Consider the following 223,608-nt stretch of genomic DNA (forward strand, 5'->3'; position numbering starts at 1 on the left):
GGTTACATTCCGAACCCGGAAGCTAAGCCTTACAGCGCCGATGGTACTGCAGGGGGGACCCTGTGGGAGAGTAGGACGCCGCCGAACAATTCTTATAGGAAGCCCCCGTGCCATTCGGCACGGGGGCTTTCTGCGTTTCAGGCCGGCTCCACCAGCTTGGCGTCGTACGCCAGAATCACCGCCTGAATTCTGTCGCGGGATCCCGTCTTGGCGAGGATGCGGCCGACGTGCGTCTTCACCGTCGATTCGGCGAGGTGGAAGCGGGTCGCGATCTCGGTGTTCGTCCATCCTTTGCCGATGACCGTGAGGATCTCCCGCTCCCGCTCGGTCAGCGAGGACAGCCGAGGGTCGTCGGGTGGCGGCTCTTGCTCGGTGTCGCCGGCCGGGAGGTGCTGGGCGTAGGCGTCCAGGAGGCGTCGGGTCAGGCTGGGGGCGACGACCGCGTCCCCGGTGGCCACGGCGCGGATGCCGGACAGCAGTTCCTCGGGCTGGGCGTCCTTGACGAGGAAACCGGAGGCACCCGCGCGAAGACCGGCGTGGGCGTACTCGTCCAGGTCGAAGGTCGTGAGGATGAGGACGCGGGTGCGGTCGCCCGCGGCGACGATGCGGCGGGTGGCCTCGATGCCGTCCATGCCCGGCATGCGGATGTCCATCAGGACCACGTCGGGGTGCAGTCGCGCCGTCATACGGACCGCTTCGGTGCCGTTCGTGGCTTCGCCCAGGACGGTCAAGTCGTCCTGGCTCTCCAGCAGCATGCGGAAACCGAGACGCTGGAGGGACTGGTCGTCGGCGATGAGGACGGTGGTCACTGCGGGGTTTCCTCCGGAAGGTGCAGACGGACGCGCCAGCCCCGCTCGGGGTGCGGGCGTGGGCCGGCCTCAAGTGTGCCGCCGTACAGGGCTGTTCGTTCGCGCATTCCGGGGATGCCGGAGCCGTCGGACGGGGTGCGGGGCGGTGAGCCCGTCCCGGTGTCGGTGATGGTCACGGTGACGGCACCCCTGTCCCCGTGGGCGATGGAGATCTCGGAGGTCGTGTCGGGGCCGGCGTGCTTGAGGGTGTTGGTGAGGGCCTCCTGGACGACCCGGAACACAGTGAGCTGGCGGCCGGGGGGAAGGGTCGCCCGGCCCTCCACGCGCGTGTGGACGGGGAGGCCCGCGCCGCGGACGCCGTCGATGAGCTGGTCCAGGTCGGTCAGGCCGGGCTGGGGGGTCCGTTCGGCGGGGCGCCCGGTGTCCTCGTCGCGGAGGACGTCCAGGAGACGGCGGAGCTCGCCGAGGGCCTGGCGGCTGGTGGTGCCGATGGCGTCGAGCGCCTGCGCCGCCCGCTCCGGGGACTTGCCGGCCGCGTACTTGCCGCCGTCGGCGAGGCCGGTGATCACGGACAGGTTGTGGCCGATGATGTCGTGCATCTCGCGGGCGATGCGGGTCCGCTCCGCGGCGGCGGCGATGCGGGCCTGCTGGTCCCGTTCGATCTCGAGACGGCGGGCGCGGTCCTCCAGGGCCTCGGTGTAGTGGTGGCGGGTCCGTACGGTGATGCCGACCAGGATCGCCACACCGATCGAGGTCAGGTGCGAGCCGATCTGCTGGCTCCACCCGCCCTCGCCGAAACGCGCCGTGGTGATGGCCACCGGCACGAGCGTCAGAGCCGACGCCCACCACAGAGCGCGCAAGGGCCGACGCAGGGCGATGTGGTAGACGACGACCAACTGGAGCAGGGCCGCCTGGAGCGACGCCCCGGACCAGCCGTTGACAACGGCGAACGGCGCCATGGCGAGCAGCACCGCCACCGGGTGCGTACGGCGCCACAGCAACGGCACCGACAGGCCGAGGCTCAGGACGAGCAGGAGGGCGCCGGGGGCGTCCGGGTTGTGCGTGACGCTGCGCCAGCCGTCACCGGCGAAGTCGATGAGGGCGGCTGTCACCCAGAAGCCGGTGAAGGTCAGATCCCACAGGAGCGGGCGGCGCCGGTCCCATGCGAGTACGGCGTCCCGGACGCGTTGAACATGGGCGGTGAGGGGCTCCGGCGTGGTCGGCGCCTCAGCCGTCGCCGCCTCTTGCTCGCGCGTCGCGAGGTCGGTGGCGGCGGATCGGTCCGCCGCGGGGGGCCGGGTCATGCCTTCGATGATCCCCGGTCAGGGAGGCCGAGGCGTCCGTCCTGCGGTATTAAATCGGATGAGGCCGTGGTACCCCGGTACTACGGTGACGGCATGAGCTACCAGGTCCGTTCCCTGCACGCCGACGAGTGGTTCCGGGCCAAGACCCTGCGGCTTGCCGCCCTCCAGGACCCGGTGGCGCCCATCGCCTTCATGGACACCTACGAGTCCGCCGTGGCGCAGCCCGACTCCTTCTGGCGGGAGCGGGCAGAGCGGAGCGCGGAAGGGGCGACCGGGGCGCAGCAGATCATCGCCGAGGGGCCCGACGGCGAGTGGGTCGGGACGGTGACCGTGCTGATCGAGAAGCCGGGGACCACGGACTGGGCCGGTGCGCCCGTCGAGCGGCTCCAGGGGCATCTGATCGGCGTGTTCGTGCGGCCCGGGCACCGGGGCATCGGGCTCACCGAGGTGCTCTTCGACGCCGGTCTCGAGTGGGCGTGGGCGCAGGGCGCCGAGCGGGTGCGGCTCCTCGTGCACGCGGACAACGCGCGGGCGCTGCGGGCCTACCGCAAGGCGGGTTTCGTCGAGACCGGGGTGACCATGACGCTGGGGGGTGCCCCGGACGGCCCGGAACTGGAGCTGGCGGTGGAACGGCCGGAGTCAGACGGGTAGTTCGGCGTGCGGCCAGCGGGCGCGGACCTGCTCGGGGGAGCGGACCAGGGCCAGGGTGGGCATGCCCCGGTCGGCGCCGGTGGCGAGCAGGTCGGGCAGCTGGGGAAGCGGGGCCACGGCCGCCACGTCGTCGAGGACGAGGGTGAGTGGTGGGTCGAGCCGACCGGAGGATGACCGTTCGGCCATGCGCCGGCCGTGCTCGACCACGTGCGAGGCGAGCGCCGTGAGCAGAGGCATGGCGCCCGGTCCGGTGCGCGGATCCTCGATGGATTCGCCCACGACGTAGAGCGTTCCCCCTTCGTGGATGAAGGAATCCAAGGAGAGGGCATCACTTCGGTGGGGCGTGCAGGCCTCGCGGACGTTGACCGTGGAGAGGGCGGCCAGCACACGGGCGGTCAGTTGCTGGGCCATGTCGCGGCGTTCGGGGTGGGCGGTGAGCGCCGCCTCGAGTTCGCCCGCGGAGCCGGAGGCCGCCTTGGGGCTGGTGCGCAGCACCCGTACGGCGTCCTGCACCTGGAGGCCCTGCGCCCAGCGGTGGACGTGGCGGACGGTGCGGCCGTCGACGGCGGCGGCGTGCAGGTAGCTGCGGAGCAGGAGCTCCGCGGTGTCGCTGACGGCCTGGTCGAGCCGTGAGGTGGGGCGGACGGGTGTGAGGAGCGCGGCGGCGCGGGCGGTCGCGGTGTCCTTGTCCTCGCAGCCGGCGACGGGGGACCAGTGCAGGCGGGCCGGGGTGTCGCACAGGTGCGTCGGGTCGTAGAGGTGGGCGGGGCCGAGCTTCGCCCGGGCGTCCTTGGTGTCGTACCAGAGTGTGGGGTTGGACGTGACGACGAGGACGGGCCCTTCGGCGTCGCGTACGGCCTGGGCGGCTGTGGCGTGGCGGGTGGCCGGTGGGCCGTGCCGCAGGCCGGGGCCGCCGCTCTCCGTAGGGGCGGACTCCCAGCCGGGACGGGGCTCCTCAGGCGCCGGTGCCGGTGCCGTGGGAGTGGGGTCTGCCGGTGCGGCGGCGGTGGGGTGCCGCGGTGCGGGCGGGGTGGTCCTGGGGGTCCTCGGGGCGGGGACCTCGTGCACCGGTTCCGGTTCCGGTGCGGGCGTCGGGGGCGGTGCCGCCGTGGCCGGTTCCGCGCGGCGTCGGGCGCGTACGGCGCGCCAGCGGGCCACGGTGCCGAGGACGAAGACGGTGAGGACCACCAGGATCATCAGCTGGCCGATGAGCAGGCCCCAGAACAGGCCGTAGCCGGAGAGGTCCCCGGGCGGGGCGTCCGGCCAGGCACCGGGGATGTCGTGCGGGTCGGCGATCAGGTGGCGCATGGCCAGGGGTGTGCGGGTGAAGGACAGGCCGGACGGCCAGCGGCCGTGGGCGAAGAGGCCGGAGAGGCCGGTGGCCGTCCACACCATCGCGGTCATGCCGAGGAGGAACGCGAGCACGCCGACCAGAAGCCCGTCGGGGATGCCGCCCTGGCCGCCGGTGCGCCCGCGGTGCTCGTCCGGTCTCACGCGTCCCCTCCTACGCCACCGTCGACTCGGAGTCCCCGACGTGCTGTTCCACGAAGGCCGCCGCCCGCTCCTCCGCCTCCAACTCGGCGGCGCGCAGGGCGTCGTCGGCGAGGTCGGCGGACGACTCGGTCATCGCGCGGTCGGTGAAGACCAGCGGGCGTTCGGTCTCCGTGACCAGGTGTTTGACCACCTGGACGTTGCCGTTGACGTCCCAGACCGCGATGCCGGGGGTGAGCGAGGGAATGATCTCCACGGCCCACCGGGGCAGGCCCAGCACCCGGCCCGTCGCCCGCGCCTCGTCCGCCTTCTGGGCGTAGACGGTCCGGGTCGAGGCCATCTTCAGGATCGCCGCGGCCTCCTTCGCCGCCGCTCCGTCCACCACGTCGGACAGGTGGTGGACGACCGCGACGAAGGACAGGCCGAGGCGCCGGCCGAACTTCAGCAGCCGCTGGAACAGCTGCGCCACGAAGGGGCTGTTGATGATGTGCCAGGCCTCCTCGACCAGGAAGATGCGCTTCTTCCGGTCGGGGCGGATCCAGGTGTGCTCCAGCCACACGCCGACGATCGCCATGAGGATCGGCATGGCGATGGAGTTGCGGTCGATGTGGGACAGGTCGAAGACGATGAGCGGGGCGTCCAGGTCGATGCCCACGGTCGTCGGGCCGTCGAACATGCCGCGCAGGTCACCGTCGACCAGGCGGTCCAGGACCAGGGCGACGTCCAGGCCCCACGCCCGGACGTCGTCTATGGCGACGTTCATCGCCTCCGCCGACTCCGGTTCGGGGTGGCGGAGCTGGTCGACGATGTCGGACAGGACGGGCTGGCGCTCCACGATGGTCTCGTTGACGTAGGCGTGCGCGACCTTCAGGGCGAAGCCGGAACGCTCGTCCAGGCCGTGCCCCATGGCGACCTCGATGATGGTGCGCAGCAGCGCCAGCTGGCCCGTGGTGGTGATCGCCGGGTCGAGCGGGTTGAGGCGGATGCCCTGGTCGAGCGCGGCCGTCGGGTCCAGGCGGATGGGGGTTATGCCCAGCTCCTGGGCGATGAGGTTCCACTCGCCGGCGCCGTCCTCGCCCTGCGCGTCCAGGACCACCACCTGGCGGTCGCGGAAGCGCAGCTGGCGCAGCACGTACGTCTTCTCCAGGGCCGACTTGCCGTTGCCGGACTCGCCGAGGACCAGCCAGTGCGGCGCCGGGAGCTGCTGGCCGTAGAGCTGGAAGGGGTCGTAGATGTAGCCCTTCCCGGAGTAGACCTCGCGGCCGATGATGACGCCGGAGTCGCCGAGGCCGGGCGCGGCGGTCGGCAGGTACACCGCCTGCGCCTGGCCCGTGGACGTACGCACCGGCAGCCGTGTGGTCTCGACCTTCCCGAACAGGAAGGACGTGAAGGCGTCGGTGACGACGGACAGCGGATCCCGCATCTTCAGCTCAGCCCCTACCTACGAATGCCGGTGGCGAACGGGAGAGTGTTCACGAACGCGCGGTGGTGCTCGCGGTCGCACCACTCCAGCTTCAGGTACGACTTTCCGGCCGACGCCCGTATCGTCCGCTTGTCGCGGGCCAGGGCCTCGGGTGAGCGGGAGGAGACGGTGATGTAGCCGACCAGGTTGACGCCCGCGGCGCCGCTGGCGAGGTCCTCGCCGCGCTGGTCGAGACGGCTGTGCGCGGCGACGTCGCGCGGGTCGACGGTGCGGTTCATCTTGGCGGCGCGGGACGCCTCCGCCTCGTCGTTGGTCTTCTCGGTCAGCATGCGCTCGATGGCGATCTCGGTGGGTTCGAGGTCCATCGTGACGGCGACCGTGCGGATCACGTCGGGGGTGTGGACGAGCAGCGGCGCGAGGAAGTTCACGCCGACCGGGGTCATCGGCCACTCCTTCACCCAGGCCGTGGCGTGGCACCAGGGGGCGCGGGTGACGGACTCGCGGGTCTTGGCCTGGAGGTAGGTCGGCTCGGTGGCGTCGAGCTCGGCCGGCCAGGCGTTGCGCTGCGACATCGCCTGGATGTGGTCGATCGGGTGGTCCGGGTCGTACATGGAGTGGATCAGCGAGGACAGCCTGCTCTGGCCGAGCGGCTGGCGTACGCGGATGTCGGCCTCCTGGAGCCGGGAGCAGATGTCGGTCAGCTCACGGGCCATGACGACGGCGAGCCCGGCGTCCCGGTCCACCCGGCCGCCGCCCTGGCTGCGCATGGCGCGGGCCATGGTGTTGGCCTCGGCGGCCAGGTCGCGGGTGTAGTGCATGCAGGCCACGAGGTACGCGCGGTGCTGCTCGCTGCTGGTCGACACCATCGACTGCAGCTGGTCGTACGACTGCTGCAGCCACGCCGGGGCCTTCTCGTCGCCGCGGACGGAGACGTCCTTGGCGTGCGCGTCGGGGTCGGCGGGCAGGGTGCGGGCGAGCATCTGGATGCGGGTGACGAAGCCGTCGCCGTTCGCCACGTGCTTGAGCAGCGTGCCGAAGCGGTCGACGAGGGCCTCCTGGTCCTCGGAGTCGCGCAGGCCGACGCCGGGGCCCTCGATCTCGATGGCGGCGGTGACGGTCTTGCGGTCCGCGTGCAGCAGCACGGCGATCTCGTCGGGGCCGAACGGCGCGGCGAGCCACGTGATCCGGCCGATGCCCGGCGGCGCGCCGACCTCCACCTCGCGTCCGTCGAGCCGGGTGCCGGCCTCGACGACACCGGAGCGGTAGGTGGCGCCCCGGCGCAGGGTGCGCTTGTAACTGCGGTTGATCTCGAACCACTTGTAGAACGTGCGGTGCTTGTACGGCACGTACACGGCTGCCAGGGCGAGCATGGGCAGCCCGGCGAGCAGCACGATCCTGACGGACAGGACGGGGACGAGGAGCCCGCACATCATGCCGAGGAACGCGCCGACGACGATGAGCGCGATCTCACCTGTCTCGCGATTGCGGCCGACGATCGCGTTCGGCCGGGCGCGGCCGATCAGATACGTACGGCGGGGCGCGATCGCGGGGGACACATGGGAATCGGTCGTCAACGCCCTTCACCTCCCGTGCGGTTGGAACTGTTGTTGCGTGTGCCGGCGTGGGGGGTGTTCACCGGGTTGCCCGAGCGGGGCGGGGGAGCGGCGGAGGAACCCGATCCGCCGCCGCCGGACGGGCGGGAGCTGTGCGCGGCGACTCCCCCGGACGCGGGGTTGGACGGGCGGGGCGTGGCGGACTGGCCGCCCCCGCCCTGGTGGTCGGCGCGGGTGCTGTGGGTCTTGATGCCCTGCGCGACCAGGGTGGCCGGGGAGCTGATCACGGCGGCTGCCTTGCCCTCGGCGCCCTGCATGATGCGGTTGCTGCGGGAGCCGGCGATCTCGTCGCCGAAGCCGGGGACGAAGCGGTAGATCATCGCCGAGGCGAAGATCGCGAGCAGGATGATCGCGAGGCCGGAGACCACGGCGGAGAAGGCGTCGGGGCCGTCGTCGGCGGAGAGCGCGCCGGCCAGGCCGAGCACGATGACGATGACCGGCTTCACCATGATCACGGCGATCATGATGCCCGCCCAGCGGCGGACGTGGCCCCACAGGTTCTTGTCGACCAGGCCCGCGTAGACGACGGTGCCGAGGAGTGCGCCGACGTAGAGCAGGGCGGCGCGGATGACCAGCTCCAGCCAGAGGATGCCGGCGGCGAGGATGGAGACGAGGGAGACGACGATCAGCATGATCGGGCCGCCGCCGATGTCGTTGCCCTTCTCCAGGGCGGCGGAGAACGTCCCGAAGAACGTGTCCGTCTGGTCGCCGGTCGCCTTCGCGAGTACGTCGGTGACGCCGTCGGTCGCGGAGACGACGGTGTAGAGGATCAGTGGGGTGAAGGCGGAGGCGAGGACGGTCAGCCAGAGGAAGCCGATCGCCTCGGAGAGGGCGGTGGCGAGCGGCACGCCGCGGACTGCCCGCTTGGCCACCGCCAGCAGCCAGAGGAGGAGCGTGAGGATCGTCGACGCGGCGAAGACGACGGCGTACTGCTGGAGGAAGGTGTCGTTGGTGAAGTCCACCTTCGCGGTGTCCTCCACGGCGGCGCTGAGCTGTTTGACCGTCCAGGACGCGGCGTCGGCGCAGCCATGGGCGAGGGAGGCGAGGGGGTCCAGGGCGGAGGTGGGGTCACTGAGCGTCCCGGAGGTTCCGCTCCTCCGCCCACTCTCGCCGCGCTCGCAGTAGTCCTTGGCGGGGCCGACGATCAGGTCGCAGTTGTCGTCCGACGGTGTGGGCGAGGGCGTGGGTGCCGCCGTGGCACGGGCGGCCAGCATGAGGACTGCGGCCTGCGCGGTCGCGACGACCGTGGCCAGCCTGAGTACGCGGCGCGGGCTACCGGGCATAGGTGAAGCCTCCGTACTCCTGGACGGCCGTGGCCATCTCCTCGGCGGTGGACGCCTTGTCGTCCCCGGGGACGGGCGCGGGACCGTCCTTCTGCGCGAAACTGTCGACCTTCCAGTCGCCGTCGGCCCAGCGCAGCTGCAGCGTGATGGTGAACCAGTCGCTGGTCACGGGGTTGGTCGTCTTCTCCCCTGCCGTGCCGAACACGCCAGAGCACCACACGTCGACGGCGGCGGCCGTGTCCGCGTAGCTCGTCACCTTGGTGCCGATCGGCATGGTGCGGGACACGTACGTTTCGCCCGGCGCCGCGTTGCCGTTCTCGTCCAGACCGATGCTGCTGAGGAACTCCTTGGTGTACGCCTTGTCGAACCGGTTCTGCAGGGAGGCCTGCTTGTCGGTCACGAAGACCTGCCGGACGATCTCGGCGCGCCGGTCCGGCTTGAGAATGTCGGCGGAGACGAGAGTCACCGCATAGTTCGCCGCCGCGCTTTCCGCGCCCTGGCGGGTGTGGGGAAAGCCGGCCGGGACACCGGCCTCCGCCGCCGAGACGGGCTTCTCGCCCGACGGTGCCGTCGCCGCCGCCTTGGGAGAGTCGCCGCCCCCGCCCTCCTCCGCGTCGGAATCGCCGCCTCCGCGGTTCGCGAAGGCGATGGCGGCGATGAGGAGGACCACCACGCCGACGACCGTCACCAGGCTGCGCGACGACGAACGGCCGCTTCTGCGCGCGCCACCGTACGGGTCGCCGCTCCCCTCCGGCAGGCGGGTGCGGGTCCGGCCCGTGTCGTCTCCGAGACTCATACCGCGTACGCCCCCTCAGCGTCGTGCGGAAACACCTCGTACTCCGTGTACTCCACGTACGACGGTAGCCGTACCGGCTGCCGCTCGGGCGTGGTGTGGTGACTGGACATCAGGGAAACGCAACCTCAGCCGGTGGGCACGACGGGCGGGTGGGGTGGAGGGGAGCCGGGCGTGCCCGGTCGGGACCGATGGTGCGGGGTTAGACGGCCATGCCGTACACGATGGTGAACAGGGTGCCGAGCGATCCAATGATGAAGACGCCCGTGAGGCCCGCGATGATCAGGCCCTTGCCCTGTTCGGCGGAGAACGTGTCCCTCAACGCGGTGGCGCCGATGCGCTGTTTGGCCGCCCCCCAGATGGCGATGCCCAGGCAGAGGAGGATGGCGACCGCCATGACCACCTCGATCATGATCTTGGCCTCGTTGCCCAGGCTGCCGAAGGGGCCCCAATCCGGAGCGATCCCGCCGATAATGGTGTTGATGTCTCCCTCGTCGGCCGCAAAGAGCATGTAAGTCACCGCCCCTGTATGGGTAGTTCCGCATCCTCTGCGGGGGTGCAGAGGTCAGGCCTCATTGTCGCCGACGATGCCGCTGTCGTATGTCGACTTGACGTCATCTGTTGGCGGGTTTCGTAGGAATAGCTTGCCACCGGCGCGCGCCGGACTCCGGGAGGGGCGCGCTCCGACGGGTGAAGAGTCGTATCGTCACTCTGTGTATCACGCTGCGTAACGCCGGGCAATGAAGCGCGGCTCGTCCCCGGTGGCGCGGACCGAGCATGTCGTCGTATCTGATCACCCCGCAGCGGGCTTCCCGCCTCTACACTGTCGGCGGCGGTGGACTGCCGGACGGTGAGGGGTGGTTGACGGTGCGTAAGGTGTGGGTCGGTGCGACTCTTGCCGTCGGCTCCGCGCTCGCCTTCGTGATGCTGCTCGTCGTCGGGGTGTACGTCGTCGCCGGGAACCTGGTGAACGGGGTGGGCGGCGGTGCGGCCAAGGCGCTCGCCAAGGGCAGTGTGCCGGCCGCCTACCAGCAGCTCGTCTCCACCTGGGGCAACCTCTGCCCGGCCATCAACCCGGCGCTGCTCGCCGCCCAGCTGTACCAGGAGAGCGGGTTCAACCCCAGGGCGCAGAGCCACGCGGCGGCGCAGGGCATCGCTCAGTTCATCCCCGGCACCTGGGCCGTCCACGGCATCGACGGCGACGGGGACGGGGACCGAGACGTGTGGGACCCGGCGGACGCGATCCCGTCCGCGGCGACCTACGACTGCACGCTGGCGTCGTACGTGGAGGACGTCGGCGGGGATCTGACCGAAAACATGCTCGCCTCGTACAACGCGGGGGCGTACGCGGTCATCAAGTACGGGGGCGTGCCGCCGTACAAGGAGACGCAGAACTACGTCCAGCGCATCCAGGAGTTGGAGAAGAGCTTCGCCGCGCCGGTGGGGCGGGTGGATCCGTCGCGGCAGGCGGCAGGGGCCATCGCGTTCGCGCAGAAGAAGCTCGGCACCCCTTATCTCTGGGGCGGCAACGGCACCCCTGACCAGGGCGGACGCTTCGACTGCTCGGGTCTGACCAAGGCCGCGTACGAGAGTGTGGGCATCACGCTGCCGCGCGTGGCGAACGACCAGTACAACGCGGGACCGCACCCGGCCCGGGACGAACTGCTGCCGGGTGATCTGGTGTTCTTCTCGGACGACCTCACCAATTCCCGGGCGATCCGGCATGTGGGCATCTATGTCGGCGGCGGGTACATGATCGACGCGCCACGGTCCGGAGCCGTGATCCGATTCGACCCGATCGACACTCCTGACTACTTTGGTGCCACCCGGGTCACCGAAGATGGCGCGAAAGCGCTCCCCACGACCGTGTGAGCGGAGCGACAAACTCCCCCCTGAGCTGCAAAGACGCATCTCTCTTCGATAACGTCTGCGTGATCTTTCGGTGGAGTGTGGAACGTATCAGCGGGGACCGTGCGTTCCTGTTCTCGTAGCCGAGCGGACGAGCGGATCTACAGACCACGGGGGTGGCAGCACGGCGCGCGTCCGGCGTGCCGGACGACATGACGAAGGGGCCGCAGCACCATGGCTGGACTCGCCGATTCCGGGTCGAACCCCGACGTCGACCTGCTCTACGACATCAATGGCCTGGCGAAGGCCGCCCCGCCGTGGCTCGACCACGTCATGGAGTTCATCGGGGAGTACGGGGTGCTGTTCGGCCTCGTCGCGATGGTGCTCTGGTGCTGGTGGGGTGTGCGCAAGCAGGGTGGACCTGACGCGGCGTCGTCCGTGGCCGCCCTGGTGTGGGCTCCGCTCGCGGCGGGCGTCGCGGTCCTGGTGAACGTGCCGATCCGGGGGTTCGTGGAGCGGCCGAGACCGTTCAACGACCACGAGGGTCTCGAGGTGCTGGTCGACGGCAAGGACGACTACTCCTTCGTCAGCGACCACGCGACGCTCTGCATGGCGCTGGCGGTGGCGCTGTTCCTGGCCAACCGGAAGTTCGGACTGGTCGCCCTGGTGCTGGGCCTGATCGGCGGCTTCATCCGTGTCTACATGGGCGTGCACTACCCGACGGACGTGGTCGGCGGACTCGCGCTCGGTACGGCGGTCGCGCTGCTGCTCTCCCCGCTCGCCATGGCGCTGCTGACGCCGCTGATGCGGGCCGTCGAGCAGTCGCCGAAGGCCGGGTGGCTGGTCTCGGCCCGGCCGCAGGGCCAGCGCCGGCGGGTGGCCGAGCGCAGCAGGGGCAGGGCGTCGGGCGCCGGTCCCGAGGAGCGGGACCTGGCCGCCTGACGAGGGTGCGGGAAAGGGCCCGCGACCGCCGCTCCTCCCGGGGTGGCTGTCGCGGCCCTTTCGTCGGTCCGGAGGCCGGCTTCAGAAGGCCTGCGGGAAGGTGAAGACGCGGTCCGGGTCGAGGCGCCGCTTCAGCCGGGTCAGGCGCGGGGCGGCGTCGCCGTAGTAGGCGCGGCGCCAGTCGGTGAGGTCCGGGTCGGCGTAGTTCTGGTAGGCGGCGCCGGACGCGTGGGGGCGCATGGCCCGGTGAGTGTCCGTCAGCCAGGAGCGGATCGCGGTGCCGGGGGCGCCGGGTCCCCACGAGGCGAGGTACTGGGCGAGCACCCGGGAGCCGCGGTGCACGAACGCCGTCGCGGTGGGCGCGACCCGGTCGACCGCCCCGCCGAGGGCCGTGAGCGCGATGCTCGCCGAGCCGCCGCGGGCCTCCCGGATCCGGGTCAGCAGGGTGTCGACGCCCGCCGCGTCGAGCGGGCGGTCGAAGAAGTCGGAGCGGGCCGCGTAGGTCTCGCGTCCCAGGGCGCCCTCGGGGCTGCGGCCGGGTGTCGCGCCCGGCAGCCGGCACCGGTCGTCGTCGGCGAAGGAGGAGCACCCGGCGTACAGCTCCATGGACTCCTGGTACGAGCGCCGGCGCAGCGAGACGCCGCTCGCGGAGGCGCCGACGTGGTCGGCGAGCCGGTCGACGGCGTTCTGCAGCTCGCCGTAGGTGCCGAGGGAGAAGACGGTGACGGAGACGCCGGGTCCGCCGCCGGTGTTGTCCAGGTGGAGCGCGGACCAGATCTCGTCGGGCTGGCCGGGGCCCCACTCCTGCCAGGCGGCGACCACGGCGGCCGCCCGATCCCACGGCCAGGTGAGGTGTCCGGTGACGCTCCGCGGGGCGGGGTGGGTGCGGAAGCGGAACTCGGTGACGACGCCGAACTGGGCGTTGCCCGCGCCGCGCAGCGCCCAGAAGAGGTCCTGGTTCTCGGAGTCGGAGGCGGTGAGCCGGCTGCCGTCGGCGGTGACCAGGGTGACCTCGGTGAGGCTGTCGCAGGTCAGGCCGTAGGCGCGGGAGGTCACGCCGTGGCCGCCGCCGAGGGTGAGGCCGGAGATGCCGACGGTGGGGCACGAGCCGCCGGGGACGGTGAGGCCCCGGGCGGCGAGCGTGCGGTAGACGTCGATGAGCTTGGCGCCGGCGCCGACGACGGCCGTGTCGCCGTCGACACGGACGGCGTCGAGGCCGGACACGTCGACGATCAGGCGTCCGTCGCCGGAGGACCAGCCCGCGTAGGAGTGGCCGCCGCTTCGCACCGCGAGCGGGACGGCGTGCTCGCGGGCGTGGGTGAGGGCGGTGCGGATGTCGTCGGCGTGCCGCACGTAGGCGACGGCGGTGGGCCTGAGCGAGTCGAAGCGCGTGTTGTAGAGGCGGCGGGCCGTCTCCCAGTCGGCGTCGCCGGGGCGCACCAGCCGGCCGTCGAGGTGCCCGGCCAGGGCGGTCCAGTCGGCGGGCGTCGCGGGGCGTGGGGTCCTGGAGGGGGCGGGAGAGGGCGGCGGGGCGTGCGTGGGGGTGGCCGGGGCGGGTCCGGGCTTCGAGGAGGTGCACGCGGAGGAGGCGGCCGCGGTGGTGAGCGCTGCGGCGGTGCCCGCGAAGAAGGTGCGGCGGTTCACGGTCGGCCTTCCGGACGTCGGGTGGGGGGCGGCCTGTCCGGGTCCGGGCGGCCCGGCTGCCGCCGCGGTGCGCGTCCGCCGCCGTCCCGTCCGTCTCCCGTGGTCGTGCGGGGGCCATTGTCGGCACCCGGCCGGGGGCGCGTCACTCCCCCGTGTGGTTTTCGGCGTCCTTGCGGGCCTGGCTCCTGGCTCTTCTGGCCGGGCCGCGCCAGCCGCAGGTGCAGCGGGCCGTGCAGAAGGGCCCCTGCTCGGTGGTGGTCGTGGTGTGCGGCCGGGGAGCCGGCGCGTCGTCCTGGTGCGGCACGCGGCCCACCGTAGCGCCCGGGCGGGGCCGCGTGACGGGGGCCACCGACCCGTCGTTAACGGGAACGACAGGCGGCCCGTGTCGGACGGAGCGGGGGTAGGCAGGGATGGCTCGACGACGACAGGACCGGCGGACGCACGGCATGACGGCCGTGGTCGGGGTCGTCTGCTGTGTCGGGCTCGGGTCGGCCGGGTGTGCGCGCAGCGACGCCGTGACGCAGGGGCCTCCGGCCGGCGACCCGGTCCGGGTGCTGCGCTCGGCCGCCGACGCGCTGGTGGACGCCGGCAGCTCGCAGACCCGCACCTCGCTGGAGATGGCCACCGGCGGCACCCGGGTGACCATCCGGGGCGAGGGGGTCTACGACTACCGCAGGCGGCTGGGGCGGCTGAAGGTGCTGCTCCCCCAGGACCCCGCGGGCGCCGCCGACCGCCGACCCATCACCGAGCTGCTCGCGCCCGGGGCGCTGTACATGAAGAACCGGGGGGCCGGGGTGCCCGCCGACAAGTGGGTGCGGGTGGACACCGCGACGCTGTCCGACGGCAATCTCGTCACCGGCGGGGCTACCGATCCGTTCGCCGCCGCCGAGGTGCTGCGCGGAACGCGGTCGGCGACGTTCGTCGGCCGGACCGAGGTCGCGGGGGCGCGGGTGCGGCACTACCGGGGCACCGCCGATCTGGAGGCCGCCTCGCGGGGGGCGTCGGAGGTCAACCGGGGGCCGCTGGGCGCGGCGGCGAAAGGGTTCGCCACGGCGCGGGTGCCGTTCGACGTGTACCTCGACGACGAGGGGCGGATCCGCAAGATCCGGCACCGGTTCAGCTTTGTGAACGGGGAGCGGCAGGAGCCCGTCGCGGTCGCCTCCACCACGCTGCTCTACGACTTCGGCGCCCCCGCCGACGTGCGGCTTCCCGAGGACGAGGACATCTACGCCGGGCGGATCGCGGAGGAGTGACGGCGCGCGGGCCGGGGGGCCGGGGTCCTGAGTGGCCGGGCCGAACTAGCCCTTCCGTGCCATGCGCGGTCCGTAGGGCGCTCCCTACTCTAGGAAGTCGGTGACGACAGAGTGAGGTGAGGCGCGTGGCTCCGCTCGGGAGTGGGACGGTTCCGGTTCAGGATCACGTGGCGCTCGCCGAGATCGAGCTCTGCGGGGAGCTGATCATCGCCGCTTCCAACGCCGAGGACCGGCTCAGTCCGGAGAGCATCGACGAGGTGCTGCGGGTGGCCGAGGCCCGGGCGGAGTCCGCCGGGCACTGAGGCCGCGGCCACCGGGGCCGGCGGTCAGGTCCGCAGCATGCGGGCGATGGCCTGCGTCGCTTCCTTGACCTTCGCGTCGATCTCGTCGCCGCCCTTGACGGCCGCGTCCGCGACACAGTGGCGCAGGTGCTCCTCCAGCAGTTGCAGCGCGAACGACTGCAGCGCCTTCGTGGAGGCGGACACCTGGGTGAGTATGTCGATGCAGTAGACGTCCTCGTCGACCATCCGCTGCAGTCCGCGGATCTGGCCCTCGATCCGGCGCAGCCGCTTGAGGTGCTCCTGCTTCTGGTGGTGGTAGCCGTGGATCCCGCGGTCGTGATCGGTCACGATGTCCGTTACGTCCGTCACACCCGTCGCGTCCCCGGTGCCCGTCTCCACGGTGTCCGGCGTGTCCGGCGAGGAGGGCGCGGGGGCGCCGGTCCCGGTGGTGGTCATCGCGTCCTCCTGGCGTCCTGATGGGCGTTATATACCCCTGGTGGGTATATGGTACCGAACTTCGCCGGTCCGGGGCCCGCAGGTCCGGACCGCGGGCACCGGCGGGGACAGCGCACGGGCCGCCCCCGTACTCATCACTCTGCACGATGGGCGACACTGGGGGGCGGCCGTTACAGGTGGCCGGATGATGCGCCTAGCATCAGCCTGACCGAAACCGACGCATACCGAGGACCCCACGTGCGCTTTCGTCTGACCCCCAGGGAGACGAGCTTCTACGACATGTTCGCCGCGTCCGCGGACAACATCGTCACGGGCTCCAAGCTCCTGATGGAACTCCTCGGGGCGGACACCTCCGCCCGAGCAGAGATCGCAGAGCGTATGCGGGCCGCCGAACACGCCGGTGACGACGCCACGCACGCGATCTTCCACCAGCTGAACTCCTCGTTCATCACGCCGTTCGACCGCGAGGACATCTACAACCTGGCGTCCTCCCTCGACGACATCATGGACTTCATGGAGGAGGCCGTCGACCTGGTCGTCCTCTACAACGTCGAGGAACTGCCCAAAGGCGTCGAGCAGCAGATCGAGGTGCTGGCGCGGGCCGCGGAGCTCACCGCCGAGGCCATGCCGCACCTGCGGACCATGGACAACCTCACCGAGTACTGGATCGAGGTCAACCGCCTGGAGAACCAGGCCGACCAGATCCACCGCAAGCTGCTGGCGCACCTGTTCAACGGCAAGTACGACGCGATCGAGGTGCTGAAGCTCAAGCAGATCGTGGACGTACTGGAGGAGGCGGCCGACGCCTTCGAGCACGTGGCGAACACGGTGGAGACCATCGCCGTCAAGGAGTCCTGAGCTCTTCATGGACACCTTCGCTCTGGTCGTGACCATCGGGGTCGCGCTCTTCTTCACGTACACCAACGGTTTCCACGACTCCGCGAACGCGATCGCCACGTCCGTCTCCACCCGCGCGCTGACGCCCCGCGCGGCGCTCGCGATGGCGGCCGTGATGAACCTGGCCGGCGCCTTCCTGGGCTCCGGGGTCGCCAAGACCGTCAGTGAGGGGCTGATCGAGACGCCCGAGGGGTCGAAGGGGATGGGGATCCTCTTCGCCGCGCTGGTGGGCGCCATCACCTGGAACCTGATCACCTGGTACTTCGGTCTGCCGTCCTCGTCGTCCCACGCCCTGTTCGGCGGGATGGTGGGCGCCGCGCTGGCCGGCGGGACGACGGTCTACTGGCACGGGGTGGTCGACAAGATCGTCATCCCGATGTTCGTGTCCCCGGTGATCGGCCTCGTCGTCGGTTACCTGGTGATGACCGCGATCATGTGGATGTTCCGGCGGGCCAACCCGCACAAGGCCAAGCGGGGCTTCCGCATCGCCCAGACGGTGTCCGCGGCGGGCATGGCCCTCGGCCACGGCCTGCAGGACGCGCAGAAGACGATGGGCATCGTGGTGATGGCGCTGGTCATCGCCGACGTCGAGGAGTACGGCGACGCGATCCCGGTGTGGGTGAAGATCGCCTGTGCGCTCATGCTCTCCCTCGGCACCTACGCGGGCGGCTGGCGCATCATGCGCACCCTGGGCCGGAAGATCATCGAGCTGGACCCGCCGCAGGGCTTCGCCGCCGAGACCACCGGCGCCTCGATCATGTTCGGCTCCGCGTTCATCTTCCACGCGCCGATCTCCACCACCCACGTGATCACCTCCGCGATCATGGGTGTGGGGGCGACGAAGCGGGTCAACGCCGTGCGCTGGGGCGTCGCCAAGAACATCGTCCTCGGCTGGTTCATCACCATGCCGGCCGCCGCGCTGGTGGCCGCGGCCTGCTACGGACTGGTGTATCTGATCGCGCTGTAGCCGCCGTCCCCGTGTGACAGCGACCGCACATGGAAGGGCCCGCCCCCCGTTGAGTCGGGGGCGGGCCCTTCCTGCCTCGCGGCGGCACCGCCATGCAGCGCCGCGAGGGGCATCGGGTCAGCCGAAGCGGCCGGAGATGTAGTCCTCGGTGGCCTGGACCGACGGGTTGGAGAAGATCCGGTCGGTGTCGTCGATCTCTATGAGCTTGCCGGGCTTGCCGACCGCCGCCAGGTTGAAGAACGCCGTGCGGTCCGAGACGCGCGCCGCCTGCTGCATGTTGTGCGTCACGATGACGATCGTGAAGCGCTCCTTCAGCTCGCCGATCAGGTCCTCGATGGCGAGGGTGGAGATCGGGTCCAGGGCGGAGCAGGGCTCGTCCATCAGCAGCACGTTCGGCTCGACCGCGATGGCCCGCGCGATGCACAGGCGCTGCTGCTGGCCGCCGGAGAGGCCCGAACCGGGCTTGTTCAGCCGGTCCTTGACCTCGTTCCACAGGTTGGCGCCCCTGAGCGACCGCTCGACGATGTCGTCCAGCTGGGACTTCTTGTACGTGCCGTTGAGGCGCAGGCCCGCCGCCACGTTGTCGTAGACCGACATGGTGGGGAAGGGGTTCGGGCGCTGGAAGACCATGCCGACCTCGCGCCGCACCGCGACCGGGTCGATGCCCGGGCCGTAGAGGTTCTCGTCGTCGAGCATGACCTTGCCGTCGACCCGGCCGCCGGGGGTCACCTCGTGCATGCGGTTGAGGGTGCGCAGGAAGGTCGACTTGCCGCAGCCGGAGGGGCCGATGAAGGCGGTCACGGAGCGGGGCTCGACGGTCATCGAGATGTCCTCGATGGCCAGGAAGGATCCGTAGTAGGCGTTGAGGCCGCTGACGTCGATGCGCTTGGCCATGGGTATCACTGCTTCTTTCGGGTCGCCGACGACTGTGTGTGGGGGCCGGTCAGCGACCGGTCTGCGGGGCCTTCCAGCGGGCGATGCCGCGGGCCACCAAATTGAGGATCATGATGAACGCGATGAGCGTCAGGGCCGCCGCCCAGGCACGGTCGTACGCCGCCTCGGAGCCGTTGGTGTACTGCAGGTAGATGTACATCGGCAGCGAGGCCTGGGGGTCCTGGAACGGGTTGGCGTTGATGAAGTTCGTGCCCCAGACCAGCAGCAGCACGGGTGCGGTCTCACCGGTGATGCGGGCGATCGCGAGCATCACGCCGGTGGTGATGCCGCCGACGGACGTCGGCAGGACGACCTTGAGGATGGTGCGCCACTTCGGGACGCCGAGGGCGAGGGACGCCTCGCGCAGCTCGTTCGGGACGAGCTTGAGCATCTCCTCCGTGGACCGCACGACCACCGGGATCATCAGGATGGCCAGCGCCATCGAGCCGGCGAAGCCCGAGTAGCCCATGTCGAGGATGAGGATCCACAGGCTGAGGACGAACAGGCCCGCGACGATGGACGGGATGCCCGTCATGACGTCGACGAAGAAGGTCACGGCCTGGGCGAGCCGGCCGCGGCCGTACTCGACGAGGTAGATCGCGGTGAGCACGCCGACCGGCACCGAGATCAGGGTGGCGAGCCCGACCTGCTCCAGCGTGCCCAGCAGGGCGTGGTAGATGCCGCCGCCGGGCTCGGTGTCGGCGACCACGCCCATGGAGTGGGTGAGGAAGTAGCCGTCGAAGACCTTGACGCCCCGCTTGACGGTCTCCCAGGTCAGCGACGCGAGCGGGATGACGGCGAGCAGGAAGGCGACCCAGACCAGGCTGGTCGCGGTGCGGTCCCGGGCCTGCCGGCGCCCCTCGACCTTGGCGGAGACGGCGTACGAGCCGGCGACGAACAGCAGCGCCGCGATCAGCGCCCACTGGATGTCGCTGTGCAGCCCGGCCGCGGTGCTGACGCCGAGCCCGAGGGCGGTGGAGGCGGCGGCGACCGCCCAGGGGAACCACTTCGGCAGGGTGGCCCCGCGCAGCGAACCGGACGGGCGGGTGTCGTGGAGAGCGTGGCTCATGCGTTGGCCCCCGAGTACTCCTTGCGGCGGGCGATGATCAGCCGGGCCGCGCCGTTGACCAGCAGGGTGATGACGAACAGCACCAGACCGGAGGCGATCAGCGCGTCCCGGCCCGTCTCGGTGGCCTCGTTGAACTTGCTGGCGATGTTCTGTGCGAAGGTGCCGCCGCCCGGGTCGAGCAGGCTGGCGTCGATGGTGAAGCTCGGGGAGAGCACCATGGCGACGGCCATCGTCTCGCCGAGCGCGCGGCCGAGGCCCAGCATCGAGGCGGAGATGACGCCGGAGCGGCCGAACGGCAGCACCGACATGCGGACGACCTCCCAGCGCGTGGCGCCGAGGGCCAGGGCGGCCTCCTCGTGCGTCCGCGGGACCTGGCGGAAGACCTCACGGCTGACGTTGGTGATGATCGGCAGGATCATCACCGCCAGCAGGATGCCGACCGTGAACAGCGAGCGCGGGGCGCCGTCGTTCCAGTCGAGGATCCCGGTCCAGCCCAGGTGGTCGTCGAGCCAGCCGTAGAGGCCGTCCAGGTGCGGCACGAGGACGAGGGCGCCCCACAGGCCGTAGACGATGGACGGGACGGCGGCGAGCAGGTCGATCACGTACGCGACGGGGCCGGCGAGGCGGCGCGGGGCGTAGTGGGTGATGAAGAGGGCGATGGCGACGGCGATCGGCACCGCGACGACCATGGCGATCACCGACGACACGACCGTGCCGAAGGCCAGGACCGCGATGCCGAACTCCGGCGGGGAGCCGCTGGGGTTCCACTCGAAGGTGGTGAAGAAGTTGGCCTCGTCCGCGGCGATCGCGAGCGAGGCGCGGTAGGTCAGGAAGGCCGCGATGGCGGCCATCAGGACCAGGACGAGGATGCCGGACCCCCGGGACAGCCCGAGGAAGATCCGGTCGCCGGGGCGTGTGACGCCGCGCGCGGCTCGGGTGTCGGGGGGCGCGGCCGGTCCGGGTGCCGGCGGCGCGGCGGGTTTCTGCGTGGTGGTGTCCATCGGGTTCTCCGGTCTGCGGAGCCACCGGGTCGGGCGGCTCGGTCGGAGCCGCCCGGGGGCCGGGGGCTCCTGTTGGCGGTGCACCGGACGGTGCGGCCCGGCCCGGTGGGGCGCGGGCCGCACACTCGGGTCAGCTGAGGCCGGCGACGGTCTCGCGGACCTTGGTGATGATCTCCGTCGGCATCGGGGCGTAGCCGGCGTCGGCGAGCTGGCCCTGACCCTGCTCGGAGGCCATGTAGCCCAGGAAGGACTTGGTGGCGGGCAGCGTCTCGGCCTTGTTGCCGGTGTCGCAGACGATCTCGTACGTCACCAGGACGATCGGGTAGGCGTTCTCGGCGGTCGGGGTGTAGTCGAGCTTCAGGGCGAGGTCCTTGCCGGTGCCGACCACCTTGGCGGCGCCGATGGCGGCGGTGGCGTTCTCGATGGTCGCCTTGACCGGCTCGGCGGCCTCCGTCTTGATGTCGACGGTCTTGATGCCGTCGGCGGCGTAGGACAGCTCGAAGTACGAGATCGCACCCGAGGTCTGCTTCACCTGCTGGGCCACGCCGGAGGAGCCCTGCGCGGACTGGCCGCCCTCGGCCGCCCAGGACTTGGCCGGCTCGTACTTCCAGTCCTTGGGCGCGGCGGCCTTCAGGTACTTGGTGAAGTTGTCCGTGGTGCCGGACTCGTCGGAGCGGTGGAAGGCCTGGATCTTCAGGTCGGGAAGGTCGGCGTCCGCGTTGAGCTTGGCGATCGCCGGGTCGTCCCACTTGGTGATCTTGTTGTCGAAGATCTTCGCGAGGGTGGGGGCGTCCAGGGCGAGGGTGTCGACGCCGGGGACGTTGAAGCCGACTGCGATCGGGCCGCCGACCATCGGCAGGTCGATGCCCTGGCCGTCGGCGCAGATCTTCTTCGACGCCTCGACCTCTTCGGGCTTCAGCGCGGAGTCCGAGCCGGCGAACGCGGTCTGGCCCTGCGTGAACGCGGTGATGCCGGCGCCCGAACCGGTCGGGTTGTAGTTGATCTGCACGTCCTTGCAGGCGGCGGTGTACTGCCGCACCCAGGCGTCGATCGCGTTCTTCTGGGCGGAGGAGCCGGAGGCCTGGAGCTGGCCCTTGGCGTCACCGCAGTCGACGGTGCCGGCCTGCGCGGTCGCCGAGGCGTCGGTGCCGCCGCCGTTGGTGCCGGTGTCGTCGGAGCCGCACGCCGTGAGCGCCAGGGCGCCGGAGACGGCGAGAGCACCGAGAGCGAGGGCCCGCCGGTTCATGCGCTGAAGCTTCACTTGTGTTCCTTCCAGTGGCCGCCGTCCTGAATGCGGCGGCGTGCGAAGTGTGGGGAGGCGGTCGCCTCTTCTGTCAAAGCGTTCGTGTACGGGCGAACCGCACCGCGTAAGGCCGAAATTAGGCAGAAGAGGTGAAGCGGCCGATGGCCGTACATGAACGAGGGGTGAACCCCTGAGGACGGTGCGGTGAGGTCGCGGCGCGCGGGGCCGGACGGGTGTGCTTCGCGGTCAGCGGGCCGGGCGGAGGACGGCGAGCAGGGCGTCCACCAGGCCGGCGTCCATCGGTGAGGTGAGACGGCGGCGGGCGGCGTCCGGGGGGAGCCAGAGGATCCGGTCGACCTCGTCGCTCGGGACGAAGGTCCCGGACACGGCCTCGGCCGCCCAGTAGCGGACCCGCTTCGGGCGGCCCTGCGCGAGGTAGCGGGTGCCGGGCAGCTCGGCGGACGGCGCGGCGGTGTGGCCGGTCTCCTCGGCGACCTCGCGCAGCGCGCCGGCCAGCGGGTCCTCGCCGCGCTTCAGCTTGCCCTTGGGCCAGGACCAGTCGTCGTACTTGGGGCGGTGCACCAGGCACAGCTCCAGCTCGCCGGTGACGGGGGAGGGGCGCCACAGGACACAGCCGGCGGCCTGGACGACGAGGGTGCCGTTCCGGGCGGGGCGGGGTGTGCGCACGGGTGCCTCCTTCACGTCGTGACGGTGGCCTTACGGCGAGTCCGCGGCCGGCTTCTGCCAGGCCCGCTGGAACGCGTACCGCGCCGCCTCCACCTCGTGCCGCTGGTCGGCGTGGAGCACGCCCAGGGCGTACGCGGTGGCCGGCGCGATCCGCGGGGTACGGGCTGCCTGTGCGGCGGCCGCCGCGGCCTCGGCGGCGTCGCGGTGCCGGTCGAGCGCCTCGCTCGCCGCGAGCAGCCGGGGTCCGGCGCCGGGGCCGTCGCCGGACCCGTCGTGCAGGACCTCGCGGGCGTAGCGGTGCAGGCGCAGCAGCAGGCGGACCTGGTGCCAGGGGGCGTCCTGCGGATGCGGCGCGAGGTCCGGGGACAGGCCGTGGACCAGCGCCTCGGCGTTGTACGGGCTGCCCGCGGTGAGCAGGGGCAAGGCGGCGACGGCGTCGGCGAGCCGCTCGTGCGCGGCGTCCGCCAGCGGGCGCAGGTCGGCGCCGTCGGCCGCCGGGGCCAGCGGTACCTCGCTGGCGAGCACGGCCACCTGGTCGGCGAGGGCGTGGAACCGGGACGACCCGAGCGCCTGCAGCACGGTGGAGTGCGCCCGCGTCCGGGCCAGCGTGAGCTGCCGTTCCAGCAGCGCCCCGGCCTTGGCCGCCCCGACGGTGAGGTGACCCCGGCCGGGGGAGGGGCGGGGGGCGCGGAGGGCGCTCTCCTGTGCGCGCGGCTCGGCGGCGTGACGGTCGTCCGGGGCCGGGACGGTGCTGGTCACGGCGCGGGAGCGCCGGGCCGCGGCGGCCCGCGTCCCGGTCGCGCGGGGGGCGCCGGTCGCCGGTGCGGCGGGGCGGGGGATGTCGGGTGGGGTGTGCGGGGTGCCCGAGAGGCGGTGGAGGGCGAGGAGCAGCTGGTTCAGGCGGGACGCGCAGGCGTCCTCCAGGGACAGCGTGCCGGACACCCACGCCAGTTCGGGCCCCAGCGCCTGCGACCAGGCGGGGTCCAGCACCGGCTGGAAGGTGTACAGCCCGGCGCTGATGCGGCGGGCCGCCCGCCGCAGCGCGCGGGCCGCCTCGGCGGAGTCCTCCGACGCCGCGCCCGCACCGGACTCCCGGTGCAGACGCAGCGCTCGGAGGAACTCGGTCGCCCGGTCCCGCAGGTGGCGGGACAGGACGTCCGCCGGTACCGGACCGGCCGTCGGATCATGGTGCTGCTGTGCCACGCCGGCGCCTCCGGGCGTCTATGAGCATCTCCTGGATGTTGCGCAGCGGCTGGCCGTCCGCGTCGGTCGAGTGCCGGGTCCACTCGCCGTCCGCACCGAGGTGCCAGGACGACGTGGTGTCCGACATCCCCGTCTCCAGCAGCCGGTTCAGCGAAGCCCGATGCGCCGGGTCGGTGACCCGCACCAGCGCCTCGATCCTGCGGTCGAGGTTGCGGTGCATCATGTCGGCGCTGCCGAGCCACACCTCCGGCTCACCGCCGTTGCCGAAGGCGAACACCCGGGAGTGCTCCAGGAAGCGGCCGAGCACGGACCGCACCCGCACGTTCTCCGACAGGCCCGGCACCCCCGGCCGGATCGCGCAGATGCCGCGCACCCAGATGTCGACCGGGACGCCCGCCTGGGACGCCCGGTAGCAGGCGTCGATGACGGCCTCGTCGACCATCGAGTTGACCTTGATGCGGACGTAGGCGGGCCGCCCGGCACGGTGGTGCTGGGCCTCCTTGTCGATCCGCGAGATCAGGCCGTCGCGCAGCGACTTGGGGGCGACCAGCAGCCGGCGGTAGGTCTCGCGGCGGGAGTAGCCGGAGAGCCGGTTGAACAGGTCGGAGAGGTCCGCGCCGACCTGCGGGTCGGCGGTGAGCACGCCGAGGTCCTCGTAGAGCCGGGCCGTCTTCGGGTGGTAGTTGCCGGTGCCGACATGGCTGTACCGGCGGAGCGTCTCGCCCTCCTGACGGACCACCAGCGACAGCTTGCAGTGGGTCTTCAGGCCGACCAGGCCGTAGACGACGTGGCAGCCCGCCTCCTCCAGCTTGCGCGCCCACTTGATGTTGGCGTGCTCGTCGAAGCGGGCCTTGATCTCGACCAGCACCAGGACCTGCTTGCCGGACTCGGCGGCGTCGATGAGCGCGTCGACTATCGGGGAGTCGCCGGAGGTCCGGTACAGGGTCTGCTTGATGGCCAGCACGTCCGGGTCGGCCGCCGCCTGCTCCAGGAACGCCTGCACCGACGTCGAGAAGGAGTCGTACGGGTGGTGCAGCAGCACGTCCCGGCTGCGCAGCGCGGCGAAGATGTCCGGCGCGGACGCCGACTCCACCTCGGCCAGGTCACGGTGGGTGCCCGCGACGAACTTCGGGTACTTCAGCTCCGGCCGGTCCAGGCTGTGGATGCGGAACAGGCCGGTGAGGTCGAGCGGGCCGGGCAGCGGGTACACCTCGGCCTCGCCGATCTTCAGCTCCCGCACCAGCAGGTCCAGGACCTCCCGGTCGACGGACTCCTCGACCTCCAGGCGCACCGGCGGGCCGAAGCGGCGCCGCATGAGCTCCTTCTCCAGCGCCTGGAGCAGGTTCTCCGCGTCGTCCTCCTCGACCTCCAGGTCCTCGTTGCGGGTGAGCCGGAAGGCGTGGTGTTCCAGCACCTCCATGCCCGGGAACAGCTCCTCCAGGTGGGCGGCGATGACGTCCTCGATGGGGACGTAGCGGCCGGGGGAGGACTCCAGGAAGCGGGACAGCAGTGGCGGCACCTTCACCCGGGCGAAGTGCCGGTGCCCGGTGACCGGGTTGCGCACCACGACGGCCAGGTTCAGCGACAGGCCCGAGATGTAGGGGAAGGGGTGCGCCGGGTCGACCGCCAGGGGGGTCAGCACGGGGAAGATCTGGTGCCGGAACAGGGTGAACAGGCGGGCCTGCTCCTTCTCCGTGAGCTCGTTCCAGCGGACCAGGTGGATGCCCTCCTCCGCGAGTGCGGGGGCGACGTCCTCGTGGTAGCAGGCTGCGTGCCGGGCCATCAGCTCGCGGGAACGGGCCCAGATCATCTCCAGCACCTCGCGCGGCTGGAGGCCGGAGGCGGAGCGGGTGGCGACGCCGGTGGCTATGCGGCGCTTGAGTCCGGCCACCCGGACCATGAAGAACTCGTCCAGGTTGCTGGCGAAGATCGCGAGGAAGTTCGCCCGCTCCAGCAGCGGGGTCTCGGGGTCCTCGGCCAGTTCGAGCACGCGCTCGTTGAACGCCAGCCAACTGCGCTCGCGGTCGAGGAAACGGCCCTGCGGCAGCGGGGCGGCACCGTCGGTGTGCGCCTCCTCGTAGCCGTCCAGGTCGGCGTCGATGTCGGGTTCCAGGTCGGAGACCACCCCGGCCACGGTGTGCGGCCGGTGCGCGGCGATGGAGCCCACGGAGGGCTGCGAGTGCTGTACCTGTGCCTGGGTGTTGGGCTGGCTCATGGCCCCATTCTTCCGCGCGAAGGGCGTCACGGGCGCGTCGGAGAACGCGGGTGGGAGGGGTGGTGGCCCTGAGGCGTTCCCGTTCCTCCCGTTCACCCGGCGGGGTGAGGGCTGGGGCGCGGCGGGATGCATTCACCGAGCGTCGCAGCGCCGTCTGAATCCGTGGTTACGGCGACATGACGTCCAGGGCAGCGGGCGGTGGCCCACGGGGTGCCCCGCCCTTGAACTTGACGGCACCCCGTCTGCCGGGGTCCGCCGTCCGCCGACCGCGGCCCCTCGCGGGCTGATCGCGCAGTTCCCCGCGCCCCTTCAGGGCGCGGGGAACTGCGGTGGGCAGGCGGCACCCGGTCAGCCGCGCGCCGTCCCGGTCGTGCGGCGCAGCACCCGGAACGCCGCGTACGTGAGCAGGCCGGCGGCGGCGAGCAGGATGCCCGAGGCGACCAGCTGGAGCGGCCAGTAGTGCGAGGCGGGGTGCAGGTCGCGGTAGAAGGCGGTCGCGCCCATGTCGGCCAGGGTGTCGCGGCAGCTGTACAGCCGCCCGCTGACACACGGGGCCGACGCCCGGCCGTCCGGGGTCAGCACCCCCTCGCCGACGAACATGCCCTGCCCCGGCGGCCCCCCGTTCAGGCCGCTGACCCGGGTCACGGACGGCCAAAGGTACGGCACGGACGCGTGCACGGCGCCCCACAGCACGCCGACGGCGACCGCTGCGGCGGCCATCGCGGCCATCGCGCGGCGCAGCGCCAGCCCGGCCAGGGCACCCGCCGCCAGACCGGCCAGCGCCAGGCCCATGGGGATGGTGCCGTTGGCGTGGAAGGTGTCCATGTCGTGCCAGGACTTGGCCGTGTCGACGCGGTCCCTGCCCGCCGCCCAGGCCCACCGGTGCAGCGCCGCCAGCAGACCGGTCGCGGCGACGGTGAGCACGGCCGGGGCGGCCAGCCGGGACGCCAGCCAGCGGGCCGGGGAGACACCCTGGGTCCAGGCCAGGCGTGCCGTGCCGGACTCCGTCTCACGGCCGACGAGCGCGCCCCCGGCCCAGGCGGCCACCAGGAACGGCATGGTCAGCACGGCGAACGTCGTGTAGTTGTAGACGTCCTTGTAGAGCAGGATCGCGCTCTGGTCGTAGGAGCAGCGCGGGGTGAACCCGCATGCGTTGTACGCCTTCCAGGCCGCCGCCGAGGCGTCGGTGAGTGGCCCGCCGAGCCACACCAGGGCCGCCGCGGTGAGCAGCACCAGCGCGCCGCCGCCGATCAGGGCGGGGCGGTGCAGCCGGACCAGCCAGCGCCACTGGCGGGGGGCGCCGGCGGTGCGGGCGGCGGCGGGGGCGGCCGGGGTGGTGAGGGCGGCGGTCATGCGGCGGCCTCCAGGGTGTCGGACGCGGGGGTCAGAGCCGGGGCCGCGGGATTGCGCAGGTAGGACAGCACGAGGTCCTCGAGGGACGGCGCGGCGGTGCGCCAGTCGTCGGGCAGCGGGCCGGACGGGCGGATCACCGCGCTGAGCTGACGGCCGGTGGTGCGGGACTCGACGACCTCGTGCGGGGAGAGGTCCGCCGCGGCGGGGGCGGTCACCCGGGTGTGGGCGGCCAGCAGGTCGTCGATCTCACCGGAGAGCCGTATCTTGCCGCCGCCCACCAGCAGCAGGTGGTCGCAGGAGTCCTCCAGCTCGGCGACGACGTGCGAGGACATCACGACGGTGGTGCCGTGGGCGGCGGCCTCGCCCATCAGCAGGCCCATCAGCTCGTGCCGGGCCAGTGGGTCGAGGTCGGCCATCGGCTCGTCCAGGAGCAGCAGCTCGGGCCGCTTGCCCAGGGCCAGGGCGAGCGCCACCCGGGTGCGCTGGCCGCCGGAGAGGGAGCGGATCCGCTTGCCCGGGTCCAGGTCCCCGCCGTCCACGACCCGCCGCGCGGTCTCCGCGTCCCAGTGGCCGGGGTTGAGGTCGGCGCCCATGCGGAGCGTCTCGGCGACCGTGAGCTGCGGGTACAGCGGCTTGTCCTGGTCGACGAAGCCCACCCGGGAGCGGGCGGCGGCCGGGTGGGCGCCGAGCACACGGACGGTGCCCTCGGTGGGGGCGAGCAGGCCGGCGGCGAGCGCGAGGAGCGTCGACTTGCCGGCGCCGTTGGGGCCGGCGACGGCGCACACACGGCCGGCGGGCAGCCGGAAGGAACAGTCGCGCAGTGCCCAGTCGGCGCGTCGGCCGAAGCGCTTGCCGAGCGCCTCCGCCTCGAGGGCCGGGACGGTCATGACGGGTCTCCCTGTGGGGGTCGCGCAGGCGCGGCGTGCGCGGCCTGCTCCGGGTAGTGCGTCTCGAGTACGGCGGTGAACAGCGCGGCGACGTCCTCCCGCTCCAGGCCGGCCTCCCGGGCCCGGGCGGCCCACTCCTCCAGCTCCACGCGCAGCGGGGAGTCGGCGGGGGAGGCGCCCAGCGAGCGGCGCACGAAGGTGCCGAGGCCGCGCCGGGCTTCCACCAGACCCTCGCGCTCCAGCTCCCGGTAGGCCTTCAGCACGGTGTTCGGATTGACGGCGGTGGCCTCCACGACCTCGCGGGCCGTGGGCAGCCGGTCGCCCGGGGCCAGCAGCCCCAGACGGAGCGCCTGCTTCGTCTGCTGCACGATCTGGACGTAGGTGGCCACGCCGCTGCGCCGGTCGATGCGGTAGTCGACCACTCGACAACCACCCTTTCACTAAATGAGTAGTGAAAGGGTGGTGCAGGGGGATGCGAAAGTCAACTCCGGTTCCGTGAACCGATCGACCGGGCCCGTCCGATGAGGAGACGTGAGCGAGAAGAGAAGCGACGGCGAGTTGCTGCGCGCCGTCACGGCCGACGGCGACCGGGGCGCCTTCGAGGAGCTGTACCGGAGGTACGCGCCGTGGCTGACCGCGCGCATGCGCGGCCGGTGCGCCGACGCGGCCCTCGTCGACGACGTCGTGCAGGAGACCTTCCTCGCGGTGTGGCGCGGCACGGCCCGCTGGCGTGAGGACGCGGCGGGCGCGGACGCCGCCGGCTGGCTGTGGCGGATCGCCTCACGCCGGCTGGTCGACGCCCTGCGCGGCGCCGGGGCACGGGGGCGGCTGCGGCAGGCGCTGGCGCGACTGCGGCACCGCGACGAGGTGTCGGCGGAGGAGCGCGTGCTCGCGGGGGTGGAGCACGGGGACCTCGCCGGCGCCCTGGTCCGGCTGTCGCCGGAACTGCGCGCGGTGCTCCAGGCGACCGTGGTCGACGGGCTGACCACCCGCGAGGCCGCGGTCCTGCTCGGCATCCCGCCGGGCACGGTCAAGACGCGGGCGATGAGGGCCCGCAGGCAACTCCGGGAGGCGCTGGCATGACGTACGAGGACACACGCTGGCACGTCCCCGAGGACGACCTGCGGGCCTACGCGCGGGCCGAGCTGGACCCGCCCGCGCTGTGGTCGGCCGACACCCACCTGACGGCCTGCGCGCGCTGCCGTGCCGTCCTCGCGGCCCTCGGCGACCCGGTGGCCCTCGACACGGGCTGGGAGCGGCTGGACGCCGAGCTCGACGCGCCCCGGCCGGGCCTGCTGGAGTCGCTGCTGCTGCGGATCGGCGTGCCCGACCACACCGCACGGCTGCTGGTCGCCACCCCGGCGCTGCGCCGCTCCTGGCTGGGCGCGGTGGCCGCCGTGCTGGTGCTCACCGTGGCGGTCACGGTCGGCAACGCCGGGGGCGGCCGGGTCACGCTGTTCCTCGCCCTCGCGCCGCTGCTGCCGCTCGCCGGGGTCGCCCTGTCGTACGGGCCGGCGGTCGACCCGACGTACGAGATGGCCGTGGTCGCCCCGATGCACGGCTTCCGGCTGCTGATGATCCGCACGGTGGCGGTGCTGACCGCCGGGCTCGGCCTCAACGGCCTGGCCACCCTCGCCCTCCCCGGGTACGGGCTGCTCGCCCTGGGCTGGCTGCTGCCCGCGCTCGCGCTCATCACCACGGCACTCGCGCTGTCGGCCCGGCTCGGCCCCGTCCTGGCGCCCTCGCTCGTCGGCGGCGGCTGGATCGCGCTGCTGCTCACGGCGGACGCCCTGCGGGGCGGCGGACAGGGGACGCTCGCCCCGTTCACCGCGGCCGGGCAAGGCGTGTCGGCGGCCGTCGCCGTACTCGCCGCCGGACTGCTGGTCCTGCTCCGGGACCGCTTCGACCTGAGCCGGGACCCCGCGGTCTGACCGCGCCCGGCTCCTCACCGGCCGGGGCGCGTCGCCGCCCCGGCCCCCACCACCTGCCACGGGAGTTCCTCATGTCCCCCACCATCTCGGCCTCCGGGCTGAGCCTCCACTACGGCCGCACGCGCGCCCTGGACGACGTGTCGCTGCGGCTGTCCCCCGGCGTCACGGGGCTGCTCGGCCCCAACGGCGCGGGCAAGACGACCCTGCTGCGCGTCCTCGCCACCGCCGTGCCCGCCGACCGGGGCGCGTTCACCGTGCTCGGCCACGACCCGGGCACCGCGCGCGGCCGCCAGGAGGTCCGGCGCCGGCTCGGCTACCTGCCGCAGACTCCCGGCTTCCACCCCGACTTCACCGCCTTCGAGTTCGTCGACTACGTGGCGATCCTCAAGGAGCTGACCGACCGCACCGCCCGCCACGCCGAGGTGCGGCGGGTGCTGGAGGAGGTCGGACTCGGCGACGTGCGCGGCAAGCGCATCCGCAAGCTGTCCGGCGGCATGCGGCAGCGGGTGGCGCTGGCGGCGGCACTGGCCGGCGACCCGGCGTTCCTCGTCCTCGACGAGCCCACTGTCGGTCTCGACCCCGAACAGCGCATGCGGTTCCGTGAGCTGATCGCGACCGCCGGCGAGGGCCGGACCGTGCTGCTGTCCACGCACCAGACCGAGGACGTGGCGATGCTCTGCCACCGGGTGGTCGTGCTCGCGGGCGGCACCGTCCGCTTCGACGGCAGCCCCGCCGAGCTGACCGCACGGGCCGCCGGACGCGTGTGGAGCAGCGACGGGCGCGACCCCGGGGCCAAGGCCGGCTGGCGCACGGGCCTCGGCACCTTCCGCAACGTGGGCGACCCGCCCGCCGGCGCGGACCTCCTCGAACCCACCCTGGAGGACGGCTACCTGCTCACCCTGGACGGCGCGGGCGCGGAGGTGACCGCATGAGCACGACCACCTCCACGGCCCCCGCCCCGGCCCCCGTGACGCGGGCGCCCGGCGCCTCCTCGGCGGCCGTTCTCGCCCTGGCCCGTTTCGAGTCCCGCAGGCTCCTGACCCGCGTGCCGGTGCTCGTCGCCTTCGCGGCGTACCTCGCCTGGATCGTGTGGCACACCCGCGACTCCTTCGACGGCTTCCCCGCGCTGCAGGACGCCGACCGGGCCACGCAGGACGGACCGCTGCTGGTCGGCCTCGCGGTGCTGCTGAGCGCCAACCAGGCCGTGCTGCGCGCCCGGCGCCACGACACCGAACGGCACCTCGCCGTGCTGGTGCTCCCGCGGTGGCAGCGCACGGTCGCGCACCTGCTGTCCGTCGTCTCGGCGGCGCTCCTGACCGGGGCGTGCGTGGGCGCGCAGTTCGCCTGGGAGGCGCTCAAGCCGGGCGCCGTCGGGCACGGCTCGATCGGCGAACTCCTCGTCGGCCCGCTGTCGGTGCTGCTCCTGGGCGGCTTCGGGGTGCTGCTGGCCCGCCTGCTCGCCGCGCCCGTCGCGGCACCGCTGCTGATCGTCCTCCTGCTCTTCCTCGCCATGTTCCTCACCGGCTTCGCCACCGACGGCTGGACCCGGTGGCTGGTGCCGTCCGTCACCGAGTTCAGCCTCATCACCCTGCCCTCCGACCTGATCGGCCGCCCCGCCGGGTGGCACGCGCTGTACCTGGGCGGGCTCGCGCTGACGCTGATGCTCGTGGCGCTGCTGCTGTCCGGCGGCGCCCGGCTGCGGACCGTGCAGGCGGCCGCCGCCGGCGCGGTGGCGCTGACGGTCGTCGGCGCGGTGGGGCAGTCCCGCGGGGTGCCGGAGGCGACGACCGAGGCGCGGGTACGGGCCACGGTCACCCCGGAGAAGCTCCAGACCTGCGCCGAGCGGGACACCACGACGTACTGCGCCTTCCCCGAGTGGGGGCCGCGCACCGGCGACTGGGCGGAGACCGTCGACGACGTGCGCGCCCTGGCCGGGGGCGACGCGCCGGAAAGGCCGCTGCTCGTACGGCAGCGGGTCGAGGCGCGCTACGGCCTGGACTCCGACGGGCCGATCCCGCCGGCCACCCGCCCCGGCGAGGTCACCGTCGGCACGGCCTGGGGCGGCAACCGCGTCCCGGAGTTCGCGGTCGCCGTCGCCGGAGTGCTGGTCACCGGCACGGAGGCCGAGGTGGGCGAGATGTGCGACGGCCGGATGGTCACCGTCATGTGGCTGGCCCTCGCCGGCCGCCCCGACCCGGTGGCGGACCTGCGCCGGGTGCGGATCGACGACAGCGACACCGGCTCGGCGATCGTCATCTCGCAGACCGAGCCGCTGCGGATGACCGCCGCCCACACCGAGGTGCTGCGGGAACTGCTGGCGCTGCCCCGTCAGGAGGCCGAGGCCAAGGTGCGCTCCGGCTGGCGGGAACTGACAGCGCCCAAGGTGTCGACGGACCGGGTGGCTCAGGTGCTGGGCCTGCCGAAGCCGGAAGGTGACGACACGTGCGGGTGACCGGAGCCCGGGCGGGCGACGCCCCGGTGGGCGAGGCGCGGACGGGGGGCACCGCCCTTCAGCTGCTGCGGCCCGTCGCCCGCGCCGTCCCCTGGCGGGCGGTGGCGGCCGCGAGCGGCCTGGGACTGCTGGCGGCCGCCCTGCCGAGGCTGTCGGGCGGCGAGGTCACCCCGTGGGCCACCGTCACCGCGCTGCGGGCCGCCGCCCTGTCCTTCGCGCTGGGCGCGGCGTTCCTGCTGGACGACCCGGCCCGGCACACCACGGCCGCCGTGCCCGTCCGGCGCGCCCTGCGGCAGGCGCTGCGGTACGCGCTGCTGGTGCCGTTCGCCGCCCTGTGGTGGACCGCCGCGCTGCTGCTGGTCCCCGAGGAGGCGCGCCCCCCGGCCGGGGACGTCACCCTGGAGGCGGCGTCGGCCCTCGTACTCGCCCTGGCCGGCGCGGCGTTCGCGGCGCGCCGGGGCAGCGCACGGCCGGGGCAGGGGGTCGCCGCCCTCCTGCTCCTGTCCGCGGTCCTGGCGCCGTTGCTGAGCCCCGCCGGCTGGGGGATGTTCACCGAGCCGGCCGACCCCCGCTGGGCGGCCGCCCACGACCGCTGGGCGGTGCTGCTGTGCGCCCTGCTCCTGGCGTTGGCGGTGAGCTGCGCCGAACCGGTCCGGCGCCGCACGCTGCGGGCGCTCAGGTCTCCGTCCGGTACATCAGGTCCGTCTCGTGGGTGACGAAGCCCAGCCGCTCGTACACGGACACGGCCGCCTTGTTGTCCGCGTCGACGTACAGCATGGCGGCGGGCAGGCCCTGGTCCGCGAGGTGGCGCAGCCCGATCGTGGTCAGTGACTTGCCGAGCCCGAGGCCCTGGGCGTCGGGGCTGACCCCGAGGACGTACACCTCGCCGAGGCCCTCCTGCCGGTGCACCTTGGTCCAGTGGAAGCCGACGAGCCGGCCGTCGCGCTCCGCGAGGAAGAAGCCCTCGGGGTCGAACCACGGTTCGGCCTTGCGGTCGTCGAGGTCGCGCTGGGTGAGGGAGCCCTGTTCGGGGTGGTGGGCGAAGGCGGCGGCGTTCAGCGCCAGCCAGGCCGTGTCGTCCCGGCCGGGCTCGAAGGCGCGCACCTCCACGCCCTCCGGCAGCACCGGGTCGGGCAGGTCCAGGCCGGACAACGGCCGCCGCATCTGCCGAAGTTCGCGGAACAGCGTCAGCCCGAGCACCTGCGCCAGGTGCCGGGCGGCGGAGTGCCCGCCGTGCGCCCACACCCGCAGCCGCTTGCCCGACGCGGCGAGCAGCGCGGTGCCGAGGGCCCGCCCGTGGCCCTGGCCCCGGTAGGAGGGATGCACCACCAGCTCGGCGGCCGGCGGCTCCACCGGGTCGGTGTCCTCCAACTGGGCGTAGCCGACGAGGTCGTCGTCGACGGTGAGCAGCAGGTGCGAGACGCCGTCCCGCTCCCCGCCGCGCAGCTGCAGCCGGCCCTGCTCGGAAACGGCCTGCTGTCCGTCGGCGCGCGCGGCGTCGGCGAGCAGGGCGAGGACCGCCTCGACCTGGTCGGTGTCGAGCACGGTGTACGTCTGGAGCGAACGGGGGCGGCCGGGCCGGGAGAAGGCGTCGCTGGTCATGCGTACGAGGGTAAGGGGACGGCCGGGTGAGGGGGCGGCAGCGTGCCGCGCGCACGCCGTGGCGACGGCACCGGCGAAAGATAAACCAGGTCGTAACCCGGAAGCCCCTGTCGCGCTACGCGCGTTGACTCTAGGCTGCGCCGGTACCCACTCGCACCGACAGGGGGGCGTATGCCAGCCACATCCCCGGCGCACCCGCGCCGCAGACGCCGTACGAACCGTCTCCTCGCGACCGCCGCCGGTGTCCTCACCGTCGGTGCGCTGGCCGCCGCGGCCCTGCCCGGGTCGGCGAACGCGGGCGAGCAGCACGGCAAGGGCAAGGGCCACGGCCACGGGCCGAGCCGCTACCAGGACGTGCAGCTGCTGTCCTTCAACGACCTGCACGGCAACCTCGAACCGCCGACCGGTTCCTCCGGCCGGGTCACCGAGGTCCAGCCCGACGGCACGGTGAAGACGATCGACGCGGGCGGCGCGGAGTACCTGGCCACGCACCTGCGCCAGGCCCGTAAGGGCAACCCGTACTCCATCACCGCGGCCGGCGGCGACATGGTCGGCGCCTCCCCGCTGATCTCGGGCCTGTTCCACGACGAGCCCACCATCGAGGCGCTGAACAAGCTCGAACTGGACGTCACCTCGGTCGGCAACCACGAGTTCGACGAGGGCGCCAAGGAACTGAGCCGCCTGCAGAACGGCGGCTGCCACCCGACGGACGGCTGCTACACGGACAAGAAGTTCAAGGGCGCCGACTTCCCGTACCTGACGGCCAACGTGCTGAACGAGAAAACCGAGAAGCCTCTTCTCGAGCCGTACTGGGTGTGGAAGAAGAAGGACGTCAAGGTCGGCTTCATCGGCGTGACCCTCGAGGGCACCCCGGACATCGTGTCCGCCGAGGGCGTGAAGGGCCTCGTCTTCAAGGACGAGGTCGAGACGATCAACAAGTACGCCAAGGAGCTGCGCCGCAAGGGCGTGAAGTCCATCGTGGCGCTGATCCACGAGGGCGGCTTCCCGGCCTCGCAGAACTACAACTACGACTGCGACGCCCCGGGCGCCGGCGACGGCATCTCCGGCCCGATCGCGGACATCGCGAAGAACGTCTCGCCCGACGTGGACGCGCTGGTCACCGGCCACACCCACAACGCGTACGTCTGCACCATCCCGGACCCGGCGGGCAAGCCCCGCATGGTCACCTCGGCCGCGTCCTTCGGCCGCCTCTACACCGACACCACGCTGACCTACGACCGCAAGACGGGCGACATCGCCCGTACGGCCGTGAAGTCCGCCAACCACGTGGTCTCGCGGGACGTCCCCAAGGCGTCCGACATCACCGGCCTGATCGGCAAGTGGAACACCCTCGCCGCCCCCATCGGCAACCGCGCGATCGGCTACATCTCCGGCGACGTCGTCAAGGACGGCACCGAGTCCCCGCTGGGCGACCTCATCGCCGACGCGCAGCTCGAGTACGCCCGCACGCTGGACCCGGAGGCCGACCTGGCCCTGATGAACCCGGGCGGCATCCGCGCCTCGCTCACCTACGCGGCGAGCGGCGGCGAGGGCGACGGCGTGGTGACCTTCGCGGAGGCGTTCACGGTCCAGCCGTTCGCCAACACGGTCAACCTGCAGACCTTCACCGGCGAGCAGCTGATCCAGGCGCTCAAGGAGCAGGTCAGCGGCCAGAACGAGGCGGCGCCGAAGATCCTCCAGGTGTCGGACGGCCTGACCTACACGCTGGACCTGACGAAGACCGGCGCCGACCGGGTCGTCACGGACTCCATCCGGCTGAACGGTGAGGCGATCGACCCGTCGGCGAGCTACCGCGTCGCGACGAACAGCTTCCTCGCGGGCGGCGGCGACGGCTTCACCACCCTGGGCGAGGGCACCGACGACCTGGTCGGTGACGACGACCTGGCGGCCCTGGAGCAGTACCTGACCGCCAACTCCTCGGCCGGCTCCCCGCTGGCCCCGTCGGCGGCGGACCGCATCACCATCGTGCAGTAACCCGCATCACGACCGGGGCCGGCGCACACCACACGGTGGGCACCGGCCCCGTCGCTTTCCCACGTTCCCGCTTCCCCGCGGTCACGGGGTTCCGGGGACCTCCGGGGGCGGGGTCGGGGCGCCCGGGAGGCGGACGGTGGCGGTGGTGCCGCCGCCCTCGGCCGGGGTGAGGGCGACGGTGCCGCCCGCCTGCTGCACCGTGCGCGCCACGATCGACAGCCCGAGTCCGGAGCCGGGCAGGGCGCGGGCGCCCGGGGAGCGCCAGAAACGGTCGAAGACGTGCGGGAGTTCGTCGGCGGCGATCCCGGGGCCGTGGTCCCGGACGGTGAGGACGCCGTCGGCGAGGCGCACCTCGACCGTGGTGCCGGGCGGACCGAACTTCACCGCATTGTCCAGCACGTTGACCACCGCCCGCTCCAGCGCCGCCGGTTCCGCCCGCACGTACCAGGGGCGCACGTCGGCCGTGACGGTCAGCTCCGGGCCGCGCAGCCGGGCCCGGCGCACGGCCGACTCGACCGCTTCGTGCCAGGGGACGATCCCGGTGCGGCCCGCCTGGTGGTCCGGGTCCGGGCGGGACAGCTCCTGCAGGTCCCCGATCAGCGCCGCCAGTTCCGTCATCTGCGCTTTCACCGAGGCGAGCAGGGCCTTGCGGTCGGCCGGCGGGATGGGGCGGCCGGTGTCCTCGCTGCGGGTCAGCAGCTCGATGTTGGTGCGCAGCGAGGTGAGCGGGGTGCGCAGTTCGTGCCCGGCGTCCGCGATGAGCTGCTGCTGCAGGTCACGGGAGCTGGCGAGCGCGGACGTCATGGAGTTGAAGGACCGTGAGAGGCGGGCGACCTCGTCCTCCGACTCGTCCTCCACGGGGATGCGGATGCTCAGGTCCTCGGTGCGGGCGACGTGCTCGACGGCTTCGGTGAGCTTGTCCACCGGGCGCAGTCCGGCCCGGGCGACGGCCAGACCCGCGGCGGCCGAGCCGAGCACCCCGATGCCGGAGACGAGCAGCAGGATCAGCGCGAGGTCGTTGAGGGTGGACACGGTGCCCTTCAGCGGCACCGCCACGATGACGGCCGCGTGGGTGCTGGTCAGCGTGGAGGGGTCGTTGATGACCAGGGGCAGGGTCAGCACCCGGACGTCGTCGCCGTCCTCGTCCGTGCCGTTGCGGAAGATGCCCCGCGAGCCTTCGCCCGCGTTGGCGATCACGTGCCGGTCCGACGCGGTGACCCGGACGTTCCCCACCGAGCTGGGGAACAGGCAGACCGTGCCGTCCTCCTTGACCACCTGCGAGTACGTGTACTGGAAACCGCCCGCACCCTCGTCCCGGGGGGTCTCCGTGCAGTCGGTGAGGGCGCTGCGGATCTCGTCCACCCGCTGCGGGCCCTGCAGCACCGTCGCCTTCTTCAGATCCTCGTCGACCTGCTCGTACAGCTTGCCCTGCACGATGAACCAGCAGGTCACGGACACCGCGGCCACCGCGAACGCCACGGCCGCGGCGACCAGCAGGGACAGCCGTGCCCGGATCGGCAGGGCGCGGAAACGGCGCACCGGTCCGGTCACTCCGCGCCGCCCTGCCGCAGCACGTACCCCACCCCCCGCACCGTGTGCACCAGGCGCGGCTCGCCGCCCGCCTCGGTCTTGCGGCGCAGGTACATGACGTACACGTCGAGCGAGTTGGACGAGGGCTCGAAGTCGAAGCCCCAGACCGACTTGAGGATCTGCTCACGGGTGAGCACCTGGCGCGGATGCGCCATGAACATCTCCAGCAGGGTGAACTCCGTGCGGGTCAGTTCCACCGGGCGCCCGGCCCGGGACACCTCCCGCGTGGCCAGGTTCATGCTCAGGTCGGCGAAGATGAGGACGTCGTCGGACTCGGCGGAGGCGGCCACCGCCGCCGCGTACGTGCTGCGCCGCAGCAGGGCGCGGATCCGCGCGAACAGCTCGTCCAGCTCGAACGGCTTGACCAGGTAGTCGTCCGCGCCGGCGTCCAGCCCGGTGACGCGGTCACCGACGGTGTCCCGGGCCGTCAGCATCAGGATCGGCGTGGTGTCGCCGGTGGCCCGGATCCGGCGGGCGGCGGTCAGTCCGTCCATCCGGGGCATCTGGATGTCGAGGACGAGGAGGTCGGGACGGTAGGCCGCCGCCTTGTCCAGGGCGTCCACGCCGTCGACGGCCTCCTCGGTGTCGTATCCCTCGAAGGCCAGGCTGCGCCGGAGTGCTTCGCGCACCGCCGGCTCGTCGTCGACGATCAGGATGCGCTGGGGGGCACGGTCGCCGTCTGCGGGGCTCATCGGGTGGCGGGTCCTTCGGCTGCGCGCCGCGCGGCCGGCGCGGCGGGGGAGGGGACGGTTCGTCGGATCTTCAGCGTCGCACGTTTCCCGTCCGGTGCGTCAGTTCGTCGCACCGGCCCGCAGGTCCGGCAGGTCCGCCTTGACGGTGTTGACCGGGATGGCGAAGCCCAGGCCCACGCTGCCCGCGGCGGAGGACTCGGCGCCGCTGGGGGCGAACATCGCGGAATTGATGCCGATGATGTTGCCGTTCATGTCGATCAGCGCGCCGCCGGAGTTGCCGGGGTTCAGCGAGGCGTCGGTCTGCAGCGCCTTGTACGTCGTCGTGGAGCCGCCGGTGTCGCCGTTGAACTGCCGGCCGCCGAACTCGAACGGCCAGCCGTCGCCGCGCTGCCACTGCTGCTGCCCCTGGCTGTCGTCCCGAGGCACCGTGACGTCACGGTCGAGGGCGGAGACGATGCCGCTGGTCACCGTGCCGGTCAGGCCCTCGGGGGAGCCGATGGCGACGACCTGGTCGCCGACCTGCACGCCGTCGGAGTTGCCGAGGGTGGCGGGCTTCAGACCGGAGGCGTTCTCCAGCTTGATCAGGGCCAGGTCCTTGCGACTGTCGGTGCCGACGACCCGCGCGCCGAACGTCTTGCCGTCGTGGGTGCGCACCTGGATCTTGTCCGCCCCGGCCACCACGTGGTTGTTGGTGACGATCTCGCCGTCGTCGGTGATGATCACGCCCGACCCGGTGGCGGCACCGGACGACGTGGCGGCCTTGATCTCCACGATGCTGGGGCTCACCGCCTTGGCGACCCCGGCCACCGTGCCCTTCAGGGAGGCCGGCACCACGTCGGTCTCGGCGGCGGACGCGGCGGCGACGCTGCTGCCGCCGGTGCCGGTCAGCTCCTGCACCCCGTAGGCGGTCGTCCCGCCGACGGCGGCCGCGACGATCGCCACGGCCACGAGCAGCTTGGCCGGGCCCCGGGCGCGCCGGTGCGCGGACTGCGGGGCCGGGGGAGCGTAGGCCGGCGGGGGCGGCCACTCGGGGTTCACGTGGTACGGGTTGTTCTCGGGGGCGCCGCTCGGGCGGGAGTTCTCGCTCATGTTCCCGAGCGTCCCGCCCGACGATGAGAGCATCCTGAGTGCCCGCTGAGAAGCCCGACAGAAGTGCGTATGCCCGAAATAAAGCCCACCACGGGCGGCCGGCGATCAGTGGGCTTCGAGAGAGCCGGGGCGGGCGGAGCCGCCGCGGGATGTGGGTGCGGGCCGGTGGGGCGGGGTCAGGCGCAGCCGCAGGACTGGCGGGTGACCAGGCGGGACGGGAAGATCTTCAGGCGTTCGCGGCGTGAGCCCGTCACCCGCAGGCCGTCGTCCAGCACCAGGTCGACCGCCGCGCGGGCCATCGCCGGACGGTCGGAGGCCACCGTGGTCAGCGGCGGGTCGGCGAGCGCCGCCTCCTTGATGTCGTCGAACCCGGCGACCGCCAGCTTCCCCGGCACGTCGATGCGCAGCTCCCGGGCGGCGCGCAGCACACCGATGGCCTGGTCGTCCGTGGAGCAGAAGATCGCGGGCGGACGCTGCGGCCCGGACAGGATGTCCAGGGCGACGCGGTAGGCGTCGTAGCGGTTGTACGGGGCCTCGAAGAGCCGTCCCTCGGTGGGCAGGCCGGCCTCGTCCATCGCGCGCCGCCAGCCCTCGACGTGGTCGGAGACCGGGTCGCCCACGGCGGGGGTCTCCGCGGTGCCGCCGACACAGGCGACGTACTCGTAGCCGTGCTCCAGCAGATGCCGCACGGCGAGCTGGGCGCCGCCGAGGTCGTCCGTGACGACGGCGACGTCGTCGATGGCCTCCGGCCGCTCGTGCAGCAGCACCACCCGGGCGTCCCAGGCGTCGATCTCCGCCGCGGCCAGGTCGTTCAGCGCGTGGCTGACCAGGATCAGACCCGAGACCCGCATGCCGAGGAAGGCGCGCAGATAGTGGACCTCGCGCTCGCCGATGTAGTCGGAGTTCCCGACCAGCACCATCTTCCCGCGCTCGGACGCGGCCTGTTCCACCGCGTGCGCCATCTCCCCGAAGAACGGCTGGCGGGCGTCCGGCACGATCAGACCTATGAGGTCCGTGCGCCGGGACGCCATCGCCTGGGCGACGCGGTCGGGCCGGTACCCCAGCTCCTTGATCGCTGCGAGCACCCGCTCGCGCGTGGCCGGGGCGACCGGCCGGGGTCCGTTGTTGATGACATAGCTGACGACGGCGGTGGACGTCCCCGCCAGTCGCGCCACATCATCCCTGGTTACCTTGGCCACGCGCGGAGTCTACGCGGATATATCCCCTCCGGGCAGGGCGTGCCGGAGGTTGTGAACAGGAGGAAAACGGCTCGTATGGGCGAGCGCGATGCTCATGCGTGCGCCCTCAGGCCTTGGCCCGGACCCCGTCGGTCTCCCGCGCGGCCGTCTCGTCCGCTTCCGCCGCCTTTTGCCGGGCGTCCTTCGCCTTCGCCTCCTCGGCGGCCCGCTCCACCTTCTCCGGCGTAACGAATCGATAACCCACGTTCCGTACGGTACCGATCAGCGACTCGTGCTCCGGGCCGAGCTTGGCGCGCAGCCGGCGTACGTGCACGTCGACCGTGCGGGTGCCGCCGAAGTAGTCGTAGCCCCAGACCTCCTGGAGCAGCTGGGCGCGGGTGAACACCCGGCCGGGGTGCTGCGCGAGGTACTTGAGCAGCTCGAACTCCTTGAAGGTCAGGTCCAGGACCCGGCCCTTGAGCTTCGCGGAGTAGGTCGCCTCGTCCACGGAGAGGTCGCCGTTGCGGATCTCCATCGGGGAGTCGTCGTTGACGATCTGCTGGCGGCCCATGGCCAGACGCAGCCGCGCCTCGACCTCCGCGGGGCCCGCGGTGTCCAGCAGCACGTCGTCGATGCCCCAGTCCGCGGTGACGGCGGCCAGGCCGCCCTCGGTCACCACCAGGACCAGCGGGCAGCCGGGTCCCGTGGAGCGCAGCAGCTGGCACAGGCTGCGGACCTGCGGCAGGTCGCGGCGGCCGTCGATCAGGATGACGTCGGCGCCCGGGGTGTCGACGAGGGCCGGGCCCTCCGCGGGTGCCACGCGGACGTTGTGCAGGAGAAGACCGAGGGCGGGGAGCACCTCCGTCGACGGCTGGAGTGCGTTGGTCAGGAGAAGCAGTGAACTCATCGCGTCTCCTCACCCGCTCGGATCGGGGCCGCCCGGAACACGGCCGGCCTGCGTTCGTGCACGGTTCGCTCGCCCATAACGTCTGGTTCCTCCTCGGTCCCTGCGAGGACGTTTACGGCACTGCTGGCGTGCGTTCGAGGGCCGTACACCGGCGGTTTCCCGCGTTCGTATACAACGCTTCCGAAAGCACAAAAGGACCCGGGGGCTTCGCTGCCCGAGTCCTCTTCGCTGAAGAATAGCCGACATGGGTACCGATCCGGCAGGTCATGTGGCGCGATCCACCATTCGTCCATATTCCGAGACGCGGAATGTAACGCGAGAGGGCGGGCCAATACGGACGTTCTTGCGCACGGCGGACGGTGTGGCGATCGATTCCGTATACGAACCGGGAAGAGTCGTGTACAACCCGGGAACGGCCGTATACGAACGGGGCGGGGAGAGGCCCGGGAACGGCTCCGGGACCGGCCCCGACCGGGGTCTGGTCTTCGTCGTCGCGCACGGGTTCACCGGGGACGTGGACCGGCCGCACGTACGGCGGGTCGCGCGGGTGCTCACCGGGTACGGCGCCGTCCTGACGTTCTCCTTCCGGGGGCACGGGGCCTCGGGCGGGCGGTCCACCGTGGGGGACCGTGAGGTGCTCGACCTCGCGGCGGCCGTGGAGTGGGCGCGGGAGCTGGGACACACGCGCGTGGTCACCGTGGGGTTCTCCATGGGCGGCTCGGTGGTGCTGCGGCACGCGGCGGTGGGCGGCGCCGGCGGGGGCGCCGCCGAGGTGGACGCCGTCGTCTCGGTCAGCGCGCCGGCCCGGTGGTTCTACCGGGGGACGGCGCCCATGCGGCGGCTGCACTGGCTCGTGACGCGGCCCTCCGGGCGGCTCGTCGGCCGGTACGGGCTGCGCACCCGCATCCACCACCGGCAGTGGGACCCCGTACCGCTGTCGCCCGTGGAGGCCGTGCCGCGGATCGCGCCCACACCCCTGCTGGTCGTGCACGGGGACAGCGATGCGTACTTCCCGCTCGACCATCCGCGGATGCTCGCGGACGCCGCCGGGGAGCACGGGGAACTGTGGGTCGAGCACGGCATGGGGCACGCCGAGAACGCGGCGCCCGAACCGCTGTTGAGGCGCATCGGGGACTGGGCGGCCGGCCGGGCGGGCTAGCCTGACCGTGTTCACCGTCAACCGATTGAGGAACCAGCAGATGGCAAAGGTCACGGTGCGGTACTGGGCCGCCGCCAAGGCCGCGGCGGGGGTGGCCGAGGAACCGTACGAGGCGGCCACGCTCGCGGACGCGCTCGACGCCGTGCGCGGGCGGCATCCCGGCGAGCTCACGCGTGTGCTGCTGAGGTGCTCGTTCCTCGTCGACGGTGATCCCGTGGGTAAGCGCGCGCACGAGACGGTACGGCTGGCCGACGGCGGCACGGTCGAGGTGCTTCCGCCGTTCGCAGGAGGGTGAGGGATGACGAACCAGCCGTATGGGTTGTACGGGGCGTACGGGCCGGACGGATCGGGCGGGCCGGGCGGTGGGGCCTGGGGGCAGGGCTCCCGGGAGCCGCAGGCGCAGGTGCCGTATCAGCAGCCGCAGTCGCAGCCTCATGCGCAGCCGCAGGCGTGGCCCGGGCAGCAGCAGTACGAGGATCCGTACGCGGATCAGCAGTACACGCAGCAGTGGCAGGGGCAGACGTGGGAGACGCAGATGCAGCCGCCGGTGCCGCCGGTGGCCGCGGCTGAGGAGACGTCGTACCTGCCTCCGCAGGGGGTGGGCGCGGGGGTTCCGCAGGGGCATGTGCAGGGGTATCCGCAGGCGTCTGCTCCGGTTCAGGCTCAGGCGCCGGTGAGTGCGCCTGGCGCGTCCGCGCCGGAGAGCGCGGGAGGCGCCGGACCCGAGTACGGGCCGGCCACCCTCGCGGGGAACTCCCGGATCACCGACGCGCAGCGGGCGAGGGCGGAGGGGCGGTCGCCGATCATCGACCCCGGGATGCAGCCCGCCCTGCTCACGGCCGTGCTGGGGCTGCTGCTCGCGGGCGGTGCCGCGCTGGGCACGTACGCGCTGCTCGTGCCGCTGGTGGTGCTGCAGGGGCTGACCGCGGCGGGGTGGTTCCGGCTCAACGGGATGTGGCCGGCGCGACAGGGCATCGCGCTCGGGTTCCTGGGGGCGCTGGCGGCGGACGCGGCGATGCTGGTGTCCGACCGGTCGCCGGCGGCGATCCTGGGGACGCTGGGGGTGTGGGTGCTGCTGTCGCTGGTGCTGCAGCTGCGGTCGCACGCCGATCCGGACGAGCGGATGTACGGGCTGATGGCGACCGTCGTGGCGGCGGCGCTGGCGATCGCGGCGGGCGGGTATCTCGCGGCCGACGCGGACGCGGTGGTCGTGGGGGCGGTCGCGGTGGCGGTGGCTCTCGTCGCGCGGGCGCTGCCCGTGGGGACGGCGGCGTCGGTGGTGCTCGCGCTGGTGGTGGCGGGCGGGGCCGGGTTCGCGGTCGGGGGGATGGAGACGGACGGGGCGCTGTTGGGGGCCGGTGCGGCGGTCTGCGCGCTGATCGGTCACCGGGTGGCGGCGTACGACTATCCGTCCCGCTTCGTCCACTTCACGGCGGGCATCGCCCTTCCGCTGGCCGCGGCGGGCCCGGCCGTCTACATCCTGGGCCGCGTCTTCGGCTGAGGCCGACGCCTGCGGCGCAGGGTTCTGTGCGGTGGGGGCGGGCGTAGCGCCCACGGTGGGCGGGTGGTGCGGGGGTGGGGTGGGGGCGGTCGTCCTCGGTCTGGCGTGAGAGTGCGTCTCAGGAGGCACGCGCCCTCCGCCCCAGGGCGCCACACCGGCGCCCGCACCAGCGCCGCGTCCCCTGTCACAGGTGATCCACAATCGCCCGTCCGTCCCACGGACCGCACTACTCTCGCGTAGGGACGGCCGCCCGGTCGTCGGGGGCCGTCTTACGTCAGGTGGGGGACACCGCATGCGCGCACTGCGAATACTGCTGATCATCGCCGTGGTACTCGGCGCCGTCTTCGTCGCCGTCGACCGCGTCGCCGTGTACTTCGCCGAGGGCGAGGCCGCCGACCGCCTCCGGGCCACGGAGAACCTCTCGTCCACGCCCGACGTCGACATCAAGGGCTTCCCCTTCCTCACCCAGGTGCTCGACGGCACCTTCGACGAGGTGCGGGTCGGCATCCATGACTACGAGGCCGGCACCGGCGACGGCAAGGGCACCATCCGTATCGCCGACCTGCGTGCCGACATGAGGGGCGTCGACTTCACCGGCGACTTCAGCTCCGCCGTCGCCGACAGCGCCACCGGTACCGCGACGCTCGCGTACGACGAGCTGCTCAAGACCGCCAAGTCCGAGTCCACCCAGGTGGCGCCCGGCATCACCGCCGAGGTCGTGGGGCTGTCCGACGGGGGGAACGGGAAGATCAAGGTCGCGCTGGAGACCAGCGTGTTCGGCAAGAAGCTGCCCGAGCCGGTCTCCGTGCTCAGCTCGGTGACCGTCGTGGACGGCAACACCGTGCGCGTGCGGGCGGACGCGCTGCCGGTGCTCGGCGGCGTGGAGATCGCCGAGTCGCGGGTGCGCCGCATCACGGACTTCGAGCAGAAGATCGACGGGCTGCCCGGCGGCATCCGGCTGGAGAAGGTGCAGGCGGCGCCGGACGGCGTGGACGTCACGGTCACGGGGACCGACGTGCGGCTGGTCGGCTAGAGCGGTGTCCGGTGGGCGAGACGGTGGCGTCCGCTGAGCAGATGGGACGGCGGGGCGGGCGGGAGCGCGGCCGCGGAAGTGGGCGGTTTTCCGGGTAGTCGTATCGAAGTTCGGACGATCTCGTCTCAGGATGCGACACGGCGGTGACAGGGCCGCCTGTCCGTCCCTACGATCGACCCCATGCAGTGTCAGGCGAGCGTCCTCCGGTCGAGGGGACAGGCGGATCTCACGAAGCGGCGGGCAGTGGACCTGTGCCGTGTCGCCGCCATGCTCTGTCGCACTTTCTGAGCGGGCGCGTCTTTCCGTCCGCATTCCCGCCCCGCCGAGGGGATCCGTGCGCCGGCCCGGCCCGGGCGTGTGCGCACCCGTATACCTGCACGCCCCCCGCAACTGCCCCGGAGGAGAACAGCATGGCTCGCAGTGACGTCCTGGTCGACGCCGATTGGGTCCAGGAGCACCTGGACGACCCGAGCATCGTGATCGTCGAGGTGGACGAGGACACGTCCGCCTACGAGAAGAACCACATCAAGAACGCCGTCCGGATCGACTGGACCACGGACCTGCAGGACCCGGTCCGCCGTGACTTCGTCGACCAGGAGGGCTTCGAGAAGCTCCTGTCCGACAAGGGCATCTCCAACGACCACACGGTCGTCCTGTACGGCGGCAACAACAACTGGTTCGCCTCGTACGCGTACTGGTACTTCAAGCTGTACGGCCACGAGAACGTCAAGCTCCTCGACGGCGGCCGCAAGAAGTGGGAGCTCGACGCCCGCGAGCTGGTCCCCGGTGACGAGGTGCCCGAGCGCCCGAAGACCGACTACAAGGCCAAGCCGCAGAACACCTCCATCCGCGCCTTCCGCGACGACGTCGTGGCCGCCATCGGCACCCAGAACCTGGTCGACGTGCGGTCGCCCGACGAGTTCTCCGGCAAGCTGCTCGCCCCGGCCCACCTGCCGCAGGAGCAGTCGCAGCGCCCGGGTCACGTCCCGACGGCCGCCAACATCCCGTGGTCGAAGAACGCCAACGACGACGGCACCTTCAAGTCGGAGGAGGAGCTCAAGGAGCTCTACGCCGCCGAGGACGTGGACCTGGCGAAGGACACCATCGCCTACTGCCGCATCGGTGAGCGTTCCGCGCTGACCTGGTTCGTGCTGCACGAGCTGCTCGGCGTGGAGAACGTCAAGAACTACGACGGCTCCTGGACCGAGTACGGCTCCCTCGTGGGCGTGCCGATCGAGCTGGGCCCCGGCAAGTAATCCCTCTCCGACCGACCTCTCAGGAGTAAGACATGTGCGGTGCGAAGGCCGGCGGCCCGGACGCCTCGACGATCAAGCCCGGTGAGACCACCATCCAGGGGCAGGTGACCCGCGACGGCGAGCCGGTGACGGGCTACGTCCGTCTGCTGGACTCGACCGGCGAGTTCACCGCGGAGGTCCCGACCTCCGCGACCGGGCAGTTCCGCTTCTACGCGGCGGAGGGCACCTGGACCGTCCGCGCCCTGGTGCCCGGCGGCACCGCCGACCGCACGGTCGTCGCCCAGCAGGGCGGCCTGGCCGAGGTCGCGATCGCGGTCTGAGCAGGGTTCGTACGAAGGGCCGCGTCCTCGGGGGCGCGGCCCTTCGGCCTGCCCGGACCTACGCTGGAGACATGTACGCGCGCAGGCGGCACGTCTACTTCGCCATGATGGGCGGCTGCATCGGGCTGTTCGTCCTGGCCTGGGGCGTCGTGCGGCTCTGGTCGGTGCCGGCCGCGGTGGCGATGTGCGTGGTGGCCATGGTGATCCCGCCGGTCGCCGCGATGGTCGCCAACCGGCGGGGCCCCGAGGACCGCTGGTGGGACGACCCCTCGGGCGACCCGCAGTCCGACGAGTGGTGGGACGAGCTGGACGGGAAGAAGAAGGGGCCCCGGTAGGCCCGTCAGTACACCAGTGCCTGGGTGCCGTCCGTCATGGCCTCCTGCACGAACACCTGCGCGCCCGCGATCCGCACCCCCTCGACGACGTCCTTCTCCGTGATGTCCCGGCGGGCCGCGCACTGCGTGCACAGCGTGACCCGGCCGGTCGCGAGGACGGAGTCCAGCAGGTCGGGCAGCGGAGCGGAGTGCGGCAGGTCGAACTCGGCGGCCCGGCCGGGGAGCGCGAACCACGCGGACTCCCCGGTGAGCCACAGGGACACCTCGACGCCGCTGGCCGCCGCCACCGCGGCCACCGTGAAGGCCTGCGAGCAGCGCTCGGGGGCGTCGGCCCCGGCGGTCACCTTGATCACGAGCTTCTTCGCCATGACCGCATGGTAGTCAGCGGCCCACCTCGCACGACGGGCGCCGTACCCGGCCGCGTAAGCTGGGTGCCGGCCCTGTGCATACCCTCGCACCCCGCTCAAGGAGCACCCCGTGATCATCTTCTTCGAAATTCTGCTGGTCCTCGTCGCCGTCGGCGTTCTCGCCTTCGCCGGGCTGACCGTGAAGAAGCTGTACCAGGGCCAGCGCTGATCACCGACGCCAGGAAGTTCCGCTCATGATCGAGATTCCGTCCGACCTGCACAAGGACCTCGTCCCGCTCTCGTTCCTGCTCGGCAACTGGGCGGGCGCCGGCGTGCACGACTTCCCCGGCGCCGAGAAGTGCAACTTCGGCCAGGAGGTCACCTTCACCCACGACGGCAGGGACTTCCTGGAGTACTCCTCGCACAGCTGGGTGCTGGACGGCGACGGCAACAAGGTCCGCCCGCTGGAGTCGGAGCACGGCTTCTGGCGGATCGACGCCGACCGCAAGGTCGAGGTGACCATGGTCCGCGACGACGGCGTCGTCGAGGTCTGGTACGGCGAGATGGCCGACAAGAAGCCGCAGATCGACCTGGTGACCGACGCCGTGGCGCGCACGGCCGCCTCCGGCCCCTACTCCGGCGGCAAGCGGCTGTACGGATACGTGAAGAGCGACCTGATGTGGGTCGGCGAGAAGCAGACCCCCGAGGTCGAGCTGCGCCCCTACATGTCGGCGCACCTGAAGAAGGTCGTCACCCCGGAGGAGGTCGAGCGCTGGGCCAAGGCCCTGCCCGACGACATGCCGGACGACGGCATCGCGTTCTTCAAGTAGGCACCTGGAAAGAGCCTGGTGCGTACGCCCCCTGTGCCACTGCGGCCGGGGGGCGTTCTGCCTGTTAACGCGGGGACCCTTAACAAAAAAGCCTGCATAGCAATGCGCTTGCCGGATTCGAGTGCAGCGGCTACCTTGATGATGTCTTCGTGGAGCGGTGCCGAGGCGGCATGCATACGCGGAGCCCCGGTCGCAATGTGTCTGCGACCGGGGCTCCGGAGGCTGTGCCCTGGGCGGCTTGCGAGGCAGAGGCGGACCCAGAACATTCGTAGGCCACGTTAGCACAGCGCATCCATGGATGCGTGTAGGGGGAACTGTGAGCACTCGCCTGCCGGCATGGATGCTGCGTGACCTGTCCCAGCCGCGCCTGCGGCGTTACATTCGGGCTGCACACGGCGACGCCCGCACCGCAACGCGGCTGTACTGGTGGAACATCGAGGTGTCGGCCGCTCTGCTCGGGTCACTGCACTGTCTGGAATTAGCTCTGCGCAACGCTCTGCACGGCGCGCTGGTGCAACACCACGGCAGGCCGGACTGGTGGACGGTTGCGCCCTTGAACGACCGAGGGCGCAAGCTTGTGGACGACGCACGCCGCTGCTGTGGCCGCCGCCGGCGGCGCACGACGCCGGACGACATGGTGGCGGAGCTGACCTTCGGCTTCTGGGTGTCGCTGCTCAGCGCAGGCTACGACCGAGACTTCTGGGTGCCCGTACTGCACTCGGCGTTTCCGTACTACCGAGGACGTCGCGACGGTCTTTATCGCGACCTGACTTCTTTGGTCCTGCTGCGTAACCGGGTGATGCATCACGAGCCGGTTCATCACCGGCACCTCGCCGCCGACCATGACACCATTTACCGGGTGCTCGGCTACCTCAGCCTGGAGTTGACCAAGGAGGCACGGGCCATGGACCGCTTCCCGACGGTGATCGCGGACCGGGCGGATGTCCTGAGCGGTGTCAGACCACCGCAGTTCTGATGGGGATGAAGGGGTGACCGACTTCTTGGTACCAACCGAGGCGAATGACGAGACGGAGTTCGCCAGTGTCCTTGTCTCCCGGCCCGAGATCGCCCGCCTCGCCGGGGTGAAGCGCCCAGCCGTGACCAACTGGGAGCGGCGGCACCCGGACTTCCCCCGGCCTGTGACAGCCGACGCCGAGATTGAGAGGTTCCTTGCCCGAGACGTGGCCGACTGGCTCTCCGCCCGGGCCGTTCCCGCCAACGCCCGACGTCCGGGCGAACCGGCGGGCACGACCTACGGCGATCGGTTCCGCGCGGGACTTTCCGGCGGTACCCCCGGCGGTCTCCTGCGCACGGTCGAGCGGCTCGCGGGACCGGAGGCGGACCGGCTTCGGGGGCCAATGACGAGAGACCGCTATCTCTGGTGGCTGCTGTGGCTCGTCCTGGACCAGGTCGTGGAACCCGACGGCGGCCTTGTCAGGGCCGTGGACCACTTTCGCCAGGCGGTGCGTGAGCACGACCTGTCGCAGGAGCTGGTTCCTGGTGACCTGCTCAATGAACTCGTCGACACCCTCGGTCGTACCCCCAGGGGCTCCGAGCAAGAGAGCCAAGCGGCGTTCGACCATGTGCTGGTGCTATGGCGAGCCGCTCACGCGCGCGAGGGCGGTGCATTCTTCACCCCGCCATCCGTGAGCCGGGTCATGGCCGGAGCACTGGCGGCCGTACATCCCGGGGCGCGGAGCGTGCACGATCCGTACGGTCGCACCGGAGAACTACTCGTCGCCTACCTGGACGCCGTCATTGCGCAGGGTGCCGACCCACCGCCCCACGTCGGCGGCCGAGTGCCCGATGCGCTGGAACGGCAGGTGGCGGAAGCGAATCTGCGGGTGCACCATGGCCGCGCAGTGCGCCTGGACGAGGGAGCGTTCGCCCCGGCGCTCGCCCTCGACGCCGACCCTGTAGGCGCCTTCGACGTGTTGTTGACCAATCCACCCTTCGGCCGCCGCTTGGAGAACGCGGAGCCACCCCCACACTGGATTTACGGTCCGGCCCGCCGGTCCGAGTTCGACTGGCTACAGTACGTCGTCTCGCGGCTCGCTCCGGGCGGGCGGGCCGCCGTACTGATGCCCGCCGGGGCGTCTTTCAACGCCGGTGTCGCCGAGACCGTACGGGCCGGGCTGGTCGAAGCCCGGGTGGTGGAATGCGTGATCGCGTTGCCCCCCGGGCTTTTCACCCTAACTGCGGTCAAGACGCACATCTGGTTCCTGCGCGCGCCCGGGACCACGAAAACGGCCAGCCCTGAGGTGCTGTTCGTCTCGGGTGAGCACCTAGGACGCCAGGTCGGTCGTACCCAGTGGTCCCTGACCGATGACGACATCACCCTACTGGTGGGCGAGTACACGTCCTGGTGCTCAGCACGTAAGGCCGGACATCCCTCCGTGGACACCCCCGGTTTGAGCCGAGCCGTACAGGTGTCGCACATCGCGGACCAGGGACACAGTCTGGACCCCGCCCGGTATGTGCGGACATCCGGCGGGGGCCGGGCAGCCGCGCCCGACCCCATCGAGACTCGAGACCGGCTGGCGAGGCTGGCCGAAGAGATCGAAAGCCTGCACACCCGGGCGGCGGTGGCCGACGCCGACGCAACCCAGTGGCTCAGGAGATACGGACTGTGACGGCACTTGACGAACCCACACCACCGGTCGGCTGGACGCGACACCTGCTCAGGGACCTGTGCGAGTCCATCCAGGCCGGACCGGGCCAACGGGCCGAGGACAAGGGTCGAAAGCCCGCGGACCGCGGTGCCCCCGTCGTATTGCCGCGAGACCTACGCGGTCAGCGGATCGTCACCGATGACGTCGCGGCCGTGCCCACGATCCCTTGGGCGCGGGCGCGGGCACTGGCGAAGCATGAACTGGCCGAAGGGGACATCCTCCTCACCAGGACCGGAACCATGGGGCGCTGCGCACTGGTCACCCAGGAGCACGCGGGTTGGCTGTGCCACCCCAACCTGGTGCGACTCAGGCTGGTCGAGGAGAGGAGGACCGGGGCCGCGTATCTGGTTGCGTATCTGAGTGCTACGGGAGCATTGGACTGGATCAGGGCACGGGCGGCCGGCGCGGTCATCCCGTCGCTGAGTATCCGCACGCTGGGCGAGCTGCCGGTCCTCCTACCTCCTGCCGCCGAACAGAAGGCCATCGGTGCCACGCTCGCCGCCCTTGACGACAAGATCCAGGCGCACACCGAACTCGCCCGCGCGACCCGCGCCTACCGCAGCGTGCTCGCCGACGCTCTGACAAGCGGTTCCCTGTCAGCAAGGGAATGATCCGCCCCGCACCGCCCTAGACTGGACGCTGTGGTGAGCACCGACTGGAAGAGCGACCTCAGGCAGCGCGGGTACCGGCTGACGCCCCAGCGCCAGCTCGTGCTCGAAGCCGTCGACACCCTTGAGCACGCGACCCCCGACGACATCCTCGTGGAAGTGAGGAAGACGGCGTCGGGGGTCAACATCTCCACCGTCTACCGCACGCTGGAGCTGCTGGAGGAGCTGGGCCTGGTCAGCCACGCCCACCTCGGTCACGGCGCCCCGACCTACCACCTCGCCGACCGGCACCACCATCTGCATCTGGTCTGCCGCGACTGCACCAACGTCATCGAGGCGGACGTGGAGGTGGCCGCCGAGTTCACGGCCAAGCTGCGGGACACCTTCGGCTTCGACACCGACATGAAGCACTTCGCGATCTTCGGCCGGTGCGAGGACTGTTCCCTCAAGGCTTCAGCTGCCGAGTCGTAGGCTAGGCGTATGAAAAGCCCCCTGCTGACCCTGCCCGGCGCCGTCCCCGCCGAGGGCGTGGACGAAGGCGTGGCCGCACACTACGGCGACCTGTTCCGTGAGCAGCGCGCCCTCGCCGACGGCACCGGCTTCGTCGACCTGTCCCACCGCGGGGTCGTCACCGTCTCCGGACCGGAGCGGCTCACCTGGCTGCACCTGCTGCTCACCCAGCACGTCCAGGACCTGCCGCCGCACCGCGCGACCGAGGCGCTGGTCCTCTCCGCCAACGGCCACATCGAGCACGCGCTCTACCTGGTCGACGACGGCGAGACGGTCTGGGCGCACGTCGAGCCCGGCACCCAGGAGGCGCTGATCGCGTACCTGGAGTCGATGAAGTTCTTCTACCGGGTCGAGGTCGCCGACCGCACCGCCGACATCGCGGTGGTCCACCTGCCGGCCGGGTCCATCACCGAGGTGCCGGAGGGCGTCGCGGTGCGCGAGACGCCGTACGGCAGGGACCTGTTCCTGCCGCGCGGCGACCTGGAGGCGTACGCGGACAAGGCGGGCCCCGCCGCCGGGCTCCTCGCCCACGAGGCGCTGCGCGTCGAGCACCACCGGCCGCGCCTCGGTTTCGAGACCGACCACCGCACCATCCCGCACGAGCTGGGCTGGATCGGCAGCGCAGTGCACCTGCAGAAGGGCTGCTACCGGGGCCAGGAGACGGTCGCCCGGGTGCAGAACCTGGGCAAGCCGCCGCGCCGGCTGGTCTTCCTCCACCTGGACGGCAGCGAGGTGCACCTGCCCGTGCCGGGCACCGAGCTGCGGCTCGCGGTCGACGGGGAGGACGGGCGGAAGATCGGGTTCATCACCACGTCCGCCCGCCACCACGAGCTGGGCCCGGTCGCCCTGGCACTGGTGAAGCGGAACGTCCCGGTGGACGCCCCGCTGCTCGCCGGTGACACGGCCGCCGCCCAGGAGACCGTCGTCGAGCCCTGAGCCGTACGGCCCGCGGGGCTCACATCTCCAGCAGCACGGTGAACGGGCCGTCGTTGGTGAGCGACACCCGCATTTGTGCGCCGAAGCGGCCCGTCGCCACCGTCGCGCCCAGCGCGCGGAGCTGGGCCACGACCTCGTCGACCAGCGGCTCGGCGAGGTCGCCGGGGGCCGCCGCGTTCCAGGTGGGGCGGCGGCCCTTGCGGGCGTCGCCGTAGAGGGTGAACTGGCTGATCACCAGGAGCGGGGCGCCGACGTCGCTGCAGGACTTCTCGTCCTGCAGCATCCGGATCGACCAGAGCTTGCGGGCGAGCTGCGCCGCCTTCTCCCTGGTGTCCTCGTGGGTGACGCCGACCAGGACGCACAGGCCCTCGCCCTCGATCGCCCCCACCGTCTCGCCGTCCACCACGACGCTCGCGCCGTCGACCCTCTGCACCACCGCACGCATACGCCCATGATGCCGGTCCGCGAACAGGTGGCCGACGGCGGCCCACGGAACACCCCGGTCGGGCTATTTTTACTCCTTAGCGCCCATCTGGGGCGGATCGGGGCCACTCGCTCACATTGCGGCCGCTCGGGGTGGCACGATGCTGGCACATGCCGGTCGAGGGGACGGTTGAGGCACATGAGCACACCGGGGATCGGGCAGTCGTCTGCGGCTGTCGCGTTGACCCACGGGGGCGCCGGGGAACGGGAGTTCCGCCGGCCGCCCACGCAACGTACGGACAGCCCCGTGCTGCCGGAGGAGCGGGCGGAGGACGAACTGACCGGGCTGAGCCTGGACGATCTGCGCGCGACGCGGCGGGACGCGCAGCGCGACGAGGCCGACCTCAGCTACGTACGCCGGCTCCTCCAGGGGCGGATCGACATCCTGCGTGCGGAGCTGGCGCGGCGGGACCTGCCGCAGGGGGCGCCCGCTGCCTTCGCGCCGGGGGAGAGCTCCGTCGTCGACCGGCTGCCGGAGATCCTCCGGGACACCCCGGCCCGGCAGCGGTCCTCGGCCCGCCACCTGACGCTGGGGACACCGCAGAGCGAGGAGTACCGGCGGCTGGCCGCCGAGATGCTCGCCGAGGTGGAGCTCTCCGACCTGGTGGCGCGCACGGACGGCGAGCTGCACACCGCCATGGGCCGGCTGGTGGGGTACGAGCAGCAGGTGTCGCGGCGGCGGCAGCGGCTGCAGCGCACGGCCGACGCGTGCGGCGCGGAGATCACCCGCCGGTACCGGGAGGGGGAGGCGCAGGTCGACGACCTGCTGGTGTGAGGCGGGGCCGGGGGGAAACCGCGTCGACATCCGCCGGGGGGCCGACCTAACGTGACGTCCATGACCTCCCGTGCCGCCATGGACGTACGTCCCATCACCGAGTCCGAGTTCCCCGACTGGAACCGGGCCATGAACATCGGCTTCCTGCGGGAGCCGACCATGACCGACGAGATCGTCGACGCGCGCCGGGCGCAGTTCACGCCCGGCCGCTCGGTGGGCGCCTTCGACGCGGGGCGGTGCGTCGCGACGTTCCGTTCCTTCGCGCAGGAGCTGACCGTGGTCGGCGGGGCGGTCGTGCAGGCCGACGCGGTCACCAACGTCACCGTTTCCCCGACCCACCGCCGGCGCGGGCTGCTGACCCGGATGATGACCGAGGACCTCGCCGCCGCGAAGGAGCGCGGGGACGTCGTCGCCACGCTGATCGCCGCCGAGTATCCGATCTACGGGCGGTACGGCTTCGGCCCGGCCACCTGGACCACCGAGTGGACGGTCGACGTGCCGCGCACCGGTCTCGACCCGCGCTGGGCCGGGCCGGAGGACGGCGGCCGGGTCGACCTGGTGGACGCCGAGGACGTCCGCAAGCTCGGCCCCGAGCTGCATGAGCGGCTGCGCCGGGTCCGGCCGGGCGTGGTGAGCCGTGACGAGCTGTGGTGGCGGACCACCACCGGCGCCGTGCGCTTCCACGCGACGTTCCACGAGCCCTTCTACGTGGTGTACCGCTCGGCCGCCGGCGAGGTCGAGGGCATGGCCGCGTACACCACGGACGACAAGTGGGGTGACGGCAAGCAGCCGTTGAACACGGCGCGGGTGAAGTGGCTGACCGGGGTGACCCCGGCCGCCGAGCGGGCGCTGTGGCACTACCTGTGCTCGGTCGACTGGGTGGTCCGGGTCAGGAGCGGTCACCGGGCCCCCGACGACCTGCTCCCGCTGCTCCTGCCCGACCCGCGCGCCGCCGCCGTGACCACACACGCCGACTTCCTGTGGGTGCGCGTCCTCGACGTCGTACGGGCGCTGGAGGCGCGGACGTACGAGGGGGCCGGGTCGCTGGTGCTGGAGGTGGCCGACGCCGGCGGACTGGCCGGCGGACGCTACCGGCTGGAGGTGTCGGCGGACGGCACCGGGACCTGCGCGCCGACCAGGGAGAGCGCCGACATCGCCCTGGACGTGTCCGACCTGGGGGCGCTGTACCTCGGGGACGAGTCGGCGGTGCGGCTCGCGGCGCTGGGCCGGGTCCGGGAAGAACGAGCGGGCGCCGCCCGTACGGCCGACGCCCTGCTGCGTACGTCCGGACGACCGTGGTGTCCGGACGTGTTCTGAGCGCTGTCACGCCCAGGGCGCGGCCACGCGCGCGCCCCTGCTGCCTGCTCCTTCCGCCGACGACGGGTGATCTGCATCCGTAGCGTGCTGTTCAGTTGTGGTTGTGGTTGTGGTGGTGCGGGTGGTGCCTGCCGTCGACGGGCTCCCGGCTCCCCTCCGGAAGGGAGCCCGGCCGGCGGCCTGTGCGGAGTGCCGTCAGCCGGACTGGGCGAACAGCATCACGAGGATGACGGCGCCGATGCCGCTGATCATGGTGCTCCGCGCCTTGATGCCCACGGTGAGGGCGACGAAGGCGATGATCCCCATCGGGCCGTACTTCCACTGGACGAGTTGCTCGAACCCGATGGCCAGGGCGGCGATGACGATGGCGATGAGCGGCATGACGGTCCCCCTGTCTCCGGTGGCCTCCCCCACCGCCCTCCTGGTGAGCCAACCCCTGTTTGGGTTGACCAGGTTGGGCGAGTTGGTGACCAACTTGTTCTTAGTTATCTCCGCTTGGAAGAGTCCTATAACCACCCTTCGTTGAACTGCCCGAAGATGGCGAGAAGTTGTAGTGTGCGGCCGTGGAGACGGAACACGCCTCCGTCAATGGACGGAAGAAGCCTCAGCGGCCCCAGAGGACGCATCGTGAGGTGGCCGACGAGCTGCGCGCCCGGATCCGGTCCGGAGTGCTGCGGCCGGGCCAGCGCATGCCCACGCAGGCCCAGTTGGCCGCCGAGTTCGGTGTCGAACGCCAGGCCGTGCGCGGCGCGTTGCGCATCCTGCAGTCCGAACAGCTGCTGACCAACGTCTCCAAAGGGGCGCCGGCGACCGTCGCCGACCGGTCCGAGCGCCCTCCGACCGGCCCCGCCGCGCCTCCGCTGCCCACCACGGTGGCCCTCGCGCCCCGGATCGCCGCCGCCTTCGAGGCGGACCACGTGGAGATAGACGCCGTCTGCCTGACCGCCGTCTCCCTCACGCTCGCCATCGGTGAACCGCTGCGGCAGATCCACGCGGGGCGACTGAAACCGGCCAAGGTCGACGTCCGCGTCCTGCTGCCCAGCCGGAGCATCGACCTCGCCTTCCCGGTCCCGGTCGCGGGCCGCCGCGGGAACGACGACCCGGTGCACGAGCGCTGGCTGGCCCAGCGCAACGCCCAGGGGCAGGTGCTCCGCCACAACCTGCTGGGCCTGCGCGCCACCCACGGCATCGACGTGCGGGTGTCCTTCCGCGCGCTGCCCTTCACGCCGCCCGTGAAGCTGTACCTGCTCAACGGCGAGGAGGCGCTGTTCGCCTACTACACGGTGACCCGCAGCGAGGCGCAGATCGGCCAGGAGAGCCTGGAGACGTACGACGCGCAGGGCATACGGTCGATGCTGTTCGCCTTCGAGCAGGGGACCGGCCTGCGGGACACGAGCTTCGTGGAGCAGTCCCACCTGTGGTTCAACGCACTGTGGGAGACGATCAGTTCGGAGCTGGAGCTCACGGACTGACGTCTCCCACGGGGTTCGGGGCGGGCCGGCAGGGCACGGTGCCGGATGGTCCGGTCACAGGGCGGGGCGGGCCACGAGCAGCGCGAGCAGCACCGCTCCGGCCGAGCTGACGCCGGGCCGCCTGGCGTGGATGCCGACGGTGACCAGCAGCAGCCCGAGGAGGCCGGCGGCGCCGTACCTCCACTGCGCGAGCTGCTCGACGGTGACGACGACCACGGCGCAGATCAGGGCGATGACGGGCATGGTGTTCCCCCTTCGGGCCAACGGTGGGACGGGGCGGAGGTGCGGTGGCGGTGTGGCGGCCCTGGGCGGTGAGACGAGCGGAACCGAAACCTCCGCCAACTTCACCGAGTTGGCAACCAACTCCAACTATGTTGTCCCCACTTGGTTCCTACTCCAAAACAACTTCCAAACAACTCCCCCTAGATGGATCAAAGTTGTAGCGTTTGGTCGTGGCCCAGGAGAACGTGTCAGTGAACGGCAGCAGCAGGCTTTCGGCCCAGGAGATCGCCGACATCCTGCGGGAACGCATCCGCGGGGGTGAGCTCAAGGCCGGCGACCGCCTGCCCACGCAGGCCGAACTGGCCGAGGAGTTCGGCGTGGAGCGCGGCACCGTCCGCCAGGCCCTGCGAGCCCTGCAGGACGACGGCCTGCTGAGCAACGTCAGCAAGGGAAGCCCGCCACGGATCGCCGCCCCGGCCCCCGCGCGGGAGGAGCCGCAGCCGACCATGGTGGGCCTCGCGCCCCGGCTGACGGACGCCTTCTCCACGGCCCGGGTGCGGGTCGACGCGGTGTGCCTGACCGCCGAGAGCTTCATGCTGGCGGTCGGCGAGCCGGTCAGGCAGATCCACGAGGGCCGCATCCGCCCCGAGGCGATCGACGTCCGCATCATGCTGCCGTCCCGCCGGATCAACCTCGCCTTCCCGGTGCCGGTCGACGGCCGTGACGCGGGCGACGAGGACCCGGTGCACGAACGCTGGCTGGCCCAGCGCAACTCCCAGGCCCGCGTGCTCCAGCACAACCTTCAGGCGCTGCGCGCCACGCACGGCATCGACGTGCGGGTGTCGTTCCGCGCGCTGCCCTTCACCCCGCCGGTGAAGCTGTACCTGCTCAACGGCGAGGAGGCGCTGATCGGCTACTACATGCTGACCCGGCGCGAGGAGGAGTGGGAGAGCCAGACCCTGGAGATGTACGACGCCCTGGGCTCCGCCTCCCTCCTCTTCTCCTTCGCCAAGCGGGCCGGCCGGCGGGACCAGGCGTTCGTGGAGGAATCCCAGAAGTGGTTCGACGCCCTCTGGGAAACCATCACGACGGACCTGACACTCTCCTAGTGACTTCTGAGACGCAGCAGACTGAAGCGGTGACAGCCGAGACCGGGACGGAGCCGGACGGCCTGCGGGACCTGATCGAAGGGGCCCGGGTCGTGCTGTGGGACTTCGACGGCCCCGTCTGCCGCCTGTTCGCGGGCCATTCCGCGGAACGCGTGGCGCGGGACCTGGTGGAGTGGCTGGAGGGGCAGGGGCTGCACGGCCTGCTCAACGAGGCCGAACGTGAGTCCCTCGACCCGCACGCCGTCCTGCGTGCCGTGGACGGCCGGCACCCCGGCAGCGACCTGGTCGAGGAGCTCGAGGAGCGGCTCACCAAGGAGGAGCTGAAGGCCACCGTCTCCGCGATGCCCACGCCGTACGCCGATCCGCTGGTCCGCACCTGGACAGCGGTGGGCGCCCGGCTGGCCGTCGCCACCAACAACTCCCCGCAGGTGGCGCGTGAGTACCTCGGCACGCGCGGCCTGCTGTCCTGCTTCGCCCCCCACATCTACGGCCGGACCCAGGAACTGCGGTACCTCAAGCCGCATCCGCACTGCATCAACCGCGCCCTCAACGCGATGGGCGCCGCCCCGTCGACCGCCCTGATGATCGGCGACACACCCTCCGACTTCCAGGCCGCCCGGGCGGCCGGTGTCCCGTTCCTCGGCTACGCCCGCAACGAGCGCAAGGGCAAGCTGCTGCAGGACGCGGGGGCCAGGACGGTCGTCGACTCACTGGAGCCGGTGCTGAAGGCGGTGCGGGAGCCGCGTCAGGCCTGAATCATCAGCACGGTGAGCAGTACGGCCGCCCCGACGGCGAGCCCTTCACGGCGGGCGCGCACGCCCACACCGACGAGGAACAGCAGGACCAGGCCGGCCAGGCCCAGGCGGTCCTCGGTCAGCAGACTCAGCGACAGCTCGCCGAGCGCCGCCAGCAGTTCGAGCCGGGCCATCATCCGACCATCTCCCTTCCACTTTCCGTCAGCGCTCAACTCTCCGTCCAATTGGACTGGTTGGCCTGAAGGGTGTCTGCCCGGACCGGTTGATCCCTTAACCAACGGTCATGTGAGACAAGGGAGTTGTGGACGGTTGGTTTGCCGGTGGACCGAAGGCGGTACGTTCCGGGCGTGGCGGGACGGCAGGGCGAGGCAGGCGGCGGCGGGCGGGAGGCCCAGCGGGTCGCCGACGAGCTGCGCGCGCGGATAGGCCACGTCTATGCCCTCGGCTCGTTCCTGCCGGCGCAGCGGGCCCTCGCCGTGGAGCTGGGCGTCTCCCGTGACACGGTGCAGCGGGCGCTGCGGGACCTGGTGAGCGAGGGCTGGATCGAGTCCCGTCGGGGCAGCGGCTCGCGGGTGGTCAAGACGCAGCGCATCCAGTCCTCGGCGCCCAAGGCGACCCGGCTGCACGGCCCGGTGACGCTGGCCCCCTTCATCAGCGAGGCCTTCGAACAGCCCGAGGTCACGCTCGACGTCTACACGCTGACCTCGGAATCGCTGGACGCGCACATCCGGCTCCAGTCGGAGCGCATCCGCGGTGGCTTCATCTCGCCCCAGCGCATCACTCTCCGTATGCTCCTGCCGGACCCGTCGCTGCCGCTGCCGTATCCGAGGGTCAAGGACGACCGGGACGACCCCCGGCTGCGGGAGCGGCTGCGGACCATCACCGAGTCGCACACCACCTCCCTGGTGGGGGCGCTCAGGGACCTGCAGACCGAGCAGCTGGTCCCGTCCGTCGACGTACGGATCCGGCACACCCCGCTCACCCCGACGTTCAAGCTGTACCTGTTCAACGCGGTCGAGGTGCTGCACGGCATGTACGAGATCATCGAGCGGCCGCTGGAGCTGGAGCGCGGCGAGGTGGTGACCGCGCTGGACGTGCTGGGACTGGGCGCCACGCTCACCCATCACGTGAAGGATCCGGGGGATTCCGCCGCTCCGGGAGCCGTGTTCGTGGACAGCATGCAGCAGTGGTTCGACTCGGTCTGGAACCTCCTCTCGGAGTGACCGCCGTGCTGTAGCATTCCGGCCACCGATCGAGCATCGCTCTCCCCCCGTTCGTACCAGGGAGCACATCCGCCACTGGGACGGGCTTCCGCGATTCGGGCACATGGGTGACACCCTGTCCGGCGCATGCCTTTCCGGCATGCGGAAGCGGAGGCCGCATGCCTACCGTCAGTTGTGGACTCCCTCGTACCTCACGGAGCGGCCAGTGGGCGCACCACCCCTTCCCCGACCGGTCCTCGGGGTGCCCACCACTCCGGACGACCGGCTCCGGGGTTTCGTGGAGCACGCCACCCGGTGCGGGGCGATCAGCAGCGGCCACCACAACCAGAACTTCGTGCTGGAGCTGCGTGAGACGGAGGCGCGCCTGCTGGGCCGGGAGCCCGGGACGTCGGTGACGGTACGCGTCCGCCGGGCCGAGGCGCTGCCGGTGGTGATCAGGACCTGGGAGAACGAGGACGAGATCCTCGGGGCGGTCAAGGGCGTCCTGCCGCACGTGCCGCAGTGCTTGGCCAAGGGGCCGGGGTTCGCCGTCCACAGCTATGTGGAGGGCGTGCCCCTCTCCAGCGTCTGCGGCAACGACAAACCACTCGACACCCTGATCATCAAGGCGCTCACCTGGCTGCTCGCCCAGATGGCCCAGGTGCGGCGCAGCAGTCTGCCGCCCCTGCCGGCCTGCTGGCCCCGCAACGACACCGACAGCCAGGGGTTCCTGCGCACGCTCGCGGACCTGGCGGACCGGCAGATCCGCCGGCCCAATTGGACCGTGTTCGGTGGGCTGTTCGCGGCGCTGGGCATCCCGGAGGACGCCCTGGTCCGGCTCGCCGGGCGGACGCCCGTCATGGCCCGGCGGCCGTTCAGCCTGCTCCACGCCGACCTGCACCGGGACAACGTGATCGTCTCCTACGGCGGCTCGCTCCCGCTGATCTGCGTCGACTGGGAGCTGGCGACCTACGGCGACCCCCTCCACGACCTGGCGACCCATCTGGTGCGCATGCGGTACCCGGAGCACCAGTGGCCGGAGGTGATCGCCGCCTGGGAGGGCGCCATGCGCGGGATCCGGCCCGCCGCGGTGAACGGGCTGGCGAAGGACCTGCAGCACTACCTCGACTTCGAGCGCGCGCAGTCGGTGTTCCCGGACGTGATGCGGGCCGCGCAGTCCCTGGAGCAGGCGTTCTCCCAGAAGACCCTGGACGAGGCGACGGCGGAGGTGAACCGGGCGCTTCAGGCGGCCGCGGGCCCGCTCCACCTGCGGAACGTGCCCGGGCCCCGGGAGATCGAGCGCGCCCTGTTCCGCTGGCTGACCTCGCGCCGGGGAGGGCACGGCGGGCACGGCGGGCAGACGTTCGGCTGGAAGCCCGACCCGCGCCTGCCGTTGCCGGAGGACTTCGGCGAGGCGGCCGTGCTGGCCGCGCTGTCCGTGGAGGGCGCGGCCCCCGCCCGCCTGGTGTTCAAGGGCACCGCCCACCTCAACACCGTGGTGCGCGTCCCGGGCGTGGACCACCCCGTCGTCGTACGGCGCAGGCTGCCGGACGTCACCCGGCGCGAGCCGCACTTCCTCAGCGAGCACGCCGTGCTGCGCGGCATCGAGGAGGCCCGGGTCGCCGTGCACGCGCCCCGGGCCCTGGCGCTGGGCGAGACCTATCCGGACGACACCTTCGCCATCCACACCTACGTGGGCCCGCAGGACGTGGACGGCCCCCCGGACCACCCCGTGAACGGCCTGCTGCCCCACGAGGCGGACAGGCTGGTGGACCAGCTGTGCGCGCTGACCCGGGTGGACTACACGCACCTCGACCCGACGGCGGGCGAACCCGGATTCCACCGCTGGCTCAAGGACGAGCTGGTCCGCCTGGTCGGCGAGCTGCCCAGGGAGACGCAGCAGCTCGCCCGGCAGCTGGGCCTCCCGGACGCCGTGCGGCTGAACCAGATCCTGTCCCGGCAGGAGGTCAGCCACCGGGAGCCCTCCCTGCTGCACGGCGACCTCAACCCGTGGAACCTGGTGCGCCGGGACGGCTCGGGATGGCTGACCATCATCGACTGGGAGATGGCCCTGATCGGCGACCCCCTGTACGACCTGGTCCGGCACATGCACCTCACGCCGACCCGCCCGGAGATCCGCGCCCGCATGTTCCGCCGCTGGGAACGCGTGCTGCCGTACGCGTACACGCGTGACTGGCGCAAGGACTGGCCGGTCTACCGCCGGCTGGAGAACGTCCGCTCCGCGTACATCGACCTCGACCGGATCGTCACGGGAGCGAGCCTCGACGCCCCCAACGTCCGCCGCGCGGTGGCCTCGTACGCGGTCACCCTGGCGGTGGCCAACGGCGCCCTCGGCCTCCCGGTCCGCGCCACGGCGAACCCGTACCTGCTGCGCGCCCTGATCTGAGGCCCGGCGGGCGGTCAGACCTCGTCGTCCTCCACCGGCGGCATCAGCGCCCGCAGCCAGCGTTCCGTCTGGGCGACGTGCGCCTCCGCCGCGCCGGCGGCCTGGCCCGGGTCGCGGTCGGCGATCGCGGTGGCCAGGACGCGGTGGTCGGCGTCGCTCCTGCGGCGCAGTTCGGGGCCCTCGGGGAGGGTGAAGACCTGGTACTTGCGGGAGCGGGCGCGGAACACCGCGAGCAGGGAGGCCAGCGTGGGGTTGCCGCCCGCGCGGGCGATCTCCGCGTGGAAGCGGTGGTCGAGGTCGGACGCCTCGGCGGGATCCTCCGTGGCCTCCATCGCCTCGATGAGGGAGAACAGCCTCTCGACCGTCTCGGGGGTGGCGCGGGCGGCGGCCTTCGCCGCGACGTGCGCCTCCAGCACCCGGCGGATCTCGTAGACCTCCAGCAGTCCGGGCAGCGGCAGCAGTTGCAGGGTCAGGGAGAGGCTGCCGATGAGGTCCTCGGGGCGCAGTTGCGAGACGTAGGTGCCGGAGCCGTGACGCGGCTCGATCACGCCGAGCGCCGCGAGCATGCGCACCGCCTCACGCAACGAGCCGCGGGAGACGCCCAGTTCCTCGCAGAGGTCCGCTTCGGGCGGTATCCGCTCCCCGGCGCCGAGCCGCCCCGTGGCGATCATGTGCCGCAGACCGTGGAACGCCTTGTCGACTGCCGACATCCGATGCCTCCCCTTGGCGGACCGCTTTCGGCGCGCCCCCGCCCGAGTGCACTGTAGCGGGCCGAGAGATCAGATGTCTTCGGTGAAACATTTCTGAGTCATCTGATTTCTGGGCGGTCACAGGTCTTGTCATGGCTGAAAACACCATGCCAACATCCCGAGTCATCATACGTCTTGGCCTTCGGGTTCCCCGAGGGTCTGATGTCCCCCGCGGATGGGAGTCATGTGAGCGAGACCGACGTCAGCACCGCCCCGCGCCCCCTGCTGCTGTCCGACGGCCGGCCGGCGGCGGACGCGTGGTCGCTGGATCCGGCCCTGCGCCATCTCAACCACGGTTCCTTCGGCGCCGTTCCGCTGGTCGCGCAGGAGCGGCAGAACGAGCTGCGGGCGGAGATGGAGCGGGCGCCTGTGGTGTGGTTCCCCGAGCTGCCGGGGCGGCTCGCGGCGGCCCGCACCGGCCTCGCGGCCTTCCTCGGGGTGGACGCGGGCGACCTCGCCCTGGTGCCCAACGCCAGCGCCGGGGTGAGCGTCGTGTACGCCTCCCTGGAGCGCCGGGCCGGCGGCGAGATCGTCGTCACCGACCACGGCTACGGCGCCGTGACGATGGGCGCCGAACGCCTCGCCCGCCGCTGGGGTGGCCGGGTGCGCACCGCGCACGTACCGCTGGGCGCGGACGAACAGCAGGCGTACGAGGCCGTCATGGCCGAGGTGGGCGACGCCACCGACCTCCTGGTCGTCGACCAGATCACCTCGGCCACCGCCCGCCGGCTGCCGGTGGAGCTGATCGGCGCGGAGGCGGCACGGCGCGGAGTCCCGCTGCTGGTCGACGGCGCCCACGCACCCGGACTGCTCGCCGCCCCCCTCTCCGGACTGACCTGCGACTTCTGGGCGGGCAACCTGCACAAGTGGGCCTGCGCCCCGCGCGGCACCGCGGGACTGGTGGCCCGCGGCCCGCTGCGGGACGGCCTGCACCCGCTGATCGACTCCTGGGGCGCGCCCGACCCGTACCCGGACCGCTTCGACCAGCAGGGGACGGTCGACGCGACCAACTACCTGGCTGCGCAGGCCGCGTTGGACTTCGTCGACCGCACCTGGGGCTGGGACGCCGCCCGCCGCCACATGGACGGGATGGCGGGTTACGCGGAGCGCGTCGTGGGCGCCGCCGTCGCCGAGCTGACCGGTGAGGACGCCCTCGTGGACGTCGGCATGCCGGTGCCCGGCATGCGGCTGGTGCGGCTGCCGGACGGTCTCGCCGACAGCCGGGTCGCCGCGGACGCCCTGCGCGACCGGGTGGCCGCCGAGCTGGGCGTCGAGGCCGCGTTCACCGCCTTCGACGGCGTGGGCTACGTGCGGCTGTCCGCGCACGTCTACAACACCGCCGAGGACTACGAGTACTTCGCCGAGCGGTGCGTTCCCGTGCTCGGCGAGTGGGCTCGCGCCGCGCGCACCTGACCGGGCCCCGCACATCCCTCCCCGTACCCCTCCCCACGCCCCTTCCCTCCCGCAAGGTCCCCCGCCCCGTCCCCCCCCGTTCACCCAAGGAAGAGGTCAGCACGATGAGAAGAAGGACGGCAGCTCTCGCGCTCGGCACCGCCGCCGCGATGGCCCTGACCGGCTGCTCCACGATGAGCCCCGGTGAGAGCGGAACGGTCACCCTCAACATGGTGGAGAGCCTGACCAACCCCGCCCGCACCGACCTGCTCGAGGACCTGATAGCCGACTTCCAGAAGCAGAACCCGAAGGTCAAGGTCAACCTGGTCTCGCCGCCCACCGAGCAGGCCGACCAGAAGCTCCAGCAGATGCTGCAGTCGGGCAGCGGCGTGGACGTCCTCGAGGTGCGCGACATCACCGTCGGACCCTGGTCGAACAACGGCTGGCTGTACGACATGAAGAAGGACCTGACCGGCTGGAAGGGCTGGGACGCGCTCACCGACAACGCTGTCGCGGCCGCCGAGGACGCCGAGCACCGCACGTACTTCGTCCCGTACGGCTTCTACGGGCTGAGCCTCTTCCACCGCACCGACCTGATCGAGGAGGCCGGCTTCGACAAGCCCCCGGCCACCTGGGACGAACTGCTGGAGCAGGCGTCCAAGATCCACGACCCGTCGTCGCGCCGCTACGGATACGCCTTCCGCGGCGCGGCCAACGCGCACAGCAACGCGACCGCCGCCATCGAGGCGTACGTCGCCGACGACATCGACCCCGCCAACGGCTACCTGCTGAAGAACGGTAAGACGATCTTCTCGGCGCCCGAGGCGCTGGACGCGATGGAGACGTACCTGGAGCTGTTCCGGAAGGCGTCGCCGAAGTCGTCCGTGGCCTGGGGCTATCCGGAGATGGTGGAGGGCTTCACCAACGGCTCGACCGCGTTCCTGCTCCAGGACCCCGAGGTCATCGCCACCGTCTCGGAGTCGAAGTCGATCGACGAGAAGCAGTGGAGCACCGCGCCGCTGATGGCGGGGCCCAGCGGGAAGACCGTGCAGCCGCTGGCGACCGCCGGGTGGGGCGTCGCGGAGGGCAGCAAGCACAAGGCCGAGGCCGTGAAGCTGGTGCGGTTCCTCTCCGAGGGAGAGGCGTCCACGCGCTTCAGCAAGGAGAACAGCCTGGTGCCGATCCTCAAGTCGGCGGCCGACGACGCGTTCTACCGCAGCGGCCCGTGGGCCAGCTACGTCACCATGACGGAGAACCCCGACAAGTACCTGGTCGTCACCCAGCCGCGCGGCGTCGCGTGGTGGACGGAGTGGCAGCAGCGCGCCGACACGGACGTGCAGAAGATGGTCCTCGGCAAGCTGACACCGAAGGACCTGCTGGCCGGCTGGGACGCGTACTGGACCGAGAAGTGGAAGAAGTGACGATGTCCGGTACGTCCACGTCCGGTCCGTCCGGCACGTCCGCGCCGGCGTCCGGCGCGCCGGTGGCGCCCTCCGTCCGCAAGGAGGGCGCCGCGCCCCGGCGAGGGGGCGCGGGAGGCCGCCGCCGGCGGGAGTTCACCACCCGGCGCGGCCTGGTCATCGCCGCCTTCATGGCGCCGGCGGCGGTCTTCGTGGCGCTGTTCACGTACTACCCGATGATCGCCGGCAGCCAGATGGCCTTTCGGAACTGGAACCTGACCGACCTCACGGACACCTCGTGGGTGGGGGTCAAGAACTTCCGGGAGGTTTTCACCGACCCCGTGTGGGGGACGGTGCTGAGCAACACGGCGCTGTGGGTGGTCGGTTCGATCGTGCCGCAGCTGGTGATCGGGTTCGCGATCGCGCTGTGGCTGCGCCGCCGGTTCCGCTTCCGCGGGCTTTACCAGGCGCTGATCTTCTTCCCGTGGGCGATCTCAGGTTTCCTCATCGGCATCCTGTTCCGCTGGATGTTCAACAGCGAGTTCGGTGTCGTCAACGACCTGCTGCAGCGGGCCGGGCTGATCGACGAGCCGATCGCCTGGCTCGCCGACCCGGACACCGCGATGACCGCCGTGCTGGTCGCCAACATCTGGTACGGGGTCACCTTCTTCGCGATCATGATCCTGGCCGCGCTGCAGTCGATCCCCGACGAGCTGTACGAGGCGGCGGCGCTGGACGGCGCGGGCAAGGCCCGGACGCTGTTCCGGATCACCATTCCCTACATCCGGGTGACGCTGGCCCTCACGGTGCTGCTGCGGGTCATCTGGATCTTCAACTTCCCCGACCTGATCTTCGGTATGACCGGGGGCGGGCCGAACGACGAGACGCACATCGTGACCACCTGGATGATCAAGATCACCCAGCAGGGCGACTACGGCAAGGCGTCCGCGCTCGGCCTGATCGTCGTGGCGGTCCTGCTGGTGTTCGCCGTCTTCTTCCTGCTGGCGACCCGGGAGCGCGGGGCGGGACGCCGGGGCGGCGCGGGGTCCGGAAGGTCCGGGAAGTTCGGGAAGCGAGGGGTGCGGGCGTGATCGGCAAGGAAACCACGGCCGGCCGGGCCACCAAGTTCACGTTCCTCGGCCTCTGGCTCGTCTTCTCCCTCTTCCCGCTCTACTGGATCGTCGTCACGTCCCTCAAGGGCCCGGGCGACATCTTCTCCTTCCCGATCGCCTACTGGCCCGAGCGGTTCTCCCTGGAGAACTACCAGGGTCTCTTCGGCAAGGCGGACTTCGGCACGTACCTGGTGAACAGCCTGGTCGTGGCGACCGTCGCGGGCGCGGTGGCCACCGCCATCTCGACGCTCTCGGCGTACGTCCTCGCCCGCTTCGAGTTCCGCAGCAAGTCGGCGCTGCTGATGGCGGCCCTGGTCACGCAGATGATCCCGTCGTTCATCGCGCTGGGTCCGCTGTACCTGCTGATGACCGACCTCCGACTGGTCGACAACCGCCTCGGGCTGATGCTCGTCTACATCGCGGTGTGCATCCCCTTCTGCACGGTGATGCTGCGCGGCTTCTTCGAGAACATCCCGGACGCGCTGGAGGAGGCCGCGATGATCGACGGCCTGTCCCGGCTCGGGGCGCTGGTCCGGGTGCTGCTGCCGGTGATGCGCCCGGGGATCGTCGCCGCGTTCATCTTCAACTTCGTCAACTGCTGGAACGAGCTGTTCCTGTCGGTGACGCTGATGAACAGCGACGAGAACAAGACGGTGCCGACCGCGCTGAACGGCTTCATCTCCAGCTTCAACATCGACTGGGGTTCGATGTCCGCGGCGGCGGTGCTGACGATCCTGCCGACGATGGTGCTGTTCGCCTTCGCCAGCCGTCACATCGTGCAGGGGCTCACGGCGGGCGCGGTGAAGGGGTGAGCCGGGCGCCGGCTCACGGGGTGCCGTCGTGCCCGCCCCCGGGCCCGGCGGCGTCCCGGGCGGCCCGCTCCACACGGTCGCGGTAGGCCTTCCACCAGGCCGGGTCCGACGACGGCAGGCTGTTGCTCCCGGCCCGCTCGCCCGCCGCGCCGTCCATGAGCTCGCGCAGGATGTCGGCGTGGCCGGCGTGCCGCTGGGTGTCGGCGATCACGCGCACCACCGCGTGGTGCAGGGTCAGTTCGGCCCTGTCGTCCGGCCACCACGGCACCCGGCCGGTCGTGTCCAGCGGCAGGGCGCCGATCGTGGCGTCCGCGTGCGCCCAGGCCCGGCGGTACATCCCGACGACGTCGGCGCGCGTCTCGTCGGCGGTGGCCCACATGTCGTCGTTGGGCTCCGCCCCCTCCGCGAGCCAGGGGAGCGGCTCGCCCGACGGCCGCCCGAAGGTGTCACCGAGGTACCCGAGTTCCACACCGGCCGCGTGCTTCACCAGCCCGAGCAGATTGGTCCCGGTCGGCGTCATCGGCCGCCGCGCGTCGTACTCCGTCAGCCCGTCCAGCTTCCACACCAGCGCGTCCCGGGCCTCCTGGAGATAACGGTGCAGGTCGGCCTTGGCTGCGTCGGCGAGTGTCATGGCGCCAGTCTGCCGTCACCGAGGGCCACCACCGCCGAAAACGGGTCGGTTGCGTCGCGCAGCACGCCGAAGCGTCCGGTCAGCGGGTTGCCGCGTCCGTGAGGATCGCCCGCAGGCGGCTGCGGCACTCGACGGCGAAGGACGGGAACGTGTGCCAGTAGTAGGGGATGCCGGCGACGCCCACCGCGATGGCCCAGGCGCGGGCGCGGAGCCAGGTGAGGTCGTCGAGGGACAGGGTGTCCCAGTAGGCCCGGCGGGCCTCGGGCGGGAGGTCCCAGACGGGGGCGTGCTCGGCGTCGGGGTGGCCGACCGACAGGGCGCCGAAGTCGATCACCGCGTGGAGCGCGCCGTCCCGGGCCAGGAGGTTGGCCGGCCTGAGGTCACCGTGCAGCCACACGTGGGGCCCCGAGGGCTCGGGCAGGTCGAGCGCCGCCAGCCACAGCCGCTCCAGCGTGTCGATGTCGAGGACCGGCCCCGGGAGGGTCCGGCAGGCGTCGAGGCTCGCGCCGACCCACTCGTCGCACGGGACCAGACTCCCGCCCCGGTACCAGGAGAGACCGTCCGCCCGCGTCGCGCCCATCAGGTCCACGCGGTGCAGGTCCCGTACGACCGCCGCGAGGTCGGCGCCGAACGCCGCCCAGTCCCGGACGGCGCCCGGACCGGGCTCCTCACCGTCGATCCAGCGGTGGACCGACCAGGGCACCGGGTAGGCGTCGGTCGGTGTCCCGGCGTGGACGGGATCGGGGATCGGGCACGGCAGGTGCGGCGCCAGCCGGGGCAGCCACTCCTGCTCCTTCCGCAGGGACGGCGCCCCGTCCGCCGTCCGCGGCAGGCGCACCAGCAGGTCCTCGCCCAGCCGGTACATGGTGTTGTCCGTGCCGGCGCCCGCGGGAGCCAGGGGCAGGTCCGCCCACTCCGGCCGCTGCTCCCGCAGCAGTGACCGGACGAGCGCCTCGTCGACGGGAATCTCGTTCTCGTGGAGCGTCACCCGGGAAGTCTCGACGCCGTACCGAGCCGGAAGCCAGCGCTTTTCCCCGCCCCTAGGGGGTCCGCCCCCGCCCGGCGGCCGGCCCGCCGTACGCGAACCGGTGTCCGGCGAAGTCGGCGAGATGGACGTAGCCGACGCGCCGGTAGAGGGCGTTGCTGGTGCGGTTGGCCGGGTCGGCGAACAGGACGACGTCCGTGGCGCCCGCGCTCAGCGCCGCCCGGCTCACCTCGACCGTCACGGCACCCGCGTAGCCGCGCCTCCGGTGGCGGGCCGGGGTGTGGACGGGGTCCACCCGGACCATGCCGCCGACGACCGGGGTCACGGCGGCCAGGGACACGGGCGTGCCGTCCGGGGTCTCCCAGAACGTGAAGTGCCGGTCCGCGAAGCGCGACGCGCCCCACCTGCCGGCGTCGATCAGTTCGAGGGAGGGCCGTTCACCGACCTCGACGCAGAACTCGCGGCACCACCGCACCACGCGCTCGTGGTCGCCCGCCCCCGCGCGGCGACCGCGCCCCTGCGGGAGTGGCCGCGGCGGGGTGAGCGTGCCGAGACGGTACAGGTGCGTCCGCCAGAACGGCGTCGGGGCGGCGCCGCTGTGCCACTGCCAGGACGCGGCGAAGGCACCGGCGGTGTCGTGGTCCGCGACGACCTGGGCGGGGGAGTGACCGAGGCCGGCCAGACGGGCGGCGAGCGCGTCGGTCCGTTCGGCGGAGAGCGGGGTGAGGCCCAGCCGGCCGCGCGGGGTGAGGTAGCAGACCGCGCGGACCTCGCCGTCCGCCTCCAGCCGGCCGAGGAGCGAGGCCCCGGCGCCGGGTGCCCGCAGCGTCTCGATGTCCGTGAGCACGGTGTTGTGGAGGGCGGGCCGCGCGCGTAGGAAGCCTCCGGTCCGGGTGAGGAAGTCCTCGACGTCGTCGGTGAAGTGCCAGTCGTCGGGTCGCATGCCGCATCCTCCCGGACGAACCGGCCCCACCGGAACCACCGGGGCACGGGGCATGGGGCATGGGGCACGGGGCACCTGCGGCCAGGCCCCCCGCGCCGGCGATAGCGCACTCTTGCAAGCAGGGTGCTTGCAATTGTTAGCGGGGTGCGTCATGGTGGGAGGCATGGCATCCCTGAACGTCGGCGGTCTCGGTGAGTACCTGCGCGAGCAGCGGCGCAACGCGCAGCTGTCGCTGCGGCAGCTCGCCGACGCCGCCGGGGTGTCCAATCCGTACCTGAGCCAGATCGAGCGCGGGCTGCGCAAACCCAGCGCGGAGGTGCTCCAGCAGGTCGCCAAGGCGCTGCGCATCTCCGCCGAGACCCTGTACGTGCGCGCCGGCATCCTCGACGCCGAGCGCGACCGGGACGAGGTCGAGACGCGTGCCGTCATCCTCGCCGACCCGACGCTGAACGAGCGCCAGAAGCAGGTGCTCCTGCAGATCTACGAGTCCTTCCGCAAGGAGAACGGATTCGGGGGCACCGAAGAGGACGGGGAGGCGGTTCCCGCCGGGCCCCGGCCGGGTGCGGAGGCCTCCACCAGCAAGGGCGGCGAAGCCGCCGTGCGCCACGGCGGCGAGGCAGCCGTCGGCGACGACAGTGACCCGCGGCGGACGGCCGGCTGAGCCGGACCAGGGCACCGGCCACCCGCCGCGGACCACACAGACCCTCAGCCGAAACGACATCCGGGAGAACCATCACCATGGCCATCACCGACGACCTGCGCAAGACCTTCAGCGACCCGAAGCCGCTCTACTTCGCCGCCGGCACCGCCGACCTGGCGCTGCAGCAGGCCAGGAAGGTGCCGGCTCTGGTGGAGCAGCTGCGCACCGAGGCCCCGGCCCGCATCGAGGCCGTCCGCAGCACCGACCCCAAGGCCGTCCAGGAGCGGGTGACCGTCCGGGTGCGCGAGACGCAGGAGACCCTGCAGACGAAGGCCAACGAGCTGTTCGGCTCGCTGGACACCGACCTGAAGAAGCTCGGCGAGAGCGCCCAGGACCTCGCGCTGCGCAGCGTGGGCGTCGCCGCCGAGTACGCGGTCAAGGCCCGTGAGGCCTACGAGAAGCTCGCCGAGCAGGGCGAGCAGGCCGTGAAGACCTGGCGCGGCGAGGCCGCCGAGGGCATCGAGGACATCGCCGTGGCCGTCGAGCCGCCGGTCGAGCCCAAGCCCGCGACCCGTCCGGCCCCGGCCCCGGCCAAGCCCGCGACCGCCCCCGCCCCGGCGGAGGCCAAGAAGGACGTGCCCGCCGCCGCGGAGGCCCCGGCCCCCGGGAAGCCCGCGGCCAAGAAGGCTCCGGCGTCCCGCAAGCCCACGGCGAAGAAGACGACCCCGCCCGCGAAGTGAGCCGCGCGCGGACGTCATGAGCGGGACGAAGGCGCACGGGCCGGGCACTTACGCGGTGCCCGGTCCGTTTCTCCGGGTAGCCGACCGGCGGATGCGGGTACGGTGACGGCGGAAGACGGCGCAGGCGTGACCGGCGCGGTGCGTGACGACGGCGTGGTGGACGAGCCGAGTACGGGTGGTGGACGTAGTGCTGATGCAGGGCTTCGCCAATTTCATGTGGCTGTTGAGCATGGCTCTGATCGTGTTCAGCGGCTTCGCGCTGATCGACGCCGCCATCCGCCGTGAGGACGCCTACCGCGCGGCGGACAAGAAGACCAAGCCGTTCTGGCTGATCATCCTGGGCATCGCCTTCGTGGTGAATCTGATCTTCAACATCCTGTCGTTCCTGCCGATCATCGGCCTGATCGCGACGATCGTGTACATGGTCGACGTGCGCCCGGCGCTGCGCGGTCTGCCCGGCGGCGGACGCTCCCGCCGTGGCTCCAGCAGCGACGGCCCCTACGGCCCGTACAACGGCGGCCGCTGACCGGACCCGGCACGCCGGGTTCACGGGTGGGCGCCCCCGAGTCGTATCCGCGGGTGCGTCGTGGTTTCTCAGGCGGTTCCCCACGCCCCAGCGTCCCCGCGGGGCGCGGTCGTCGTGGCGCCTTCAGGGGCGCGGGGAACCGCGCGAACGGCCCAGGACGGCCCGCGGCCGCTCCGGAACCCCAGCCGCGCGGGCGCGAGACCGTGCCGGCGTCCGAGGCGGCCTCCGGCGCCGCTCAGCGCGTCCGGTCCAGCAGCAGCACCGCCACGTCGTCCGTCAGCTCCCCGCCGTTGAGGTCGCGGACCTCGTTCACGGCGGTCCGCAGCAGCTCCTCGCCGCTCAGGCCCTCGGCCAGCCGGCGGCGGATCATCTCCACCATGCCGTCCTGGCCGAGCCGCTCGCCCGTGTCGCCGACGCGGCCCTCGATCAGGCCGTCGGTGTAGAGCATCAGGCTCCACTCGGCGCCCAGCTCCACCTGCATCCGCGGCCAGCGGGCGCCCGGCAGCAGCCCGAGCGCCGGGCCGTTGTTGTCGTACGGCAGCAGCCGCGCGGGCATGCCCGGCCTGGCCAGCAGCGGGGACGGGTGCCCGGCCAGGCACAGGCCCGCCCTACGGCCGTCCGGCGCGATGTCCACCGTGCACAGCGTCGCGAAGATCTCGTCGTCCGGGCGTTCGTGCTCCAGCACCTGCTGCAGCGTGCTCAGCAGCTGGTCCCCGCACAGCCCGGCCAGAGTCAGCGCCCGCCAGGCGATGCGCAGCTCCACGCCGAGGGCGGCCTCGTCCGGGCCGTGCCCGCAGACGTCACCGATCATCGCGTGCACCGTGCCGTCGGGCGTGCGGACCACGTCGTAGAAGTCACCGCCGAGCAGGGCGCGCGAGCGGCCGGGGCGGTAGCGGGCGGCGAAGCGCAGCGGGGAGCCGTCCAGCAGCGGTGTGGGGAGCAGGCCGCGCTCCAGCCGGCGGTTCTCCTGGGCGCGCAGCCGGCCCTCGGCGAGCCGCCGCTCGGCGGAGTCGGACCGCTTGCGCTCCACCGCGTAGCGGATGGCGCGGCTCAGCAGCCGGCCGTCCAGCTCGTCGCGGACCAGGTAGTCCTGGGCGCCGACGCGCACCGCCTCCGCGCCGCGCTCGGTGTCGTCCGCGCCGGTGAGGGCGAGGACGGCGTGCCGGGGCGCCAGCTCCAGGACGTGCCGGAGCACGGCGAGCTCGTCGTCGGCGCCGCGGCCGGGCGCGGGCAGCGCCAGGTCCAGCAGGATGCAGTGGACGTCGTCGGTCAGCAGCCGCTCGGCCTCGGTGAGGTTGCGGGCGGTGCGGACGCGCATCGGCCGGCCGGACTGGTCGACCAGGTCGGGCACGACGGGCGAGCCGCCCGGGTCGTTCTCGATGAGCAGCAGCGTCAGGTGGGTGTGGGTGGTCGTCTCGGCCTTGTCCGGCGTGGTGCCGGTCCGGGCCGGGGCGTCGTCGGACGGGGTGGCCGCACGGGGGGCCGCCGTCCGGTTCTCGGGCAACTCCAGTGCGGACTCGTTCTGTGCGGCGGCCGGCGCCTGACCACCTTCCGCGGCCGGGATCGCTCTCTGCCGCGGTACGGGTGCGGGCATGGTTCCGGGTTCCTTCCCTCCCCCCGAGGGCATGGCGGGGGCGACGGATCTCGGTCCTGTTCCCCGCGTTCACGTTCGTGCACGGGCAGGGGATGCCCCTTCGAACGGGGACCATAGCGGGTGACCGCGCCGCAGCGGAATGGTGTGAACCACGCCGCCCGGCCAACGGCCGCTGTCATATGCCGCGTTTGCTACCGCAGTTGGACAGGCCGAAGACGCCGCGGGAATGACGAACGTCACGTCTGCGGGGGTTCGGCCGCATGATCCACGTGCGATGGGTCACGTGGCCGGTGTCACCGGGCCGTTGGGGCCCGCGGTCCCTCGTCCGGGCCGGTGGCCGGATCGGGCCGTACGACGCCCAGGATCGGCATCGAACCGGCCCCGGCGAGCGTCACCGTCCGCCCCGGACGGGGCGCGTGCACCATCGTCCCGTCGCCCACGTACATGCCGACGTGGCTCGCGTCGTCCCAGTAGATGATGAGGTCGCCGGGGCGCATGTCCTTGATGCCGACGCGCGTCAGCTGCTGCCACTGCTGCTGCGACGTGCGCGGGATGGCCCTGCCCGCCGACAGCCAGGCCTGCGAGGTGAGTCCGGAGCAGTCGAAGGTGTTCGGGCCCTCCGCGCCCCACTGGTACGGCTTGCCGATCTGCGCGGTGGCGTACGCCACGGCCTTGCGGCCCTGCTCGGTCGCCCTGGCCGTGATGTCGTCGAGGACGCCGGAGCTCAGCCAGCCGGCCTGGGCCCGGGCGGCGGCGCGCAGCTCCAGCCGGGCCAGGCGCTCCTTCTCCTCCTGCTCGAGCTCGGCCTCCAGCTTCTCGGCCGCCTCGATCTGCTTCTCGATGCGCTTCTGCGCCGCGGCCTTGGCCTTGCGGCCCGCCTCCAGCTTCCGCATCTGCACCCGGGCGTCCTCGGCGTACTGCTCCAAGTCCTGCTGGGTGCGGGTCATTTCCCCGATCAGGCCCCTGGTGGCGTGCTCGCCCTGGCGGACCCGTCCCGCGCCGTCGAGGAAGTCCTGAGGGTCGTCGCTCAGCACCAGGTGTGCCTCGGGCGGCAGCCCGCCGCCCCGGTACTGGGCGGCGGCCGCGGCACCCGCGCGGTCCTTGAGGCCGGCGAGCTTCTCCCGGCCCTCGACGATTCTCTTCGCCAGCCGGACGACCTGGGCGGTCTGCAGCTTGGCCTTCTCCTCGGCGGCGTTGTACTCGTCGGTGGCCTTGGCGGCCGCGCGGTACAGCTTCTCGAGCTTCTTGCGGACCGCCTCGAGTTCCTGGTCGCTGGTGACCACGGTGACGCTCGCGGTGGCGCCCGGGTCCGGTGGGGGAGTGGGAGCCGCGAACGCCGTACCGGGCGCGGCCAGTACGGTCACCGCGCAGACCACGGTCACGGCCGTCGTCAGCACCCCGCGTTTGCCCGCCCCCATGCGTGCCACCCCCGCCTGGTTAATCGTCAGTAACTTTTCGCTGCCGGGTGGATGCTGCCATGTCGGCGCCCGAAGCGACAGAGGGTGTGGATAACACCCTTTCCGTCACGGTGGTCCCCGTACGACGGTCATCCCGCCCGTGTGACGTACGGCCGTGGGAGATCGTTCCCGGTCGGAAGGGGTGCGGGCGGGGCTGCCGGGGCCGTCACCAGCCCTTGGGCGCGGCTGCCGGGGCCGTCACCAGCCCTTGGGCGCCAACGCCTCCCATCGCACGGTGACTTCGCCCTGACGCCACCGCGCCGGCCCGTCCGTCACAGGCCAGTCGGCCGTGAGGTCCCGCACGGTGCGGATCCAGCGCTGCCGCGCGCCGTAGGAGGCGTAGGGCGCGGCGGCCGCCCAGGCGCGGTCGAAGTCGCGCAGGAAGGCGTGCACCGGCTCGCCCGGGACGTTGCGGTGGATGAGCGCCTTGGGCAGGCGTTCCGCCAGGTCGGAAGGGCGGTCCAGGGAGCCCAGCCGGGTCGCGAAGGTGACCGTGCGCGGCCCCTGCGGGCCGAGCGCGACCCACACGTGCCGGCGCCCGATCTCGTCGCAGGTCCCCTCGACCAGCAGCCCCCCGCGCGATCCGGTCGCCGGGTCGGCCGGGGCGAGCCGCGCGCACAGCCGCCGCCACACGCCGGCGACCTCCCCCTCGTCGTACTGGCGCAGCACGTTCGCCGCGCGGACCAGCAGCGGGTTGCCCGGCACCGGGATCTCGAAGCCGCCGCGCAGGAACACCAGCCCCTCCCGTTCGTAGGGCCGGGCGGAGGCGACCCGGGCCGGGTCGATCTCGACGCCCGCCACCCGGGTGCGGGGCGCAGCGGTGCGCAACCGGTGCAGCAGTTCGAGCGCGGTCCAGGGTGCGGCGCCGTAGCCGAGGTCGACGGCTAGCGGGTCGGCCGCCCGGCGCAGTTCGGCGCCGTGCGCGGCGGCGATCCAGCGGTCCATGCGGCGCAGCCGGTTCGGGTTGGTCGTGCCGCGCGTCACCGTGCCCACGGGGGCGGAGGCGGGGCGCGGTGTCATGAGGACGAGGGTACGGGGGTACCCGCACCCGGTTCGCGGCGCGTGCACCGCACGGCCACGCATCGCACAGTCGAACGGTTGAGCTACTCATGGCAATGATTCGGTAAAGAACGCCCTCGACGGCGCCGCGCGGAAATGGGAACGCAACGTTCCGATGTTGACGTCGCCGAGGGAACTACGCCCTCTCCCAGCCGTGCACGCAGCGAGGAGGAACGCCACGTGAGCCAGTACATCGCGAGGCTCGGGCGGCGCTCCCCCGCCACCCCGTCGCGGCTGCGCCTGCACCGCAGGCCACGCCGCGTGGCGATGCTCTCCGTGCACACCTCGCCGCTGCACCAGCCGGGCACCGGCGACGCCGGCGGCATGAACGTCTACATCGTGGAGCTCGCCCAGCGCCTGGCCGCGATCAACATCGAGGTGGAGATCTTCACCCGGGCGACCACGGCCGCCCTGCCGCCCGTCGTCGACCTCGCCCCCGGCGTCCTCGTCCGGCACGTCGACGCCGGCCCCTACGAGGGCCTCGCCAAGGAGGACCTGCCCGCCCAGCTGTGCGCCTTCACCCACGGCGTGATGCAGGCGTGGGCCGGCCACCGCCCCGGCCACTACGACCTGGTCCACTCGCACTACTGGCTCTCCGGCCACGTCGGCTGGCTGGCCGCCCAGCGCTGGGGCGTCCCCCTCGTGCACGCCATGCACACCATGGCCAAGGTCAAGAACGCCAACCTCGCCGACGGTGACACCCCCGAGCCCGCCGCCCGCGTCATCGGCGAGACCCAGATCGTCGCCGCCGCCGACCGGCTGATCGCCAACACCGCCGAGGAGGCCGACGAACTCGTCCGGCACTACGCAGCCGACCCCGGCAAGGTCGCCGTCGTCCACCCCGGCGTGAACCTCGGCCGCTTCCGCCCCGCCGACGGCCGCGCCGCCGCGCGCGCCCGCCTGGGCCTGCCCCCGGACGCGCTGATCCCGCTCTTCGCCGGCCGTATCCAGCCCCTCAAGGCCCCCGACGTGCTGCTGCGGGCGGTGGCCGTGCTGCTCGCCGAGCGGCCCGAGCTGCGCTCCCGCCTCTGCGTGCCCGTGGTCGGCGGCCCCAGCGGCAGCGGCCTCGCCAAGCCGGAGGGGCTGCAGAAACTCGCCGCGCGGCTCGGCGTCGCCGACGTGGTCCACTTCCACCCGCCGGTCGGGCAGGAGCAGCTCGCGGACTGGTTCCGTGCGGCGTCCGTGCTGGTCATGCCGTCGTACAGCGAGTCGTTCGGTCTGGTCGCCATAGAGGCCCAGGCGTCCGGCACCCCGGTGCTCGCCGCCGCGGTGGGCGGCCTCCCGGTCGCCGTGCGGGACGGAGACACCGGCTTCCTCGTCCGGGGCCACGACCCGGCCGCGTACGCGCGCGTGCTGGAGGACTTCGCCGACCGGCCGGAGCTCGCCGCCCGGATGGGAGAGGCCGCCGCCCGGCACGCCCGGTCCTTCGGCTGGGACGCGGCGGCCGCCGCCACGGCCGACGTCTACACGGCCGCGACCCAGGCCCACCGCCGTCACGTACGCTCCCACCATGGCTGACAAGGCGGCGGAAGCAGAGCAGCGGGCGGCACAGGTCATCGAGGGCGTGCTGAAGGACGCCGAGCTGGAGTGGGAGAGCCCCGCCTCCGGCACCTACGTGGTGAAACTCCCCGGCACCCGCAAACTGTCCACGACGGTCTCCCTGATCGTCGGCCGGCACACGCTGTCCCTCAACGCCTTCGTCATCCGCCACCCCGACGAGAACGAGTCCGGCGTCCACCGCTGGCTCCTGGAGCGCAACCTCAAGCTGTTCGGCGTGAGTTACGCCGTCGACCCGCTCGGCGACATCTACGTCAGCGGCCGGCTGCCGCTGCCCGCGGTCACCCCGGAGGAGGTCGACCGGCTGCTCGGCCAGGTGCTCGAGGCCGCCGACGGCAGCTTCAACACCCTGCTGGAACTGGGCTTCGCCTCCGCCATCCGCAAGGAGTACGAGTGGCGGGTGTCACGCGGCGAGCCGACCCGCAATCTGGACGCGTTCACGCATCTGCTGGAGCGGCCCTCGGAGGGCTGACTCCGCGCGTTGTGTGACCGTATGACGGCGGGGTCCGAACTGGCGTGCGGAAGCGGGCTGCTAGCCTGCCGCGATCCGGGCCCCGGACACGGGGGTCCCATGCATGAAGAGGACGTGCATGCGCACTGGCAGATCCGCCCTGGCGGCGGTGCTCGGCGGAACGATCGCCCTCGGGGCGCTGACCGCTCAGCCCGCCCAGGCCGCCGACACCGGCATCAAGGTGTCGAAGGTGGTCGTGAACAAGGGCAAGCCCATCGTGGTGGGCACCACCGAGACGAAGTACCCGACGATCAGCTTCCGGGTGACCTGGCCCGCCGGGCACACCATCAGCACCGCGTCGGCCATGCCGTTCATGTACCACGGCACGACGGCGGTCAAAGCCTACGAGGGCCCGGGCAACCAGGTCCTCCTCCACGACATGATCACGTGCCACGAGGACGGCTCGCGCGCCGCGAACTGCGAGGGGACGCTGCGCATCCGGCCCCGCGAGAACCTCGACTCGGCCGCGGACGCCACGACGTGGAAGCTGGCGTTCGTCGCCCTCCTGGACGTGAAGGGCAAGACCAAGCACGGGTACCTGAACAGCTCGGCCACCCTCCAGGTCAAGCGGGCCGCCCGGGCCACGGTCAACGCCTCGCCCGAGCCGGTGGTCAAGAACAGGACGCTCACCGTCACGGGCAAGCTGACGCGCGCCGACTGGGCGAAGCGCGCCTACTCCGCCTACGGAGGCAAGGCGGCCCGGCTCGAGTTCCGCAAGGCGGGCACCACCACCTGGAAGGCGGTCAAGACGGTGCGGGCGAACTCCACCGGGTCCCTGAAGACCACGGTGAAGGCGACTGCGGACGGCTACTGGCGCTGGATGTTCGGCCAGACGACCACGACCGGCGGGGCGACGTCGGCGGCGGACCACGTCGACGTGAGGTGACGCGTACGCCGTCGGGGGTCCGTGCGTGCGGACCCCCGACGGCGCGCTTTCTCATGGGCGTTCCGCGCTCCTGTACCGCCCCGGCGTGACCCCCACCAGCCGGCGGAAGTGCCGGGTCAGGTGGGCCTGGTCGTAGAACCCGGCGGCGGACGCGACGTCGCCCGGCGGCCACCCCTCCAGCAGCAGCCGCCGCGCCCGCCCGACCCGCCTGGACATCAGGTACTGGTGCGGCGGGATGCCGTACGCGCTGCTGAACGCCCGTACCAGATGGGCGGGATGGGCCGACAGCTCGGCGCCCGCCTCCGCCAGGGTGAGCCCGTCGGGCACCCGCGCGTCGAGCAACTCCCGCAGCCGCCGCGCCAGTACGGGGTCGGGGCGGCGGGGCGCGGCCGGCTCCCGCGACTCCAGATGCTCCCGCAGCCGCTCCCCGACCAGCGTCAGCCGGCTCTCCGCCTCCAGTTCGTCCCCCGGCCGCACCAGCGCGGAGTGCACCTGCCCGACGCGCCGGCGCAACAACGGATCGCGCAGGTCGGGCCGGTCCACGGCGGCCCCGATGAGGTCGTCGCCGAGCCGGCTGGAGTCCAGGTACAGCACCCGCTTGCGGAAGCCCTCGGCCGTGGCCGGCTCACCGTTGTGCGGGACGTGCGGCGGCAGCAGGGTCACGGTGTCGTCCGGGGTGCCGTGCTCGTGCCGGTCCAGGTCGTACCGCACGGCGCCGTCGTCGACGATGAGCAGCGTCCAGGCATCGTGGACGTGCATCGGGTAGGCGTACTCGGTGAACCGGGCGTGGAACACCTCGACGACACCGGGGAGGCGGGGCCGCCAGGCGGAGACGCTCGTGGGCGCCGGTTCCGGGGGCGGGGATGCCGGGGCAGGCATGCAAACAACGTACAAGACCGGGGACGGACCCGGGCGGCAGTCTCACGGCATGAGCACGAGCACCCGTTTCGACACGAAGATCGCCGTCCTGCTGCGCGAGGACCTGGAGCCCTGGCAGCGCCTCAACGTCACCGCGTTCCTGGTCAGCGGCCTGGGCACCCGGATCCCCGAGCTGATCGGCGAGCCGTACGAGGACGCGGACGGCGTCGGCTACCTGCCGATGTTCCGCCAGCCCGTGCTGGTCTTCCAGGGCACCAAGGAGGTCCTGAAGGCCGCCCACGAGCGCGCCCTCGCGCGGGCCCTGCCCCGCGCGGTGTTCACCTCCGACCTCTTCGCCACCGGCCACGACGAGGCCAACCGCGCGGCCGTCCGCGCCGTCCGCACCACCGACCTGGACCTGGCCGGCCTCGCCGTCCACGGCCCGCGCAACGCGGTGGACAAGGCGCTGAAGGGGGCGCGGATGCATCCGTAGGAGAGGGGGGATGTGACGGGGTACGTGCTCCGCGCGCACCTGTCGTGCGCCGCTGTCGAATCGGTACCATCGGCGACCGGCGGAATCGGGGGAGGCAGCCGCGTGTCGGGAGAGATCGCTGCACGGCGCAACACCTTGCTGGTGGCCACGGCGACCGGGGTGGTCGCAGGTCTGGGCCTCACCGGCGACATCATCTTCGACGTCTTCGAGGGGCGGACGGCGTGGGCGGTCTGCGGCGGGGCGGCTGTCGCAGCGGCCGCTCTGGGGACGTACGGGACGCTCAAAGCCCATCGAACTGCGGAACCCGCCCCGACGAACGCGGCGGCGGCATCCCGGGCTCTGCCACCCCGGGAACTCCCGCCCAGAGAGGCGCTGGCCGGCGACACCACCGCGCTGGAAGGGTTACGCGTTCATCTCAGTGACGTACCGACGCCGGGCAACCGCACCGCAGCCTCCACCGCCGGTGAGAGCCAGGCCAAGCTCGTCGTCGTCCATGGCCAGCCCGGCGTGGGCAAGACAGCGCTCGCCCTGAACGCAGCGCACCAGGTGAAGGACGCCTACCCGGACGGCCAGATCTACCTCGACCTGCGTGGCGACAGGGCGACGCCGCTCAGCAGCCGCGATGCTCTCGGACACATGCTGCGCAGTCTCCATGTGGCGCGGGAGGACATGCCGGATACCGGCGAGTCCCGCTCGGCGCTGTTCCGGACACTGACCGCCGGGCAGCGGCTGCTGCTCCTGCTGGACAACGCGCACAGCACGGACCAGGTCGAGCCCCTGTTGCCCACCGGCACGGGCTGCTCCGTACTGATCACCTCGCGACGGGCACTCTCTCTCAACAACGTCACGCAACGGGATCCCGTTCCGGTGCACCTGCCCGACGACCGGAACGCCCTCGCCGTACTCGCCCATTACGCAGGCCAGGAGCGCGTCGCGGCCGAGTTGGCAGCAGCCATGGACATCGTCCGCTTCTGCGGCAACCTCCCACTGGCGTTACGGCTGGTGGGTTGCAAAGTGAGGCAGCGTTCCGGAACGGGACTGGCGCGCATGCGGGACCTGCTGCAGAACGAACGCGAACGCCTGGACCACCTGAGGTATGGGAACCGCAGCCTTGCCGCGTGTCTCACGTTCAGCTTCCAGAGCCTCACACCCGCCGCACGGACGTCCCTCGCGCTCCTCGCCGCACTGCCTCCGGGTCGCTTGACGGACTGGCACTTCACCCGGTTCGCGGCCACCCGGGGGGCAGGGATCTCGGCCTGCGACGAACTGGTGGAGGTTGCGATGATGGAGGCACTCGACGACGGCAGCGAGGAAACCGAGGGCGCCTACCGCATGCATGACCTGATCCGTGTCTTCGCCGCTCGCCGATTCGAGGAACTCCCCCCGGAGGAGCGCAACGAGCTGGAGGAGCGGCTCGTCGGGGCGTACCGGGACGCGGTGGTTCACTGGGCGGCCTACCGGGCCCCCGAGCTGCGAGCGGAGGTCGACCCGGCAAAAGCGGCGGAGCTGGGGGACGAGCCGTCCGCGGCGGCCGAGTGGGTCGCCTCCGAGCAGGAGCGGCTCCAGTGGGCCATCGACCGTGCTCGGAATCTGGGACTCGACACTGTCGCGGCGGAGATCGGAGAGGCCCTGTCCTACTTCCTCGACGACATCACCCTGCCGCCCAACTCCGCGGACTGGCTGTTCACCGTGCCGGGAGACTCCCGGTCACGGGTGCAGGCCGGACTGCGCCGGGCCCGCGCCAGGGCCGCCCTGGCGGAGGGCGACCCCGACCGCGCGCTCACCCTGCTGTCGTCGGAGGACGACGACCCGACGGAGGCCGTCGCGAACCGGTCGGTGCGGGCGCGTGACGCGATGGTCGTGGCGCGGGTCTACTCGGTGAAGGGCGACTACCGCACGGCGCTCGACCGCATGGCGGCCGCGGTCGCACCGCTCCGTGACACGGGTGACTCCTGGCACACCCTCGAATCACTGGAACTGCTGGGCGAACTGCAACGCTGGACCGGTACGCCGGAGCTGGCCGAGCAGAGCCAGCGGGAGGCGCTGCGCATCGCGGAGGAAGCGGGTGACCTCAGGGTGAAGGCCCGGTTGCGCCGAACTCTCGCGGAGACGCTCGGCTACCTGCGCCGTCCGGAGGAGGCGGCCCCACTGCTCGAGGCGTCCCGCGACGACTTCCGCCTTCTCGGTGACCGCCTCTGGGAAGCGAAGGCCGAGTACGCCCTGGGCAAGATTTACCGGTTGCTCGGTGAGCGGGAGAAGGCACTCGAGTGCTACAGCCGGGCCGAGGGAATCTTCGGCCCCATGGGCGAGCGGCCTTGGCTCGGCCGGGTGCACAACGCACGGATCCGGGTGCTGGCCGGGATGGGGCGGCTCGAGGACGCGGAAGCCGCCGTCCGCGCCGCCCTCACGTTGTTCGAGCAGGTCGGAGCCACGATGTGGGTGGCCCACACCCAGCGGGACGTCGGGTGGCTGCGTCTGCGCGCCGGACGCCCGGAGGAGGCCGTGGTGCCGCTCACGCACGCCGTGGACGCCTGCGAGGCCGCGGGCGACGCCTACGCCGGCTCCATGGCTCACCACCTGCGAGGCGTGGCCCACCGCGAACTCGGCCGGTACGAGCAGGCGCACGCCGACTTCGACGCCGCTCTGGAGGTGTACCGGTCCGGCGCGTACCAGTGGAATGCGGCCGCTGTCGCCCATGACGTGATCCGCGCCCTCAGAGCGGAGGGCCGTGACGAGGAAGCCGGCGCCATGGAACGGGAGGTTTCGGCGACCAATCCGGTCTTCGTCCGCATGCACGGGCGGGACGGTGCGGTGGCGGTGCCGGACGAGGACTGAGCCGGCTGCGTCCGCGTAGGCTTTCCCCGTGCCCGCCCCCCGTCTGCATCGCGTCGCCGTCCTGGTGCTCGAGGGCGCGAAGCCGCTCGACGTCGGGATTCCCGCGCAGGTCTTCACGACCCGCGCGAGCATGCCGTACGAGGTGCGGGTGTGCGGGGCGGCGCCCGGCCTGGTGGCCGGCGGCGACGGCCTCGCGTACGCCGTCTCCCACGGCCTGGACGCGCTGGAATGGGCCGACGTCGTCTTCGTGCCCGGGTACCGGTTCCCGGACCGGGAGGACCCGCCGCGCGCCGTCGTCGAGGCGCTGATCGCCGCCCACGAACGGGGCGCGCGGCTCGCCGCCATCTCCACCGGCGCCTTCGCGCTCGCCGCCACCGGCCTGCTCGACGGGCGGCGCGCCACCACGCACTGGCACTACACCCGTGCCCTCAAGGCCCGGCACCCGCGCGTCCGGGTCGACGAGAACGTGCTGTTCGTCGACGAGGGCAGCGTGCTCACCTCGGCGGGCGCCGCCTCCGGCATCGACCTGTGCCTGCACATCCTGCGCGGCGACCTCGGCGTGGCCGCCTCCAACCACGCGGCCCGTCGGCTGGTGGCGGCGCCCTACCGCAGCGGCGGCCAGGCCCAGTACGTGCCGCGCAGCGTGCCCGAGCCGCTGGGCGAGCGGTTCGCCGCCACCCGGGAGTGGGCACTGCACCGGCTCGGCGACCCGCTCACCCTGGACGTGCTGGCCCGGCAGGCGGGCGTCTCGCCGCGCACCTTCTCCCGGCGGTTCGTCGAGGAGACCGGCTACACACCGATGCAGTGGGTGATGCGCGCCCGCGTCGACCTGGCCCGCGAACTGCTGGAGCGCTCGCAGCGCAGCGTCGAGCAGATCGCCGCCGACACCGGGCTCGGCACCGGCGCCAACCTGCGGCTGCACTTCCAGCGCATCCTCGGCACCACCCCGAGCGAGTACCGGCGCACGTTCACACGGGGGGAGTAGCGGGGCCCCCGCCGGGCCTGGCGGGATACTTGTGAACCATGGCGATCCCGCCACTGTCAGCGGCGGCGGCGGCGCGCGAGCCTGGGTGGTGAGAGGAAGGGACACCACTCATGACTCGCATCGCCATCAACGGATTCGGCCGCATCGGACGCAATGTGCTGCGCGCACTGCTGGAGCGCGACAGCGGCCTGGAGGTCGTCGCCGTCAACGACCTGACCGAGCCGGCCGCCCTCGCCCGGCTGCTCGCCTTCGACAGCACCGCCGGCCGCCTCGGGCGCCCGGTGACCGTGGACGGCGACACCCTCGTCGTCGACGGCCACCGGATCAAGGTGCTGGCCGAGCGCGAGCCGGCGCAGCTGCCGTGGGCCGACCTGGACGTCGACCTCGTCCTGGAGGCCACCGGCCGCTTCACCTCGGCCAAGGCCGCCCGCGCCCACCTGGACGCCGGCGCGCGGAAGGTCCTGGTCAGCGCGCCCTCGGACGGCGCCGACGTCACGCTCGCGTACGGCGTGAACACCGACGCGTACGACCCGGACGTGCACACGATCGTCTCGAACGCCTCCTGCACCACCAACGCGCTCGCGCCGCTGGCCGCGGTCCTCGACGACCTCGCCGGCATCGAGCACGGGTTCATGACGACCGTGCACGCCTACACGCAGGAGCAGAACCTCCAGGACGGCCCGCACCGCGACCCGCGCCGCGCCCGGGCCGCCGGCGTGAACATCGTGCCCACCACGACCGGTGCCGCGAAGGCGATCGGCCTGGTGCTGCCGAACCTCGACGGCAAGCTGTCGGGCGACTCGATCCGCGTACCGGTGCCGGTGGGGTCGATCGTCGAACTCAACACGACGGTCTCCCGTGACGTCACCCGCGACGAGGTGCTGGCCGCGTACCGCACCGCCGCTGAGGGCCCGCTGGCCGGCGTCCTGGAGTACTCGGAGGACCCGCTGGTGTCGTCGGACATCACCGGCAACCCCGCCTCCTCCATCTTCGACTCGGCCCTCACCCGCGTGGACGGCCGCCACGTCAAGGTGGTCGCCTGGTACGACAACGAGTGGGGCTTCTCGAACCGGGTGATCGACACCCTGGAGCTGCTGGCGCGAGGCTGAGCGCCGGCCCACCGAGTACGGAGAGCCGACCCCCTGTCGCGTACGTGCCCCCTGTCCACGGTCTCCGTGAGCAGGGGGCACGCGCGTGCGCGTCGGCGGGCGGGTGCTCAGGCACGCCGGTCGTCGCCGGAACGCCAGTGCCGCACCCCCACGTCACGCGCCTCCGGTACAGCCTGCTGTACCGCGGACAGGGGTGCTTCCCGGCGCGACGCCGGACTCCCCGCTCCCTAGCGTGGTGAACGCGGAACGGATCCGCGAACTCGACCCGGGAGCATCCGACATGACGACCGTCCAGTCCAAGGCGACCGACACCTCCGCCACCCACACGGCCCTCTGGGCCGTCGTGGCCGTCAGCGGTGTGGCGAACCTCGTCGCGTCCGTCGCCCAGGCCCCCCTCGTGGTGAACCTGGCCACCGGCCTCCTCACCCTCGCCGCCCTCACCGCCCTCGGTATCCGCCACGTCCGCGCCCGGCGCGACCGCGCCTGAGCGGCGGCCCCGGCGTTCGGCCAACCCCGCGGCTCGGCATCACCTCAGTCCCCTTCTGCGGCTCCTCGGCCACCCCGAGACCCCAACACCCGGAACCTGTCGGCGACATGGTTGGCCGGTGTCCCCACCTGAGGTCCACGACGCCCGCTCGCGTTGCGCGCGGTATTCCGTTCCTCGATTGTCCGTCACATGCCATACGCTGCGCCGAGGCAGCGTCCAACACCCGTTCGGGTGAGGGGGGACGCGCGGCCTCTTTCATCCTCATGTCCGGCGACCACCGGACTTCATCCTTGGGGGCACATCACTGTGCGCAGGCGCAGCATCGCGACCGCGACGGCACTCGCGGTCGTCCTCGGTTCCGCGGCTCTGGTGGGGGGCACGGCGGCACCGGCGGCGGCCGACTCCGCGAAAGTTCTTCCGGTGACGTCGGTCGGCGACATGGTCGTCGACGGGGCACACCAGCGGGTCTACGTCTCCGATCCGACCGGCGGAAAGATCGTCGTCACCGACTACAACGGCACCGTCAGGGCCACACTCACGGGTCTGGCCGGGGTGTCCGGCCTGGCCGTGTCCGACGACGGCGGCCAGGTGTACGCCGCCGTGACGAAGGACGACCGGATCGTCTCGGTCGACACCACCACGTACACGCAGACGGCGAGTTACCCGCTGGGCGCGGCGCCCGGCGACCTGGAGCTGGTGGACGGCCGCGTCTGGTTCGCCCACGGCGCGGACTTCGGCTCGCTGGACGTCTCCGGTCCCGAGCCCGTCGTACACCTCGGCCAGAAGGGTGACGCCGGCTTCTACGGCGCGAGCACCACCCTGGCGTCCGACCCCGCCGTCCCGGGCACCCTGGTGGCCGGTGACAGCAGCTACGTCGCCGTCTACGACGTCTCCGCCGACGGAGCCGCCCTGCGCGCCGCGACGTTCGTGGGCAGTGGCGTGAAGCAGCTGGACCTGACGCCGGACGGAAAGCAGGTCCTCACCTCCTGGGGCGAGGGCTACGGCTACAGCCTCGGCGCCTACTCGGCCACCGACCTCACCGAGCAGCCGGGCTATCCCATCGAGGCCTACCCGAACGCCGTGCGGATCGCGCCCGACGGCAGCATCGCGGGCGGCAGCTTCTCCTGGTACGACCCCGACGTGCACATCCACCGCCCGGGCGACCCGGTGCCGGTGCGGGAGTACGACTTCCCCAACACCGGCAACAGCAGCGGCGCCGACACCCTCGTGGACGGGGCCCTGGCCTGGGCGCCGGACGCCAGCCGGGTCTTCGCCGTGTCGGTCAACACCTACGGCACCCACACCCTGCGCGCCCTGACCGACCCGACCAAGGAGGTCCCCGCCCTCAAGGTGTCGGCCCCGGCCAAGTCGGAGCGGGCCAAGAAGCTCACCGTCACCGGCAAGCTCACCTCCAAGACGCTCCCGCCCGCCGGGACCGTCCTGACGGTGACGCGCACCGACGTCGAGTCGCCCAAGGGCAAGGCGCTGGCCGCCGCGAGGACGAAGGCGGACGGCACCTTCTCCTTCACGGACACCCCGCCGGCCGGCGGCAAGGTCACCTACAAGGTCGCCTGGGCCGGCGACGCCACGCACGCCCCGGCCTCCGGCGCGGCCGCCGTGGAGGTCTCGCGCAAGGCGACCTCGCTGACCCTGAACAACAACGGCAAGCTGTACGCGTACGGCAAGAAGGTCACCTTCACCGCGCACCTCGGCACGACGTACAAGAACCGCACCGTCTCGATCTACGCGGACCCCTTCGGCGCCGACAAGCCGAAGAGGCTGCTGAGGACCGGCAAGGTCAACTCCAAGGGCAACCTGTCGGCGACCGTCACCATGGGCCGTGACACCACCGTCAGCGCGGTCTTCGCGGGCGACGCCCGCTACGCCTCGAAGACGGTGAAGTCCACGGGCTACGCCAAGGTGAGCGTCTCCACCGGCGTCTCCAAGCACTACAGGACAGGCAAGATCGGCTCGACCAAGTACCACTACTTCCGCAAGAACACCGACCCCGTGTTCACCACGACCATGAGCTACTACAAGGGCCGCGCCCAGCGCCTCCAGGTCCAGGTCTGGTACGCGGGCGCCTGGCGCAGCACGGCGGCCGAGTACTTCGCCCTGAACAGCAAGGGCAAGTCGGTCGTACGCCTGGAGGCCCCGGGCGAGTCCGGCATCCGCGCCCGCATCCGGTCGTCGTACATCAACGGCTCCTCGGGCGACTCCGTCAACTCGACGACCCACGGCGCCTGGAAGTACTTCACGTTCACCCGGTGACCCGGACGCCATGAGGGCGCCTCTCACCCGCGCTGTACTCGCGGGTGGGAGGCGTCGGCGTTCCGCCCGCCGGTCAGGGCCTTGCTGGGTCGGCTACGCACCGAACCTCTTCCATCGCCCCTCGGAAATCACCTCGACGTCACCGTCCACCACCTTGACGGCCGTCTGCTCGTCGATGGCGTAGGACGGGACGCCGATGTCCGAGGCCCAGCGCTCCGCGTCGGCCATGGTGTTCTCCGGGAACGCGTCCAGGTGGGGGAAGAGCGAGAAGTCGACGACTCCCAGGGTGCGGTCGTCCGGGGCGGACGGCCACTCGACGAAGTACGCGCCGATCCGGGGTGTCATCACCATGCTGCCGGCGCTCACTCCTACCCAGACCGTGTCGGACAGCGACGGCAACAGGTCTGCCAGCCCGGACTCCCGCATCCAGTGGCACAGATAGGTCGCGTCGCCGCCGTCGGCCAGGAGTACGTCGGCGTCCCGGACCCAGGGCACCCATCGCTCCGCGCCGATGCTAGGCAGCGCGGTGAGTTCGAGGACACCGAGCGTCCCCCAGCCCAGACCGGTCAGGTGCTGCCGCAACGGCTCCGCGGCCGCGAGGCCCCGCACCGATGCCGGACCGCACATGGGGTGACCCCACTGTGCCGTCGGGATGCACAGGGCACGGCACTCGTCGATCGGCTTGCCGAGGAGCTCCACGAGAGCCGAGCGAATGCTCGGGTTCGTGACACCGCCCGAGGTGAGCAAGAGTTTCAAGATGCCTCCAGACGCGCGCACGGAAGGTGGACACACCTGAGGACTCCGGTCAGAGCTTGAACTCACCGCGATTCGGCAGACGTTGCCATTCCTGGACCAGCGTGGTGGCGGCCCGGGCCGGGTGGACTAGGGTGCTGGCCATGGCTGTGGACCGAGAAGGCGTGAGGGTGCCCCGACTACGGCCTGCCGACGTCGCGCGGCGAGGGGTTGTCTTCGGCCTGTTGGGCGTGGTGCCGCTCGTGCTGGTGACCATGAGCATCAGTGACCACAGCGATCGAGAAGAGTTCCTGGCTGTCTTCAGTGCCCTGGCAATCTTCGGTGCGTTCTTCCTGGTGGTCGGCGCCGGCTTCTGGTGGCTCAGCAAGGAGGACATCCGACGCCTGCGGGACTGGAGCACCATCACCACGCAGGCCGCCTCGGTCACGATCATAGGGCCGACATTCCTGCGCTCGGGGCTGTGTCTCCTCGTTCTCGGGGCTGCTGCCTTCGGGCTGTACCACCTCGTGGACGCCGCGCCTTACGACAGCTGGTTGTACGAGTAGAACTCGCCCCGGCCCGGAGACGGCCCAGGGTATGAGAAGAGCCCCCTCCCGGACGGAAGGGGGCTCACTCGTGGGCGCTTACTTCTTCTTGCCCTGGTTCTTGACCGCCTCGATCGCCGCAGCCGCCGCCTCCGGGTCGAGGTACGTGCCGCCCGGGGTGACCGGCTTGAAGTCGGCGTCGAGTTCGTAGGACAGGGGGATGCCCGTCGGGATGTTCAGGCCCGCGATGTCGGCGTCCGAGACGCCGTCCAGGTGCTTGACCAGCGCGCGCAGGCTGTTGCCGTGGGCGGCGACCAGGACCGTGCGGCCGGTGAGCAGGTCCGGGACGATCGAGTCGAACCAGTACGGCAGCATCCGGACGACGACGTCCTTCAGGCACTCCGTCTGCGGACGCAGCTCCGGCGGGAGGGTCGCGTAGCGCGGGTCCGAGAACTGGGAGTACTCGGCGTCGTTGTCCAGCGCGGGCGGCGGGGTGTCGTAGGAACGGCGCCAGAGCATGAACTGCTCCTCGCCGAACTCCGCGAGCGTCTGCGCCTTGTCCTTGCCCTGAAGGGCGCCGTAGTGACGCTCGTTCAGGCGCCAGCTGCGGCTGACCGGAATCCACAGGCGGTCGGCGGCCTCCAGTGCGAGCTGCGCCGTGCGGATCGCGCGCTTCTGGAGGGAGGTGTGGAGCACGTCGGGCAGCAGGCCGGCGTCCTTGAGCAGCTCGCCGCCGCGCGTCGCCTCCTTCTCGCCCTTCGGGGTGAGGTTGACGTCCACCCAGCCGGTGAACAGGTTCTTCTCGTTCCACTCGCTCTCGCCGTGGCGGAGGAGGATCAGCTTGTACGGTGCGTCGGCCATGTGTCCGAGCGTAATCGACGCCCCACACGCCCCGCGCGCCCTGCCCGCCTGGCGGACGGTTGACGGGATCTGTTAATTGACTGGCCCCCGCGGGCCCCCTCTTCGTAAGTTGTGCTTGCTGCTTCAGCCGCTTACATCGCCAGCATCGCTCACACCGCTCACACGTCATCCCGGGCCGGCCCGGGCGCCTTGGGGGGCCACACATGTCAGTCACCGGAGTCAGACGGGCCGTACGCGAGTCCGTCTCGGGGCTTCCCAGCGCGTTCTGGTGGTTGTGGACCAGCACCCTGGTCAACCGGCTCGGTGCCTTCGTCGCCACCTTCATGGCGCTCTACCTCACCCTCGACCGCGGCTACTCCGCCTCCTACGCCGGTCTCGTCGTCGCGCTCCACGGCCTCGGCGGCGTCATCTCGTCCCTCGTCGCGGGCGTCATGACCGACCGGCTCGGACGCCGGCCCACCCTGCTCGTCGCCCAGACCGCGACCGCCCTGTCCGTCGCCCTGCTCGGCTTCGTGCACCACCCCGTCGCCATCGCGGCCGTCGCCTTCCTCGTCGGTATGGCGGCCAACGCCTCCCGGCCCGCGGTGCAGGCGATGATGGCGGACATCGTGCGGCCGGAGGACCGTATCCGGGCCTTCTCCCTCAACTACTGGGCCATCAACCTCGGCTTCGCGATCTCCTCCGTCGGAGCCGGGTTCATCGCCGAGGTCAGCTACCTCGCCGGGTTCCTGATCGAGGCGGGGATGACGCTGGTCTGCGCCGTGCTCGTCTTCATGAAGCTGCCGGAGTCCCGGCCCGAGAAGCAGCCCGCCGGCCCCGACGGCGCGGAGGACGCCGTCTCCTTGGGGACGGTGCTGCGCGACGGCCGGTACATGGGCGTCGTCGGGCTGTCCTTCCTCATCGCCCTCGTCTTCCAGCAGGGATACCTGGGACTGCCGGTCGCCATGGGCGAGGCCGGGTTCACCCCTGCCGACTTCGGCATGGCCATCGCCGTCAACGGTGTGCTGATCGTCGTCCTGCAGCTCCCCGTCACACGGTTCATCGAGCACCGCGACCCGCGCCGGCTGCTGATCGCCTCCTCGCTGCTGGCCGGGTACGGCTTCGGGCTCACCGCCTTCGCCGGGTCGGTCGGCGTCTTCGCCCTCACCGTCTGCGTGTGGACGCTGGCCGAGATCGTCAACGCCCCCACCCAGACCGGGCTCGTCGTACGGCTCTCCCCGGTGCACGGACGCGGGCGCTACCAGGGCATGTACACCATGTCCTGGGCGGTGGCCTCGCTCGTCGCCCCGCTGATGTCCGGGTTCGTCATCGACCGCTGGGGCGCCGCGTGGCTGTGGGGCACGTGCGCCGTGGTCGGGACGGTGGCCGGCCTCGGGTACGGACTGCTGATGCGCGGGCTGCCGAACGAGACGGGCACCGGACGCGAAGAACGCACCGAACGTGCCGAACGGGTGCGGCAGCCGGCGGACACCGTGAAGCGGTCCGCCGACGCGGCCGCCCGTACGGTCCCGGAGAGCAGCGCCTCCTGACCCCTCCCCTTACTCTTCCCCCGCATGCCGAAGGCCCCGGCAGCCGTCACCGGCGCCGGGGCCCTCGTACGGACCGACTCAGCCGCACTGGCACGGGCTGCCCGACTGGCACCCGCAGCCGCACCCCGAACCGCAGCCGCAGGCGGCGATCAGGGTGAGGTTCCTGACCTCGGCGGGTTGCTCGGTCTCGCGCTCCTGCGTGGGGTCGGGCGTCGTGCCGGGGGATTCGGCCATGGGTCCCTCCTCGGGGCTGGGGCCTGCGCACACCTCTCCCCATTGCACGCCCCGCCCGCCGGGCGCATCAACGGCGCATCGGGGGCGGCGGAAGCTCACCCGCGCCCCCGGTCGGCCCTCGCGCCCCCGGCCCGCCCTCGCGCCCCCGACCCCGCCCCCACGCCCCCCACCGCTCACGCCCCCCACCGCTCAGGTCTCCGGGCCACCCCCCCGCCCGCGGACCAACCCGCGGCGGGACCTCAGCCGGCCTCCACCCCCGGCACCGGAGGCACCGGCGCGATCTCCGGCTGCAGGTCCGCCTGGATCTCGTCCGCGTGCTCGCCGGTCACCAGGTACACCACCCGCTTCGCCACCGACACCGCGTGGTCCGCGAACCGCTCGTAGTAGCGGCCGAGCAGCGTGACGTCGACCGCCGTCTCGATGCCGTGCTTCCAGCGGTCGTCCATCAGGTGCTGGAAGAGGGTGCGGTGCAGCAGGTCCATCGCGTCGTCGTCCTGCTCCAGCTGGAGCGCCAGGTCGACGTCCTTGGTGATGATCACCTCGGCCGCCTTCGCCATCAGACGCTGGGCGAGCTGGCCCATCTCCAGGATCGTGGCGTGCAGGTCCCGCGGCACCCCGCGCTCCGGGTAGCGCAGCCGGGCCAGCTTCGCCACGTGCTGGGCGAGGTCACCCGAGCGCTCCAGGTCCGCCGACATCCGCAGCGAGGTGACCACGATCCGCAGGTCGGTCGCCACCGGCTGCTGACGGGCCAGCAGGGCGATGGCCCGCGCCTCCAGGTCGTGCTGCAGCTCGTCGACCTTCTGGTCGGCCTCGATCACGCTCTCCGCCAGTTTCAGGTCGGCGTCGAGGATGGCGGTCGTGGCGCGTCCGATCGCCGATCCGACCAGCCGGGCCATCTCCACCAGACCGTCGCCGATCGAATCCAGTTCCTCGTGGTACGCGTCCCGCATCGGAATTCCTCTCGTGCGTCTGTGTCCGGGCTGTCCGGGTCCGGGCTCTACGGGGCCTGGGGTCCCACCCACGCTCCCACGTTCCGTCCGCCACGCGTCCGGTTCCGTCACCTCGCGTGAACCGGTCCTGGCCTGTAGGTGAACTCTGGGCGACGAGTGTCCGAGGTCGCCCGCCGACCGCTGTGGGTACCGCTCGCGCCATGCCTAACCTGGACGCATGGACGTGAACGCGGCGGTCGCCGCAGCGGCAGCGATCGCCGGGCTGCTCACCGGTGTCATCGCCATGCTGGCGTTCCGCGTCAGCGAACGCGAACAGCGCCGCCCCACACGCACCTCCCTGCACACGGACGCGGTGCTTCCGCCCGGGGTCGACACCGTGCTGTCCGTACTGCGCTCGTCCGCCGTGGTCCTCGACGAGGCCGACGGCGTGGTGAAGGCCAGCTCCGCCGCGTACGCCCTCGGACTGGTCCGGGGCGGCAAGCTCGCCGTGGAGCCGATGCTGAAGATGGCCCGGGACACCCGGCGGGACGGCGAGATACGGCAGGTCGAGCTGGACCTGCCGCGCCGGGGCACCGGACGCGGCGAGGCCCTCGCGGTGTCCGCGCGGGTGGCGCCGCTCGGCTCCCGGCTGGTGCTGCTGCTGGTGGAGGACCTCACCGAGGCCCGCCGTATCGAGGCGGTCCGGCGGGACTTCGTCGCCAACGTCAGCCATGAGCTCAAGACCCCGGTCGGCGCGCTGTCGCTGCTGTCCGAGGCCGTGATGGACGCCTCCGACGACCCGGAGGCCGTGCAGCGGTTCGCCGGGCGCATGCAGATCGAGGCGACCCGGCTGACCAACCTGGTGCAGGAGCTCATCGACCTCTCCCGGGTGCAGAACGACGACCCGCTGGAGGACGCCGAACCGGTCCGGGTCGACGTACTGGTCGCCGAGGCCATCGACCGCTGCCGGCACGCGGCGGGCACCAAGGAGATCACCATGGCCGCCGCCGGCGCCGCCGACCTGCGGGTCTGGGGCAACCGGGGGCAGCTCGCCGCCGCGCTCGGCAACCTCGTCGAGAACGCGGTCAACTACTCACCCGCCCGCACCCGCGTGGGCATCGCGGTCCGTTCGGTCGCGCAGCCCGGCGGGGACCTGATCGAGATAGCCGTGACCGACCAGGGCATAGGCATCTCCGACAAGGACAAGGAGCGCGTCTTCGAGCGCTTCTACCGCGTCGACCCCGCCCGCTCCCGTGCCACCGGCGGCACGGGGCTGGGCCTCGCGATCGTGAAGCACGTGGCCGCCTCGCACGGCGGGGAAGTCACGGTGTGGAGCGCCGAGGGCCAGGGCTCCACCTTCACCCTGCGGCTGCCCGAGGCGCGTGCGCCCCGCGGCCGGCGGCCGTCCGAGCAGGACGACACCGAGGCCCTCGACGGCGAGGCCGCGAGGACGTCCCACCCCTCCCCCCACGCGTCCGATCCATCCGCGTACGAAACGCTTCCCTCCCCGGAGGTCCTTCCGTGACCCGAGTGCTCGTCGTCGAGGACGAGGAGTCCTTCTCCGACGCCCTGTCGTACATGCTCCGCAAGGAGGGTTTCGAGGTCGCCGTGGCGACCACCGGGCCCGACGGACTCGACGAGTTCGACCGAAACGGCGCCGACCTGGTCCTCCTCGACCTGATGCTGCCCGGCCTGCCGGGCACCGAGGTGTGCCGCCAGCTGCGCGGCCGCTCCAACGTTCCCGTGATCATGGTGACCGCCAAGGACAGCGAGATCGACAAGGTGGTCGGCCTGGAGATAGGCGCCGACGACTACGTCACCAAGCCGTTCTCCTCGCGCGAGCTGGTCGCCCGCATCCGCGCGGTGCTGCGCCGCCGCGGCGAGCCGGAGGAGACCGCCCCGGCGGCCCTGGAGGCCGGCCCCGTGCGGATGGACGTCGACCGGCACGTGGTGACCGTCGGCGGCACCAAGGTCGACCTGCCGCTGAAGGAGTTCGACCTGCTGGAGATGCTGCTGCGCAACGCCGGGCGGGTGCTGACCCGGATGCAGCTCATCGACCGGGTGTGGGGCGCGGACTACGTGGGTGACACCAAGACCCTCGACGTCCACGTCAAGCGCCTGCGCGCCAAGATAGAGCCGGACCCGGGGGCGCCCCGCTACCTGGTGACCGTGCGGGGGCTGGGCTACAAGTTCGAGCCGTAGGCCGCCATGGCGTCCGTGTGACACGCCGAAGGGCGGGACCCGGCCGGGTCCCGCCCTTCGGCGTGTCGTGCGCGTGTACGGCCGCTCAGTGGCCGGAGGTCTCCTGGCTCGCGGAGGCGGCGTCGGAGGGGGTGCCGGCCGGGGCACCGGACTCCGTGGACCCGTCGCCGGAGGTCTCGCCGCCATCGGTGTCGCCCTCGGCCTCGCCGGTGGCGCCGTCGGCCGGCTCACCGGAGTTCTCCGCCGACGGGGAGGCGCCCGCGGCGGGGGCCTGGCTCGGACCCCAGCTCTCGAAGAAGTGCTCGGCCGGGAAGACGAGCGCCTGCAGGCTGACCTCGCCGGTCTCGCTGAAGGTGAAGGTGATCTTCTGCGCGTTGCCGTCGCGGACGGCCTCGCGGCTGCTGGGCAGGACCGCGGAGGCGTTGCCCTCGCCGCCGAGGATCAGCCGGCCGCCGGCGGGGACGACGAGGTCGCCGCCCTCGGCGGGGGTCAGCTCGGCGGTCTTGCCGGTGCCGGGGACGGTGACCGACTCGAGGGTCTGGTCCTTGTCGCCCGAGTTGAAGAGCGTGGCGGAGACGACGGCGGGGCCGGTCGACTCCAGGTCGGGCTGGGTGATGACGGTGGCGTTCTGCACCTGGATGTCGCCGACCGTCGTCGCCGCGTTGTCCGGCTGGATCTGCAGTGTCTGGGCGTTGTTGCCGGCCGCGCACGCGGAGAGCGCGGTGATCGAGAACGCGATGGCGGCGGCGGCGAGGGCGCCGCGTCGAAGGCTGCTGCTCACGGCGGCGGCAACTCCTTGACTCGAGCGTGCGGTGGCGACCGGGTGAAGCCGCCCTAAGTGTCTGTCAGCGGCCTCAGATTACCGAGCCGCCCGCAGGCGGCTGCACCCGACCCTCCCCACGCCTACCCGGGTCGGGGCCGCCCGGCCTGCCCGCGCGCACGATGTCACCCGATCACCCGGGTGATGCTCGTCGATCACGCGTCGCCCCTCCGGCCGCCCCGCGGGTCTCGGTCGCCCCGCGGGTCGGGCCTTCGCCGGGGTGCCCGCCTCTCCGGTCACGCAAGCCTCGGCCGACCCCGGGTAAACACGGGCCACTTCCGTCCGGACCGGCGCTTGATTCACGCGACCGCGCATTTCGGTGAAGGAATGGGGAGGACCCCGGTAATTGATCACCGGCCGTTGATCCTCACACCGTGTGATCAATTCCGGAATCGGCCGGAAGCGGCTCGGCTCACCGAACGGAGTAGCGGAAGTCGCGCATCTGGAACCGGACATATGGGGAAGTTCGACCGCTCGTGTGGGGCTCCGGATGGGTGTAACGTGCGCGTTTCACTTGCCCCGGGAAGCCGCTCCGACCTGCGAATACCCGCTTCCGCTAGCCGGTCCCAGCACGTTCCTGTTGCTGTTGTCAAGCCCCGAGAATGGCCCTGACCTGCGAAAACGCCATTCAGAAGACGCCGTATCCGTGTTACCCTGGATAGCCACGGAAGGGGTACCTGTCACATGACGTTCAAGGTTGGCGACACCGTGGTCTATCCCCATCATGGGGCCGCGCTGATCGAGGCAATCGAAACTCGCCAGATCAAAGGCGTGGACAAGACCTACTTGGTGCTGAAGGTCGCCCAGGGTGACCTGACGGTACGTGTGCCAGCGGACAATGCGGAGTTCGTCGGCGTGCGTGATGTGGTCGGTCAGGACGGGCTGGACCGGGTCTTCGAGGTGCTGCGCGCGCCGTACGCCGAGGAGCCCACGAACTGGTCCCGTCGTTACAAGGCAAATCTCGAGAAGCTCGCCTCGGGCGATGTCATCAAGGTCGCGGAAGTCGTGCGTGACCTGTGGCGCCGTGAGCGGGAGCGCGGACTCTCCGCCGGTGAGAAGCGCATGCTCGCGAAGGCGCGTCAGATCCTGGTCAGCGAGCTGGCGCTCGCCGAGAACACCAACGAGGACAAGGCCGAGGCCCTCCTCGACGAGGTTCTCGCCTCCTGAGTCCTCCGAGTCGAGGCTCCGCCCGCCGCGTGCCGTCGCGCCGGCTGTCGGAGCAGCACTCAGAGCACTCAGCACATCGAAATGCCGCGGTGCCCGATGACGTCCCTGACGTTGCCGGGCGCTGCGGCATGTTCGTACCCGGACACCGTACATAGGCTGCACTTGCGCCGTGACGGGGAATGTGTCATCACTCACGTCCCCACCCCGGCGTGCCGGGCCCGGGCGGTCGGACTCGACCAGAGTCACGGAAGGGGCTGGTCAAGGCGTCACGCCCGGCACTTTCCCCGCTCCGGGAGCGGGGTACGCCCAGGCCATACCCACGTAGGCCGAGCCCACAAACCTGACAGGAACCATGTCTGACGATCCGCTCCAGCCGCCCTCGCCGCACCCCGCATCCGGCCGTCCGACCGCCCGGACGGCGGCCGTCATCCCGGCCGCGGGCCGGGGTGTGCGGCTCGGACCCGGTGCCCCCAAGGCGCTGCGCGCCCTCGGCGGCACGCCCATGCTCGTCCACGCGGTGCGCGCGATGGCCGACTCCCGCGCCGTCTCCCTGGTCGTCGTGGTGGCGCCGCCCGACGGCGCCGCCGAGGTCAGGTCGCTGCTGGACGCGCACCCGCTGCCCGAGCGCACCGATGTCGTCGTCGTCCCCGGCGGCGGGAGCCGCCAGGAGTCGGTGAAGCTCGGCCTGGACGCACTGCCCGAGGGCTACGACATCGTCCTGGTGCACGACGCGGCGCGCCCGCTGGTCCCGGTGGACACCGTCGACGCGGTCGTCGAGGCCGTACGGGACGGCGCGCCCGCCGTGGTGCCGGCGCTGCCGCTCGCCGACACCGTCAAGCAGGTCGAACCGGCCGCCGCCCCCGGCGACCCGGAACCCGTGGTCGCCACCCCCGACCGGTCCCTGCTGCGGGCGGTGCAGACCCCGCAGGGCTTCGACCGGGCCACCCTGGTCCGCGCCCACGAGACCGTGACGGACGACGTCACCGACGACGCGAGCATGGTCGAGCAGCTCGGCCTCACCGTCGTCACCGTCCCCGGGCACGAGGAGGCCTTCAAGGTCACCCGCCCCCTCGACCTGGTCCTCGCCGAGGCGGTCCTGGCCCGCAGGAGGCTCAACGATGGCTTCTGAGCCGTACCCGCTGCCGCAGGTCGGCATCGGCACCGACATCCACGCCTTCGAGGACGGCCGTGAGCTGTGGTGCGCCGGACTGAAGTGGGAGGGGGAGGGGCCCGGGCTCGCCGGGCACTCCGACGCGGACGTCGTCGCGCACGCCGCCTGCAACGCCCTGTTCTCCGCCGCCGGCCTCGGCGACCTGGGACAGCACTTCGGCACGAGCCGCCCCGAGTGGTCCGGCGCCTCGGGCGTCACCCTCCTCGCCGAGGCCGCGCGCATCGTCCGCGAGGCCGGCTTCCGCATCGGCAACATCGCCGTCCAGGTCGTCGGCCCCCGCCCGAAGATCGGCAAGCGCCGGGAGGAGGCCCAGAAGATCCTCTCGGAGGCGGCGGGCGCCCCGGTCTCGGTCTCGGGCGCCACCACGGACGGCCTGGGCTTCCCCGGCCGCGACGAGGGCCTGATGGCGGTGGCAACAGCGCTGGTGGTCAGAACAGGGTGAGCGTCCACGCCCCAAAGGGGCGCGGGGAACTGCGCGACAAGCCCCCACCGGGCCGCAGGTGACATTCGACCGTAAAGAATGCGGCGCGCACCGCGCACACCCCCGCGCCTACTACCCTGGTGTCGTGACTATTCGCCTGTACGACACCAGCGCCCGGCAGATTCGTGACTTCACCCCGCTCCGGCCGGGTTGCGTCTCGATCTACCTGTGTGGTGCCACCGTGCAGGCGGCACCCCACATCGGGCACATCCGCTCGGGGCTGAACTTCGACATCATGCGCCGCTGGTTCGCCTACCGCGGCCTGGACGTGACGTTCGTCAGGAACGTCACCGACATCGACGACAAGATCATCACCAAGTCCGCCGAGCAGGGCCGCCCCTGGTGGTCCATCGGCTACGAGAACGAGCGCGCCTTCAGCGACGGCTACCGCGCCCTCGGTTGCCTGCCGCCGACCTACGAGCCGCGCGCCACCGGCCACATCACCGAGATGGTCGAGATGATGCGCGGCCTGATCGAGCGCGGGCACGCCTACGAGGCCGACGGCAACGTGTACTTCGCCGTCACCTCGTTCCCGGACTACCTGAAGCTGTCCAACCAGGAGCTCGACAACCTGCTCCAGCCCTCGGCCGACGGCGAGACCGGCAAGCGGGACCCGCGCGACTTCGCCATGTGGAAGGCGGCCAAGCCCGGCGAGCCGAGCTGGGAGACGCCGTGGGGCCGCGGGCGCCCGGGCTGGCACCTGGAGTGCTCGGCCATGGCGCACAAGTACCTGGGCACCGCCTTCGACATCCACGGCGGCGGCCTCGACCTGATCTTCCCGCACCACGAGAACGAGATCGCCCAGGCCCAGGCCTACGGCGACGAGTTCGCCCGGTACTGGGTGCACAACGCCTGGGTCACCATGAGCGGCGAGAAGATGTCGAAGTCGCTCGGCAACTCGGTGCTGGTCAGCGAGATGGTCAAGCGCTGGCGGCCCATCGTGCTGCGCTACTACCTGGGCACCCCGCACTACCGCTCGATGATCGAGTACAGCGAGGAGGCCCTGCGCGAGGCCGAGTCCGCGTTCGCGCGGATCGAGGGCTTCGTGCAGCGGGTGGTGGAGAAGGCCGGCGGCGTCGTCGAACCGGCCGCCGAGGTGCCGCCCGCGTTCGCCGAGGCGATGGACGACGACCTGGGCGTCCCGCAGGCGCTGGCCGTCGTGCACACCGCCGTCCGGCAGGGCAACAGCGCGCTGGCCGCCGACGACAAGGAGGAGGCGGTCGCCCGGCTCGCCGAGGTCCGCGCCATGCTCGGCGTGCTCGGCCTCGACCCGCTGGACCCGCACTGGGCCGGTGACGGCGACCGCGGGGACGACCTGCACGGCGTCGTCGACACCCTGGTCCGCATGGTCCTCGACCAGCGCGAGGCCGCCCGGGCCCGCAAGGACTGGCCCACCGCGGACGCCATCCGCGACCAGCTCAACCAGTCCGGGCTCGTCATCGAGGACGGCCCGCAGGGTCCGCGCTGGACCCTTGGCCCCCGCTGACGGCCCCACCGGGGACCCGGCGCCCGCAAGATCGAGTGTGCCGTCCGGGCCTTCGGACGGCACACTGCACAGGCACACCCACAGACACACACGCAGGCGCGCCCACAGACGGGACGCACCGCACACGACTTCACGGAGACGGATACCTCATGGCCGCGAACAACCGCCGCATGTCCGGCAAGAAGGGCGCGCAGGTCGGCAGTGGCGGCCAGCGACGCCGGGGCCTGGAAGGCAAGGGCCCGACCCCGCCCGCCGAGATGCGCAAGGGGCACGCCAAGCAGCGTGCCGCCCAGGCGAAGGCCCGGCGGACCACGGGCCGCACCCAGCAGCGGCGCGGCGGCGGCCGCTCCACGTCCGAGCTGGTCGTCGGCCGCAACCCGGTCGTGGAGGCGCTGCGCGAGGGCGTGCCCGCCTCCACGCTGTACGTCCAGCAGTTCATCGACAACGACGAGCGGGTGCGCGAGGCGCTGCAGCTCGCGGCCGAGCGCGGCGGCATCAACCTCATGGAGGCGCCGCGCCCCGAGCTGGACCGCATGACCAACGGCCTGAACCATCAGGGCCTGGTGCTCCAGGTCCCGCCGTACGAGTACGCGCACCCCGAGGACCTCGTCGCGAACGCCCACGACGACGGCGAGGACCCGCTGATCGTCGCCCTCGACGGGGTCACCGACCCGCGCAACCTCGGCGCGGTCGTCCGCTCCGTCTCCGCCTTCGGCGGGCACGGCGTGCTCGTGCCGGAGCGGCGGGCGGCCGGCATGACCGCCGGTGCCTGGAAGACGTCGGCGGGGGCGGCCGCGCGCACGCCCGTCGCCCGCGCCACCAACCTCACCCGGGCACTGGAGGCGTACAAGAAGGCCGGGATCACCGTCGTCGGTCTGGCCGCCGACGGGGAGGCCGAGCTGAGCGCCCTGGAGGTGCTGGACGGGCCCGTCGTCGTCGTGGTCGGCAGCGAGGGCAAGGGACTGTCCCGGCTGGTCGGCGAGACCTGTGACGTGCGGGTGCGGATCCCGATGCCGGGTGGTGCGGAGTCCCTCAACGCCGGTGTCGCTGCGGGCATCGTGCTGTACGAGGCGGCGCGCCGCCGGAGCTGAACACCTGTGCGGCTTCGTCACCCACATGGAGGATTGCGGGCGGTCCGGACCGGCTTGACGCGGTCCGGACACATCTGGCCGGTCAAGGCAGTGTCCTAACGCCTTGTCACTCGGTTAGATGAGTGTGGACACCAGAACACCCCGCACACCCACGGGGGACCGCTCGTCGGGAATCGACGACGCTCCCGCGCTGAGCATGGTGAAGGTGCCGAGCGATCCGGCGCAGGTCATCGTCAATCACGCCAGCTTCCGCGTGCAGCTGGGCGTCTCGGCGCGGCACGCCCAATCGCCGCGGATCGCACGGCACCTGAGTGCCGCCGAGGACACCGCCCGAATCCCCGTCGTCACCACCGTGGGCGCGGGACCGGCCGCGCCGCGCCGCCGTCCCGTCGTGTGGAGCGGCAGGTCCGCCCCCGACGACACCGGCGCCCACCGGCTGCTCCAGGCCGTACGGCACGGAGGCGTCCGCCACGCCGACGAGCCGCTCACCGACTCCGGCGGCACCCGGGTCATCCCCCAGCCGGGCGTCGGACACGACGGGTACGGCCCGTACGGCGACGACACCCAGCCGCTGGAGAGCCCGTTCGTCGGCGCCCAGCGCCGCCACCCGGACGGGCCGCTGCTGCCGCCGATGCGCACGGTCGGCAGCGCCTACGACGAGGACGACGGCGCGGCCTTCGACGAGCCCGGGGCCGAGGAGCGGCACGAGGGCACCGGCCGGCGCGCGCGGCGCCACGGCGACGACCCGGCGCGGCACGCGTACTACCCCGGGCGCCGGATGAACCTGGGCGTCGTCCTGCTCCCGCTGCGCGTCTTCCTCGGCGGCATCTCCGTCTACGCCGGGATGAGCAAGCTCTGCGACCCGCTCTACTTCGAGGGCGGCCCGCGCGGGTCCATGGTGAAGTGGCTGCACAGCCTGCACCCGTGGGACGTCGCCGAGCCGCTGCGCCAGTTCGCGCTCGCGCATCCCGTCGGCACCGGGCTGGCCATCGCCTTCGCGCAGGTCGTCGTCGGTGTCCTCACCGTCCTGGGCTGCTGGCAGCGCCTGGCCGCCGGTGCGGGGGCCCTGCTGTCGGCCGCGCTGCTGGTCACCGTCAGCTGGAAGAGCGTCCCCGCCTACGAGACGCCCGACATCATCTTCCTCGCCGCCTGGTCACCGCTGATCATCGCGGGCGCCCCCGTCTACTCCGTCGACGGCAGCCTCGCGGGCCGGGCCTGGCGGCGGCTCGGGCCCCGCGCGGACATCTGGGACCTGCGGCGCTACGTGCTGCGGCGCGGGGCGCTCGTCACGTTCGTGGTCTGCGGCTTCAGCATGCTGGTCGGCGCGCTGCTCGGCGGTGCCGTCCGGGACGCCGACCGGGTCGTCGTGCCGGGGCCCGGCGAGGCGCCGCGCAACGAACTGCCCGGCTCGCCGCTGCCGCAGGAGTCCGGTGAGCGGCAGAAGGACGAGAAGCGGACGCCGTCCGCGTCGACCTCGCCCACGCAGGGCGCCACGTCCGGATCGGCGAGCCCGTCGGCCGGGACCAGCAGCACGCCCGGCGCCACCCAGGGCGCGGACGCCACGACGGGGGCGCCCGCCCAGACCCAGGGCAGCAGCGGGCAGGCCCCGCCGCAGCAGTCCTCCCCGGAGGGCGACGCACCGTCCACCACCACCGGCCCGACCTCGGGCGGCGGCGACGGCTCCGGCGGGAGCGGTGGCGACGGCTCGGGCGGGGACGGCGACGGCTCCTCCGGCAGGCCGGGGCTGGTCGGCGGCCTGCTGGGGTAGGCGGCCGCCCGGCAGCAGGACGAAGGGGCCCGTACGTCGTGACGTACGGGCCCCTTGGCATGTCAGGGGGTCGGCTCACCGGGTCGCCGGCTTGTGGGCGCACCGGATCACCGGCCCACGGTTCACGGGCTTCGGTGGCTCAACGACCGTGTGAGGCGAGCTCCTTGGCGGCCTCGGTGAGGTCCTTGGCGGTGTCGATGGCGCGCCAGTAGGAGCCCTGCGGGATGGTGAAGCCGGCGAGCCTGCGCTCGCGCGCGAGGTGCGGGAACGTGGTGCGCTCGTGGTCCCCGCGCTCGGGGAGCAGGCCGGCGAACCCGGGGGAGAAGACGTACACGCCCGCGTTGATCTCGAACGTCGACGGCGGGGCCTCGATGAAGTCCGTGATCAGGCCGAAGCCGTCGGTGCGTACGGCGCCCCAGGGCAGGCGCGGGCGGGCCAGGGCGACGGTGGCGACGGCGTCCCGCTCGGTGTGGAAGTCGGCCATGTCGCGCAGCGAGAAACGCGTCCAGATGTCGCCGTTGGTGGCGAACCAGGGGCGGTCCGGGTGCGGGAGGCGTGCGGCGGCGTACTTCAGGCCGCCGCCGCGGCCGAGGGGTTCCGTCTCGACGACGGTGGTGACGGAGACGGGCAGGTCGGTGCTCTCCAGCCACTTCTCCAGCACCTCGGCGAGGTGGCCGCAGGAGACGACGACGTCGGTGACGCCCTCCTCGGCGAGCCAGGTGAGCTGGTGGCCGATGATCGGGGTTCCCGTGCCGGGGATCTCGACCATCGGCTTGGGCCGGTCGTCGGTGTACGGACGGAGCCGGGAGCCCTGGCCGCCTGCCAGGACTACGGCTTGCGTGGGGCGGGACACGGCACGGGGATCGGTCATGCCCGCACTTTACGCGGCCGGGGGCCGCGGACCATGGGCGGTCCCGGAGCCCGCCGACGGCGGTGTCGCGGGCTCCCGCCCCCGGGCGCCGCGGGGCGGGCACCCCGCCGCCCGTACGGGCCCCGACTGGGGTGGGTCGCCTGCGGTGGGGTGGGGCGGGGCGGGAGCGGGTGCCGGGGCTGCCGTGCCGTGTGCCCGGGTGGGTGTCCCCCGCCGTGGGGCTGGTCGCGGCCGGGTGGGTGTGGGCGTGAGGCAGGCGGTGGGCGGGGGCGTCCGGCGCCGGCGGGTGGGGCGCTTGGTGTTCGTGGAGTGGGAGCGGGTCAGTCGTTGGCCGCCACCACTCCCGCGGCGAAGGACGTGTCGCAGACCGGGCGGGAGTAGGACTGCGCCTTGGTGGGGCCGTAGACGCGGACCGCGGCCTTGCCCAGCGAACGCGCGATGGAGGCGCAGTGCTTGGCCAGGGACGGGCGGTCGTTCACCGCCTGCTGGAGCTGGGTCAGGGCGGCGCCCGGGTTCTCCTTCTGCAGCTCCATCAGAAGCTGGTCCCGCAGCACGTCCTGGGGCGCGCGGGCGGCCGCCCGCGACGAGGCGCCGGCGGCGGACGAGTCCGCGGCGGTGAGCACCGGACTGGTCGCGGGATTCCCCGACCAGTTGACCCGCGCGACCGCGAGGGTCCCGGACAGCACCAGGACGACGGGCAGGACGAGGGCGAGGGAGCGGCCGATCCGGCGGGCGGGGCCCCGGCCGCGTCGCGTCTGAGGGTTCATGGAGTGCGTCACGCGTGTGAGGGTAGCGTCCGGTAGCCGAGGTGAAACATTCCGTCACCGTTACGGGGGACAGGGAACGCGAAGTTCCGCACAACGTGTTGACGAACAAGGTCGAATTGCCGGAATTGCCGGGGTATTTGTCGACAACGCGAGGGGCTCCACAGCACGCTGCGGGGCCCCTCGGCGTCAACCTGCTCGGTGACCTGCTCAGTCGGACAGGCGCGCACCCGTCGAGGTGGAGAACACGTGGGTCTCGCCGGACCGCGGCACGACGTGCAGCGTGCTGCCCTTCTCCGGCACCTCACGGCCGCCGACGCGGACCACGAGGTCCTTCGACTCGCCACCGATCTGCGCGGTGCCGTAGACGAAGGCGTCGGAGCCCAGCTCCTCCACGACGTTCACGGTGACCGCGACGCCCTGGTCGGAGTCGGCGCCGGCGACGTCGAAGTGCTCGGGGCGGACGCCCACGGTGACGGTCTTGTCGCTGGTCGCGGAGAGCGCGTCACGCTGCACCGGCACCACCGAGTTGCCGAACTTCACACCGCCGTCGGCGACCGGGACCTCGACCAGGTTCATGGCCGGGGAGCCGATGAAGCCGGCGACGAAGAGGTTCGCGGGCTTGTCGTACATGTTGCGCGGGGTGTCGACCTGCTGGAGCAGACCGTCCTTCAGCACCGCGACGCGGTCGCCCATGGTGAGGGCCTCGACCTGGTCGTGGGTGACGTAGACGGTGGTGATGCCCAGGCGGCGCTGGAGCGACGCGATCTGCGTACGGGTGGACACACGGAGCTTGGCGTCCAGGTTCGACAGCGGCTCGTCCATGAGGAACACCTGCGGCTCACGCACGATGGCGCGGCCCATCGCCACACGCTGGCGCTGACCACCGGAGAGCGCCTTGGGCTTGCGGTCCAGGTACTCGGTCAGGTCGAGGATCTTCGCGGCCTCCTCGACCTTCTGCCGGATCTCCGCCTTGTTGACGCCGGCGATCTTGAGCGCGAAGCCCATGTTGTCGGCGACCGTCATGTGCGGGTAGAGCGCGTAGTTCTGGAACACCATGGCGATGTCCCGGTCCTTCGGCGGCAGGTGCGTGACGTCGCGGTCGCCGATGCGGATGGCGCCGCCGTTGACGTCCTCGAGCCCCGCGAGCATGCGGAGCGAGGTGGACTTGCCGCAACCGGACGGGCCGACCAGGACGAGGAACTCGCCGTCCGCGATCTCGATGTCCAGGGCGTCGACGGCGGGCTTGGTGGAACCCGGGTAGATCCGGGTCGCCTTGTCGAACGTGACAGTGGCCATGTGAATGGTCCCCTTCTACCGGCAGGAACGTGCCGGACGATCCGAGTAGGAAGGTGATGCCACGACGGGTGTTCCGTTGTGGTGTGGTCCACACGAGTGAACTGGCTCAGGACGGTACCTGGTGTTCACCTGCTTGTCAGCAGATTCCGGGCTGTGAATTTCGCGGAAACTTTCGATCCTGTTCGTATCGGTCGGCTCCGTATCGGTCGGCTTCGTACCGGCCGGCCAGGACCGCCACCGCCGCGGCGACCGCCCGACGCAGTCCCGGCGGGCCCAGCACCTCCGCCTCCACGCCGAGCCGCAGCAGATCACCTGTGGCCACCGCCTCCGACTCGACCGGCAGCTCCACCTCGACCCAGCCGTCCGCGTCCGGCGGCCCCGCTTCCGCGAGCGCCCGCGTCCCCGCCGCCCCGAACTGCATCGGCAGCAGCTTCCGCCCGCGCGGGGAGAGCCGCAGCCGCGCCGTGTCCTGCCGCAGCGCCGCCTCCAGCCTCCCGGACGTCTCCGCCCAGTACCCGGCCAGGTCGAACCCGGCGGGCCGGGTGAACTCCTCGCCGGTCTCCGCCACCTCCCGGAACCGCGACACCCGGTAACTGCGCAGCGCGTCGTCCGCGACCGCGATCAGGTACCAGATGCCGCCCTTCAGCACGAGCCCCAGCGGGCGCACCTCGCGCCGCACCTCCCCGCGCCAGCGTTCGTAGCGGGTCCGCAGCACCCGCCGCTCCCACACCGCCCGCGCGACCACCTCCAGGTACGGCACCGGGTCGGCGTCCCGGAACCAGGCCGGCGCGTCCAGGTGGAACCGCTCGCGCACCCGCCGGGCCTGCTCCGCCAACTCGCCCGGCAGCGCCGCCTCCACCTTCAGCTGGGCGCTCGCCAGGACCGCCCCGAGTCCCAGCTCCCCGGCCGGTCCGGGCAGTCCCGCGAGCACCAGGGAACCGGCCTCCGCGTCGGTCAGCCCGGTGAGCCGCGTCCGGTAGCCCTCCACCAGACGGAAGCCGCCCCGCGGACCGCGTTCGGTACGCACCGGCACCCCGGAGGCACCGAGCGCCTCGACGTCCCGGTAGACGGTGCGCACCGACACCTCCAGTTCGGCGGCGAGTTCGGGCGCTGTCATCCGCCCGCGGTTCTGCAGCAGCAGGAGCAGGGTGAGGAGGCGGTCGGCGCGCATGCGGCCCATTGTCCGGCCTTACCTGACAGAAGGTGTCAGGTACGGCCGGAAAGGTGGGAGCGCAACGTCGACCGAACGCGGAAGGGAACACCCATGCCCGTCACCGAGACCACCGGCCACTTCACCTTCGCCGACTGGAAGGAGAGCCCGGTCTCCCCGGAGGACGCCTTCCCCCGGCTCGCCCACGCCACGGTGACCAATGCCTTCACCGGCGGCATCGAGGCCGAGGCCACCGTCTGCGACTACGCGATCGCCTACGGGTCCGGTACCACCGGCACCTTCGCCGGGATGGAACTCGTCACCGGCCGCCTCGACGGGCGGGCCGGCACCTTCGTGCTGGAGGAGCGGGGCCGCTTCGACAGCGACGGCACCGTGCACTGCACCCTCGAAGTGGTCGAGGGCTCCGGCACCGGGGAGCTGACGGGGCTGCGCGGCACGGGCGGCTTCAGCTACCGGCACGGCGAGGCGAAGGTGCCGTACACCTTCGCCTACGAGGTGACGCGCGCCTGAATCAAGTGCGTGGCTCGGCGAAACCGGCACTGTGTACAGTGGACCGCGCTTCGCGCGCGCCGCGCGTCGCCTCCTTAGCTCAGATGGTCAGAGCAGCTGTCTTGTAAACAGCAGGTCGTCGGTTCGAATCCGACAGGGGGCTCCAGCAACGCCCCGGGCCGGTCTGTCCCCGGCCCGGGTTTTTCATGCCCGCCGTCACGCCGTCACGCCGTCACGCCGTCACGCCGTCACGCCGTCACGCCGTACGGCCGCGCAGGCGGCGGGCGATCTCCAGGTCCGCTTCGCCGAGGGGGCGGCCTTCCTCGGTCTCCCAGAGGCAGTTCTGCAGCACCCGCCCGTACGTCCACGCCCTTGCCCGCGCGCGGTCCAGGCCCAGCACCTCGGTCATCGCGTCGAAGCGCCACAGGACGTCGCCGGGGTCGAAGTTGTTGGCCAGGGCGGGCCACAGGTCGAAGCCGGGGTCGCCGGCCAGCGGCTTGGGGTCGATGGCGAGCCAGGGCGCCCGGTCGGCGGCGAGGACGTTCTCGTCGTGCAGGTCCCAGTGGAGCAGGCGGTCGCCCGGTTCGTCCGCGACCTCGCGCACGGCGGCGGCGCAGTCGGCGACGAGGCGGCGGGCCTCGGGATCCGGGACGCGCTCCAGCACGGCGGGCGTGCGCCGCAGCATGGACGCGGCGATGTCGCCGAGGCGGCGCATGCCCGCGGGGGCCGGGGTGGTGTGCAGGTGGGCCAGGAGGCGTGCGATCACCAGGACGCCCTCGTGGACGTCCGGCCGGTGGGCGAGCATGTGGGAGGAGTCCAGGCGTTCCAGCAGCATGGTGCCGGTCGGCTCGTCGTGGTCGAGCAGACGGACCGCCCCGTCGCCGTTCCACAGGCGCAGGGCGACCGGCTCGCCCTCGCTCTCGTGGTCGCGGATCTGGAGCTTCAGCACCGCCGGTGTGCCGTCGGCGCGGTCGACGGGGAGGACGAGGGCGCTCACGCCGTGCATGGGAGCCCCGGCCAGGCGCAGTTCCCAGCGGTCCAGGAAGCCGGCGGCGAGGTCCGGCAGGGCGGCGATGAAGGCCCGGCCGGCCTCCTTGTTGAACTTGGCCTGCGACTCGGCGAGTTCCGCGGGAATGTCGATCACACCTGGCACGGTAGTGCCGTACGGGGGCCCGGCGCGCCCGGTTTCCCGGGCGCCCCATGACCGCTACGGCTCCAGGACGACCTTGCCGGCCGTGCCCCGGTTCTCCAGGGCGCGGTGGGCGTCGGCGGCGCGGGAAAGCGGGAAGCGGTGCACGGCGGGGGTGAGCCGGCCCTCGGCCGCCTCGGCGAGGGCGCGGGACTCCAGCGTGCGCATCGGGTCGGGGCCGCCGGCCCGGCGCATCATCTCGGGGCCGAGGACGTTCACCGAGACGCCCTCCACGAGGTACGGGCTGTCGCTGCGGATGCCCTGCGACGACCAGCCGAAGACGAGGTGCCGCCCTCCCGGTGCCAGCATGCCGACCAGGGTGCGGGCGACGTCCCCGCCCACGCCGTCGTACACGACGGTGAGTGCGCCCCGGTACTCCTCCAGCCGCTCGGGCCAGTCCGGTGCGGTGTAGTCGACGGCGGGGGAGGCGCCGGCCTTCTCGGCCAGGGCCGTCTTCTCCGGCCCCCCGGCGAGACCGATCACGGTGGCGCCCGCGTTCCGGGCGTACTGCACGAGGAGGGTGCCGAGACCCCCCGCGGCGGCCGGTACGGCGACCACGTCGCCGGGGCCCGGCTCGGCGAACCGCACGATCCCCATCGCCGTGCGGCCCGTGCCGATCATGGCGACGGCCTCGGCGAAGTCCAGGCGTTCCGGGACCTCGTGCAGCCGCCCGGCGTCGGCGACCGTCAGCTCGGCGTAGCCTCCGGGGGCGAAACCGAGGTGGGTGACGACCCGCTTGCCGAGCCAGTCGGCGGGGGCGTCCGGGCCGAGCGCCTCGACCACTCCGGCGATCTCACGGCCGGGGATCGTCGGCAGCGCGGCCGGCGCGGGGCCGGGGCCCCGCCCGCCCTCACGCAGGGCCGTGTCGAGGAGGTGCACCCCGGCCGCCCGGACGGCGACGCGGACCTGGCCCGGGCCCGGCACCGGGTCCTCGACCCGCTCGTACGTGAGGTTCTCGGCGGGGCCGAAGGCGTGCAGTCGTACGGCGTGCATGGTGATCCCCCAGGGGCGGTCGCGGGGCGCCCGGTGCGCCGCCGTGGCCTCCACGGTGTGACCTCAAGCGCGCTTGAGGTCAAGCGTCGTCCGGCCGAGGGCGAGGGAGACGGCCGTCAGGGCGCTCGAGAAGGACACCTCGGAGAGCACGCCGGGCGCGGCGACCCGGTCACCGGCGAGGAAGACACCGTCGCCGCGGTCGACGGCGGGCCGGTCGCGCCAGGTGGTGCCCGGCGGGTCGACGGCTCCGGTACGGCCGTCCGCCAGCGCCTCGCGCCGCCAGGTGACCCGCTCCCGCCAGCCCGGGAACGCCAGGTCCAGCAGCTCCTCCGCGCGGGCGGTGCCGTCGGCCTTCGGCGCGCCCGGGGCGACCGGGACCTGACCCTGGATCAGCTGTTCGCCGGCGGGGGCGAGGGTGCGGTCCTGCGCGGTGAACCGCTCCAGCCAGCCGGGCGCGTCGAGGTCGGACACGGCGAACGCGTCGCCGCGCCGGGTGCGCAGCGCCAGGTCGACGAGGACGGTACGGCCGCTCGGCCAGGTCAGCGAGGGGTCGCCGAGGAGGCGGCGGGCGGCCTCCAGGGAGGTGGCGACGACCACCGGGGCGCCGGTGGGCAGGGTGTCGACGCGGGACAGCGTCTCGATCCGCACCCCCAGGTTCCACGCGCGGGCGGCCATCCGGTCGATCAGTGCGCCCCAGCCGCCGCGCGGGTAGTGCGCCTCCGGCGGCAGCTTGGCGGCCCGGCGCAGCCGCTCGTGCACGAACGCGGCGGACAGGGAGCCCGGGTCGTGGTGGAACAGCGCGACCGCCGAGTAGTGCGCGGCGGCCCGCGCGCCCTCCTCACCGGCGATCCCGGTGGCCCAGGTGAGGAAGCCGGTGTCGACGGGCGCCCGCAGGCCCGGCCGCAGCAGCCTCAGCATCGCGAGCGGCGGGGTGCGGCGCAGGGCGCCCCGGTGGCGCAGCCGCAGCCGGGCCGCCTCCCGGGGCGGCAGCGGGGCGAGCGGGCCGAGGAGACCGCGCCGGCGCAGCCAGGTCCAGTGCGGTCCGCCGTTGTAGAGGGCGTGCGGGCCCTCGTTGGTGCGGTAGGGGCCGTCGGCGGTGCGGGCGCGGCCGCCCAGGGTGTCGTGGGCCTCGTACAGGGTGACCTTGGAGCCCGCCTCGGCGGCGGAGACGGCCGCGGTGAGACCGGCGAAGCCGCCGCCGATGACGGTGATGCGCTGCATGGCTGGGTTCTCCCTCGGTCGGGCTCGGTCAGGTGCCGGGGCGGGCCTGCTCCGGCATGCGTATCCAGGACGCCGGACGGCCGCCGGATGTGACACGCGGGCCGTTCTCGCAGGTCGGGCCGGTTGTCAGTGGTGGGGTGCAGCATGGGCCGCATGGTGCGTGGAGCGGCGGGCGGCGGGAAGGTGCGGGCGGCGCGGCGGCCGGAGCTGAGGCTGCCCGCGCTGGAGCGGTACGACGGGGGCGGCCTTGAGCCGGACGGCGACTACGACGGGCTGGAGTTCGACGGCGAGGACTTCGCCGGGCAGGACGGGGGAGGGGCCCGCTTCATGGACTGCGCGCTGCGGGGGTGCGCGCTGGACGAGGCGCGGCTGTCCCGGGCGCGGGTGCTGGACTCGGTGCTCGGCGGGGTCCGGGGGGTGGGGACCGACCTTTCCGGGGCGACCCTGCGGGACGTCGAGCTGACCGACGCGCGGCTCGGCGGCAGCCAGCTGCACGGGGCGTCGCTGGAGCGGGTCGTGGTCCGGGGCGGGAAGATCGACTTCCTGAATCTGCGGGCTGCCGCGCTGAAGGACGTGGTCTTCGAGGGCTGCGTGCTGGTGGAGCCGGACTTCGGCGGGGCCCGGCTGGAGCGCGTGGAGTTCGTCGACTGCACGCTGAAGGGCGTGGATCTGTCGGGCGCCACACTCAAGGACGTGGACCTCCGCGGGGCGGCCTCGCTGGAGATCGCCCGCGGGGTGGACCGTCTGTCCGGGGCGGTGATCAGCACGTCTCAGCTGCTGGACCTGGCGCCGGTGCTGGCGGGGGAGCTGGGGATCACCGTGGACGGGTGAGGGAGGCAACCGGGGGCCCCGAGGGCACCGGTGGCCGGGGTCGTGCCGGGGCGGTCAGCTCACGCGGGGGAAGCGGGACTGGAGGGTCCAGATCGCCGGGTTCTCGCCGAGGTCGTCGTGCAGGTCGGTCAGGTCGGCCAGCAGGTCGTGCAGGAAGTCGCGGGCCTCGCGGCGCAGTTCGGCGTGGGAGAAGGTCAGCGGGGGCTCGGACGCCGGCAGCCATTCCGCCTCGATGTCCACCCAGCCGAAGCGGCGCTCGAACAGCAGCCGGTCGGTGGACTCGGTGAAGTCCAGTTCGGCGTGCTGCGGCCGTGAGGCGCGCGAGCCCGCCGGGTCCCGGTCGACGTGCTCCACGATGTCGCACAGCGCCCACGCGAAGTCGAGCACCGGCACCCATCCCCAGGCTGTGGAGATCTCGCGGTCCGACTCGGTGTCGGCGAGGTAGACGTCGCCGCAGAACAGGTCGTGCCGCAGGGCGTGGACGTCCACGCGGCGGTAGTCGGTCTGCGGCGGGTCGGGGAAGCGGTTGGAGAGGGCGTAACCGATGTCGAGCACGTGGGTGATGGTGTCACGGTCCGGCGCCCCGCCCGCCATAGGATCCCGACGTGCGCACCGCCCACCCCCGCCGCAGCGTCGCCGCCGCCCTGCTCGCGGTGGCCCTGACCGCGTGCGGGAGCGGCTCCGAGCCCGAGGGGGCCGGTGGCTCCGGTGCCGGCGACCCGTACTTCCCCGAGGCGGGCAACGGCGGCTACGACGTCACCCACTACGACCTCGACGTCGCCTACGCCCCCGGCGGCCGCCGCCTCACCGGAACCGCCGCGATCGACGCCCGGGCCACCGAGGACCTCACCGCGCTGAACCTCGACCTCCAGGGCCTCGACGTCGACACCGTCACCGTCGACGGCACCGCCGCCCGCTGGAGCCGCGAGGGCCAGGAACTGACCGTCCGGCCGCGTGACGCACTCGACCGGGACGCCCGCTTCCGGGTCGTCGTCCACTACTCCGGCACGCCCGAGACCGTCACCGACCCCGACGGCTCCGAGGAGGGCTGGCTGCCCACCGCCGACGGGGCGCTGGCGCTGGGCCAGCCGGTGGGCTCGATGGCCTGGTTCCCGGGCAACCACCACCCCTCCGACAAGGCCACCTACGCCCTCGCCGTCACCGTCCCCGAGGGACTGCGGGCGGTGTCCAACGGGGAGCCGGCCGGTGAGGAGACGAAGGACGGCCGCACGACGTTCCGCTGGCGCACCGCCGAACCGATGGCGAGCTACCTGGCGATGGTGGCGATCGGCCGGTACGACGTCCACCGCGGCGAGACGCCCGGCGGGCTGCCGGTGTTCACGGCCGTCGACCCCCGTCAGGCGGAGGCGGGCCGCGCGGCCGTGGACCTGCTCCCGGAGGTCGTGGAGTGGGGGCAGCGGCGGTTCGGGCCGTACCCGTTCTCCTCCACGGGTGCCGTCGTCGAACGCCCCGGGGACGCCGGGTACGCGCTGGAGACGCAGAACCGTCCCGTCTTCCCCGGCGCCCCCGACACGGCCCTGCTGGTCCACGAGATCGCCCACCAGTGGTACGGCGACTCCGTCACCCCGGCGACCTGGCGGGACATGTGGCTCAACGAGGGCTTCGCGACGTACGCGCAGTGGCTGTGGGAGGAGGACCACGGCGGCGACAGCGCGCAGCGCACCTTCGACCGCCTGTACGCCGGCTCGTACTTCCCGGACGCGGGGACCAACGCGGCGCTGTGGTCCTTCCCGCCCGCCGACCCGCCGGACGCGGCACACGTCTCCGCCACCCCCGTCTACTGGCGGGGCGCGATGGTCCTGCACATGGTCCGCAGGACCGCCGGTGACGACGCCTTCGGCCGGCTGCTGCGCGGCTGGGCGGCGGAGCACCGGCACGGCAACGCGGACACCGGCGACTTCACGCGGTACGTCGAGGAGTCGGTGCCGGACAAGGACTTCTCCCGGGTCTGGGAGGAGTGGCTGTACGGGAGCGGGCGGCCGGCGGACGCGTCCTAGGCCGGGCCCGGGGCGGAGGCGGGGTCCGGTGCCGTGGCGGGGGCGGTGAGCGGTTTGCGCAGGACCGTGCACGGGCGGCCGAGGCGGTGGTCCCGGCGGTGGTCGACCGCCGTGTAGCCGAGGGCGGTCCAGAAGGCGAGGCCCGTGGTGTTGTCGTCCAGCACGGCGAGGCGTACGGCGGTACGGCCGGCCGCGCGCAGGCGGTCCTCGACGAGCTCCGCGAGGCGGCGGCCGTGGCCCCGGCCGTGCAGGCTCGCATCCACCATCAGCAGACCGATCCACGGATCGGGGTCGGCGGGGTCGGGGTGGACCGCGAGGGTGACGGCGATCCCGACGAGGAGTCCCTCGCCGCGGGCCAACAGGACTTCCGTGTGCGGGTCGGCCAGTTCCCGGGCGAGCTCGGCCGCCACCTGCTCGGGCCGGATGTCGTACGGGTCGGGGAAGTCGCCGCTGAGGGCGTGGAACGCGTGGTTGGAGGCGTACAGGGCGGTGATCTCCGTCAGCACGGGGCCGGGGAGGTCACCGTCCGGGGACGGGCGCAGGGGGTCGAGGAACACGGGGGCAACGTAGCGCGTGGCGGGGCGGGCACGGCGGAGCCCCCGCCCGGCGAACGCGGGCGGGGGCTCCGTCGGGCCGGTCGCGGGGCGACCGTCAGACGTTCACGCCGAAGTCCTGGGCGATGCCCACGAGGCCCGAGGCGTAGCCCTGGCCGACGGCACGGAACTTCCACTCCGCGCCGTTGCGGTAGAGCTCGCCGAAGACCATGGCGGTCTCGGTGGCGGCGTCCTCCGACAGGTCGTAGCGCGCGATCTCGGCGCCGCCGGCCTGGTTGACGATACGGATGTACGCGTTGCGCACCTGGCCGAAGTTCTGGCTGCGGTTCTCGGCGTCGTAGATCGAGACCGGGAAGACGATCTTGTCGACGTCGGCCGGGAGGGCCGCCAGGTTGACGTTGATCGCCTCGTCGTCGCCCTCGCCCTCACCGGTGCGGTTGTCACCGGTGTGGACGATGGTGTTGTCCGGCGTCTGCTTGTTGTTGAAGAAGACGAAGTGGGCGTCGGAGTAGACCTTGCCCTGCGTGTTGACCGCGATCGCCGACGCGTCGAGGTCGAAGTCCGTTCCCGTGGTGGTGCGGACGTCCCAGCCGAGGCCCACGGTGACGGCGGTCAGGCCCGGAGCCTCCTTGGTGAGCGAGACGTTGCCACCCTTGGACAGGCTTACAGCCATTGTTGGGAGTCCCTTCCCTCGTGTACGTACGGCTATGAAGCTACAGCTACCACCTTGAACGCCGGAGGGGGTGCGCGAGGTTCCGGGTCTCTTTACTTTCTTTACCCGACTGCGGATATTCGGGTGACGTGGCCGGTGCGGGCGCGGGAACCTGTATGTCATGTCCGGTCCCTATGTCGTACGCGGCTCCGTCTCCCTGCCCGAGGCCGAGCTCATGTGGCGTTTCTCCAGGTCGTCAGGGCCGGGCGGGCAGCACGTCAACACCAGCGACACGCAGGTCGAACTGCGGTTCGACCTCGCCCGGACCGAGGCGCTGCCCGAGGTGTGGAAGCAGCGGGCGCTGGAACGGCTGGCGGGGCGGCTGCACGACGGGGTGGTCACCGTACGGGCGTCGGAGCACCGGTCGCAGTGGCGGAACCGGGAGGCGGCGGCGGTGCGGCTGGCCGCGTTGCTGGCGGAGGCCACGGCGCCGCCGCCCCGGCCGCGGAGGGCCACGCGGGTGCCGCGGGGGATCAACGAGCGGCGGCTCAGGGAGAAGAAGCGGCGGTCGGAGACCAAGCGGGGGCGCTCCGCGCGGGACTGGTGAAAGGGGGGGCGGGCCATACCGTTGTTCTTCACCCGCGGGCCGGTGGGGGCTTGGCGCGCAGTTCCCCGCGCCCCCTGGGGTGGTGTCCGCCCGTGGGTTTCTGCGGGTGGGCGGGGGTTGGGTGTTCTTACAGACGTAGGACTCCTACGTGCTCCTCGTTGACCGTCTCGGTCGTCTTCTCGAAGCCCAGGGTGAGGTAGAAGTTCTCCGGGCCGTGCTCGCCGGGGTGCCAGGTGACGTGAAGGGTCTTCGTGCCGCGGCGGCGTAGTTCCTCGGCCACCGCGTCCACCGCGAAGCGGCCGTAGCCCTTGCCCTGTTCGTCCGCCGCGATGTTCAGGCGCCACAGGCCGGAGCGGATGTCGGTGCCGTCGTCGCGCCAGTCGATGTCGAGGAACGCCATCACGAAGCCCACCACGCGGCCGTCGTCGACGATCAGGCGGGGCCACGCCCGGTCGGGACGGACGTACGCCTCGGCGAGGGAGTGGGCCACCGGGTCGACGGCGAACTCCTGCTCCGGGCGGACCCGCAGGGCGAGGGCGGCCTCGAGGTTCGCCGGTGTGAGCTCTTCGAGGCGCGGGGCCCTGGTGGTCGTCATGCGGGGAGGGTAGGCGGGGACAACGGCGGCGGTAAAAGGGATTTCGGGAACGCTCAGCCCAACTGGCGGTAACGGCCCCGGAAGTAGGCGAGCGGGCCGCCCTCCGCGCTCGGCACGGCGGCCGTCATCACGCGGCCGATCACCAGCGTGTGGTCACCGGCCCGCACCCGCTGTTCGGTACGGCACTCCAGCGTCGCCAGCGCGCCGCCCACCAGGGGGGCCCCGGTGTACTCGCCGCGCCGGTAGGGGATGTCCGCGAACAGCAGACGGTCGCTGACCCGGCCCTTCATCGAGAAACGCCCCGCGATGTGGCGCTGGCTCTCGGACAGCACGGACACCGCCCACAGCGGCTGCTCCTCGAGCAGCTCGTCCATGCGGGAGCCCTCGCGCAGGCTGACCAGCACCAGCGGCGGGTCCAGGGAGACCGACAGGAAGGCGGTTGCGGTCATGCCGACGTCCTCGCCGGCCGGTGCCCCGGGGTCGTCCGGGTCCAGCGGCGGCTCCACGGCGGTCACCAGGACCACTCCGGCGGCCAGACGGGACATGGCGGCACGGAACTCGTCGTTGCTCACCCCTTCAGCATGCAGGGCGGTGGACGGAACGGTGATCGGGACGGAGGCGGCGGGAGTGTTCAGCACACCGGGAACGCTAATCTCCGCTTCACGGGCACCGCATCGGACCCTGGCCCGAACCGGGACCTAGGACCAGCGGCCGATCCGGGCACGAATCATGCACAATCACCACACAATCCGCGTCGCGGATATGGGTCGGGATACCGCGCGTAGACCACGCAATTGTTCACGTTTAGCTGTGACTTGAGTCACAAGGGGCGATAATTGTTGACCCTGTGTACCGGGTGAGCAGCGCGCTGTGATTCAGTGGCGGGGAAGCTGCTGCGACGATACGCCGAAGATGACCCTTGATGCGCTGCGAGGTCTCGGGGGGAGGGCGAGGATGGAGACCGAGTCGGAACCCTACGTCCGTCTGGCATCCCTGCGACAACTCCACCGCGCCATGGCCGACATGAACACGGCCCGCAGCCTGGCGGACACGTTGCAGACGGTCGCCGACGGCGTCGTGGGCGCCCTCGGGTACGAGCTGGCCTGCGTCAATCTCGTACGTCCCGACGGCGATCTCGTGGTCGCCGCCCTCGCCGGGAACGCGGCCGCCGAGGCCCTCATCACCGGCCGCGTCGGCTCGCGGGACTCCTGGGAGCGCCGGCTCACCATGGGCGAGCGCTGGGGCGACCTGATCTTCATACCGCACACCGAGGGCTGGGTCCTCGACGACGACGACGTCCCGCAGTGGTACACCGACGGCCCCGCTCCGCGCTTCGAGGACGAGTGGCACCCCGCCGACCGCCTCTTCGCCCCCATGTACGCGCCCGGGCCGCAGGGCGGCGGCACCTCCGGCGAGCTGATCGGCGTGCTCTCCGTCGACCGCCCGCGCAACGGCCGCAGGCCCGGCGCCTGGGGCCGCGAGGCCCTGACGATGTACGCCTTCCAGGCCGCCATCGCCATCAGCAACGCCCGGCTGCGCTCCAACATGCAGCGCGCCCTGGTCCGCCTGGAGCGTGAGCAGCAGGCGCTGCGGGCCAGCGAGGAGAGCTTCCGGCAGGCCTTCGAGTACGCCCCCTCCGGCATGGCCATCGCCGAGATGGGCGGCGACCAGCACGGCCGCATCCTGCGCACCAACGACGCCCTGTGCCGTCTGCTGGGCCGGCCCGCCTCCGCGATGCGCCGCTACTCCTTCTCCGACCTGGTCCACCCCGAGGACATAGGCACCCTGCTGCGCACCTCCGCCGAGGGCGGCCGGGCGGAGCTGCGGCTGTGCCGCCGCGACGGCAGCTACGTCTGGGTCTCCCTGCGCAACTCCGTGGTCGCCGACGCCGCCGACGGACCGCGCTTCCTGCTCACCCACGTCGAGGACATCGAGGAGCGCAAGCGTCGCGAGCTCCAGCTCGCCCACCGCGCCTCCCACGACTCGCTCACCGGACTGCCGAACTCCGCTGAACTGCGCGCCCGGCTCTCCTCCCGGCTGTGCCGGCAGCAGCCGCAGACGCTGCCCGCCGCCGTGGACTCCATGGAGCCCTACGAGTCCTTCGACTCCCACGACGCCTACGGCCCGCCCGCCTTCGACCGGGGGCACGACTTCGACTTCCCGCCCGGCAGCGACGACTACGACGGCTACGACCACCATGTGCACACCGTCGCGCCCGCTTCGGACGCCGACGACGGCACCAAGGGGCTCGCGGTGCTCTTCTGCGACCTCGACGGCTTCAAGTCGATCAACGACCGCTTCGGGCACAACGCGGGCGACGCGGTGCTCATCGAGGTCGCCCGCCGGCTCAGCAACGGCGTGCGGGACGGCGACACCGTGGCCCGGCTCGGAGGTGACGAATTCGTCATCCTCGCCGACGGCCTCGGCCGGGCCGACGCACAGGACCTCGCGGTCCGGCTGCGCAACGAGATCATCCAGCCCATCCGGGCCGAGGGGCGGGCCGTCCGGGTCGGGGCCAGCTTCGGCATCGGATGGGCCCACTGCGGGATGACGGCCGACGAAGTGTTGAAATCGGCCGACGAACGGATGTACGTCGAGAAACGATCTCGTCCCAAACAGCACCGGCGCGCCGGCTGACGTGCAGGTCGGCCGATTGATGCGGTCCGCATCACCCTTTCGGGTCAGGGAGACCGGGTAGGCTCGCCTTCTCCGCACACGTACGCACCCGATCCGCAGCTAGGAGCACAGGGGATGACGCCCGGCAACAACGGCGCGAGCACGCCCGAGGACGACGACCCGTTCGGCTACCTGTACGCCGACGGGCAGGCCAACGGAGCCCAGCCGCCGTCCGGGGGCTACGGCTACCCGAACTCGGTCAACCGGGTGCGGCCGGTCGGGACCCGCCAGTACGGCCAGCCGGGCCCCGCCCCGCAGGCACCGCCCCAGCAGGGCGCCTACGGCCAGCCGAACACCCACTACGCCGCCCCGGAGACGCTGCCGGGCGGCGCGACCACCGCGCACTCCCCGCAGCCGTCGCACGGCGGGGGCGGCCGGGGCCGCGGCCCGAACACCAAGGGGCTGCTGATCGGCGCGATCGCCGTGGTCGCCGCGGTCGTGATCGGCATCGGCGTGGCCATGATCAGCGGTGACGACGACGACAAGGGCGGCAACGAGGCGGGCCCCACCCCGACCGCGACCCAGGACACCGGCAACCCGAGCCCTTCGTCCTCGGAGGACGACAAGGGCGAGGACGAGGTGAAGCTGCCCACCATCGACGCCAAGGCCCTGCGCCTCGACGGCGGGGCGACCGTCGCGTCGGAGTTCGAGGGCGCGAAGGCCGACGGCGGCGTCTACGTCACCGGCTTCAACAAGGTCGGTGCGAAGGTCACATGGACCGTCAGCGGCGTCAAGGCCGGCAGCTACCGCTTCTACGTGCAGTACGGCATCCCCGGTGAGGACGCCGACGCGACCGTCGTGGTCAACGGCAAGGCCGAGAGCCGCCCGCTGAACATGAAGAACTTCGCCAAGAGTCCCAAGGGTGAGTGGGACAAGGGCTGGCAGAACACCTGGGCCAGCGTGAACCTCAACGAGGGCACCAACACCATCGAACTGGCCTGCAACGACGGCAACAAGTGCAACGCCGTCCTCGACCAGTTCTGGCTCGCGGAGCCGGAGTAGAGGGAGTACGCCCCTCAGGCCGCCGTGGCCACGCCCGTGACGGTGACCGTGGTCAGGAACTGTTCGTAGACCGCAGTGTCGAACTCCCCGGCGACCGGGGAGAGGACCGTGGCCGCCGAGAGGGCCGTGGCGTGGGTCAGGCGGTCGGGCCAGGGGCGGTGGTCCGTCAGTGCCGACAGCAGGCCCGCGACGGCCGAGTCGCCCGCGCCGGTCGGGTTGCCGGCCAGGCGGGCCGGAGGGGTCGCGCGCCAGTGGCCCTCCGGGGTCACCGCGAGCAGGCCCTCCGCGCCCAGTGAGGCGACGACCGCGCGGGCCCCGCGCCGGCGGGCGTCCTGGGTGGCGCGCAACGGCTCGTGGAACCCGGTCAGTTCGGCGAGTTCCTCGGCGTTCGGTTTGATGATGTCGGGCCGGCCGGCCACGCCGCGGCGCAGCGCCGCACCGCTGGTGTCGAGCAGCACCGGGACCCGGGCCGCGCGGGCCCTGCGGACCAGCCCCGCGTACGCGCCCACCGGGACGCCCGGGGGCAGGCTGCCGCACAGGGCCACCGCGGAGGCGGACGCCAGCAGGTCCTCGTAGACCTCCTGGAAGGCGGACCACTCGGCGTGGGTGATGTCCGGGCCGGGCTCGTTGACGTGGGTGGTGGCGCCCGTGCGCTGGTCGACCAGGGTCACCGTGCGCCGGGTGGTGCCGGCGACCGGGACCAGGGCGTCCGTCAGGTGCGGGACCTCGGTGAGCCGGTCCCGCAGGACACGTCCCGTCAGGCCGCCGGAGAAGCCGGTGACGGTCACCTCGTGGCCGAGCGCGGCCAGCACCCGCGCCACGTTGACGCCCTTGCCGCCGGGGCGTTCCAGCACCTCGGACACCCGGTGCGAGGCGCCCGCCCGCAGGGACGGGACGCGATAGGTGACGTCGAGAGCGGTGTTCAGCGTGACCGTGAGAATCACCGGGCCGACCTCCCCCTCTTGCCTGCCTTCCGTGGGCCCCTGGCGACACGATCATGCCAAAAGGAAGGCGGTCGGCCCACCCCCAGGACCGGCCACCCTGTGCCGATCCTGGGGACGGATCAGGCCAGTTGGGGAGCGACCACCCATTCTCCCCGGCGCATCACGCCCACCAGGTCGAAGGCGTCGTCCAGGACGACCAGGTCGGCGTCCTTGCCGGGCTCCAGCGAGCCGATGCGGTCGTCCAGTTCCAGCAGCCGCGCCGGGTTGGCGGAGATCGCCGCGACGACGTCCTCCACGGGCAGCTTGTCCACCGTCACCGCCCGCTTGAAGGCGCGGTCCAGGGTGAGCGTGGAGCCGGCGATCGAGTTGCCCTCGACCAGGCGCGCCACTCCGTCCGCGACCTCGACCTCCAGCGGGCCGAGCATGTAGCGGCCGTCGCCGAAGCCGGCCGCGTCCATCGCGTCGGTGATGAAGGCGACCCGCTCGCGGCCCGCGTGGTGGAAGGCCAGCTGCAGCGCGGCCGGGTGCAGGTGGGTGCCGTCGTTGATCAGCTCGACGGTGACCCGCTCGTCCTCCAGCAGCGCGGTGATCGGGCCGGGGGCGCGGTGGCCGAGCGGCGGCATCGCGTTGAACAGGTGGGTGGCGACGCTCGCGCCCGCGTCGACGGCCGCCAGGGTCTGCTCGTAGGTGGCGTCGGTGTGGCCCACGGCCGCGATCACTCCGTGCTCGACGAGCAGCCGTACGGAGTCCAGGCCGCCCGGGAGCTCGGTGGCCAGGGTCATCATCCGGGCGTGGCCGTGGGCCGCGTCGATCAGCTTGCGGACCTCGGCCGGGTCGGGGGCGCGCAGCAGGCTCTCGTCGTGCGCGCCCTTGCGGCACGGGGAGATGAACGGCCCCTCGAAGTGGATGCCGGCGATGTCGCCCTGCTGGGCCAGCTCCGCCAGCATCCCGGCGTGCCGGGCGAGGAAGTCCAGGTCGCCGGTGACGGCGGAGGCGACCAGGGTGGTGGTGCCGTGCAGGCGGTGGGTGCGCACGCCCTGGAGGACGTCCTCGGCGTCGCCGCCGGCGAAGGACGCCCCGCCGCCGCCGTGGTTGTGGAGGTCGACGAAGCCGGGGACCAGCCAGTGACCGCTCAGGTCGACCGTCTCGGCCGTGCCTCCCGCCGGTGTCGGGCCGGGGGCCGTGGCCGCGATGCGCGTGCCCTCGACGGTCACGCTTGCGCCGTCCACGGTCCCGGTGGGCAGGACCACCCGGGCACCGGTGAGAACCTTGGTGGGGGCCATCAGGTGGTTACCTCCGAGGGATCAGTGGTCTCGATCGAGGGATCGGTGGTCTCGATCAGGTCCCAGGCGAGAAGCCCCGCGCCCAGGCATCCGGCGGTGTCCCCGAGAGCCGCGGGGACCAGGGACGGGAGCTTCTGGAAGGTGACCCGCCGTCGGACGGCCTCCCGCAGCGGTGTGAACAAGGTTTCCCCCGCCTCGGCCAGCCCGCCACCGATGATCAGCGTGCGGGGGTCCAGCAGGGTGAGCGCGGTGACCAGCCCGTCGGCGAGGGCGTCCACCGCGTCCTGCCACACCCGCACCGCCCGGGCGTCCCCCGACTCCACGGCCTTGGCGCAGTCCGCCGCGTCCGCGTCCGGGTCGCCGCAGGCCGCCGCCCACGCCTGGCTCACGGCCGACGCGGACGCGAACCGCTCCAGACAGCCGCGCTGACCGCAGGGACACGCGGTGCCGCCGGGCCGTACGACGATGTGGCCGATCTCGCCCGCGAAGCCGTGCGCCCCCGCCTCGACCCGGCCGTCGATGCCGATGGCGCCCGCGATGCCGGTGCCGAGCGGGACGAACAGGAAACGGTCGGCGCCGCGCCCGGCCCCGATCCGGCCTTCGGCCAGGCCGCCGGTGCGCACGTCGTGGCCGAGCGCCACGGGGATGCCGCCGAGCCGTTCGGTGAGCAGGGCGCGCAGCGGGACGTCCCGCCAGCCGAGGTTCGCCGCGAACGCGGCGATGCCCTCCGCCTCGTCGACGATGCCGGGGACGGCGACCCCGGCGGCCGACGCCGGTTCGCCGAGTTCGCGGATGCCGTGGGCGCGGAGGTCCGCCGCGAAGCCGAGGATGCCCTCGACGACGGCGTCCGGGCCGCGCTCACGGCCGGTGGGGCGGCGGGCCTGGTACAGCAGCTCGCCGTCCGCCCCGACCAGGGCGGCCTTCATCCCGGTGCCGCCCACGTCGAGGGCGATGACATGTTTCACGGGGAACAGTGTGGCCCGCCGACCCGCAAGAGGTCTAGTCCACTCACGTGGTGTAGACCTTATTCCGATTATCGGAACGACGGACGGCGCTCGGCGCCGGGCAGGGGAGAGCACGTGCAGCGGCGGGTCAGGACAAGGACGATCGCGGCGGTGTCCGCGCTGGGACTGGCAGCGGTCCTCGGCGGATGCGGGGTCGGCGGCGAATCCTCCGACGTGACCCTCACCCTGGTCGCCGCCGACTACGGCAACGGCGCGGCGGACAGCTCCAAGAAGTACTGGGCCGGCCTGGTCGACCGCTACGAGTCCGACCACCCGGGCGTGACCGTCGACGTCAGCGTCTACTCGTGGAACGACGTCGACCGCAAGGTCAAGGAGATGGTCGACGCCGGCGACCCGCCGGACATGGCCCAGATCGGCGCGTACGCCGACTACGCCTCCCAGGGCCTGCTCTACCAGGCCGGTGACCTGCTCTCCATCCCCGTCCAGGCGGACTTCCTCCCGCAGCTCTCCACCGCGGGCGAGGTGAACAGCGTGCAGTACGGCATGCCGTTCGCCGCGTCCACGCGGCTGCTGTTCTACAACAAGGAGCTGTTCCAGGAGGCCGGGCTCACCCCGCCGACGACCTGGGACGAGCTGGCCGAGTGCGCCGAGGCACTCAAGGCGCGCGGGGTGACGTACCCCTACGCGCTGCCGCTCGGCCCGGAGGAGGCGCAGGCCGAGACCATGCAGTGGATGCTCAGCAACGACGGCGGCTACACCGACGTCGGCGGCACCTACGGCATCGACTCCACCGAGAACGTCGAGACCTTCAGCTGGCTGCGGGACGAACTGGTCGGCAAGGGCCTCACCGGGCCCGTCGCGCCGGGCAAGCTGAACCGGGCCAAGGCGTTCGAGGCGTTCGCCGCCGGTGACGTCGGCATGCTCAACGGGCATCCCTCACTGATGGAGATGGCCGAGAAGAAGGGCGTGAAGTACGGCATGGTGCCGACGCCGGGGGCCGACGGCGTGACGTCCTCCACGCTCGGTGTCACCGACTGGATGACGGCGTTCGAGAAGAACGGGCACCGCGACGAGATCGGGGACTTCCTCGACTACGTCTACAGCGAGCGGAACGTGGTCGCCTTCTCCCGTGAGTACGACCTGATGCCGGTCACCAACTCCGCGTCGCGGGCGATGTCCTCGTCCGGGCAGGACAAGGAACTCAAGCCGTTCATCGACCAGTTGCCGCTCTCGGAGCTGTACCCGGTGGGCAAGACGTCCTGGGCGGCCGTGAACGCCGGGGTCAAGAAGCAGATCGGCAAGGCCGTGGAGCCGAACGGCAGCCCGGCGGGCGTGCTGGGCGGGCTTCAGGCGACGGCCGTGCGGACGGAGAACGCGGGGTAGCCTGCCGCCATGGGTGACGGTGAGGAGCTGGGGCGCCTCGAGCGGGATGTGCTCGCGCTGGAGCGGCGGGGGGCCGTGTCGCCGGGGGCGAAGGAGCGGGTGATCCGGGAGGAGCTGGGGTTGGCGCCGGTGCGGTACTACCAGCTGCTGAACGCCCTGCTGGACGATCCGCGGGCCCTGGCCCACGACCCCGTGACGGTGAACCGCCTGCGGCGCATCCGGGACGCCCGACGCGCCGAGCGGTGACCGTCCCGGGGCGGAGCCCCGGGGACGGGACGGGAAGGGGCGGCGGGGGCGAAACCGCTCAGGCGAGCCGGTCAGCCAGTGACCGCAGCAGCCTGACCACCCCCGACGGGCCGTCGACCACCAGGTCGGCCCGTTCGCGGAGCTCCGTGACCTCCTCGCTGCCGCTGCACACCAGCACCCCCGGCGTCCCGGACGCCCGCAGCTTGTCGACGGCGGTGAAGGCCGCCAGGTCACCCAGGTCGTCACCGGCGTAGAGCACCGCCTCCGCCCTGATCTCCCGCGCGTACTCCAGCAGCGCGACCCCCTTGTCCATGCCCGGCGGCCGCAGCTCCAGGACCATCCGACCCGGCTCGACGACGAGCCCGTGCCGGGTCGCCAGGTCGGCCAGCGGCTCGCGCAACGCCTCGAACGCGGCCTGCGGATCGGCGGCCCTGCGGGTGTGGACGGCCACCGCCCGCCCTTTCTCCTCGATCCAGGTGCCCTGCCAGGCACCCGCCCGGTCCAGCAGCCCCGGCAGCTCCGCGCGGGCGGCGGCGACGCCCGGGTGCGGGGCGGGCGCGGTGACCGTGCCGGTGGCGGCGTCCCAGCGCTCGGCGCCGTAGTGACCGAGCACCACCAGGTGCTCCAGACCGGACACGCCCGCGAAGCCTCCGTGGCGCACGGCGACGCCCGGCGGGCGGCCGGTGACGACCGCGACCGCCGCGACCTTCGGGGCGAGCGCTGCGAGCGCGGGCACCGCGTCCGGGTGCGCGCGGGCCTGCTCCGGATCGGCGACGATCGGTGCGAGGGTCCCGTCGAAGTCGAGCCCGATCAGTGCCTTGCCGGGACGGGCGAGCAGCGCGTCCAGCCCATCCCGCCCGGCCTGTGCGGCGGGCGTCGGCAGGGCTCCGGGGTCGGTGGAATCCGTGTGACTGGCCATGTGCCCCAACCTATCCACGCATGCCCCGTGTCACGCCTCGCGCAGCGCCTCCAGCTGGTCCAGGAACCAGCGGGCCGGGGGCAGCGCGGTCGCCGCCGCGGCCAGGCGCTTGCCGCGCTCGGTGCGGTCCTCCGGGCGCATCGACAGGGCCTCGTGCAGCGCCTCGGCGGTCTCCACGACGTCGTACGGGTTGACGGTGATCGCGTCGTCGCCCAGCTCCTCGTGGGCGCCCGCCTCCCGGGACAGCACCAGCGCGCAGCCCGTGTCGGAGACCACCGGGACCTCCTTGGCGACCAGGTTCATGCCGTCGCGGATGGGGTTGACCAGGGCGACGTCGGCCAGCCGGTAGGCGGCCAGCGAGCGCGCGAAGTCGTCCTTGACGTGCAGCACGACCGGACGCCAGCCCGGGGTGCCGTACCGCTCGTTGATCTCGTCGGCGAGCCGCTGCACCTCGGCGGTGTAGTCGCGGTAGACGGCGAGGTCCTGCCGGGAGGGGTAGGCGAAGGCGACGTGCACGACGCGCTCGCGCCACTCGGGGCGGCCGTCCAGCAGCTGCCGGTACGCCAGCAGGCCGCGCACGATGTTCTTGGACAGCTCGGTGCGGTCCACCCGGACGATCGTCCGGCGCCCCTCGCCGATCTCCTCCTTCAGCGCGGCCATCCGCTCGGCCACGTCCGCCTCGTGGGAGCGGGCGCGCAGGAAGTCCGCGTCGGCGCCCAGGCCGTGCACCCCGATCCGGGTGTCGCCGAGCCCGTCCGCGAAGCGCTCGCAGCACGCGGTGAACGCGTCCGCCCAGCGGCGGGTGAGGAAGCCGAGCCGGTCGGCGCCGAGCATCCCGCGCAGCACCTGGCGCGCGATGTCACCGGGCAGCAACGCGAAATACTCGGGCGGCGCCCACGGGGTGTGCGAGAAGTGGCTGATGCGCAGGTCGGGGCGGAGTTCGCGGAGCATCCCGGGGACCAGCGTGAGGTGGTAGTCCTGCACCAGCACCGCCGCGCCCTCGGCCGCCTCCTGCGCCAGCGCCTCGGCGAACGCCCGGTTGTAGGTCTCGTAGGAGGCCCACTGCCGGCGGAACTCCGCGTCGAACACGGGCTCCAGCGGGGTCTGGTACAGCATGTGGTGCACGAACCACAGCACCGAGTTCGCGATGCCGTTGTACGCGTCAGCGTGCACGTCCGCCGGGACGTCCAGCATCCGCACGCCGTCCTCGCCCACCCCGCGCCGCACGGCCTCGCGGTCGCCGTCGGACAGCGCCGAGCACACCCACAGCGCACCCGCCTCAGGACCGATCGCGGAGAGGCCGGACACCAGTCCGCCGCCACCCCGCTTGGCCCGCAGCGAACCGTCGTCCGCCACCTCGTACGACACCGGCCCCCGGTTGGAGGCGACCAGCACCTGAGCTGCACCGAAGCTTGAAGCCATACGCCTCAACCTAGCCCGGCCCCCCGGGCCTCAAACGTGCCGGTGCGTCACACCGGCCGGCGGCGGCCGGGTCAGGCCACCCGGCGCGCCTGGTACTCCTCGATCTCCGTCATCGGCGGCCGTTCCTCCGTGTCCACCGAGTACGTGCGGGGCTCGAAGGCGTCCCCGGCCCGCTCGAACTGGGTCAGCGACGGCCGCAGCAGATGCGCGCGGGCCAGCCGCAGCTGAGCGGTGCGGTAGATCGCGGCGGCCATCCGGCCGAGCGCCTGCCCGTCCTGGTGCCGGTGCTTGCGCACGCCCACGTCGACCTGGGCCAGTGCGTCCAGGCCGACCAGGTGCAGGGCGTCGACGAGCATGCCCAGCTCCACGCCGTACCCGACGGGGAACGGGAGCTGTTCCAGAAGGCCGCGGCGGGCCGCGTACTCGCCGCCCAGCGGCTGCACGAACCCGGCGAGCTGCGGCCAGTGCATGTTGAGCAGCGGGCGGGCCATCAGCTCCGTGACCCGGCCGCCCTGCCCGGCGCCCGCGCCGGTGGTGCTCCCGTCGGCCGTCGTCATCGGCCGGTCGTACATGGCCTTGACCAGCTGGACGCCGGGGTCGGTGAGAAGCGGGCCGACGATGCCGGTGACGAAGTCGGAGGAGAAGTCCCTCAGGTCGGCGTCGACGAAGCACACGATGTCGCCGCGGGTGACCAGCAGCGACCGCCACAGCACCTCGCCCTTGCCGGGCACGGCCGGTATGCGGGGCAGGATCGCGTCCCGGTGCACCACCCGCGCGCCGGCCGCCGCGGCCTCCTCGGCGGTGCGGTCGGTGGAGCCGGAGTCGATCACCACCACCTCGTCGACCAGCGGCACCTGGAGCACCAGGTCGTGCCGGATGACGGAGACGATCTCGCCGACCGTGGCCTCCTCGTCGAGCGCGGGCAGCACCACGCTCACCGTCTGCCCCGAGGCCCGTTTCGCCGCCAGGATCCGGTGCAGGGGACGGTCGGCCACCGACCAGGAGCGCTCGATCAGCCAGCGCTCGACTTCTTCCAGCACGGTCCGGGCTCCTCACTGGCCGGTGATCCATCTCGGGGTTCGGACGGCTCCCGCCGCCGTCCGGGCCTTCGGTTACAGTCTTGAACAACGCCGAAGGGCCCCGCATCCCGGGGTGCACGGCGCACAACTGAACACCGCTCATCCAGAGGGGCAGAGGGACACGGCCCGATGAAGCCCCGGCAACCCTCCAGTCGGTTCCTGTCACGCGGACGTGGCGAGGCTCCCGGCTAGGGAAGGTGCCAAATCCGTCTCACGGCGAAGTGCGTCGTGAGGAAGATGAGGAGAAAGGGCCTCGCCTCCATGGCTGTGCAGACTTTTGCAAGCACCACCGACTCCGCGAACACCGTCGACCTCGGCCCCGCCGCCGCGCTGTCCTGTCGCGAGTGCGGCCACCGCGTGCCCCTCGGTCCGGTCTTCGCCTGCGAGGAGTGTTTCGGCCCGCTGGAGATCGCCTACGACTTCTCGGGTTACGACACCGAAGAGCTCCGCAAGCGCATCGAGGCGGGTCCCGCGAACATCTGGCGCTACGCGCCGCTGCTGCCCGTCCCCGCGGACGTGGCGACCAAGCCCAACCTGAACCCGGGCTGGACCAAGCTGGTCCGGGCCGACAACCTGGCCCGCGAGCTGGGCGTCACCGGCGGTCTCCACGTCAAGGACGACTCCGGCAACCCCACGCACTCCTTCAAGGACCGCGTCGTCGCCCAGGCCCTGGAGGCCGCGCGCGCCTTCGGCTTCACCACGCTCTCCTGCTCCTCCACCGGCAACCTGGCCGGCGCGGTCGGCGCCGCCGCCGCCCGGGCGGGCTTCCGCTCCTGCGTGTTCATCCCGCACGACCTGGAGCAGGGCAAGATCGTCATGGCCGCCGTCTACGGCGGCGAGCTCGTCGGCATCGAGGGCAACTACGACGACGTGAACCGTTTCTGCTCCGAGCTGATCGGCGACCCGGCCGGCGAGGGCTGGGGCTTCGTCAACGTCAACCTGCGGCCGTACTACGCCGAGGGCTCCAAGACCCTCGCGTACGAGGTCTGTGAGCAGCTCGGGTGGCGGCTCCCGGACCAGATCGTGGTGCCGATCGCCTCCGGCTCGCAGCTCACGAAGATCGACAAGGGGCTGCAGGAGCTGATCAGGCTCGGGCTCGTCGAGGACCGGCCGTACAAGATCTTCGGTGCCCAGGCCGAGGGCTGCTCGCCGGTGTCCACGGCGTACAAGGCGGGGCACGACGTGGTCCGGCCGCAGAAGCCGGACACCATCGCCAAGTCGCTGGCCATCGGCAACCCGGCGGACGGCCCGTACGTGCTCGACATCGCCCGGCGCACCGGCGGCGCGGTGGAGGACGTCACCGACGAGCAGGTCGTCGACGCGATCAAGCTGCTGGCGCGCACCGAGGGGATCTTCGCGGAGACCGCGGGCGGGGTCACGGTCGGCGTGACGAAGAAGCTGATCGAGAGCGGGGCGCTGGATCCGTCCCTCACCACGGTGGTGCTGAACACCGGGGACGGGCTCAAGACGCTGGACGCGGTGGCCGGGACCGGGCTGACGGCGACGATTCGGCCCAGCCTGGAGTCGTTCCGTGAGGCCGGGCTCGTCTGAGAGCCGTTTCGTCATCGTCCGCGGGCCGGTGGGGGCCGGTCGCGCCCGCGCGGCGGCAGCCGCACGTCGAACACAGCCCCGCGCCCCTGGGGTTGTCACCTGACCGGAGGTTCAAAGTGAGCGTTACCGTCCGTATCCCTACCATTCTGCGTACCTACACCGGTGGCAAGGCCGAGGTCGCCGCCGAGGGCGGGACCCTCGGCGAGGTCATCCAGGACCTCGAGAAGAACCACACCGGCATCGCCGCCCGGGTCCTGGACGACCAGGGCAAGCTGCGCCGGTTCGTCAACGTCTACGTGAACGACGACGACGTGCGGTTCGAGCAGGGCCTCGAAACGGCCACCCCGGACGGGGCCGGCGTCTCGATCATCCCGGCGGTCGCCGGAGGTTGATCATTACCTTCGGTAATGACGGTTACCGAGCGTTTGTGGCATTGCCCCTTCCGTGAGAGATGCGGAGGGGGCAATTCCATGGGATTGAGCGCGGTAGAGTTGGGGAACGCGCTCCCGATCCATTGATCGAGAACCCTGAATTCCTGCCGCTGACCCGACTGGATGTAGCCAAAGTGCGGGCTCCTTTCGCGGCTTTTGTCTCCTTCGCCCGGCCCGACTTGCCCTGAATTCTGGCGAATTCTTGTCACATTCCGGACCGGTGGCGTCCAGATTTCTCGTCCGATTGACCTGTTGCAGACGGCAGTTGGACAGATACATTCAGCCGCGGTCGACGCGTTCCGGCGCACGCCCCCAACCGTTGGGGGGTGAGGTCTGACCCGGGTCCGCGAAGTGTGGATCTGTGCAAGGGCCAGTAATAGGGGAGTTAGGCATGGCTCAGGGCACCGTCAAGTGGTTCAACGCGGAGAAGGGGTACGGCTTCATCGCGGTCGACGGTGGTGCGGATGTTTTCGTCCACTACAGCGCCATCCAGATGGACGGCTACCGCACCCTTGAAGAGGGCCAGCGGGTCGAGTTCGAGATCTCGCAGGGTCAGAAGGGCCCGCAGGCCGACATGGTTCGCGTCACCGCCTGAACGCGCTACCAGCCGCACGCACATCTTCTGCCGGCGAAGGGCCCGCACCTCTCGGGGTGCGGGCCCTTCGTCATGCCCTAGGCGCACGCGCCGCGCGCGCCGTGTTCGCCCGAGGCTGAGCGCGGACGTGAGCCCTTGGCGCCACTGGCTCGTAGGCCTCTGGGGAGCCTCTCGAACTTGCCGCCGCTCCGCGAGCGCGCCTTGCACTCTCGGGGGTCGAGTGCTAATCATTGGCGTTAGCACTCTGAAGGTGAGAGTGACAACGAAGGACCGGGTCGGTGAGGCCCGCCAGGTCACGTGGGGCAAGGAACCACACGGCCGGCGAGCCGTCCGTCGCGGGCGCGGGCGCGGTCCGAAGGAATCACCCCCAGTCCTGGAGGGACCACTTCACATGGCCAAGATCATCGCGTTCGACGAGGAGGCGCGGCGCGGCCTCGAGCGCGGCATGAACCAGCTCGCGGACGCCGTGAAGGTGACGCTCGGCCCCAAGGGCCGCAACGTCGTCCTCGAGAAGAAGTGGGGCGCCCCCACGATCACCAACGATGGTGTCTCCATCGCCAAGGAGATCGAGCTCGAGGACCCGTACGAGAAGATCGGCGCCGAGCTGGTCAAGGAAGTCGCCAAGAAGACGGACGACGTCGCCGGTGACGGTACGACCACCGCGACCGTTCTCGCCCAGGCCCTGGTCAAGGAGGGCCTGCGCAACGTCGCCGCCGGCGCCAACCCGATGGCCCTGAAGCGCGGTATCGAGAAGGCCGTCGAGGCCGTCTCCGCCGCCCTGCTGGAGCAGGCGAAGGATGTCGAGACCAAGGAGCAGATCGCTTCCACGGCCTCCATCTCCGCCGCCGACGTCCAGATCGGCGAGCTCATCGCCGAGGCCATGGACAAGGTCGGCAAGGAAGGCGTCATCACCGTCGAGGAGTCCCAGACCTTCGGTCTGGAGCTGGAGCTCACCGAGGGTATGCGCTTCGACAAGGGCTACATCTCGGCGTACTTCGCCACCGACATGGAGCGTATGGAGGCCGTCCTCGACGACCCGTACATCCTGATCGCCAACTCCAAGATCTCCAACGTCAAGGACCTGCTCCCGCTCCTGGAGAAGGTCATGCAGTCGGGCAAGCCGCTGCTGATCATCGCCGAGGACGTCGAGGGCGAGGCCCTGTCGACCCTGGTGGTCAACAAGATCCGCGGCACCTTCAAGTCCGTCGCCGTCAAGGCCCCGGGCTTCGGCGACCGCCGCAAGGCCATGCTCGGCGACATCGCCATCCTCACGGGCGGCGAGGTCATCTCCGAGGAGGTCGGCCTCAAGCTGGAGAACGCCACCGTCGACCTGCTGGGCAAGGCCCGCAAGGTGGTCATCACCAAGGACGAGACCACCATCGTCGACGGTGCCGGTTCCGCCGACCAGGTCCAGGGTCGCGTGAACCAGATCCGCGCCGAGATCGAGAACAGCGACTCGGACTACGACCGCGAGAAGCTGCAGGAGCGCCTGGCGAAGCTCGCCGGCGGTGTCGCGGTCATCAAGGCCGGTGCCGCCACCGAGGTGGAGCTCAAGGAGCGCAAGCACCGCATCGAGGACGCCGTGCGCAACGCCAAGGCGGCCGTCGAGGAGGGCATCGTCGCCGGTGGTGGTGTGGCCCTGCTGCAGGCCTCCCAGGTGTTCGAGAAGCTGGAGCTCGAGGGTGACGAGGCGACCGGCGCCAACGCCGTGAAGCTCGCCCTGGAGGCCCCGCTGAAGCAGATCGCCGTCAACGGTGGTCTCGAGGGCGGCGTCGTCGTGGAGAAGGTCCGCAACCTCACGGTCGGCCACGGTCTGAACGCCGCGACCGGCGAGTACGTCGACATGATCGCCGAAGGCATCATCGACCCGGCCAAGGTGACGCGCTCCGCGCTGCAGAACGCCGCGTCGATCGCCGCGCTGTTCCTCACCACCGAGGCCGTCATCGCCGACAAGCCGGAGAAGGCCGCGGCCCCGGCCGGCGGCGGCATGCCGGGCGGTGACATGGACTTCTGAGCCTGATCCGTCAGGTTCGGACCCGTCCGACGGTTCGAAGGGCGGCGCTCCCGTACGCGGGGGTGCCGCCCTTCGGCGTGTCCGGATGCCGCCGGAGTGACCTGTGTCATGGGGGTGCGCGGGGCGGGAATGGCGGAGCGCGCGTGGCGGTTCGGGCACAGTGAGTGCATTGCATGCACGTACACATACCGTCCAGTATCGCGAGGAGCCCCCACCGATGACCGTCGCCGCCTCCGAAGCCACCGGCCGTGCCGCCGACGTCCTGGCCCGCCCGGTCGCCCTCAACGGGCTGACCGTGCCGAACCGTCTCGTCATGGCGCCCATGACCCGTCAGTTCTCGCCGGGTGGTGTGCCGGGGGCGGACGTCGTGTCGTACTACGCCCGCCGGGCCGCCGCCGGGATCGGTCTGATCGTCACCGAGGGCACCTACGTCGACCACCCGTCCGCCGGAATCAGCGACCGGATCCCCCGGTTCCACGGTGAGGAGCAGCTCGCGGGCTGGGCGAAGGTCGCCGAGGCCGTGCACGCGGCCGGGGGCCGGATCATGCCGCAGCTGTGGCACGTCGGCATGGTGCGCGAGCACGGGCAGCCGCCGTTCCCCGAGGCGCCGGCGGTCGGTCCGTCGGGCCTGCGCCTGGACGGCACCGAGGGCGGCAAGGCCATGACCCAGGCCGACATCGAGGCCGTCGTCGCCGCGTTCGCCGAGGCGGCCGCCGCCGCGGAGCGCATCGGCTTCGACGGAGTGGAGCTGCACGGCGCCCACGGCTACCTCATCGACCAGTTCCTGTGGGCCGGCACCAACCGCCGCACCGATGCCTACGGCGGTGACCCGGTGGCCCGCACCAGGTTCGCCGTCGAGGTCGTGCAGGCGGTGCGTTCGGCCGTGTCGCCCGGCTTTCCGGTCGTCTTCCGCTTCTCGCAGTGGAAGTCGGACCACTACGGCGCCCGGCTCGCCGAGACCCCGCAGGAGCTGGAGGCGGTCCTCGCCCCGCTGGCGACGGCCGGTGTCGACGCCTTCCACGCGTCCACGCGCCGCTACTGGCTCCCCGAGTTCGACGGCTCCGACCTCAACCTGGCCGGCTGGGCGCGCAAGCTGACCGGCCGGCCCACCGTCACCGTCGGCTCGGTCGGTCTGGACGGCGAGTTCGGGCGTGCCTTCCTGGGCGAGGGGGCCGAGCTGCGCGGCATCGACGACCTGCTCGACCGTCTGGAGCGCGACGAGTTCGACATGGTCGCGGTGGGCCGCGCGGTCCTCCAGGACCCCGAGTGGGCGGCGAAGGTCCTGGGCGGACGCTTCGGCGAACTGAAGGCGTACGACGCGGCGTCACTCACGTCGCTGAGCTGAACCGAGCCGCCGGCCGGAAACGTCCTGAACCGGGTTCGGCCGGTCCTTGGGCGCGGCGCCCCCTCGCGACGGGGCGCCGCGCCCTCTCGTGCGTGGTGCATGTCATGCGACTGTCACATCGTTTTCATTTGCTTGCGTCAATCAAGGGACTTAAAGTTGCCTGAGTCAAGCAGAGCTGACTCATCCGGAGAACTCCCTCATGTCCGACGCACCCGAAAGATCCGTCACGACCGGCACCGCCGAGCCGCCCAGGACGGGTGCCGTGGTCCCCGTGCTGGCACTCAGCGGCATCGTGGTCTCGCTGATGCAGACCCTGGTCATCCCGATCGTGGGACAGCTGCCGCGGTATCTGAACGCCTCGGCGTCGGACACCGCCTGGGCCATCACCGCCACGCTGCTGGCCGCCGCCGTCGCCACCCCGATGACGGGCCGGCTCGGCGACATGTACGGCAAGCGCCGCATGCTGCTGGTCAGCATGGCCATGCTGGTCGTCGGCTCCGTCGTCGCCGGATTCAGCGACACCCTGACCCCGATGATCGTCGGCCGTGCCCTCCAGGGCCTGTCCTCCGGTGTCATCCCGCTGGGCATCAGCATCCTGCGTGACGAGCTTCCGGCGGAGCGGCTCGGCTCGGCCACCGCGATGATCAGCGCCTCGCTCGGCGTCGGCGGCGCGCTCGGCCTGCCCATCGCCGCGCTGATCGCCGACAACTTCGACTGGCACGCGCTGTTCTGGACGTCCGCCGCGCTCGGCGTGGTCGCGCTCGTCCTGGTCCTCGCGCTGGTGCCCGAGTCGAAGGTGCGGACCGGCGGACGCTTCGACCTGGTGGGCGCGGCCGGTATGGCCGCCGGACTGATCTGCCTGCTGCTGGCGATCTCCAAGGGCGGTGACTGGGGCTGGTCCAGCGGCACCACGCTCGGCCTGTTCGCCGCGTCCGTCGTCGTCCTGGTCGCCTGGGGCTTCTTCGAGCTGCGCACCGAGCGCCCGCTGGTGGACCTGCGCACCACCGCCCGTCCGCAGGTGCTGGTCACCAACCTCGCGTCCGTGGCGATCGGCTTCGCGATGTTCTCCATGTCGCTGGTCATCCCGCAGGTGCTGCAGCTGCCCGAGCAGACCGGCTACGGTCTCGGCCAGTCCCTGCTGAGCGCCGGTCTGGTCATGGCCCCGTCCGGCCTGGTGATGATGGCGCTGGCCCCGGTCTCGGCGCTGGTCTCCCGCGCCCGGGGGCCGAAGGTGACGCTGATGATCGGCGCGCTGATCGTGGCCGCCGGCTACGGGCTGAACGTCGCGCTGATGAGTGAGGTCTGGCACTTCGTGCTGGCGTCGTGCGTCATCGGCGCCGGCATCGGCTTCTGCTACGGCGCCATGCCCACGCTGATCATGGGTGCCGTGCCCGCCTCCGAGACGGGTGCCGCCAACAGCCTCAACACCCTGATGCGCTCCATCGGCACCTCCGTGGCGAGCGCTGTCGCCGGTGTCGTCCTGGCCCAGATGACCACGCGGTTCGGTCCGTACGCGCTGCCGTCGGAGGACGCGTTCCGTACGGTCCTCGCGCTCGGTGCCGGCGCGGCGTTGCTGGGCTTCGTCGTCGCCGCGTTCATCCCGAAGCAGCGGGGTGCCGCCGAGGCGGAGGCGCTGGTCGCCGAGGGCGGCGCGCCGGAAACCCCGCAGCCCGCCAAGGCGTAGCGCCGGGCGGGGTGAGCGAACGGCGGCCGCCGTCCCGGAGTCCGGGACGGCGGCCGCCGCATGCCGTCGCCCCGGCTCACCGGGCCGTGGGGGCCGGTGGGCTCAGAGGTTGCCCATCGGTTCGATGTCGACGCGGACCGGGGTGCCCCAGACGCGCAGCACCTCGTAGTCGGTGAACTCGTGCACGATCCGGTACGCCATCGCCGCGTGGGGTCCGCGCCGCTGGGCCGCGACGAAGAGTTCCGCCTCGTGCCGGTCCCGGCGCGGGGTCCCGCACAGCTGCCAGGTCTGGCCGTTCCACAGCTCCGGCAGCCAGCGCTGCTGCGGCTGCGGGCGGTCGCCGCGCACCCCGTAGCGGGAGGGCGCAGGGTCGGCGGGGCGGGCCTGCGGGGCCGGGCCGTTGAACTCGGCACGGCGGGCGGCGCGGCGCCGGGTCTCACAGAGCAGGCACAGGTCCGGGGCGCTCTCGTCGACCGGTCCCGTGGGGTGCTCGGCGCAGCGGGTGCTGGGCGCGGCCGTGGTGACGCTGTCCTCCAGCAGGTCCAGCGCGCGCCGCAGATCGGCCCGCACCTCGTGCAGCCGGCCGTCCGTGGTGTCGGCGGACAGGGCCTCGCCGTGCTCACCGAGCACGCGCAGGGCCCGGCCCAGGGCGGTGAGCTGTGCGTGGTTCATGGTGGCTTCTCCGGGTGAGGGGACTGCTCCAGTATCCCAGCGCCGGGCGGTCAGCTCCCCGTGGCGGCCAGCGCCGCCCGCAGATGGCCGTCGGACTCGTCGAGCAGGCGGGCGGCCGTCGGCCCGTCCACCCCGGCCAGCAGCACCAGGATCGCGTGCTTGACCTCGCCGTCCGTGGCGGCGAGGGCATGCTCGACGGCGTCGTCGTCGGCGCCCGTGACCTGGGCGACGATGCGGCGGGAGCGGGCGCGCAGCTTCTCGTTGGAGGCGCGCACGTCGACCATCAGGTTCCCGTAGGTCTTGCCGAGGCGGATCATCGTGATCGTCGAGATCATGTTCAGTACGAGCTTCTGCGCCGTGCCGGCCTTGAGGCGGGTGGAGCCGGTGAGGAACTCCGGGCCGACGACGACCTCGATGCCGTGCTCGGCCGCCGCCGCGAGCGCGCTGCCCCGGTTGCAGGACAGCCCCACGGTGAGCGCGCCCCGCTCGCGGGCGTAGGTGACGGCGCCGATCGCGTAGGGGGTGCGGCCGGAGGCGGAGATGCCGACCACCGTGTCGTCGGCGGTGAGACGCAGCGCGTCCAGGTCGGCCTCGGCGAGCTCGGGGGAGTCCTCGGCGCCCTCGACCGAGGTGACCATGGCGTCCGGGCCGCCCGCGATCAGGCCGACGACCCGCGCCGGGTCGGTGTTGAAGGTGGGCGGGCACTCGGAGGCGTCCAGCACGCCCAGCCGTCCCGCGGTGCCCGCGCCGGCGTGCACCAGCCGCCCGCCGCGGGCCATACGCTCCGCCACGGCGTCGATGGCGGCGGCGATCGCCGGCACCTGCTCGGCCACGGCGGCCGCGACCGTGGCGTCCTCGGCGTTCATCAGCCGCGCGATCTCGAGCGTGGGCAGCCGGTCGACGTCCGCCAGCTCCGGCCGGAACGCCTCGGTGGTCAGGGTCTCCAGCTGGGAGCGCAGATCACGGTCACGGGAGGTGGAGGTCATGGGCGGTGTCTTTCGGTCTGGGTCCTGGCGGCACACGGACGGGTGGGGCGGGGGCGCGCGGCCGGCCACGGACACCCGCGGCCGCGTCCGCGCGCGGGTGTCCTCACGGACTCCTGCGGCCCGCCCGGTGCCGGTGTGCCAGCGCCTCGTACGAGGCCGACAGGGCCGGTGCGGCCGCATCGTAGGTCCGCTGGGCGACACCCACGAACAGGCAATCCACGACCAGCAGTTGGCTCGTCCGGGAGGACATCGCGGCCGGGCGCAGCTCGCTCTCCCGGGCCGTGGACGTGGTCAGGACGTGGTCGGCGTACTGCGTGACGGGGCTGTCGGGGCGGCCGGTGACCGCGACCGTGGTGGCGCCGCGCTCGAAGGCCACCCGGAGCGGCTCGATGACGTCCCCCGTCGAACCGGAGTGGGTGATCGCGATCGCCACGTCGCCGGAGCGCAGCTGCACCGCGTTGGTGACGGCGAGGTGCGGGTCGCTGTGGGCGTGCGCCATCAGACCTATGCGCAGCAGCTTCTGGGTGAGATCCTGGGCCACCAGCCCCGACGCGCCGACGCCGTACACATCGGTGCGGCGGGCGCCCGCGAGGGCGGTCACGGCGGCGGCGAGCTGGACGGTGTCCAGCCCGGCGGCGGTGTCGGCGAGGGTCTGCTGCTCGTCGTAGGCGAGCTTGGCCACGACGTCGGCGATGGGGTCGTCCACCGCGATGTCGGTGGTGATGGCGGGGGCGCGCCCGGACTGCTGCTGGGCGGCGAGGCCGGCCAGGGCGAGCCGCAGGTCGCGGTAGCCCGGGTAGCCGAGCAGGCGGGCGGTGCGGACGACGGTGGCCTCGCTGGTGCCGGTCAGCTCGGCGAGGCCGGTGACCGTGAGCGCCGCGCAGCCGGCCGGGTCGTCGGCGACGGCCTCGGCGACGCGCTGCATGGAGCGGGTCATCGACGGGGCCAGCGTGCGCACCTTGGCCGCGAGGGCGGCGGGCGCGGGCGGGGCGGGCGGAGCACCGGCCGAACCGCTCCCGAAAATTTCCTTCACGTCATTGGTCACGAAATGAAAGATATTTTCGCCCCGGGGTCCGGGTCAAGAGTGCGCACAATGGAGGACATGCACCCCGAGCGTGAACCCGGCACCCCTCCGGTCGGCCCCCTGGAACAAGCGTTGCACGCGGCACGGGCCCTCGTGCTGGCCGATCTGGTCGCCCGCGGGGTCGCCGAGGCGGACGTGGTGTCCCTGGTCGAGGACTCCGTCTCGCACCGCCGCTGGTGGGTCGAACAGTGGCCGGACGGCGCCGGTTTCCTGGCCGGCCTGGTCGCCCAGGACGTGCAGGACGCCCTGCTGGAGCGGTACGGACGCTGGCCGCTGTGCCCGGTGTGCGGCAGCGGCGACCCGCACGCGCTGGAGATCGAACCGGAGCTGGGCCCTGACCCGCACTGGGTGTGCCACAAGGCGGGCGTCAAGGTCGCGGCGGTCGGCGGACTGGGTGAGGCGGACCCCTCGTGACCCTGTACATCGACCCGCCCACCTGGCCGGGGAAGGGCCGCCTCTGGTCGCACCTGGTGAGCGACGTCTCCTACGCCGAGCTGCACCTCTTCGCCGACGGCCTGGGCGTGCCGCGCCGCGCCTTCGAACGTGACCATTACGACATCCCCGCGCACCGGTACGCCGACGTGGTGCGCGCGGGCGCGGTCGAGGTCAGCAGCCGCGAGGTGGTGCGGCTGCTGCACGGGGCGGGTCTGCGGCGCCGCAAGGGCGCCGGGCGGACGGGCCTTTCCGGCTAGGGTCTTTCGTTCGGATCAGGTCGGATCAGGGAGCGGGGTCTGGGGCTGTGCGTCGCAAGGCGGAGGAGGGCGGCAGGGCGGAGCCCTGACAACCGACGACAACGCGGCGAGGCGCGGTGCGAGGGCCCGCGAGCCCGGCCTGATCCGAACGAGAGGCCCTGGGTCAGGCGCGCAGTTCGTAGGTGATGCGGTCCTCCTGCCGGGAGACCTCGGTGAACCCGGCGCGGGTGACGACCTTCTGCGAGGGCACGTTCCCCTCCTCGACGACGGCCACCACGGTGTCCGCCGCGTCCTGGCCGAGCGCCCACGCCGACAGGGTGCGCAGCGCCTCGGTGGCGTAGCCGTTCCCGCGCGCGTCCACGACGAGGTCGTAGCCGATCTCCACCCGGCCGCCGGCGTCGGGGACACCGTGGAAGCCCATCGCGCCCACCGCCCGGTCGTCCTCCCGCCGCACCAGCACGTACATGCCCCACTCCGGGGCGAACGCGCCGTCCTCGTACTGCTTGACCGTGATCCCGGCGCCCACGCGGGTGCCGTCGGCGGGCGCCCCGCCCGCCCAGGTGAAGCCGCCGTCGCCCGCCACGGACAGATCCGCCGCGACGGCCGGGGTGACGCCCTCCAGGGTGAGCCGCTCCGAGCGGAGCACCGGGTTGTTGCTCCAGCGCCACGCGGTGACCGGCTCCCGCCCGGGCAGCTCGCCCCGGCCCGTCGCCCACAGCAGCGTCGGCCAGGGAGCGGGGCCCGGCCGCACCTGCGGGAAGATCCGGGTCAGCACGAACTCGCAGAGCGCTGCGGGCGGTTCGTACACCACGCCCAGCCCCTCGGCCATGTCGTGGGTGTGCAGCAGCACCTCGGCCACGCCCATCGCGGCGAAGCCCTCGCGGTTCGCGTGCCGGAAGGGATACGGGTGGAAGGCGCGCACGGCGCGGGGGGTGGTGCGGACGGCGGCGGCGAGGAGCGCGCCGGTGGTGGCGATCACCTGGAGCACCCCGCCGTTGTCGGCCGGGTCCAGGCCGTCGTCGCCGCCGTCCAGGGTGATGTCGAAGGGCACGTACGCGTCCTGCGCCCGGCCCGCCAGCTGGCCCGCGTACGAGATCAGATCACCCGCGACGTGCACCGCCGTGTCCCGGCAGCTCCAGTCCAGCCGGCCCGCCCGCACCGCCGTCCAGTCACGGCCGGCGACCGCCCCCAGCGCCGCCACGCAGTGCGCGACGGCTTCCTCCACCTGTTCCGCTCCCGATCCATGCATGACGGGGAGGCTAGGCGGAGGGCGGGGGCGGGGTCGACAGCATTTCCAGCTCGCCGCGCAGGTTGTAGCGGGCGGTGGCCTCCCAGTGCTCCTGGCCGTACGGGGTGCGGAACAGGCGGCGCAGGCCGAGGAGTTGACGCAGGACGTCGGCGCGGCCCTCACGGAAGGCGTCGCCGGGCACGAAGTGGTACTCCTCGCGGACGGCGGCGGTGTAGGCGGCGTACGCCGACGGCGGCGACCCGAGGACCGCGAGGTCGGCGTCGCACAGCACCTGGCCGTCGCGGTCGTCGTCGGTGGGGTCGTGCGACACGGTGAGCCGCACCAGGCGGGCCACCTCCTCGGCCTTCTCCTCCGACACCCCGGCCTCGGGCAGCGCCCGTTCGGCGAGGCGGGCGGACCGCTCCTCGTTCTCCGACCGGTCCGGCATGTACACGGCGTCGTGGAACCACGCGGCGAGCCGTACGACGTCGGGGTCGTCGGCGTACTCCGCCAGTTCGTCGACCCGGTCGAGCACGGCGGCGAGGTGGTCGAGCGTGTGGTAGCGCCGCTGCGGCTCCTGCCAGCGCCCGATCAGGTTGTCGGCGTACGGCAGCGGGTCCGGCCCGTCCGCGGACCCGCGGGCCCCCTCCAGCGCACGGGCGAAACGGGCACGCAGGGTGTCGGTGTCGGCCATGGAGCCATTGTTTCCCGTACCCGGCCCGGGTGTCACAACAGCGGCTCCGCCGCACCGTCCTCCCCGGGCCCGCCGGCCGCGTGGCCGGTGTTCGTCCCGCACGCGCGCCGGATGCGCCGACGTGTTCCGGGCCGCCGTCACGGCAGCCGTTCCACGCGGGCCGCACCGCCCGTCTCCAGGGCGGCCCACAGGGCGCCGTCGGGGCCCACGGCGATGCCGTGCGGCTCGGACGCCGGGTCGGGGAGGGCGTGTTCGGTGATCCGGCCGTCCTCCGTGACCCGGCCGACGCGGCCCGTAGCCCACTCCGTGAACCAGCACTCCCCGTCGGCCGCCGCGACGACGGCGTGCGGCCTGGCCGCCGGGTCGGGGAGGGGGAACTCCGTGATCCGGCCGTCCGCCGACATCCTGCCGATCCGGCCCGCCAGGATCTCGGCGAACCAGAGTCCCCTGCCGTCCGCGGCGATGCCCACCGGCCCGGCGGAGACGGTGGGCAGCGGGTGCACGGCGGTGTCGCCGTCGGGCGTGAGGCGCCCGATCGCGTTCGCGCCGTTCAGGGTGAACCACAGCGCGCCGTCCGGCCCCGTCGTGATCGCGGAGGGGAAGCCGCCCTCGACCGGGAGGGGGAACCCGGTGACCTCCCCGTCGACGGTGATCCGGCCGATCCGGTTGCCGGCCGTCTCCGTGAACCACAGCGCGCCGTCCGGCCCCGCCGTGATGCCGTACGGTCCGCCGCCGGGCGTCGGCAGGGGGAAGGACGTCACCTGGCCGTCGACCGTGACGCGGCCGATCCGGTGGTCCTGGAGGCGGGTGAACCACAGCGCGCCGTCCGGTCCGGGCGTGATGACGGTGGGACGGCAGTCGGGCGCGTCCAGGGCGTACTCCGTGAACGCGCCGTCGAGGGTGAGGCGGGCGACGCTTCCACGGTGCACCAGGGTGATCCAGAGGGCGTCGTCGGGGCCGGCCGTGATGCCGTAGGGCCCGGCCTTCCCGTCCGTGATGCGGAACGCGCTGACGGAGGGGGTACGAGGGGACGGCACATCAACTCCCGGTGGGACGGTCATCCCCGGCACCCTGGCCGGGCGGGACGCCCGGCGCAACCGCGTTTCGTCCCCCGGCGCGCCGCGGACGGCGGCCGGCGGGCATGCACACGAACGGAGGGGCCGATAACGGCTGGTGCCGGTGATCTTCCGCTGAGTAGTGTGGCCGTCGGAGCGCGAACTGCCGTGCGTACGCACCTGGCAGGCCCCCGACCCGAAGGAGACCGGAAGCAGTGAGCAGCCAGCCGACGTTCGTCCTGGTCCACGGGGCCTTCGCCAACTCCTTCTCCTTCGCGCCGCTCCAGGCCGAACTCGGTCTGCTCGGGCACCGTTCGGTCGCCGTCGACCTGCCCGGCCACGGCTTCGGGGCCACCTACACCCGCGCCTACCAGGCACCGCAGGACCCCGAAGGGCTCGCCACCGCGCCCGGCGCCATCAAGGGCGTCACGCTCGCCGACAACGCCGCGCACCTGATCGGCGTCCTGGAGCGGGCGAAGCGGAACGGCCCGGTGATCCTCGTCGCGCACAGCCGGGGCGGCGTCACCGTCACCGCCGCGGCCAACGCGCGGCCCGACCTGATCGACCGCGTCGTCTACGTCTCCGCCTGGTGCCCGGTCGCGCTCGACGTGGGCGACTACTACGCCGAGCCCGAGATGGCGGAGGTCGACGCCGCCTCGCTGGCCCTGGCCGCGGCTGGGAACCCCGCCGAACTCGGCCTGCTCCGCGTGAACTTCCGCACCGCGGACCCGGCCGCCCTCGCGGCCTTCAAGTCGGCCTTTCTCGCCGACGGCACCGACGAGGAGTTCCTGACCTTCCTGAACACCTTCCAGCCCGACGAGAACCTGGACGTCGGCACCTCCGCCGACCGGGCGCGGGCCGCGACCTGGGGCACGATCCCGAAGACGTACGTCCGCCTGGCGGACGACGCGAGCATGCCGCTCGCCCTGCAGGACCGGCTGATCCGCGAGGGCGACGAGCTGACGCCGGACAATCCCTACGACGTCCGCACCCTCCCGGGCAGCCACCTGAAGTGGCTGGTCGACCCGGCACCGGCGGCCCGCCTCCTCGGCGAACTCGCGGACCTCACCGCGCCGTCCGCCCGGCCGTGACGGTTCTCGGCCGGGGGTGACTCCCGCGGCCGTGCCGGAGCGATTCCCGTCCCGGCGGCGGCGCAGGCCCTAGCGTGGACGGCATGACGACTCCTGCGGATGTGCACGAGGTACGGGACCCCGAACTGCCGGGACGGCTGCTGGGCGTCGAACGGGACGCGCTGCTCCCGCTGTTGCGGGGGAGGGACGAGGGCGACTTCGCGCTGCCGGTGGCGGCGTGTCCGGGCTGGACGGTCCGGGACGTGCTGGCGCACTGCTCGGCGGCGCTGTCCCGGGTGGTGGAGAGCCGGTACGACAAGGACGTGTTCTCGCCCGAGTGCAACGAACGGGACATCGCCGAGCGGGCCGGCTGGAGCAACGCGGAGGTCCTCGACGAACTGGAGCGCGGGATGACCCAGGCGGGGCCGGTCATCGCCGAGGCGGGCGGGCTGCTCGACGGGCTCGCGCTCGGCGAGTGGGTGCACGCCGGGGACGTACGGGTCGCGTTCGGGGAGCCGGGCGCGTACGCGGGCGCGGGGCTGCCGTTCGCGCTCGCCCTGCTGGCCCAGGTCACCAGTGCGCGGGGGCATCTGCCGCTGCACGCCGACCTCGACGACGCCGACGAACCGCTGCGGCTGGGCGACGTCTTCGGGGAGCGGCCCCCGGCGCGCTTCATCGGTGACGCCCCCACGCTGGTACGGCTGTATGCCGGACGCCCGGTGGACGGGGTGTCGTACGAGCTCGCCGGGGCCGAGGCGGCGGAGCTGAACATCTTCGGCTGACCGGCGGGTGGGGGGCCGTGGGCCGGGGACCGGGCGTAGGCTTGGATTGGACTAGACCTGTAGGAGCCGACCCGAGCCGACGAATGGGGCCCCATGAGCAAGCGTGCAGTCCTGGAGGTGATCGCCCTCGACGTCGAGGACGCCGTCGCCGCCCAGGCCGGAGGTGCGGACCGTCTGGAGCTGGTCACCGACATGGCGGCGGACGGGCTGACGCCGGCGGCGGCGACGGTGGCGGGGATCCGCGCGGCCGTGGACATCCCGGTACGGGTCATGCTGCGGCTTGCGGACGGGTTCGCGGCGGGGGCCCACGAACGGCTGGTCGCGGCGGCGTGCGAGATGCGGGAGGCGGGGGCGGAGGAGTTCGTCCTCGGTTTCCTCGACCCCGAGGGCGAGGTGGACCTGGCGGCGGTGGAGCGGGTCGCGGGCGAGCTGGAGGGGTGCCGGTGGACGTTCCACCGCGCCATCGACCACGCGGCCGACCGGGACGCCCTGCGCAAGCAGCTCGCGGACTTCCCCGGCCTGGACACGTACCTGACCGCCGGCTCGGCGGCGGGCGTGGACGCGGGCCTCCCGGTCCTCCTCGCGGAGGCGGACCGGTGCGGTGAGCCCGGCTACGGGCAGCAGCTGCTGGTGGGCGGCGGCCTCCGCCTGGACCACGTACCGGGCCTGCGGGACGCGGGAGTGGACGCCTTCCACATCGGCGGCGCGGCCCGCCCGGACGGCTGGACCGGCCCGGTCTCGGCGGAGGCGGTGGCCCGGTGGCGGGGGGTTCTGGGGGAGTGAGGCCCCTCTGACGCCGGGCGGGGGAGGTGTCCGCAGCCCGGCGTTTGCGGGGCGCCGTCCGCGCCCACCCGTCCCGCTGGGGTACCTCCCAGGCCCTTGAGGCACTGGAGGAGGCACGACTGCCCGCGGAAAGCGGGCAGCGGGAGCCGGACCGCCGTTCGGGGTGGGGTGTTCCGGTCGCGTTGTCGCTTACGCCAGCTGGGCCGGGAGGGGGGTCGTGTGGGTGATGGTCAGGCCGGAGACCGCTCGGGTCAGGGTGACGTAGAGGCGGCGGAGGCCGGTGCGTTCGTCGGGTTCGGCGTCCACCACCGCCTGGGGTTCGTCGAGGAGGACGTAGTCGTACTCCAGGCCCTTCGCCAGGGACGCGGGGACCAGGGTGAGACGGGTGGCCTCCGTCGTCTCCTCGCCGGGGGACACGTGGGTCAGACCCGCAGCCTTGAGGGCCTCGGCCAGTTCCGGTACGCGGGGGTCCGCCGCGATCAGACCCACCGACCCCTCACGGGACAGCAGTTCCCGGCACGCGGCGACGACGTCGTCCGGGCCCTCGGAGGGGCGTACCTCGAAGAAACCCGGGTTCTCGCGGATCGACGCGACCGGGGTGAGGCCCGGGGCGATGTACGGGAGCAACCGGGACGCGTACGTGATGACGTCCGTCGGGACACGGAAACCGGCCGTCAGCTCCTCGACGACCGCGTCCCGCTTGCCCAGGTGGGACAGCGCCTCCTCCCAGCTGCGTGTCGCCCAGGGGGTGGTGCCCTGCGCCAGGTCACCCAGCACGGTCGCCGAACCGGTCGTGCAGCGCCGCCCCACCGCCCGGTACTGCATGGGGGACAGGTCCTGCGCCTCGTCGAGGACGACATGGCCGAGGGAGGGGGTGCGCTGGATCAGGTCCGCCGCCTCGTCGATCAGCACCGCGTCCGCGGCCGACCACTTCGCCGACTTCACCGAACGGGCCGGCTTCGCCCGGAGGACCGCCTTCTGCTCCCGCTCGTCGAGCAGCCCCTCCGCGTGCTCCGCCAGGAACTCCGCGTCGCCCAGCAGCCGCAGCACCAGCTTCGCCGGGTCCACGGCCGGCCAGACCGCCTTGACGGCCGCCTTCACGGCCGCGTTGCGCGCCACCGCGTCCTGCACCCGGTCGTCCGGCGCCTCGCCCGCCCGCTCCATCTGCACCAGCACCGCGTGCGCGATCCGCTGCGGCAGCGCCTCACGGGCGGCGCCGTAGCGGATCTCCCGGTCCAGCAACTGCCGCACGATTTCCTCGAGTTCGTACGCCGGAACCCGCCAGCGGCGTGATCCGCGGACGACCACGACCGGCTCGGCGGGCATGGTCACGTGGGAGTACAGCGCCCGGCGCAGCACCTCCGCCATGCGGGCGTCGCCCTTGACCACCGCCGCCGTCGCGTCGTCCGTCCCGCGCACCTCGACGTGCGCCACCAGGTCGTCCACCGTGGCGTGGGCGACGGTGAGTTCGCCCAGCGCGGGCAGCACCTGCTCGATGTAGTGCAGGAACGACCGGTTCGGCCCGACGACCAGCGTGCCGGTGCGCGCCAGGCGCTCGCGGTGGGCGTACAGCAGGTACGCGACGCGGTGCAGGCCGACGGCCGTCTTCCCGGTGCCGGGGCCGCCCTGCACGCACACGCTGCCCGACAGCCCGGACCGTACGATCTCGTCCTGCTCCGGCTGGATCGTCGCGACGATGTCCCGCATCGGGCCGACGCGCGGACGCTCGATCTCCCGCTGGAGCAGCTTGCTGGTGGTGGCCGCCTCGGCGGGGTCGGAGAGGTGCTCGTCCTCGTACGCGGTGAGGTCGCCGCCGGTGTAGCCGAAGCGGCGGCGCAGCGCGACGTCCATCGGGTCCTTCCTGGATGCCCGGTAGAACGGCTGCGACACCGGCGCACGCCAGTCGATCACCATCGGGTCGCCGTCCGCGTCGTGCACATGGCGGCGCCCGATGTAGAACAGCTCCCCCTCCGCGCCCTCGGCCGCTTCCGCGCCGGGGGCGTGCAGGTAGTCGAGGCGGCCGAAGAACAGCGGGGTGTCGCTGAGGTCGGCCAGGGCCTTGATCCGCTCCCCGATCTGCTGCTCCAGCACCGCCGCGTTCACCCAGTTGGCCGTGACGTCGCGGATGTCGAGCGCCTCGACGTCCTCCCGCATGGCGCGCAGGGCGGAGCGGGACGCGGCGAGGTGGGAGCGTTCGCGGGCCAGGGGGTCGTCGGCAGGGGGGCCGGCGGGGCCGTCCAAGGGCTCGTCTACGGGCGTGGACGCGGACAAGAGGGTGCCTCCGGGGAACGTGCTGCGGGTGGGCTGCGACGATGCCGGCCGGTTTCCGTCCGGGCGGCGGCGCTCCATCGGGGGAGGCGGGGGAAGCGGCGATTCTAGATCGTGGGGCGACGGCCGTCCAAACGGTTTTCCGTGTGCTTCGGACGGCTGTCCGCCCGGCCCGGGAGACGTTCCGCGTGCCCCGGGCGACGGTCCGCGCCGCCGGGCGCCCCGGGCCGCGCCGGCCCCGACGCGCGCCGTGCCGGCTCCGTCGTCAGGGACGCCAGCAGTGCCAGCCGCTCGGCGTCCTCGCTGCCCGGTGCCGCGTGGTAGGCCGCGAGCATCAGCCCGTCCGGGCCGTCGACGTCCAGTTTGGACAGGGTCAGGCTCAGCTCCCCGACCTGCGGGTGGTTCATCCGGATCGGCTTGTCGACGACCGGCCGCACGTCGTGGCGGGCCCACACCTCGCGGAACTCGGCGCTCGCCAGCGACAGCTCCCCGACGAGCCGCACCACGCGCGGGTCGTCGACGTCGGACCCGAGCCGCCGCCGGAAGACGGCCACGCACTGGGCCGCCGTGTGCGACCAGTCCGCGTGCAGGTCCCGCTCGGCGGGGTCGAGGAAGAACGACCGCAGCCGGTTCTCGCCCACCCGCACGGACGGCACCAGCGCGGACGCGAGCGGGTTGACCGCGATCACGTCGAGGGTCCGGTCCGTCACGAACGCCGGCAGCCCGACCGACCGCAGCAGCTGCGCCGTCGCCGGCGGGACGGCCGGGCGCCGGGACGGGCGGCGGCGGGCCTTGGGCCGGGGCGCGGCGAGCTGGTGGAGGTACGCCGTGGCGGTGTCGTCGAGCAGCAGCACCCGGGCGAGCGCGTCGAGGACCTGCGCCGAGGGATTGCGGTCGCGGCCCTGCTCCAGCCGCAGGTAGTAGTCGGAGCTGATGCCGGCGAGCAGGGCGACCTCTTCACGGCGCAGCCCCGGCACCCGGCGGATCCCGTGAACCGGCAGGCCCATGTCGGCCGGTGTCACCAGCTCCCGGCGCGCCCGGAGATAGTCACCGAGCCGGTTCTCCTCAGACATGCGTTCCATCGTAGGCGCGCGGGGCGTTCCGTCCCTGGTCCTGTCACTCCCAGGATCGCCGGGGAACTGGGCGGGGCGCCGGCCGGGGCGGACGGTGGGGGCATGACCACCGCGACCACTTCCGACAGCACTCCGACGCCCACCCTCCCCGGCGGCACCTGGACGATGGGCGACCTGACCGTCACCCGCTTCGGGTACGGCGCCATGCAGCTCGCGGGGCCGGGCGTGACGGGCCCGCCCGCCGATCACGACGGCGCCCTCGCCGTACTGCGCGAGGCCGTACGCCTCGGCATCACCCACATCGACACCGCCGACGCCTACGGCCCGCACGTCACCAACCGGCTGATCCGTGAGGCCCTGCACCCCTACCCCGGCCCGCTGCACGTCGTCACCAAGGTCGGCGCGCACCGCGACGCCGACGGCGGCTGGCCCCCGGCCCGCGAGCCCGACGACCTGCGCCGGGCCGTGGACGCCAACCTGGAGACCCTCGGCGTCGACACGCTGGACCTGGTGAACCTGCGGCTCGGTGACGCCACGGGACCACGTCCCGGCTCGCTCGCCACGGCGTACGGGACCCTCGTCGAGCTCCAGCGGCAGGGCCTGATCCGGCACCTCGGTCTGAGCAACGCGACCGCCGAGCAGATCGCCGAGGCGGAGACCATCGCCCCGTTCGTCTGCGTGCAGAACCTCTACAACCTCGCCCACCGGCAGGACGACGACCTCGTCGACCGGCTCGCCGAACAGGGCGTCGCCTACGTGCCGTTCTTCCCGCTCGGCGGGTTCACCCCGCTGCAGTCGGCGACGCTCTCGGCCGTGGCCGGGCGGCGCGGGGTCCGCCCGACGGCGGTCGCCCTGGCCTGGCTGCTGCGGCGCTCGCCGAACATCCTGCTGATCCCGGGCACCTCGTCGGTGGCGCACCTGCGGGAGAACATCGCCGGTGCGAGCCTGGACCTGACCGAGGAGGACCTGGCCGCCCTCGACACGATCGGCCGCTGAACCCGCCCCCGGGCCCCCGAGGGCGGGGAGCAACCTCTGGGTCCGGGGGGAACACCCCCGGGCCCGAGGGAAACACCCCTAGGGGTGACCCCGTCCTGCCTGAGAGGGACGGCTCGTTCCGCAGGTGTACGCGGCGGCCCGGAGGATCGGTCCCCTGGGCCGATGCCGGTACGGGGGCCCGCGAGCAACCATGGACACATGAGCGCAGCCACCGTCCACCCCACCAGTCCGCCGGTCCGCCCGAGGGGCGCCACCCCGGTCGAGGGCAGTCACCCGCACCGCGTCGGTGACGCCCTGCGCGCCGTGAAGGTGTTCCTCGGTGCGGCCTTCGACGTGATCCTTCTCGGCGAGTACGGCCAGGAGGCGGGCGTCCGCCGCCGGTAGACACCCTCGCCTCCGTCCCCCGCCCGCCCCTACTCCCGCCTTCCTACGCCGCCCGCGCCGTCCGCTTCGGTGCCGGCCACGCGCGCCTCCGCGCCGTCCGCCGGCTGCACGAGCGGTCACGCGCCTTCGTCCCGCCCGCCGCCCGAGGTGAGTACGTGTACACGCGCCCAGTTGAGTAGCGGCCCCGGTGCGGCCGCCGCACCGGGGCCGCTTCACTGGCCGTATGAACAGCGACAGCTCGCCGGACCGGCGGTACGGGGACGAGCGGGACCCCCGCGCGTCCGTGGCGCCGGCGGTCGCCACCGCGCTCGGTGTGATGCTCGCCCCGCTCGCCCTGCTGTTCGGGGCGCTGTCCGTCATGGCGACGGACAGCTGCGGCCCCGACGACTGCTCGGCGGCGCTGACGACCGCCCTGGACGTGGTGTACGGCACCCTGTTCCTCGGCGGGCTGCTCGGGGTGGCCGCCTGCGTCGCCGCGTGGCTGCTGCCCCGCACGCGGCGCTGGGCGGTGCCGCGCGTCTGGCTGGCCGGGCTGTCGCTGCTGCCCTGGCTGGCCGTGATCGCGCTGGTGTTCAACCTGCCCGAGGGGTGACGTGACCCCCGGCAGACCCTCAGCTCTCCGCGAGGAGCTCGTCCGCGTCCATGATCCGGTAGGCGTACCCCTGCTCGGCCAGGAACCGCTGGCGGTGCGCCGCGAAGTCCTGGTCGATGGTGTCGCGGGCGACCACGGAGTAGAAGTGCGCCTGGTGCCCGTCCGCCTTCGGCCGCAGCACCCGGCCGAGCCGCTGTGCCTCCTCCTGGCGGGAGCCGAAGGTGCCGGACACCTGGATGGCGACCGTCGCCTCCGGCAGGTCGATCGAGAAGTTCGCGACCTTCGACACCACCAGCACGCTCAGCTCGCCCTGCCGGAACGCCTCGAACAGCTTCTCCCGCTGGGCGTTGGACGTCTCGCCCTTGATGACCGGCGCGTCCAGGTGCTCGCCCAGCTCGTCGAGCTGGTCGATGTACTGCCCGATGACCAGGATCTGCTGCCCGGCGAACCGGCGGACGATCGCCTCCGTCACCTTCTGCTTGGTGGCGGTCGTCGAGCAGAAGCGGTACTTCTCCTCCTGCTCGGCCGTCGCGTACGCCAGCCGCTCGGAGTCGGTGAGGTTCACCCGGACCTCGACGCAGTCGGCCGGGGCGATGTAACCCTGCGCCTCGATCTCCTTCCACGGCGCGTCGAAACGCTTGGGGCCGATCAGCGAGAAGACGTCCGACTCACGGCCGTCCTCACGGACCAGGGTGGCCGTCAGGCCGAGCCGGCGCCGGGCCTGGAGGTCGGCGGTGAACTTGAAGACGGGCGCGGGCAGCAGGTGCACCTCGTCGTAGACGATCAGGCCCCAGTCCCGGGAGTCGAACAGTTCCAGGTGGGGGTAGATGCCCTTCCGCTTCGTCGTCAGCACCTGGTAGGTGGCGATGGTGACGGGGCGGATCTCCTTCTTCGTGCCGCTGTACTCGCCGATCTCGTCCTCGGTGAGCGACGTCCGCTTCACCAGCTCGTGCTTCCACTGCCGGGCCGAGACGGTGTTGGTGACGAGGATCAGCGTGGTCGACTTCGCCTGCGCCATCGCGCCCGCGCCGACCAGCGTCTTGCCGGCGCCGCAGGGCAGGACGACCACGCCGGAGCCGCCGTGCCAGAAGTTCTCCACGGCCTGCTTCTGGTACGGGCGCAGCGCCCAGCCGTCCTCGGCCAGCTCGATCGGGTGCGCCTCGCCGTCCACGTACCCGGCGAGGTCCTCGGCCGGCCAGCCCAGCTTCAGCAGGGTCTGCTTGATCTGCCCGCGCTCGGAGGGGTGCACCTGGACCGTGTCCGGGTCGATCCGGGCGCCGACGAGCGGGGCGACGCGCTTGGAGCGCAGCACCTCCTCCAGCACCGGGCGGTCGGTGGTGGTGAGGACGAGTCCGTGTGCGGGGTGCTTGACCAGGCTGAGCCGGCCGTAGCGGTCCATGGTCTCGGCGATGTCGACGAGCAGCGCGTGCGGCACCGGGTAGCGGCTGTACTGCACCAGCGCGTCGACGACCTGCTCGGCGTCGTGGCCTGCGGCGCGCGCGTTCCACAGGCCGAGTGGGGTCACGCGGTAGGTGTGGATGTGTTCGGGGGCCCGTTCCAGTTCGGCGAACGGCGCGATGACGCGACGGCAGTCGTCGGCCTGCTCGTGGTCGACCTCGAGGAGCAGGGTTTTGTCGGACTGGACGATGAGCGGACCATTCACGCGCGGCTGCCTTTCTGCGACGGGCTCGGCACGGGCACTGCACGGCCAAACGTCCAGTTTGCCTGATCGCATTCCACACCGTCCCCCGAAGCGCCCCTCAGGGGCGCGGGGCTGTATCGATGTGCGGCTGCCGCCGCGTGGGCGCGACCAGCCACGACGTACCCGCACGTACCCGCCCGCCGTATCACTCCGCCAGTTCCGCGACACCCGTGATCCGGTGGAGGGGATACGTCCGCACCTCGTCGGCCGTGTGGTCATACGCAGTGACGAACCCGCCCTCGACCCGGATCGGGGCGATGACCCGCTGACTGGCGGCCCCCTCCGCGTTCACGTACCCGATCCACAACGTGTCGTTGGTCAGAACCGCAGCCTGTAGCGTCGCCAACGTGTCCGCCGCCGACGTACGCGGCAACTCGCCCGGGCCCACGCCCCCCGCATCCCCGCCGACCGGCTTCCGCGGCGCCGTGGCGGCGAGATCACCCGCCCGAACCGCCCGGATCGCGGCAGCGAGCAACGTGTCGTCCGGGACGGGCGGCCCGTCCGGCACCGGCTCCGGGGGAGTGCGCGGCGGCGTGCGGTGGGCGTCGGCGCGGGCGATCAGCACGTCGCCCTCGGCGGACTCGGCGGCCGGCGCGAAACCCATCGCGCGCAGCCCCTCCAGCAGCCCCGCCGGGTCGGTCCGCGCGGCCAGCACGGTCGGGGCGAGCCGGCGCAGGCCCAGCCCGGCGGCCCGCTTGTCGGCCATGATCTCGTTGAGCACCGCGTCGTCGTCGCAGCGCACGTACGCCGAGGCGGCGCCCACCCGCAGATGACCGTGCCGGCGGGCCACGTCGTCGATCAGGTAGGCAAGCGGCTGCGGCACCGGGGTGCGGGACCGCGCGGCGAGGAAGGCGTGCAGCTCGGCGGCCGACTGCCCGGCGTCCAGGGCACGCCGCACCGAGCCGGGCGTGAACCGGTAGACGGTCGCGCCACCCTTCGACTCCACGTCCGCGAGGACCCCCAGCATGTCGGCGAGCGGCCGCTCCAGCGGGCCCGGCGCGACCGCCGTCAGGTCGGCCTGGAGCAGCACATGGTCCAGCGGCTCGGGCAGCAGGGGCTCCAGCAGCCGGGCGGCGGCCGCGGCGGCGCCGGCCTGCTCGGCGGGGGAGAGGGCGGGCGGCGGCGGGGCCGGCCGGTGGTGCACGGGCAGCTTGTCGCCCGGACCCGTGGGCTCCGCCTTCGGACGGCGGGGCGCGGGCGCGCCGATCAGCGCGCGTCCGTGGGCGGCGAGGGCGCCGCGCCCGGTGACGCCCAGCATCTCGGCCTCGGCGAGCGTCCAGCGGGCCAGCCGCGACCGCAGGTCGTCGCCGTCCCCGCCGGTGCCGCGCCCGCCGTCGCCCGGATACCCCGGCGCGTCGTGACCGCCCGTGCCCGCGCGGACCGCCGTGCCCCGTGCCCCCTCGGCGGGCTGCCCCTGCGCCCTGCGGACGCCCGCGGGAACCGCGCCGCCGGTGCGCACCACCCGCGGGGGCCGCTCCCAGCGCAGGCGGGCCAGCACCGACTCGGCGGCGGGCGCGGCCCCCTCCGGGAGCGCCGCCAGCAGGGTCAGCACCCGGTGCCGTACCTCCGGGGCGGCCGAGCGGTCCAGGCCCGGGCCCAGCGCGGACAGCGTGCGGTCCTTGGCGTCCCGCTCCCCGACCAGGCCCGGAGTACGGGTCGCCGCGAGCCACGCCGTGGCCAGCCGCGCCCACCGCTCCCCGGCGGGCCGCTCCAGCCACTCGTCGTACGCCGGGGTCGCCGCGTACCGCTCGTCGGCCTCCCCGTCGGACGCCAGCAGCCCGGCCGCGTAGGCCAGTTCGACCCAGAAGGCGGCCACCGGCTCGGTCACGTCCAGGGCCACGGCGGTCCGCTTGAGGTCCCGCACGCTCAGCCCGCCGGCCCGCAGCACCGCCGGGCCTCCCTCGTGCCAGTCCTTCAGCAGTTCCTCGACCGTCGCCAGCGCCGTGTACGCCTGTCCGGCGGCCGTCGCGTCCACCACCTGGGGAGGGTGCGCGGTGGCCGCCTCCACGGGCGGCGGCACCGGTTCCGTCATGCGGTGCGCCCGCCCGGCGCGCAGCCGCAGCGCCACCTCGCGCGGCAGCACCACCGTGCCGGGCGCCGTCGGCAGCAGCAGCCCCCGGTCGAGCAGCCAGCGCAGTCGGGCCGCCGGCTCGGCGGTGACCTGCCCGTACGGGGGCCCCCACACCAGCCGCTCCAGCACCTCCACCGACTCGCTCGGCGCCTGGTCGAGCAGCGCGGACATCCGCTGAGGGTCGTCGAAGAGGCCGGTCAGCGCGGCCACGGCGGAGACCGGGTCGTGCGTCGACGGCAACCCGGCCGTCGCCACGATCTCCTGGATCCGGCCCGGCGACATCCCCGCGGTCGCCTCCCGCACGGTGGGGCCCAGGCCGGTGGGCGACGGGTGCTGCGGGGACGGCGACAGCAGCTCGCGGGCGGTGCGGACCAGCCGCAGCCGCTCGTCGGGGCCCCACACCAGGGCCTGTTCGCGCAGCGCGCCGAGGGAGTGCGGCAACGCGGCCGACACCGCCGGGTCGCCGTCGTCGCCGGCCAGCAGCCCGAGCAGCTCGTCGTACGTCGCCGGGTCCGGCGCCACCGCGAGCGCCTGCGCGGTCTGCAGCGTGAACCGGTCCAGGCGCTCCAGCGCGCGGACCACCGAGGCGCGCGTGCCCGCGCGGGTGGCGAGCTGGGTGAGGTCCGTGGGCACGGGCGTGATGAGATCCGGCCGGCTGCGCAGGAGCGCGGCCAGGGAGACGTCGTCGCGCCCCCGGAGCGCCTCGGCGAGGGATCGGGGGGCCGCCGCGGGGTTCTCCTCGGTGCTCATCCGCCTCACGTTAGCGGGTGGGTACGTCCGTGGCGTGCCGGGAGTTGGGTCGGCCCGCCGCAGTCGCGATACCGTCGGGCGACGGTGTCCCGACGCATCCGTCCCGGAGGGGACTTCGTGGGTATCGAGAGTGACCAGGTCGTCTACGAGTATCTGAGCCGCGTCGGCGACGTCGCGCAGCAGCGGCAGTTGCCGTCGGCGGCGCGGATGCGGCTGGTCGCGGAGCTGCGCGACGAGATCGACCGGCGCCGTGCGAAGGCCGTGGTCGATTCGCCCGCCGCCGTCCGCCGCATCATCGCCCGCATGGGCACGCCGACCGAGGTGGTCGCCGCGGCGGAGGATTCCCCCGGTGCCGTCCCGGGCGCGTCGGAGCAGTCCGCGGCCGTGCCGGTGCAGCGTGAGCCGGGGCGGGGGGCGACGGCGGGTGGTGCCACGTCCGGCGACGCGAAGTCGGGTGGCGCGAAGTCCGGTGGGGGCCGGGGCGGTGGGGGCCGGGGCGGTGGCGTGCTGCGCCGGGTCGTGCCCCGGCCCCGCCCGTCCGCGCCGCCGGCCGCGCCCGCACCCGCCGACGTGCCGTCACCGCCGCACCGGGCCGGTTCGCACGAGCTCGGCGACAGCGCGACCCAGCCCGACTGGTGGCGGGTGGACAACAGCCCGTTCGGGGCCGGGGACGAGGTGCCGGGCTTTGTGGGCGGCGTGGAGATCCCCGAGCTGCTCAAGCCGCCGCCGTCGGCGCGGGAGAAGCCCGCCGAGGCGGCGCCCGCCGAGCCGGGCGCCCCGGCCGCCGCCGCCGACGGGGCCGAGGCGGTCCCCGTGGCCCGGCGCCGCCGTCTGCTGCGGCTGCCGTCCGGCCGCTGGAGCAACCCCCTGCTGCTGGTCGCCGCCGCCTCCCTGGTCGTGGGCGCGGTGCTGGGCAACTGGTTCGCCCTGATCCTCGGCTGGCTCATCGCCTACGCCTCCCGCCGCCTCACCCGCGCGGAGGTCAAGGCGGCGGTGGTGGTCCTCCCCGGCCTGTCCCTCGTCGGCGGGATCGTGTGGATCTGGGGGCGGACGGTGGGGCGCTGGGGCGAGCCCATCCCCGAGGGCCAGATGAACACGGCCCTCACGGAGACCTGGCCCTGGGTCATCCGCACGGCGGCGATCACCTCGGCACTGTTCCTCTTGTGGCGGTCCCAGCGCGAGCGGTGAGGGGTGTTGTCGGCGCCGGGAGGCGTTCGCGCAGCCCGGCGCTCACGGGGTGCCGCCGCGCCCACCCTCCCCCACTCTCGGCTCCGCTCGAGCGGGGGGACCCCCATCGCCCGAGCGGCACGACTGCCCGCGGAGGGTGGGGGCTGCGCCCCTCAGGGGCGCGGGGAACTGCGCGACCGGCCGGTGGCGGCGGTCACCCGGCGTGCGACGGCTCCCGGCACCCCGGTGCCCGTCGGGGCCACTGCGCAGCCCGGCGCTTGCGGGGTGCCGTCGCGCCCACCCTCCCCCACTCTCGGCTCCGCTCGAGCGGGGGACCCCCATCGCCCCAGCGGCACGACTGCCCGCGAAGGGCGGCAGTGGTTGTCCGCAGGGAGTGGGGCAGCGCCCCCTAGGGGCGCGGGGAACTGCGCGACCGGCCGGTGGCGGCGGGCACCCGGCGTGCGACGGCTCCCGGCACCCCCGTGGCCGTCACGGCCACTGCGCAAGCCAGCGCCGGGGCCGGCGGGCGGTGGCGGACAATGGCGGGATGGTCAACACGAACATCCCCGCCGCGCCCACCGTCGGGTTCGATCTCGATATGACGCTCATCGACTCCCGGCCCGGGATCCGGGCCTGTTACCAGGCGCTCGCCGAGCGGACCGGGACGTACGTCGACGCCGATCTCGCGGTCAGCCGGCTCGGACCACCGCTGGTGGAGGAGCTGGTGAACTGGTTCCCGGCCGAGCGGGTCGAGGAGGTCGCCGACCTGTACCGGGCGATGTACCCGGAGTACGCGATCACGCCCACGCTCGCGATGCCCGGCGCCCGGGAGGCGATGGCCGCCGTGCGGGCGCGGGGCGGTCGGGCGATCGTGGTCACTGCGAAGTACGAGCCCAACGCCAAGCTGCACCTCACGCACCTCGGCATCGAGCCGGACGCCGTGATCGGCGACCTGTGGGCCGAGCAGAAGGCGCTGGCGCTGCGCGAGCACGGCGCGTCCGTGTACGTCGGCGACCACACGGGCGACGTGCGCGGCGCGCGCACCGCGGGCGCGCTGTCGGTCGCCGTCGCCACCGGCCCGTGCGACCCCGCCGAACTGCGGGAGGCCGGCGCGGACACCGTTCTCGGTGACCTGACGGAATTCCCCCGCTGGTTTTCGGACTACTGCTCGGACAACTGACCGGAAACGGCACTCGCCCGCGCCCGGCGCCGCCCCGCGGCGGCGGAACGCAGCACGCCGGCCCCGGCGATGAGGAATCCGACGCCCATGAGCATGCTCAATCCGAACATGTACGTCGGAAAGGGCGTCGTGCCGAGGAACAGCGGGGCCACCGTGACCAGAGTGGCCACGGCGCCGACGAAGAAGACGATGGCGCCGGCACGGACCAGGCCGTCACCGGGCGCAGCGGAATTCGCTTGGGTTTTGTCACGCACCGGACCAGGGTAGTTCCCTGCGCGAAGGAACAACCCGGTGACGTCTTGTCACCGGCCTGAAGACCATTAGCCTTGGTACCGGCGGGTCATCGGGCCCGCCCGAGTGCTATCAAGAGCCGTTTTCCGATGCAGTTTTCCCGACGAGTACGAGGACGAGGACAGACGTGCCTACCGGCAAGGTCAAGTGGTTCAACAGTGAGAAGGGCTTCGGCTTTCTCTCCCGTGACGACGGCGGTGACGTCTTCGTGCATTCCTCGGTCCTCCCCGCCGGAGTCGAGGCCCTGAAGCCGGGGCAGCGCGTGGAGTTCGGCGTGGTCGCCGGGCAGCGCGGCGACCAGGCCCTCTCCCTGACCATCCTGGACCCGACCCCGTCGGTCGCGGCCGCCCAGCGCAAGAAGCCCGACGAACTGGCGTCCATCGTGCAGGACCTCACGACCCTGCTGGAGAACATCACTCCGTCGCTGGAGCGGGGCCGCTACCCCGAGCGCGCGGCCGGCAAGAAGATCGCCGGACTGCTCCGCGCGGTCGCCGACCAGCTCGACGTCTAGACCCCCGTCAGGCAGCCCCGCGTCAGGGAAAGCGCAGGGCGTCCGGGCCGAGGGGTGGTACCAGCCCCTCGGCCGCCGCGCGCGTGAGCAGCCCGCGTACGGCCGCGTAGCCGTCCTCGCCGAGGTCGGCGGTGAACTCGTTGACGTACAGCCCGATGTGCTGGTCGGCGACGGCCGGGTCCATCTCCTGGGCGTGCTCCATGACGTACGGCCGCGAGGCCTCCGGGTCGTCCCAGGCCGTCCGCACGGACGTGCGGATCGCGTCCGCGAGCCAGGTCAGCGTCTGGGCACCGAGCGAGCGCCGGGCGAGGATCGCGCCCAGCGGAATCGGCAGCCCCGTGGTGTTCTCCCAGTGCTCGCCCATGTCCGCGAGCTTGTGCAGCCCGTAGTTCTGGTACGTGAAGCGCGCCTCGTGGATGACGAGGCCCGCGTCGACCTTCCCGTCCCGCACGGCCGGCATGATCTCGTGGAACGGCATCACCACGATTTCCCCGACGCCGCCGGGCACCACGTCCGCCGCCCACAGCCGGAACAGCAGGTACGCCGTGGACTTCTCGCTCGGCACCGCGACCGTCCGCCCGGTCAGGTCCACGCCGGCCTCGCGGGTCAGCACCAGCGGCCCGCACCCCCGGCCCAGCGCGCCCCCGCAGGGCAGCAGCGCGTACTCGTCGAGGACGTACGGCAGCACCGCGTACGACACCTTCAGCACGTCCAGTTCGCCGCGCTCGGCCATGCCGTTGGTGATGTCGATGTCGGCGAACGTGACGTCGAGGGCGGGCGCGCCGGGGACGCGGCCGTGGGCGAGGGCGTCGAAGACGAAGGTGTCGTTCGGGCAGGGCGAGTAGGCGATCCGCAGCTGCTGCTGCTCAACGGTGGTCATGCCGGTTCCAACTCTCCAATACGGGCGCGAGCTTCCCGAAGCCCGCGGTGAGGGCGGCCAGGGCGTCGCCGATGCGCCAGGCGGCGCGGTCGCGCGGGCCGACGGGGTTCGACACCGCCCGCACCTCGAGCACGGGCACGCCGTGCGCCGCGGCGGCCTCGGCGACACCGAAGCCCTCCATGGCCTCGGCGAGCGCACGCGGATGGCGGGCGCGCAGCGCGTCGGCGCGGGCGGCGGTGCCGGTCACCGTCGACACGGTGAGCACCGTCCCGGTGCGCGCGCCGGACGCGGCGGCGGCGGCCCGGACCAGGGTCTCGGGCGGGCGGTGGGTGACGGTGCCGAAGCCGAGGTCGGTGACCGGCAGGAAGCCGTCGGCCGTCTCGGCACCCAGATCGCCCGCGGTGATCTCGTCGGCGACGACGAGGGACCCGAGGGGCGCGTGCGGCGCGAAGCCGCCGGCGATCCCCGCGGAGACGACGAGGCCGTAGGGCCGGCCGTCGAGGGCGGCGGCGGTCAGCGCGGTGGCCGTGGAGGCGGCGGCGAGCGCCGGACCGACCCCGGCGGCGAGCACGTCGGGCCCGCCGTCGGTCCGGTGCAGGACCGCGCCGGGCAGACCGGCCTCCCGCACCGGCCCCGGGAACGCCTCGGCCACCGCGTCCCGCTCGACGGGGACAGCGGTGGCCACGAGAACGCGTACGACAGACGTGATCAGTCCTCGTCCTTCTTCAGCCGGAAGGACCACAGACCGGTGGCCTCGTTCTCGCCACCCTCCTTGATCGACACCAGGGTCGAGTCGCCCTGGGCGCCGTACTGGGCGTTGAAGAACACGCTGCCCGGGATGGACTGGTAAGTCTTCTTCTTCACGGGGTCGACGAGCGGCTGGCCGTTCAGCAGGATCGTCCAGCCGTGCTTGGCGATCTCCGGGTCGACGCCGAAGCGGACGGTCTTCGTGGGGTCGACCTTGATCTCGTCGATGCCCTTGTCCTGGAGGCACTTGTTCAGGGTCTCGGTGGTCAGGGCCTTGCCCTCGCCACCACAGGTCGCCTCGGAACTCACCGAGTCGCTGCCCACCGTGACGGTGGAGATCGGCGTCGGCTTGTCGCAGGCGGCCAGGACGAGCAGTCCGGCGGATACGGCGCCGGCGGCGGCGACGGCGCGGCGGCGTCGCACAGCGGATTGCAACGTGGTCATGGCCGAAGGCTATCGGGCAGGTGTGCCCCGCCCGCCACGTGGGGTACGGCGTGGCCCCTGGTTACGCCACACGCGGCCGCCCGGCGTGGCCCTGCCGCGCCGAACGGAGCAGCCCGCGGACGGTGGTCAGCCAGCCCGTGGCGACGATCGCCGCGCCCACCGCCAGCCCCAGACCGCCGATCAGCGGCATCGCGATGCCGACCGCGCCGCCCAGCACCCACGCCATCTGGAGCAGTGTCTCCGACCGGGCGAAGGCGGACGTCCGCACCTGTTCGGGCACGTCCCGCTGGATGAGCGCGTCCAGCGACAGCTTGGCCAGCGCCTGCGCGAACCCGGCGACCGCCGCGAGACACGCCACCAGCACCGCGCCGAAGAACACCGCCGCCGTGATCGCCGCGCCCAGCACCACCGCCACCACCGTCACGATGATGATCTCCGGCGCGCGGGACCGCAGCCCGGCCCCGACCGCCGTGCCCAGCGCGTTGCCGGCGCCGGCCGCCACGCCCACGATGCCCAGCGACACCGCCGCGCTCTGACCGGTCATCGGGTGTTCGCGCAGCAGGAACGCCAGGAAGAAGATCAGAAAGCCGGTGAGGCAGCGGATCGAGGCGTTGGCGGCCAGCGCGTGGGTGACGGCCGGGCCGACCGTGCGCAGCCCCGGTTTCTCCGTCTTGCGGTGCGGGCCGTGCAGATGCTGGTCGTCGGCGGCCAGCAGCGCCACGCTCTCGCCCTTGGCGGAGTCCACCTTCGGCGGCAGCCGGAACGACAGCAGCATCCCCGTCACGAACAGCACGAACGCCCCGTACAGCGGCCAGCGGGGCCCGACCTGCTGCAGCCCCGCGCCGATCGGGGCGGCGATCCCGGTCGCCAGCAGCCCGCCCAGGGTGACCCGGGAGTTCGCTTTCACCAGGGAGAAGGCGGGGGGCAGCAGCCTGGGCACGACCGCGCTTCTGACCACCCCGTACGCCTTGGAGGCCACCAGCACGCCCAGCGCGGCCGGGTACAGCTCGAGACCGCCGCTGACCACGGCACCGGACAGCACCAGCGCGAGCAGCGCCCGGGCCAGCATCGCGCCCGCCATGGCCGCCCGGCGGCCGTGCGGCAGTTTGTCGAGGAGCGGGCCGACGACGGGGGCGAGGAGCGTGAACGGCGCCATCGTGATCGCCAGGTACAGGGCGACGCGCCCGCGCGCCTCGTCGGTCGGGACCGAGAAGAACACGGTGGACGCCAGCGCCACGGTGATCATCACGTCGCCCGCGCCGTTCACCCCGTGCAGTTCGATCAGCTTGCCGAGGCCCGACTCGCCGGCGCCGTGCGCGTGGGTCACCTTGCGGATGCCGCGAGCGGTTCTGGTCACCGGGAACCGCAGCGCCCTGCCGAACGCGCGGAGACGGCCGCCCGCCCGGCCCGAACCGAGGCGGCGGCCGCGTCCCTTGCCCTTCTCGGGCCCACCGGTTCCGGTGGCGCCCTGGGGTGTCCTCGCGGTGGCCACGACGTCATAGTGCCCCGAGATGGCGGTGCGTAGTGCAGTAACACCGGGGACGTGGCCCGCCGTGCCGCTGTACGGCCGAACGCGCCGGTGCGCGCGGAGGCCGCCCGGGACGCCCCCCGCCGCCCGGATTGACCGGCGCGCGCCGTTCCGTAACAACCGTCGGTGTAGGCCCAGCGCACGCGAGCAGGTAGCGTGCCTATCTCAGCCATCCCGCAGAATGGATGGTGGCGCGCCCGAGCACGTTGCGGCGCGGACGTCGACGCGGTCCCCCGGTCCGCTCCGTCCGCCCCCCGCGCTGGGAGTGGCGCACTCGTGAGACGGCGTAGGAGAGAAGCGATACCTGTGAGCGCAGCGACAACGCGAAGCCGCACCCCCGACCGTCTGTGCGCCGAGGCCGTCGACCTCGCCCGCGCCGCAGCCGAGGAGGCCGCCGCGCCCGGGGTCGTGGGGGAGCACGAGGGGCTGGTCTCCGAGGGCGACCGCGTCGTCACGCACTTCTTCGGGTGCCGTGAGCTCGGCTACCGCGGCTGGCGGTGGGCCGTCACCGTCGCCCGCGCCTCCCGCGCCAAGATCGTCACGGTCGACGAGGCCGTGCTGCTGCCCGGGCCCGACGCGGTCCTCGCGCCCGAGTGGGTGCCGTGGAGCGAGCGGCTGCGCCCCGGCGACATGGGACCGGGCGACCTGCTGCCCACCGACGCGGACGACCTGCGGCTGGAGCCGGGCTACACCGGCGAGGACGAGCCGCCGCCGAACTCGGCGCTGACCGGCGACCTCGCGGACCTGGCGGAGGCCGAGGACGCGGAGGTCACCGGGGGCACCCCGGCCGAGCAGGCCGTCGCCCCGTCCCGCGGCTCGATCGCGGCGCTCGCCGAGGAACTGGGCATGCGCCGCGCCCGGGTCCTGTCCCGCTACGGCCTGCACGCCGCCGCCGACCGCTGGGAGGAGGCGTTCGGCGCCAAGACCCCGATGGCGCAGGCGGCCCCCGCCTCCTGCGACTCGTGCGGCTTCCTCGCCCCGATCGGCGGCTCGCTGGGCCAGGCGTTCGGCGTCTGCGCCAACGAGTTCTCCCCGGCCGACGGCCGCGTGGTCTCCCTGGCCTACGGCTGCGGCGGCCACTCGGAGGCCGCGGTCATGCCGAAGCCCCCGCAGCCGGCCCCGCCGGTCATCGACGAGACCCGCGTCGACCCCTTCCCCCTCCGCCCGTCCCCGGACTCCGGCTCGGTCCCGGCCACGGAGGACGCGTCGTCGGCGGAACTGGGGCACTCGTAGCGGGCGACGGGTGGTGACGCCGCTCACCGACGTCGCCACCCGCCTGTCACCTCACGCGCCGGCCACCACTTCCTCGGCGGTCGAGGCCGTGACGGCCCGACGCAGCCAGCGACTCAAGATCTCGGGGTCGTCGCAGCTGTCGATGCGCTCGCGGACGGCTTCGGACACGGTGAGGCCGCGTTCCGCGAGCACGGCCAGGACGTCCGCAGCGGCACGCCGAGCCTCACCTTGGGTGAGGGCTTCGTCCTGTACCTCTTTGCGGACTTCGTCGCGGACTTCTTTGCGTACTTCTTGGCGTACTTCTTGGCGTACTTCTTCCGCGAGATAGGACTTGTAGAAGGAGAGGTCCACGGCCACCAGATTCCTCCAGAGGTTCTTCGCCGGGCGCTTGGCCAGGCCCTGTGCGGTGAATTCGATGAGGGGCTTCGCGATGTCTTCGGGTGCGTCCCGGAGCGCTGTGGACAGGGCCTTCAGTATCGCACCGACGTCCGGTTCGGCAGCATGAGTGATGGCCGCCAGGCTGGCCAGAACCAGGTCGGCGCGCGCTTCTTCCGGGTCCGTGATCACGGGCATGTTGTGCGGTCCGGCGACCAACGGCTGCACGGTGAGGGTAGGCAGTTGAGGTGGTCCGCAGGTCACCGGCTGCTGAGCCCACCTGGCCGTGGCGTGGTCCTGGCAGACGACCAGGAGAGCCGTGGGCAGCCGGTACTTCGTCCACAGGTACGCCGTGTAGTACGCCCAGCTCGCCGGCTTGTCCGGGTGCTTCTTGCCCTGGGCCTCGACGGCCAGGAGAAACGGCCCTCGATCGGCGGTTTCCAGGCGGAGGAGCGTGTCTACCCGGCGTTCGACCGGGTTGGTCTCCGTCAGGTCGGTGGGCAGCGCTGTCGCCTTCACCGGGGTGGGGATGTCGACTCCGAGGAAGCGGGAGACGCGGCTGAAGAGTCCGGGGTCGTGCTGAAAGATGCGGTGCATCGCCTCGTGGGGCGGACTGACCATGGGTTTCCTTGTGGTGTCAGCGGTGGGTGGTGGTTGCGGGGCGGCAGTCGCGGCAGTGGGTTTCCGTCTCCGGGGCGCGGAAGGCGCGGTCGCAGGTGTCGCAGGTGCGGAGCTTGTGGCGGAGGTAGCCGTATGTCTCCAGTTCCCGCAGGGCGGCGGCGATGCGGGTGGTGCCCTCCTTGAAGCGGGCGGCCAGCGACTTGATGTCGGCCGGGGTGCCGGTGGGCAGCGACTGGATGTGGCAACCGAGCCCGATCGCCAGCAGGGAGAGTTCCGGGTGCTGGGTGAGGTGGTTGCCGATCACCGTGAAGCGGGTGGTGTGGCGGGTGTTCGTGGATGACGCCGCCGGTGTGGTGACGCGATCGGGTCGGATTGCGGTCGGCGGCTGACTGGGCGCGCGAGGGCGCGTTAGGGTTTTGGGCATCCATCGGGAAGGTGCTGCTTCCTTGGTGGTCAGGTCCTCGCCGGGACGGCAATCCTGGCGGGGGCCGAAGTCATTTTCGGGGTGTGCTGCGCTGAGCGTAGAGGTGCCGGGGGTTCGAAAATCCAGCTGAGTGGCTGATGTTCACCCGCCCGAGTGATCACGTCCCGTGGGCGGGAGGGGCGGGGTTTGGTGGGGTTCTTTCTCCCCGAGTTCTTGCTCGGTAAGGCGCCGACGACACCGGAGCATCAAGTCCCGGGTTCCGGTGCCGTAGCGGTGGTTGTGCCGGTCTGCTGGGTGCAGGCCGTGAGGCGGGCAGCGAACTCGGACGCCAGGGTGCGGAGTTCTTCCGGGCCGTCGATGACGAAGGGGCGGTCCAGGGCGGCCAGGACGGGCGGCAGCCAGTCCAGGCGTTCCGCGCGGATCGCCACCCGCTGCCATCCCGGTCCGTCCTCCTCCAGAATCGCGACGGTCGCGGGCAGATGGGCGCGGATGTGTTCGGGCGTCGCCCGGACGCGCAGGCTCACCTCGTACCGGTACGCGGCCGTGGCGAAAGCCGTCACCACGCGTTCCGCCGGGTCCACCCCCTCCGGTGCCTCGAACGTGCCGGGGAGGACGCGCGCGTCCGCGACGCGGTCGAGCCGGAACGTGCGGTCCTCGTCGCGTTCCGCGTCCTTACCGGTGACGTACCACCGGCCCGCGTGCGCCACGATCCCGTACGCGTGCAGGGTGCGGTCGCCGCGGCGCCCCTCGCGATCGGTGTAGCGCACCGAGACCGGCCGGCGGTGGCGCACCGCGTCGGCCAGGGTGAGCAGCACCTCCGCGTCCGGGCTCGCGAACTCCCCGGCCTGGTCCGTGAAGGACAGGGTCTCCAGCAGGGCGTCCAGCCGGCGGGCCAGGTGCCGGGGCAGCACGCGCCGGACCTTCGCCGCCGCCGTCTCGTTCGCGGTGCGCTGCGCCGTCGTCAGCCCCATCCTGCGCCCGGCCACCAGGCCGAGCAGCACGGCCAGCGCCTCCTCGTCGCCGAACATCAGCGGTGGCACCCGGTAGCCGGGCCCGAGCCGGTACCCGCCGTAGCGTCCGCGCACCGACTCCACCGGCACGTCCAGGTCGATCAGCTGGTCCACGTACCGCCGCACGGTCCGCCCGTCGACGCCCAGCCGACCGGCCAGCTCGGCCACCGTCCGGGTGCCCCCGGACTGCAGCAGCTCCAGCAGGGTCAGCACACGGGCGGCGGGTCGGGGCATGCGCCCAAAGCTACTGCGAATACCGGGCCGATTCTGTCCGCTATTGCTCCTACCGTCGGCCGTGCACGCCATCCGTACGGCCGAGGAGTCTCCCCATGCAGTTCGCTTCCGTTCGCATCATCACCGCCGACGTGGCCCGCCTCGTCGCCTTCTACGAACGCGTCCTGGGCGTGCCCGCCACCTGGGCCACGGAGCACTTCGCCGAGCTGAGGGCCGACGGCGCGACCCTCGCGATCGCCGGCACCGCCACCGTCCCTCTGTTCGCCCCTGGCTCCGCCCGCCCGGCGGCCAACGACAGCGCGATCATCGAGTTCCACGTCGACGACGTGGACCGCGTCCACAAGGAACTCGGTGACGTCCTCACCGACGTCGTCAACGGCCCCGCCACCATGCCCTGGGGCAACCGCTCCCTGCTGTTCCGCGACCCTGACGGCAACCTCGTCAACTTCTTCACCCGCTGACGCACCGTGTGTGTCCGGTCACTGTCCGGATGGTGTCCGTAGCCGTCGGCGCCGTACCCGCCGTTGGTGGGGGTAGGGCGCCGGGGTGCGTCACGGACGGATCCGAGGGAGAGATGCGGCATGACGGTGGTGGAGGCGGGGCCGGGTCGGCACGAAGACGAGGCGGACGAGCCGGGCTGGGAGGTCGACCCGGACGACGAGTGGGGCGTGGCGGTCATCACGACCGTCGCACGCCAGCTGAAGCTGCGCCGCGAGGCGGCGGGCCTCCGGGTCCCCGATTTCGGGCGGGCCGTCGGCTACGGCGAGGACATGATCTACAAGATTGAGGGCGGGAAGCGGATCCCTCGCCAGGAGTTCCTGGACCGGGCGGACGAGGTGCTGGGGGCGGGGGGTCTGCTGTCGGCCGCGTGGGAGGACGTGAAGAAGGTCCGCTATCCCAAGAAGGTCCGCGCGCTCGCGAAGTTGGAGGCGCAGGCGGTGGAGATCGGCATCTATGAGAGCCACAGCATCCACGGCCTGCTCCAGACGCCTGAGCACGCGAAGGCTTTGTTCGAGGCCATGCAGCCGCCGTACTCGTCGGACGAGGTCGAACGTATGGTCGCGGCGCGGGTCGCCCGGGCGTCGGTCTTTGACCGCTCACCCGCGCCCGCGCTCAGTTTCGTTCTGGAAGAGGCCGCGCTGAGGCGTCCCATCGGCGGCAGAATGGTGCAACGACGGCAGCTGGAGCGTCTGGTGGAGGTGGGCGGACTGCGCAACGTGATGCTTCAGGTCATGCCGTTGGACTGCGAGTCGCACTCCGGCATGGACGGCAGGATCGAGCTGCTGAAGTTCGCGGACGGGACAGCGGTAGGCCGCTCCGACGGCGCGTTCTGCGGGCGGCCGACAACTGAATTGAGACACCTGCGTGTTCTCGAGCTGCGGTATGCAACCATCCGGGCCCAGGCGCTCTCTCCGCGCGAAACGCTGGCCTTCATCGGACAACTGCTGGGAGAAACATGAGCAGCGAGCTCAACTGGTTCAAGAGCAGCTACAGCAGCGGCAACGACGGCAACTCCTGCGTCGAACTCGCCCTCACCCCCCGCACCGTCCACGTCCGGGACTCCAAGGACACCGCCGGCCCCCGACTGGCCTTCGCCCCGACCGCGTGGGCGCGTTTCCTTCCCTACGTGCAGCAGGGCTGAATGCACGACGAACCCCCGAGGCCGGCCTGGGGCCGGCCTCGGGGGCGCGTGCGGGGTGCGCTGCGGGGTGCGGGTCAGAGGGAGACGCCGTGGCCGCGCAGGAAGGTCACGGGGTTGACGGCGGAGCCGTAGTTCGGGGTGGTGCGGATCTCGAAGTGCAGGTGGGGGCCGCTGGAGTTGCCGGTGTTGCCGGACAGGGCGATCTTCTGGCCGGTCTTGACGACCTGGCCGACCTTCACGTTCACGGACGACAGGTGGGCGTACTGGGAGTACGTCTTGTTGCCGTGCTTGATCACGATGGCGTTGCCGTACGCGGGGCCGTCACCGGCGCCGTTGCCGCCGGCCTTGACGACGGTGCCGCCGTGGGCGGCCTTCACCGGGGTGCCGGTCGGGACGGCGTAGTCCTGGCCGGAGTGCTTGTGGGCCCACATGCCGCCGTTCGCCGCGAAGCTCGCCGACAGCGTGTAGTTCTTGACCGGGGAGACCCAGGACGGCGTGCTCTTCTTGGCGGCCTGGGTCGCCTTCTTCACTGCCGAGGCCTTCACGGCCTGCGTCTTCGCGGCGTCGGCCTGCGCGGCGGCCTGCGCCTGGACCGTGGTGGCGGTCGGCGCGGAGTTGCCGGAGGCGGCGACCGCGACTCCGGCTCCCAGGACGGCCGTGGAGCCCAGACCGGCGGCCAGGACGGCGGCGCGGGTGCGGGTGGCGGTCGTGCGGGGGAAACGGGAGATGACGCGCTCGAACATCGAAACCTCATGGGGGAGGGGGCGGGGGAATGCCATCCGCGGAACAGATCCGTGCCGCGCTGGCTGTTCCTTGGTAACCGGCACCGCCCAAAAGCCGCAAAGGTGTGACCTACGACGAAACGTCGTAGATGCGGCATGAGATGCACGTCTCTTGACGGAGCACCCTCTACGGGGCGAAACCCCCCATTTCAAGCTGATCGATCAGCCTTGTGCGGCATATGTCCGATTTCAAATCGGGCATTTCTTCACTATTCCGCGTAGTACACCCGGCGGGCCCTGTGGAGCATGTCACCGGGCGCCCTCCACGAATGTGGCGTGGGTCTCCGGCAATCCCCCGGATTCAGCCGCCGAACAGCTCCAGCGACACCCAGAGGGCCACCGTCGACACCGCGAGCGCGGCCGGGACGGTCGCCAGCCCCAGCAGGGTGAAGCGCAGCAGGCTCACCTCGTGGTCGTGGCGGTGGGCGATCCGGCGCCACAGCAGGGTGGCCAGCGAGCCCGCGTAGGTGAGGTTCGGGCCGATGTTCACGCCGAGCAGGACCGCGAGGACCGCGCCGGGACCGGACGGCACGGCCAGCGGGACCAGGGCGAGGACGGCGGGCAGGTTGTTGATCAGGTTGGCCAGCAGGGCCGCGAGACCGGCGACGGCCAGCAGGGAGAGCAGACCGGTGCCGTCGGGCAGGACCGCGTCGAGCGCGTCACCGAGCCCATGGTCCAGGACCGCCCGGACCACCACCCCCAGGGCAAGCACGAACGCCAGGAACGGCAGGTCGGCGGCGCGCAGCAGCCGCAGGGGGCCGGTACGGCGACGGGCCAGGGCGCGCACCGCCATCACGGCCGCGCCGGCCGCAGCCGCCCACGCCGGATCGACGCCCACCGCGGACGCCACGGCGAACCCGGCGAGCGTGGCCGCCACCGTGACCAGCGCGAACAGCGGCACCTCCACCCGCTCCTCCGCCGTGTCGGGCGCGGTCGGCTCCGCCGCGAGGTCGACCGCGAAGAAGCGGCGGAAGACGACGTACTCCACGGCGATCGCCGCCAGCCACGGCAGCAGCATCAGCAACGCGAAGCGGGTGAAGGTCAGCCCGGTGGCGGTGAAGGCGAGCAGGTTGGTCAGGTTCGACACCGGCAGCAGCAGGGACGCCGTGTTCGACAGGTGCGCGCCCGCGTAGACGTGCGGGGCGGGCCGGGCGCCCATGCGGGTCGCCGTCGCGAACACCACCGGCGTCAGCAGCACCACCGTGGCGTCCAGGCTGAGCACCGCCGTGATCAGCGAGGCCAGCGCGAACACGGCACCGAGGAGCCGGCGCGGGCGGTGGCGGGACCAGCGGGCCATCCAGGTCCCGCAGGCGTGGAAGAGACCTTCCTCGTCGCACAGCTTGGCGAGCACCAGGATCGCGGCGAGGAAACCGATCACCGGACCGAGCCGCTCGGCCTCCTCCCGCACCGCGTCCAGGGTGATCGCGCCCGTCGCGATCACGATCCCGGCGGCGGGCACCGCGAACGCCGCCTCCGGCCAGCGGAAGGGACGGACGACGGCACACACCAGCACCACGGCCAGCGCGGCGACGGACAGCGATTCGAGCAGCACAGTGCTGATCATCCACGCGATGCGGTGCCCCCGGACACCGCGTCCCCGGGATGTCGCGGAGCGGTACCTTCGACCTCACGCAGATCAGGGCCCGATGAGGAGAGTCAACGTGAGCAAGTTCGTGCGGCCCGCCGCCGAAGGTGCCGACCCGTTCGGTACGGCGCGTCTGCGGCGCGGGGTCCTGGACGCCTGGGCCACCAGTCCCGCCCGTTTCCGTGAGGACGCCAACGCCGAGGAGGACCTCGTCCTCGGCGGGTACCGGGACCGGCTCGTCGTCGAGCTCGCGCAGAACGCCGCCGACGCCGCCGCCCGGGCCGGCGTGCCCGGCCGGCTGCGGCTCACCCTGCGCGACGGGGTGCTGGTCGCCGCGAACACCGGTGCCCCGCTGGACGCGGCCGGAGTCGAGTCGCTGTCCACGCTGCGGGCCTCCGCCAAGCGGGACGCGCCCGACCGGGCCGTCGGACGGTTCGGCGTCGGCTTCGCGGCCGTGCTCGCCGTCACCGACGAACCGGCCGTCGTCGGCCGGCACGGCGGGGTGCGCTGGTCGCTGGCCGAGGCGCGGGACCTGGCGCGGGACACCGCCGGGCACAGCCCCGGCCTCGGCGACGAGATCCGCCGCCGCGACGGGCACGTACCGCTGCTGCGGCTCCCCTTCGCCGCCGAGGGCACCGCCCCCGACCCGTACGACACGGCCGTCATCCTGCCGCTGCGCGACACCGCCGCCGCCGACCTGGCCGAGCGGCTGCTGCACGCCGTCGACGACGCCCTGCTGCTCGCCCTGCCCGGCCTGGAGGAGGTCGTCGTCGAGACCGGCGACGACACGCCCCGCACCGTACGGCGCGGCACCGACGGCGAACTCACCGTGGTGACGGACTCCCGCGACGGCACCACCCGCTGGCGCACCGCCACCGCGCACGGCGACCTCGCCCCCGAACTGCTCGCCGACCGGCCCGTCGAGGAACGGCTGCGGCCGCACTGGTCGGTCACCTGGGCCGTCCCCGTCGACACCGACGGCGCGCCGGCCCGCCCGCGCACCGCCCCCGTCGTGCACGCGCCCACCCCCAGCGACGAACCGCTCGGTGTGCCCGCCCTGCTCATCGCCTCCCTGCCGCTGGACTCCACCCGCCGGCACGCCGCCCCCGGCCCCCTCACCGACTTCCTCGTACAGCGCGCCGCCGACGCCTACGCCGGACTCCTCGCCGACTGGCGTCCGGTCAGCACCGGCGTCATCGGCCTGGTGCCGGGGCCCCTCGGCAAGGGCGAGCTGGACGGTGCCCTGCGCGCGGCGGTGCTGGAGCGGCTGCCGCGCACCGCCTTCCTGCCGCCCGCCGCCGTACCCGTGGCCGACGACGACTCCGAACTGCCCGAGGCGCTGCGCCCGAGGGACGCCGAGGTCGTCGAGGGGGCTGGCGCCGACACCGTACGGGTGCTGGCCGAGGTGCTGCCCACGCTGCTGCCCGCCGGGCTCGAACGTCGGGTGGAACTGCGCACGCTCGGGGTCGCGCGGGTGCCGCTGACCGACGCGGTCGACCGGCTCGCCGGACTGGAGAAGTCCCCCGACTGGTGGCGGCGGCTCTACGACAGCCTCGCCGGGGTCGACCCCGACCGGCTCAGCGGACTTCCCGTCCCGCTGGCCGGGGGTACCTCCCAGGCTTTCGGCTCTGGGGGAGGGCGCACCACCATCGGCCCCCGGCAGGTGCTGCTGCCCACCCCCGACGCGGCTCTGGACGCCGAACTGCTGGCCCGGCTCGGCCTGAAGGTCGCCCACCCGGACGCCGCGCACCCGCTGCTGGAGAAGCTGGGAGCGCTGCCCGCCACCCCGCGCGCCGTCCTCACCACCCCGCAGGTGCGGGCAGCCGTCGCCGCGTCCCTCGACGACGAGGGCGCGGTGAACTGGGAGGAGGACGTCCCGGACGCGGAGGAACTCGCCGACACCGTGCTCGGCCTGGTGCGGGACGCCGGTCTTGAACCGGGTGACGAGCCCTGGCTGGGCGCGCTCGCCCTGCCCGACGAGGACGGCGAACTGTCCCCGGCCTGCGAACTCGTCTTCCCCGGCGGCCCGTTCGCGCAGGTCATGCGGGAGGGGGAACTGGCCGCGGTGGACGCGGAGCTGGCCGAGCGGTGGGGCGGGCAGCCGCTGGCCGCGTGCGGGGTCCTGGTGGACTTCGCGCTGGTGCGGGCCACCGACGTCGTCCTCGACCCGGACGAGCTGGAGCCCCGCGAGAGCGACTACGCCGAGCCGGACGACCCGGGGCTGCTGGACGCCGTGGACGTGTGGAGCGAGGACGTCCTCGACCGCTTCCCCGACGCCCCCGTGCCGCCGGTCGCCACCGAGATCGTCGCCGTGCGCGACCTGGACCTGGTGGACGACGACCGCTGGCCGCAGGCGCTGGCCCTGCTGTCCCGGCCGCCGCTGCGGGACGCGCTGGTCGAGCCGGTGCGCATCCTGCTGCACGACGGCACCCACGAGACCGTACGGCCGTACACCGCGTGGTGGCTGCGCGGTCACCCCGTGCTGGGCGGACGCCGCCCCGCCGGACTACGCGCGGCCGGCGGCGACCCGCTGCTGCGCGGCCTGTACGACGAGGCCGACGCGGCCGGCTTCGACGACGAGCAGGTGCTGCGGGCGCTCGGCGTGCGCACGTCGGTCGCCGCGCTGCTGGACGAGCCGGGCGGGGCGGCGGAGCTGCTGGAGCGGCTCGCCGACCCGGACCGGCCGGTCACGGCCGCCCAGCTGCACGGCCTGTACGGGGCGCTGGCGGAGCTGGACCCCGAGCAGGTGACCCTGCCGGACGAGCTGCGCGCGGTCGTCGACGGGCGGGTGGAGGTGGTCGACGCCTCCGAGGCGGTGGTCGTCGACTCGCCCGACCTGCTGCCGTTCACCTCCGGCGTGCCGCTGCTGCCGGTCCGGCCGGCGCGGGCGGCGGAGCTGGCGGAGCTGTTCCAGGTGCGGCGGCTGAGCGAGTCCGTCACCGGGCGGGTGGACTCGGAGGGCACGGAGCACGAGGTGCCGGAGCCGGTACGGGTCCTGCTGGGCCCGCGGACCCCGGCGTCCTACGTCGAGCACGAGGAGCTCGTCGTGGACGGAGTGGAGATCGACTGGCGGCTCACCGACGACGGGGTGCTGCACGCGGCGACGCTGGAGGGGGTCGCCGCGGGGCTCGCCTGGGCGGCGGGGCAGTGGCCGCGGCGCTTCGAGGTGGGGGCGCTGCTGGAGGATCCGTCCCGCACGGAGGAACTGGCCCGCGACCGCTGGTTCGACTGACCCCCCGGGGCCCCGCCCCGGACCCCGCTCCGCACACGCCGGAGGGGCTGACATCAGCCCGTCCGGCGTGTGAGGACGAGGCCCGCCAGGGCCGACAAGGGGGTCCGGGGCGCAGCCCCGCGGCGGGACGGACCTCACGGTTCGGTCGGCGTCGCCCCCGAGCCCTCGGATGCGAGCTGCTCCAGCTCGCGGGCCAGGCTCTCCGCGTCGTACGGACCCGTGTGCCGGCGGTTGCCGATGAAGAACGTGGGCGCGCCCTGGACGCCACTGGCCTCCGCGCTGGCGGCGTCCCGGCGCACCCGCTCGGCCGCCCAGTCGGACTCGAGGTCCTTCAGGAACCTCTCCATGTCGAGTCCGAGGTCGATGGCGTAGACGACGGTGTCCTCGAACTCCAGCTCGTCCTGGTGCTTGTAGAGCAGGTCGTGCATGTCCCAGAAGTGGCCTTGCGCGTCCGCGGCGACGGCCGCCCGCGCGGCCAGCTCCGCGTGCGGGTGGACGTCCGGCAGCGGCAGGTGCCGGAACACGTACCGGAACCGGTCGCCGAAGCGGTTCCGCAGCTCCTTGGTGACGCCGGTGGCGCGGGCGCAGAAGGGGCACTCGAAGTCGCCGTACTCCACCAGGGTCAGGGGCGCGTCGACGGGCCCGAGGATGTGGTCCGTCTCCGGGTCGACCAGGCGGTCCAGGTAGCGGGGCAGGTCCGCGTCCGTCTGCCCGCCCATGACGGTGGAGAGCCGGAACACCAGCCAGCCGGCCAGCGTGGCGAACAGCGCAGCGAGCAGCACGCCGACGGTCGCCCGGGCCAGGAGCTCCGCGTCGTCCTCGAAGGCGAGCCCGGCGATCAGCAGGGACACGGTGAACCCGATGCCGGACAGGGCCGCACCGCCCAGCACGTGGCCCTCTCCCACCCCGCCGGGCAGCCGGCCGAGCCCGAACCGGGTGCCGAGCCGGGCCCCGCCCCAGATGCCGATGAGCTTGCCGCCGACGAGCCCCACCACCACGGCCCAGGTGAGGGCCGAGCCGAGCGCGTCGGTGAGGACCCCGTCGCGCAGGTCGACGCCGGCGTTGGCCAGCGCGAACACGGGGACGACGACGTAGCTCGACCAGGGGTGGAGGTACATCTGCAGCCGCTCGTTGACCGAGACGGCCTTCTGGAGCCCCTTGCGTGCCGTCCTGCCCACGTCGGCGCGGGGAGACTGGCGGAACGCGCGGAACAGCCGCACGGCCTGGGCCACGCCCTCGCGGGAGGGTTCGCGGGCGGGGATGAGCAGACCGCCGAGCATGCCGGCGATGGACGCGTGCAGTCCGGCGTTCAGGGTGGCCCACCACATCACCAGCACGATCAGCACGTACGGGACGGCCCGCCAGACGTCGAAGCGGGACAAGGACGACAGGATCGCGCCGAGCACCAGGGCGGTGACCAGCTCCGGGATCCGGATCGACCCGCTGTACACGACACCGATCACCGTGACGGCGACGATGTCGTCGATGACCGTGATGGCCAGCAGGAAGATCCGCAGCTGGGTGACGAAGCGGGGACCCACGACGGCGAGCGCGCCCAGCATGAACGCGGTGTCGGTGCCGATGACGATGCCCCAGCCGTTCGCGGCGTCCGTGCCGGGCGCGATCAGCAGGTAGAGGGCGACCGGCACGAGCATGCCGCCGATGCCGGCGAGTCCCGGGATCATGATGCGGCGGCGGTCGTTCAGCGAGCCGACGGACAGCTCGTAGCGGACCTCCAGGCCGATGACGAAGAAGAACAGCGCCATCAGGCCGTCGTTGACCCAGTGCGCCAGGTCCATCGACAGCCGCGCGTTCCCCACCGAGACGGACGCCTCCGTGTGCCACAGCGAGAAGTACGACTCCGACCACGGGGAGTTCGCCCAGACGAGGGCCACCGCCACGGCGAACAGCATCAGTCCGGAACTGCCGGCCTCGGTCGCCAGGAAGTTGCGCACCGGCGCGGCCAGCTGGGCCGCGAGCTCACCCCTGCTCGACCGGGACTGCGACTCCTCGGACTTCTTCCCGGGCAGCTTCATGAGGTCTTCCGTCTCCGATCCCTGCGGCGGCAGTCTCCATCGTCACTCACATACCGGGCATACCGCCCGGTCGCCGAAGCCGCACCCCGCGCAAATCCCCGCGCTTCGCCTCACTCTTCACGCAAGTGGCGTAGGTCGCCGAAGGGGCGGTACGAGTCCGCCGCGGGCCGGTCAGACGGGGAAGCGGCGGTCCACCCAGCGCCAGATGACCTCGAGGACCGCCGACGTGACCGCCGCGATGGCGACCGCCGTCCATGGCATCGTCATGCCGACCAGGCGCAGGGCGAAGAAGTCCTGGAGCCAGGGCACCGCGAGGACCAGCAGGAAGGCCCCGGCCATCGCCGCCACCAGGGCGACGCGCCACCAGGTGTAGGGCCGGGCGATGATCGCCAGCACCCAGATGGAGATCAGGAACAGCGTCAGCGTCGCCGCGCTCGTCTCCGCGCCCAGCGCGCCGGCCCCGCTGTAGTGGTGCCGGGCCAGCAGATAGGTGGCGAAGGTGGCCAGCGCGGCCAGCACCCCGCCCGGGATCGCGTACCGCATGACCCGCTTCACGAAGTGCGGCCGCGCCCGCTCCTTGTTGGGGGCGAGGGCCAGGAAGAAGGCGGGGACGCCGATGGTCAGCGTGGACAGCAGGGTCAGATGGCGCGGCAGGAACGGGTACTCCACCTGCGTCGCCACCACCAGCACCGCCAGCAGCACCGAGTACACCGTCTTCACCAGGAACAGCGTGGCGACCCGGGTGATGTTGCCGATCACCCGCCGGCCCTCGGCGACCACCGACGGCAGCGTGGCGAAGCTGTTGTTCAGCAGCACGATCTGCGCGACCGCCCGGGTGGCCTCCGACCCTGAGCCCATCGCCACACCGATGTCCGCGTCCTTCAGCGCCAGCACGTCGTTCACGCCGTCCCCGGTCATCGCGACCGTGTGGCCCTTCGACTGCAGCGCGCCGACCATGTTCCGCTTCTGCTGGGGCGTGACCCGCCCGAAGACCGTGCCCTCGTCCAGCGCCTCGGCCATGGCATCCGGCTCGGCGGGCAGCTTGCGCGCGTCCACCGTCGTCCCCGACAGGCCCAGCTTGGCGGCGACCGCCCCGACCGACACCGCGTTGTCGCCGGAGATCACCTTGGCGCGGACGTTCTGCTCGTCGAAGTAGCGCAGGGTGTCGGCGGCGTCCGGGCGCAGCCGCTGCTCCAGCACCACCAGCGCCACCGCCCGCACGCCGTCCACGGCGGCCGGGTCGTCGACATCCGCGCCGTCGCGGGCGCGGGCCAGCAGCAGCACCCGCATCCCCTCGCGGTTCATCCGCTCGGTCTCGGCCAGCGCCGGGTCGTCGTGGGGGAGGAGTACGTCCGGGGCGCCCAGCAGCCAGCTGACGGGCCGCCCGTCGCCCTCGTCGAGGGTCGCGCCGCTGTACTTGCGGGCCGAGGAGAAGGGCAGCGTGTCCGTGAGCCGCCACTCGGTGGTGTCCGGATACGCCTCGATGATCGCCTTCAGGGACGCGTTCGGCCGCGGGTCCGCCGAGCCCAGCTCGCCCAGCACCTTCCGTACGTACGTCTCGTCGGCGTCGCCCAGCACCCGCAGCTCGGTGACGTCCATGCCGCCCTCGGTGAGCGTGCCGGTCTTGTCCAGGCACACCGTGTCCACGCGGGCCAGTCCCTCGATCGCGGGCAGCTCCTGGACCAGGCACTGCTTGCGGCCCAGCCGGATCACCCCGATCGCGAAGGCGACCGAGGTGAGCAGCACCAGCCCCTCGGGGACCATCGGCACGATCCCGCCGACCGTGCGGGCGATGGAGCCCTTCAGCTCGTTGTCCTTGACCACCAGCTGGCTGATGATCAGGCCGATCGCGGTCGGCACCATCATCCACGTGACGTACTTCAGGATGGTGGAGATGCCGCTGCGCAGCTCGGAATGGACCAGGGTGAAGCGGGACGCCTCCTCGGCGAGCTGCGCGGCGTAGGCCTCGCGGCCCACCCGGGTCGCCTGGAAGGAGCCGCCGCCCGCGACGACGAAGCTGCCGGACATGATCTGGTCCCCGGGCTGCTTCACCACGGGGTCGGCCTCACCGGTGAGCAGTGACTCGTCGATCTCCAGGCCGTCCGCCTCGACGCACACCCCGTCGACGACGGCCTTGTCCCCCGGCCCGATCTCGATGAGGTCGTCCAGCACGATCCGCGAGGTGCCGATCTCGGCGGCGACCCCGTCCCTGCGCACCGTGGGCTTCGCCTCGCCGATCAGCGCGAGGGAGTCCAGCGTCTTCTTCGCCCGCCACTCCTGGATGATCCCGATTCCGGTGTTGGCGAGGATCACGTAGCCGAACAGGCTGTCCTGGAAGGGCGCGACGATCAGCATGATCACCCAGAGCACGCCGATGATCGCGTTGAACCGGGTGAAGACGTTCGCCCGGACGATTTCGACGACGGACCGGCTGCTGCGCACGGGTACGTCGTTGACCTGTCCGCGCGCCACCCGCTCGGCCACTTCCGCCGACGTCAGCCCGGTCACCGGAGACGTGGCCGTGACGGGCCGGACGGCATCGGTACGGTCGCCCGCGTCGAGATGCGTCATGCCATCGACAGTACGTGCGGAGTCTGCGCTTCACCCACCGGAGCGGGGAAGATCCGACCAGGGGAGGACGGCCGTCGTACCGGGGTCGTACCGCGGTGGCGGCAGCCTCAACCACGGTGCTTGCAAGGTGAGTTGGCGCGATTCGGCCGGCTCGGGCCCGGGCTCAGTCGGCGTGCGCGGCCGGGGTGTGCCCGGGGCCGGCGTCGGACGCCCCGGCCCGCGCCCGCTTGATCGCCGCGTCGCGCCTGCGGACGTACCAGATGCCGATGAAGCCGAGGCCGCCGCCGGCCAGGCAGGTCCACAGCCACCAGGTGTGCCCGTGGTCGTCGAACCAGCCGTAGAACGGCAGCTGCGCCAGGAAGAGGACGAACCAGACGATCGTGCCGCCGGTGATGGTGGCGACCACGGGGCCCTCCAGGGGCTCCGGCGCCTCGTGCTTGGGGGTCCACTTCGCCATGCGGACAGCTTACGAGGAGCGGCGGGCGCCCGGTCGCCCGCAGGGGGCGGGAGACGTGACGTCAGGAGGGCGGGAGGGGTGACCGAAGGAGGGCGGGAGGGGCAATGGCGCGGGAATCACATCCGACGCCTCGGGTCTACGCGCGGAGATGGCCTGGACGACGTTATATGTTCATACTGAATCCGTTTGCCTCTGACCGCTTTCATTCGTAGAAAACACCAAAGGCCCGGCTCCGGGGGAGCCCGCCGGTGATGAGGTCTCTGCACATGTCCACGTCGGCCCCCGCCAAGGCGCCCGTCCCCGAGCAGCCGGGGTCCGGTGCCGCGCCCGGCGCCCTCGACCGCCACTTCCGGATCTCCGAGCGCGGCAGCACGCTGTCGCGCGAGGTCCGTGGCGGTTTCGCCACCTTCTTCGCGATGGCCTACATCATCGTGCTGAACCCGATCATCCTGGGCAGCGCGAAGGACGCGTTCGGCAACCAGCTGGACAACGGCCAGCTGGTCACCGCGACGGCCCTGACCGCGGCGTTCACCACGCTGCTCATGGGCGTCATCGGCAACGTCCCGATCGCGCTGGCCGCCGGACTCGGCGTGAACTCCGTGGTCGCCCTCCAGCTCGCGCCCCGCATGTCCTGGCCGGACGCCATGGGCATGGTGGTGCTGGCCGGTTTCGTGGTGATGATCCTGGTCGCCACGGGCCTGCGGGAACGCGTGATGAACGCCGTGCCCTACGGGCTGCGCAAGGCCATCGCCATCGGTATCGGCCTGTTCATCATGCTCATCGGCCTGGTCGACTCCGGTTTCGTCTCCCGCATCCCGGACGCCGCCCAGACCACCGTCCCGCTCCAGCTCGGCGCCGACGGCCACCTCAACGGCTGGCCGGTCCTCGTCTTCGTGCTCGGCGCGCTGCTCACGCTGGCGCTCATCGTGCGCAAGGTGCCCGGCGCGATCCTCATCTCGATCGTCACGATGACCGTCGTCGCGGTCGTGATCAACGCCGTCGCCGACGTGCCCTCCTGGGGCCTGACCGCGCCCGACTGGCCCGGCAACCCGGTGGCCACCCCCGACTTCGGCCTCATCGGCCAGGTCAGCCTGTTCGGCGGGTTCTCCGAGGTGGGCGTGCTGACGGGCGTCCTGTTCGTCTTCACCGTGCTGCTGTCGTGCTTCTTCGACGCGATGGGCACGATCATGGGCGTCTCGGACGAGGCCAAGCTGACCGACGGCGAGGGTCAGATGCCCGGCATCAACAAGGTGCTGTTCATCGACGGTGTCGCGGTCGCCGCGGGCGGCGCCAGCTCCGCCTCGGCCACCACCGCGTTCGTGGAGTCCACGGCCGGTGTCGGTGAGGGCGCGCGCACCGGCTTCGCCAACGTCGTGACCGGCGGACTGTTCGCCCTGGCGCTGTTCCTCACGCCCGTCGCCACCATGGTCCCGTCCCAGGCGGCCACCCCCGCGCTGCTCGCGGTGGGCTTCCTGATCCTGGCCGGCTCCATCAAGGAGATCGACTGGGCGGACCACACGATCGCCATCCCGGCCTTCGTGACGATGGTGATGATGCCGTTCACCTACTCGATCACCAACGGCATCGGCATGGGCTTCCTCACCTTCGTGGCGCTGCGTCTGGCGGCCGGCCGCGGCCGGGAGGTCCCCAAGGCGATGTACGTGGTGGCGGCGGTCTTCGCCTTCTACTACCTGCTGCCGGCGCTGGGCCTGACCTGATCCACGCCGGGGGAGAACGGGCTCCGCGAAGGGGCCCGGGCCGCGGGCTCAGGTGACCCCGTAGAACCTTTCCGTCTCCTCGACGGCGGTGTGGAACCGCTGGTCGAAGTCATCGCGCATGAGCGTCCGGACGACATAGTCCTGGACGCTCATGCCGCGTTTGGCGGCATGGTCGCGGAGCCGTTCGAGCAGTTCATGGTCTATCCGCAGGCTGAGCACGTCGGTCCCCATGCCCTGAGCGTCGCCGCCCCTCCGGGTGCGACGCGTGGCCTTTCGCGCTTCGATCACTCATATGGGTGATCTCGCCCTCCGGGTGTCTTGATTTCCCCGGGTGTCTCGATTCCGGCGGGCACGTTCCTGCGGCAGCCCGGCAGCCCGGCAGCCCGGCAGCCCGGCAGCCCGGCAGCCCGGCAGCCCGGCAGCCCGGCAGCCCGGCAGCCCGGCAGCCCGGCAGCCGGCAGCCGGCAGCCCGGCAGCCCGGCCGCCGGTGGGCGGGCCGGGTGGAGCGGGAGTGGCGGGACTCACGGCGAGGGGCCGCCGTACCGGGTGGTTCTTAGCGAGAGTAATGAGTTACGCTAAAGAACATGCCGGACCTCAGCCATGGCGACGACGCAGCCGCCGTGAACGCCCTTCGATCCGCCGTGATGCGCCTGTCCCGTCGGCTCAAGCATCAGCGCGTCGACGAGTCGCTCAGCCCCACCGAGATGTCGGTGCTCGGCACCCTGGCCCGCTGCGGCAGTGCCACCCCGGGCGAGCTTGCCCGCAAGGAGCACGTCCAGCCGCCGTCGATGACCCGCATCGTGGCGCTGCTGGAGGCCAAGGGACTCGTCCGGCTGGAGCCGCACCCCGACGACCGCCGCCAGAAGGTCGTCACGCAGACCGAGCGGGCCGAGGCGATGCTCGAGGAGAGCCGTCGCAAGCGGAACGCCTTCCTCGCCACGCTGGTCGAGGAGCTGGACGAGGACGAGTGGGCCACCCTGCGCGCCGCCGCCCCCGTGCTGGAGAAACTGGCGCACATCTGACCCCCGCAGCAACAGGAGGCGAACCTTTTGAGTACGGGATCCGGAGCAGCTTCCGCCCCCGCACCTGACCCCTACGACACGAAGACCGCCCTCGACGCCCCGCGCAAGAACTCGATGTTCTCCTCGCTGAGGATCAGGAACTACCGCCTGTTCTTCCTCGGGCAGGTCGTCTCCAACATCGGCACCTGGATGCAGCGCATCGCCCAGGACTGGCTGGTGCTCAGCCTCACCGGGTCCTCGGCCGCCGTCGGCATCACCACGGCCCTGCAGTTCCTGCCGATGCTGCTGTTCGGCCTGTACGGCGGTGTCCTCGTCGACCGGCTGCGCAAGCGGCCCACCCTGATGGTCACCCAGTCCGCGATGGCCCTCACGTCCCTCGCGCTCGCCGTCCTCACCCTGACCGGCATGGTCGAGGTCTGGCACATCTACGTCGCCGCCCTCGCCCTCGGTTTCGCGACCGTCGTCGACAACCCGGCCCGCCAGTCCTTCGTGTCCGAGCTGGTCGGCCCCGGCCAGCTGCAGAACGCGGTCAGTCTGAACTCCGCGAACTTCCAGTCCGCCCGGCTGGTCGGCCCCGCCGTAGCGGGCCTGCTGATCACCGGCGTCGGCACCGGCTGGGCGTTCCTGCTGAACGGCCTGTCCTTCGTCGCGCCGCTGACCGGCCTGATGCTGATGCGCGCCCGTGAACTGCACCCCGTCGAGCGCGCGCCGCGCGGCAAGGGGCAGCTGCGCGAGGGGCTGCGCTACGTGGCCGGACGGCCCGACCTGCTCTGGCCGATCGTGCTGGTCGGCTTCATGGGCACCTTCGCCTTCAACTTCCCCGTCTACCTGTCGGCCTTCGCCGACGACGTGTTCCACGGGGGCGCGGGCGTCTACAGCATGTTCAACACGCTGATGGCGGTCGGCTCCGTCTCCGGCGCCCTGCTCGCCGCCCGGCGCGGCACGGCCCGGCTGCGGCTGCTGATCATGGCCGCGCTGGCCTTCGGCGCGCTGGAGATCCTCGCCGCGGCGTCGCCTCAGCTGTGGATGTTCGCGCTGATCATGGTGCCGCTGGGGCTGGTCTCGATGACGGTCAACGTCACCACCAACACCAGCCTGCAGATGTCCACCGACCCGTCGGTGCGGGGCCGCGTCATGGCCCTGTACATGATGGTGTTCCTCGGCGGCGCCCCCGTCGGCGCCCCGATCGTCGGCTGGGTCACCGACACCTACGGCGCCCGCGCCGGCTTCGCGGTCGGCGGCGCGATCGCGATGACCGCAGCGGCCGTCATCGGCCTGATCCTGGCCCGGGCCGGCGGCCTGCGCCTGTCCTTCGGCTGGAACCACGGCCACCCCCGCGTCCGCTTCGTCCCCCGCGACCACACCAAGGCCCTGGCCCCGGCGGCGTGAGCCGCCGGGGCGGGCCGCCCCCGCCGTCAGCCGCGTGGAAAGTCGTCGGTTGTGAGAACGAGACCGACAACCGTCCTGGTCAGGTCGATCTCGATGCCGAAGCCGAAGCACACGCTGCCGTGGTACTTCCCGTCCTTCGGCAGCGTGTGCACATGCCACTCACCGGTGTACGGATCGACGATCAGGTACACCGGCACACCGGCGGCGGCGTATGCGTCCTTCTTCGGCCCGTAGTCGTTGTCCGAGGTCTTCTGCGAGATCACTTCGGCGATGAAGACGACATCTTCATGACGCCACCGCCCCTTGCTGTTCTTGGTCGCTCCCTCGGCCAGCAGGGTCACGTCGGAGGCGAAGCCGTTCAGGTGCCCCGGGTAGTCGATGCGGACGTCGGACTTCAAACGCCTGCGCGGGTATTTCGTACGCAGTTGATCGTAAACGTCCGCGATGATGTCCCAGTGGGTGTCCCGCTGCGGCGTCATGAAGATGTGCCCCCCGACGATCTCTGCCTTGTAACCCTCGGGGACGGGCATCTTCTCCAGCCACTCGAACATCGTGTCGAGCGTGAGTTCGTCGCCGCTCTCGGCCATCTCGATCCTGTCTTCGAGGACGGTCATCGTGGCGCTCCTCCCCGGCCGACGCTCGATGCGTACAGCCGCGCAGTACAACGATACGCACGGTGACCGGGGCACGCGGGACACTGGAGGCATGAGACTCTTCGCCGCCGTGCTGCCGCCCGAGGACGTGATCGAGGCGCTGGCCGTCGAGGTGGACGGGCTGCGGAAGCTGGACGGGGCCGGCGCCCTGCGGTGGACCGAGCGGGCCGGGTGGCACTTCACGCTCGCCTTCTACGGCGAGGTGGACGAGGAGACCGTGCCGGAACTCACCGCGCGGCTGGCACGGGCCGCGGACCGCACCGAGCCGTTCCGGCTCGCCCTGGCGGGCGGCGGCCAGTTCGGCCGGGGACGGGCGCTGTGGACCGGCGCGGCGGGCGACCTGCACACCATGCGGCTGCTGGCCGAGCGGTCCGAGGCGGCCGGGCGCAAGGCGGGCGTGGCGATGGACGAGCACCGGCGCTACAAGGCCCACCTGACCGTGGCCCGCAGCCGGGACGCCGTCGACGTACGGCCGTACCTCACGGCGCTGGAGGAGTTCCGCAGCCGGAGCTGGACCGTGGAGGAGCTGGTGCTGGTACGCAGCCACCTGCCCAGGTCGGGCGTCCCGGGCGAACAGCCCCGCTACGAGGCGGTCGCCCGACAGGCACTGGGCGCGGCCGGTTAGGCTCGACGGCGTGGACCCGAAGACCCGAAACCGGATCATGGCCGGTGCGCTCGTGATGATGTTCGTCGTGGTGGCTCTGGCGGCGGCACTCGGAAGGTAGCGCCGCCGCCGGCCGTCACCGCGTGCCCGCCGCTACCAGGCGAAGGCCTCCGGGGACGGCCCCGGGCCCGGGAAGATCTCGTCCAGCGAGGTCAGCAGCTCCTCGCTCAGCTCCAGCTCCACCGCGCGCAGCGCCGAGTCGAGCTGCTCGCGGGTCCGGGGGCCGACGATCGGACCGGTCACCCCGGGACGGGTGAGCAGCCAGGCCAGCGCCGCCTCGCCCGGCTCGACGCCGTGCTTCTCCAGCAGGTCCTCGTACGCCTGGATCTGCTTGCGGGCGACGGGGTCGGCCAGGGTGTCCGCGGCCCGTCCGGAGGCGCGGCGGCCGCCCTGGGCCTCCTTCTTGATGACCCCGCCCAGCAGACCGCCGTGCAGCGGCGACCACGGGATGACCCCGAGCCCGTACTCCTGCGCGGCCGGGAGGACCTCCATCTCGGCGCGCCGCTCGGCGAGGTTGTACAGGCACTGCTCGCTGACCAGGCCGATGGTTCCGCCGCGCCGGGCGGCGATCTCGTTGGCCTGCGCGATCTTGTAGCCGGGGAAGTTGGACGAGCCGACGTAGAGGATCTTGCCCTGCTGGATCAGGACGTCGATCGCCTGCCAGATCTCCTCGAAGGGCGTCGACCGGTCGACGTGGTGGAACTGGTACAGGTCGATGTAGTCGGTCCCCAGCCGCTTCAGCGAGGCGTCGACCGCCCGCCGGATGTTCACCGCGGACAGCTTGTCGTGGTTGGGCCACGGCTCGCCGTCGGCGCCCATGTTGCCGTACACCTTGGTCGCGAGGACGACCTTGTCGCGGCGGCCCTCGCCCTTGGCGAACCAGCTGCCGATGATCTCCTCGGTACGGCCCTTGTTCTCGCCCCAGCCGTAGACGTTGGCGGTGTCGAAGAAGTTGATGCCGGCGTCGAGGGCCGCGTCCATGATGGCGTGGCTGTCGGGTTCGTCGGTCTGCGGACCGAAGTTCATCGTCCCGAGGACGAGTCGGCTGACCTTGAGTCCTGTGCGTCCGAGCTGCGTGTACCTCATGAGTGTCAAGCCAACGTCTTGGAGTGCGCTCCATGCAAGCGCTTCAGGTGCCGGGGCGGCTCGTCAGGACGGCTTGTACGGGCCGCCCAGACCCCACTCCTGCCACATCGCCTCGGCGAACGCCCCCGCGATTCTGTGCTCGCCGCTCTCGTTGGGGTGCGTGCCGTCGTAGGTGTCCGTGTGGAAGTCGTACGTCGCCGGGGGCGGGACGAGCAGGATCGGCGAGCCCGGCTCGTCCAGCTCGGCGGCCGTCTCCGCCAGCAGGGCGTTGAACCGCCCGACCTGCCCGGCGAACGTCTCGTCGGCCTCCACCCGGATGTTGCGGACCACCGGCATCACCGCCATGCGCACGCCCGGGCGGGCCGCCCGCGCCTCGGCGACGAACGCGCGCACGTTGTCCGCGGTCTGCTCGGCGTTGGTGTAGAAGCCGAGGTCGATCAGGCCCAGTGACACCAGCAGCACGTCCGCCCGGCAGGAGCGCACGGCGTCACCGATCAGCGGGGCCATGTGGCACCAGCCCTCGCCCCAGCCGGCCAGGTGGGCCCGGGGGAACGCCGGGTCGGCGTACGCGTACGAGGTGGGGGCGTCCGTGGACGGGTCGTGCAGCGTCTCGCGCGGGCCGACCAGCGTGAAGGGCTCGCCGTACGCGGTGCACAGGTGCTGCCACAGCCGGTAGCGCCAGGTGTGTTCACCCGCGCTCCCGATCGTCATCGAGTCACCTACGGGCATGAACCTGAGCACCCGATCATCATGGTGGATCAGCACGTCGGCCGCGATGTGAGCCCGGACACCCGCACCGGCGGGGTCCGGCTGATGGCAGTCTTGGGTCATGCGCCGACCCTTCGCCCTGCTCGCCGCGGCCCTCCTGACGGCCTCGCTCGCCGTGCCCGCCTCCGCCGCCGACAACGACGACGGGAACGAGGGATTCACCATCAACGACCCGCGCATCACCGAGTCCAGCGGACTCGCCGCCTCCCGCCTGCACCCCGGCATCTACTGGACCCACAACGACAGCGACGACGGCCCCTACCTGTACGCCGTCGACAGCAGCACCGGTGACACCGTCGCCCGCCTCACCCTCACCGGCATCGGCACACCCCGGGACGTCGAGGCGATCTCCGTCGGCCCGGGCAACCGTCTCTTCGTCGGCGACATCGGCGACAACCTCGGCGGCACCTGGCCGTACGTGTGGATCTACGAACTCCCCGAGCCCGAGCAGCTCAAGGACGCCACCGTGCAGGCCACCCAGTACGTGGTGAAGTACTCCGACGGGCCCCGGGACGCCGAGGCGATGGTCGTGCACCCGAAGACGGGGCGGGTGTACATCGTCGACAAGCACGAGGACGGCGGACACCTCTACGAGGGACCGGAGAAGCTGTCGCCGGAAGGCGACAACGTGTTCAAGCCGATCGCGCCCGTCGAGCTGTGGACCACCGACGCCGCGCTCTCCCCGGACGGCCAGGACTTCGCCGTGCGCGGCTACTTCGGTGGCATCCACTACGCCTGGAACGGCGGCACGTTGCAGCGCAAGGGGCGGCTGAGCGTGCCGCTCCAGGGGCAGGGGGAGTCGGTGACCTACTCCGCCGACGGGTCCCGGCTGCTGTTCGGCAGCGAGGGGGAGCAGAGCGGCGTGGTGAGCCGCGAGGCCCCGGGCGCGGACGAGGGCGGGTCCAGCAGAGGCTCCGGCTCCCGCGCGGACGGCGACGGCAGCGCCTCCGGCGACGGGACGGGCGACTCTGTCAAGGTCGGCGGCGCGGTGGTGGTCGCCGTGGTCGTGGCGGCCCTGTTCGGCCTGACCAGGCGCCGGCGCAAGGGCTGAACGCAGGGCGTCAGGGCGTCTGTTCGGCCGCGCGCCGGGTGACGAACTCCGCCAGGCCGTCCAGGATGCGCTGGAGCCCGAACTCGAAGTGGTCGAAGGCGGAGCCGAAGGTGTCCTCCGAGAGCGCGGCCATGACCGGATAGCGGCCGCTGTTCATCGCCTTCTCCAGGGCGGGCCGCTGGGCCTCCCAGAACTCCGCGTCCGTCAGCCCGGAGCTGTGTTCGGCCTGCTCCTGGTACAGCTGCGTCCGGGCCGCCCCGACCACGTACCCGTCGATCATGACGATCACCGACAGCAGTTCGGGGTCGGACAGGCCCATCGGCTTGATCCGGGAGAACACCCTCTCCATGCCGTCCAGGGCGCTCGGGCCGAGGATCGGGCGGGACTGGTTGACCTCCAGCAGCCAGGGGTGGCGCCGGTAGAGGGCGAGGGTGGCCCGGCCCAGCGCCTCCAGGGCGGACCGCCAGCCGCCGTCGCCGAGGTCCGCGGGGTTCTCCGACGGGCGCTGCACCCGGTCCAGCATCAGGTCGAGCAGCTCGGCCTTGCCGGGCACGTAGCGGTACAGGGACATCGTGCCGGTGCCCAGCTCCGTGGCGATCCGGCGCATCGACAGCGCACCGAGGCCGTCCCGGTCGGCGACCTCGATCGCCGCCTCCACGATCCGCTCCAGGGTCAGCCCCGGCTTCGGGCCCCGGCTCGGCCGCTGCCCGGTGCCCCAGAGCAGGTCGAGGGTGCGCGCGATGTCGCCGCTGCCGCTGGTCTCCGTACCGCTTCCGCCGCTGCTCATGCGAGCAGTCTAGATCCGCGGGAAAAAAACTGGGTACGTCGTACGCGGAATCGGGTACGGTGTACTCGGTTTCTGGAAGGGGGACCCATGAAGGACGACGGGTACGCGGTGCGGGCCGAGGGGCTGGAGAAGCGGTACGGCGAGAAGCGCGCCCTGGACGGCTTCGACCTCACCGTGCGGGCGGGGACGGTGCACGGACTGCTGGGACCGAACGGCGCGGGCAAGACCACCGCCGTGCGGATCCTGTCGACGCTGATCCGGCTCGACGGCGGGCGGGCGGCCGTGGCCGGGCTGGACGTGGAGCGGCAGGCCCGCGAGGTGCGGGCGCGGATCGGGCTCACCGGGCAGTACGCGGCGGTGGACGAGGTGCTCACCGGGCGGCAGAACCTGGAGATGTTCGGCAGGCTGTTCCACCTCGGCGGGCGGCGCGCCAGGGCGCGCGCGGCGGAGCTGCTGGAGCAGTTCGACTTGACCGACGCCGCCGACAAGGGCGTCGGCGACTACAGCGGCGGCATGCGGCGCCGGCTGGACCTGGCGGCGTCGATGATCCTGACGCCGGCCGTGCTGTTCCTGGACGAGCCGACGACGGGGCTCGACCCGCGCAGCCGGGGCGAGGTCTGGGACTCGGTACGGGCGCTGGTGGCGGGCGGCACCACCGTGCTGCTGACCACGCAGTATCTGGAGGAGGCCGACCGGCTGGCCTCCCGGATCACCGTCATCGACCGGGGCCGGTCCATCGCCGACGACACCCCGGACGGGCTGAAGAACCGCGTCGGCGGCGACCGCGTCGAGGTCGTGGTGGCCGAACGGTCCGACATCCCGCGCGTGGTGAAGGTGGTCGCCCGGGTCGCCGACGGCGAACCCGAGTCGGACGAGACCGAGTTGCGGGTGCACGCCCCCGTGACCGACCGGGTGGGCGCGCTGACGGACGTCGCCCGCACCCTCCAGGACGAGGGCGTCCGGGTCGAGGACATCGGGCTGCGCAGGCCCAGCCTCGACGACGTGTTCCTGCGCCTGACCGGACACCGCACGGAGACGACGGAGAAGGAGGCGGCGGCATGAGCGCGCTCGACCTGACCGGACCGGCCGGGCGCGGTCGCGTGTACTGGGCGCTCGCGGACTGCTGGAACGTCGTCCGCCGCGGCCTGACCCACTACCAGCGCCAGCCGGTCAACATCGCCTGGCAGCTGGGCTTTCCGATCCTCTCCGTGCTGCTGTACGGCTATGTCTTCGGCAGCGCGATGCGGGTGCCGGGCGGCGGGGACTACAAGGACTTCCTGATGCCGGGCATGTTCGTGATGACCATGGCCTTCGGCTTCATCAACACCGCGACGGTCGTGGTGTACGACTCCACCAAGGGCGTCATCGACCGCTTCCGCTCGATGCCGATGGCGTCGTCGGCGGTGGTCGCCGGGCGCGGGGTGACCGACCTGATCGTCGCGTGCGCGGAGCTGGCCATCCTGATGCTGACGGCGCTGGTCATGGGCTGGCGCCCGGACGGCGGCTGGGGATTCCTCGCCGCGTTCGGACTGCTGCTGTGGCTGCGGTTCGCACTGATCTGGCTGGGCGTCTGGCTGGGACTCCTCGTCCCCAACCCGGAGGCGGCGGGCGGCCTCTTCGCGGTGGCCTTCCCCCTGACGATGATCTCCAGCATCTTCGTCGCCCCGCAGCTGATGCCCGACTGGCTCGGCTGGGTGGCCGCCTGGAACCCGATCTCCTCCACGGCCGCGGCGACCCGCGAACTCTTCGGCACCCCGGTCGGCGGCGGCGACTCGTGGGTCGAACAGCACGCACTGCTGATGGCGGGCGGGTGGCCGGTGATCCTGACGGCGCTCTTCCTGCCGTTGGCGGTACGGAGATTCCGGCGTCTGAGCAGGTGAGACGTGAAAGGGCGCCCGGTGGATCACCACCGGGCGCCCCTTCACGTGAGTGGGACTACAGCTGCTCGATCACGTAGTCGACGCACTTCGTCAGGGCCTCGACGTCCGACGGGTCGATCGCCGGGAACATCGCGACGCGGAGCTGGTTGCGGCCCAGCTTGCGGTACGGCTCGGTGTCGACGATGCCGTTGGCCCGCAGCACCTTGGCGACGGCGGCGGCGTCCACCTCGTCGGTGAAGTCGATCGTGCCGATGACCGCCGACCGCTTCGCCGGGTCGGTGACGAACGGGTTCGCGAACTTCACGTCCTCGGCCCAGCCGTACAGGGTGCGCGCGGAGGTCGCGGTGCGGCGGACCGCCCAGTCCAGGCCGCCCTGGCCGTTGATCCACTCCAGCTGCTGGTTCAGCAGGAAGAGGGTCGACAGCGCGGGGGTGTTGTACGTCTGGTTCTTGCGGGAGTTGTCGATCGCCGTCGGCAGGGAGAAGAACTCCGGGACGTGCCGGCCGCTCGCGTGGATCCGCTCGGCGCGCTCGATCGCGGCCGGGGAGAACACGCCGATCCACAGGCCGCCGTCGGAGGCGAAGGACTTCTGCGGGGCGAAGTAGTAGACGTCCGTCTCGGCGATGTCGACCGGCAGGCCACCCGCACCGGAGGTGGCGTCCACCAGGACGAGGGAGCCCTCGTCCGCGCCGGCCACGCGCTTGATCGGCATCGCGACGCCGGTGGAGGTCTCGTTGTGCGTGAAGGCGTACACGTCCACGCCCGCCTCGGCGACCGGCTCCGGGTGCGTGCCCGGGTCGGCGGAGATGACGTCCGGCTCGGCGAGCCACGGGGCCAGCTTGGCGGCCTTGGCGAACTTGGAGCTGAACTCGCCGAAGCTGAGGTGCTGCGACTTGTTCTCGATCAGACCGTGGGTCGCGATGTCCCAGAACGCGGTGGAGCCGCCGTTGCCGAGGACCACCTCGTACCCGTCGGGGAGCTGGAACAGCTCGCCGACGCCCTCGCGCACCTGGCCGACCAGGTTCTTCACCGGCGCCTGGCGGTGGGAGGTGCCCAGCAGGGACGTACCGGTCGCGGCCAGCGCGTCCAGCGCTTCCGTCCGCACCTTGGAGGGACCCGCACCGAAACGACCGTCGGCGGGCTTGATGTCAGCAGGAATCCGGATCTCAGCCACGACCGGAGCCTAGCGGCTGGAGGAAACCCGGGCGCAACATCGTCCGTCCGCTGAGACGAGCCGCTGAGACACTCTTCACCGGGACGCATCACCGGGACACGTCACCGGGACGGGTGGCGGGCGGACCGGGGGGAGGTCCGTCCGCCACCCGCGTCACTCACCCGCCGAGCGTCACCGGCAGCTCGTACAGGTCGTTCTGGGTCACCACCGGCTTGTTGCGCAGCTCACCCGCCGTGACCGCCAGGTCCAGCTTCGGGAAGCGGGCGTACAGGGCCGGCAGGGCCACCCCCGCCTCCAGGCGGGACAGCGCGGCCCCGGGGCAGACGTGCGGGCCGTGCCCGAAGGAGATGTGCCGGTGCGGGCTGTCCCGGGTGATGTCGAAGTCGCCGGCCGTCGGGCCGTGCTCCTGCTCGTCCCGGCCGATCGCCGCGTACGACACGATCAGCGCGTCCCCGGCGGGCAGCACCTTGTCCCCGACGGGGACGTCCTCCGTGGCGAACCGGATCAGCACGTGCGAGGTCGGCGTGGACCAGCGCAGCGTCTCCTCGACCACCGCCGACCAGTCCGCCTTCCCCGACAGCACCAGCTCGCGCTGGTCCGGGTGGGTGGAGAGGTTGACCACCGCGTTGACGATGAGGGAGATCGTCGTCTCGTGCCCGGCCGCCACCATCAGCTGGAGCGTGGCGACGATCTCCTCGTCGGTGAGCCGGTCCCCGTCCTCCGACGCCTGGATCAGCGCCGACGTCAGGTCGTCGCCCGGGTTCTCCCGCTTGGACGCCACCGTCTCGGCCATGATCCCGGCGAGTTCGGTGAGCGTGGCGAGGACCTCCTCCGGCGGGGTCTGCGTGGAGAAGAACTTCTCGAACAGCTCCTTCAGCCGCGGCAGCCGCTCCTCCGCCAGCCCCATCAGGTCGGCGATCACGTACATCGGCAGCGGGTAGGCGAAGACCGCCTTCAGGTCCACGCTGTCGCCGGGCTGCGCGGCCACCTGGTCCAGCAGGGAATCGGTCAGCTCGGTGATCCGATCCCGCATCCGCTCCACCCGTCTCGGGGTGAGCGCCTGGGCGACCAGGGTGCGCAGCCGCCGGTGGTCGGCGCCGTCCACGGTGAGCATCGAGCGGGGCGGGTTGGCCAGCCCGATCAGCGGCCAGTCCGGGGCTATCTCCCCGCGCTGCCAGGCGCCCCAGACGTTGATGTCCTTCACCAGCCGCGGGTCGGTGAGCAACTTCTTCGCCTCGGCGTGGTGGGTCACCGCCCACACGGGCACGTCACCGGGAAGGGTCACGGCGGCCAGCGGACCGGCGGCCCGCAGCGCGGCGCTCTCCGCGTCCAGGTCGGAGACGAACGGGTCGAGGGGGATGCGGGTCTGTTCCGTGTCGGTCGCGGTGAGATCCGTACCAGCCGTCATGCGAGCGAGCCTCCAAGGGCGGGAGTGGGTGTGAACGTGACCGGCAGCTCGGACAGGCCGCGCAGCCAGGGCGACGGGCGGCGGGAGAGGGCGCCGGCCGGCACGGCCAGGTCGATGTCCGGCAGCCGGTCCAGGACGACCTCGATACCGGTCCGGGCGATCACCTCGGCGATCTCCTGCGCGGGGAACGGACAGCGGTGCTCGCCGTGACCGAAGGAGAAGTGCGCGCTGTTGCTGCCGGTGAGCGCCGAACCGTCGGTGCGCACCTGCGGGTCGGAGTTGGCGCCCTGGAGCCCCAGCAGCACCATGTCGCCGGCCCGGATGCGGCGCCCGCCGAGCTGTGTGTCGCGCGAGGCCCAGCGCGCCGCCACGTTCTGCGTGGGGGTGTCCTCCCACAGCACCTCGTTCATCGCCTCGGCGATGCTGTTGCGGCCGCCGAACAGCGAGGCGGCGAACCGGCTGTCGGTGAGCATCAGGTGCAGCGAGTTGCCGATCCAGTCGGCGCTCGGCTGGTGCCCGGCCGCCATCATCACCATCAGGTCCTGGACGATCTCCTCGTCCGTGAAGCCCGAGGTGTCGGCGAGCATCCGGGAGGCGACGTCCTCCGCGGGCTCCTTGCGGCGTTCCGCCACCAGCTCCGTCATCGACGTGAACAGGTGGGTCTGGCCCGCGAGCGCCCGCTCCCGCCCGTCGATCATGTCGTTGAGCGCGGTGACCAGCGCGGGACCCCTGTCGTCGGGGAACCCGTACAGCCGGGCCAGCACACGCACCGGCAGCAGCATCGCGAACTCGCCGATGATGTCGGCCGACCCGCGCGGGCAGATGGCGTCGATCAGCTCGTCCGCGAACCGCTCGGCGTGGCCGCGCAGTTCGGTCGGGTCGACCGCCTCCAGCGCGTTCACCATCATCGCGGCCCGCTCCCGGTGCCGCTCGCCGACGGTGTAGAGGATGGACGGCTGGCGGCGGCCGATCATCGGCAGCAGCGGCCAGTCGTCCGGGATGTTCTCCCACTGGTTCCACAGCTCGGAGTCGCGGCTGAACAGCACCGGGTCGCCGGTGATCTGGTGCAGTTCGCGGTAGCCGAGGACCAGCCAGGCCGGGGCGTCGCCGTCGAGCACGACCGGCACCACGCTGCCGTGCTGCCGACGCAGCTCGCGGTAGACGCGCGCCGGGTCGTCCTGCAGCAGGGGGCCGCTGAAGGGGACGGCGTCGGGGACGGAGGCGGGACTCACACCAGCTCCTGACGGGGGGCTCGGGCCGGATCGGCGTACAGGGCCTGGATGTGCTCCACCAGCGTGATCAGCACGATCTTGCTGGACTCACGGGACCGCGCGTCGCAGTTGACCAGCGGGACGTGCGGGTCCAGGTCCAGGGCCTCGCGGATCGCCTGCGGGGTGAAGGTGGGACCGCCGAAGTCGTTGCAGGCCACGATGAACGGCGTGCCGTGCCGTTCCAGCCGGTCGATGGCGTACCAGGAGTCGTCGATGCGCCGGGTGTCGACCAGCACGACCGCGCCGAGCGTGCCGGAGAACAGCCGGTCCCACAGGAACCAGAAGCGCTCCTGCCCCGGCGCGCCGAACAGGTACAGCACGTTGCGCTCGTCGAGCGTGATGCGGCCGAAGTCGAAGGCGACGGTGGTCGCGGTCTTGCCGCGCACCCCGCTGACGTCGTCGACGCCCTCGCCGGCCTGCGTCATCGTCTCCTCGGTGTTGAGGGGACGGATCTCGCTGACGGAGCGGACCATCGTCGTCTTGCCGGCGCCGAAGCCGCCCACGACCACGATCTTCAGGCCGTTGTCGGCCGACGCGCCCAGCGGGGTGCGCGTCTCGGACGCCACGGGCGTCTCAGAGGTTGCGGAGTCCAACGAGCACCTGCTCCAGGATGTCGGGGTCGGGTACGGCGGCTCTTCGGGGGTGCCGGGCGCTGACCCGGCCCGCCGCGAGGAGGTCGGACAGCAGGATCCGGGTGATGCTCACCGGCAGCTTCAGCTCGGCCGCGATCTCCACGACCGCGGTGGGCCGTCCGGTGAGACGCAGGATCGCCGCGTGCTCGGACTGCATGCCGGGCACCGGGTCGCATTCGGCGACGACCAGGGTCACCAGGTCGAAGGGGTTGTCGGGCCCGGACCGGCTGCGCCCTCCGGTGAGGGTGTACAGCCGGTCGGGGGCGTCGTCCCTGCCGGGCCGGCTCATGAGCTGCGCGGCAGCGCGGTCAGGTGCTCGCCGAGCTGCTCCACCAGTTCGCTCATGTTGTGACCGATGAGTCCGGCGTCCGCGTCCTCCGTGGTGACGACGGCCAGGTGCGCGCCCTCGCCCGCCTCCACGATGAACAGCACACCGCCGTAGAACTCGGTCATCGCCGACCGCACCCCGCCGGTGCCGTCGCCGAACTCGACGGAGGCGCCGTGGGACAGCGACTGGATGCCGGCCGCGATCGCGGCGAGCTGGTCGGCCTGGTCGGCGGAGAGCTCGGGCGTGCGGCACAGTTTCAGGCCGTCACGGGACAGCACGAGCGCGTGCCGCGCGCCCGGCGTGCGCTCCAGCAGGCCCTCGATGAGCCAGGTGAGCTTCTCGTCCGCGGTGGTCGTGCCGGTCATGAGGTGGTGTCGCCTTCCGAAGTCACGGGGGTGGGTTGCGATACGGGGGTCGGGTCGGGGGTGGTGGCGTCCGACGCGGTGACGAGGTCACGGGCGGCCGGTGTGCTGCCCGCGTCCGGGTCGGCCGTGTCGTCCGGGGTGGGGGTGCGCACGGCCTGGCGGAAGCTGCTGAAGCGGGCGGTGCGGGCCCGGGTCTCCTCGGCCGTGGGGGCGGGCCGGGGCTCGGCGGCCCGGCCGGCGGCGCCGCCCCGGCGCTCCGCCTCGGCGAGGGTGCGTCCGCGGCGCCGGCGGGGCAGCACCAGGGGCGATGCGTCGTCGTCGGGGGACGGGGACGCGTGGGTGGGCACCGGGTCGGTGTCGAGGTCGCCGCCGGAGCGGGCCGCCGCGTAGGAGGGCGCGGGGCGGGTGGGGTCGGGCGTGAGGGCCGTCGTGCGCTCCGTTTCCGGGCGGCCGGCGGTCACGCCGGGCGTGGTGGTGGTGACGGCGGCGGAACCGTGATCGGCCTCGGGCTCGACGGCACCCCCGACGCGGGCTCCGGGGCCGGTCTGCGGTCCGGTTTCGGTGTCGGGGCGGGCCTGCGGTCCGGGTTCGGCGTCGCGGGCGGCCTCGGTTCCGGTCTCGGTGTCGGCCTGTGCTCCGGTTTCGGCGTCGGGGCCGGTCTGCGTTCCGGTCCCGGTGTCGGAGGCGGCCTGGAGCGTGAGTCCGGTGTCGGACATGGCCTGGGTCCCGGCCTTGGCCTCGGGTCCGGCGTCGGTCCCGTTGCCCGCTTCGGGCCTGGATCCGTCCGTGGGGCCGGCCTGGGTGCCGGCTGCGGCCGTGCGTCCGGTCCCGGGTTTGCCCTGGGTTCCGGTTCCGAGCTCCGCTTCGGACGGGGTCGTGGGCCCGCCACCGGCTTCGGACCGGGTCACGGTCCCGGCCCGGGGCGCGGCCTCGGCCTCGGTCGCGGACCCGGCATCGCCGGGGCGCCCGCCGCGGCGCTGGGGCAGCTCCGTGGAGTCCGGGGTCGCCGCCCCGGACTCCGGGCGGCCGGGCTCGTCCTTCGTGCCCTTCGTGACCTTCGTGCCGTTCACGGCGGCCGTGGGCGTGCGGGCCGTCGGGGCGGAGGCGCCGGACGGCACCGGGGCCGCCCCCGGCTTCACGGGCGCCGCGTCCGCCGGTACGAGGATGTCCTGGGGCAGCAGCACCAGGACCCCCGTGCCGCCGCGCGCCGACGGCCGGTACGACACCCGCAGCCCGTACCGCCGGGCCAGCCGGCCGACCACCGCGAGGCCCAGCCGGGTGCCGGTGAGGCCGCCCAGCCCGGTGGACTCGCCGGAGACGGCGCCCTCGGCGCGGCGCAGCTGTGCCTCGCCCATCACCAGGCCGCTGTCCTCGACGGACACGATGACGCCGGCCGGGACCTCCTCGACGTAGACGTGGACCTCGGCGGTCGGCGGGGAGAAGTTCGCGGCGTTGTCGAGGAGTTCGGCGAGCGCGTGCATGACGCCCTCGGCGGCGTGCCCGGCGACGGAGGTGTCGCTGGCGGAGTGGACGCGGACCCGCTGGTAGCCGGCGATGCGGCCCATGGCGCCGCGCAGGATCGACTCCATCGGGATGGGCCGGGCCCAGCGGCGGCCGGAGCGGGCGCCGGTGAGGACGGCGACGGAGTCGGCGAGGCGGCCCGCCTGGGCGGTGCGGTGGTCGAGGTGGAGCAGGTCGGCGAGGACCTCCTCGTCGTGGTGCTTCTCCTCCATCGCGCGCAGGTCGGCGAGCATGCCGGTGGCCAGCGCCTGCATACGGCCGGCCGCGTTGGCGGTGGCGGACAGCGCGGCCGAGCGGCCGCCCTCGGCCTCCCGCAGCCGGGTGGTCAGCCGCGCGTTCTCCCCGGCGAGCCGTTCGCGTTCGCGCGCCAGCCTGTCGCGCTCCTCGCGCAGCAGGTCACGCTCCCGCGTGGACTCCTCGGTGAACTGGGCCAGTACGGCTTCGTGTTCGGTGGTGACGCGGTCCAGTTCGGCGGTGTGCCGCTCGGCCGACCGCGCCAGCTCCGCCGTGTGCGCGTCGTCGAGCCGGGTCCGCTCCTCGGCCCGCTCGTGCGCCAGCCGGGCCAGTTCCGCCGTGTGCTGTTCGTCGAGGCGCTCACGCTCGGCGGCCAGGGTCTCGGCGAGGCGGGCCCGTTCCTGGTCCAGTTCGCCGGACAACCGGGCGCGCTCACGGTTGAGTTCGCCGGTCAGCCGCTCGTGCTGACGGCGGGATTCCTCGGTCAGCCGGGAGCGTTCCTGGAGCAGCCGGCCGACGTCCTGGGTGACGGCCTCCAGCCGGGCCCGGGCGGCACGCGCCGACAGGGTGGCGTACGCGGCGGCCGTGACGGCGGCGCACAGCAGCACGGAGGCGACCACGCCGGTCACCAGGACGGCGTAGACAGCGGTGTCCGGCACCAGGAAACAGGAGGCCACGACCACGACCGCGCAGATCGCGGCGGTGAGCACGGGGACGGGCAGCAGGCTGCGGGGGGTGGGGCGGTCGCCGGGGAGCAGGGGGGAGGTCATCAATCAGGGTCCTCGGTCAGGTCCTCGGTCGGTCCGCGGGCGTGCGCCGTCGTGGCTGCGCGGCCCTCGGGCGGGTTCCATGGGACGACGCCGGACCTGAGGCAGGGGTCGCTTTGCGAACGAGGTCCGACAACTGCGCGCAACTCGCGGTCACTATATGGGAGTTCGTGATCGGCTTGGGAAGATTCTGCTTCCGTTTTTGGTTAAACCGTCACGACGGGGCGTCCCGGACATGCGCAGGGACGGGTGTGCCGACGTCCGCGCCGCGCTCCGGCGGGGGCATCCTGAAGGCATGACGGATCACCGGGAACTGCCGGCGGCGCTGCGGGCGGCAGTGCGCGGAGAGGTCGACTTCGGGGTCACCGCGCGGGCGCTGACCACGATGGACGCCTCCAACTACCGGAGGGTTCCGCTCGGCGTGGTGGCGCCCCGGGACGCCGACGACGTGGCGGCCGTGCTGTCGGTGTGCCGGGAGCACGGTGTGCCCGTGGTGCCGCGCGGGGGCGGGACGTCGATCGCGGGGCAGGCGACCGGCACCGGCGTGGTGCTCGACTTCACACGCCACATGAACCGCCTGCTGTCCCTCGATCCGGACGCGGGCACCGCCGTGGTCCAGCCCGGCCTGGTCCTCGACCGTCTCCAGGAGGCCGCCGCACCGCACGGCCTCCGCTTCGGCCCCGACCCGTCCACCCACGGCCGCTGCACGCTCGGCGGAATGATCGGCAACAACTCCTGCGGCTCCCACTCGGTGGCCTGGGGCACCACGGCCGACAACGTGCGCACCCTGTCGGTGATCACCGCACGCGGCGAACGGCTGCGCCCCGGACCCGGCTGGGCGGGCGCCCCGACGGGCCTGCGCGAGCTCGTGGACGGCGAACTGGCGCGCCTGCGCACGGGCTTCCCCGACCTGCCCCGCCGTATCTCCGGGTACGCGGTGGACGCCCTGCTTCCCGAAAACCGCGCCGACGTCGCCCGCTCCCTCTGCGGCTCCGAGGGCACCCTCGCCGTGCTCACCGAGGCCGAGCTGACCCTCGTGCGGGCGCCCCGCGCGCGGGCGCTCGCCGTGCTGGCGTACGCGGACGAGAGCGGGGCCGCGCAGGCGGCGGCCGGGCTGCTGCCGTACCGGCCGCTGACGGTCGAGGGCATGGCTGCCGACCTGGTGCCGGCCGGCGCGGACCTGCCGCGCGGGGCGGCGTGGCTGTTCGTGGAGACCGGCGGGGACACGGAGGCGGAGGCCCGCGCCGCCGCCGAGGCGGTCGTGCGGGCGGCGGACGTCGTGGACGCGCTGGTGGTCACCGACCCGGCCCGGCAGCGCACCCTGTGGCGCATCCGGGAGGACGCGAGCGGGACCGCGACCCGCATGCCGGACGGGAGTGAGGCCTGGCCCGGCTGGGAGGACTGCGCGGTGCCGCCCGCCCGGCTCGGCGACTATCTGCGGGACTTCCGGGCGCTGCTCGCCGAGCACGGCCTGCGCGGCACGCCGTACGGGCACTTCGGGGACGGCTGCATCCACGTCCGCATCGACTTCGACCTGCTGACCGGGCCGGGCGTGGCCCGCTTCCGGCGCTTCTCGGAGGAGCTGGCGGACCTCGTCGTCGCCCACGGCGGCTCCCTCTCCGGCGAACACGGCGACGGACAGGCGCGCGCCGAGCTGCTGCCGCGCATGTACGGCGCGGAGACGGTCGCCCTCTTCGAACGGGTCAAGGGCGTGTGGGACCCGGACGGCCTGCTCAACCCCGGCATGCTGGTCCGCCCCGCGCCCCTCGACGCGGACCTCCGCTTCTCCGTCCTGCCGCGCGGACCGGTCGACGTCGCCTTCGGCTACCCCGCCGACGCCGGCGACTTCTCGGCCGCGGTGCGGCGCTGCGTGGGCGTCGCCAAGTGCCGTACGACGTCCGTGTCCGGGTCCGCCGTGATGTGCCCGTCGTTCCGGGCGACGGGCGAGGAGGAGCACTCCACGCGCGGGCGCGCCCGCCTGCTGCACGAGATGCTCGCGGGTGAGGTGGTGACCGACGGCTGGCGATCCACCGAGGTGCGGGACGCGCTCGACCTGTGCCTGTCCTGCAAGGGCTGCCGATCCGACTGCCCGGTCGGCGTCGACATGGCCACCTACAAGGCGGAGTTCCTGCACCACCACTACGCGGTCCGCCGCCGTCCCGCCGCCCACTACGCGATGGGATGGCTGCCGGTGTGGCTGTCCTGGGCCGCCCGCACCCGGACGGCGGGGGCGGCGAACGCGCTCGCGTCGGTCCGGCCGCTCGCGGGGCTGGCGAAACGGCTCGGCGGTATCGCTCCGGAGCGGGACATCCCGTCTCTGGCGACAGAGCCGTTCAGCCGCTGGTGGCGGAGGAGGCGGACGCCTGCCGCGGCCGGCGGTCCGCTGGTGGTGCTCTGGCCGGACACCTTCACCGAGCACCTGTCGCCGTCGGTGGGCCGGGCGGCCGTACGGGTGCTGGAGGCGGCGGGGATGCGGGTGGTGCTGCCGCCGACGCTGCGCCCGGCGCCCGGCGGACGGGTGGGGGACGCGCGGTCACGCTCTCCGCTGTCCCTGCTGACGGCACGGCGCGGGCGGGTCTGCTGCGGCCTGACGTACATCTCCACGGGCCAACTGGACCGCGCCCGCGCGGTGTTGCGGCGGACGCTCGACCTCCTGGAGCCGGTCCTCGCCACGGACGCGCCGCTGGTGGTCCTGGAACCGAGCTGCGCGGCCGCCCTGCGCACGGACGCCCCGGAACTCCTCCACGACGATCCGCGTGCGGCGCGTCTCGCCTCCCGCGTCCTGACGTTCGCGGAGGTGCTGGAGCGGCACGCCCCCGACTGGCGTCCGCCCATCCTGAACCGTCCGGTCACCGGCCAGACCCACTGCCACCAGCACGCGGTCCTGGGCGACGGCCCCGACCGCAGACTCCGGGAAGCGGCCGGTCTCACCGGGGAGTTGAGCGGGGGCTGCTGCGGCCTGGCGGGCAACTTCGGCTTCGAGAAGGGCCATGCCGACGTCTCCCGCGCCTGCGCGGAGGAACAGCTGCTGCCGTCGGTACGGGAGGCACCGGACGACGCGGTGGTCCTGGCGGACGGCTTCTCCTGCCGTACCCAGCTGGAGCAGCTGGGAGGTGTGCGGGGCCGCCACCTCGCGGAGGTCCTGGCGGAGGCGCTGGAGGAGGAGTGACGTCTCTGCCTCAGTCGAGGCAGAACTCGTTCCCCTCGATGTCCTGCATGACGATGCACGAGTCGGTGCCGTCGTAGAGCAGCCGCTGCCGGGTGGCGCCGAGCGGAACCAGCCGGGCGCACTCCGCCTCCAGCGAGGCGAGCCGCTCCTCACCGGTCAGCCCGGTGCCGACCCGCACGTCGAGGTGCACCCGGTTCTTGACGACCTTCCCCTCGGGCACCCGCTGGAAGAACAACCGCGGCCCGGCGCCGGTGGGATCGGCGCACGCGCACCACGCCCCGTCCCCCTCGGGGAACCGGACCCGGTTGAAGTCGTCCCACGACGCGAACCCCTCGGGCGCCGTGACGACGTACCCCAGCACCTCGCACCAGAACCGCGCCAGCCGCTCGGGCTCCGCACAGTCGAAGGTGACTTGCACCTGCCTGATCTCTGCCACGGGGCGCACCCTAACAAGCGGTCGGTCGGCCGCCACCGCATTTTCCGCGGGTCGCGCCGAGCCCCCGGAACGGCCTCTGTCAAGTCGATGTGCGGGGCAGCTGTCGCTGGCTACAGTCGTTGCGTCACACCTGGTTGTGGGGACAACCGGAGTGCCTTGGGGGGAGGGCCCGCAGCACATGAGTCGTCGTTCCACCGGCTTCGTCGGCGTCTGGGCCGAGATGCAGCGGCAGCAACAGCGTCAGCGGGAGGCGGACGCCAGGCGGCGCCGGCAGGAAGGGCAGCAGGCGCGTGCCCATCAGCGGCGCGTGGAGCGCGACCACCGCGAGTACCGGAAGGCGGAGGCCCTCCGGCGCACGGAGGAACTCGACGCGCGGGTGGCGTCGTTGCGGGCGCTCCTCGCCTCGGGGTGTCAGGCGCCGCCCTTCCGGGCCGCCACGCTGCTGCGGCCGGAGACCGTACAGCCCTTCGCGCCGGGCCCGCTGGCACAGCCGGTGCCCATGCCGGACCCGCGCGCCTACCAGGCGCAGGGCGGCGGCTGGACCGCGAACCGCCGGGCCCAGGCGGAGGCGGAGGCGCGGGCGCGCTTCGAGCGGGACTGGCACGCCGCCCAGGCCGCCGAGGCGCGGCGGCAGCAGCAACTCGCCGGATATCGGCGCCAGTACCAGGAGTGGGCCGACGCCCAGCTGGCCGAGGTGCGCCGGCACAACACCGGTGTCACCGCGACCGTCGAGGCGGTGCGGCGCCGGGAGCCGGACGCCGTGGTCGAGTACTTCTCCGCCGCCCTGTACTCCTCGACGGCGTGGCCGGAAGGGTTCCCGCGCCAGGTGGCCGCGGCGTACGACCCGGCGGCCGGGCAGCTCGTCCTGGACTGGGAGCTGCCCCTCTACGACGTGGTGCCGGAGGCCAAGGCGGTCCGGTACATGCCGAGCGTGGACCGGGACAAGGAGACGCCCCGCCCGGTCGGTCAGCGGCGTGCGCTGTACAGGGAGGTCCTGGCCCAGTGCGTGCTGCTCGTGCTGCGCGAACTGTTCGCCGCGGACGAGCAGGGGGCCCTGGAGTCGGTGGCCCTGAACGGTTTCGTCGACGGGCACGACCCGACGACGGGCAGGCCGGACCGGATCGTGCTCGCCACCGTCATGGCCGAGCGGTCCGCCTTCCAGCAGCTGCACCTGGCCCAGGTGGACCCGGAGAGCTGCCTGTCCGACGCGCTGCGGGGTCAGGTGTCGGCACGGCCCGACCAGCTCGCGGCCGTACGGCCGGCCCGGCGGCCGCAGGACGTGGGCAACCGGGTCGTCGTCCACGGCGGCGACGAGGATCCGGACCTGTTCGCCATGGACCCGGTCGCCTTCGAGGACCTCGTCGCCGATCTCTTCCGCGCCATGGGCATGCAGGCGGTGACGACGCAGCGTTCCAACGACGGCGGCGTGGACGTGGACGCGCTGGACCCGACGCCGATCCGGGGCGGCAAGATCGTCGTCCAGGTGAAGCGCTACCGGAACACGGTGCCGCCCACCGCCGTGCGCGACCTCTACGGCACCGTGCAGGACGCGGGAGCCAACAAGGGCGTCCTCGTGACGACGTCCGGCTTCGGGCCCGGCTCGCACACCTTCGCCAATGGCAAGCCGCTGGAGCTGATCTCCGGCCCCGAGCTCGTCGACCTCCTCCACCGGCACGGTCTGCGGGGACGGCTGGGCGACGACGGCCGGGCGGGAGCGGCCCGCCCGGCGGACCCGGACGAGGACCGGCTGCCGGACGACTACAACGTCCTGGGCATGAACTGGACCGGGAGCGTCGCCCTGGACGTCTGCGCGCTGGTCTGCCGCGGCAGCCGTGTGCTCAGCGACGACCATTTCGTCTTCTTCAACAACCCGGGCACCCCGGACGGGGCCGTCCGCGCCCTGGAGGCCACCGCACCCGACAAGGCCGCGATCCGCGTCGCCTTCGACGGCCTGCCCGAGGAGGCCGACCGCTTCGTGCTGGTCGCGGCCGTCGACCCGGAGGTCAACCCGGACGCGGACCTCGCGGGCTTCACGGACGCCCGCATCCGCCTCCTCGATCCGGGCCTGAACGAACTCGGACAGCTGGAGGTCTCCGACGGCCGGGCGGGGGAGACGGCCCTGGTCCTCGGCTCGTTCCGCCGCCGGCCCAACGGCGACTGGGACTTCGTCCTGGGCGGCAAGGGCTACCGGGGCGGACTCGAGGAGCTGGTCCAGGACTTCGGGATCGATGTGCGGTAGACGACGCGGCGGGCGGTCGTGGCGTACGCCGGTGCAGGTCACCGTCGTGATCGTCTGCGTCGACCCGCGGTGCGGGGGTGGGCGGATCGGCGACTCGACGTCCTCGGCGTCCTGCGCCGCGTCTCAGGGCGTCGTCTCGCCCCGGACCAGGGGATGGCACACCGGCTGGACGCCCTCGGGCAGGGCGTCCGGCTCGCACCAGCGGGCCTCCAGGATCTCGAAGGGGTCCAGGCGCATCTCGCCGCCCAGCAGGCGGGCCTCGAAGGCCACCTCCATGCGGGTGCGCAGGCCGCTGTTCAGCATGGCCAGGCGGCCGACCTCCACGTCGAGGCCGGTCTCCTCCTTGACCTCGCGCACCACGGTCGCCCGGAAGTCCTCGCCCTTGCGGGCGAAGCCGCTCGGCAGGCCCCACTGGCGGCCGGGCGGCCACATCCGGTGACGGAGCAGCAGCACCCGCCCCTCGTCGTCGCGCACCACACCCGTGACGCCGACCACGAACTTGGCGTGCAGCAGCCACATGATGCGGCTCTGCAGGGGGCGGAGGAGTCGCCAGACACGGACCAGGAGTCGTCGCACGGGGCCTCGGCTGTTGGGGGAACGGACACGGGCGTCACCAGGGGGAACGCTACCGGGTAGGACGTCCGGCCCGTGGACGGAGTTGACCCGGACGGGACGCGGGCCGCATCGTCAGGTATGTAAACGCCGCACGGTCCTGACGTAGTTCAATACGCTGGACTGGCGAGTCCATCTGGGTGCACACTCGGTGCAGTCGTGCATCCGCCTCCGTCCCGTACGGCTCCTTACGTCCCGTACGGCTCCTACGTCCCTGGAAGGCACCGTGACCACCCCCAGCGCCGCCACCCCGTCCACCGCATCCGGGCAGGGCCACGGCCCCGCTCCCGCGCAGGCCGGCGCCCCGGGCGGCCGAAGCGGCTCCCTCGGGCCGGTCGGGCTGGTGCTGGCCGGCGGGATCTCGGTGCAGTTCGGCGGGGCGCTCGCGGTGACGCTGATGCCGCGCGCCGGGGCGCTCGGGGTGGTGACCCTGCGGCTGCTGGTCGCGGCGGTGGTGCTGATGGTGGTGTGCCGGCCGCGGCTGCGCGGTCACTCGCGCGCCGACTGGGGCACGGTGGTCGTCTTCGGCATCGCCATGGCGGCGATGAACGGCCTCTTCTACCAGTCCGTCGCCCGCATCCCGCTCGGCCCCGCGGTCACCCTTGAGGTCCTCGGCCCGCTCACCCTCTCCGTGCTGGCCTCCCGGCGCGCGGTCAACCTCGTGTGGGCCGCGCTGGCCCTCGCCGGTGTGTTCCTCCTCGGCGGCGGAGGCTTCAGCGGCCTCGACCCGCTGGGCGTCGCGTTCGCCCTGGCCGCGGGCGCCATGTGGGCGGCGTACATCGTCTTCAGCGCGCGCACCGGCCGCCGCTTCCCGCAGGCCGACGGGCTGGCCCTCGCCATGGCGGTGGCGGCGGTGCTCTTCCTGCCGCTGGGGGTGCTGGAGTCCGGTACGAAGCTGCTGGACCCGACGACGTTCGCGCTGGGCGCGGCGGTCGCGGTGCTGTCGTCCGTCCTGCCGTACACCCTCGAACTGCTGGCGCTGCGGCGGCTGCCCGCTTCGACCTTCGCGATCCTGATGAGCCTGGAACCGGCCCTCGCGGCCACCGCCGGCTTCCTCGTCCTCGACCAGGCCCTCGCCGCCACGGAGGCCGCGGCCATCGCCCTGGTCATCGCGGCGAGCATGGGCGCGGTGCGGACGCAGGTGGGGCGGGGGAAGGTGAAGAAGGCCGCAGGAGTCTCCTGACGATCGCCGGGCGCGTCGAGCCGCCGCGGGACCAGAGTCGCTTTCGTCTCTCCAAGCGGCCGGTCCTCGCGCGTGACCGGTCCGTCCCGGAGGCACGAAGGGAACAGCGCCATGAGCGTGCAGCACAGTGGGACCGCCGGTGACCGTCCTCTGATCCCCCGTCCGGAGCGGACACCGGGCGCCCTGCGGGCCGCCTGCACGGTCGTCGCACCCGCCCTCCTCGCGGCCTACGACCAGGCCAAGGACCAGGCGCTCGCGGAGGCGGTGGAGCTCGGGTCACTCAAGCCGGTCCACGCCTACCTCAGCCACTGGGCCGCCCTCCTGGAGATCGAGCGTCACCCGGCCATGGCGCGGGAGTACCACCGCGCGGAGTACCTCGCCCAGATCGCCACCACGGCGGACGGGGCGCGCGAGCACCTGAGGACGGCCAGTTCGCTCTGCCGCGCGGCCGCCGAGGCGGTGCGCGCCGAGTGACGTGGCGCTGGGAGTACGAGCCCGACCGGGAGACGGTGGCGGACGGCGCCCCGGCCGATTTCCTCGCCGCGGTGGAGAAGACGGCCGGTGAACCTGTGCGGGCCTGAAGTGCTGCGCCTTCACGGGCCCTCGTACCAGGGCCCCACCCCGAGCACCCGCTGGCCTTCGAGGCGGGCGGGGTGTGCCACCGATGGGACAGCGGGAACGAGGAGTACGTGCTGCTCGCGAGGTTCACCGTTCCGGGTGGGGAGCGTCCTGTCATCCTCATCTGTGGACAGACGGCGCTCACCCATCATGCCGCTGCCTACTTCCTCCGCCGCTCCTACCGCCGGATATCGGACACGGTGGCCTCCACCGACCGTTTCTGCCTGCTCCTGAAGGTGCCCTCGATCCGCACCTACGGCTTCCAGGGCGTCGTCCTGGAACGCGACCTCACCGACGTGGCCTTCACCCGCGGCGCGTGAGGAGAGGCACCCGGCGGCCGGCCGGGACGGCACCCGGGCCCGGCCCGCCCCGCCTGGGTCCCACGGAACGAAGACGAGCCGCCGACATGGTCGGCGGCTCGTCACGGAACTTCGAGGCTAGCTGCTTCCCTCAGCAGGGAAGCGGCTGTCCAGTACCGATCGCACTGTCTGGATACCCTCCTTCCACTCGTCGCTTCTCATGACGTCGTGATCCCAGGTCACGGCAGGTTCGCCACCGGGTGCGCAGTATCCGTAGATCTGATCCGCGATGTCGTCCTGGAACAGATCATCGAAGTGGAAGACCCCCTCGAACATCAGCCATGCGATTCCCCTCGACTCGGCAGAAGCCGTCCGCAGGCACTGCTCGAGGTAAGGGACGAGGTCATGGCTGTCGTCCTCGAAGGTGAGGTCGTACTCCCAGACGGTCGCCGGCCGCTTGTGGGGGTCGTCGACCATCCGAAAGGTGTCCACCCGATCCGGGCGCGTTCCGGCGATCTCGAAAGACCGCTCGCTCATGACGGCTTCGGACTTCCCGAGAGTGAAGAGGATGACAACCGTGGGCCCGCTCCACTTCAGGCCTTCGCTGATGGAATTCACCACAGATCCCACTTCGTCATGTTCCTGGCATTCGGCACCATGGCGCTGAGGATCTTCCCCTGGTAGTCGCCCTCCTTGGCCACCATGATCACGACCATCTTACCGTTGACCCGTTTGGCGAAGGCCTTGGCCTGGGTGTTTCCGATCTTCCAGTCGAAGGTCTTCGTCGGTGACGTGAGGACCGTTGAGAAGTTGTCCTGGAAGTACTTCACCTGGGACGCGAGGCTTCCCGAGTTGGGGATCAGTCCGTCCTTGATCAAGTGGCGAACGGCGTGACCCCCACCCCTGTTCATACCGGTGAAGGCGTCCGACACGGTGTCGGGTGTGAACCCGACGCTGCAGCTCGAATTGTGGACGAGGACAGGGGTGGTGCCCGCGAGCACGTAGAAGGTGTGGATGTCCGCGACGGTGAGGTTGTAGGTGGTCCGCCGCTCGGTGAAGGGACGGTTCTGCCGCACGTGGACCGTGGAGCTGTCGCTGCTCAGCAGTGTCATGCCCGGCCGGAGAGCGCTCGCCTCCACCCAGGCCCTTTCGGAGGGGCTCCAGAAGGGGTGCTCGTATGTCGCGGTGAGTTTCCGGAGGCCCGCGCCCGTGTCGATCGACAGCTCGTTGAAGTGCTTGTCATCGTCCGTGACGATCTGGTGGGTCACCGTGCGGACGGCTGTCCTCGAAGTGAGCGGGTCGGTGGCGAGCACCCGGTCGCCCGGGCGGACGTGCTCGATGTTCTTCTGCGAGAGGTCGCCCATGAGGACCTTGGTGCCGGCCGGGAAACACTGGGTGCAGCCGCGCTTGAGCAGCCTCAGTCTGTCGTAGGCCTTCTCAAGGGCCTTGAGCTTGGCTCCGATGAGGACGTCGGCCGCGAGCGCGCCGCAGTTCTGGAAATTGGTTTCCTGTACGCATGTCAGCAGATTGCTGATGCCGGTGAGTTCCGCTGTGCCGTCCCATAGTTGCTTCATGGCGTCGTTGAACTCGTCGCCGTAGGACAGGATGTCGCAGTAGATCTCGTTGTGTTGACACCAACGGGCGAACTTGGCCGGTTCGCAGGGAATGTAGGCGTTACCGCACCGGTACATTTCGCGGGCGCGGGCGCCGTTGTCGTTCATGGCTTTCTGCTTGGCAGCGATGGCGGCCTCGCGCTCTGCTTCGAGTTCCTCCTTCCGCTTTTCCACGGCGGTTTCGAAGGCGGCTTCGGCGGCCTTGAGCGCGGCTGCGGCGTCCTTGCCTGCCGCGACCGCCGAGCGTCGTGCCTGTTCGGCGGAGTACCAGGCGCTGGAGGCATCGGCCTGGGCCATTTCCGCGGAGAGGGTGGCGTCGGTCGCGGATCTGGCCGCGTCCTTCGCGGCGGTGTTGGCGCTGTTCGCGGCGCTGCGGGCCTTCTTGGCGGACGCGGCGGCATCGGCCGCGGACGCCTCGGCGTCCCTGGCATGCGCGGCGGCCCGGTCGGCGTGGCCCTGGGCATCGGCGGCGGCCGCGTCCGCCTTCGCCGCCCAGTCGTTGGCCTCGGCAGCGGCGTCGCGGGCGAGGGCGGCGACCTTCTGCGCGGTGGCCGCGTTCCTCTGCGCGGTGGCCGCGACCTGGGCCGCATCCGAGATCATCTTCTGGATCTGGGCGACGTGGGTGGCTGTGAGGTCATCCTTGCGCTGTGCCTTGTACTGGCCGGAGACGATGAAGGCGTGCAGCATCTGAGGGGTGCCCTCGAGGGCGATCCGGGCCGCGGACCTCACCTCCGGGCCGCCGCTGTCGACCAGCTGTGCGGCCTTGACCCGTTCGTCCTGGGTTCGCGCGATGGGCTGGGTGGTGATCAGGAACGTGCTGTACGCCTTGGGGTCACCGGTCGCCAGTGCCGTGCGGCCGGCTTCGGCGAGGACCGGTCCGGCGGCGTCGGTCACCCGAGCGATCTCCACCCGCATGTTCTGTTCGGCGACCTGGTACTGGCCGTCGTCGATGAACTCGGTGACGGTGGCCGCGTCGCCGTCCAGAGCCGTCTCGGCGGCGGCGCGGATGTCCGGGTCCTCGTTCTCCTCGGCGAGGCGCTCGACGTACGAGCGGTCGTCCTGTTGCGCGGCGGTCAGCCAGCCGTTGCGGAGGTAGTCGACGACGACCTCGTCCGGTCCGGCCAGGGCGGCCTCGGCAGCGGCGCGTTTCCAGGCAGTGCCGTTCTTCATCACCTTCACGGCCAGCTTGCGGCCCTGCGCGGCCACGGCTGCGAGGTCGGCCCCCGGCGCGTCGGCGGCGCTCACCAGCCGGTCGCGTTCGGCGTCGCGGTCCTCGGCCGCCCGTTCCTCCTCCGCCTGCGCGTCGAGGAACTCGTCATACGCCGCCTTCTCGTCCTTGGCGCGTGCGATGCCCGCGTTGGTACGGCCGAGGAGTTCCTCGGCCTCCACCTCACGGGCGAGGGCGTAGATCTTCTGGGCCTGCTCGACCGCGGCACTGGCCGCGTTCGCGGCCGTGGTGGCCGCGTCGGCGTGGTCTTTGGACCTGGCCGCGGCCTGGGCGGCGTCACCGGCATGCTCGGCCGCTTCCTTGGCCGCCTTGGCCGCGTTGCGGGCGTGTGTTGCCGCTGCTCTGGCGGAGTCACGCGCGTCACGGGCTGCCGTGGCGGCCTTGCGGGCCAGGGCCTCGGCAGCGGACGCGGCACGGTTGGCCTCCGCGGCGTGCCGCTTGGTGGCTGCCGCGGCGGCACGCGCCCGGGCAGCGGCCTCGCTGGAAGCACCGGCGTGGTTTCCGGCCTCGACGGCGGCGTCGGCGGCGATCACCGCATTGGCACCCGCGCTCGCGGCCGACGATGCCGCGTCACCTGCCGCGTCGGCCGCCAGGGCGGCCTGGTCGGCGGCGTCGGCGGCCTCGTCCGCGCCCTTGGCCGCGGCATTGGCGTTGTCCGCGGCCGTACGCGCGGCGTTGGCGTTACTCGCGTCCACTGCCGCGTCGGCGGCCGCGCCCCGGGCACGAGCCGCCGCCCGGGAGGCACCGGCCGCGGCCGCGGCCGCCTGGGAGGCAGCGTTGGCGGCGACACGGGCCGAGTTGTTGGCCGCACGTGACGCATCGATCGCGACCTTGGCGGAGGCGGCCGCCTGTGAGGCCGCCTCCGCGGCACGGCCCGCGGCACTCGCGGCCTTGGCCGTGTCCTCCTTGGCGGCTTCCGCTTCGTCCCTGGCCTTCAGCGCCGCCTCCTTGGCGAGCTGCGCGGCCTTGACCGCCCTGGCCGACTCGGCCTTTGCCGCCGCCGTCTCCTTCGCGGCCTGCCGGCCCGCTTCCTTGGCCTGCGCGGCCAGCTGCGCGACCGTGGCGTGCTCCTGGTCCTTGGCCCGGGCCACGAACTGGCCGACCTCCAGGAACTCCCGGATGTCCTCGGCACCGCCGCCCAGCGCCAGCCGGCCGGCTGCCCGGACGTTGTCACCACCCACGCTGATGATCTGGACGAGCTGTACCCGTTCGTCCTGCTCGCGCAGGGTGTACTGCCCCTCGTTGAGGAACTCCCGCACGTCGTCCGGTGTGCCGTTGAGCGCGGCACGCCCCGCCGCCTGCACCTCGGGCCCGCCCGCGTCGATGACCTGGGCCACCCGGACCCGCTCGTCCTGCACCATGGGCTCTGTCCAGCCCCAGCTGAGGAAGTCCTCCAGCTCTTCCTGGGTACCGGCCAGTGCCGCCCGTGCGGCGGTCAGCAGCTCCGAACCGCCGACGCTGGCCATCTGCGCCGCGGTTACCCGCTCGTCCTGAAAGGACAGGTCGTTGACCGCCGCGAGGAACTCCTGCACATCGGCGTCACTTCCGGTCAGCGCCGCCTCGGCAGCCGCCCTGACCCCGGGACCGCCCTCCTTCCAGTAGTCGACGATCCGGCCCCGGTCGCTCGGGGTCGCATCGACCGCGGCGGACGACGGCGACGCCTCGGAACCGGCCGCAGTGGCGGGTGTCCCGCTGATGAGTCCGATGAGGAGCGACAGGAGAAGAGTGAGCAGGACGGGTGTTCTCGGCTGAGTCGAGCGCGCCGACCTGCTCATGGGGGGTGCGTGGGAACCTGCTGAACCACGCCGGAATCTGCGTCTCACAGTAAGAGCAACCTTCCTGATATGGCCAACTGCCTTGCCAGTAGCCGTCTTTCGGCTGCCCTGAGCGTACGTAACCACCGGAACGCGAAGCGAATGCCTGTTCGGAAGGTCGGGGCGGGGGTGCGTGCGAAGAATGGCGAAACCGTCCGGAACGGCAACTGTCGCTGCCGGTGCGGTGCGTCTGGGATCGCGGGCTCAAGTCCGCAGCCCGTTTCCATGTCCCGGGGGTCTCGTGCCGTCGGAGTCGTGCTGTCCGACGAGGCGTGCGCCGGGTTGCCGCGCCGGGCGGGCGGGGCGGTGGCGCCCCGTCTCGTCCGCTCCCGTGTTCACTTCACTCCGGCGGGCTCCTCCCGGAGTGACCGGGGCGAGCGGTGGTCCGGCCCGCTGACCGGCGAACTGTGGACTTGGGCGGGGTGCTCGTGCTGTCCCGCCCCGGGAAGCGGCCGGTCCGGCCACCACTCGCTCCGGCGGTCGAAACGGCCCGTCGAAGAAGCCGGCGGTCCACCTCCTCGGCGGGCGTCCTGATCCAGGTCGGCGCATCCCGGCTCGGTGCCGGAGCCGGCCGAGACAATCCAGCAAGCGTGCTTGATTGTTTTATGTGCCGCTGCCATGCTCCCCCCATGGCGGACCCGACGCGTGTCATCGACGACCTGTGTGCCGAGAGTGATGAACTGGACCGGCTGGTAGCCGAGTTGGGTACGGAGCACTGGGCGGGGCAGACGCCCGCCCCTGGCTGGACCGTCGCCCACCAGATCGCCCACCTCGCCTGGACCGACCACTCTTCGCTGCTCGCCGTCACCGACGCGGACCGGTTCGGGGGGCTGGTGGAGAAGGCCCTGGCGGCCCCGCACACCTTCGTCGACGACGGTGCCGAGGAGTACGCCCGGGCCGCGCCCGCCGAGTTGCTCACCCGGTGGCGGGAGGGGCGCGCGGCGTTGGAGAAGGCGCTGCGGGAAGCGCCGGCCGGGGCGCGGTTCCCCTGGTACGGACCGCCCATGTCGGCCGCCTCCATGGCCACCGCCCGCCTCATGGAGACCTGGGCCCACGGACTCGACATCGCCGACACGATCGGTGTGACGCGGCCACCCACCGTCCGGCTCAGGCATGTGGCGTGGCTCGGGGTGCGGACCCGGGACTTCGCCTACGGGGCGCACGGTCTCACCCCGCCCGCCGAGCCCTTCCGCGTCGAGCTCACCGGGCCGTGCGGAGAGGTGTGGGCGTACGGGCCCGAGGACGCGCCCCAGCGGGTCACCGGGCCCGCGCTCGACTTCTGCCGCCTCGTCACCCAGCGCGCCCACCGCGCGGACCTCGCCCTCACCGCCGACGGCCCCGACGCCGACCGCTGGCTGGACATCGCCCAGGCCTTCGCCGGGCCGCCCGGCGCCGGACGGGAGCCGGAGGGGGGCACCGCGCGGTGACGGCGACGACGGCGGCAGGGGCAGAGACGGCGGAGGCGGCGGTGCCCCTGCGCATCGGCAACTTCTCCGGCTTCTACGGCGACCGCTCAACCGCCCTGCGCGAGATGCTCACCGGCGGCGAGGTCGACGTCCTCACCGGTGACTACCTCGCCGAGCTGACCATGCTCATCCTCGCCCGCGACCGGCTGAAGGACCCCTCCGCCGGATACGCCCGCACCTTCCTGCGGCAACTGGAGGACACCCTGGGCCTCGCGCACGAGCGGGGCGTCAGGATCGTCACCAACGCGGGCGGGCTCAACCCGGCCGGGCTCGCGGACGCCGTGCGTGCCCTCGCCGGCCGGCTCGGCATCCCCGTACGGGTCGCCCACGTCGAGGGCGACGACCTCACCGCCCGCCACCCCGGCAGCCTCGCCGCCCACGCCTACCTCGGCGGCTTCGGCATCGCGGAGTGCCTGCGGGCCGGCGCCGACGTGGTCGTCACCGGACGGGTCACCGACGCCGCCCTCGTCACCGGGCCCGCCGCCGCGCACTTCGGCTGGAAGCCCGACGACCACGACCGGCTGGCCGGCGCGGTCGTCGCCGGGCACGTCCTGGAGTGCGGGGCGCAGGCGACCGGCGGCAACTACGCCTTCTTCGCCGAACGCGACCCCCGCGACCTGCGGCGCCCCGGCTTCCCTCTCGCCGAGATCCACCCCGACGGCTCCGGCGTCGTCACCAAGCACCCCGGCACCGGCGGCTTCGTCGACGTCGGCACGGTCACCGCGCAGCTGCTGTACGAGACGGGTGGTGCCCGGTACGCCGGGCCGGACGTCACCGCCCGGCTGGACACCGTCACGCTCACCCAGGACGGCCCGGACCGGGTGCGGATCGGGGGGGTGCGCGGGGAGGCTCCGCCGTCCACGCTCAAGGTCGGCCGCAACCGGCTCGGCGGTTTCCGGAACGAGGTCGTCCTCGTGCTCACCGGACTCGACATCGAGGCCAAGGCCGCGCTGGTCAAGGAGCAGATGCGCGACGCCCTCGCCGCGTCGCCGCCCGCCGACGTGCGCTGGGAGCTCGCCCGCACCGACCGGCCCGACGCCGGCACGGAGGAGACCGCCAGCGCGCTGCTGCGTCTCGTCGTACGGGATGCGGACCAGCAGAAGGTGGGGCGGGTGCTCAGCGGGGCCGCGATCGAGCTGGCGCTGGCCAGCTACCCCGGGTTCCATGTGGTGGCGCCACCGGGGAAGGGCTCGCCCTATGGGGTCTTCGAGGATGTGTACGTGCCCCATGGGGACGTCGACCATGTGGCTGTCCTCCATGACGGGCGTCGGATCACCGTGGACCCGCCCCAGGACACCGCCGCCCTCGACGCCGTACCGTCACCCGCCCTCCCCGAGCCGCTGCCGCCGGGGCCGACCGCCCGTGCGCCCCTCGGCCGGGTCGTCGGGGCCCGCAGCGGCGACAAGGGCGGGAACGCCAACGTCGGTGTGTGGGCGCGGACGGACGAGGCCTGGCGGTGGCTCGCGCACGAGCTGACCGTCGAGCGGTTCCGGGAGCTGATCCCCGAGGCCCGCGAGCTGCCCGTCACCCGGCACGCGCTGCCGAACCTGCGCGCCCTGAACTTCGTCGTCGAGGGGATCCTCGGCGAGGGCGTCGCCGCGCAGGCCCGTTTCGATCCGCAGGCCAAGGCGCTGGGGGAGTGGCTGCGCTCCCGGCACGCCGACATCCCGGAGGTGCTCCTGTGACGGTCCTCGCGTCCGCCCTGAACCCGTCCGACCCGGACCACCGGGAGAACCGGGAGGCGATGCTCGCCAAGCTGGCGGAACTCGACGCCGAGCACGCCAAGGCCCTCGCGGGCGGTGGCGAGAAGTACGTCGAGCGGCACCGGAAGCGCGGCAAGCTGCTCGCCCGTGAGCGGATCGAGCTGCTGCTCGACCCCGACACCCCGTTTCTGGAGCTGTCCCCGCTGGCCGGCTGGGGCAGCGACTGGACGGTCGGCGCGTCCATGGTCACCGGCATCGGGGTCGTCGAGGGCGTGGAGTGCCTGATCACCGCCAACGACCCGACCGTGCGCGGCGGCGCCAGCAACCCCTGGTCGTTGAAGAAGGCCCTGCGCGCCAACGACATCGCGCTCGCCAACCGGCTCCCCGTCATCAGCCTGGTCGAGTCCGGCGGCGCCGACCTGCCCTCGCAGAAGGAGATCTTCATCCCGGGCGGCGCGATCTTCCGCGACCTGACCCGGCTGTCGGCGGCCGGCATCCCCACGATCGCCGTCGTCTTCGGCAACTCCACGGCGGGCGGCGCGTACATCCCCGGCATGTCCGACCACGCGATCATGGTCAAGGAGCGGGCCAAGGTGTTCCTCGGCGGCCCGCCGCTGGTGAAGATGGCGACCGGCGAGGAGAGCGACGACGAGTCGCTGGGCGGCGCGGAGATGCACGCCCGTGTCTCCGGCCTCGCCGACCACTTCGCCGTCGACGAGCCGGACGCGCTGCGCCAGGCCCGCAGGGTCGTCGCACGGCTCAACCACCGCAAGGCACACCCCGATCCGGGCCCCGCCGAGCCGCCCAAGTACGACCCGGAGGACCTGCTCGGCATCGTCCCCGGCGACCTGAAGATCCCCTTCGACCCGCGCGAGGTGATCGCGAGGATCGTCGACGCCTCCGACTTCGACGAGTTCAAGCCGCTGTACGGCACCAGCCTGGTCACCGGCTGGGCGAGCCTGCACGGCTACCCGGTCGGCATCCTCGCCAATGCCCGAGGCGTGCTCTTCAGCGAGGAGTCGCAGAAGGCCGCCCAGTTCATCCAGCTGGCCAACCAGCGCGACATCCCGCTGCTGTTCCTGCACAACACCACCGGCTACATGGTCGGCAAGGAGTACGAGCAGGGCGGCATCATCAAGCACGGCGCGATGATGATCAACGCCGTTTCCAACTCCCGTGTCCCGCACCTGTCCGTCCTCATGGGCGCCTCCTACGGCGCCGGCCACTACGGCATGTGCGGCCGCGCCTACGACCCGCGCTTCCTTTTCGCCTGGCCCAGCGCCAAGTCCGCCGTCATGGGCCCGCAGCAGCTCGCCGGCGTGCTGTCCATCGTCGCCCGCCAGTCCGCGGCGGCGAAGGGACGGCCGTACGACGACGAGGCGGACGCGGCGCTGCGCGCCATGGTGGAGCAGCAGATCGAGTCCGAGTCCTTGCCGATGTTCCTGTCCGGGCGACTGTACGACGACGGCGTCATCGACCCGCGCGACACCCGCACCGTCCTCGGCCTGTGCCTGTCCGCCGTCCACAACGCGCCGTACGAGGGCGCGCGTGGCGGCTTCGGCGTCTTCCGGATGTGAGGCAACCCGTGATTTCTTCCGTCCTTGTCGCGAACCGTGGTGAGATCGCCTGCCGCATCGCCCGCACCTGCCGCGACCTCGGCATCGCGACCGTCGCCGTGCACTCCGACGCCGACGCGGGCGCCCTCCACGCACGCGTCGCCGACACGGCCGTACGGCTCCCCGGCTCGGCGCCCGCCGACACGTACCTGCGCGGCGACCTGATCGTGAAGGCCGCCCTCGCGGCCGGTGCGGACGCCGTGCACCCCGGCTACGGCTTCCTCTCCGAGAACGCCGGCTTCGCGCGCGCCGTCCAGGACGCGGGCCTGGTGTGGATCGGGCCGCCGCCGGAGGCGATCGAGGCGATGGCGTCCAAGACGCGCGCCAAGCAGCTCATGGGCGTCGCACCGCTCACGGACGTCACCGAGGCCGACCTGCCGGTGCTGGTGAAGGCCGCGGCGGGCGGCGGCGGACGCGGCATGCGCGTCGTGCGCGCCCTTGCCGACCTGGACGCGGAACTCGCCGCCGCCCGCGCGGAGGCGGCGAGCGCCTTCGGTGACGGGGAGGTGTTCGTCGAGCCGTACCTGGAGAACGGCCGCCATGTCGAGGTGCAGGTCCTCGCCGACACCCACGGCACGGTGTGGGCGCTCGGCACCCGCGACTGCTCCCTCCAGCGCAGGCACCAGAAGGTGATCGAGGAGGCCCCGGCCCCCGGCCTCACCGATCCGCTCACCGAGGAACTCCACACGCTCGCCGTACGCGCCGCCCGCGCGGTCGGCTACGTCGGCGCCGGCACCGTGGAGTTCCTGGTCGCGGGCGAACGGGCGCACTTCCTGGAGATGAACACCCGGCTCCAGGTGGAACACCCCGTCACCGAGGAGGTGTTCGGCATCGACCTCGTTGCCCAGCAGATCCGGGTCGCCGAAGGACACGCGCTGGACCCCGAGCCGCCGGCCCCGCGCGGCCACGCCGTCGAGGCCCGCCTCTACGCCGAGGACCCCGCCCACGACTGGGCCCCGCAGACCGGCCGCCTCCACCGCCTCGCCGTCCCCGGCGCCGTCCGCCTCGACACCGGTTACACCGACGGCGACGCCATCGGCGTCCACTACGACCCGATGCTCGCCAAGGTCGTCGCCCACGCCCCCACCCGCGCGGAGGCGGTCCGCAAGCTGGCCGCCGCCCTGGAACGCGCGGTGATCCACGGTCCCGTCACCAACCGCGACCTGCTCGTCCGCTCCCTGCGCCACGAGGAGTTCACCCAGGGCCGCATGGACACCGGCTTCTACGACCGCCACCTGCCCACCCTCACCGCGCCGGCCGCCGACCCGTACGCGCCGCTCGCCGCCGCCCTCGCCGACGCGCACGGCCGCTCCCGCTTCGGCGGCTGGCGCAACGTGCCCTCGCAGCCGCAGGTCAAGCGGTACGCGATGAACGGCGAGGAGCACGAGGTCCGTTACCGCCACACCCGCACCGGCCTCGCGGCCGACGGTGTGACGGTCGTCCACGCGGACCCTGCCCTGGTGATCCTCGAAGCCGACGGCGTAGGACGCCGCTACGAGGTGAGCCGGTACGGCGACCGCGTGTACGTCGGCTCCACGGCCCTCACCGTCCTCCCCCGCTTCCCCGACCCCGAGGCCGACCACGCCCCCGGCTCCCTCCTCGCCCCGATGCCCGGCACGGTCGTCCGCATCGCGGAGGGCGTCACCGAGGGCGCGTCGGTGGAGGCGGGCCGGCCCCTGCTCTGGCTGGAGGCGATGAAGATGCAGCACAAGATCACGGCCCCCACAACAGGCACCCTCACCGCCCTCCACGCGACGGAGGGCCAACAGGTGGAACTCGGCACCTTGCTGGCGGTCGTGGAGAAAAACGCCCTCTAGGGGCGCGGGGAACTGCGCGAGCAACCCCCACGACACCGCAGCGACCACGCGACCGGACCACCCCAAAGGGGCGCGGGGAACTGCGCGCCCAGCCGAAACGCACCCGCACCCGCCCCACGACTCACAGCCCCTCCTCCCAAGGAGCCCACATGCCGGTGATCGAGTCAGAAGAACACAAGGCCCTCCGCACAGCGGTATCCGCTTTGGGCCACAAATACGGCCGCGCCTACTTCACCCGCACCGTGGAAGAGGGCAGGCCCGCCACCGAACTCTGGGCGGAGGCCGCCAAACTCGGCTACCTCGGTGTCAACCTCCCGGAGGAGCACGGCGGCGGAGGCGGCGGCATCTCCGAACTCTCCATCGTCCTGGAGGAACTGGGAGCCGCGGGCTGCCCCCTCCTCCTCATGGTCGTCTCCCCCGCGATCTGCGGCACGGTGATAGCCCGCTTCGGTACCGAAGACCAGAAGCGCGCCTGGCTCCCCGCCCTCGCCGACGGCACCCGCACCATGGCCTTCGGCATCACCGAGCCCGACGCAGGCTCCAACTCCCACCGCATCACCACGACCGCCCGCCGCGACCCCGACACCGGCGACTGGCTGCTCACCGGCCGCAAGGTGTTCGTCTCCGGGGTGGACATCGCCGACGCCACGCTCATCGTCGGCCGCACCGAGGACGCCCGCACCGGGAGCCTGAAGCCCTGCCTGTTCATCGTCCCGCGCGACACCCCGGGCTTCCAGCGCCAGAAGATCGACATGGAACTCAACGCGTCGGAGAAGCAGTTCGAGCTGACCCTCGACGACGTGCGGCTGCCCGCCGACGCGCTCGTCGGCGACGAGGACGCGGGCCTGCTCCAGCTGTTCGCCGGTCTGAACCCCGAGCGCATCATGACGGCCGCCTTCGCGATCGGCATGGGCCGCTTCGCGCTGTCCCGCGCCGTCGAGTACGCCCGCGACCGCACCGTCTGGAAGGCGCCCATCGGCTCCCACCAGGCGATCGCGCACCCCCTCGCGCAGGCGCACATCGACCTCGAACTGGCCCGCCTGATGATGCAGAAGGCCGCCCACCTCTACGACGCCGGCGACGACATCGGCGCCGGGGAGGCCGCCAACATGGCCAAGTACGCGGCGGCGGAGGCCTGCGTGAAGGCCGTCGACCAGGCCGTGCACACCCTCGGCGGCAACGGCCTCACCCGGGAGTTCGGGCTCGCCTCGCTGATAACGGCCGCGCGCGTGTCTCGTATTGCCCCGGTGAGCCGGGAGATGATTCTCAACTACGTCTCCCACCAGACCCTGGGCCTGCCCAAGTCGTACTAGGCGACAGGCGGGCTCCCCGGCCGTCTTGGAGGAACCATGTTCCGCAGCGCGTACGCAGACGTCACGCCGGTCGACCTTCCCATCCACGAGGCGGTGCTCGGGCGCGCCGCCGAGTTCGGGAGCGTCCCGGCGCTGATCGACGGCACCGACGGCACCACCCTCACCTACGAACAGCTGGACCGGTTCCACCGGCGGGTCTCCGCCGGGCTCGCCGAGGCGGGCGTGCGCAAGGGGGACGTGCTCGCCCTGCACAGCCCCAACACGATCGCCTTCCCCACCGCCTTCTACGCGGCGACCCGCGCGGGCGCCTCCGTCACCACCGTGCATCCTCTCGCCACGCCCGAGGAGTTCGCCAAACAGCTGAAGGACAGCGCGGCCCGCTGGATCGTCACCGTCTCGCCGCTGCTGGACTCCGCGCGCCGGGCCGCCGAACTCGCGGGCGGGGTCGAGGAGATCTTCGTCTGTGACAGCGCGCCCGGACACCGCTCGCTGATCGACATGCTGGCCTGCACGGGCCCCGAGCCGGTCGTCGACATCGACCCGGCCGAGGACGTCGCCGCGCTTCCGTACTCGTCCGGGACGACCGGCGTCCCCAAGGGCGTGATGCTCACCCACCGGCAGATCGCCACCAACCTTGCCCAGCTCCAGCCGGCGATCACGGCGGGCCCCGGCGACCGCATCCTCGCCGTGCTGCCGTTCTTCCACATCTACGGCCTGACCGCCCTGATGAACGCCCCGCTGCGGCACGGCGCGACCGTCGTCGTGCTGCCGCGCTTCGACCTGGAGCAGTTCCTCGCGGCCGTCCAGAACCACCGCATCACTGCCCTCTACGTCGCCCCGCCGATCGTGCTGGCCCTCGCCAAGCACCCCCTCGTCGCCCAGTACGACCTCAGCTCGCTGAAGCACGTCATCAGCGCCGCCGCGCCCCTGGACGCGAGCCTCGCCGCGGCCTGCGCGCAGCGGCTCGGCCTGCCCCCGGTCGGCCAGGCGTACGGCATGACGGAGCTGTCACCCGGCACCCACGTCGTCCCGCTGGACCTCATGGACCAGGCGCCGCCCGGCACCGTCGGCAAGCTCATCGCCGGCACCGAGATGCGGATCGTGTCCCTCGACGACCCCGGCAAGGACCTCGGGCCGGGCGAGTCCGGGGAGATCCTCATCCGCGGCCCGCAGGTGATGAAGGGCTACCTCGGCCGTCCCGACGCCACCGCCGTGATGATCGACGAGGACGGGTGGCTGCACACCGGGGACGTCGGCCATGTCGATGACGAGGGCTGGCTGTTCGTCGTCGACCGGATGAAGGAGCTCATCAAGTACAAGGGCTTCCAGGTCGCGCCCGCCGAGCTGGAGGCGCTGCTGCTCACCCACCCCGGCGTCGCCGACGCCGCCGTCATCGGCGTCTACGACGACGACGGCAACGAGGTCCCGCACGCCTTCGTCGTCCGCCACGCCTCCGCCCCGGAACTCACCGAGGGCGAGGTCATGATGTTCGTCGCCGAGCGTGTCTCCCCGTACAAGCGGGTCCGGCACGTCACCTTCATCGACGGCGTGCCCCGCGCCGCCTCCGGAAAGATCCTGCGCCGCGAACTCCGGGCGGCGCACAAGGAGCCCTCGTGACCCTGATCGGCCGCAGTCGCACCCGGGGCGTCGAGACCCTGTCCCTCGACGCCCCGGAGCGCCGCAACGCCCTGTCCGCCGCCCTCGTCGGCGACCTCGCCGCCGCGCTCACCGACGCCGGGAAGGACCCCGGCGTCCGCGCGGTGGTCCTCACCCACACCGGCAACACGTTCAGCGCGGGCGCCGACCTCAAGGACCCGCCCCACCCTTCCGCACTGGTCGGGCTGGTGCGGCAGATCGTCGAGCTGCCGAAGCCGGTCGTCGCCCGGGTCACCGGGCACGTCCGCGCGGGCGGTCTCGGACTGCTCGCCGCCTGCGACATCGGCGTCGCCTCCCGCGCGGCGACGTTCGCCTTCACCGAGGTGCGCATCGGGGTCGCCCCGGCGGTGATCTCCCTGCCCCTGCTGCCCCGCACCGACCCCCGCGCCCTGTCCCGCTACTACCTCACCGGGGAACGCTTCGACGCCGACGAGGCCGCCCGTATCGGCCTGCTCACCGCGGCCGGCGAGGACGTCGACGACACCCTCGCCCCCGTCCTGGACGGGCTGCGCCGGTCCGCCCCCGAGGCCCTCGCCGAGACGAAACGGCTGCTCACGGCTAAGGTGCTGGAGACCTTCGACCGGGACGCGGACACCCTGACCGCGCTCTCGGCCCGCCTCTTCGCCTCCGCGTCCGCACGCGAGGGCATGACGGCGTTCCTCGAACGACGGGATCCGGAATGGGTGGTGTGAGCGCGGCATGGGCGAGGTGAGCACGGCCGACCGTGCGGCACGCGTCCCCAAGCAGGACCGCAGCCGGGCCACCCGGCAGCGGCTGCTGGAGGCCGCCGTGGCCTGCCTCGCCGAACACGGCTGGGCGGGCTCCACGGTCTCCGTCGTCGCCGAACGCGCCGGTGTCTCCCGGGGAGCCGCCCAGCACCACTTCCCGACCCGCGAGGACCTGTTCACGGCCGCCGTGGAGTACGTCGCCGAGGAACGCTCCACGGCCCTGCGCGCGCTCTTCCCGGAGGGGGCAGCCGCCTCCGACCGCCGCGCGGTGGTCGCCGCCCTCGTCGGCCTCTACACCGGCCCGCTGTTCCGCGCCGCCCTGCACCTGTGGGTGGCCGCCTCCGACGAGGAGCAGCTGCGCCCCCGCGTGACCGAGCTGGAGCTGCGCGTCGGGCGCGAGTCGCACCGCATCGCGGTGGAACTCCTCGGCGCGGACGAGTCCCGCCCCGGTGCCCGGGAGACCGTGCAGGGGCTCCTGGACATGGCCCGCGGCCTGGGCCTCGCGAACCTCCTCACCGACGACACCGCCCGCCGCGAACGCGTCGTCGCCCAGTGGGCGGCCCTCCTGGACGACGCCCTGCGCTGAGGTCACGGTCGGCGGCACCGCCTCAGGGTCCCCCGGCGGCGGGCGTCCGCGGCGACAGTCCGGTGTTCCGTCCCGGACGGGGCGGCCCCCGGACGGTCCGGCGCGTCCCGCGGGGGATCCGCTCACGGCGCCAGCCGCTCCACCCTCCACCCGCCGCCGGGCACGGCCACGTACCGCAGGCGGTCGTGGAGGCGGTTCTCGCGGCCCTGCCAGAACTCCACCGTCTCGGGCACGACCCGGAAACCGCCCCAGTGCGGCGGCACCGGCACCCGCTCGGGCTCCGGGTAGCGCGCCGCCAGCTCGTCGTACGCGGTGTCGAGCACCTCGCGGGACGCGATCACCGTCGACTGGCCGCTGGCCCACGCGCCCAGCTGTGAGCCGTGCGGCCGGGTGCGGAAGTACGCGGCCGTCTCGTCGCGGCCGGTGCGCCGCGCCGTGCCGGTGACGATGACCTGCCGGGCCACCGGGTGCCACGGGAACAGCAGCGAGACGTGCGGGTTCTCGGCCAGGTCACGGCCCTTGCGGGAGGCGTAGTTCGTGTAGAAGACGAACCCCGCCTCGTCGAACTGCTTCAGCAGCACCGTGCGCGAGCTGGGCCGGCCCGCCGCGTCCGCGGTCGACACGATCATGGCGTTCGGCTCGAACAGCCCGCCCTCCCGCGCGGCCTGCGCGAACCAGCGCGCGAACTGCTCGACGGGGGTGGCGGCGAGGTCGGTCTCGGAGAGCCCCTCGCTCCGGTACTGCTTGCGCATCGAGGCGAGATCGAGGGGAACGGCGTCTCGGTCGGTCACGCGGTCATCCTGCCGTATCCGCGTCACCCCCGAGGGCCCACCGTGGCCTGGGTCACGGGTGCGCGGTGCCCAACGTCACGGGTGGCACTCAGTGCCGCGAACCCTCCCCAAAACTGGCACTCAGGGATATCGTGCTGGCACTGATCCGGTTGGGTGACCGCCAGCCGGGCATCACAGGGGTGACGTCCACGACCGCGAGTCCTCCCGAGCCGACCGCGGATCCCACGGACCCACGCCGACCGCGCCACGACACATGGTCGTCCCACCCCACAACACCATCTGTCACCCACCAGAAGGAGCCGCCTGATGTCCGACTTCGTACCCGGGCTCGAAGGAGTCGTCGCGTTCGAGACGGAGATCGCCGAACCGGACAAGGAGGGCGGTGCCCTCCGCTACCGGGGCGTCGACATCGAGGATCTGGTCGGTCACGTCTCCTTCGGCAACGTCTGGGGGCTGCTCGTCGACGGGGCGTTCGCCCCCGGGCTGCCGCCGGCCGAGCCGTTCCCCATCCCCGTGCACTCCGGTGACATCCGCGTCGACGTGCAGTCCGCGCTCGCCATGCTGGCCCCCGTCTGGGGCCTGAAACCGCTCCTCGACATCGATGCCGCGCAGGCCCGCGACGACCTCGCACGCGCCGCCGTCATGGCCCTGTCGTACGTCGCCCAGTCGGCGCGCGGCCAGGGGCTGCCGATGGTGCCGCAGAGCGAGATCGACAAGGCCGAGTCGGTCGTCGAGCGCTTCATGATCCGCTGGCGCGGCGAGCCCGACCCCAAGCACGTCGCCGCCGTCGACGCGTACTGGACGTCGGCCGCCGAGCACGGGATGAACGCCTCCACGTTCACCGCCCGGGTCATCGCCTCCACCGGCGCGGACGTCGCGGCCGCCCTCTCCGGGGCCGTCGGTGCCATGTCCGGCCCGCTGCACGGCGGCGCGCCCTCGCGCGTGCTGGGCATGATCGAGGAGATCGAGCGCACCGGGGACGCCGAGGCGTACGTCAAGCAGGCCCTCGACAAGGGCGAGCGCCTGATGGGATTCGGCCACCGCGTCTACCGCGCGGAGGACCCGCGGGCCCGCGTGCTGCGCCGCACCGCCCGTGAGCTGGGTGCCCCGCGCTTCGAGGTCGCCGAGGCGCTGGAGAAGGCCGCGCTGGCCGAGCTGCACTCCCGCCGCCCGGACCGCGTGCTGGCCACGAACGTGGAGTTCTGGGCCGCGATCGTGCTGGACTTCGCCGAGGTGCCGGCGCACATGTTCACGTCGATGTTCACCTGCGCCCGGACCGCCGGCTGGTCGGCGCACATCCTGGAGCAGAAGCGCACGGGCCGTCTGGTCCGCCCGTCGGCCCGCTACGTGGGCCCGGGTTCGCGCGACCCGCGGGAGATCGAGGGGTACGGGTCCATCG

At 72.5% G+C, this 223,608-nt stretch carries 214 protein-coding genes, 1 tRNA gene, 1 rRNA gene and 1 riboswitch (1 of these 217 only partly in view); of the genes, 113 read left to right on the plus strand and 103 right to left on the minus strand.

From position 1 onward, the window contains the following. A 5S ribosomal RNA gene (gene rrf, locus ACIF8S_RS12625) occupies positions 1–87 on the plus strand; the annotation flags it as partial. 50 nt (positions 88–137) lie between these two features. Here the strand turns inward: rrf and ACIF8S_RS12630 are convergent. After that, positions 138–809, minus strand: coding sequence for a response regulator (locus tag ACIF8S_RS12630; protein ID WP_399999038.1), 672 nt, complete (start codon positions 807–809; stop codon positions 138–140). After that, positions 806–2,113: a sensor histidine kinase gene (locus tag ACIF8S_RS12635; RefSeq protein WP_399999040.1), complete on the minus strand. Its 1,308-nt coding sequence runs from the start codon at positions 2,111–2,113 to the stop codon at positions 806–808. Before ACIF8S_RS12635 ends, ACIF8S_RS12630 begins: the two co-directional genes overlap by 4 nt. Positions 2,114–2,206: 93 nt before the next feature. On the opposite strand from ACIF8S_RS12635, the gene ACIF8S_RS12640 reads away from it, so the two are divergent. Beyond that, a complete protein-coding gene (locus tag ACIF8S_RS12640) occupies positions 2,207–2,764 on the plus strand; it encodes a GNAT family N-acetyltransferase (RefSeq protein ID WP_399999042.1) in 558 nt (185 codons plus the stop codon). On the opposite strand, the gene ACIF8S_RS12645 is transcribed toward ACIF8S_RS12640, so the two are convergent. From ACIF8S_RS12645 to ACIF8S_RS12670, 6 genes are all read right to left on the minus strand, one after another. Then, a complete protein-coding gene (locus ACIF8S_RS12645) occupies positions 2,753–4,258 on the minus strand; it encodes a type VI secretion protein (RefSeq protein WP_399999043.1) in 1,506 nt (501 codons plus the stop codon). The two genes, ACIF8S_RS12640 and ACIF8S_RS12645, sit on opposite strands and share 12 nt — an antisense overlap. A gap of 10 nt (positions 4,259–4,268) precedes the next feature. Next, positions 4,269–5,678, minus strand: coding sequence for an ATP-binding protein (locus ACIF8S_RS12650; protein ID WP_349799149.1), 1,410 nt, complete (start codon positions 5,676–5,678; stop codon positions 4,269–4,271). Between the two features lie 14 nt (positions 5,679–5,692). Continuing rightward, entirely contained in the window at positions 5,693–7,252 is a 1,560-nt protein-coding gene (locus tag ACIF8S_RS12655) for an SCO6880 family protein (protein ID WP_399999045.1), read from the minus strand. Then, the gene (locus ACIF8S_RS12660; protein WP_399999046.1) at positions 7,249–8,574 is read right to left on the minus strand and encodes a hypothetical protein; all 1,326 of its coding nucleotides are present in this window, start codon (positions 8,572–8,574) and stop codon (positions 7,249–7,251) included. Before ACIF8S_RS12660 ends, ACIF8S_RS12655 begins: the two co-directional genes overlap by 4 nt. Then, positions 8,564–9,370 carry a hypothetical protein gene (locus tag ACIF8S_RS12665; RefSeq protein WP_399999048.1) on the minus strand — a complete coding sequence of 269 codons (807 nt, stop codon included), beginning with the start codon at positions 9,368–9,370 and terminating at the stop codon, positions 8,564–8,566. The genes ACIF8S_RS12660 and ACIF8S_RS12665 overlap by 11 nt, the downstream gene beginning before the upstream one ends. 199 nt (positions 9,371–9,569) lie before the next feature. Continuing rightward, complete coding sequence (locus ACIF8S_RS12670) at positions 9,570–9,878, minus strand: hypothetical protein (protein WP_055417641.1); 309 nt, start codon at positions 9,876–9,878, stop codon at positions 9,570–9,572. Positions 9,879–10,228: 350 nt separating this feature from the next. On the opposite strand from ACIF8S_RS12670, the gene ACIF8S_RS12675 reads away from it, so the two are divergent. Then, on the plus strand, positions 10,229–11,239 hold the full coding sequence (locus ACIF8S_RS12675; protein ID WP_349799142.1) for an NlpC/P60 family protein: 1,011 nt from the start codon (positions 10,229–10,231) through the stop codon (positions 11,237–11,239). A gap of 210 nt (positions 11,240–11,449) precedes the next feature. Continuing rightward, entirely contained in the window at positions 11,450–12,157 is a 708-nt protein-coding gene (locus ACIF8S_RS12680) for a phosphatase PAP2 family protein (RefSeq protein WP_399999049.1), read from the plus strand. A gap of 81 nt (positions 12,158–12,238) precedes the next feature. On the opposite strand, the gene ACIF8S_RS12685 is transcribed toward ACIF8S_RS12680, so the two are convergent. Together ACIF8S_RS12685 and ACIF8S_RS12690 are read right to left on the minus strand one after the other, a co-directional pair. Then, on the minus strand, positions 12,239–13,801 hold the full coding sequence (locus ACIF8S_RS12685) for an FAD-binding oxidoreductase (RefSeq protein WP_399999051.1): 1,563 nt from the start codon (positions 13,799–13,801) through the stop codon (positions 12,239–12,241). A 142-nt stretch (positions 13,802–13,943) separates the two neighbouring features. Further along, entirely contained in the window at positions 13,944–14,105 is a 162-nt protein-coding gene (locus ACIF8S_RS12690) for a hypothetical protein (protein WP_186568127.1), read from the minus strand. 106 nt (positions 14,106–14,211) lie between these two features. Here ACIF8S_RS12690 and ACIF8S_RS12695 point away from each other — a divergent pair, with 106 nt between their 5' ends. Then, a complete protein-coding gene (locus ACIF8S_RS12695; RefSeq protein WP_399999052.1) occupies positions 14,212–15,054 on the plus strand; it encodes a hypothetical protein in 843 nt (280 codons plus the stop codon). Between the two features lie 116 nt (positions 15,055–15,170). Continuing rightward, complete coding sequence (locus tag ACIF8S_RS12700; RefSeq protein WP_024884039.1) at positions 15,171–15,356, plus strand: hypothetical protein; 186 nt, start codon at positions 15,171–15,173, stop codon at positions 15,354–15,356. Positions 15,357–15,380: 24 nt separating this feature from the next. On the opposite strand, the gene ACIF8S_RS12705 is transcribed toward ACIF8S_RS12700, so the two are convergent. Beyond that, on the minus strand, positions 15,381–15,791 hold the full coding sequence (locus tag ACIF8S_RS12705) for a metal-sensitive transcriptional regulator (protein ID WP_399999055.1): 411 nt from the start codon (positions 15,789–15,791) through the stop codon (positions 15,381–15,383). Positions 15,792–16,028: 237 nt separating this feature from the next. On the opposite strand from ACIF8S_RS12705, the gene ACIF8S_RS12710 reads away from it, so the two are divergent. Together ACIF8S_RS12710 and ACIF8S_RS12715 are read left to right on the plus strand one after the other, a co-directional pair. Next, positions 16,029–16,649 (plus strand): DUF47 domain-containing protein, encoded by a 621-nt coding sequence (locus tag ACIF8S_RS12710; RefSeq protein WP_024884041.1) that lies wholly within the window; start codon positions 16,029–16,031, stop codon positions 16,647–16,649. Between the two features lie 7 nt (positions 16,650–16,656). After that, complete coding sequence (locus ACIF8S_RS12715) at positions 16,657–17,655, plus strand: anion permease (protein ID WP_399999056.1); 999 nt, start codon at positions 16,657–16,659, stop codon at positions 17,653–17,655. A gap of 117 nt (positions 17,656–17,772) precedes the next feature. Here the strand turns inward: ACIF8S_RS12715 and pstB are convergent, their stop codons facing one another. The 10 genes from pstB to ACIF8S_RS12765 all read right to left on the minus strand — a co-directional run bounded on the left by pstB (position 17,773) and on the right by ACIF8S_RS12765 (position 28,668). Further along, positions 17,773–18,549, minus strand: coding sequence for a phosphate ABC transporter ATP-binding protein PstB (pstB, locus tag ACIF8S_RS12720; RefSeq protein ID WP_024884043.1), 777 nt, complete (start codon positions 18,547–18,549; stop codon positions 17,773–17,775). Positions 18,550–18,598: 49 nt separating this feature from the next. After that, a complete protein-coding gene (pstA, locus tag ACIF8S_RS12725; RefSeq protein ID WP_349799128.1) occupies positions 18,599–19,657 on the minus strand; it encodes a phosphate ABC transporter permease PstA in 1,059 nt (352 codons plus the stop codon). Next, the gene (pstC, locus tag ACIF8S_RS12730; RefSeq protein WP_399999058.1) at positions 19,654–20,658 is read right to left on the minus strand and encodes a phosphate ABC transporter permease subunit PstC; all 1,005 of its coding nucleotides are present in this window, start codon (positions 20,656–20,658) and stop codon (positions 19,654–19,656) included. Before pstC ends, pstA begins: the two co-directional genes overlap by 4 nt. Before the next feature lie 130 nt (positions 20,659–20,788). Beyond that, entirely contained in the window at positions 20,789–21,919 is a 1,131-nt protein-coding gene (gene pstS / locus ACIF8S_RS12735; RefSeq protein ID WP_399999059.1) for a phosphate ABC transporter substrate-binding protein PstS, read from the minus strand. A gap of 228 nt (positions 21,920–22,147) precedes the next feature. Further along, positions 22,148–22,588: an NUDIX hydrolase gene (locus ACIF8S_RS12740; protein ID WP_215214204.1), complete on the minus strand. Its 441-nt coding sequence runs from the start codon at positions 22,586–22,588 to the stop codon at positions 22,148–22,150. A gap of 30 nt (positions 22,589–22,618) precedes the next feature. After that, complete coding sequence (locus ACIF8S_RS12745) at positions 22,619–23,791, minus strand: CHAD domain-containing protein (protein ID WP_399999060.1); 1,173 nt, start codon at positions 23,789–23,791, stop codon at positions 22,619–22,621. Continuing rightward, complete coding sequence (locus ACIF8S_RS12750) at positions 23,772–26,138, minus strand: RNA degradosome polyphosphate kinase (RefSeq protein ID WP_399999061.1); 2,367 nt, start codon at positions 26,136–26,138, stop codon at positions 23,772–23,774. The genes ACIF8S_RS12745 and ACIF8S_RS12750 overlap by 20 nt, the downstream gene beginning before the upstream one ends. Before the next feature lie 216 nt (positions 26,139–26,354). Continuing rightward, positions 26,355–27,359, minus strand: a complete 1,005-nt coding sequence (locus ACIF8S_RS12755) for an ABC transporter permease (protein ID WP_399999062.1) — start codon at positions 27,357–27,359, stop codon at positions 26,355–26,357. Then, entirely contained in the window at positions 27,356–28,246 is an 891-nt protein-coding gene (locus ACIF8S_RS12760; RefSeq protein ID WP_399999063.1) for an ABC transporter ATP-binding protein, read from the minus strand. The genes ACIF8S_RS12755 and ACIF8S_RS12760 overlap by 4 nt, the downstream gene beginning before the upstream one ends. Beyond that, complete coding sequence (locus ACIF8S_RS12765; protein ID WP_399999064.1) at positions 28,243–28,668, minus strand: GntR family transcriptional regulator; 426 nt, start codon at positions 28,666–28,668, stop codon at positions 28,243–28,245. Before ACIF8S_RS12765 ends, ACIF8S_RS12760 begins: the two co-directional genes overlap by 4 nt. A 109-nt stretch (positions 28,669–28,777) precedes the next feature. On the opposite strand from ACIF8S_RS12765, the gene ACIF8S_RS12770 reads away from it, so the two are divergent. The 5 genes from ACIF8S_RS12770 (at position 28,778) to ACIF8S_RS12790 (ending at position 33,345) form a co-directional block, all read left to right on the plus strand. Continuing rightward, positions 28,778–29,329: an RNA polymerase sigma factor gene (locus ACIF8S_RS12770; RefSeq protein ID WP_399999066.1), complete on the plus strand. Its 552-nt coding sequence runs from the start codon at positions 28,778–28,780 to the stop codon at positions 29,327–29,329. Further along, positions 29,326–30,177 carry a zf-HC2 domain-containing protein gene (locus ACIF8S_RS12775; protein ID WP_399999067.1) on the plus strand — a complete coding sequence of 284 codons (852 nt, stop codon included), beginning with the start codon at positions 29,326–29,328 and terminating at the stop codon, positions 30,175–30,177. Before ACIF8S_RS12770 ends, ACIF8S_RS12775 begins: the two co-directional genes overlap by 4 nt. Before the next feature lie 71 nt (positions 30,178–30,248). Beyond that, positions 30,249–31,109, plus strand: a complete 861-nt coding sequence (locus tag ACIF8S_RS12780; RefSeq protein ID WP_399999068.1) for an ABC transporter ATP-binding protein — start codon at positions 30,249–30,251, stop codon at positions 31,107–31,109. Beyond that, the gene (locus ACIF8S_RS12785; RefSeq protein WP_399999069.1) at positions 31,106–32,629 is read left to right on the plus strand and encodes an ABC transporter permease; all 1,524 of its coding nucleotides are present in this window, start codon (positions 31,106–31,108) and stop codon (positions 32,627–32,629) included. Before ACIF8S_RS12780 ends, ACIF8S_RS12785 begins: the two co-directional genes overlap by 4 nt. Then, positions 32,626–33,345 (plus strand): ABC transporter, encoded by a 720-nt coding sequence (locus ACIF8S_RS12790; protein ID WP_399999450.1) that lies wholly within the window; start codon positions 32,626–32,628, stop codon positions 33,343–33,345. Before ACIF8S_RS12785 ends, ACIF8S_RS12790 begins: the two co-directional genes overlap by 4 nt. On the opposite strand, the gene mshD is transcribed toward ACIF8S_RS12790, so the two are convergent. Beyond that, positions 33,305–34,231, minus strand: a complete 927-nt coding sequence (gene mshD, locus ACIF8S_RS12795; protein WP_399999070.1) for a mycothiol synthase — start codon at positions 34,229–34,231, stop codon at positions 33,305–33,307. The two genes, ACIF8S_RS12790 and mshD, sit on opposite strands and share 41 nt — an antisense overlap. A 171-nt stretch (positions 34,232–34,402) precedes the next feature. Between mshD and ACIF8S_RS12800 the strand changes: the two genes are divergently transcribed. Then, the gene (locus ACIF8S_RS12800) at positions 34,403–36,226 is read left to right on the plus strand and encodes a bifunctional metallophosphatase/5'-nucleotidase (RefSeq protein WP_399999071.1); all 1,824 of its coding nucleotides are present in this window, start codon (positions 34,403–34,405) and stop codon (positions 36,224–36,226) included. A gap of 81 nt (positions 36,227–36,307) precedes the next feature. On the opposite strand, the gene ACIF8S_RS12805 is transcribed toward ACIF8S_RS12800, so the two are convergent. From ACIF8S_RS12805 to ACIF8S_RS12825, 5 genes are all read right to left on the minus strand, one after another. Further along, positions 36,308–37,777, minus strand: a complete 1,470-nt coding sequence (locus ACIF8S_RS12805) for a sensor histidine kinase (RefSeq protein ID WP_399999072.1) — start codon at positions 37,775–37,777, stop codon at positions 36,308–36,310. Then, positions 37,774–38,508, minus strand: coding sequence for a response regulator transcription factor (locus tag ACIF8S_RS12810; RefSeq protein ID WP_399999074.1), 735 nt, complete (start codon positions 38,506–38,508; stop codon positions 37,774–37,776). The genes ACIF8S_RS12805 and ACIF8S_RS12810 overlap by 4 nt, the downstream gene beginning before the upstream one ends. A 99-nt stretch (positions 38,509–38,607) precedes the next feature. Then, positions 38,608–39,597: a S1C family serine protease gene (locus ACIF8S_RS12815; protein WP_399999075.1), complete on the minus strand. Its 990-nt coding sequence runs from the start codon at positions 39,595–39,597 to the stop codon at positions 38,608–38,610. A gap of 176 nt (positions 39,598–39,773) precedes the next feature. Continuing rightward, positions 39,774–40,796: a LacI family DNA-binding transcriptional regulator gene (locus tag ACIF8S_RS12820; protein ID WP_399999077.1), complete on the minus strand. Its 1,023-nt coding sequence runs from the start codon at positions 40,794–40,796 to the stop codon at positions 39,774–39,776. 106 nt (positions 40,797–40,902) lie between these two features. Further along, positions 40,903–41,682, minus strand: coding sequence for a response regulator transcription factor (locus ACIF8S_RS12825; RefSeq protein WP_349799092.1), 780 nt, complete (start codon positions 41,680–41,682; stop codon positions 40,903–40,905). 244 nt (positions 41,683–41,926) lie between these two features. Between ACIF8S_RS12825 and ACIF8S_RS12830 the strand changes: the two genes are divergently transcribed. From ACIF8S_RS12830 to ACIF8S_RS12865, 8 genes are all read left to right on the plus strand, one after another. Continuing rightward, positions 41,927–42,841 carry an alpha/beta hydrolase gene (locus ACIF8S_RS12830; RefSeq protein ID WP_399999079.1) on the plus strand — a complete coding sequence of 305 codons (915 nt, stop codon included), beginning with the start codon at positions 41,927–41,929 and terminating at the stop codon, positions 42,839–42,841. A gap of 40 nt (positions 42,842–42,881) precedes the next feature. Then, positions 42,882–43,136 (plus strand): MoaD/ThiS family protein, encoded by a 255-nt coding sequence (locus ACIF8S_RS12835; protein WP_145826652.1) that lies wholly within the window; start codon positions 42,882–42,884, stop codon positions 43,134–43,136. A 3-nt stretch (positions 43,137–43,139) separates the two neighbouring features. Then, on the plus strand, positions 43,140–44,342 hold the full coding sequence (locus ACIF8S_RS12840) for a hypothetical protein (protein WP_399999081.1): 1,203 nt from the start codon (positions 43,140–43,142) through the stop codon (positions 44,340–44,342). A gap of 292 nt (positions 44,343–44,634) precedes the next feature. Further along, a complete protein-coding gene (locus ACIF8S_RS12845) occupies positions 44,635–45,375 on the plus strand; it encodes a DUF2993 domain-containing protein (RefSeq protein ID WP_349799085.1) in 741 nt (246 codons plus the stop codon). Positions 45,376–45,555: 180 nt separating this feature from the next. After that, on the plus strand, positions 45,556–45,663 hold the full coding sequence (locus tag ACIF8S_RS12850; protein ID WP_356788782.1) for a putative leader peptide: 108 nt from the start codon (positions 45,556–45,558) through the stop codon (positions 45,661–45,663). Positions 45,664–45,785: 122 nt separating this feature from the next. After that, entirely contained in the window at positions 45,786–46,631 is an 846-nt protein-coding gene (locus tag ACIF8S_RS12855; RefSeq protein ID WP_399999083.1) for a sulfurtransferase, read from the plus strand. 32 nt (positions 46,632–46,663) lie between these two features. Beyond that, positions 46,664–46,951: a DUF1416 domain-containing protein gene (locus tag ACIF8S_RS12860; protein ID WP_004986406.1), complete on the plus strand. Its 288-nt coding sequence runs from the start codon at positions 46,664–46,666 to the stop codon at positions 46,949–46,951. 71 nt (positions 46,952–47,022) lie between these two features. Continuing rightward, on the plus strand, positions 47,023–47,286 hold the full coding sequence (locus ACIF8S_RS12865; RefSeq protein ID WP_024884071.1) for a DUF3099 domain-containing protein: 264 nt from the start codon (positions 47,023–47,025) through the stop codon (positions 47,284–47,286). A 5-nt stretch (positions 47,287–47,291) separates the two neighbouring features. Here ACIF8S_RS12865 and ACIF8S_RS12870 read toward each other — a convergent pair whose 3' ends face one another. Then, positions 47,292–47,654 carry a DsrE family protein gene (locus ACIF8S_RS12870; RefSeq protein ID WP_349799079.1) on the minus strand — a complete coding sequence of 121 codons (363 nt, stop codon included), beginning with the start codon at positions 47,652–47,654 and terminating at the stop codon, positions 47,292–47,294. Between the two features lie 233 nt (positions 47,655–47,887). Here ACIF8S_RS12870 and ACIF8S_RS12875 point away from each other — a divergent pair, with 233 nt between their 5' ends. The 6 genes from ACIF8S_RS12875 to ACIF8S_RS12900 all read left to right on the plus strand — a co-directional run bounded on the left by ACIF8S_RS12875 (position 47,888) and on the right by ACIF8S_RS12900 (position 53,189). Continuing rightward, positions 47,888–48,463 carry an FABP family protein gene (locus tag ACIF8S_RS12875; RefSeq protein WP_399999085.1) on the plus strand — a complete coding sequence of 192 codons (576 nt, stop codon included), beginning with the start codon at positions 47,888–47,890 and terminating at the stop codon, positions 48,461–48,463. Between the two features lie 316 nt (positions 48,464–48,779). Continuing rightward, positions 48,780–49,439, plus strand: a complete 660-nt coding sequence (locus ACIF8S_RS12880) for a hypothetical protein (RefSeq protein WP_399999086.1) — start codon at positions 48,780–48,782, stop codon at positions 49,437–49,439. A 13-nt stretch (positions 49,440–49,452) separates the two neighbouring features. After that, a complete protein-coding gene (locus ACIF8S_RS12885) occupies positions 49,453–51,096 on the plus strand; it encodes an N-6 DNA methylase (protein ID WP_399999088.1) in 1,644 nt (547 codons plus the stop codon). Next, positions 51,093–51,746 carry a restriction endonuclease subunit S gene (locus ACIF8S_RS12890; protein WP_399999089.1) on the plus strand — a complete coding sequence of 218 codons (654 nt, stop codon included), beginning with the start codon at positions 51,093–51,095 and terminating at the stop codon, positions 51,744–51,746. The genes ACIF8S_RS12885 and ACIF8S_RS12890 overlap by 4 nt, the downstream gene beginning before the upstream one ends. 30 nt (positions 51,747–51,776) lie before the next feature. Then, positions 51,777–52,214: a transcriptional repressor gene (locus tag ACIF8S_RS12895; protein ID WP_349799075.1), complete on the plus strand. Its 438-nt coding sequence runs from the start codon at positions 51,777–51,779 to the stop codon at positions 52,212–52,214. A 9-nt stretch (positions 52,215–52,223) separates the two neighbouring features. After that, entirely contained in the window at positions 52,224–53,189 is a 966-nt protein-coding gene (locus tag ACIF8S_RS12900) for a YgfZ/GcvT domain-containing protein (protein WP_399999092.1), read from the plus strand. Positions 53,190–53,208: 19 nt separating this feature from the next. On the opposite strand, the gene dtd is transcribed toward ACIF8S_RS12900, so the two are convergent. Beyond that, positions 53,209–53,634: a D-aminoacyl-tRNA deacylase gene (dtd, locus tag ACIF8S_RS12905; RefSeq protein WP_399999093.1), complete on the minus strand. Its 426-nt coding sequence runs from the start codon at positions 53,632–53,634 to the stop codon at positions 53,209–53,211. Between the two features lie 177 nt (positions 53,635–53,811). On the opposite strand from dtd, the gene ACIF8S_RS12910 reads away from it, so the two are divergent. Both ACIF8S_RS12910 and ACIF8S_RS12915 read left to right on the plus strand, forming a co-directional pair. Continuing rightward, positions 53,812–54,447 (plus strand): aerial mycelium formation protein, encoded by a 636-nt coding sequence (locus ACIF8S_RS12910; RefSeq protein WP_399999095.1) that lies wholly within the window; start codon positions 53,812–53,814, stop codon positions 54,445–54,447. Between the two features lie 60 nt (positions 54,448–54,507). Next, on the plus strand, positions 54,508–55,764 hold the full coding sequence (locus tag ACIF8S_RS12915; protein ID WP_399999096.1) for a GNAT family N-acetyltransferase: 1,257 nt from the start codon (positions 54,508–54,510) through the stop codon (positions 55,762–55,764). Between the two features lie 195 nt (positions 55,765–55,959). On the opposite strand, the gene ACIF8S_RS12920 is transcribed toward ACIF8S_RS12915, so the two are convergent. Next, positions 55,960–56,145: a hypothetical protein gene (locus ACIF8S_RS12920; RefSeq protein WP_024884080.1), complete on the minus strand. Its 186-nt coding sequence runs from the start codon at positions 56,143–56,145 to the stop codon at positions 55,960–55,962. Positions 56,146–56,327: 182 nt separating this feature from the next. Between ACIF8S_RS12920 and ACIF8S_RS12925 the strand changes: the two genes are divergently transcribed. Continuing rightward, positions 56,328–57,236 (plus strand): FadR/GntR family transcriptional regulator, encoded by a 909-nt coding sequence (locus ACIF8S_RS12925; protein ID WP_399999097.1) that lies wholly within the window; start codon positions 56,328–56,330, stop codon positions 57,234–57,236. Between the two features lie 54 nt (positions 57,237–57,290). Here the strand turns inward: ACIF8S_RS12925 and ACIF8S_RS12930 are convergent, their stop codons facing one another. Then, positions 57,291–57,479, minus strand: coding sequence for a hypothetical protein (locus tag ACIF8S_RS12930; protein ID WP_349799062.1), 189 nt, complete (start codon positions 57,477–57,479; stop codon positions 57,291–57,293). A 203-nt stretch (positions 57,480–57,682) separates the two neighbouring features. Between ACIF8S_RS12930 and ACIF8S_RS12935 the strand changes: the two genes are divergently transcribed. Both ACIF8S_RS12935 and ACIF8S_RS12940 read left to right on the plus strand, forming a co-directional pair. Continuing rightward, positions 57,683–58,567: a winged helix-turn-helix domain-containing protein gene (locus ACIF8S_RS12935; protein ID WP_231155696.1), complete on the plus strand. Its 885-nt coding sequence runs from the start codon at positions 57,683–57,685 to the stop codon at positions 58,565–58,567. 29 nt (positions 58,568–58,596) lie between these two features. After that, complete coding sequence (locus tag ACIF8S_RS12940) at positions 58,597–59,322, plus strand: HAD family hydrolase (protein WP_399999099.1); 726 nt, start codon at positions 58,597–58,599, stop codon at positions 59,320–59,322. On the opposite strand, the gene ACIF8S_RS12945 is transcribed toward ACIF8S_RS12940, so the two are convergent. Continuing rightward, positions 59,313–59,498, minus strand: coding sequence for a hypothetical protein (locus ACIF8S_RS12945; RefSeq protein WP_349799058.1), 186 nt, complete (start codon positions 59,496–59,498; stop codon positions 59,313–59,315). The two genes, ACIF8S_RS12940 and ACIF8S_RS12945, sit on opposite strands and share 10 nt — an antisense overlap. A gap of 171 nt (positions 59,499–59,669) precedes the next feature. On the opposite strand from ACIF8S_RS12945, the gene ACIF8S_RS12950 reads away from it, so the two are divergent. Next, positions 59,670–60,545, plus strand: coding sequence for a GntR family transcriptional regulator (locus tag ACIF8S_RS12950; protein ID WP_399999102.1), 876 nt, complete (start codon positions 59,670–59,672; stop codon positions 60,543–60,545). A 241-nt stretch (positions 60,546–60,786) separates the two neighbouring features. Next, complete coding sequence (locus tag ACIF8S_RS12955; RefSeq protein ID WP_399999103.1) at positions 60,787–62,931, plus strand: phosphotransferase; 2,145 nt, start codon at positions 60,787–60,789, stop codon at positions 62,929–62,931. Positions 62,932–62,945: 14 nt separating this feature from the next. Here ACIF8S_RS12955 and ACIF8S_RS12960 read toward each other — a convergent pair whose 3' ends face one another. Then, a complete protein-coding gene (locus tag ACIF8S_RS12960) occupies positions 62,946–63,641 on the minus strand; it encodes an FCD domain-containing protein (protein ID WP_024884088.1) in 696 nt (231 codons plus the stop codon). 225 nt (positions 63,642–63,866) lie between these two features. Here ACIF8S_RS12960 and ACIF8S_RS12965 point away from each other — a divergent pair, with 225 nt between their 5' ends. From ACIF8S_RS12965 to ACIF8S_RS12980, 4 genes are all read left to right on the plus strand, one after another. Then, positions 63,867–65,093: an aminotransferase class V-fold PLP-dependent enzyme gene (locus ACIF8S_RS12965; RefSeq protein ID WP_349799050.1), complete on the plus strand. Its 1,227-nt coding sequence runs from the start codon at positions 63,867–63,869 to the stop codon at positions 65,091–65,093. 104 nt (positions 65,094–65,197) lie between these two features. Further along, positions 65,198–66,493, plus strand: coding sequence for an ABC transporter substrate-binding protein (locus ACIF8S_RS12970; RefSeq protein ID WP_399999104.1), 1,296 nt, complete (start codon positions 65,198–65,200; stop codon positions 66,491–66,493). A 2-nt stretch (positions 66,494–66,495) separates the two neighbouring features. After that, complete coding sequence (locus ACIF8S_RS12975) at positions 66,496–67,563, plus strand: carbohydrate ABC transporter permease (protein WP_399999105.1); 1,068 nt, start codon at positions 66,496–66,498, stop codon at positions 67,561–67,563. After that, positions 67,560–68,396, plus strand: a complete 837-nt coding sequence (locus ACIF8S_RS12980) for a carbohydrate ABC transporter permease (protein WP_399999106.1) — start codon at positions 67,560–67,562, stop codon at positions 68,394–68,396. Before ACIF8S_RS12975 ends, ACIF8S_RS12980 begins: the two co-directional genes overlap by 4 nt. A gap of 13 nt (positions 68,397–68,409) precedes the next feature. On the opposite strand, the gene ACIF8S_RS12985 is transcribed toward ACIF8S_RS12980, so the two are convergent. From ACIF8S_RS12985 to ACIF8S_RS12995, 3 genes are all read right to left on the minus strand, one after another. Next, positions 68,410–69,027 carry a DinB family protein gene (locus tag ACIF8S_RS12985; protein WP_399999107.1) on the minus strand — a complete coding sequence of 206 codons (618 nt, stop codon included), beginning with the start codon at positions 69,025–69,027 and terminating at the stop codon, positions 68,410–68,412. Positions 69,028–69,106: 79 nt separating this feature from the next. Continuing rightward, positions 69,107–70,015, minus strand: coding sequence for an aminoglycoside phosphotransferase family protein (locus tag ACIF8S_RS12990; protein WP_399999108.1), 909 nt, complete (start codon positions 70,013–70,015; stop codon positions 69,107–69,109). A gap of 52 nt (positions 70,016–70,067) precedes the next feature. Continuing rightward, positions 70,068–70,955 (minus strand): GNAT family N-acetyltransferase, encoded by an 888-nt coding sequence (locus ACIF8S_RS12995; RefSeq protein ID WP_399999109.1) that lies wholly within the window; start codon positions 70,953–70,955, stop codon positions 70,068–70,070. A 163-nt stretch (positions 70,956–71,118) separates the two neighbouring features. Here ACIF8S_RS12995 and ACIF8S_RS13000 point away from each other — a divergent pair, with 163 nt between their 5' ends. The 3 genes from ACIF8S_RS13000 (at position 71,119) to ACIF8S_RS13010 (ending at position 72,861) form a co-directional block, all read left to right on the plus strand. Next, positions 71,119–71,616, plus strand: coding sequence for a helix-turn-helix domain-containing protein (locus ACIF8S_RS13000; RefSeq protein ID WP_399999110.1), 498 nt, complete (start codon positions 71,119–71,121; stop codon positions 71,614–71,616). Between the two features lie 77 nt (positions 71,617–71,693). Beyond that, positions 71,694–72,335 (plus strand): hypothetical protein, encoded by a 642-nt coding sequence (locus ACIF8S_RS13005; RefSeq protein WP_399999112.1) that lies wholly within the window; start codon positions 71,694–71,696, stop codon positions 72,333–72,335. A 193-nt stretch (positions 72,336–72,528) separates the two neighbouring features. Further along, a complete protein-coding gene (locus ACIF8S_RS13010; protein ID WP_078540800.1) occupies positions 72,529–72,861 on the plus strand; it encodes a DUF2516 family protein in 333 nt (110 codons plus the stop codon). Positions 72,862–73,096: 235 nt separating this feature from the next. On the opposite strand, the gene ACIF8S_RS13015 is transcribed toward ACIF8S_RS13010, so the two are convergent. The 3 genes from ACIF8S_RS13015 to ACIF8S_RS13025 form a co-directional block, all read right to left on the minus strand. After that, positions 73,097–74,455 carry a PP2C family protein-serine/threonine phosphatase gene (locus ACIF8S_RS13015; protein WP_399999113.1) on the minus strand — a complete coding sequence of 453 codons (1,359 nt, stop codon included), beginning with the start codon at positions 74,453–74,455 and terminating at the stop codon, positions 73,097–73,099. 293 nt (positions 74,456–74,748) lie between these two features. Continuing rightward, positions 74,749–75,873, minus strand: coding sequence for a C40 family peptidase (locus ACIF8S_RS13020; protein ID WP_399999114.1), 1,125 nt, complete (start codon positions 75,871–75,873; stop codon positions 74,749–74,751). Between the two features lie 237 nt (positions 75,874–76,110). Continuing rightward, on the minus strand, positions 76,111–76,932 hold the full coding sequence (locus ACIF8S_RS13025) for a class I SAM-dependent methyltransferase (RefSeq protein WP_349799031.1): 822 nt from the start codon (positions 76,930–76,932) through the stop codon (positions 76,111–76,113). A 219-nt stretch (positions 76,933–77,151) separates the two neighbouring features. On the opposite strand from ACIF8S_RS13025, the gene mshA reads away from it, so the two are divergent. The 3 genes from mshA to ACIF8S_RS13040 all read left to right on the plus strand — a co-directional run bounded on the left by mshA (position 77,152) and on the right by ACIF8S_RS13040 (position 79,925). Next, the gene (gene mshA / locus ACIF8S_RS13030; RefSeq protein WP_399999115.1) at positions 77,152–78,489 is read left to right on the plus strand and encodes a D-inositol-3-phosphate glycosyltransferase; all 1,338 of its coding nucleotides are present in this window, start codon (positions 77,152–77,154) and stop codon (positions 78,487–78,489) included. Then, on the plus strand, positions 78,482–79,000 hold the full coding sequence (locus ACIF8S_RS13035; RefSeq protein ID WP_399999116.1) for a YbjN domain-containing protein: 519 nt from the start codon (positions 78,482–78,484) through the stop codon (positions 78,998–79,000). The genes mshA and ACIF8S_RS13035 overlap by 8 nt, the downstream gene beginning before the upstream one ends. 118 nt (positions 79,001–79,118) lie before the next feature. Beyond that, a complete protein-coding gene (locus ACIF8S_RS13040; RefSeq protein ID WP_399999118.1) occupies positions 79,119–79,925 on the plus strand; it encodes a hypothetical protein in 807 nt (268 codons plus the stop codon). Positions 79,926–79,976: 51 nt separating this feature from the next. Here ACIF8S_RS13040 and ACIF8S_RS13045 read toward each other — a convergent pair whose 3' ends face one another. Next, positions 79,977–80,804 (minus strand): AraC family transcriptional regulator, encoded by an 828-nt coding sequence (locus ACIF8S_RS13045; RefSeq protein WP_399999119.1) that lies wholly within the window; start codon positions 80,802–80,804, stop codon positions 79,977–79,979. A gap of 49 nt (positions 80,805–80,853) precedes the next feature. Here ACIF8S_RS13045 and ACIF8S_RS13050 point away from each other — a divergent pair, with 49 nt between their 5' ends. The 6 genes from ACIF8S_RS13050 to ACIF8S_RS13075 all read left to right on the plus strand — a co-directional run bounded on the left by ACIF8S_RS13050 (position 80,854) and on the right by ACIF8S_RS13075 (position 88,963). Then, positions 80,854–81,276, plus strand: coding sequence for a DUF2000 family protein (locus tag ACIF8S_RS13050; RefSeq protein WP_399999120.1), 423 nt, complete (start codon positions 80,854–80,856; stop codon positions 81,274–81,276). A gap of 102 nt (positions 81,277–81,378) precedes the next feature. Continuing rightward, a complete protein-coding gene (locus ACIF8S_RS13055; protein WP_399999121.1) occupies positions 81,379–84,111 on the plus strand; it encodes a tetratricopeptide repeat protein in 2,733 nt (910 codons plus the stop codon). A 28-nt stretch (positions 84,112–84,139) separates the two neighbouring features. After that, positions 84,140–85,096, plus strand: a complete 957-nt coding sequence (locus tag ACIF8S_RS13060) for a GlxA family transcriptional regulator (protein ID WP_399999122.1) — start codon at positions 84,140–84,142, stop codon at positions 85,094–85,096. Positions 85,097–85,206: 110 nt separating this feature from the next. Further along, positions 85,207–86,205, plus strand: coding sequence for a type I glyceraldehyde-3-phosphate dehydrogenase (gene gap, locus ACIF8S_RS13065; protein WP_356788748.1), 999 nt, complete (start codon positions 85,207–85,209; stop codon positions 86,203–86,205). A gap of 280 nt (positions 86,206–86,485) precedes the next feature. Then, entirely contained in the window at positions 86,486–86,692 is a 207-nt protein-coding gene (locus ACIF8S_RS13070) for a hypothetical protein (protein WP_399999123.1), read from the plus strand. A gap of 306 nt (positions 86,693–86,998) precedes the next feature. After that, complete coding sequence (locus ACIF8S_RS13075) at positions 86,999–88,963, plus strand: YncE family protein (RefSeq protein WP_399999124.1); 1,965 nt, start codon at positions 86,999–87,001, stop codon at positions 88,961–88,963. Positions 88,964–89,056: 93 nt separating this feature from the next. Here the strand turns inward: ACIF8S_RS13075 and ACIF8S_RS13080 are convergent, their stop codons facing one another. Continuing rightward, the gene (locus ACIF8S_RS13080) at positions 89,057–89,719 is read right to left on the minus strand and encodes a Type 1 glutamine amidotransferase-like domain-containing protein (protein WP_399999125.1); all 663 of its coding nucleotides are present in this window, start codon (positions 89,717–89,719) and stop codon (positions 89,057–89,059) included. A gap of 140 nt (positions 89,720–89,859) precedes the next feature. Between ACIF8S_RS13080 and ACIF8S_RS13085 the strand changes: the two genes are divergently transcribed. After that, positions 89,860–90,261, plus strand: coding sequence for a DUF6336 family protein (locus ACIF8S_RS13085; protein ID WP_399999126.1), 402 nt, complete (start codon positions 89,860–89,862; stop codon positions 90,259–90,261). Between the two features lie 78 nt (positions 90,262–90,339). On the opposite strand, the gene ACIF8S_RS13090 is transcribed toward ACIF8S_RS13085, so the two are convergent. After that, positions 90,340–91,101, minus strand: coding sequence for a phosphoglyceromutase (locus ACIF8S_RS13090; protein WP_349798982.1), 762 nt, complete (start codon positions 91,099–91,101; stop codon positions 90,340–90,342). A gap of 203 nt (positions 91,102–91,304) precedes the next feature. Between ACIF8S_RS13090 and ACIF8S_RS13095 the strand changes: the two genes are divergently transcribed. Continuing rightward, positions 91,305–92,630 carry an MDR family MFS transporter gene (locus tag ACIF8S_RS13095; RefSeq protein WP_399999127.1) on the plus strand — a complete coding sequence of 442 codons (1,326 nt, stop codon included), beginning with the start codon at positions 91,305–91,307 and terminating at the stop codon, positions 92,628–92,630. Positions 92,631–92,708: 78 nt separating this feature from the next. On the opposite strand, the gene ACIF8S_RS13100 is transcribed toward ACIF8S_RS13095, so the two are convergent. Next, positions 92,709–92,864, minus strand: coding sequence for a hypothetical protein (locus tag ACIF8S_RS13100; RefSeq protein ID WP_006133908.1), 156 nt, complete (start codon positions 92,862–92,864; stop codon positions 92,709–92,711). A 239-nt stretch (positions 92,865–93,103) separates the two neighbouring features. After that, the gene (phoU, locus tag ACIF8S_RS13105) at positions 93,104–93,814 is read right to left on the minus strand and encodes a phosphate signaling complex protein PhoU (RefSeq protein WP_399999128.1); all 711 of its coding nucleotides are present in this window, start codon (positions 93,812–93,814) and stop codon (positions 93,104–93,106) included. Positions 93,815–94,031: 217 nt separating this feature from the next. Between phoU and ACIF8S_RS13110 the strand changes: the two genes are divergently transcribed. Together ACIF8S_RS13110 and ACIF8S_RS13115 are read left to right on the plus strand one after the other, a co-directional pair. Then, a complete protein-coding gene (locus ACIF8S_RS13110; RefSeq protein ID WP_399999129.1) occupies positions 94,032–95,318 on the plus strand; it encodes a sensor histidine kinase in 1,287 nt (428 codons plus the stop codon). Then, the gene (locus tag ACIF8S_RS13115) at positions 95,315–95,995 is read left to right on the plus strand and encodes a response regulator transcription factor (RefSeq protein ID WP_024884117.1); all 681 of its coding nucleotides are present in this window, start codon (positions 95,315–95,317) and stop codon (positions 95,993–95,995) included. The genes ACIF8S_RS13110 and ACIF8S_RS13115 overlap by 4 nt, the downstream gene beginning before the upstream one ends. Before the next feature lie 85 nt (positions 95,996–96,080). Here ACIF8S_RS13115 and ACIF8S_RS13120 read toward each other — a convergent pair whose 3' ends face one another. Then, complete coding sequence (locus ACIF8S_RS13120) at positions 96,081–96,776, minus strand: DUF461 domain-containing protein (protein ID WP_399999130.1); 696 nt, start codon at positions 96,774–96,776, stop codon at positions 96,081–96,083. Positions 96,777–97,499: 723 nt separating this feature from the next. Between ACIF8S_RS13120 and ACIF8S_RS13125 the strand changes: the two genes are divergently transcribed. From ACIF8S_RS13125 to ACIF8S_RS13150, 6 genes are all read left to right on the plus strand, one after another. Next, entirely contained in the window at positions 97,500–97,982 is a 483-nt protein-coding gene (locus ACIF8S_RS13125; protein WP_003953493.1) for a CarD family transcriptional regulator, read from the plus strand. Positions 97,983–98,334: 352 nt separating this feature from the next. Then, the gene (gene ispD / locus ACIF8S_RS13130) at positions 98,335–99,111 is read left to right on the plus strand and encodes a 2-C-methyl-D-erythritol 4-phosphate cytidylyltransferase (protein WP_399999132.1); all 777 of its coding nucleotides are present in this window, start codon (positions 98,335–98,337) and stop codon (positions 99,109–99,111) included. After that, complete coding sequence (gene ispF, locus ACIF8S_RS13135) at positions 99,101–99,595, plus strand: 2-C-methyl-D-erythritol 2,4-cyclodiphosphate synthase (protein ID WP_399999134.1); 495 nt, start codon at positions 99,101–99,103, stop codon at positions 99,593–99,595. The genes ispD and ispF overlap by 11 nt, the downstream gene beginning before the upstream one ends. A 124-nt stretch (positions 99,596–99,719) precedes the next feature. Then, on the plus strand, positions 99,720–101,120 hold the full coding sequence (cysS, locus tag ACIF8S_RS13140; RefSeq protein ID WP_150156975.1) for a cysteine--tRNA ligase: 1,401 nt from the start codon (positions 99,720–99,722) through the stop codon (positions 101,118–101,120). 149 nt (positions 101,121–101,269) lie between these two features. Next, entirely contained in the window at positions 101,270–102,211 is a 942-nt protein-coding gene (rlmB, locus tag ACIF8S_RS13145) for a 23S rRNA (guanosine(2251)-2'-O)-methyltransferase RlmB (RefSeq protein WP_399999135.1), read from the plus strand. A gap of 118 nt (positions 102,212–102,329) precedes the next feature. Then, on the plus strand, positions 102,330–103,979 hold the full coding sequence (locus ACIF8S_RS13150; RefSeq protein WP_399999137.1) for a DoxX family membrane protein: 1,650 nt from the start codon (positions 102,330–102,332) through the stop codon (positions 103,977–103,979). 139 nt (positions 103,980–104,118) lie between these two features. On the opposite strand, the gene ACIF8S_RS13155 is transcribed toward ACIF8S_RS13150, so the two are convergent. The 4 genes from ACIF8S_RS13155 to ACIF8S_RS13170 all read right to left on the minus strand — a co-directional run bounded on the left by ACIF8S_RS13155 (position 104,119) and on the right by ACIF8S_RS13170 (position 108,084). Next, positions 104,119–104,850 (minus strand): NDP-sugar synthase, encoded by a 732-nt coding sequence (locus ACIF8S_RS13155; RefSeq protein WP_399999138.1) that lies wholly within the window; start codon positions 104,848–104,850, stop codon positions 104,119–104,121. Between the two features lie 320 nt (positions 104,851–105,170). After that, positions 105,171–105,629, minus strand: a complete 459-nt coding sequence (locus ACIF8S_RS13160; RefSeq protein ID WP_399999139.1) for a hypothetical protein — start codon at positions 105,627–105,629, stop codon at positions 105,171–105,173. A gap of 195 nt (positions 105,630–105,824) precedes the next feature. Then, the gene (locus ACIF8S_RS13165; protein WP_399999141.1) at positions 105,825–106,913 is read right to left on the minus strand and encodes an ABC transporter ATP-binding protein; all 1,089 of its coding nucleotides are present in this window, start codon (positions 106,911–106,913) and stop codon (positions 105,825–105,827) included. Positions 106,914–107,049: 136 nt separating this feature from the next. Next, complete coding sequence (locus tag ACIF8S_RS13170) at positions 107,050–108,084, minus strand: helix-turn-helix transcriptional regulator (RefSeq protein ID WP_399999142.1); 1,035 nt, start codon at positions 108,082–108,084, stop codon at positions 107,050–107,052. Positions 108,085–108,177: 93 nt separating this feature from the next. Between ACIF8S_RS13170 and ACIF8S_RS13175 the strand changes: the two genes are divergently transcribed. Beyond that, entirely contained in the window at positions 108,178–108,594 is a 417-nt protein-coding gene (locus ACIF8S_RS13175) for a DUF3224 domain-containing protein (protein ID WP_399999143.1), read from the plus strand. Between the two features lie 68 nt (positions 108,595–108,662). Next, a tRNA-Thr gene (locus tag ACIF8S_RS13180) sits at positions 108,663–108,739 on the plus strand. A gap of 90 nt (positions 108,740–108,829) precedes the next feature. Here the strand turns inward: ACIF8S_RS13180 and ACIF8S_RS13185 are convergent. The 3 genes from ACIF8S_RS13185 to ACIF8S_RS13195 all read right to left on the minus strand — a co-directional run bounded on the left by ACIF8S_RS13185 (position 108,830) and on the right by ACIF8S_RS13195 (position 111,976). Beyond that, entirely contained in the window at positions 108,830–109,726 is an 897-nt protein-coding gene (locus ACIF8S_RS13185; RefSeq protein ID WP_399999145.1) for an aminoglycoside phosphotransferase family protein, read from the minus strand. 54 nt (positions 109,727–109,780) lie between these two features. Beyond that, a complete protein-coding gene (locus tag ACIF8S_RS13190) occupies positions 109,781–110,755 on the minus strand; it encodes a zinc-binding dehydrogenase (RefSeq protein WP_399999452.1) in 975 nt (324 codons plus the stop codon). A gap of 63 nt (positions 110,756–110,818) precedes the next feature. After that, the gene (locus tag ACIF8S_RS13195; RefSeq protein WP_399999146.1) at positions 110,819–111,976 is read right to left on the minus strand and encodes an FAD-dependent oxidoreductase; all 1,158 of its coding nucleotides are present in this window, start codon (positions 111,974–111,976) and stop codon (positions 110,819–110,821) included. A 153-nt stretch (positions 111,977–112,129) separates the two neighbouring features. Here ACIF8S_RS13195 and ACIF8S_RS13200 point away from each other — a divergent pair, with 153 nt between their 5' ends. Next, the gene (locus tag ACIF8S_RS13200; protein WP_399999148.1) at positions 112,130–112,807 is read left to right on the plus strand and encodes a pentapeptide repeat-containing protein; all 678 of its coding nucleotides are present in this window, start codon (positions 112,130–112,132) and stop codon (positions 112,805–112,807) included. Between the two features lie 54 nt (positions 112,808–112,861). Here the strand turns inward: ACIF8S_RS13200 and ACIF8S_RS13205 are convergent, their stop codons facing one another. Continuing rightward, on the minus strand, positions 112,862–113,362 hold the full coding sequence (locus ACIF8S_RS13205; RefSeq protein ID WP_399999149.1) for a hypothetical protein: 501 nt from the start codon (positions 113,360–113,362) through the stop codon (positions 112,862–112,864). A 50-nt stretch (positions 113,363–113,412) separates the two neighbouring features. On the opposite strand from ACIF8S_RS13205, the gene ACIF8S_RS13210 reads away from it, so the two are divergent. Next, on the plus strand, positions 113,413–114,825 hold the full coding sequence (locus ACIF8S_RS13210) for a M1 family metallopeptidase (protein WP_399999151.1): 1,413 nt from the start codon (positions 113,413–113,415) through the stop codon (positions 114,823–114,825). Here ACIF8S_RS13210 and ACIF8S_RS13215 read toward each other — a convergent pair. Both ACIF8S_RS13215 and ACIF8S_RS13220 read right to left on the minus strand, forming a co-directional pair. Then, positions 114,822–115,382: a GNAT family N-acetyltransferase gene (locus ACIF8S_RS13215; protein ID WP_399999153.1), complete on the minus strand. Its 561-nt coding sequence runs from the start codon at positions 115,380–115,382 to the stop codon at positions 114,822–114,824. The two genes, ACIF8S_RS13210 and ACIF8S_RS13215, sit on opposite strands and share 4 nt — an antisense overlap. A 94-nt stretch (positions 115,383–115,476) precedes the next feature. Continuing rightward, the gene (locus ACIF8S_RS13220) at positions 115,477–116,052 is read right to left on the minus strand and encodes a TerD family protein (protein ID WP_033276109.1); all 576 of its coding nucleotides are present in this window, start codon (positions 116,050–116,052) and stop codon (positions 115,477–115,479) included. A gap of 160 nt (positions 116,053–116,212) precedes the next feature. Here ACIF8S_RS13220 and arfB point away from each other — a divergent pair, with 160 nt between their 5' ends. Then, entirely contained in the window at positions 116,213–116,638 is a 426-nt protein-coding gene (arfB, locus tag ACIF8S_RS13225) for an alternative ribosome rescue aminoacyl-tRNA hydrolase ArfB (RefSeq protein WP_399220054.1), read from the plus strand. 127 nt (positions 116,639–116,765) lie between these two features. On the opposite strand, the gene ACIF8S_RS13230 is transcribed toward arfB, so the two are convergent. Then, positions 116,766–117,233 (minus strand): GNAT family N-acetyltransferase, encoded by a 468-nt coding sequence (locus tag ACIF8S_RS13230; protein WP_399999154.1) that lies wholly within the window; start codon positions 117,231–117,233, stop codon positions 116,766–116,768. Between the two features lie 53 nt (positions 117,234–117,286). Further along, complete coding sequence (locus tag ACIF8S_RS13235; RefSeq protein ID WP_399999156.1) at positions 117,287–117,871, minus strand: flavin reductase family protein; 585 nt, start codon at positions 117,869–117,871, stop codon at positions 117,287–117,289. A 316-nt stretch (positions 117,872–118,187) separates the two neighbouring features. Between ACIF8S_RS13235 and cdgB the strand changes: the two genes are divergently transcribed. Both cdgB and ACIF8S_RS13245 read left to right on the plus strand, forming a co-directional pair. After that, positions 118,188–119,870 carry a diguanylate cyclase CdgB gene (gene cdgB / locus ACIF8S_RS13240; RefSeq protein WP_349798928.1) on the plus strand — a complete coding sequence of 561 codons (1,683 nt, stop codon included), beginning with the start codon at positions 118,188–118,190 and terminating at the stop codon, positions 119,868–119,870. Positions 119,871–119,984: 114 nt separating this feature from the next. Then, on the plus strand, positions 119,985–120,911 hold the full coding sequence (locus ACIF8S_RS13245) for a carbohydrate-binding protein (RefSeq protein ID WP_399999157.1): 927 nt from the start codon (positions 119,985–119,987) through the stop codon (positions 120,909–120,911). A gap of 14 nt (positions 120,912–120,925) precedes the next feature. On the opposite strand, the gene ACIF8S_RS13250 is transcribed toward ACIF8S_RS13245, so the two are convergent. The 3 genes from ACIF8S_RS13250 to ACIF8S_RS13260 all read right to left on the minus strand — a co-directional run bounded on the left by ACIF8S_RS13250 (position 120,926) and on the right by ACIF8S_RS13260 (position 124,103). Continuing rightward, a complete protein-coding gene (locus ACIF8S_RS13250) occupies positions 120,926–121,855 on the minus strand; it encodes a 1-phosphofructokinase family hexose kinase (protein WP_399999158.1) in 930 nt (309 codons plus the stop codon). Positions 121,856–121,974: 119 nt separating this feature from the next. Further along, complete coding sequence (nagA, locus tag ACIF8S_RS13255) at positions 121,975–123,138, minus strand: N-acetylglucosamine-6-phosphate deacetylase (RefSeq protein ID WP_399999159.1); 1,164 nt, start codon at positions 123,136–123,138, stop codon at positions 121,975–121,977. Next, complete coding sequence (locus ACIF8S_RS13260) at positions 123,138–124,103, minus strand: ROK family protein (RefSeq protein WP_399999161.1); 966 nt, start codon at positions 124,101–124,103, stop codon at positions 123,138–123,140. The genes nagA and ACIF8S_RS13260 overlap by 1 nt, the downstream gene beginning before the upstream one ends. A gap of 150 nt (positions 124,104–124,253) precedes the next feature. Between ACIF8S_RS13260 and ACIF8S_RS13265 the strand changes: the two genes are divergently transcribed. Then, positions 124,254–125,486 (plus strand): extracellular solute-binding protein, encoded by a 1,233-nt coding sequence (locus ACIF8S_RS13265; protein WP_399999162.1) that lies wholly within the window; start codon positions 124,254–124,256, stop codon positions 125,484–125,486. 9 nt (positions 125,487–125,495) lie between these two features. Beyond that, the gene (locus ACIF8S_RS13270; RefSeq protein ID WP_399999164.1) at positions 125,496–125,732 is read left to right on the plus strand and encodes a DUF3263 domain-containing protein; all 237 of its coding nucleotides are present in this window, start codon (positions 125,496–125,498) and stop codon (positions 125,730–125,732) included. A 58-nt stretch (positions 125,733–125,790) separates the two neighbouring features. Here ACIF8S_RS13270 and otsB read toward each other — a convergent pair whose 3' ends face one another. The 3 genes from otsB to ACIF8S_RS13285 all read right to left on the minus strand — a co-directional run bounded on the left by otsB (position 125,791) and on the right by ACIF8S_RS13285 (position 129,113). After that, entirely contained in the window at positions 125,791–126,651 is an 861-nt protein-coding gene (gene otsB / locus ACIF8S_RS13275) for a trehalose-phosphatase (protein WP_399999165.1), read from the minus strand. Between the two features lie 30 nt (positions 126,652–126,681). Next, positions 126,682–128,073, minus strand: coding sequence for a trehalose-6-phosphate synthase (locus ACIF8S_RS13280; protein WP_399999166.1), 1,392 nt, complete (start codon positions 128,071–128,073; stop codon positions 126,682–126,684). A gap of 71 nt (positions 128,074–128,144) precedes the next feature. Further along, a complete protein-coding gene (locus ACIF8S_RS13285; protein WP_399999167.1) occupies positions 128,145–129,113 on the minus strand; it encodes a glucosyl-3-phosphoglycerate synthase in 969 nt (322 codons plus the stop codon). Positions 129,114–129,248: 135 nt separating this feature from the next. Beyond that, positions 129,249–129,396: riboswitch (SAM riboswitch) on the plus strand. A 17-nt stretch (positions 129,397–129,413) separates the two neighbouring features. Between ACIF8S_RS13285 and thrC the strand changes: the two genes are divergently transcribed. The 6 genes from thrC (at position 129,414) to ACIF8S_RS13315 (ending at position 136,772) form a co-directional block, all read left to right on the plus strand. Beyond that, complete coding sequence (thrC, locus tag ACIF8S_RS13290; RefSeq protein WP_399999168.1) at positions 129,414–130,703, plus strand: threonine synthase; 1,290 nt, start codon at positions 129,414–129,416, stop codon at positions 130,701–130,703. A 116-nt stretch (positions 130,704–130,819) separates the two neighbouring features. Then, positions 130,820–131,095, plus strand: a complete 276-nt coding sequence (locus ACIF8S_RS13295) for a MoaD/ThiS family protein (protein ID WP_399999169.1) — start codon at positions 130,820–130,822, stop codon at positions 131,093–131,095. 430 nt (positions 131,096–131,525) lie between these two features. Further along, positions 131,526–131,729, plus strand: a complete 204-nt coding sequence (locus ACIF8S_RS13300) for a cold-shock protein (protein ID WP_004986573.1) — start codon at positions 131,526–131,528, stop codon at positions 131,727–131,729. Positions 131,730–132,120: 391 nt separating this feature from the next. Beyond that, positions 132,121–133,743 carry a chaperonin GroEL gene (groL, locus tag ACIF8S_RS13305; protein ID WP_024884152.1) on the plus strand — a complete coding sequence of 541 codons (1,623 nt, stop codon included), beginning with the start codon at positions 132,121–132,123 and terminating at the stop codon, positions 133,741–133,743. Positions 133,744–133,960: 217 nt separating this feature from the next. Then, complete coding sequence (locus ACIF8S_RS13310) at positions 133,961–135,088, plus strand: NADH:flavin oxidoreductase (RefSeq protein ID WP_399999170.1); 1,128 nt, start codon at positions 133,961–133,963, stop codon at positions 135,086–135,088. 199 nt (positions 135,089–135,287) lie between these two features. Then, positions 135,288–136,772 (plus strand): MFS transporter, encoded by a 1,485-nt coding sequence (locus tag ACIF8S_RS13315; RefSeq protein ID WP_399999172.1) that lies wholly within the window; start codon positions 135,288–135,290, stop codon positions 136,770–136,772. Positions 136,773–136,874: 102 nt separating this feature from the next. On the opposite strand, the gene ACIF8S_RS13320 is transcribed toward ACIF8S_RS13315, so the two are convergent. From ACIF8S_RS13320 to ACIF8S_RS13330, 3 genes are all read right to left on the minus strand, one after another. After that, positions 136,875–137,444, minus strand: coding sequence for a hypothetical protein (locus tag ACIF8S_RS13320; RefSeq protein ID WP_399999174.1), 570 nt, complete (start codon positions 137,442–137,444; stop codon positions 136,875–136,877). A gap of 50 nt (positions 137,445–137,494) precedes the next feature. After that, entirely contained in the window at positions 137,495–138,430 is a 936-nt protein-coding gene (gene murQ, locus ACIF8S_RS13325; RefSeq protein ID WP_399999176.1) for an N-acetylmuramic acid 6-phosphate etherase, read from the minus strand. 103 nt (positions 138,431–138,533) lie between these two features. Then, positions 138,534–139,475, minus strand: coding sequence for a MurR/RpiR family transcriptional regulator (locus tag ACIF8S_RS13330; protein WP_349798891.1), 942 nt, complete (start codon positions 139,473–139,475; stop codon positions 138,534–138,536). Between the two features lie 57 nt (positions 139,476–139,532). On the opposite strand from ACIF8S_RS13330, the gene ACIF8S_RS13335 reads away from it, so the two are divergent. Beyond that, the gene (locus ACIF8S_RS13335) at positions 139,533–139,928 is read left to right on the plus strand and encodes a hypothetical protein (RefSeq protein ID WP_399999178.1); all 396 of its coding nucleotides are present in this window, start codon (positions 139,533–139,535) and stop codon (positions 139,926–139,928) included. Further along, positions 139,925–140,206 (plus strand): DUF4031 domain-containing protein, encoded by a 282-nt coding sequence (locus ACIF8S_RS13340; RefSeq protein ID WP_399999180.1) that lies wholly within the window; start codon positions 139,925–139,927, stop codon positions 140,204–140,206. The genes ACIF8S_RS13335 and ACIF8S_RS13340 overlap by 4 nt, the downstream gene beginning before the upstream one ends. A 163-nt stretch (positions 140,207–140,369) precedes the next feature. Here ACIF8S_RS13340 and ACIF8S_RS13345 read toward each other — a convergent pair whose 3' ends face one another. The 3 genes from ACIF8S_RS13345 to ACIF8S_RS13355 form a co-directional block, all read right to left on the minus strand. Continuing rightward, positions 140,370–141,431, minus strand: a complete 1,062-nt coding sequence (locus ACIF8S_RS13345; protein WP_399999455.1) for a GNAT family N-acetyltransferase — start codon at positions 141,429–141,431, stop codon at positions 140,370–140,372. Positions 141,432–141,465: 34 nt separating this feature from the next. After that, entirely contained in the window at positions 141,466–142,128 is a 663-nt protein-coding gene (locus ACIF8S_RS13350; RefSeq protein WP_399999182.1) for an HD domain-containing protein, read from the minus strand. 137 nt (positions 142,129–142,265) lie between these two features. Then, the gene (locus ACIF8S_RS13355) at positions 142,266–143,189 is read right to left on the minus strand and encodes a virginiamycin B lyase (protein WP_399999183.1); all 924 of its coding nucleotides are present in this window, start codon (positions 143,187–143,189) and stop codon (positions 142,266–142,268) included. A 209-nt stretch (positions 143,190–143,398) separates the two neighbouring features. Between ACIF8S_RS13355 and ACIF8S_RS13360 the strand changes: the two genes are divergently transcribed. The 3 genes from ACIF8S_RS13360 to ACIF8S_RS13370 all read left to right on the plus strand — a co-directional run bounded on the left by ACIF8S_RS13360 (position 143,399) and on the right by ACIF8S_RS13370 (position 145,818). Next, positions 143,399–144,274, plus strand: a complete 876-nt coding sequence (locus ACIF8S_RS13360; protein ID WP_399999185.1) for an alpha/beta hydrolase — start codon at positions 143,399–143,401, stop codon at positions 144,272–144,274. An 83-nt stretch (positions 144,275–144,357) separates the two neighbouring features. Beyond that, positions 144,358–145,035, plus strand: a complete 678-nt coding sequence (locus ACIF8S_RS13365; RefSeq protein ID WP_399999187.1) for a maleylpyruvate isomerase family mycothiol-dependent enzyme — start codon at positions 144,358–144,360, stop codon at positions 145,033–145,035. 93 nt (positions 145,036–145,128) lie between these two features. Beyond that, complete coding sequence (locus ACIF8S_RS13370; RefSeq protein ID WP_399999189.1) at positions 145,129–145,818, plus strand: copper homeostasis protein CutC; 690 nt, start codon at positions 145,129–145,131, stop codon at positions 145,816–145,818. Positions 145,819–146,007: 189 nt separating this feature from the next. Here the strand turns inward: ACIF8S_RS13370 and ACIF8S_RS13375 are convergent, their stop codons facing one another. Together ACIF8S_RS13375 and ACIF8S_RS13380 are read right to left on the minus strand one after the other, a co-directional pair. Further along, positions 146,008–148,089, minus strand: coding sequence for a HelD family protein (locus ACIF8S_RS13375; RefSeq protein ID WP_399999191.1), 2,082 nt, complete (start codon positions 148,087–148,089; stop codon positions 146,008–146,010). A gap of 104 nt (positions 148,090–148,193) precedes the next feature. Beyond that, on the minus strand, positions 148,194–149,168 hold the full coding sequence (locus ACIF8S_RS13380) for a helix-turn-helix domain-containing protein (RefSeq protein ID WP_399999193.1): 975 nt from the start codon (positions 149,166–149,168) through the stop codon (positions 148,194–148,196). A 93-nt stretch (positions 149,169–149,261) separates the two neighbouring features. On the opposite strand from ACIF8S_RS13380, the gene ACIF8S_RS13385 reads away from it, so the two are divergent. The 3 genes from ACIF8S_RS13385 (at position 149,262) to ACIF8S_RS13395 (ending at position 151,131) form a co-directional block, all read left to right on the plus strand. Then, complete coding sequence (locus tag ACIF8S_RS13385; RefSeq protein ID WP_399999195.1) at positions 149,262–150,155, plus strand: aldo/keto reductase family oxidoreductase; 894 nt, start codon at positions 149,262–149,264, stop codon at positions 150,153–150,155. A 198-nt stretch (positions 150,156–150,353) separates the two neighbouring features. Further along, entirely contained in the window at positions 150,354–150,539 is a 186-nt protein-coding gene (locus tag ACIF8S_RS13390; RefSeq protein ID WP_349798868.1) for a hypothetical protein, read from the plus strand. Positions 150,540–150,762: 223 nt separating this feature from the next. After that, positions 150,763–151,131 carry a hypothetical protein gene (locus tag ACIF8S_RS13395; protein ID WP_399999197.1) on the plus strand — a complete coding sequence of 123 codons (369 nt, stop codon included), beginning with the start codon at positions 150,763–150,765 and terminating at the stop codon, positions 151,129–151,131. A gap of 19 nt (positions 151,132–151,150) precedes the next feature. Here ACIF8S_RS13395 and ACIF8S_RS13400 read toward each other — a convergent pair whose 3' ends face one another. Beyond that, positions 151,151–152,794, minus strand: a complete 1,644-nt coding sequence (locus ACIF8S_RS13400; protein WP_349798864.1) for a DNA repair helicase XPB — start codon at positions 152,792–152,794, stop codon at positions 151,151–151,153. A 184-nt stretch (positions 152,795–152,978) separates the two neighbouring features. Then, positions 152,979–155,654: a helicase-associated domain-containing protein gene (locus ACIF8S_RS13405; protein ID WP_399999198.1), complete on the minus strand. Its 2,676-nt coding sequence runs from the start codon at positions 155,652–155,654 to the stop codon at positions 152,979–152,981. A 117-nt stretch (positions 155,655–155,771) separates the two neighbouring features. Between ACIF8S_RS13405 and ACIF8S_RS13410 the strand changes: the two genes are divergently transcribed. Then, a complete protein-coding gene (locus tag ACIF8S_RS13410) occupies positions 155,772–156,842 on the plus strand; it encodes a hypothetical protein (protein WP_399999199.1) in 1,071 nt (356 codons plus the stop codon). A 526-nt stretch (positions 156,843–157,368) separates the two neighbouring features. After that, complete coding sequence (locus tag ACIF8S_RS13415) at positions 157,369–158,001, plus strand: HAD family hydrolase (RefSeq protein WP_399999200.1); 633 nt, start codon at positions 157,369–157,371, stop codon at positions 157,999–158,001. On the opposite strand, the gene ACIF8S_RS13420 is transcribed toward ACIF8S_RS13415, so the two are convergent. Then, positions 157,983–158,255: a hypothetical protein gene (locus ACIF8S_RS13420; protein ID WP_024884182.1), complete on the minus strand. Its 273-nt coding sequence runs from the start codon at positions 158,253–158,255 to the stop codon at positions 157,983–157,985. The genes ACIF8S_RS13415 and ACIF8S_RS13420 overlap by 19 nt on opposite strands. 164 nt (positions 158,256–158,419) lie before the next feature. Between ACIF8S_RS13420 and ACIF8S_RS13425 the strand changes: the two genes are divergently transcribed. Further along, entirely contained in the window at positions 158,420–158,803 is a 384-nt protein-coding gene (locus ACIF8S_RS13425; RefSeq protein WP_004929962.1) for a cold-shock protein, read from the plus strand. Positions 158,804–158,825: 22 nt separating this feature from the next. Here the strand turns inward: ACIF8S_RS13425 and ACIF8S_RS13430 are convergent, their stop codons facing one another. From ACIF8S_RS13430 to ACIF8S_RS13445, 4 genes are all read right to left on the minus strand, one after another. Beyond that, complete coding sequence (locus tag ACIF8S_RS13430) at positions 158,826–159,683, minus strand: 1,4-dihydroxy-6-naphthoate synthase (protein WP_399999203.1); 858 nt, start codon at positions 159,681–159,683, stop codon at positions 158,826–158,828. Then, the gene (locus tag ACIF8S_RS13435) at positions 159,670–160,368 is read right to left on the minus strand and encodes a futalosine hydrolase (RefSeq protein WP_399999205.1); all 699 of its coding nucleotides are present in this window, start codon (positions 160,366–160,368) and stop codon (positions 159,670–159,672) included. Before ACIF8S_RS13435 ends, ACIF8S_RS13430 begins: the two co-directional genes overlap by 14 nt. A gap of 23 nt (positions 160,369–160,391) precedes the next feature. Beyond that, positions 160,392–160,853 (minus strand): DUF2771 domain-containing protein, encoded by a 462-nt coding sequence (locus ACIF8S_RS13440; RefSeq protein ID WP_399999456.1) that lies wholly within the window; start codon positions 160,851–160,853, stop codon positions 160,392–160,394. An 82-nt stretch (positions 160,854–160,935) separates the two neighbouring features. Next, positions 160,936–162,366 (minus strand): MFS transporter, encoded by a 1,431-nt coding sequence (locus ACIF8S_RS13445; protein WP_349798849.1) that lies wholly within the window; start codon positions 162,364–162,366, stop codon positions 160,936–160,938. Between the two features lie 342 nt (positions 162,367–162,708). Between ACIF8S_RS13445 and ACIF8S_RS13450 the strand changes: the two genes are divergently transcribed. Beyond that, entirely contained in the window at positions 162,709–163,635 is a 927-nt protein-coding gene (locus ACIF8S_RS13450; RefSeq protein ID WP_399999207.1) for a DUF3027 domain-containing protein, read from the plus strand. 51 nt (positions 163,636–163,686) lie between these two features. Here the strand turns inward: ACIF8S_RS13450 and ACIF8S_RS13455 are convergent, their stop codons facing one another. The 3 genes from ACIF8S_RS13455 to ACIF8S_RS13465 form a co-directional block, all read right to left on the minus strand. After that, the gene (locus tag ACIF8S_RS13455) at positions 163,687–164,631 is read right to left on the minus strand and encodes a hypothetical protein (RefSeq protein WP_399999209.1); all 945 of its coding nucleotides are present in this window, start codon (positions 164,629–164,631) and stop codon (positions 163,687–163,689) included. A 16-nt stretch (positions 164,632–164,647) separates the two neighbouring features. Continuing rightward, on the minus strand, positions 164,648–164,935 hold the full coding sequence (locus ACIF8S_RS13460) for a helix-turn-helix domain-containing protein (protein WP_399999211.1): 288 nt from the start codon (positions 164,933–164,935) through the stop codon (positions 164,648–164,650). A 365-nt stretch (positions 164,936–165,300) separates the two neighbouring features. Beyond that, on the minus strand, positions 165,301–166,299 hold the full coding sequence (locus ACIF8S_RS13465) for a helix-turn-helix transcriptional regulator (RefSeq protein WP_399999213.1): 999 nt from the start codon (positions 166,297–166,299) through the stop codon (positions 165,301–165,303). Positions 166,300–166,394: 95 nt separating this feature from the next. Here ACIF8S_RS13465 and ACIF8S_RS13470 point away from each other — a divergent pair, with 95 nt between their 5' ends. The 3 genes from ACIF8S_RS13470 (at position 166,395) to ACIF8S_RS13480 (ending at position 167,941) form a co-directional block, all read left to right on the plus strand. Then, positions 166,395–166,760, plus strand: coding sequence for a VOC family protein (locus ACIF8S_RS13470; protein ID WP_399999215.1), 366 nt, complete (start codon positions 166,395–166,397; stop codon positions 166,758–166,760). Between the two features lie 120 nt (positions 166,761–166,880). After that, the gene (locus ACIF8S_RS13475) at positions 166,881–167,759 is read left to right on the plus strand and encodes a helix-turn-helix domain-containing protein (RefSeq protein ID WP_399999217.1); all 879 of its coding nucleotides are present in this window, start codon (positions 166,881–166,883) and stop codon (positions 167,757–167,759) included. Then, on the plus strand, positions 167,756–167,941 hold the full coding sequence (locus ACIF8S_RS13480; RefSeq protein WP_399999219.1) for a DUF397 domain-containing protein: 186 nt from the start codon (positions 167,756–167,758) through the stop codon (positions 167,939–167,941). The genes ACIF8S_RS13475 and ACIF8S_RS13480 overlap by 4 nt, the downstream gene beginning before the upstream one ends. A gap of 74 nt (positions 167,942–168,015) precedes the next feature. Here the strand turns inward: ACIF8S_RS13480 and ACIF8S_RS13485 are convergent, their stop codons facing one another. Together ACIF8S_RS13485 and ACIF8S_RS13490 are read right to left on the minus strand one after the other, a co-directional pair. After that, complete coding sequence (locus ACIF8S_RS13485) at positions 168,016–168,684, minus strand: M23 family metallopeptidase (protein ID WP_399999220.1); 669 nt, start codon at positions 168,682–168,684, stop codon at positions 168,016–168,018. A 340-nt stretch (positions 168,685–169,024) separates the two neighbouring features. Further along, entirely contained in the window at positions 169,025–170,287 is a 1,263-nt protein-coding gene (locus tag ACIF8S_RS13490) for an SLC13 family permease (RefSeq protein ID WP_399999221.1), read from the minus strand. 97 nt (positions 170,288–170,384) lie between these two features. Here ACIF8S_RS13490 and ACIF8S_RS13495 point away from each other — a divergent pair, with 97 nt between their 5' ends. Continuing rightward, complete coding sequence (locus ACIF8S_RS13495) at positions 170,385–173,540, plus strand: sacsin N-terminal ATP-binding-like domain-containing protein (RefSeq protein WP_399999223.1); 3,156 nt, start codon at positions 170,385–170,387, stop codon at positions 173,538–173,540. Between the two features lie 134 nt (positions 173,541–173,674). On the opposite strand, the gene nhaA is transcribed toward ACIF8S_RS13495, so the two are convergent. From nhaA to ACIF8S_RS13510, 3 genes are all read right to left on the minus strand, one after another. Then, the gene (nhaA, locus tag ACIF8S_RS13500) at positions 173,675–175,576 is read right to left on the minus strand and encodes a Na+/H+ antiporter NhaA (RefSeq protein ID WP_399999224.1); all 1,902 of its coding nucleotides are present in this window, start codon (positions 175,574–175,576) and stop codon (positions 173,675–173,677) included. Positions 175,577–175,747: 171 nt separating this feature from the next. Then, positions 175,748–178,147, minus strand: a complete 2,400-nt coding sequence (locus ACIF8S_RS13505) for a cation-translocating P-type ATPase (RefSeq protein WP_399999226.1) — start codon at positions 178,145–178,147, stop codon at positions 175,748–175,750. 163 nt (positions 178,148–178,310) lie between these two features. Beyond that, the gene (locus ACIF8S_RS13510) at positions 178,311–178,604 is read right to left on the minus strand and encodes a DUF2530 domain-containing protein (RefSeq protein ID WP_399999228.1); all 294 of its coding nucleotides are present in this window, start codon (positions 178,602–178,604) and stop codon (positions 178,311–178,313) included. 266 nt (positions 178,605–178,870) lie between these two features. Here ACIF8S_RS13510 and ACIF8S_RS13515 point away from each other — a divergent pair, with 266 nt between their 5' ends. Beyond that, complete coding sequence (locus ACIF8S_RS13515) at positions 178,871–180,322, plus strand: NCS2 family permease (protein WP_399999230.1); 1,452 nt, start codon at positions 178,871–178,873, stop codon at positions 180,320–180,322. Between the two features lie 48 nt (positions 180,323–180,370). On the opposite strand, the gene ACIF8S_RS13520 is transcribed toward ACIF8S_RS13515, so the two are convergent. Further along, positions 180,371–180,553, minus strand: coding sequence for a ribbon-helix-helix protein, CopG family (locus ACIF8S_RS13520; RefSeq protein WP_349798819.1), 183 nt, complete (start codon positions 180,551–180,553; stop codon positions 180,371–180,373). Positions 180,554–180,906: 353 nt separating this feature from the next. Between ACIF8S_RS13520 and ACIF8S_RS13525 the strand changes: the two genes are divergently transcribed. Both ACIF8S_RS13525 and ACIF8S_RS13530 read left to right on the plus strand, forming a co-directional pair. After that, on the plus strand, positions 180,907–181,344 hold the full coding sequence (locus tag ACIF8S_RS13525) for a MarR family winged helix-turn-helix transcriptional regulator (protein WP_019524522.1): 438 nt from the start codon (positions 180,907–180,909) through the stop codon (positions 181,342–181,344). Positions 181,345–181,371: 27 nt separating this feature from the next. Next, positions 181,372–182,733, plus strand: a complete 1,362-nt coding sequence (locus tag ACIF8S_RS13530) for an MFS transporter (RefSeq protein WP_399999232.1) — start codon at positions 181,372–181,374, stop codon at positions 182,731–182,733. A gap of 26 nt (positions 182,734–182,759) precedes the next feature. Here ACIF8S_RS13530 and ACIF8S_RS13535 read toward each other — a convergent pair whose 3' ends face one another. Next, entirely contained in the window at positions 182,760–183,347 is a 588-nt protein-coding gene (locus ACIF8S_RS13535) for a Uma2 family endonuclease (protein WP_399999234.1), read from the minus strand. A gap of 91 nt (positions 183,348–183,438) precedes the next feature. Between ACIF8S_RS13535 and thpR the strand changes: the two genes are divergently transcribed. Then, positions 183,439–184,011 carry an RNA 2',3'-cyclic phosphodiesterase gene (gene thpR / locus ACIF8S_RS13540; RefSeq protein WP_399999236.1) on the plus strand — a complete coding sequence of 191 codons (573 nt, stop codon included), beginning with the start codon at positions 183,439–183,441 and terminating at the stop codon, positions 184,009–184,011. A gap of 132 nt (positions 184,012–184,143) precedes the next feature. Here thpR and ACIF8S_RS13545 read toward each other — a convergent pair whose 3' ends face one another. Then, positions 184,144–185,136, minus strand: coding sequence for an aldo/keto reductase (locus tag ACIF8S_RS13545; protein WP_399999237.1), 993 nt, complete (start codon positions 185,134–185,136; stop codon positions 184,144–184,146). A 63-nt stretch (positions 185,137–185,199) separates the two neighbouring features. Then, positions 185,200–185,877 (minus strand): SGNH/GDSL hydrolase family protein, encoded by a 678-nt coding sequence (locus ACIF8S_RS13550; RefSeq protein ID WP_349798800.1) that lies wholly within the window; start codon positions 185,875–185,877, stop codon positions 185,200–185,202. A gap of 88 nt (positions 185,878–185,965) precedes the next feature. Here ACIF8S_RS13550 and ACIF8S_RS13555 point away from each other — a divergent pair, with 88 nt between their 5' ends. Then, positions 185,966–186,955 (plus strand): WD40 repeat domain-containing protein, encoded by a 990-nt coding sequence (locus tag ACIF8S_RS13555; RefSeq protein ID WP_399999239.1) that lies wholly within the window; start codon positions 185,966–185,968, stop codon positions 186,953–186,955. Between the two features lie 10 nt (positions 186,956–186,965). Here ACIF8S_RS13555 and ACIF8S_RS13560 read toward each other — a convergent pair whose 3' ends face one another. Beyond that, complete coding sequence (locus ACIF8S_RS13560; RefSeq protein WP_399999240.1) at positions 186,966–187,742, minus strand: TetR/AcrR family transcriptional regulator; 777 nt, start codon at positions 187,740–187,742, stop codon at positions 186,966–186,968. Between the two features lie 87 nt (positions 187,743–187,829). Between ACIF8S_RS13560 and ACIF8S_RS13565 the strand changes: the two genes are divergently transcribed. Then, complete coding sequence (locus tag ACIF8S_RS13565) at positions 187,830–188,804, plus strand: ATP-binding cassette domain-containing protein (RefSeq protein WP_399999241.1); 975 nt, start codon at positions 187,830–187,832, stop codon at positions 188,802–188,804. After that, positions 188,801–189,622 (plus strand): ABC transporter permease, encoded by an 822-nt coding sequence (locus ACIF8S_RS13570; protein ID WP_399999242.1) that lies wholly within the window; start codon positions 188,801–188,803, stop codon positions 189,620–189,622. The genes ACIF8S_RS13565 and ACIF8S_RS13570 overlap by 4 nt, the downstream gene beginning before the upstream one ends. Before the next feature lie 55 nt (positions 189,623–189,677). Here ACIF8S_RS13570 and serC read toward each other — a convergent pair whose 3' ends face one another. From serC to ACIF8S_RS13605, 7 genes are all read right to left on the minus strand, one after another. Next, positions 189,678–190,796 carry a phosphoserine transaminase gene (gene serC / locus ACIF8S_RS13575; RefSeq protein ID WP_399999244.1) on the minus strand — a complete coding sequence of 373 codons (1,119 nt, stop codon included), beginning with the start codon at positions 190,794–190,796 and terminating at the stop codon, positions 189,678–189,680. 157 nt (positions 190,797–190,953) lie between these two features. Further along, complete coding sequence (locus tag ACIF8S_RS13580) at positions 190,954–192,204, minus strand: cytochrome P450 (RefSeq protein WP_399999246.1); 1,251 nt, start codon at positions 192,202–192,204, stop codon at positions 190,954–190,956. Then, a complete protein-coding gene (locus tag ACIF8S_RS13585; protein WP_399999247.1) occupies positions 192,201–193,436 on the minus strand; it encodes a cytochrome P450 in 1,236 nt (411 codons plus the stop codon). The genes ACIF8S_RS13580 and ACIF8S_RS13585 overlap by 4 nt, the downstream gene beginning before the upstream one ends. Further along, positions 193,433–194,017: an ATP/GTP-binding protein gene (locus ACIF8S_RS13590; protein ID WP_037722564.1), complete on the minus strand. Its 585-nt coding sequence runs from the start codon at positions 194,015–194,017 to the stop codon at positions 193,433–193,435. Before ACIF8S_RS13590 ends, ACIF8S_RS13585 begins: the two co-directional genes overlap by 4 nt. Positions 194,018–194,048: 31 nt before the next feature. After that, on the minus strand, positions 194,049–194,396 hold the full coding sequence (locus tag ACIF8S_RS13595; protein WP_048460105.1) for a DUF742 domain-containing protein: 348 nt from the start codon (positions 194,394–194,396) through the stop codon (positions 194,049–194,051). Continuing rightward, the gene (locus ACIF8S_RS13600; protein WP_024884220.1) at positions 194,393–194,800 is read right to left on the minus strand and encodes a roadblock/LC7 domain-containing protein; all 408 of its coding nucleotides are present in this window, start codon (positions 194,798–194,800) and stop codon (positions 194,393–194,395) included. Before ACIF8S_RS13600 ends, ACIF8S_RS13595 begins: the two co-directional genes overlap by 4 nt. Further along, entirely contained in the window at positions 194,797–197,325 is a 2,529-nt protein-coding gene (locus ACIF8S_RS13605) for an ATP-binding protein (RefSeq protein WP_399999249.1), read from the minus strand. The genes ACIF8S_RS13600 and ACIF8S_RS13605 overlap by 4 nt, the downstream gene beginning before the upstream one ends. 292 nt (positions 197,326–197,617) lie before the next feature. On the opposite strand from ACIF8S_RS13605, the gene ACIF8S_RS13610 reads away from it, so the two are divergent. Further along, positions 197,618–200,491 (plus strand): FAD-binding and (Fe-S)-binding domain-containing protein, encoded by a 2,874-nt coding sequence (locus tag ACIF8S_RS13610; protein ID WP_399999250.1) that lies wholly within the window; start codon positions 197,618–197,620, stop codon positions 200,489–200,491. Positions 200,492–200,501: 10 nt separating this feature from the next. On the opposite strand, the gene ACIF8S_RS13615 is transcribed toward ACIF8S_RS13610, so the two are convergent. Then, the gene (locus ACIF8S_RS13615) at positions 200,502–200,927 is read right to left on the minus strand and encodes a VOC family protein (protein ID WP_399999252.1); all 426 of its coding nucleotides are present in this window, start codon (positions 200,925–200,927) and stop codon (positions 200,502–200,504) included. 178 nt (positions 200,928–201,105) lie between these two features. Here ACIF8S_RS13615 and ACIF8S_RS13620 point away from each other — a divergent pair, with 178 nt between their 5' ends. Continuing rightward, positions 201,106–203,166 carry a restriction endonuclease gene (locus ACIF8S_RS13620; RefSeq protein WP_399999253.1) on the plus strand — a complete coding sequence of 687 codons (2,061 nt, stop codon included), beginning with the start codon at positions 201,106–201,108 and terminating at the stop codon, positions 203,164–203,166. Positions 203,167–203,289: 123 nt separating this feature from the next. On the opposite strand, the gene ACIF8S_RS13625 is transcribed toward ACIF8S_RS13620, so the two are convergent. Beyond that, positions 203,290–203,742, minus strand: a complete 453-nt coding sequence (locus tag ACIF8S_RS13625; protein ID WP_399999254.1) for an NUDIX hydrolase — start codon at positions 203,740–203,742, stop codon at positions 203,290–203,292. Positions 203,743–204,004: 262 nt separating this feature from the next. On the opposite strand from ACIF8S_RS13625, the gene ACIF8S_RS13630 reads away from it, so the two are divergent. The 3 genes from ACIF8S_RS13630 (at position 204,005) to ACIF8S_RS13640 (ending at position 205,899) form a co-directional block, all read left to right on the plus strand. Then, a complete protein-coding gene (locus ACIF8S_RS13630; RefSeq protein ID WP_399999255.1) occupies positions 204,005–204,961 on the plus strand; it encodes an EamA family transporter in 957 nt (318 codons plus the stop codon). Between the two features lie 111 nt (positions 204,962–205,072). Beyond that, on the plus strand, positions 205,073–205,435 hold the full coding sequence (locus tag ACIF8S_RS13635; RefSeq protein WP_399999256.1) for a DUF6247 family protein: 363 nt from the start codon (positions 205,073–205,075) through the stop codon (positions 205,433–205,435). A 215-nt stretch (positions 205,436–205,650) separates the two neighbouring features. After that, entirely contained in the window at positions 205,651–205,899 is a 249-nt protein-coding gene (locus ACIF8S_RS13640; RefSeq protein WP_399999257.1) for a hypothetical protein, read from the plus strand. A 117-nt stretch (positions 205,900–206,016) separates the two neighbouring features. Here the strand turns inward: ACIF8S_RS13640 and ACIF8S_RS13645 are convergent, their stop codons facing one another. Both ACIF8S_RS13645 and ACIF8S_RS13650 read right to left on the minus strand, forming a co-directional pair. Next, entirely contained in the window at positions 206,017–206,508 is a 492-nt protein-coding gene (locus ACIF8S_RS13645; protein ID WP_399999258.1) for a hypothetical protein, read from the minus strand. Next, entirely contained in the window at positions 206,493–210,494 is a 4,002-nt protein-coding gene (locus ACIF8S_RS13650; RefSeq protein WP_399999260.1) for a polymorphic toxin-type HINT domain-containing protein, read from the minus strand. Before ACIF8S_RS13650 ends, ACIF8S_RS13645 begins: the two co-directional genes overlap by 16 nt. Positions 210,495–211,162: 668 nt before the next feature. Here ACIF8S_RS13650 and ACIF8S_RS13655 point away from each other — a divergent pair. From ACIF8S_RS13655 to ACIF8S_RS13690, 8 genes are all read left to right on the plus strand, one after another. Next, entirely contained in the window at positions 211,163–211,960 is a 798-nt protein-coding gene (locus ACIF8S_RS13655; protein WP_399999261.1) for a TIGR03084 family metal-binding protein, read from the plus strand. After that, the gene (locus ACIF8S_RS13660) at positions 211,957–213,684 is read left to right on the plus strand and encodes an acyclic terpene utilization AtuA family protein (protein ID WP_399999263.1); all 1,728 of its coding nucleotides are present in this window, start codon (positions 211,957–211,959) and stop codon (positions 213,682–213,684) included. Before ACIF8S_RS13655 ends, ACIF8S_RS13660 begins: the two co-directional genes overlap by 4 nt. Further along, positions 213,681–215,279, plus strand: a complete 1,599-nt coding sequence (locus ACIF8S_RS13665; RefSeq protein WP_399999264.1) for an acyl-CoA carboxylase subunit beta — start codon at positions 213,681–213,683, stop codon at positions 215,277–215,279. The genes ACIF8S_RS13660 and ACIF8S_RS13665 overlap by 4 nt, the downstream gene beginning before the upstream one ends. An 8-nt stretch (positions 215,280–215,287) precedes the next feature. Next, positions 215,288–217,135: an acetyl/propionyl/methylcrotonyl-CoA carboxylase subunit alpha gene (locus ACIF8S_RS13670; protein WP_399999265.1), complete on the plus strand. Its 1,848-nt coding sequence runs from the start codon at positions 215,288–215,290 to the stop codon at positions 217,133–217,135. 149 nt (positions 217,136–217,284) lie between these two features. Then, a complete protein-coding gene (locus ACIF8S_RS13675) occupies positions 217,285–218,448 on the plus strand; it encodes an acyl-CoA dehydrogenase family protein (protein ID WP_399999266.1) in 1,164 nt (387 codons plus the stop codon). A 36-nt stretch (positions 218,449–218,484) separates the two neighbouring features. After that, positions 218,485–220,065: a 4-coumarate--CoA ligase family protein gene (locus tag ACIF8S_RS13680; protein WP_399999267.1), complete on the plus strand. Its 1,581-nt coding sequence runs from the start codon at positions 218,485–218,487 to the stop codon at positions 220,063–220,065. Next, the gene (locus tag ACIF8S_RS13685; protein ID WP_399999268.1) at positions 220,062–220,796 is read left to right on the plus strand and encodes an enoyl-CoA hydratase family protein; all 735 of its coding nucleotides are present in this window, start codon (positions 220,062–220,064) and stop codon (positions 220,794–220,796) included. The genes ACIF8S_RS13680 and ACIF8S_RS13685 overlap by 4 nt, the downstream gene beginning before the upstream one ends. A gap of 7 nt (positions 220,797–220,803) precedes the next feature. Further along, positions 220,804–221,418 (plus strand): TetR/AcrR family transcriptional regulator, encoded by a 615-nt coding sequence (locus ACIF8S_RS13690; RefSeq protein ID WP_399999269.1) that lies wholly within the window; start codon positions 220,804–220,806, stop codon positions 221,416–221,418. 122 nt (positions 221,419–221,540) lie between these two features. Here ACIF8S_RS13690 and pdxH read toward each other — a convergent pair whose 3' ends face one another. After that, positions 221,541–222,209, minus strand: coding sequence for a pyridoxamine 5'-phosphate oxidase (pdxH, locus tag ACIF8S_RS13695; RefSeq protein ID WP_399999271.1), 669 nt, complete (start codon positions 222,207–222,209; stop codon positions 221,541–221,543). Between the two features lie 306 nt (positions 222,210–222,515). Between pdxH and ACIF8S_RS13700 the strand changes: the two genes are divergently transcribed. Then, positions 222,516–223,608, plus strand: partial view of a citrate synthase 2 gene (locus ACIF8S_RS13700; protein WP_399999272.1) — the 5' portion only. Its footprint extends 8 nt past the window's final position; the window shows 1,093 of its 1,101 coding nt (coding positions 1–1,093); its start codon is at positions 222,516–222,518; its stop codon lies beyond the right edge, outside the window.

The sequence above is a fragment of the Streptomyces sp. NPDC085937 genome (assembly GCF_044540535.1).
Lineage (GTDB): Bacteria > Actinomycetota > Actinomycetes > Streptomycetales > Streptomycetaceae > Streptomyces.

Excerpts from the sequence above, each read along its gene's own strand:
- ACIF8S_RS12635 (WP_399999040.1), bottom strand. The coding sequence starts at position 2,113 with ATGACCCGGCCCCCCGCGGCGGACCGATCCGCCGCCACCGACCTCGCG.
- ACIF8S_RS12640 (WP_399999042.1), top strand. The coding sequence starts at position 2,207 with ATGAGCTACCAGGTCCGTTCCCTGCACGCCGACGAGTGGTTCCGGGCC.
- ACIF8S_RS12650 (WP_349799149.1), bottom strand. The coding sequence starts at position 5,678 with ATGCGGGATCCGCTGTCCGTCGTCACCGACGCCTTCACGTCCTTCCTG.
- ACIF8S_RS12660 (WP_399999046.1), bottom strand. The coding sequence starts at position 8,574 with ATGCCCGGTAGCCCGCGCCGCGTACTCAGGCTGGCCACGGTCGTCGCG.
- ACIF8S_RS12665 (WP_399999048.1), bottom strand. The coding sequence starts at position 9,370 with ATGAGTCTCGGAGACGACACGGGCCGGACCCGCACCCGCCTGCCGGAG.
- ACIF8S_RS12670 (WP_055417641.1), bottom strand. The coding sequence starts at position 9,878 with ATGCTCTTTGCGGCCGACGAGGGAGACATCAACACCATTATCGGCGGG.
- ACIF8S_RS12680 (WP_399999049.1), top strand. The coding sequence starts at position 11,450 with ATGGCTGGACTCGCCGATTCCGGGTCGAACCCCGACGTCGACCTGCTC.
- ACIF8S_RS12695 (WP_399999052.1), top strand. The coding sequence starts at position 14,212 with ATGGCTCGACGACGACAGGACCGGCGGACGCACGGCATGACGGCCGTG.
- ACIF8S_RS12705 (WP_399999055.1), bottom strand. The coding sequence starts at position 15,791 with ATGACCACCACCGGGACCGGCGCCCCCGCGCCCTCCTCGCCGGACACG.
- ACIF8S_RS12715 (WP_399999056.1), top strand. The coding sequence starts at position 16,657 with ATGGACACCTTCGCTCTGGTCGTGACCATCGGGGTCGCGCTCTTCTTC.
- pstB (WP_024884043.1), bottom strand. The coding sequence starts at position 18,549 with ATGGCCAAGCGCATCGACGTCAGCGGCCTCAACGCCTACTACGGATCC.
- pstA (WP_349799128.1), bottom strand. The coding sequence starts at position 19,657 with ATGAGCCACGCTCTCCACGACACCCGCCCGTCCGGTTCGCTGCGCGGG.
- pstC (WP_399999058.1), bottom strand. The coding sequence starts at position 20,658 with ATGGACACCACCACGCAGAAACCCGCCGCGCCGCCGGCACCCGGACCG.
- ACIF8S_RS12750 (WP_399999061.1), bottom strand. The coding sequence starts at position 26,138 with ATGCATCCCGCCGCGCCCCAGCCCTCACCCCGCCGGGTGAACGGGAGG.
- ACIF8S_RS12755 (WP_399999062.1), bottom strand. The coding sequence starts at position 27,359 with ATGACCGCCGCCCTCACCACCCCGGCCGCCCCCGCCGCCGCCCGCACC.
- ACIF8S_RS12760 (WP_399999063.1), bottom strand. The coding sequence starts at position 28,246 with ATGACCGTCCCGGCCCTCGAGGCGGAGGCGCTCGGCAAGCGCTTCGGC.
- ACIF8S_RS12775 (WP_399999067.1), top strand. The coding sequence starts at position 29,326 with ATGACGTACGAGGACACACGCTGGCACGTCCCCGAGGACGACCTGCGG.
- ACIF8S_RS12780 (WP_399999068.1), top strand. The coding sequence starts at position 30,249 with ATGTCCCCCACCATCTCGGCCTCCGGGCTGAGCCTCCACTACGGCCGC.
- ACIF8S_RS12785 (WP_399999069.1), top strand. The coding sequence starts at position 31,106 with ATGAGCACGACCACCTCCACGGCCCCCGCCCCGGCCCCCGTGACGCGG.
- mshD (WP_399999070.1), bottom strand. The coding sequence starts at position 34,231 with ATGACCAGCGACGCCTTCTCCCGGCCCGGCCGCCCCCGTTCGCTCCAG.
- ACIF8S_RS12800 (WP_399999071.1), top strand. The coding sequence starts at position 34,403 with ATGCCAGCCACATCCCCGGCGCACCCGCGCCGCAGACGCCGTACGAAC.
- ACIF8S_RS12810 (WP_399999074.1), bottom strand. The coding sequence starts at position 38,508 with ATGAGCCCCGCAGACGGCGACCGTGCCCCCCAGCGCATCCTGATCGTC.
- ACIF8S_RS12815 (WP_399999075.1), bottom strand. The coding sequence starts at position 39,597 with ATGAGCGAGAACTCCCGCCCGAGCGGCGCCCCCGAGAACAACCCGTAC.
- ACIF8S_RS12825 (WP_349799092.1), bottom strand. The coding sequence starts at position 41,682 with ATGAGTTCACTGCTTCTCCTGACCAACGCACTCCAGCCGTCGACGGAG.
- ACIF8S_RS12830 (WP_399999079.1), top strand. The coding sequence starts at position 41,927 with ATGGGTACCGATCCGGCAGGTCATGTGGCGCGATCCACCATTCGTCCA.
- ACIF8S_RS12835 (WP_145826652.1), top strand. The coding sequence starts at position 42,882 with ATGGCAAAGGTCACGGTGCGGTACTGGGCCGCCGCCAAGGCCGCGGCG.
- ACIF8S_RS12840 (WP_399999081.1), top strand. The coding sequence starts at position 43,140 with ATGACGAACCAGCCGTATGGGTTGTACGGGGCGTACGGGCCGGACGGA.
- ACIF8S_RS12845 (WP_349799085.1), top strand. The coding sequence starts at position 44,635 with ATGCGCGCACTGCGAATACTGCTGATCATCGCCGTGGTACTCGGCGCC.
- ACIF8S_RS12850 (WP_356788782.1), top strand. The coding sequence starts at position 45,556 with ATGCAGTGTCAGGCGAGCGTCCTCCGGTCGAGGGGACAGGCGGATCTC.
- ACIF8S_RS12855 (WP_399999083.1), top strand. The coding sequence starts at position 45,786 with ATGGCTCGCAGTGACGTCCTGGTCGACGCCGATTGGGTCCAGGAGCAC.
- ACIF8S_RS12860 (WP_004986406.1), top strand. The coding sequence starts at position 46,664 with ATGTGCGGTGCGAAGGCCGGCGGCCCGGACGCCTCGACGATCAAGCCC.
- ACIF8S_RS12865 (WP_024884071.1), top strand. The coding sequence starts at position 47,023 with ATGTACGCGCGCAGGCGGCACGTCTACTTCGCCATGATGGGCGGCTGC.
- ACIF8S_RS12870 (WP_349799079.1), bottom strand. The coding sequence starts at position 47,654 with ATGGCGAAGAAGCTCGTGATCAAGGTGACCGCCGGGGCCGACGCCCCC.
- ACIF8S_RS12875 (WP_399999085.1), top strand. The coding sequence starts at position 47,888 with ATGATCGAGATTCCGTCCGACCTGCACAAGGACCTCGTCCCGCTCTCG.
- ACIF8S_RS12900 (WP_399999092.1), top strand. The coding sequence starts at position 52,224 with ATGAAAAGCCCCCTGCTGACCCTGCCCGGCGCCGTCCCCGCCGAGGGC.
- dtd (WP_399999093.1), bottom strand. The coding sequence starts at position 53,634 with ATGCGTGCGGTGGTGCAGAGGGTCGACGGCGCGAGCGTCGTGGTGGAC.
- ACIF8S_RS12910 (WP_399999095.1), top strand. The coding sequence starts at position 53,812 with ATGAGCACACCGGGGATCGGGCAGTCGTCTGCGGCTGTCGCGTTGACC.
- ACIF8S_RS12915 (WP_399999096.1), top strand. The coding sequence starts at position 54,508 with ATGACCTCCCGTGCCGCCATGGACGTACGTCCCATCACCGAGTCCGAG.
- ACIF8S_RS12920 (WP_024884080.1), bottom strand. The coding sequence starts at position 56,145 with ATGCCGCTCATCGCCATCGTCATCGCCGCCCTGGCCATCGGGTTCGAG.
- ACIF8S_RS12930 (WP_349799062.1), bottom strand. The coding sequence starts at position 57,479 with ATGCCCGTCATCGCCCTGATCTGCGCCGTGGTCGTCGTCACCGTCGAG.
- ACIF8S_RS12945 (WP_349799058.1), bottom strand. The coding sequence starts at position 59,498 with ATGATGGCCCGGCTCGAACTGCTGGCGGCGCTCGGCGAGCTGTCGCTG.
- ACIF8S_RS12960 (WP_024884088.1), bottom strand. The coding sequence starts at position 63,641 with ATGTCGGCAGTCGACAAGGCGTTCCACGGTCTGCGGCACATGATCGCC.
- ACIF8S_RS12970 (WP_399999104.1), top strand. The coding sequence starts at position 65,198 with ATGAGAAGAAGGACGGCAGCTCTCGCGCTCGGCACCGCCGCCGCGATG.
- ACIF8S_RS12975 (WP_399999105.1), top strand. The coding sequence starts at position 66,496 with ATGTCCGGTACGTCCACGTCCGGTCCGTCCGGCACGTCCGCGCCGGCG.
- ACIF8S_RS12985 (WP_399999107.1), bottom strand. The coding sequence starts at position 69,027 with ATGACACTCGCCGACGCAGCCAAGGCCGACCTGCACCGTTATCTCCAG.
- ACIF8S_RS12995 (WP_399999109.1), bottom strand. The coding sequence starts at position 70,955 with ATGCGACCCGACGACTGGCACTTCACCGACGACGTCGAGGACTTCCTC.
- ACIF8S_RS13000 (WP_399999110.1), top strand. The coding sequence starts at position 71,119 with ATGGCATCCCTGAACGTCGGCGGTCTCGGTGAGTACCTGCGCGAGCAG.
- ACIF8S_RS13005 (WP_399999112.1), top strand. The coding sequence starts at position 71,694 with ATGGCCATCACCGACGACCTGCGCAAGACCTTCAGCGACCCGAAGCCG.
- ACIF8S_RS13010 (WP_078540800.1), top strand. The coding sequence starts at position 72,529 with ATGCAGGGCTTCGCCAATTTCATGTGGCTGTTGAGCATGGCTCTGATC.
- ACIF8S_RS13015 (WP_399999113.1), bottom strand. The coding sequence starts at position 74,455 with ATGCCCGCACCCGTACCGCGGCAGAGAGCGATCCCGGCCGCGGAAGGT.
- ACIF8S_RS13020 (WP_399999114.1), bottom strand. The coding sequence starts at position 75,873 with ATGGGGGCGGGCAAACGCGGGGTGCTGACGACGGCCGTGACCGTGGTC.
- ACIF8S_RS13025 (WP_349799031.1), bottom strand. The coding sequence starts at position 76,932 with ATGACACCGCGCCCCGCCTCCGCCCCCGTGGGCACGGTGACGCGCGGC.
- ACIF8S_RS13035 (WP_399999116.1), top strand. The coding sequence starts at position 78,482 with ATGGCTGACAAGGCGGCGGAAGCAGAGCAGCGGGCGGCACAGGTCATC.
- ACIF8S_RS13040 (WP_399999118.1), top strand. The coding sequence starts at position 79,119 with ATGCGCACTGGCAGATCCGCCCTGGCGGCGGTGCTCGGCGGAACGATC.
- ACIF8S_RS13045 (WP_399999119.1), bottom strand. The coding sequence starts at position 80,804 with ATGCCTGCCCCGGCATCCCCGCCCCCGGAACCGGCGCCCACGAGCGTC.
- ACIF8S_RS13050 (WP_399999120.1), top strand. The coding sequence starts at position 80,854 with ATGAGCACGAGCACCCGTTTCGACACGAAGATCGCCGTCCTGCTGCGC.
- gap (WP_356788748.1), top strand. The coding sequence starts at position 85,207 with ATGACTCGCATCGCCATCAACGGATTCGGCCGCATCGGACGCAATGTG.
- ACIF8S_RS13070 (WP_399999123.1), top strand. The coding sequence starts at position 86,486 with ATGACGACCGTCCAGTCCAAGGCGACCGACACCTCCGCCACCCACACG.
- ACIF8S_RS13085 (WP_399999126.1), top strand. The coding sequence starts at position 89,860 with ATGGCTGTGGACCGAGAAGGCGTGAGGGTGCCCCGACTACGGCCTGCC.
- ACIF8S_RS13090 (WP_349798982.1), bottom strand. The coding sequence starts at position 91,101 with ATGGCCGACGCACCGTACAAGCTGATCCTCCTCCGCCACGGCGAGAGC.
- ACIF8S_RS13095 (WP_399999127.1), top strand. The coding sequence starts at position 91,305 with ATGTCAGTCACCGGAGTCAGACGGGCCGTACGCGAGTCCGTCTCGGGG.
- ACIF8S_RS13100 (WP_006133908.1), bottom strand. The coding sequence starts at position 92,864 with ATGGCCGAATCCCCCGGCACGACGCCCGACCCCACGCAGGAGCGCGAG.
- phoU (WP_399999128.1), bottom strand. The coding sequence starts at position 93,814 with ATGCGGGACGCGTACCACGAGGAACTGGATTCGATCGGCGACGGTCTG.
- ACIF8S_RS13110 (WP_399999129.1), top strand. The coding sequence starts at position 94,032 with ATGGACGTGAACGCGGCGGTCGCCGCAGCGGCAGCGATCGCCGGGCTG.
- ACIF8S_RS13125 (WP_003953493.1), top strand. The coding sequence starts at position 97,500 with ATGACGTTCAAGGTTGGCGACACCGTGGTCTATCCCCATCATGGGGCC.
- ispD (WP_399999132.1), top strand. The coding sequence starts at position 98,335 with ATGTCTGACGATCCGCTCCAGCCGCCCTCGCCGCACCCCGCATCCGGC.
- ispF (WP_399999134.1), top strand. The coding sequence starts at position 99,101 with ATGGCTTCTGAGCCGTACCCGCTGCCGCAGGTCGGCATCGGCACCGAC.
- rlmB (WP_399999135.1), top strand. The coding sequence starts at position 101,270 with ATGGCCGCGAACAACCGCCGCATGTCCGGCAAGAAGGGCGCGCAGGTC.
- ACIF8S_RS13150 (WP_399999137.1), top strand. The coding sequence starts at position 102,330 with ATGAGTGTGGACACCAGAACACCCCGCACACCCACGGGGGACCGCTCG.
- ACIF8S_RS13155 (WP_399999138.1), bottom strand. The coding sequence starts at position 104,850 with ATGACCGATCCCCGTGCCGTGTCCCGCCCCACGCAAGCCGTAGTCCTG.
- ACIF8S_RS13165 (WP_399999141.1), bottom strand. The coding sequence starts at position 106,913 with ATGGCCACTGTCACGTTCGACAAGGCGACCCGGATCTACCCGGGTTCC.
- ACIF8S_RS13170 (WP_399999142.1), bottom strand. The coding sequence starts at position 108,084 with ATGCGCGCCGACCGCCTCCTCACCCTGCTCCTGCTGCTGCAGAACCGC.
- ACIF8S_RS13175 (WP_399999143.1), top strand. The coding sequence starts at position 108,178 with ATGCCCGTCACCGAGACCACCGGCCACTTCACCTTCGCCGACTGGAAG.
- ACIF8S_RS13190 (WP_399999452.1), bottom strand. The coding sequence starts at position 110,755 with ATGCACGCCGTACGACTGCACGCCTTCGGCCCCGCCGAGAACCTCACG.
- ACIF8S_RS13195 (WP_399999146.1), bottom strand. The coding sequence starts at position 111,976 with ATGCAGCGCATCACCGTCATCGGCGGCGGCTTCGCCGGTCTCACCGCG.
- ACIF8S_RS13200 (WP_399999148.1), top strand. The coding sequence starts at position 112,130 with ATGGTGCGTGGAGCGGCGGGCGGCGGGAAGGTGCGGGCGGCGCGGCGG.
- ACIF8S_RS13220 (WP_033276109.1), bottom strand. The coding sequence starts at position 116,052 with ATGGCTGTAAGCCTGTCCAAGGGTGGCAACGTCTCGCTCACCAAGGAG.
- arfB (WP_399220054.1), top strand. The coding sequence starts at position 116,213 with ATGTCCGGTCCCTATGTCGTACGCGGCTCCGTCTCCCTGCCCGAGGCC.
- ACIF8S_RS13230 (WP_399999154.1), bottom strand. The coding sequence starts at position 117,233 with ATGACGACCACCAGGGCCCCGCGCCTCGAAGAGCTCACACCGGCGAAC.
- cdgB (WP_349798928.1), top strand. The coding sequence starts at position 118,188 with ATGGAGACCGAGTCGGAACCCTACGTCCGTCTGGCATCCCTGCGACAA.
- ACIF8S_RS13245 (WP_399999157.1), top strand. The coding sequence starts at position 119,985 with ATGACGCCCGGCAACAACGGCGCGAGCACGCCCGAGGACGACGACCCG.
- nagA (WP_399999159.1), bottom strand. The coding sequence starts at position 123,138 with ATGGCCCCCACCAAGGTTCTCACCGGTGCCCGGGTGGTCCTGCCCACC.
- ACIF8S_RS13270 (WP_399999164.1), top strand. The coding sequence starts at position 125,496 with ATGGGTGACGGTGAGGAGCTGGGGCGCCTCGAGCGGGATGTGCTCGCG.
- otsB (WP_399999165.1), bottom strand. The coding sequence starts at position 126,651 with ATGGCCAGTCACACGGATTCCACCGACCCCGGAGCCCTGCCGACGCCC.
- ACIF8S_RS13280 (WP_399999166.1), bottom strand. The coding sequence starts at position 128,073 with ATGGCTTCAAGCTTCGGTGCAGCTCAGGTGCTGGTCGCCTCCAACCGG.
- thrC (WP_399999168.1), top strand. The coding sequence starts at position 129,414 with ATGGCTGTGCAGACTTTTGCAAGCACCACCGACTCCGCGAACACCGTC.
- ACIF8S_RS13300 (WP_004986573.1), top strand. The coding sequence starts at position 131,526 with ATGGCTCAGGGCACCGTCAAGTGGTTCAACGCGGAGAAGGGGTACGGC.
- groL (WP_024884152.1), top strand. The coding sequence starts at position 132,121 with ATGGCCAAGATCATCGCGTTCGACGAGGAGGCGCGGCGCGGCCTCGAG.
- ACIF8S_RS13310 (WP_399999170.1), top strand. The coding sequence starts at position 133,961 with ATGACCGTCGCCGCCTCCGAAGCCACCGGCCGTGCCGCCGACGTCCTG.
- ACIF8S_RS13315 (WP_399999172.1), top strand. The coding sequence starts at position 135,288 with ATGTCCGACGCACCCGAAAGATCCGTCACGACCGGCACCGCCGAGCCG.
- ACIF8S_RS13320 (WP_399999174.1), bottom strand. The coding sequence starts at position 137,444 with ATGAACCACGCACAGCTCACCGCCCTGGGCCGGGCCCTGCGCGTGCTC.
- murQ (WP_399999176.1), bottom strand. The coding sequence starts at position 138,430 with ATGACCTCCACCTCCCGTGACCGTGATCTGCGCTCCCAGCTGGAGACC.
- ACIF8S_RS13335 (WP_399999178.1), top strand. The coding sequence starts at position 139,533 with ATGCACCCCGAGCGTGAACCCGGCACCCCTCCGGTCGGCCCCCTGGAA.
- ACIF8S_RS13350 (WP_399999182.1), bottom strand. The coding sequence starts at position 142,128 with ATGGCCGACACCGACACCCTGCGTGCCCGTTTCGCCCGTGCGCTGGAG.
- ACIF8S_RS13355 (WP_399999183.1), bottom strand. The coding sequence starts at position 143,189 with ATGACCGTCCCACCGGGAGTTGATGTGCCGTCCCCTCGTACCCCCTCC.
- ACIF8S_RS13365 (WP_399999187.1), top strand. The coding sequence starts at position 144,358 with ATGACGACTCCTGCGGATGTGCACGAGGTACGGGACCCCGAACTGCCG.
- ACIF8S_RS13370 (WP_399999189.1), top strand. The coding sequence starts at position 145,129 with ATGAGCAAGCGTGCAGTCCTGGAGGTGATCGCCCTCGACGTCGAGGAC.
- ACIF8S_RS13380 (WP_399999193.1), bottom strand. The coding sequence starts at position 149,168 with ATGGAACGCATGTCTGAGGAGAACCGGCTCGGTGACTATCTCCGGGCG.
- ACIF8S_RS13385 (WP_399999195.1), top strand. The coding sequence starts at position 149,262 with ATGACCACCGCGACCACTTCCGACAGCACTCCGACGCCCACCCTCCCC.
- ACIF8S_RS13390 (WP_349798868.1), top strand. The coding sequence starts at position 150,354 with ATGAGCGCAGCCACCGTCCACCCCACCAGTCCGCCGGTCCGCCCGAGG.
- ACIF8S_RS13395 (WP_399999197.1), top strand. The coding sequence starts at position 150,763 with ATGAACAGCGACAGCTCGCCGGACCGGCGGTACGGGGACGAGCGGGAC.
- ACIF8S_RS13405 (WP_399999198.1), bottom strand. The coding sequence starts at position 155,654 with ATGAGCACCGAGGAGAACCCCGCGGCGGCCCCCCGATCCCTCGCCGAG.
- ACIF8S_RS13415 (WP_399999200.1), top strand. The coding sequence starts at position 157,369 with ATGGTCAACACGAACATCCCCGCCGCGCCCACCGTCGGGTTCGATCTC.
- ACIF8S_RS13430 (WP_399999203.1), bottom strand. The coding sequence starts at position 159,683 with ATGACCACCGTTGAGCAGCAGCAGCTGCGGATCGCCTACTCGCCCTGC.
- ACIF8S_RS13455 (WP_399999209.1), bottom strand. The coding sequence starts at position 164,631 with ATGGTCAGTCCGCCCCACGAGGCGATGCACCGCATCTTTCAGCACGAC.
- ACIF8S_RS13465 (WP_399999213.1), bottom strand. The coding sequence starts at position 166,299 with ATGCCCCGACCCGCCGCCCGTGTGCTGACCCTGCTGGAGCTGCTGCAG.
- ACIF8S_RS13470 (WP_399999215.1), top strand. The coding sequence starts at position 166,395 with ATGCAGTTCGCTTCCGTTCGCATCATCACCGCCGACGTGGCCCGCCTC.
- ACIF8S_RS13475 (WP_399999217.1), top strand. The coding sequence starts at position 166,881 with ATGACGGTGGTGGAGGCGGGGCCGGGTCGGCACGAAGACGAGGCGGAC.
- ACIF8S_RS13480 (WP_399999219.1), top strand. The coding sequence starts at position 167,756 with ATGAGCAGCGAGCTCAACTGGTTCAAGAGCAGCTACAGCAGCGGCAAC.
- ACIF8S_RS13485 (WP_399999220.1), bottom strand. The coding sequence starts at position 168,684 with ATGTTCGAGCGCGTCATCTCCCGTTTCCCCCGCACGACCGCCACCCGC.
- ACIF8S_RS13490 (WP_399999221.1), bottom strand. The coding sequence starts at position 170,287 with ATGATCAGCACTGTGCTGCTCGAATCGCTGTCCGTCGCCGCGCTGGCC.
- nhaA (WP_399999224.1), bottom strand. The coding sequence starts at position 175,576 with ATGAAGCTGCCCGGGAAGAAGTCCGAGGAGTCGCAGTCCCGGTCGAGC.
- ACIF8S_RS13505 (WP_399999226.1), bottom strand. The coding sequence starts at position 178,147 with ATGACGCATCTCGACGCGGGCGACCGTACCGATGCCGTCCGGCCCGTC.
- ACIF8S_RS13510 (WP_399999228.1), bottom strand. The coding sequence starts at position 178,604 with ATGGCGAAGTGGACCCCCAAGCACGAGGCGCCGGAGCCCCTGGAGGGC.
- ACIF8S_RS13515 (WP_399999230.1), top strand. The coding sequence starts at position 178,871 with ATGTCCACGTCGGCCCCCGCCAAGGCGCCCGTCCCCGAGCAGCCGGGG.
- ACIF8S_RS13520 (WP_349798819.1), bottom strand. The coding sequence starts at position 180,553 with ATGGGGACCGACGTGCTCAGCCTGCGGATAGACCATGAACTGCTCGAA.
- ACIF8S_RS13525 (WP_019524522.1), top strand. The coding sequence starts at position 180,907 with ATGCCGGACCTCAGCCATGGCGACGACGCAGCCGCCGTGAACGCCCTT.
- ACIF8S_RS13535 (WP_399999234.1), bottom strand. The coding sequence starts at position 183,347 with ATGACCGTCCTCGAAGACAGGATCGAGATGGCCGAGAGCGGCGACGAA.
- thpR (WP_399999236.1), top strand. The coding sequence starts at position 183,439 with ATGAGACTCTTCGCCGCCGTGCTGCCGCCCGAGGACGTGATCGAGGCG.
- ACIF8S_RS13545 (WP_399999237.1), bottom strand. The coding sequence starts at position 185,136 with ATGAGGTACACGCAGCTCGGACGCACAGGACTCAAGGTCAGCCGACTC.
- ACIF8S_RS13555 (WP_399999239.1), top strand. The coding sequence starts at position 185,966 with ATGCGCCGACCCTTCGCCCTGCTCGCCGCGGCCCTCCTGACGGCCTCG.
- ACIF8S_RS13560 (WP_399999240.1), bottom strand. The coding sequence starts at position 187,742 with ATGAGCAGCGGCGGAAGCGGTACGGAGACCAGCGGCAGCGGCGACATC.
- ACIF8S_RS13565 (WP_399999241.1), top strand. The coding sequence starts at position 187,830 with ATGAAGGACGACGGGTACGCGGTGCGGGCCGAGGGGCTGGAGAAGCGG.
- ACIF8S_RS13570 (WP_399999242.1), top strand. The coding sequence starts at position 188,801 with ATGAGCGCGCTCGACCTGACCGGACCGGCCGGGCGCGGTCGCGTGTAC.
- ACIF8S_RS13580 (WP_399999246.1), bottom strand. The coding sequence starts at position 192,204 with ATGACGGCTGGTACGGATCTCACCGCGACCGACACGGAACAGACCCGC.
- ACIF8S_RS13595 (WP_048460105.1), bottom strand. The coding sequence starts at position 194,396 with ATGAGCCGGCCCGGCAGGGACGACGCCCCCGACCGGCTGTACACCCTC.
- ACIF8S_RS13600 (WP_024884220.1), bottom strand. The coding sequence starts at position 194,800 with ATGACCGGCACGACCACCGCGGACGAGAAGCTCACCTGGCTCATCGAG.
- ACIF8S_RS13605 (WP_399999249.1), bottom strand. The coding sequence starts at position 197,325 with ATGACCTCCCCCCTGCTCCCCGGCGACCGCCCCACCCCCCGCAGCCTG.
- ACIF8S_RS13610 (WP_399999250.1), top strand. The coding sequence starts at position 197,618 with ATGACGGATCACCGGGAACTGCCGGCGGCGCTGCGGGCGGCAGTGCGC.
- ACIF8S_RS13620 (WP_399999253.1), top strand. The coding sequence starts at position 201,106 with ATGAGTCGTCGTTCCACCGGCTTCGTCGGCGTCTGGGCCGAGATGCAG.
- ACIF8S_RS13635 (WP_399999256.1), top strand. The coding sequence starts at position 205,073 with ATGAGCGTGCAGCACAGTGGGACCGCCGGTGACCGTCCTCTGATCCCC.
- ACIF8S_RS13650 (WP_399999260.1), bottom strand. The coding sequence starts at position 210,494 with ATGAGCAGGTCGGCGCGCTCGACTCAGCCGAGAACACCCGTCCTGCTC.
- ACIF8S_RS13655 (WP_399999261.1), top strand. The coding sequence starts at position 211,163 with ATGGCGGACCCGACGCGTGTCATCGACGACCTGTGTGCCGAGAGTGAT.
- ACIF8S_RS13675 (WP_399999266.1), top strand. The coding sequence starts at position 217,285 with ATGCCGGTGATCGAGTCAGAAGAACACAAGGCCCTCCGCACAGCGGTA.
- ACIF8S_RS13680 (WP_399999267.1), top strand. The coding sequence starts at position 218,485 with ATGTTCCGCAGCGCGTACGCAGACGTCACGCCGGTCGACCTTCCCATC.
- ACIF8S_RS13690 (WP_399999269.1), top strand. The coding sequence starts at position 220,804 with ATGGGCGAGGTGAGCACGGCCGACCGTGCGGCACGCGTCCCCAAGCAG.